Genomic DNA, 230,686 nt, shown 5'->3' on the forward strand with positions numbered 1-230,686 from the left:
CAATTACCAAACAGGATAAACGGGCTTATCAGTGGATTTCAGACTGTACAACTAATCTCGGAACCAATATTTTGTTTTATGAAATTTATTTTATAGATGAGTACGGAACTCGTGTTGACGTGAATAAGACGCTTCAGGTGAACATTACCTTGCCAAAGGGTTATGGTGTGCCTAAAGTAGCTAAGATTTCCACAAACGGAAGTCTATCACAGCTTGTTTCAAAAAGCGATAGCAATAAAATATCCTTTACCATTGATAAAGGAGGATACTATGCCGTTGTATCAGCGAGGGCTGGTAGTACCGTTACACATATTTTTCCTAAAACCGGCGAAAAAAGCATGATAAATATTTGGATTGCTTTGTTTTTTGTCTCCGGAATAGGCGTAGCGGGAACCGCAGTCTATGGAAGAAAGAAAAAATATTCTGCAAAATAATGTGGGTATAATACCAAGCCGCAGCGAAAATGAAATTCGCTGCGGCTTGTTTTTATACGTATATAATTTCAGTGGCTACAATTTCGGTCGTGTTATTTCGAAAAGAACATTCTCTCTTTTTTTAATGCGGCGAATGCCGCATCAGCGAAATGAAGCGAAGCGTAATTGAGCTGTGCACTGCTCATAGTGAAACAAAAATTAACAATACAGTTTTATAAAAACGTTTTCTATGCTACAATCACTCACAGGAAGACTATGTTCTGAATTTAGAGTAAATGAAAAACAAGAAATGTATTGAAAATCTAATATTATTAATTCTAATTTAAATCCATTTAAGAGTAAAAGAATATTAATTCACGGAGGATAAATTATATGAGAAGTAAAATTTTTTTAATTGCAATAGTCATTTTCCTGGTATGCCTTTTGTTGGAACAGTTGAAAAGAACAAAAAAGGAAGGTTTAGATAAACTGTCAATTGGAGGATTATCAGTAGCAATTATAGGAGTAGTGATTGTTTTAATTTCTTCTATTTTTGTATAGAAAAAGAAAGTAGTTGAAATATAAATAAAATACATTAAAGAGGAATAAAGAATGATTAAAATTTTAATAGCAGTTATCCTAGTAATTATAATGTTTTTGGTTAATAAAATGTGTATGAAAAAGAATAAGTACTTTTTTCCAATAATACCTTTTATCATATCATGTGTCATTATCGGTATAAGTATTTTTCAGATTGTTCAAAAAGAAAATGAATATGCAGCAGATGAAATACAGCCTGTTGCAATAGAAGAAAGTGGATTTGAAAGCGATTCTTCTATAAGTGATGAGAATGATTTTAGCAATGATAAAAAAGTATCTACACATAAAAGCTTGTTTGCAATAGATTTGTTAGGAGATTTTATAGTGATAAATATACCAACTATTTTATGTACATTGGATATTGCAAAGAAAAAGAGAAATTAATTGGGGTCGAAACGTTCTCGCAAATATAGATGTAAAGTAATAAGTTAATAGATATTGAGTAAACAACATTAGTTATCAATAAGTATTAACTTATTATTTTTATATTGATATACTTGCTCAATGGAAATTGGATGAAGAGTTAAGCAAGTTGGAATTGGAGGCTGCATATGAATCCTTACATTTTTAAAAGAAAAGATGAACCTATTGCAATAATAAATTTGACTGAGGATGGTTCAATAGTAAATTACAAACTTAATTCAAAATATGAAAGATATATTTGTGGAATAAAACAAAAAAGGATTGTCGCATTGGTGATAAATTTACAAAAGCGACAATCCTTTTATTATTTTCGTTTACTAATTAACTTTATAATAAAGTGTTATGGCATTTTTCTGGCACACGGCATCAAGTGTGTATGCCTTTGATTTCCACCATGATTCTTTTGAACCGTCAGACCAGCTTCTTGAGAATGAAGCCTGTCCGTATGTGTTTGTAAGCGTGTTGATCATGTTGTTGTACTGGTCCATCCCCACTTCGCCATACTGAACTCTTATTTCTGTTAATTCTTTATTCTTAAATACGTATACAAGCATACACGTGTTAGAATCAGTGTTAACAGGAATTCCAAGGACTGCTGGGGATTTTTCACCGTTAAACTTGTAAGTCAGGTAAGTGTATGTATCACCCTTGTCACTTGAATCTGCTGAAGCTTCGCTTGGATTGTCCAGTGTTATGCTACGTTTTGATTCAAACTTTTTAACCTGGTTAATGTTTTTGTCAAAGATTGAATCTTTGGCAGTAGCTTTCTTAGAAGAATCTCCAAAGAAGTTTACATAATTATCAATTGTTTCGTCTTCGCCAATTTCTCCGTCTAATGAGCCATTTGTTTCAACTACGCTTAAAACGGTTGTGCTTGCATTGTTATTTGCAACAGCACCGGCGTTGTTAGTGTCATTTTTTGAACTATTGTTTTTGCTGAAAATGAAAACAGCAATGCCTATAACTACCACCACGGTAAAAATAAGAATGTATAAAGCATTGTTATCTTTAGCAGTGCCGGGAGTCTTGTTTTTTCTCTCGCTCATAAAAAACCTCCATATTTGTGTTGAAACAATTTTATCACAAATAACAGCTAATATAAAGACAATAAAGTTACAAAAAGTAAAAAATGTGGTATCATCATATTGAATTATACAAAAGAAAAAACAGGAAGGGATGTAAAAATGAAGAAACTTTTAGCTATTGGAGAAGCATTAATAGATTTTATTCCCCGGAATACAGGAGTTCCAATTAAACAGGTGGAATCTTTTAAGCCGGCTGTAGGTGGAGCACCTGCCAATGTTTGTGGAGCATTTACTAAACTTGGAGGAGAGTCTAAGTTAATAACTCAGTTAGGTAATGATCCTTTTGGTGACAAAATTGTTGATGAATTTGAATATTATGGCATTGGATGTGAATATGTTTCAAGAATTAATGATGCCAATACTTCATTAGCTTTTGTTGCGTTAAAAGATGATGGTAACAGAGAGTTTTCTTTCTACAGAAAACCGGGTGCAGATATGCTTCTTAAGCCTGAAACAATAAAAGAAGATTGGTTTAAGGATGCTTTCGCATTACATTTTTGTTCAGTGTCAATTGGAGATTTTCCAATGAAGGATGCTCATGAGAAAGCGATTGAATATGCTGCAAACAGTGGAGCAATTATTAGTTTTGATCCTAATGTAAGATTGGCACTTTGGGATGACATTGATTTACTTAGAAAGAGAATTAATGAATTTATTCCGAAGGCAGATATTGTTAAGATTTCTGATGAGGAACTTGAATTTATTACAGGAAAAGATAGCATTGAAGATGCTTTGCCACAGTTATTTACAGGCAGAGTTAAATTAGTTATTTATACTAAAGGTTCTGAAGGGGCAGAGGCATATACTAAGAGTGTAAGTGCAAGTGCACCGGCAGAAAAGGTTAATGCAATAGACACAACAGGTGCTGGAGATGCCTTTATTGGTTCATTATTATATCAGTTGGCAGAAGACGGTGTTACAACAGACAGCATTGCTGATTTGACAGAAGATAAATTAGAAGAATACTTAAAGAAATCTAATGGTTATTGCGCAAAAAGTGTACTGGAAAACGGAGCAATTGCATCTTATCCAACATCACTTTAATGTGTGCAATTTACACAAAAAACATTTAGTGTTGGATAATAAAAAATGAATATTGAATAACTGAATATTATTTGTTATAATATAGACGTAGTACCTAATACTTAAATCTTTTAATTTAAATTAAAAGATGAGTCTCTCCTAAGACTCACAAGTATACTAACATATTTTTCAGTCCGGAACGGTTAATGGCAAGGGGGCCTTAACCGTTCTTTACGTTATATGGAGGAATTATGAAGACAGGTTGGTTAATAGTAAACGGATATTTGGAAAGTGAAAAGTTTGATGAAATATATAACTGGTTAATTGAAGCAGCAGAAAAGAGAGATTGCAAGTTAAGAAAGCTTCCAAACGACCAGGTTGATTCAGTATTGAAAATTAGTTCCGGCAGCACGAACTGGAAGCAGAAGCCTGATTTTGTGTTATTTTGGGATAAGGATGTTAAGCTTGCAAAAACTTTAGAGGCAGAAGGTTTCAAAGTGTTTAACAGTGCAGAGGCAATAGAAACATGTGATGATAAAGCACTTACTTTTATTAAATTAAAGAACACGGATATTAAGATGCCTGCAACTTATATGGCACCAATGACTTTCGATAAGGAATACAAAGATTATACATTTGTGCTTCAAATCGAAGGCAGCCTTGGATATCCAATGGTAATTAAGGAGAACAAAGGCTCTTTCGGTGAACAGGTTTACCTTGTTAATAATTATTATGAAGCTGTTGAAAAAATAAAAGCTATAGGTCATTGTGATTTTATAATGCAGGAGTATATTGAAAGTTCAAAAGGCAGGGATGTGCGAATCCATATTGTGGGAGACAAGATAGTTACTGCAATGGAACGTGTTAACGAAGATGACTTCCGCGCTAACATTACAAATGGCGGAAAGATGAAGAAATACACGCCTACAGAGGAACAGTGTGAAATGGCACTTAAGGTCTGCAGAGAGTTAAAGCTTGATTTTGCCGGAGTGGACATTATGTTTGGAAAGCAGGGTGAACCTGTATTGTGCGAAGTTAATTCTAACGCACATTTTAAGAACATATATGACTGTACGGGAGTAAATGTGGCAGATGAAATTATGGAGTATATACTTAATAAAGTTTAGATAACACAGAAAATATCTGTCAGGCATATAATCTGATGACAAATTACGAAAAGCTTTATGAAAAACGAAAGAAATTCTAAAGATAGGGTAAAGAAAAAGTTAATTGTTGAAAATTGTATTGAAAATAAAAATATATGATGATATGATGTGTAGGAAAGAAAAAACGACAATATTGTATCACAATCAGACATTCAATACAGTTAACGACAAGATAAAGGGGTAAGAGTATGAATATATTAGAAAATATTAAATATTATGCAGCAACCAGTGAATCTAGGATTGCTATTAAAAGTGGAGATAGTGTTCTAACTTATAAACAGTTGGAGGAATATTCTAACAGGCTTGCTGCGTGGATTAATAGGAACCTTAGTAGCAACAAGGTTCCTATTGTTGTATATGGGCATAAGAATCCATATATGGTTGTGTGCTTTTTAGCGTGCGTTAAGTCAGGAAGGGCTTATTGTCCACAGGACATATCCATACCGGATACAAGAGTTATGGATACGGCAGAGTGTGTTAATCCTGAAGTGATTTTTAAAGTAGAAGGCGATATGGATTTTGATGGCTATAATGTGAAAAATCTTGACAGCATTAAAAAGATAATAGAAGAGGAACAGGAAGAATATTGTCCGGAATGGGCTACTAAACCGGAAGATATATACTATATTCTGTTTACGTCAGGAAGCACAGGAAAGCCGAAAGGAGTAAAGATTACTTTTGACTGTTTAAACAATTATTTGGATTGGTCAGTTAATTTGGGAAGTTCAAAGCAGGACAAGGAAGGAAAGAATTTTGTCAATCAGGCACCATTTTCTTTTGATTTGTCGGTGATGGATTTGTATACAAGTCTTGCATGTGGTGGAACACTTCACACAATGACAAAGAAGATGCAGGAAGATTACAATGCTATGTTTGAACACTTTAAACAGTCAGATATTAATGTGTGGGTATCAACACCGTCTTTTGCAGATATGTGTTTGTCAGACAGAAAGTTTTCAGGAGAGTTAATTCCTAATTTGGAAGTATTTCTTTTTTGCGGTGAGGTACTTACAACGGCAACAGTTTCAAAGCTTCACCAGAGATTCCCGAAAGCTAAGGTTATTAATACATATGGACCAACAGAGTCTACAGTTGCAGTAACAGATGTTGAGATTACACCTGAACTACTTGAAAATATAATGAGTCAGGGCAAGTCATTGCCTGTTGGACACGAGAAAAAAGGAACAATTATTGAAATTCACGGTGAGCAGGGTGAAATATTAGAAGAAGGACAACAGGGTGAAATTATTATAATCGGTGACACGGTAAGTACCGGATATTATAAAAGAGATGATTTAACAAAGAAGGCATTCTTTCAGTGTGAACGTAATGGAATAAAATACAGAGCATACCATACAGGAGATGCAGGATATCTAAAAGAGGGGCAACTTTTCTATAACGGACGAATTGACTTACAGGTTAAACTTCACGGCTACCGTATTGAAGTGGAGGATATTGAAAATAATATGCTAAGGCTTCCGCAAATAAGTCACGCGGTTGTTTTACCAAATATAAAAGACGGAAAGGTGAAAAGTCTTACAGCTTTTGTGACAGGTGATAAAGGTGAAAAGTCTGATTTGGAATTTAGCAGACAAATAAAGACGGAACTTAAGGAAATACTTCCGGCGTATATGGTGCCTAAAAAGATAAAATATGTTGATAACATTCCTATGAATAGCAATGGAAAGGCAGACCGAAAATATTTAGGAGGATTGTTGTAATGAGCTTTTTTTCAGGAGAGTATTTTTTTACGGTACTTATATTGGTTTTGGCAGGTGCTCTTATACTTGGTTTTTTGGAAAAGCCTCTTAAATGGTACAATATAACAGTTTCCATATTAGTTATAGTTCTTGTTTTAGGTGGTGAACCTATTAAATTTGTATATTTCCTTGCATATTTTGCAATAGAGCTTGCAATTGTAAAAATATATGAATGGCTTAGAAGGACTAAGGGAAGGCAATTATGGATATACAGGCTTTTTGTTTTATTTTCAATAACACCATTAATATTCTGTAAGCTGTGCGAACTTGAAACATTTAAAAATATGGGATGGTTCCAGTTTATAGGAATATCATATTTAACCTTTAGAGTGGTACAGATTATTATTGAAATGTACGACGGGGTTATTGAGAGCATAAGCCCTTCTGATTTTGCAGAGTTTCTAATATTCTTCCCGACTTTCAGTTGTGGACCGATAGACAGAAGCCGAAGATTTATGGCTGATTCAGGGAAGGCTTATAAGAGAAGTGAATACTTAGAGCTTTTCGGAACGGGGATTGAAAAGATGGCATGGGGGTTGTTGTATAAATTTGTTCTTGCAAACCTTGCTTATAAAGTTATGAGTCTTGTAATGGCAAAAACAATATTGCAGGTTTTGGCATATTCTTATGCATATGGAATATATATGTTCTTTGACTTTGCAGGATACAGTCTTATGGCGATTGGAACCGGATATATGCTTGGCATAAAAGTTCCGGAAAACTTTAACAAACCTTTTATCAGCACTGATATGAAAGACTTCTGGGCAAGATGGCACATATCATTATCAGAATGGTTTAGGGATTTTATCTTTACCAGATTTATAATGTCCTCAATGAAGAAGAAAAGGTTTAAGACACGACTTACAACAGCATCAGTTGGTTTCATTATCAATATGTTTGTAATGGGAATCTGGCACGGACTTGCAATACAGTATCTGGTGTATGGTCTGTATCACGGTGTGTTGCTAGCGTTAACTGAAATATACCAGAAGAAGTCCAAATTCTATAAGAAAAATAAGAAAAAAAGATGGTATAAAATTGTATCATGGGCAATAACAATGAATTTTGTAATGTTTGGTTTTCTGATATTCTCAGGACATATAATATAAGATTGTAGTGCAAAAGGCATTACCTCGTTAGTGCTTGCATAATGGTGAGATAATGTAACCAAAATAAATAATTAAATGCGTAAATGAAAAGGAGATACTAAAAATGGAAGAGAAGATTTTAGATTTATTAGAAGAAATTTGTGAGGATGATATTATTAGAGAAGAAAGAGACATGGACCTTTTTGAAGAAGATATTTTGGATTCATTAGGGTTTGCAGAACTTTTGACAAGAATTGAAGAGGAAACAGGAGTTATTATTTCACCTTCAGAAGTTGTTAGAGATGACATTAATACGGTTAACAAGATTTTGGAATTAGTTAAAAGCAAAAAACAGGGGTAATAAATCAGATGAAAAACATAAAAGCAATACTTATAGCATTTCTTATGTTTGCGGTTACGGTTACAGCAGTTAAATTTGTAGCTACTAAAGAAATGCCAAAGTATAGTGTAAAGTATGGAACATGGATTGATCCGTCTAAATTTTCAAGTAATAAGGGCTTGAAAAATTTGCTAAAGGATAAAAATTCAATTGCAGTATTTGGCTCTTCTGAACTGAAGCATTGCCAGAACTCAGGATTTCACGGCAATACTATTTTTCAGAATACTGATATGAAGCCTGTTTTTATAGGAAAAGGTGGCTATCAGAGTTTGTATCATGCCATTGCAGTTGGAAGTATAGGAGAAACATTAAAGGGAAGAAAGATTGTCATAAGTGTGTCGCCACAGTGGTTTAAAAATACTGGTGTTAAAGAGGACGCATTTGGAGCAACTTATTCGGAAAGCAATTTTATTGAGTTTCTAAAAAATAAAGACATTAGCGATAGCACTAAGGATTATGTTATAAGCAGAGCCATTGACCTTACAAAAAACAATCCTACAATGTGTAATAGAATAAAGGATGATGTAAGATGGTATAGGGATAACAGTAAGAATCCGTGGGATATTTTTAGAAAAAGTATTCACACAAGGCTGGTGGAAGACAAAGCGGACATTAAGCTTTTCTTTAATGCATGGAAGTCAGGTATGTTGGGTAAAAGTAGTGACGAAAAAGCAGACGGTACTACAAACAAAAAGATTAAATGGAAAAAATACTATAAGAAAGCCGAGAAAAAGGGCATAAAGAAAACATCAAAAAACCAAATGGGTATGCTTGATAATGTTTATAATAAAAAATACAAAAAACTTGTAGATCATAACATAAGATGGAAACCTACTTACACAGAAAAATCCGTTGAAGGAAAGGATTTGGCTTGCCTGCTTCAAATCTGCAAAGAGGAAAATCTACAGGTTATGGTGGTTCTTCAGCCTTTTAACGGTTTGTATAATGACTATATCAGATGGCCTAAGAAAAAGCGAAATGCAATTTATAATAAAATCAGAAAAATAGCAAAAGAGTATGATGTACAGCTTGCAGACATGACTGACGGAGAATATGAAAAATATTACTTTGAAGACGAAAGTCATCTGGCATTGAAAGGACTGGTAACGTTTAATGAAAAAATTTATAATTTTTATAAACAACCTTCGAAATAGCGAAAAAGCAATGTTTATAGGGAAAATTTTTCTCTTTTATGGTATATTTATGGTGTTGTGGCTATATTTTGTTATGTCAAAGGATTCGGCAGCACCAACATTTATATATGAAGAGTTTTAAAATATAGCCCGATGCATGATTGTTAGCAGATGACAATTATGCAGACTATCAAAAAGATGGAGATTAGGTATGATAGGGTGGCTAATATATTCGGCTGTAGATGTTGAAAAAAATAAATATTATATTCAAATGTATAAGGACAAGTTTAAAGAACATTTTATAGAGATTAAGCTTGTAATTGTGGAAGAACTTGAAAACATGGAGCAATACGTGAAATGTAATAAGGTTGATTTTGCAATTAACAGAAGTAGAAATCACATTATGGGAGAACTCTTGGAACAAAAAGGAGTGAGAGTCTTTAACAGCAGTTCAGTTACAAGAATAGCTAATAATAAAGGAATCACGTATGAGTTTTTGAAAGATGTGGTTCCTTTTTTGGCAGTTAAATATGGAAATGAAATAATAGAGAGCAAAATAGAAAATAAAGGATTTGAATATCCTTATGTAATAAAAAGTTGCAGTGGTCATGGCGGAAGTCAGGTATTTCTTGTAAATAACAGCAAGGAAGAAGAACAGGCAGTTAAGGCAATGAACGGTCAGGAATATGTTGTGCAGCAGTGCTGCTCTGATCTTGGTCGTGATGTCAGGGTATACATAATAGGAAATAAAATTATTAAGGCAGTTCTTAGAACCTCGACGGAAAGCTTTAAAAGTAACTATAGTTTAGGTGGAAAGGTTCAGGAATACACTCTTAATAATGAAGAAAAAGCAATGGTGGAGAGAATAGTAGATAAGTTGCCACAGGACTATGCAGGAATTGATTTTACTTTCAATAACGGGAAGGCGGTTTTTAATGAAATCGAAGATGCAGTTGGGGCAAGAATGCTGTATCAGGTGTCGGATATTGATATTGTGGAAATGTATATTAAGTATATTTTAGAACAATTGAGCAAAGAATGATAAAAACACTAAAACTTTGTAAAAGAAAGAAAATATGTTATACTTAATGAAGTTTATATAAAGAAATTTTATACAGTATGTAAGGAGAACAAGATTATGATATTTGGAGCAGTTTTAGCAGGTGGAATTGGTAGCAGAATGGGAAATGTAGAAAAGCCAAAGCAGTATCTTAACATTGCAGGAAAGCCTATTATCATTCATACATTAGAAAAATTTTATGTAAATGATAAATTCGAAAAGATTATTGTTTTGTGTCCTAACCAGTGGGTTAATCACACAGAAAACTTAATTAAGAAATATATTGGCGAGAATGACAAGATAGTTGTAATCAGTGGTGGTTCTACAAGAAATGAAACTATTATGAATGCAATTGCATACATTGAAGATCACTATACAATAGACGATGATTCTGTTATTGTTACACACGATTCAGTAAGACCATTTGTAACACATAGAATTATTGAAGAAAATATTAAATATGCTCAGGAATATGGTGCATGCGATACTGTAGTTCCTGCAACAGATACAATTGTAAAAAGTATGGATAACGAAATTATATCAGAAATTCCTGACAGAAGTAAAATGTATCAGGGACAGACACCACAGTCATTTAAGATTAAAAAATTAAAATCATTATATGAAGGTTTAAGCGAAGAAGAAAAAACAATTCTTACGGACGCAGCAAAGATTTTTGTTATAAAGGGTGAAAAAGTTCATTTGGTAGAAGGGGAAGTTTCTAACACAAAAATTACTTATCCATATGATTTACGTGTGGCTGAAACATTAATAAGCGAGAAATAATACTCGTGGAAGTTTATCGGAGGTTAAATAATTATGATAAATACAGTATACCAGTTAGTAGCACCCAGAAGATTTGAAATTAAGTATAGTGACATAGACTTAAATAATAACAAGGTCATTGTACGACCAACATATTTATCAATATGTAATGCAGACCAGCGTTATTATCAGGGATTAAGAGATGCGGAAATTTTAAGAAAGAAATTACCTATGGCTCTTATACATGAAGCAATCGGAGAAGTAGTAAGAGATCCTTCAGGCAATTTTAAAACAGGCGAATTGGTTGTTATGGTGCCAAACACACCTGTTGAAAAAGATGACATAATAGCAGAGAATTATTTAAGAACAAGTAAGTTTAGAGCAAGCGGATTTGACGGCTTTATGCAGGAATATGTTGAAATCACTCCAGACAGACTTGTTAGATTGCCACAGGATATCGACAGAACAGTTGCAGCATTTACTGAGATAGTTAGTGTTAGTGTTCATGCAATTGGAAGATTTGACAAGATTGCTCATAAGAGAAGAAATGTTATCGGAATCTGGGGTGACGGAAACCTTGGATATATAACAGCAGTGTTCTTTAAGACTATGTTCCCTGAAACTAAGTTGTATATTTTTGGAGTTAACCCTGATAAGTTACAGGATTTTACTTTTGCAGATGCAACATTTACAGTAGAGCACATTCCTGAAGATGTTAAGATTGACCATGCGTTTGAGTGTGTTGGTGGAGCAGGTTCAGGTAAGGCTATTAATCAGATTATTGATTATATTAATCCTGAAGGAACAATATCAATTCTTGGAGTATCAGAGTATCCTGTACCTATTAATACAAGAATGGTACTTGAAAAGGGACTTAGAATTTTTGGAAGCAGCAGAAGTGGTGTGGCAGACTTTGAAAAGACAGTTGCACTTTACAAGTCTAATCCTGAAATAATAAATTACTTATCTAATATTGTAGGAGCAGTAGTTCCTGTAAGAACAATAGAAGATATGAAGAAGGCATTTGAAATGGACATTCAGAAAGCTTTCGGAAAAACAATTATGATGTGGGATAAATAAAAAATGATAGGGGGAGAGGCTTATGTTTAAAATAATAATGCCTGTTTATAACGCAGAAGAATATCTTGAAAAAGCAGTAGACAGTATAATAAACCAAACATTATCATTTAAGGACAATGTGGTGATACATTTAATAGATGATTCAAGCAGTGACGGTTCTTTAGAATTATGCAATAAATACAAAGAACAATATCCGGATAATTTTATTGTTACACATTTTGAAGAAAATCAGGGCGTTTCGGCAGTGAGAAACTACGGAATAAAGATGTGTAAACACGAGAAAAATGTAATAGTAGGGTTTGTTGACTCTGATGATTATTTGGATAACAAATCTTTGGAAACAGTATGGAATTTCTTTGAAAATCATAAGGACATACAGCTTGTAACCTCAGAAATATATCATTTTGGAGCAAGAAATGATGAACATAAATCCAATTGGAGATTTGAAGAAAGAGAAGTTGTAAACATAAAAGAAGATTTTAATTATCCTCAATACTATATTGGTGGCGTGTTCTTAAAAGACAAGGCGTTACGTTCACTTAAGTTTGACGTTAATATGGACTTTTGGGAAGATGCAATGGCAATAAACAAGGTTATTTTAAAGCTGGGCAAATATGGTCTGGCTAGGGGTGCCATTTATTATTACAGAAAGATGGAAAACGAATCATCGCTTGTTGATAAGGCGTGGAGAAAAAAAGAAAGATATACTACTTTTTTGGAAGACGGATATAAGCGTCTTATGAAATGCAGCCTGTTAAGAAAGTTTAAAGTTGTTCCATATATTCAGTATGTAGTTGCTTACCATTTAAGATTATTCTTATTGGAAGGTAACAGAGAAGTTGTAATGGAAATGGTTCCAGAGGAAGAAATGCAGACGTTTAAAGACAGGTTAAGTAATGTATTGAAAAAGGTAAGTGATGAAGTTATTTGTTCAATGAACACAGCACTTCCTGTAATAGAAATGGAATTGTCATTAAAGTACAAAAAGAAAGTCAGAGCTAAGAAGACAATTACGGATAATGATATGGTTTTCCAATATGGAGAAAAACAATTAGCAAGATTATCAGAACGTAATGTAAGAGTTATTGGAATTATGGACAAGCCCGGATATGAAGGAATGCTACGTGGAAGATTCAGCACTCCTTTATATGCTATGAAGAAGGATGATTATATTTTTGTACAAAACGGAGACGAAAAAATAAAAACAGACCGTTACAAGTGTAAAAAACAACTGTATATTTTAGATGAATTAATGAGAAATTATAAGAATGCAGGTTTTGTAGTTAGAATTCCGGAAGAATGGAAAGAAATTCAGTTTGGAATACACACAAACGATGCAGATATTCTGCTTAATAAAGTTGAAGTTAATTCAGAAGATAAACAGGAGAATGAGGATGAATAAACTTGGAGAAATATTTAACATGGCATTTGTTGTGGTGTTTTACATGATAAGTGTACTTGTAGTAGGGAATATGATTACAGGCTCATATATTGCATCATTATTATCTGTTCCTGTTTTTGTGCTTATTGCCTTTGCAATGAGTAAACAATACCTATGGCTTGATAGAATTAATCTTAAAGTTACATGGGCAGTAATTCAGGTACTTTCAGCAATTTTAATGGTGTATATGGCATTTGCACTGGAAGTTAACCTATCCTGGGACTGGGGTGGATTAATTAAGAATGCAACTAATGTAGTATTTCATAATCAATTGCTATATGAGCAGGATGTGGCAAGATATCCTAATAATGAGTTCTGGTTAGCTTTTTTAGTTATATTATTTAAGATTGTAAGAATGATTTATGCATCAGCAACCATTGAAACATTTAAAACAGTATCAATTGTTGTAAGTTGCGTATTTGTTCAGTTAACAATATTTTTTATTCACAAAACAGCAAAGCTTGTATGGAATGAAAAGAAGGCTTTTGTTGTTGGAATCATAACTGTATGTTGCCTTCCATTGTATTTGTATGCAATGTTTGCATATACTGATACATCAGGAATGCTATTAGCAATTCTTATGTTGTATTTCTATATTAAATATAATAAAACAGACGGAAGGGCAAATATAGCTTATATCATTTTAATTGGAATTGTTGCTGGAATTTCTTACAAAATTAAAGTGACAATATTCATACTTTTTATGGCTATGATTTGCGAATTGTTCTTAAATCTTAAAGATGCTAAGCAAATAAAGAAGTTTGTAATGTTTGTTGTAATAGCAATGGTTGGAGTTGTGGCAGTTGTAAGTGCATCAAATAAAGTGATTTCAAGTCAGTTTGAAATTAGTGAAGAAGTGGAAGATGCAAATGAATTTCCACTTACACATTGGGTTATGATGGCATTAGGGGAAACCGGCGGATATTGTGAAGAGGACGTTTCATATACAAAAAGTTTTCCTACATACGAAGAAAAAAATAAAGCAGACATAAAAGAGATTAAAAAGCGTGTAAGGGAAAAAGGCAAAGCAGGTTTGATAGAGCATATATGTTATACAAAGCTTAAAAGAACCTGGGGAGACAGTTGTTTGGCAGGTGATGATTATGCCGGCAGATTTCCTGTAGACGAGAATGGAATATGGCAAAGAGTATTTACTTTTCATGGCAGTGACCATTGGATAGGTTTAATTTATTCATGGCTATATTATATTGTACTTATTGTCGGAATATTGTTATCGGGAATCTTTGCAATAAGAAGAACTAATGAACAGCAGAAAATGCTTGTTTTAAGGATAGCGTTGTTTGGAATTATTTTATTCCTGTCAATTTGGGAATGCAATTCCAGATATCTTGTGGCATTTATACCGGTTCTGATTATGACATCGGTAGATGGTATATTTATGACAAGAGAGAAAATTAAAAATAAAAAATTGAGAATACAATAAATAAAACTCCCAATAAAAGGTTTGAACGGTAGATGTTCTATACAACCTGTTTGTTGGGAGTTTTTGTTATGTTTATTTATCTTTTTTGATTTCTAAGCCATTAGTTGTTTCAGATACAATGTATCTTGGACGTAACTGGATTTCTTCATATATTTTAGAAATATAATATCCGATAATTCCAAGGCTGAACATTAATATTCCACCAATGATAAGCATTAGAAGTATTACGGTTGTAAATCCTTCCAAAGAATATCCAAGGAAATATTTTACTATTGAATATACACCAAATATTACTGCAAAGATGAAGAATATTATTCCACATCCTGTTACTAGCTGCATTGGAGCAGCTGAAAAAGAAGTAATATTGTTAATTGCATACTTAACAAGTGATTTGAAAGACCATTTGGACTCGCCAAGTTCTCTTTCCTGAACATCAAATTCAACGTAAGCTGTTTTATATCCTACCCATGATGAAAGTGCACGGAAGAATACGTGTCTTTCAGGAAGTGCAAGGAATGAATCAACTACCTTACGGTCCAGTAATTTAAAGTCTGATGCACGGGACATATCAATTCCTGTGGAACCACTTATAATATTGTAAAAAGTCTTTACAAACATCTTATGTATAAAGCTTTCTTTTCCACGTGAAGCCTTAACACCTTCCACAACTTCGAAACCTTCTGTCCAAAGCTTATACATTTCCAAAATTGTTTTTGGTGGATGTTGCAGATCACAATCCATAACTACACAACAATCACCGCTTGCATGTTCAAGACCTGCAAATACTGCGCCTTCCTTTCCAAAGTTACGGGAAAAACATACACCCTTAATATTCTTATTATTAGCTGAAGCATTAACTATTTCTTCCCATGTTGTATCTTTTGAACCGTCATTTACAAAAATAATTTCATACTCAATATTGTTTTCCGACAAAAGAGATGAAACTACTTCTGCAGTCTTGTGAATCATCGCCCCCTCATTGTATGCAGGGATAACCACTGAAAGTAAACTCATATCTCTACTCCTTTTGTAATGTAATAATATCGAAATAAACTGAAAAGTTTGATATTATCTGTTTTATTATGATAATCCTAAAGTAATATTTTATACTTTATAGAGAATAAATGCAAGTTATGTTGTAAGATTTGCATATAAGTTATATACAAGATTTATGGTAATGGGCATTAATTGAAGTTTGTATATTTTTATGGTAAACTTAAAAGTAATGTGTAAATGTAACACAGGAAGAAAATAGAAAAATACAGAAAGGAAACATACATATTTAAATGTATGATTTTGGGAGGATGAACAAAGTTAAAAAATGGCAATGGGGACTACTTTTTTTTGTACTATGTGCATTATGCTTTTTGTATCCATACACAGGTGATGACTGGGCATGGGGAAGCAGCATAGGAATAGAAAGATTAAACACATGGTTCGATAATTATAGCGGACGTTATTTCGGCAATTTAATTGTACTTGCACTTACAAGATCAAATATTTTAAAGACAATTGTAATGTCAGCATGTATTACATTAATTGTCTGGATGATTACAAAAACAAATGAAGGTAAGTGGCAGATGGCTACTTTGGTTACAATACTTATTTTTACTGCACCTAAGGCAGTTATAAGACAGAGTATTGTTTGGACAGCCGGATTTTCAAATTATACTACATCCATTGTTCTTATTCTTTTGTACGGATTGTTTGTAAGAAATTTATTCATAGAAGATGGAAAGAAGCATTCTAATGTATGGGCAATTCCAATGCTTATATTAGGATTTTTGACAACACTTATTGTAGAACACGTAACAATACTTGCAGTTATAATGGCAGTATATATTATTGCATTTAATTTTATAAAAAACAGAAAAATAGAATTGTCTCACGTGGCATATTTCGTGGGAACAATTGCAGGGACAGCAACAATGTTTTCTAATTCTGTTTACTCGTCTATTGGAAGCGGAAGCGATGGTTACAGAACTGTCGGAGCAAGTGAAGGCGGAACATTGGAGAGAATTATAACTAATTACTTTGATGTAATTGGAAAAGAAATGATGTTTGATAATATTGTTTTGTGTGTTGTAATGGCAATTGTTGTATTAATAGCTTTTATTCAATACCATGACAAGCTAGAAAGTAACATGGCAAAGATTGTTTCATGTATTTCGTTAACATTGGTTATGGGAACATTGGTATATGGAATTGTAACAAGAGTTGATACAGAATGGATTTACAATTGGAAATATGGAAAGTATCTTGACGGCGTATTTAATGTTATTTTCTGGATTTCATTACTTGTACTTGTTTTAAGCCTTTTTAAGGATAAATATGTAAAGTACAGATTGTCTTTTATATTGGGATGCATAGCGTGTGTGTCAGGACCATTACTTATGGTTACACCAATTGGACCAAGATGTTTCTTTGCAACATTTGTTTTAACAATATGGTTTATTGCAGAAGTATGTAATCTGGTTAATATAAATGAGGATATATATGGTATCCTGACAAAAATGGAAATTGCAGCCCTTGTAATTGTTATGGGAATGCAGTTTGCAGTATATGCACCGATTTATAAAGCTGATAGAGCAAGACTTGATAAAGTAAGAAAAGCGGAAAGTGAAGGAAAATCAGAAGTTACTATTCAGAGACTTCCTTATGAGGGATATATTCACGCACCATCACCTAGTGAGGAAATATGGGAATACAGATATAAGTTATTTTACAATATTTCACAGGACCTAAAGATTAAAGTGGTGGAACATAAATATTAAAAATAGCAAAATAATGAAGGGGAAAATAAATGAAAATTTCAGTAATTATTGCAGCTTATAATGCAGAAAAATATTTGGTAGAAACGTTGCAGAGTGTAGTTAATCAGACATTGGATGACTATGAAATCATTACAATAAATGATGGCTCTAAAGATGGAACACTGGATATATTAAAGGAATATGAGAAAGAATATCCTAATTTTACAGTAATAAGTAAAGAAAACGGCGGGGTGTCAGCTGCAAGAAATGATGGATTAAACGTGGCACAGGGTAAGTATGTTTATTTCTATGATGCTGATGATATATTAGAATTGGAAGCCTTAGAGAAGATGTATGAGGCTGCTGAAAATAATAAGGCAGAGTTGGTAATTGCCGGATATGATATGTTTGACCAGTATAAGACTACAGAAGTAAAAGAGTTGAACAGCTTACTTGAATTAGAGAAAATAGATAAATATGATACAGACATTTTAAAAACATTCTCTTTAACAAACAAATTGTTTAGAAGAGATATAATAGAAAAATATAATTTAAGATTGCCACCAATATCTTATTCTGAAGATGGCGTTTTTTCAATGAATTATGTTTATCATATCACTAAAATCACCGGATTGGAAATGGTAGTTACCCATTACAGAAGAATGATTGGTGACACTAATGCGGCAACACAGAATATATCAGATTCTAAGGTGGAAGATTATATTGAAGCTCACAGACTTATTCTTCAGGCTGCAAGAGATAGTATATTAAGGGATTTTCCTAAATACAAATCCATTAATCAGGTAAGAGCAGAAGATAAGGAATTAACAGAGTATTTAAATAGAATTATTTATAAAGAGTTAAATATTCTCATTAAGCAGTTTTATTCAAAATTCTGGTCTTTGAAAAAAAGCACAATTGAAAAAATTAAAGACGAAATCTTAGAAAAAATAGAAATCTTAGATTTACAGAATGCATCTTTGGTAGCCGACGAAAACCCAGATATTTCTTTATATAATATTATTACAGATGAGGAAGAAATGAAGGAAAATGCATATTTTACAGCAGTATTATATGGCAAAGAAAATGATGAAGAACAGTTTATTAAGTGCTTAGACAGTCTGGCTAACCAGAATCTTGTTGGGGTAAATATTATTTTACCTGAAAGTATGAAGAAAATAGTTGAGGACAATGACTGCTTCCAGAAAAATATGATTTTCATAGAGGCGCAGTCTGAAGAAGAGTTGTTTAGAAAAGCACTTGAGACAACTAAGACCAGATATATAACTTTTTGTGATAGTAAGATTTTATATTCAAATAACACATTCAAATATGTGTTTAAGAGATTTATAAAGACTCATAAGGACTTTTTAATAGAACTTATTTATCATACTAATTTCAATGAGCCACAGCCTGTTTATTTAAACAGAATAGCTCAGGAATCAGTTATGAATGAAGTTGGATATAATGATAATCTTTGCATGGATTATACATTGGCAAACAAGTTCTTTGATGTGTATTTTGTCCGTGAAATAATAACGGATGAAAAAGGAATAAAGGAACATATTGAAGATTTCTATAAAAAGGGTTGCTATACATTCTTTAATGATGGCATAGTTCATTTTGATGGAAAAGAAAGAGAATTTATTTCTTTCATTGAACATGACGGAAGTACAGAATATATAAAAAAATATTTTGAAGATGCACAGGTTGACTTAAATAGTGAGGATTTGGCAATGAATCCGGGAGAAGCATTAGTTAAGTTACAGGACATTTCTAATTTTAAAGAGAAAACTTTTGTTAACAATGTAATTAAGTTTGCAATAGAAAGATACAAGACAAAGGAAGTGATAAACAGAACATTGTTTATCAGTGTTAGAAAGAACGGAGAGCTTGAAGGAAATGCCAAGGCTTTATATCCTTATGTAAAGGGTGATAAAGTGATTTTCGCTAAGCAGTTACCACATAATCCGTTACAGATATTAAAAGCTGTCAAATTGATTTGTACAAGTAAAGTTATTGTAACAGATGATTATGTAAAATATTTAAGATATTTTGATTTAAAGCCTGAACAGAGAGTTATACAGTTGTGGCATGCCTGTGGAGCATTTAAGAAGTTTGGACAGAGAGGAACAAATTTGGAAATTAAGACAGACTTAGCAACTCATGCCCAGTACAATCTTGTGTCAGTAAGTGGTGCAGAAGTGCGACCTATTTATGCAGATGCTTTTGACGTTGACTTAAAGAAGGTTAAGGCTTTAGGCGTACCTAGAACAGATGAATTTTTTGATAAGGAACTTATAGAACATAAGAGAGAGGCAATATATAAGGCATATCCTGAATTAAAGGGAAAATTTGTTATTATATACGCACCTACATTTAGAGATGAAGGCGAGGGAAGAAGTCAGTTTAATCCGAAGATTGATTTTGACAGATTATCAGAAAAACTGTTGCCTAACCAGCAGTTTATTATTTGTCCTCATCCGGTAATGAAGAATGATATTGTGCCTAAGAAATACGACAATATTAAGGTTGTAAGAGATTTCTCAACAAACGATTTTATGTTTGTTTCAGATATGTTAATAACAGATTATTCTTCAGTTATTTTTGAGTATGCGTTATTAAAGAAGCCTATTGGATTCTTCTGTTATGATTTGGCCATATATGATAGAGGATTTTATTTGAATTATCCGGATGACCTTCCGGGTGAAGTATATGAAAACCAGGAACAATTGGAAGAGTTTTTGCAAGATTCCGAAAATACAAAGTTAACAGAAAAGTACGATACATTTATTAAAAAATATATGTCAGGTTGTGACGGACACAGTTGTGAACGTTTGGCAGGTTTAATAAATTCATATGTGGGGAGAAAATAAATGGGAAAAAAGATATCTTTTGTAAGTTCAAAAAATAGAGGGATAACCCTTGATATGTTAGTAGTAAAGGACTTTTTCAGAGTAAATGATGAGAAAGTTGAATTTAAGGATGTGATTGCAAATGAAAATGCAAAAAATTCCCTTGTAAAAAAAGGAAACATAAGCATAAGAAAGGAGTATTGCAAAAACAATACTGACATAATATGCGTTGACGGTTCAATTGCAGGAAAATTACCTAAGAATGCACCGGAAGGAAAGAGAGTTCTTATAGCAACACCTTATGATTACCAGTTTAAGGCAATTAATGAACATGACAAGGGAGCATTTAAGAAAAAGAATACGTATAAGAATTTTACACATATTATTGTAGGTTCACCTTTTGAAAAAGAGCTTTTGAAAAAATGCTATAATACACCGAAGTCAGAAATAATTGATCAGGTGTGTATGCCATACTCGTGGAGATTGAATCAGGAAGAATTTAAGAAAAAACATTATGATAAGTATTGTAAACATTATCCAATGTTAAAAGGCAAAAAGATTTTGGCAATATTATTAACTGGAGAGTTGGATGAAGATGAGGAAAATCCATATGCAGAAGTTAACTGGAATAAGATTTTTGATAACTTAGATGATGACTGGATTATTTTTACTAACAGTGGGAAGCTGTTGGAGAATATGACTCATATAGGTTACGAACACAGAAACCAGTTTGTATATTCCAATAGAACATTTGATACAAGAGAAGTATTATCATTTGCTGATTGTTTAGTAACAAATAGTGGATTGTATGCAACATATTTTGCAGTTAGACAGAAACCTATTTATTGCCTAAAATATACTAACTGTCAGTTTGAAAAATATATGAAGAGAAAGTTTTCAAATTTATACATTAAAAACGTTGAAGACATTGATATGACAAAATTTTCAGAATTTACTTCAGAGAACGAAAAGTTTTGCAAATATTTCTCATATGATTGCGGTGAAAATCCATCAGCCAAGATATCTGAAATTTTTGAATAGAATATAGTAACAGGAAAGAGTAAGCATTATGAATTTTTTTCAAAAATTAACAGGACATTTTTTAACAATAACACGCCATAGACATAAGGTTATTGCCCATTGCGCAAAGGCGGGAATATTGTGGCAGGGACTTAGACACGACCTGTCAAAATATACTCCAACTGAGTTTATCCCTGGAGTAAAATACTATATGGGAGATAGAAGTCCAAATGAAGGGGAAAGAATGGACAAGGGCTATTCTAAGGCATGGTTACATCATAAGGGACGTAACAGACATCATTTTGAATATTGGGTTGATTACAATATGAAAAGTCATAAGAACGAACCTGTTGAAATGCCTTATAATTATGTAGCGGAAATGTACTGTGACAGACTGGCAGCAGGCAAAATATATAACGGTGATAAATACAAACAGACTGATCCGTTAGAATATTTTGTCAGAAGAAAATCAAGTAGAATTATTCATCCAAAAACCAGTGATGAAATTGAAAAGCTACTTGTTATAACTGCCAATGAGGGAGAAGATGCAGCATTTAAATGCATAAGACAGAAATTAAAAAGCCAGAAGAAAGTATAGTTGGTAATACCGACTATACTTTTTGTAAATATTTTTACGAGAGGGAGAAAGATGAAAGATAAAACTACAACAATTTACAAAAACGCCATATTAAACAAGGCAACAGATGTTTTGCAAATATTTATTAAATATATAATCGTAATTATTTCTATGTTATTCTTAGGATTTATTTTCTTACAGAGCTTTTTTGGATCAACGTTTTTAGATTTTTGTGAATCATCTTTTTTTATTGAAAAACCATTTTGGAGTACAGTCCTTATAGTGCTGATTCCAATTTTAATTGCCATAATCGTAAAGATTATTCTGCAGAAGTATTCTATTTCAATAGTTACTCCAAATTATATTTTCCTTGGAATAGTAACGGTAGTTTATACGATTTTAATGATTATGTTTGTGTACAAAACAGGCATTCCGGCAATGGACGACCAGGAACTTATTTTGAACGCAGCCAATGACTTGCTTAACAATGTACCTGATATGTGGGATAAAGGAGCATATTGCTATAGATTTCCTAATCAGAACGGTTTTGTTTTGTTTGTGGCACTTGGATTGAAAATGTTTGGCGCAGATAATCAGATGGTTTTCCAATATTTAAACATACCGATGCTTATATTAAGTTCATTCTTTTTAAGCAAAACCATTTACCTTTTATTTAATGATAAGAAACTGGCACGTTATTCATATATTTTACTTTTGGGATTCTTCCAGTTGAATTGTTATGTAACATTTGTTTATGGAACATTATACGGACTTGCAGCTTCAGTTGCAGGAATATTCCTTTTGATTAAATATTTCAAAAAGAGAAATATTGTTAACGGACTTGTAGGTATTTCACTTCTTTCAATAGGATATGGATTTAAGTCAAACTATCTGATTATGATTGTTGCAGCTTGTCTGTTATTATTATTTGATGCAATAGTAAAAAAGAGTTTGAAATCAGTAATCTCTTTAGTGTGGGGAATTGTTTTTTATGTTGTTGTAGTTACTTCAATTTCGTCAACTATTTATCATCTTACAGGAAAGAAAGTAGATGAGGGAACTCCAAATACAGCTTGGGTAGCTATGGGATTGCAGGAAAGTTACAAGGCTCCGGGATGGTGGAATGGGTATAATGCTAAGGTTTTTGCAGACAATGAATATGATATTTCAAAAACAAAAGAGGCAATTTCACAAAATATATCTGAAAGAATGGAAGAATTAAAAAAAGATAAAGACTATACAATGTCATTTTTTAGCAAAAAAACAGCATCTCAATGGAGTGAAGGAACATTTGAATGTTTTTATATAACAAACTTGGATAGAGGACGACTTTCTAATCCAACATGGACAGATTCGGTGAAGAATCTAATGGTGGACGGACATTCAGCCAATCGTGCAGTTACTACAATATGTAATTATTTTATTGTATTTTTGTGGCTTGGAATAATATTATTCTTAATATTCGATTTCCGAAAACTGGATGCTTATAAGTTGATTTTTGCAATTACATTTATAGGAGGATTCCTATTCCATCTTGTTTGGGAAGCAAAAGGTCAGTATACAATAATTTATGCTTATCTTATGATTCCATATATGCTTAGAGGCTATCAGTTATTGCTTAGAAGAGTATGCAACATAAGCCTTGGCGAAAAAGAGGCTAAAGAAAAGAGAGGAACAATTATTCCTGTGGTTGTCATTGCTTTAGTTGTAATAGTAATAGGCATTTCAAATAATAAAGTTGTAAATGAAACAATAAAGCTAAATGGCGATAAGGAAAGATATGAGTCATATATGAGCCATCAGATTGATGACTTGGATGATGGAAATTATACTATAATACCTGCAAATGATTCATCAGTAACACTGGCAGGATTAATAGGCAATGATAAAAAATATTCAGATAAGTTTGTAGTTGACTGTTCACTTATAAGTCTTTGTGGTAAGAACAGCAACGGAATATCTGACCAGTCACTTGGAATACTGGAAGGCAAAATAGATCCTGGAACTTCAGTAGGACTAAGTGCAACAGACCGTTCAATATTCCAGCGTTGGATTGTTAAAAAGGTAAAAGACAATACTTATGAAATATATGATGAATACAATCTGGCATTAACATATGACAAGAAGGAAAAGAAACTTTCAATTGAACAGTATACCGGAGATAAAAACCAACAGTGGGTTATATATTTGGCAAAATAGAAAGTGGTTGCGTATAATATATTTTAGAATTTGAACGCAGATAAGCATTCCCCCGCTTCAAGTGCGCGGAGCACTAAGCGGCGGGTGAGGGGGGGATGCTTATGTCAGTGGGAGTTGAAAGCTCCCACTGACAGATCGCGAAGCGACTGCGTTCATGAGCAAGTAGCGAAGCGGATTGCGAATGTCCGCTTTACTTGGTTCCGTGGGGCCAACATATTTAGCACAAAAACAGAGCTGCATTGACGTTTGCCAATGCAGCTCTGTTAATTAAAAACTTTTTATAGTCCGGTTATTATTATTTTCCTGCAACATAATCTGTTGCCTTAACCCAGTTTTCATAAGGAATCATCTGAGCCCAATATGTATTGATAGGTTTTGTTTCATTCTTGTATAAGTCAACTAAAGACTGCTTGAATGTTAATTCTTCATCTGTAATTCTCTTAAGACCGGCAGGTATTGTCCAGTAGCATTTGCCAAAGTACCATAATTTATCATAATTACCAGTGATTCTACATGCGTTTGTTACAGCCTGGTCTGTGTTTTTGTGATGGATATGACCTGTTTCTCCGGCAGGACTATGTGTTGCAATCAAATCCCAATTCTTACTCTTAATAAGTTTAGTTACATCAGCAGCAACACCGTCTTTTACAGAATCCCAATCATATTTAACCCATTTCTTATTAGCATCTCTAACAAGGTCAGGATAATCTAAAATAATTCCCTTAATGCCTGCTTTTTCCATTACAGACTTAAATTCATTCTTTCTAACATCTGTGAAATGATTTGTAAGACATACAACAAACCAGTTACCTGATTTTAAATGAGCACCGCCCCATAATGTTTCGTCATCAGGATGGGCAACAATCATAAGCTTGTTACATCCGCTAGTATCAATGTTGTCATATAATAATGAATTTTCAAAGAAGCCTGTTTTATTTTCTACAACTAAGAGCATTCTTAATGTTTCTTTCTTTTTTGAAGGAGTTGCAGTAATGTAAACTTCACCCGGTCTCTTTGTTGTTATAAGACCATTGTCATCAACTGTTGCTATAGATTGATCTTCAGATTTATACTGTATTTTTTCAATGTCATGATTTGTGTACTGAAGAACAATCTGATAATTGTTTCCGTATTTAACTGTTGCTTTATTGCCATTCTTAAAACTAATCTGTGGAAATTCCTCAGTTTTAATTTTATAAGTCTTTTTAACCTTTGTTTCTTTGGAGTAAACAGTGATTTTGACTTTACCTTTTTTCTTTATTGTAAGTAAACCATCTTCAGATATTGTGGCAACATTATCGTTAGAACTGTCCCAAGTTATTTCTTCCAATGTTTTCTTAGGTGTAGTCTTGTAATTTAACTGATACTGCTGACCTATGTAATAATGTTTCTTCCTGCCAACAACTTTGATTGATTTTACATTTTTAAAAACTTTAACCTTGCATTTAGCCTTTTTTGAAGTACCTTTAATCTGGGCATATACTGTAATGTTACCTTTTTTAAGAGCCTTGACAACCCCTTTCTTATTTACAGTGGCTACCTTTTTGTTTGATGAAGAATAAACTACATCGCTCTTTTTGTAATTGCCTGATAACTTGACTTTAAGCTGCTTGCGCTGTGTAGCAAACATTGTTATCTTTTTGCTATTGTTGTTAAAAGATACAGCTTTTGGAGCTGCATGTACGCTTAATGTACCAATGCCACATAGACATGTCAGCAAAGCAAGAGTTGTAATTAATTTTTTTGTTACTGAATTTTTGCTCATTTTTTTCACCTCATTTTAATATTTTCATTCTCAAAGAACAATTCTATTGTATTATTCGAAAAAAAGCAACATAAACTTTGTTGCTGATAGTTCCAAACAGTAAAAAATTAAGTAAATTTTGTAAACAAATTGTATATCGAAAAACAAAAAAATGCAAAAAAAAAATCCACCGGAAAACGATTATGCAACGCACCGACGGATTTAGTATTAATATTAAGCTTCTGTTTTATCTTTTTTAAAAATAACAAGTTTGCTGAATACATAGTTAAGTAATACAACAAGAAATGACATTGTAATCTTGCACACGCTACCTTCCAATCCGAAGATTGCCTGATTAAATCCGTGGCTTACAAGGAAAGGAACACCGAAGATTTCGATTAAACCTGTTGCGATTCTCGCAGACAAGAATAAGCTTAATTCCTTAAGAACAAACTTAGGATTCCATGAATAACTTTCAAATACGAAAAGCTTGTTTGTTATGTAAGCAAAAGTTACAGCTAAAACCCATGAAACCACATTGGCAACAAAAACATCAATAGTGCTTGCTGAAATATGAAGGGGTCCTGTTAAATGGTTGCCCGGATGGCAAAACATAACCATAAGACTGTAAACTACCCAGTTAACAACAGTGGTTCCACCACCCATAATAAGGTACATAATAATTTCTTTATATTTAATAAAAAGTTGTTTAATAGTTTCCATTAAAAATCTCCTCCACTTAATTTAACTTCGACAAGTATAACACAAAAAATAAAAGTTGTAACTATTTCCTTAAAAATCGGGAAAAATCAATAATTTACTGTAGATAATTGCAAGAAACAAATAAAATGTTATAATGAACAGGTATGAAAAGGAGGGACAATATGAAGCCAATATTATACATAGTTATACCTTGTTATAATGAAGAAGAGGTTTTACCTATTACAAAAGACTTATTTTTAAACAAACTTAAGGAATTAATTTCAAAAGAAAAGATCAGTGATTCAAGTAGAGTAATGTTTGTTAATGACGGCAGTAAGGATTCAACATGGGAGATTATTAAGAAGCTGGCATTAGAAGATGAACATTTCATCGGAATTACACAGAGTAGAAACAGAGGACATCAGAATGCAGTTCTTGCAGGTTTGATGGAAGCAAAAGACAAGTGTGACATTACTATATCTATTGACTGTGACGGTCAGGATGATATTAATGCCATGAATGAAATGGTTGATGAATATTTAGAAGGAAGCGAAATCGTGTATGGTGTGCGTTCTAAGAGAGATACAGATACTTTCTTTAAAAGAGCCACTGCTGAAGGCTTCTATAAAGTTTTAAATATAATGGGAGCAGAGGTTGTGTTTAACCATGCAGATTACAGACTTGTTAGTAGTAGAGTTCTTAATGAGTTTGCTAATTTTAAGGAAGTTAATCTTTTCCTTAGAGGAATGTTTCCACTTGTAGGTTTTAAGAGCACAAGCGTATATTATGAAAGAAATGAAAGAATTGCAGGGGAAAGTCATTATCCGTTAAAGAAGATGCTGGCACTTGCATTTGATGGAATTACAAGTTTAAGCATTAAACCAATACGAATGATTACAAGCTTTGGCTTTATTGTGGCATTGGTAAGTTTCATTTTTATTATAGTTTCTATTATACAGAAATTCGTTGGCACAACAGTAACAGGATGGACAAGTACAATAGCTGTTATATGTTTTGTTAGCGGTGTTCAGTTAATATGTATGGGTGTTCTTGGAGAATATATTGGAAAGATATATATGGAAGTAAAACACAGACCACGTTACATAATTAGTGAACGAACAGAAGATTTAAAAGAGAAGGATAAGTAAGATGGAGCAAAAAAAAGGAGCGGGTAGAATAGCAAAATGGGATAACGCAAGATGGATTCTGATTACACTTGTAGTTATATGCCATTTTTTTGAAAATTATTTAGGAAACCCAGTAGCTAATTCACTGTTTTTTTATGTATACACATTTCATATGCCGGCATTCTTCCTTATAGCAGGTTTGTTTTCAAAGAAAACAGTAGAAGACAGAAGAATCGACAAAGTTGCACCTTACATATTAATTTACATATTTATTAAAATAGTAAATTGGATTGTACAAATGATAATTTACGGGAAATATACTTCTATAAATTGGTTTGTTGAATCGGGAGTTGCATGGTTTGCATTGGCAATGTTTTTTATGTATATAATAACATTTTACACAAAACGCTTTAAACCGGTTTATGTGTTTGTCTTATCTGTAGTTATTGCAATGATTTTAGGCTATACAGGTGAGAATACAGATATTTTCTGTTGGTTGAGAATTGTTAATTTTTATCCATTTTTCTATTTAGGATATGTTATTTCAATAGAAGACATAACGAAATGGTTGGAAAATAAAAAAATAAAAGTAATGGCAATTATTTCGTTGATTACTTATTTTGTAATATGTTATGTAGGAATTGACAAAATCTTTTGGCTAAGATTTTTGTTAACAGGAAGAAGTGGATATTACCGTTTGGAATATGGAATGGCATATGGTCCGCTGATTAGATTAGGAGTGTATGTTATTTCATTCTTTATAGTATTTATGTTCCTAAGCATTATGCCGAAAAGAAGATTTATTTTATCAAAGATAGGTCAGAGAAGCTTAAGTGTATATGTATTCCACTATGTTTTTATCTATATTTATATGGCAAGCAGTTTGTACAAATATTTGCCTTACAAGTATCCTAACAAATGGTGGTTATTTATTGTTGCAATTGGAATAGTAGTCACATTAATATGTGGAACAAAATGGCCTGATGCATTATGCAAATGGATTATGAATAGTAATATTAAATATAGAAAGAATGCCAAACAGTAATTATTTTAATCAATAGGAAAATCCTATAATGAAAGGAAGTATATGAACAGTTACGATAATAACGGACAGATAAATAACTACAATAATTCATATATGAATGAACCGGAGCAGAGGAAAATCCCATATGTAACAGCAGTGCTTGTTGCAATAAATGTGGTAGTCTTTCTAGTGATGGAATTTTTTGGCTCAACAGAAAGTGGTGAATATATGTATGCTCACGGAGCATCATATGCACCGGATATTTTCGAAAACGGACAATGGTATAGAATACTAACAAGTATGTTTATGCATTTTGGAGCAGAACACCTGATAAACAACATGGTAATGCTTTATATCCTTGGATATCAGATAGAAGAAAACTTCGGAAGAGTAAAATATCTTATAACATACTTTATATGTGGCATAGCCGGAGGCATAATCTCATCAGGAATCGAAATGATAACAGGAGAGTACTCCATAAGTGCCGGAGCTTCAGGAGCAATTTTTGGCATCTTCGGTGTCCTACTGGTAATGATATTCAAAAGCAGAAAACAACTGGGACAGGTATCTGCACCACGACTAATCTTGTTATTTATACTAATGGTCTTCGGCAACATGCAGGAAGGCGTAGATTGGATGGCACATCTGGGCGGAGCAGTTACAGGAGTTGTTATTGCATTAGCAATATATAGACCTGGAAACAAACCGCTACATTTATAAGGACAATAGCAAATTACAATTTTTATGGATAGTTGTAAAGCTAACATATCAATATTTTATCCATCGGGGAGCAGAAATTTATGCAAGCAAACAATAGGCAGATTTTTGAAATTTTGCGAGCATAGTGTAAGCCAAAAATCAACTGTCTGAGCCGTAGGCGAGTTTTGATTTTTGGACTTACAATAAACGGCGGAGCAAAATAATAAAATCAACGTGTTTGCGGTATAAATTTCTGTTCAACGATGGTAAATACAAAATATTGATTTGCAACTATCTAAATATGAATTTGCTATTATCCAATAAAAAGAATTGGATTTAGGAGGTAAGTTTTATGAGCGATTGTATTTTTTGTAAAATTGCTGGAGGTGAAATTCCTTCAATTACTTTGTTTGAAGATGATAAGGTTAAGGTTATTTTTGATGCAGGCCCTGCAACAGTAGGTCATGCATTGGTTATTCCTAAGAGCCATGCAGCTAATGTTTTTGAGATTGACGATGAACTTTTGGCTCACGCTCACATCGTAGCTAAGAAGGTTGCAACTGCACTTAAGGAAGCAACAGGTTGTGAAGGTGTTAATATTTTGCAGAACAATGGAGAAATAGCAGGTCAGTCTGTTTTCCATCTTCATATTCATGTTATTCCAAGATATAGCAAGGATGATGCTAATATTAAGTGGACACCGGGAACTCAGGATGTTGATAAGCTTAATGCTATCGCAGAAAAGGTTCAGAAGATTTTATAGGAATGGTTTGAACGCAGATAAGCATTCCCCCGCTTCAAGTGCGCGGAGCACTAAGCGGCGGGTGAGGGGGGATGCTTATGTCAGTGGGAGTTGAAAGCTCCCACTGACAGATCGCGAAGCGACTGCGTTCATGAGCAAGTAGCGAAGCGGATTGCGAATGTCCGCTTTACAATTTAGAAAACTATTCGGTATTAAAAAGAAATATGTAGTAAAAAAACGGAACTATGTCAAAATATTTGATATAGTTCCGTTTCTTTGTTGAAATATTGATAACCAGTCTCCTTTTATACAATATGAAATTTTTGTATATCTAATTATTTCACAAGACTATTAATCAAATCAACAATCATATCAACTCCGCCTGTTCCGGCAGATTTTTTCATTGCGTCAATGTATTTACTGCGATTCTCATAAACTGAGTTTACTGTGTTAACCAAGTCCTCAGCAGTAGCTGTGTCTTCATCTATAACTTCACTAAAGCCCTGTTTCTTGTAGGACTTAGCATTAAGTATCTGGTCGCCACGGCTTGCTCTTGCAGACAATGGAATAAGAATGTTAGGTTTATTTAATGCAGCAATTTCACAGATTGAGTTTGCACCGGCTCTTGAAATAATCAAATCAGCCATAGCAAAGAAATCTTTCATTTCGTCGCTGATATATTCAAACTGAGCATAACCTTCCATATCTTTAAGGCTTTCGTCAACCTTGCCCTTGCCGCATAGATGAGCAACCTGGAAGTTCTTTAACAATTCAGGTAAAGCCTTTCTTACAAGTTTATTAACATTTTCAGCACCAAGACTTCCGCCTGTTACCATAATTACAGGTTTGTTAGCAGAGAAACCACACATATCAAGTGCTGTAATTTTATTACCTTCAAATAATTCCTTACGGATAGGTGAACCTGTATGTACTGCCTTAGAACCAAGATATGCAGCAGTTTCAGGGAAGTTATGACATACCTTTGTAGACTTCTTAATTGCAAGCTTATTAGCAAGTCCCGGAGTCATATCTGATTCGTGGATAATAACAGGAATCTTATACTTACTTGCTGCATAAACAACAGGTACAGTTACGAAACCACCCTTTGAAAAAACAATATCAGGCTTATATTTCTTCATAAACTTCTTAGCTTCAAAATATCCTTTTAAAACACGGAAAGGATCAGAAAAATTCTTCCAGCTAAAATAACGGCGAAGCTTACCTGAAGAAATACCGATATAGTCAAGACCGGCATCTTCAACAAGCTGTTTCTCCATTCCGTTGTATGTACCAATATATTTAATTTCAAAACCGGATTCTTTAAGTTTAGGAACTAAAGCAATGTTTGGTGTTACGTGGCCGGCAGTTCCACCACCGGTTAATACTATTTTTTTCATTTTAATACCTCTCTTTTACATATGTTATATCACTAAGTAAGACACAAGATAATTTATTCGGATTGATTGCAAACAATTTTTGAAAATCTCGCAAAAAGTTATGCAAGCAAACAATAGGCAGATTTTTGAAATTTTGCGAGCATAGAGTATGTCGTAAAAGTGACTGTTTGAGCCGTAGGCGAGTTTCACTTTTCGACATACAATAAGCGGCGGAGCAAAATGATAAAATCAACGTGTTTGCGGTATAACTTTTTGCGAGATTTTAGTAGTGTTTGCAACAATCCATAAATAAATTATTTATTATCTGAAGCCTGATATTCTTTAGCCTTGCTTTCAAGGGTTGTGTAATCTGTGCCATCTAAAGCAAGTTTCATCAATTCAGTTGCGTTGCTTTCAGATTGTTCATCCTGGAGCATTACTGATTTGAACAGACCGTTCCATGTTAATTTCTGTGATGCACTCTGTCCTGTTACACTGTAGGATACGATTTGCCATCCTGTTTTTGAAAACTCACTTTTGCCCATAAGCTGTGTCTGGAGTTTTACAAGTGAGCCAATGTTCATGTCTGTTTTAAAGCTTTCTCCAACAGCACTAAGGATTGAGTCTGTGTTTGTAATCATTGATGTTGAAAGTACTTTTGATGATAATGCTTTTAATACTTTAACCTGATTACGGTTACGCTGTAAGTCACCATCGCCGAATGAATGTCTTTCACGAACAAATGTAAGTGCTTCGTTACCATTCATTTCCTGTTTACCCTTTTTGTACTTGTATGTTTTACGTTCACCGTTGTCTTCATCATATGAAGCGTATGTTTTTGTGCTAAATGACTTGTCAACATCTACTGTAATGCCACCAAGAGCATCTACAAGTTTGGCAAAACCTGTAAAGTTAAGCTGTACATAATGATAGTTCTTGCTTGAAACAGGTATATTGTAAAGTGTTTTTAATGTATCCATAATTGCAGTGTTACCAACGCCCCATGTTACTTCCTGAGCCCAGTTCCAACCACTTGAAGTAAGTTCAGAACCATTCTGATCGTAGGCAATACCTGTTCCGTATTTTCCGGCGTGAGTAAGTTTGTCGTATGAATCAGGTGCAACGCTCTTTGCAATAATTGGTACGTAGTAATCTCTTGGTGTTGAAATCATAAGTACTGTAGAAGTTTTAGGATTTACAACAGCAAGAATATTTGTATCTGAACGGTAGTTTTCCTTCGGATTGTATGTACCAAATTCATCACTGGCTGATACGAAAACAACGAAAGGTTCCTCAGAAACTTTTTTGCCGTCGCTGTAGTTATTAAGGAATCCTAAAAATTGTCCCATGTAAAATAAAAGTATGCCAAGTATTATTGAAATTATAACGGACAATATTTTACCTGAAGTACGGGCTGCACGGCCACCCTTCTGTGTTAAAAGGGCAATTGCAAAAAGAACAACCAATACAATAACTAAAACAGCAAGATAAGTTGTGCTTAAAATATTGGCAGAAACTACCTGATAAACAAGAAGCCCTGACAAAACAAGCTGTATTAATGCTAAGATGACGCCTAAAACAGAGCCACCTTTATTTCCCTTTTTCTTTTTATCCTTTCCGGAAACATTTCCCGATTCAGAAGAGTATCCGTAATAACCGGTTTTGTTATCTAAATCGGACATCATTTTTCTACTCATAAGTACCTCCTTGTAATTTTGATTTTAAATTTGTGTAAAATTATTTTATGTACATATACTAAATATGCATACTTACGGTAAGTATACTACATAATTATGAAAAAACAAAGTATACAAGGTATTATAATAGTATTAAAGGTGTGATTAAATTGTGAAATTTGGACAATTTGAATAGGCTAAATAAGGCTAAAAAGTAGCATTAATTGACAAATATTAGTGGCTTTGGTAAAATTGTGTTAAATTCTAGGCTAAGGACGGTTTGCCTAAATCAAAATAATTATGAGATTAAGCCTATAAGTAAGTAGGAGACGATATGAGAGAATCTAGAGCGTTTAGAAGAATAATCGTGCTATTATTATTAGCAATAGTAATTGTAGCACAGACTTATATATTCTGGTATTTTTGGAATACCCATTATAGTCAGGGAATGACAAGAGAGTTCTTCTTTAAGGGCCATATAGTAATGCTTTTTGTATATGGATTAATGTTTACAATATTTTGTAATGTATACGGAGCATTTAAGTTGGGAAGTTTGCAGTATTCGAATTTAGTTTTTTCACAGATACTTGCATTATTATTTACAAACTTTATTATTTATTTACAGATTTCGTTGTTATCACTTAAGATGGTTAGTCCGGCAGCAATTATCGGAATGAGTTTCGATAATGTTTTGTGCTGTCTTATTTGGTGTGGTTTGGCAATAAAGGTATACAGATGGCTTTATCCACCAAGGGATATGTTACTTATCTACAGTGACAGAGATCCTGATAACCTTGTTAAGAAGATTAAGACACGTCAGGACAAGTATATGATAACAGAAGCAGTTCATTGTGATGAACCTGTTGATAAAGTTAGAAAGTTAATTAGAAAGCATCAGGCAGTTTTGGTTTGTGACATACCAAGTGGAAAGAGAAATAACATTGTGAAATACTGCTATATGTATGATAAGAGAGCATATGTTACACCTAAACTTTCAGATATTATTCTGATTGGAGCAGGACAGAACACTATGTTTGACTCACCTCTTCTTGTAACAAGAGTTAGAGGTTTAAAATGGGAAGAAGCGTTTATTAAGAGAGTTATTGATATTATTATTTCTCTTATTCTATGTATTCCAACAGTGATTGTTACATTAATAGTAGCAATTGCAGATATGATTTGGGACAGAGGACCTATTTTTTATACACAGAAAAGACTTACACAGAATGGAAAGACGTTTAGGATTCTAAAGTTTAGAAGTATGAAAGTGGACAGTGAAACAGATGGTGCACGACTTGCAGCTAAGGATGATGACAGAATTACTAAGATTGGTAAGGTTTTAAGAGCTACTCATTTAGATGAGTTGCCACAGGTATTTAACATTCTTATGGGACAGATGTCAGTTGTAGGTCCAAGACCTGAAAGACCTGAGATTGCAGCACAGTATGAAGAAGAAATTCCTGAATTCAGATTCCGATTAAAGGTTAAGGCAGGATTGACAGGGTACGCTCAGGTATATGGAAAATATAATACAACTCCTTACGATAAGTTGAAGTTAGATTTGTACTATATACAGCATTATAAAGTGTGGACAGATATACAGTTGATTTTGATGACATTTAAGATTATGTTCCTTAAAGAGAACACTGAAGGTGTTGAGAAGGAGCAGAAAACCGCAAGTATTAAGAAAAAGGTGAAGTAGAATGACAGAAAATTATTCAGTGTTGATGTCGGTTTATCATAAGGAAAAACCTGAATATTTCAGGGCAGCCATAGAAAGTATACTTAATCAGACAGTAAAGACTAATGATTTTGTTATTGTCTGTGACGGTCCTTTAAATGAAGGCCTGGATAATGTTATTACAGAGGTTGTAACAGCTAATCCGGGCTTATTCAATATTTATAGAATGACAGAAAACAAAGGGCTTGCCATAGCTCTTAACAATGGAATATTACAGTGCAAAAACCAGATAATTGCCAGAATGGACAGCGATGACATAAGTAGAAATGACCGAATGGAAAAGCAGTTAAAGGCAATGAAGGAACATGACGCAGACATTGTAAGCTCTAATTTAATAGAGTTTGACGGCGATGTGTCTAACACAACCCTTACAAGACAGGTGCCTGAAAGTCATAAGGATATAGTGGCTTTTGCAAAAAAGAGAACACCGTTTAACCATCCGGCTGTTATGTACAGAAAGTCAGCAGTTGAGGATTCAGGATTTTATGATGATTATAGATTTTTTGAAGATTATAATCTTTGGGTTGCAATGCTAATGAAAGGACATAAGGGATATAATGTTCAGGAGAATCTTTTGTACATGAGGGCAGGTCAGGATATGTACAAGAGACGTGGCGGATTAGGCTATATTAAGTGCATATTCAGATTTAATAACCATTTAAGAAAGATTGGCTTTATATCTTTTGGTGCGTTTTTGAAAGGGATATTTGTGCGTATAGTTGTAAGTATAATTCCTAACGGACTAAGAAAAACAATATATTCCAAGGCACTTAGAAAATAAAAATCTAAAAGGATTGTACAATGAAAAAGGCAATTTTGAGAGTGTTTTTTAAACCTCTTACCATAATAAATAGAATAAAGAAGAAGGATGAGAAGCTTATCTTCTTCTATTCAAATCTGGGATTTAGAGATAATGTAAAAGCTTTTTATGATTATCTTATAGAAAACAATTATAATGAACAATTTAAAATAGTAGTTAGCATAAATGACTGGGAACAGTATGTGAAAAGAGCTCCAAAGAATGTTACTTTCATTAATAATAAGCAGGGCATTAAATGGTTTATGAAAGCTAAATATGCTTTTTATTGTTTTGGAAAGTATCCAATAAAGCCGTCCAAAAAGCAGACGGTTATAAATCTTTGGCATGGCACACCTCTTAAACGAATCGGTCATCTTGAGAAGGGTTGTGAGAACATTGACTATGACTTTTTTTCAAAGGTTCTTACAAGTGCGCCTATGTATAAGCCGATAATGGCTGATATTTTCGGATGTACAGAGAACCGGGTTGAAGTTATGGGAAATCCCCGTAATGATGAAATGTTCAAAAAAGACAGAATTAAGGATGACTATATAAAAGGAGGCGCAGGTAAGCTTATACTTTGGCTTCCAACATACAGAGAATACGATGAAGGCTTTATTATTTCCATACTAAATAAAGATGAACTTAACAGTTTAAATACTTATCTTATGGATAATAACATTAAGATGATTGTAAAGCTTCACCCACTTCAGACAGCAGATACACAGGGAATAGAATTATCCCACATTAAGTTTATTACTCAGGATGAGCTTAACAGGTCAGACATGACTGTGTATACTTTATTAAGAAATGCAGATGGGTTAATAACAGATTATTCATCAGTATATTTTGATTATATGCTTCTTAACAGACCGATAGGTTTTGCAGTGGAAGATATGGAAAAATATAAGAACAAAAGAGGATTTATTTTTGACAACCCTAAGGAATATATGCCGGGGCCTGAAATTAGGAACCTTTCAGATATAGAAGAATTTATTGAAAATATCGTTTCAGGCAATGACTTGTATAAGGAAGCAAGAGAGTCAGTAAATGATAAGATTAATTATTATAAAGACGGCAATTGCTGTAAGAGAGTAGCAGAAACATTTATTAAATAATGGAGAGTTGTATGAATGCTTCAACATTAAAACAGAAATTAAAAAGGAATAAAATAGCAAGAATTGGTGCGAAGGTTCTTTTGCCTAATCCTTATCCAAAATATTATGAAAAATTAGATGTGGACAGAAACATAATTTTATATGAATCATTTTATGGAAAAGGAATGACTTGTGGACCTAAGGCAATATTTGATCAGTTAACTAAGAGTATAGTCGTTACATCAACTAAGCATGTCTGGGTTTATGACGATGAGAAACAGTGGGCAGCAAATTTTAAAAAGTATGAGAAATGCGATTATGTTAAGTTTGTAAAATTCAAAAGTGACGAGTATTACAAAATGCTTGCCAGCGCAGGAGTTCTTATAAATAATAGCACTTTTCCACCATGTTTTATTAGAAAGCCTGAACAGGATTATATTAATACATGGCACGGAATACCGCTTAAGCTTATGGGATATGATATGCCTAACGGAAATATTGAATCTGCCAATACGGAAAGAAATTTCTTGCAGGCTAATTATTTGCTTTCACCTAATGAACATCATACAAAGATGTATACGGAAGCTTATAAGCTTAAAGGAATATATGAAGGTAAGATTATTGAAACCGGACAGGCAAGAACAGATACTATTTTTAACGCAGATAGAAATGAAGTGATAAAGAGCCTTAGATATTCAGGTGTTAATGTAGATGAAAATAAGAAGATTATAATGTATGCCCCAACATGGAAGGGCAACAGCTTTTCCAATCCACAGGCAGATGGAGAAGAATATGAAAAGCTTTATAACAAGGTTTGTGAAGTAATAGATACTAGTGAATGGCAGGTTTTAATAAAACCACATCAGGCTGTTTTCGATAAGATTAAGGATGATGAGAAATTAAAAGGTTGTCTTGTAAGTCCAAGACTTGATACTAATGAAGTTTTAAGTGTTACAGATGTGCTTGTGTCAGATTATTCAAGTATATTTTTTGATTTCCTTGTAACAGACAGACCTATAATGTTTTATATTCCTGATTTAGAGGAATATAAAGATACAAGAGGATTGTACATGGAGCCTGAAAAACTTCCGGGACCTGCAACTGACAGTTTAGACAAGCTAAGTGAAATGCTTGCAAATCCTTACGAAGCAGTAAAAGATTGGGCAGACAATTACAGAAATGCCAAAGAGCAGTTTTGTCCGGATGATGACGGCCATGTATCAGAGAGAATTGTAAATGCAATTTTTAAGAATGAATATGATCATATTAAAGTGGTAAGACCGCTTCAGAATAAGAAGAAAATATTTATTTCGCTGGGAAGGGCACTTCAGAATGGAATAACCCATTCATTTTTAAGCCTTTTAAATAATTTGAACTATGACAGATTTGACGTTACGGCTTATCTTTATGAGCCTATAGCAGATGATCAGATTTTAAGAATAAACCAGATTAATAAGAATGTAAGAGTACTTGTAAGAACAGGAGGCAATGTGGCAACAAAAGAAGAGTTGTCCAAGATGTATTTTAGTATGGCCTTTAACTGTAAAGGTTCGTACGAAAAAATGTTGCCTGAAAAGTATTTTGAAAGAGAAGCGAGAAGACTGGTAGGGGATTGCAACTTTGATTCAGTTGTAGAGTTTTGTGGTTACTCACCAATTCTTGCATTAATATTGCCAAAGATAAAAAATAAAAAAACGGCAATATGGCAGCATAATGATTTGATTGCAGATGCCAACAGAAAGTTAGGTCATAAGAAACCGTTAAGGAGAAAGATGAGCATAATCTTTAACTTGTATCCAAGATGGGACAGATTAGTTTCCTGCAGTCATTCAGTTATGGAAGTTAACGAGAAGAATCTTTCAAGACCGGAGATTGAAGGTAAGTTCTCATATGCAAAGAATACTATTAACTATATGAGAGTTTTGGACAGCTTAGATAACGATTGTACTTATAAAAACTTTTCATTACCGGCAAGTAATGAAACAAGCTTTGTAACAATGGGAAGATTGTCTACAGAGAAGAATCATGGAAATCTTGTCAGGGCATTTGGAGAATATGTTAAGGAATATCCTAACAGCAAGCTTTATATTATAGGTGAAGGTCCTTTAAGGGAACAGGTTGAGGGCGAGATTGCAAGACTTAATCTTAAGGACAAGGTTATTCTTACGGGAAATCTTATAAATCCATTTACTTTAATGAAAAACTGTAAATGTTTTATACTTCCATCTATATATGAAGGACAACCTATGGTATTATTAGAAGCGCGTATTGTAGGGCTTCCTATAATAGTTTCAGATTTTTCATCAGTTAAGGATAGTCTGATGGAAAACGGACAATATTTGATTAATTCTTCAGAAGAAAGTATACTAGGGGGGTTAAGGGCTTTTTCAGAAGGAAAAGTTCCGAAATGTAATTTTGATCCAAAACAGTATAACAGAGAAGCTGTGGAAGAATTTGAAAACGCGATTATGTAAAAAATAATTATATAAAATAAGGAAAGGATAAAGGTCACTTAAAAGTGACACCTTAGAATTCTAAGGATGGTATAAATTATGAAGAGAGTTATTACTTATGGTACATTTGATATGCTTCACTATGGACATATTAATTTGCTAAGAAGAGCAAAGGAACTTGGAGATTATCTTGTAGTTGTTCTTTCAACAGATGAGTTTAACTGGAATTCAAAACAGAAGAAATGTTATTTCACATATGAACAAAGAAAGCAGGTTCTTGAAGCAATCAGATATGTAGACCTTGTTATTCCTGAAGAAAACTGGGAACAGAAGATTAGTGATGTTCAGGATTATAAGATTGACACATTTGTAATGGGAAATGACTGGGAAGGAAAGTTCGACTTCTTAAAGGATTACTGTGAAGTTGTATATCTTCCAAGAACAGAAGGAATTTCAACAACACAGATTAAGACAGATTTAAACCACGAAGATATGGCTGCTAAGGGAGATAAGTAATGGTTAGCATTATAGTAACTCATAAGAAAGATACATTATATTTAAAAGATTGTTTGGAAAGTATTGCCGAACAGCAATTTAAGGATTACGAAACTATTCTTGTAGTTGACCACACAGAGGATAATATCGAACCTTTAATAGAAGAGTTCAAGGATAAGATTAACTTAAAGGTGTTTTATCTTGAAGATAAACATGGTGTCAGCAGTGCAAGAAACCTTGGTCTTGATAAGGCAACAGGAGAGTATGTCTATTTCCTTGATAATGACGATTACCTGTATGGTGATTCTATTAAGTTATTATTGGACGTAATGGATGAAGATACAGATATGGCTTATGGAAGAATGAAACATACATGGTTCCAGAAGCAGGCATTTAATGACAGCCAGGGTGATGATGACGACAATAATGATAATGACGCAGATGATAAAAAAGTAATTTATGACTTTAATGAACCTTACGCGAATATGCTTGAAAAATATCGTAAATTAGACAAGATTACTGTTTTATCAGCTATTTATAAGAAGTCATTATTTACAGACAATAATATTAGATTTAATGAAAAACAGACATATTTTTCAGATACAAAAGTTTTAGTTCAGCTTTTAAATAACGCTAAGAATATTAAAAGCAACGAAGAATCAGTATATGTTAAGCGCCATCATAATGATAAGGCTAAGAATCCTGCAATTTCGCAGTTTCCTAGAGAGGAAACAATGTTGGATTATTTTGTTGCATACAAGAATGCAATTAAGGCAGCAGGAACAAATGAGAGAATTATAAACCATTTATATTATATTCTTGCAAAGTTTGTTGTTAAAGAATACATTATGAAAATGCGTTGGTCAGAAGATGACAGATGGAGAAATGAATTCTTTACGGAATTAGCAACTCTTGCAAAAGATATTAATAACAAAGTATTAAAAGATGATTTTACACATGCTGAAAAGGCAATGGTTAAATCAATGAAACATAACGATTTCGCTAAGATGAAAAAGAAAGCTATGCGTGTTCTTTTCAACAGAAAAATCGTAAAAATGATAAAGAACCCAAGAGTAAGAAATAAGACTATTACTCTTTATGTATTTAACAAGATGAAATTAAAAGAAAACTGGGTGGTTTTTGAAAGCTTTATGGGAAGAAACTGTTCAGGACAGCCTAAATATGTATATAAATATTTGCAGGAAGCTTATGGCGACAAGTATAAATGCATATGGGTTGTTGACAGAAAAGGTGTTGAAATACCGGGAAAACATAAAACATGTAAGCGTTTCAGCTTGAAATACTATTACTATATGAATAGAAGCAAATATTGGGTTAACAATATGAGACAGCCTCTTAGCATTCCGAGACGTGAAGAAACAGTTATGTTAGCTACATGGCATGGAACACCACTTAAGAGACTTGTATTTGATATGGATGATGTACATTCAGCGAACCCAAGATACAAGGATATTGTATTTAAACAGACAAGAGCATGGGATTATTTGTTATCTGACAATCCTTTCTCAACAGAAAGATTCCAGAGCTGTTTCAGATTTGAAAAAGAAAAGATTTTGGAATACGGATATCCTGCTAATGACCCAATGTATGCACCTGACAGAGAAGAGCAGGCAGCAAAGATTAAAGAGAAACTTGGAATTCCAAAGGATAAGAAAGTTATCCTTTATGCTCCAACATGGAGAGATGACCAGTTCTACGAAGCAGGACAGTATGGTTTTGAACTTGATCTTGATGTTAACAGACTTCAGGAAGAGTTTGGGGATGAATATGTATTGTTATTAAGACTTCACTATTTCATAGTAGACCAGCTTGATTTAAGTAAATATGGTGATTTTACAGTTGACGGCAGCAGTTATGATGATATTACTGATTTGTATCTTATTTCAGATATGCTTATTACAGACTACTCATCAGTATTCTTTGATTATGCTAACCTGAAACGTCCTGTACTTTATTACACATACGATTTGGACAAGTATAGAGATGTACTTAGAGGATTTTATCTTGATATGGAAAAGGACTTACCGGGGCCATTGCTTTTAACTAACGATGAAGTAGTTGATGCAATTAAGAATATCGACAAAATCAAAGAACAATACAAAGACAGATATGAAGAATTCTACAACAGATTCTGTTGTGTTGATGACGGACACGCAGCCCAGAGAGTAGTAGAAAAAGTATTTAAATAAAAGATTTAACTAATTTTAAAAATTTAAAAACTAACGGTTTTTAAAGTTTGAAAACAGGTAGCCCTAACTATAATATTGAAATCAAAGCATGTTTTCACAGTATTGTAGTTAGGGTTTTTAAGGTATAGAGATTAATAAATTAAAAGTTGATTTTTTTATTTGTTTATAAGGAGAAGGTATGTTAAGCATTATTATTGCTTTTGGAAAAGGAAAAGAATATTTAAAAGATTGTTTTGACAGCATTAAGGAGCAGGATTATAAAGACATAGAAACAGTGCTTGTTTTAGACAAAGCTAACATAAATCCGGAAGAAAATATTGAAGAACTGATAAGTGAGTTTTCACAGTCAATTAATTTAAAAGTTTATGAAACCGGTGATAATTCAGGAGTAAGTGCCGCCAGAAATTTGGGACTTTTAAAGGCTAATGGAGAGTATGTGTATTTCCTTGATAGTGATGATTATCTTATGGAAGATACATTAACCGGATTAATGCAAACAATGGATGGGAATAAAGACCTTACATATGGTCGTATTTTTCATACATGGTTTAAGAAGGCCGCTTTTAACGTGGATCAGGGAGATGTTATCGACGATGGAAGCGAACAGGAAGTAGATTCTAAGGTTAATAATGATGATAACTTTAATTTCTCAGAAATAAATGATTATAAGTTAAAAAATTTCGCCAATTTATCAGAAATAACAGTTCTAGGGACAGTGTTTAAAAAGAAATTCTTAACAGATAATAATATTAAGTTTAATGAAGAGCAGAAATATTATTCTGATCCGGAATTTTGGACTAAAGTTCTTATGAATGTGAAAAATTATGGCTGCAATAAGGATAGTATTTACGTAAAGAGATATCACAATGACAAGATTAATCTGCCATCTATTTCTCAAATGGAAGATGATAGGAAGGATGCTCATTTTGTTCAATCATTTCTTGATTGTATGAAATTATCAGAGAGCAAAAATGATATTAGAAATCACTTTGAAAAAATGGCCTGCGATTATTACGTAAAAGTATTTAGCAGAAAGTTTCATGGTAATTCAGCAGATAAAGAATCAATTGATTTTGCCTTAATGTCTTCTATGGTTAAGGAATGTGGAAAGAAGACCATTTCAAAATATGGTTTTGTGGAAAAGAAAATTCTTAGAAATGCCACAGACTATAATATGGAAAAAGTAAAAAAATGGTCAAATATAAGACTTATTAAGAGAAAACTTGTAATGATGTTTACAAGCAAAAAGCATATGTATAGAACCATTAATCTATACGTTTTTGGCAAGATGAAACAGAAAGACAACTGGATTGTTTTTGAAAGTTTTGTTGGAAGAAACTATTCAGGACAGCCAAAATATATTTACCGGTACCTTCAGAAGAATTACGGTTCCAAATTTAAATATATTTGGGTTGTTAATGACAAAAATCTTGTAATTGACGGAAATTGTAAGAAGATTAAGCGCTTTGGATTAAAATATTATTATTACATGACAAGAAGTAAATATTGGGTTAACAATATGAGACAACCTCACGCATATCCGAAGAGAGACAGTCAGATAATGCTTGAAACATGGCATGGAACGCCACTTAAAAAACTGGTTTTTGATATGGATGATGTACACTCAGCTAACCCTAAATATAAGCAGATTGTTTACAAGCAGTCAAGAAAATGGGACTACCTATTATCAGATAACCCGTTTTCAACAGAAAAGTTTCAGAGCTGTTTTATGTATGAAAAAGACAAAATTCTAGAATTGGGATACCCGGCAAATGATCCTTTGTATGATAAGGATTTAGATAAAAAAGCAGATGAATTAAAAATAAAACTTGGCATACCAAAGAATAAAAAAGTTCTTCTTTATGCACCAACATGGAGAGATGATAATTCTTACGGTGCCGGTGAGTACAAGTTTGAATTGGCACTGGACCTTAAACGTTTAAAAGAAGAAATAGGTGATGAATATGTAATTCTTCTTAGAATGCATTACTGGATAGTAGACAAGCTTGATTTAACAGGAATGTCTGATTTTGTTATTAATGTAAGTAATTACAGTGACATAACAGACATATATATTGTGTCAGATATTTGTATGACAGACTATTCATCAGTATTTTTTGACTATGCTAATCTTAAACGCCCTATTTTGTACTATATGTATGACCTTGAAAAATACAGAGACGTTCTTAGAGGTTTTTATCTTGATATTGAAAAAGAACTTCCGGGACCAATACTTCAGACTAACGATGAAGTAATAGATGCAATTAAAAATATTGATAAGGTTAATGAAGAATACAAAGATAAATATCAGGAATTTTATAATAGATTCTGTTGCATAGACGACGGTAATGCGGCAAAGCGTGTATGCGAAAAAGTATTCGGTGTAAAGTAGAAAAAATAAATGATTTGTAAAAAAAGTCGGTGCCTTTAATCTTTTATAGATAAAGTAACCTGATTAATAAGCAGAAACATAAAAATGTTACAAAACATAATGCATTTGACATATTTTTGTAAATATATATAATTAAACCATGTATCGCCTAAATTAAGGACATACAGGACTGGACTTAGAATAAGTACAAATTAAAGAGAGAGAAGGTCCTAAGCTTAATAGGGCAAACATATTGGATTGGAGATTTTTATGAAGAATTATATCGACAGTTTTATGAGATATAGATTCCTTTTAGTTGAATTAGTTAAGAAAGGAATTAAATTAAAATACAGAAGATCATATTTAGGATTAATATGGACTCTGTTGGAACCATTGCTTACAATGATAGTTCTTACATTTGTATTCGGATCTATGCTTGGAAGTAAAGGTGGAGTTTACGGACCGGAATTATATCCGGTATATATTCTTTGTGGACGACTTTTATATAGTTGTTTCTCAAGTGCCTCAAAGATAGGAATGAGATCAATAAGATCAAACCAGGCAATGATAAAGAAAGTATACGTACCAAAATATCTATATCCTTTATCAAGTGTAATTTATAACTACGTTATATTCTTACTATCACTTATAGTACTTGCGATAGTAGGTGTTGTAAGAGGAATTCCACTTACATGGCATATTATAGAAATAGTAATTCCTGTTTTTGTATTATTAATTATGTGTATAGCAGCAGCAATGTTCCTTTCAACAGTCTGCGTATTCTTTAGAGACATTGAATACCTTTGGGACGTATTACTTATGCTGTTAATGTATTGCTCAGCAATATTCTATTATGTTGATAATATTGGAAGCTCAGTGGTTAGAACAGTAATCAGAATGAACCCGCTGTATTGTATTATTGAAAACTTCAGACACATTGTATTGTTAGGAGAATCAATATTTACAAGCTCAATGGAAATCAATATGTTGATTTATTCATCAGTGTTTAGTGTTGTTGCACTTATCATAAGTGTAATTGTATTTAAAAAGAATCAGGACAGATTTATCCTATACATCTAAAGGAGGCTGATTATGGGCAATAAAAAAATTGCACTTAAAGTTGAAAATATAAGTATCCGCTTTAACTTAAGTAAAGAAAAAGTAGATAACTTAAAAGAATTAATAATAAAGAAATTAAAAGGGCAGAAGATTCACTTTAATGAATTTTGGGCTTTGAAAAACATAAATTTTGAACTGCAAAAAGGTGACCGTTTAGGAATCCTTGGATTAAACGGTGCCGGAAAAAGTACACTTCTTAAAGTAATCGCAGGTGTGTACAAACCAACGACAGGTACAGTAAAAAGATACGGACACATTGCTCCAATGATAGAATTGGGCGCAGGCTTTGATCCTAACTACACAGGAAGAGAGAACGTATTCCTGTACGGTTCAGTACTTGGATTTTCAAGAGAATTTCTTGAAGAAAAATATGACGAAATCTTAGAGTTCTCAGAACTTGGAGAATTCATAGATGTACCAATAAAGAACTATTCATCAGGTATGAGAGCAAGACTTGGATTCTCAATCGCTACAGTAGTAGAACCTGAAATCCTAATATTGGATGAAGTATTATCAGTAGGTGATGCTAAGTTCAGAAAGAAATGTGAGCGAAAAATGCAGAAAATGTTCGACCACGGCGTAACAGTATTATTCGTATCACACAGCCTTGCACAGGTAAAAAGACTCTGTAACAAAGCCATTCTCCTTGAACATGGTCAGCTAATAGCCCAGGGAGACATAGACGACGTTTCAGAAATATACGAAAGAAAACTGGAGGAATAAAAATGCATTACGTAACAAAAGGAACATGCTCAAGAGCAATCGACTTTGACGTAGTAGACGGCAAAGTAACAAATACAAAATTCACAATGGGATGCATGGGAAACACACAGGGTGTTGCATCACTTGTAGAAGGAATGGAAGTAGAAGAAGTAATCAAAAGATTAAAAGGCATCGACTGCGGAGGCAGAGGAACATCATGCCCAGATCAGTTGGCAAAAGCACTTGAACAATACTTAGAAGAAAACAAGTAAGAAATAAAGTAAACAGATCGTTGTAAAAATTGGAAAATAATGTGGAATGATTGGTTTACATAAAATCAAACAAAATAACAAAAAACAAGCGGGTTCGTTATGACTAGTCATAATAAACCCGTTTCGACTATAATTGAAAAAGCTAACAGAACTTCTTGTCACAGGAAAAATTTTATATGCAAACACGTTGAAATTCTTATTTTGCTCCGCCGCCTATTGCAAAGCGAAAACCTAAACTCGCCTACGGCTCAGACAGTAGGTTTTGCGCTTTACGCTATGCTCGCAAAATTGCGAATTTCTGCCTATTGTTTGCGTATATAAAATTTTTCCTGTGACAAGAGAATCAATAGCTTTTGCAATTGAAATAGAAAAGGAGAAATTATGCTAGGAATAATAGGCGCTATGGACGTAGAGGTCAATAGCATTAAATCAGAATTAGAAAACGTAGAAATCAAGAATATTGCCGCAATGGACTTTTACAAAGGCACCCTTGCCGGCAAGGAAGTAGTAGCTGTAAAATGTGGTATCGGCAAGGTTAACGCAGCCATTTGTGCACAGATACTTGTAAGTGTATTTGGGGTAAGTGCCTTAGTTAACACAGGTGTTGCCGGCTCACTTAACAATGATATTAACATTTGCGACATTGTAGTTTCAACAAGTGCGTTAGAACACGACATGGACGTTACACCTTTAGGATATGCCAAAGGGGTAATTCCAGATATGGACCAGTCAGAGTTTAAGGCAGATGAGAACCTTATTAAACTTGCAAAGGACAGCGCAGAGGAAGCAGGGCTTGACGTTAAAATTTTTGAAGGCAAGGTAGTTTCAGGTGACCAGTTTATTGGAACACATGAAGCAAAGGTTTATTTAAGAGATACCTTTAATGGTGACTGTGCAGAAATGGAAGGAGCTTCAATCGCCCACACTGCATATTTAAATAAAACACCTTATGTTGTAATTAGAGCAATCTCTGACAAAGCAGACGGTGGAGCACAGATGGATTATCCTACTTTTGAAGCAAAAGCAGCAGAAAATTCAATTAAACTTATAAATTGTATGATTAAAAATTATTAGGAGCAGATATGGATAACATTAAAATCATATTTTTTGACATAGACGGAACACTAATCGATATGGAAAAGAAATGTGTTACGGAAAAGATGCTTGAAACACTAAGAAGATTACAGGAAAAAGGCATTGGCGTAAATAAAGTTCTTGAATACTATGGCATAGACAAGTCTCAGGCAATGGCTTTCGGTGACGGCAATAATGACATTGAAATGTTTGAACAAGTTGGACATCCTATAGCAATGGGAAATGCATCTGATGATTTAAAAGCCATATCAGAGCAGATTTGCGGTCATGTTGCGGAAGATGGAATTTACTATTTTTGTAAGGAAAACAATTTAATCTAAAAATTAAATGTCGAATTACGACGAACGGTTTTTGGTGTGCAATAAAAGAAAATGTGCTAAAATGCTAATAAGTTTTCAGATGGATTACTATACATTTAAGTGAGGGGGATTTTTTAGTATGGCAGATTATACTTTTATTGAAATGAAGGAATGGTTTTATAACAATGCACCGAAGATAATTAACGAGAAATACTTTCTATACGTAATGGGAAGTATTTTTTTGTTGGGAATTTTTACAAAATGGCTGGCGGCATTTGGATATGGCAGAATGATTAGAAAAGCAGAGCATATGTCAAATCCAAAGAATGCAACTTTAAGACAGATTAAAATGAAATATGACAGCATAAAAGAAATAAACGGGCACGTGGCGAATCCAATGATTTTTGCTGCAAGAAGTCTGAATAAATGCAAATTAGGTATATTTTCATTAAATAAGCTTAATAATATTATAAACGTGTGTATTATTTTAAGTGTTACATTGGCAGTTGGAACAGGTTTTGGAATTTATCTTACGGGAAAAAGTAAGATAGAGGCGATAGTATACGTTTTGATTGGATATTTCTTTGGAATGGTTCTTGACATGATTAACCGAAGCACAAAAATATCCGAAAAACAGACAGAACTTACCTATATTTTGATTGATTATTTGGAAGATTCAGTTGTGGTTAGAGAAAATAGCCATATGGAAAAACCGGGAAATGAAAATATTGTACAAGAAAAGCAGTCTGAAACTAGTACTAATAACAAGGAATTTGAATCAGATGAACAAATCCTTAATCAGGTGATTGGCGAATTTCTACAATAATCAACAATGTAAGGCAAAAGTCTTGAAAAAATCGTTTCAACATTTTATAATGTAATTTAGTTTTGTAATAAACGGAGGAATTGAGACATGGCTAAAGTTACATTTGATTATTCAAAGGCTGAATCATTTATCTCAAATGATGAAGTTAACAGCATGAAAGAAATTGCCGAAAACGCAAAAAAAGTTTTAGTTGAAAGAACAGGGGCAGGTAATGATTTCCTTGGATGGATTGATTTGCCGGTTGATTACGATAAAGAAGAATTTGACAGAATCAAGAAAGCAGCAGCAAAGATTCAGAGCGATTCAGAAGTACTTATCGTTATAGGTATTGGTGGTTCTTATCTTGGAGCAAGAGCTGCAATTGAATTTTTAAGACATGGTTTTTACAACAATGTGCCTAAGAAAGTAAGAAAGACACCTGAAATCTACTATGCAGGTAATAGCATTAGCCCTTCATACTTACAGGGATTACTTGATGTAGTTGGAGATAGAGATTTCTCAGTTAACATTATTTCTAAGTCTGGTACAACAACAGAACCAGCTATCGCTTTCAGAGTTTTCAAAGAAAAACTCGAAAAGAAATATGGAAAAGAAGAAGCTGCAAAGAGAATTTATGCAACAACTGATGCTAAGAAGGGTGCATTAAAAGGACTTGCAACAGCAGAAGGATACGAAAGCTTCGTAGTTCCTGATGATGTTGGAGGACGTTTCTCAGTTCTTACAGCAGTAGGTTTATTACCAATTGCAGTAAGTGGTGCTGACATTGACAAGTTAATGGAAGGTGCAGCAAGCGGAAGAGAGAAAGCATTAAACAACGCATTCGAAGAAAATGATGCAATGAAATATGCAGCAATTAGAAATATATTATTAAGAAAAGGTAAGCTTATCGAAGTTACAGCTAACTACGAACCAAGTCTTCATTACTTTGGTGAATGGTGGAAACAGTTGTACGGCGAAAGCGAAGGAAAAGACCAGAAGGGTATTTTCCCGGCAGCAGTTGACCTTACAACAGACCTTCACTCAATGGGACAGTTCATTCAGGACGGTTCAAGAACAATGTTTGAAACAGTAATCAACATTGAAAAGTCAAGAGCTTCAGTAGTTATCGACGAAGATCCTGAAGATTTAGACGGACTTAACTACTTAGCAGGTAAGGATATGGATTTTGTAAACAAGAGTGCCATGAACGGTACAATTCTTGCTCACACAGATGGAAATGTTCCTAACCTTATGGTAAGGGTTCCTGAACAGAACGAATTTTACCTTGGTGAATTATTCTATATGTATGAATTTGCATGTGGCGTAAGTGGTTACATTCTTGGAGTTAATCCATTTAACCAGCCTGGTGTAGAAAGCTACAAGAAGAATATGTTCGCATTACTTGGCAAGCCGGGATACGAAGATATGACAGAAGCATTATTAAAGAGATTATAATCTTAAGGATATTTAGTTTAACAATAAATTATAGTTTGAAAGCTATTTAGTTTAATGGATATTGTAATTTAAACAGTTTCTAATAAAGAATTTAGTATTAGAGATATATAAGAATTTTTAGGAGATGGGATTTTTTCCTGTCTCCTTTTCTTTCTTGCGAAATAAGCTAATGTGCTTTACAATTAGAATTAAGAGTTTGCCAAAAAAGGAGTAGTTATGAGTAAAAAAAGTGTTTCCATAAAAGATATTGCAAAATTAGCAGGGGTGTCAATTGCTACTGTTTCAAGGGTAATTAACCGGAATGGAAAGGTTGCACCTGAAACTGAAAAGAAAATATTGCAGGTTATGGAAGAAAACCACTATGTACCTAATCTTTTGGCAAAAGGTTTTAGAACTCAGAAATTCACAACAATCGGAATAATTGTTCCTGATATTTCCATTGAATTTTTTAGCAAAATAGCAAAAAAAGTTCAAACTATTTTTTTTGAAAGAGGATATGCAACCATAATATGTAACACCAATGAGGATTACAAAATGGAACGCCAGTGCATTAATATGCTTCAGGCTCAGCACGTAGGGGGGATTATTCATATAGTCTCCGTTACAACCGAGAAGGAGAAAAAGACTTCAATACCTACGGTTTATATAGACAGAGAACCGGCGTATGGAAACACCAAAAAGGATATGGTTCTTATTGAAAGCGACAACGTGTCAGGTGGATATCAGGCAACAAACGAAATGATTAAAAAAGGTTGCAAAAATATAATTTGTTTTTGCCCTAAGGATAAAGGCTCAACACATATAAAAAGATGGGAAGGCTATTGTAAGGCAATGGAAGAAACAGGAGGTAAGCCACGATTAGTAAGTCTTGACAATGTATCGGAGGTGGATGCTTACGAGAAAGCCATAGAACTATTCGGGAAAGACAAAGAGATTGATGGAGTTTTTGCCACAACTGACCTTATTGCCATAGGTGTATTAAAGGCATTAAAAGAATTAAAAATAAAGGTGCCTTCTCAGGTAAAAGTATTCGGCTATGATAATAGCCTGTTATCAGAGATTGCTACAACACCTATAGCTACGGTGGAACAGCCGATAGAGTTAATGTCTGAAAAAGCAGCTGAAATGTTGGAAAAACTAATGGACGGAGAAAGACCGAAAGAAAGCCATATTGTGGTTCCGGTGAAATTAGTGAAAAGAAAAACAGGAAAATAAGTTATTTGATAAATTATAGAAGAATATATTGACAATAATAATGTAAACGTTTACACTAAAAACAAGTAAGAAACATAAGAGACAACCAAATGGGAAACGTATATGTGTTTCTCATAGTTTTTAGAAAAGATGTAAATTTTTATATCATCGAATTATGAAAGAAGAAAGGAAGAATATTATGGAAAAATTATTATGTCCATCAATGATGTGTGCAAATTACAGAAACTTGGAGAAGGAAGTTAATGATTTAATTGAAGCAGGGGTAGATATCTTCCATATTGATATTATGGACGGACAGTTTGTTCCAAACTTTGGAATGGGATTACAGGATGTGGAGTATATTTGCAAAGCATCAACAATACCTGTTGATGCACATTTGATGATTGAAAATCCTGGCAACTATGTTGAGAAGTTTGCAAAATTGGGAATTGACATTATTTATATTCATCCCGAATCAGATGTACATCCAACAAGAACATTACAGTCAATTATAGACTTGGGCGTAAAGCCGGGCATTGCAATTAATCCGGGAACAGCGGTAGAAACAATTAAGCCATTGTTACCATTTGTGGATTATGTAATGGTAATGAGTGTTAATCCGGGATTCTCAGGACAGAAGTACATCTCTTCAGTAGATGAAAAGATTGCACAGCTAGTAGAATTAAAAGAAAAATATGGCTACGAGGTAATGCTTGATGGTGCATGCTCACCTGAAAGAGTGGAAACTTTAAGCAAGGTTGGTGTTAAAGGATTTATCCTTGGAACATCAGCATTATTTGGCAAGGAAAAATCTTATAAAGAGATTGTTAAAGAGTTAAGAAGCTTGTAGAAGTGTCAAAGTAGAAATTTAACAGAATTGTTGTGCATAAAATAAGGCAGAGGTGACTTATGAATAATGAATGTGTAATTGGTATTGATATTGGCGGAACTAATATAAGAATCGGGCGTACTGATGAAAATGATCAGCTTGTGGATTTTGAAAGGGTTTCAAGCAAGGAAACATTTAAGGACGGAAACATATCAGAAAGTTTGATTGAAGTTTTAAAGAATTATCTTGATAAGTATTGCAAGAATGTGCAGGTTAAGCAGATTGCAATTGGAATCCCTGCAACTTTAAGTTCAGACAGAAAGCAGATTCTTCAGGTTCCTAACATAAAAGGAATGGATGGTCTTTTTCTTGGAAAAGAATTAGAAGAAAATCTTGGCATTCCTGTTGTATTGGAAAAAGACGTAAATATGTTATATTACTGGGATAAGTATGATAAAAAGCTTAGTGATGAAGGTGTAGGCATTGGTGTTTACATTGGCACAGGAGTGGGTAATGCAATATTTATCAATGGAAAACCACTGGCAGGCAAAGATGGTGTGGCAGGAGAACTTGGTCACATTCCAATGATCGGTGGAACAAGTCAATGTGGCTGTGGAAACCTTGGCTGCTCAGAGTGTTATGCGTCAGGTTGGAAGTTGGTTGAGTTGAAAGAGGAATACTATCCTGATGTAGATATGAATGATTTGTTTGTAAAGAAAAGCAATGATACGGTGCTAAAGAATTTTGTGGACAATATTGCCTGCGTGGCATGCACTGAAATCAATATACTAAATCCTGACTCCATTATTTTCGGTGGCGGAGTAATTAATATGAAAGGCTTCCCTAAGGATTATTTGGAAGAAAGATTGTATGTGCATGCAAGAAAACCGTATCCGGCAGAAAGCCTTGAAATCCAGTACTCAGAAGATAAAGTAGACAACGGAGTAAAAGGCGCAATAATATTTGCAAAAACATTGTTAGAAAAATAGAGAATATATAATAATTGATATTTATTAATGAGAAAATAAGAGTCGCTTAGTGCGGCTCTTATTTTCGGTTGGGGTGGATGAATGGCCGGATGGGAATAAGGACAACTTTTAACATAAAATACAAAAATACACAAAACATACAAGAAAAAACAAGCAAATAACAACAAAATCACATAAAAAATAAAAACGTTATTAGTAAAAATATCCATAAAAAAAGTAAAAAATAGAAAAAAATTGCTATTTAATCTAAAAATATTCTATTTTTTTTGTACAAGATAAAATCTATAATGAACGTAGTCAATGAGACGGGAAAACAAAAAGTTAAAAAACAGGAGGAACAGTTAAATGAGAAAATCAAAATTATTAACAGTGTTGGTAGCAGCAGCAATTGGAGTTTCAATGGTAGGATGTGGTTCATCAGGAGGAAGTTCAAGTAGTGGAAGTGGCGGAAGCAGTTCAGGCGGAGACGTAGCCAATAAGGACAAGCCTTTATGTTGGTACAATCGTCAGCCATCAAACAGTTCAACAGGTGAACTTGATAAGACAGCACTTACATTTAATGACAAAACATATTATGTAGGATTTGATGCTAATCAGGGTGCGGAACTTCAGGGACAGATGGTTGTTGATTACATTAAAAAACACATTGATAAAATTGATAGAAACGGAGACGGAGTAATCGGATATGTACTTGCAATTGGTGATATCGGACATAATGATTCAATAGCACGTACATGTGGTGTTCGTTCACAGCTTGGAACAGCAGTAGACAAAGATGGAAGCGTTGATTCATCACCTGCAGGAACAAACGTTGATGGAACATCAAAAGTAGTTAAAGATGCAAAATTAGAAGTTAACGGAAAAACATATACAATCAGAGAACTTGCTTCTCAGGAAATGAAAAACTCAGCCGGAGCAACATGGGATGCAGCAACAGCAGGTAACGCAATTGGAACATGGACAGCTTCATTTGGTAAACAGATTGATGTAGTTGTTTCTAATAACGATGGTATGGGAATGTCAATGTTCAATGCATGGGCAAAGGACAACAAAGTTCCAACATTTGGATATGATGCTAACAGCGATGCAGTAGCAGCAATTGCAGAAGGCTACGGCGGAACAATTTCACAGCACGCAGACGTACAGGCATACCTTACACTTAGAGTTCTTCGTAATGCACTTGATGGTGTAGATGTAGATACAGGTATCGGTACAGCAGATGATGCAGGAAACTGCCTTACAAAGGATGAAGATTACAGATACAGCGAAGAAGAAAGATCATATTACGCATTAAACGTAGCTGTAACAGAAGACAATTATAAAGACTTTACAGATTCAACAAAGATTTATGACAAGGTTTCAAAACAGCTTGATGCAAGTAAGAGTCCTGAAAAGAAAGTATGGCTTAACATTTACAATGCATCAGATAACTTCCTTAGCTCAACATATCAGCCATTACTTGAAAAGTATGATGATCTTCTTAACCTTAAAGTAGATTACATCGGTGGTGATGGTCAGACAGAATCAAATATTACAAACCGTTTAGGTAACCCTAGCGAATATGATGCATTTGCAATTAACATGGTTAAAACAGATAATGCAGCTTCATATACATCAATTCTTTCAAAATAGAATTCTAATTAAAGATTAAACTGGTTGTAGAAGGGGGCTTTAAAGCCCCCTTATTAAAAGAAGAGGAAGTATAAATATGGCAGGAGATAAGAATGAATACATCTTGTCGATTAATGGAATGAGCAAATCATTTGGCCGAAATAAGGTTTTAAAACATATTAGTTTAAATGTTAAACCGGGGTCTATCATGGGACTTATGGGTGAAAACGGAGCCGGAAAATCGACAATGATGAAATGTCTCTTCGGAACTTATCAAAAGGACGAAGGAACGATAATATTAGATGGAAAAGAAGTAAACTTTTCAGGTCCTAAAGAAGCACTGGAAAATGGTGTGGCAATGGTACATCAGGAACTTAACCAGTGCCTTGAGAGAAGTGTTGTAGATAATTTGTTTTTAGGAAGATATCCTAAGAACTCAATGGGCGTAGTTGATGAAGGAAGAATGAAAAAAGAAGCTTCAGACTTATTCAGAAAACTTGGAATTACAGTTAATATGACTCAGCCAATGAAGAAAATGTCTGTATCACAAAGACAGATGTGTGAAATAGCAAAAGCTATATCATACAATTCAAAAGTAATTGTACTTGATGAACCTACATCATCACTAACAGCACCGGAAGTTGAAAAGTTATTTAAGATGATGAGACAGTTGAAAGAACAGGGAATCTCATTAATATACATATCACACAAAATGGATGAAATATTCGAAATTTGTGATCAGATTTCAGTTTTACGAGATGGAAGTCTTGTTATGACAAAAGACAGCAAAGACACAGATATGAATGAACTTATTTCAGCAATGGTTGGACGTTCACTTGATAACAGATTTCCACCTGTAGATAATAAGCCGGGAGAAGTTATTTTCTCAGTGGAAAATTTGTCTACTAAATACGCACCTAAACTTCAGAATATATCATTTGACATAAGAAAAGGAGAAATCTTCGGATTATATGGACTTGTAGGTGCAGGAAGAACGGAATTACTTGAAACAATATTTGGAATGCGTACAAGAGCAGCAGGAAATGTAATTTATGATGGAAAAATAATGAATTTTACATCAACAAAGGATGCAATGGATCATGGCTTTGCACTTATAACAGAAGAAAGAAAGGCCAATGGCTTATTCTTAAAGGGAGACATTACATTTAATACTACTATTGCAAATATGAATCACTACAAAAAAGGTATAGCATTATCCAAAGATGAAATGGTTCGTGCAACGGCAAATGAAATAAAAGTTATGCATACTAAATGTATGGGACCGGATGATATGATTTCAAGCCTTTCAGGTGGTAATCAGCAGAAAGCAATATTTGGAAGATGGCTTGAACGTTCACCTAATATCTTTATGATGGATGATCCAACAAGAGGTATTGATGTTGGAGCCAAATACGAAATATATGAATTGATTATAAACATGGCAAAACAGGGAAAAACAATTATAGTTGTTTCATCTGAAATGCCGGAAATTTTAGGTATAACTAATAGAATAGGCGTTATGTCTAATGGACATTTGGCAGGAATAGTTAACACTAAAGAAACAGATCAGGAAGAATTATTAAGACTTAGTGCTAAGTATTTGTAAAAAAGAGAGGAGCATAAGATATGGCAGAGAAAGGATTTATTCTTTCGGCTGAAGAGGAGTTAAAACTTCGAGAGCCCATAGATGAATATATAGGAAAAATACAGGAACAGATAGATGCTTTAAGATTAGATGGTACAGACAAAGTTAGAAGCTTAAAGAACCATATTGCAGTTGTAAAAGAAAGCAAAAATCTATCAAAAGAAGAAAAGACAAAAATTATCGAAAACGATAAAAAAGTATTAGAAGAGGCAAACGCAGTTGAAAGTCGTAATAAAGACAAAGTAAACAAATTAATTGCAGAAGCTGAAGATTATCTTTCAAAAAATTATAACAGCCAGTACTACAATAAGGTGGTTAACAGTTGTGAAGCTGAAAAAGAGGCTGAAAAGAAAGAGTATGAGAGAATTTGTGCAGTATTAAAAGAAGAACATACAGCACAGTTAAGTAAATTATCCGATCCGGATGAGATTAAAGATGAAAAATATGTTTACAAGAATAAAATATATGATGTGAAGATGGCACATGAATCAAAATGTCAGGAAATCAAAGACAGAAAACATGATGCGTTTTTACATAAGTATCATTTAATCGACTTGTTGCGAATGTCAAAATATACATTTGTACAAAAGAGAGCACAGAGTATAGAAAACTATAAGTATTCATTTAATTTAGCACAGTTTCTTTACAAGAATGGCTTGTATATTGTTATTGTTCTAATATTTATTGGATTATGTGCAGTAACTCCAATAGTAAAAAATACACAGTTGCTTACATACACAAACATACTTAACATTTTGCAACAGGCTTCCCCTAGAATGTTCCTCGCCCTTGGGGTTGCAGGATTAATCCTTTTAACAGGAACGGACCTTTCCGTAGGACGTATGGTTGGTATGGGTATGGTAGCGTCGACCATAATAATGCATAACGGTATTAATACAGGTGGAGTATTTGGCCACATATTTGACTTTTCAAGTATGGGTCCTGTAAACAGAGCAATTTTGGCATTAGTTGTCTGCATTGTACTTACAACATTCTTTGCTATGATAGCAGGATTCTTTATGGCAAGATTTAAGATGCATCCATTTATTTCAACAATGGCTAACATGCTTATTATCTTTGGTTTAGTTACATATGCAACAAAAGGTGTTTCATTCGGTGCAATTGACCAGGCAATACCTAATATTTTCATTCCTCAAATAGGTGGTTTCCCAACAATTATACTTTGGGCATTAGTTGCCATTGCAATTGTATGGTTTATCTGGAATAAAACAACTTTTGGAAAAAATCTGTTTGCTGTAGGTGGAAATCCTGAAGCAGCAGCAGTATCAGGAATCTCAGTATTCAAAGTAACTATGGGAGCATTCATTCTTGCAGGTATTCTTTATGGATTTGGTTCATGGCTTGAATGTAACAGAATGATTGGTTCAGGTAGTGCAGCATATGGACAAGGATGGGATATGGATGCAATCGCAGCCTGCGTAGTTGGTGGTGTATCATTTACAGGTGGTATTGGTAAGATTTCAGGTGTAGTAACAGGTGTTCTTATTTTCACTTCCCTTACTTATTCACTTACAATCCTTGGAATCGATACAAACCTCCAGTTTATTTTTGAAGGTATTATCATCCTTGCAGCAGTAACTCTTGACTGCCTTAAATATGTACAGAAAAAATAAATATTAGAAAATATTTCTTAATGATAAAGCTAAAAGTCGTTCTAATTATCTATATGATTAATGGAACGGCTTTTAGTCTAAATTGGTTTAAAAGCAATTCATAGTTTGTTATAATAAAAAAAACAGGTGGGAGAAATATGGAAATAAAAAATAATACTGATATAGAGAAAACTAATATGGAAAATTACAAAGTTATTTTGGTGGATGACGAAGAAGAAGTAATTGATGCAATAAAAAGCCGAATATTATGGGAACAATTAGGTTTGCAGATTGTAGGCAGTGCAACAAATGGTGTAAAAGCATTAGAATTAGTAGAAAAGTTACAACCTGACATTGTTATAACTGACATAAAAATGCCTTATATGAATGGTCTGGAACTGTCGAGAAGATTAAACGATGAATACAGAAATGTTCATATAATTATTTTTACGGGATTTGATGAATTTGATTATGCAAAAGAAGCAGTGCATCTTGAAATAGATGAATATATGCTTAAACCAATTAACGCTGTGGAATTGTCAGAGTGCCTTAAGCGTGTTAAGAATTCATTGGATAAAGAAAGAGAAGAAAAATTAAATGTTCAAAAGCTTGAAAATTATTTCGATGATGTTTTGCCAATTATTCAGACTAACTTTTTTGTTTCGTTAATAGAGGGAAGAGTTAACGAAAGTGAATATGAGAAATTTTTGCAGGCATACAAGATAGATTTAAATGGACCGTATTTTTGTTGTGCAGTTTTTCACACTTCAGAAAATAATGTTCCGGAAGAAATGTCGCCATTATTATTATCTATGTCAGTTGAGAGAGAGATAAAAGCAAGAATAGTGGGAAAATTCAAGTGTAGGGAATTTATATATTTAGGAAATACAGTTCTTATTATAGAATTGAAATCAAAAGAAGAGACAGTAGAACTTACTGATGTTTGTGATAAATTCTGTAAGTGGGTTAACAGAGTAATTGGAGCAGTAGTAACTGCAGGAATAGGTATGGTATGTGATAACATATCAAATATTAATAATTCGTATGATGGGGCAAGGGAAGCCGTATCATACAGAGTATTATATGGAACAAAGAGAGCCATAAATATTGATGAAATCACACCAAACAAACAAAATATGGGATTACAGTCAGAAGAAACAAAGATGCATGAATTGTTTAAGGCCATTTATCTGGGAAACGAACAGGAAATAGAGGCGGCAACAAACAGGGAAGTTGACAGAATACATAGCAATTCCAATACGGTTAGCCAATATAAGTTATATACAATGGAAATGGTAGGAGCATTCTACAGATTTTGCGAAAATAATTTTATTGACTTTAACGATTTTCTGGGTGAAATGAGCAACCCTTATGAAAAGGTGCCAAAAATGGATGAAAGCACACTAAAAAAATGGATTGTGCAAGTTTCCACAGAAATGGGAAAACAATTAAAGAGTGTCCGAAACAGTAAATCACGAAGACTGATAAATGACGCAAAAAATATCGTTGCAAACAGATATATGGAAGAAGATTTATCCTTGGATAAGGTTTGCTCAATAATGGGAGTGTCTAATTCATACTTTTCTTCTATATTTAAGAAGGAAACAGGAATTTCTTTTGTATCTTATTTAACAGATTATAGAATGGATATAGCAGCAAAGTTAATTTTAGATACAAATGAGAAAAGCTACAAGATTGGTGAAATGGTTGGATATATGGACGCAAACTATTTTAGTTATGTATTCAAAAAGAAATTTGGAATTTCACCATCTAAATATCGAAATGCAAAATTAAAATCATAAATATATGCAGGGATGGAATATTGAAAAATAAAAGTAAAACAGGCGGGAAAAATCTTAATAGAGGAAGAAGAAAATGGTTTCACAAAGGGGAATTTATAGGTCTTGATATACAGTCAGTAATAATGACTGTTTTAACTATGCTTACAATTGCAGTTACTGTAGTTATGGGCTTGTTAATTTATAACAGATTTAAGATGTCAGTTAAAGAAACAAATATATCAAGCACTGAGGGCATAGTAGACAGCGTAGTAGAAAAAATGAATTCTGATTTGTACAATATAAGACAGATTTCAAATGCAGCGAACTATAACATTATTCAACAATACGACGTTTCGAGTCAGGAATTTAATAACCAGTTTAGCCTTCTTTACGAAACAAATTCTGACAAAATACAAAGCCTGGTTTTGTACAACAATGAAGGAAAACTTATGGCATCAGAACCAATTTCTTCAGAGAAAAAGAACGTAGAAATTAAAAAACAGGATTGGTTTTATAATGCAAAGAAAGAAATAGAGAACATTCATTTTTCAAAACCTCATTTGCAAAATATATTTATGGATGGAACATACAAGTATAATTGGGTTATTTCTCTTAGCCGTTCAGTTGACATAAATGATGGAGATGAGCCAATAAGTGGAATATTATTAGTAGATATGAAATATTCAATTATTGAAGAAACCTTTGAAAGAATTAATGGTAATTCCAACGGTATATATTATTATTTGTGTGATGGTAATGGAGATATAATTTATCATCCAAGAAAGGTTGAAATTGACAGAAACAAGTTAACCGAAAGCAACAGGGAACTTGCTTCATATGAAGACGGAATATATGAACTTAAATTAAATGGAAGAAAAGCAAATTATGTTATAAGTAATATGGCATATACAGGTTGGAAAGTTGTGGGTGTTGTGCCGGAAAGCACGCAAATTATGAGCATGAACCAGTTTAGATATTATATTGTAATAACCATTATAATATTGCTGATGATGCTTCTTGTTGTAAATAGATTTATTTCAAAGAGAATTTCAAAGCCTATTAGAGAGTTAGATGAATCCGTTAAGGCTTATGAAGCAGGTGGCAAAAAAGAAATTTATGTTGGAGGTTCTTCAGAGATAAGACATCTGGGATATTCAGTTCAGAAATCATATGAACAGATTGAAGAATTGATGGACGAGATTATTAAGCAACAGACTCAAAGAAGAAAAAGTGAATTAGCAGCATTGCAAAGTCAGATAAATCCACACTTCTTATATAATACATTAGAATCCATTACCTGGATGGTGGAAGCAAACAGAAACGCAGATGCGGTATTGATGATTTCGGAGCTTGCTAAGTTACTTAGAATAAGCTTATCAAAAGGAAAAACAATAATAAGAATTGCAGATGAAATACAACACAGTAAAAGTTATATGAGCATTCAAATGGTAAGATACAAAGAACGATTTGGAATAAAATTCCACATTGATGAAGAAATTAATGATTACTGTATTGTAAAACTGGTAATACAGCCCATATTAGAGAATGCAATTTATTATGGTGTAGGCGATATGGATGCTGATGAAGGCGGAATGATAACTGTTACAGGAAGAAAGATTGAAGAGGATATATACATATCTATAGAAGATAATGGAATGGGTATGAGAGAAGAAGTAGTGGAAAATATTCTTACAGATAACAGTAAAGTTCCAAAACATGGTTCAGGTGTAGGTGTAATAAATGTTCATAATAGAATACAGCTTATGTTTGGTGAAGAATATGGATTAAAAGTCGAAAGTGAAGCAGACGAGGGAACAAAAGTTACAATACATATACCGGCAATACCATTTAATAGTGAAAATCAAAGTAAAATGGAAGAGAAAAGTGTAGAAAGGAAGGGCAAAAATGAAAAAAAATAAAGTAATCTTTCTTGCTACAGAAATTATATTATGTGTTTTAGCACTTTTTTTCACTTTTAAAATGTTTGATCAAAATGAGACAGAAAAGAAAGTTGCAGTAATTGTACAAAATTCAGGTGATAAAAATTGGGATTCTTTCATAAAGGGATTAAAAGAATCAGCCAAAGCCAATAATATTCATTTGATTATATGTAATGCCGATGAAATCAACAACATAGATGATCAAAAAGAATTAATTAATGAGCAAATAGAAAATGGAGTTGATGCTTTTATAATAAGTCCGGCTCCGGGAAGCAAAACAAAGACAGAAATGAAGACTATTTGTGGAGACAAGCCATTTATATTAGTAACTGAAGATGTTTATATGGGAGAAAATAAAAAATCTGAATACCCTGTAATAAAGCCTGATAATTACAAAATCGGCTATAGTCTTGGAAAAGAAATGGTTGGAAAATCTATAAAGAAAATAGGCATTGTACTAGGACAGGAAGAAAGAGAAGAAACAGCTGACAGATATAAAGGGTTTGAAGATGCAATAAAAGATAGTGGCATGAAAGTTGCGTGGAAATATAATGGCATAGAAAATAAAGACATTGTTAAAATTGTAAATCGCAGGAGTAAAGTTGATGCAATAGTAGTGTTAGATAACTATTCACTAGATGATTTGGGTGAAAACGTCAGAGAGGATTCGTATAATGGTGCGAAAATATATGGTGTTGGAACTAATGTTGAGTCCCTTGTCCTTGTGGATTATGGAAAAGTGGAATGTGTGATAATTCCTGACGGATATGAAATGGGATATAAAAGTGTTAAGGAGATAACTGAAAGACTAAACCATACTTTTTATGTGATGAAAAGTACTAATGTGGAACACAAAATAGTTTATAAAAAAGATTTATTTACTACTGATATTGAAAGGTTTTTGTATTCATATGAATAAAAGAAAGAAAATTGTTGTATGTTTGATTTTAGGAATAATTCTAGTCTGCAATATTTGCGGTTGTCAAAGCAATAAAGAAGAGAAGAACAGCATACTTAGAGTAGGTATAGTGACTTATACACAGGATGATCCTTTTATAAATGCGTTAAAAGAACAGCTAAAAGGGAACTTAAAAACTATGGAAACGAAGGATATGAAGATAATGATCTCCGAAAGAAATGGAGACAATGACCAAAGGGATCAAAATGAAGCTGTTGAAGAGATGATTGATGCAGGATGCGATATAATGTGTATAAATTTAGTAGATAGAACAGAGCCTTCTAAGATTATAAAAATGGCAAGACAGAATAACATACCCGTTATTTTCTTTAACAGGGAACCGGTTAAAGAGGATTTGAAGCAATGGGATAAACTTTATTATGTAGGCTGTAATGCAGAACAGTCAGGTAAAATGCAGGGACAGATAGCAGCAAAATATATAAAAAAGAATAAAAAAGTTGATAAAAATTATGATGGAAAAATTCAATACGTATTATTGGAAGGTGAAGCGGGGCATCAGGATGCCATAAGTAGAACGGACTGTTCCGTAAAAACCATAATAGGCAAAGGTATAAAACTGGAAAAATTAAGTTATCAGTTTGCAGATTGGAATAGAGGACAGGCAGAAAACAAAACAAACCAATTAATTGAACAATATGGCGATAAGATAGAAATGATAATTTCCAACAATGATGAAATGGCATTAGGAGCATTGGAGGCATATAAAAAATCAAAATATGACAAGAAGCAGTGGCCGATTATTTTTGGAATTGACGGTTTGGATGATGCTTTAACAGCAATAAAGAATGGCGAAATGCAAGGAACGGTATACAATGACAAAGAAGATCAGGCATTAGAAATTTCACGATTAGTTGTAGATATTTATCAGGGCAATAGTATGAAAAATCATAATTTACAACTGGGAAAATATTATGTGTCTCAATACAAAAAAGTTGAAAAAAGCAGCATAGACAAATTCATAAAATAAAGGCGGGTCAATATATGTGGAATGAAAGGTTTAACAAAGAGTTTAAAGAAGAATCTAAGAAAGAGACAAATGAAAAGTCTAAAAACGAATTAAAAAAAGAACTTTTTGGAGAAGAGTTTTATGAAGAAATGGAACCGGAGAAAAGATTAGAAATTTTTCAAAAAAATATAGAGTCAGACAATAATAAAGAACTACGAGAATGCTTATGGACAGCAAGATATGGAAAAAGAAAGCCTAAAAAAGACTTATTCATAGGCTATCTTATGGAAATGAAATACATATCAGAAAGTGGTTCCACTGATGTAGGCGGAGCGAAAAGAAAACAGTTGTGCAAGATTATTAATAATTTGTGCATCGGCAACTATGAAATTCTGTCAGAGGAGCAGCGTGGCATTCTTAAAAATGAGCTAAAGAATACATTTAAAAAATTTATTCAGGTAAGTCGAGGAGGAAGAGGCTTCACTTCGGCAGTTTTTGGACTGGGACAGTTATCTGATGAGGGTATTGCAAAAAAGATAGCTGAACAAATAAGCAACATTGCATTCCTAACACCTCATATGTTCAGAATGGATAAAGAATTTAAAATCCTTCAGGCAGCAGCGCTGGAAGCATATAGGGAAGAATACCCCCATAGAGAACATTTTTTGAAAAAATAGGACAACCTTAGATTATACCAAAATACCCCACGGTTTGAGAAAATGAAAACCGCGGGGTATTTTTCTTTTGGCTTGAATAGTTACAGACTTAGAGTTTGCCTCATATATAGTACAAATCCCGAATAGTCTTGAAGTAATTCACCCCAAATCTCTCATATCAAGCGAAAATAAATGACAGAAAATGAAAAATAAAGAATTATTGATAATTCTATCTCAAATACCCAACAATCAGCATACATATTACACAAAAAATACAATTTGCATACTAAAAAAATAACATTATTGTTAGAAAAATCAAAAAACCGGAAAAAGGCAAAAATAACACAAAGCAAAAAGTGACAACAAATGAAACGTTTTTAACAACGAAAACTGTACAATATGCACAAAAGAAATATGTCTAAATTGTGAAAACCGTGAAAAATGTTGAAAATAGTTGACAGAAAATGAAAAGAGTACTACAATTATGCTATCAGATGAAAACAAATGACAAAACTTGAAAAAAAACAAAAGATAAAAGAAATAACAAAGAAAGGAAGGAAATATGAATTACGCAGGAAGATTTAATTCTTTTATATTAAAAGGTCAGAACGTATTTGATGCAATTAAGGCATATCACGAGATGGATGGCATTACACATTTAGAGTTTAACTACCCGGAACATTTTGCAGGATATGATTTAGAAGAAATCAAAAAGGCCATGGGTGATTTAAAAGTTAACGGATTGGCAGTTCGTTGGAGAAATGATTTCACAAACGGAGACTTAACAAATCCTGATCCGGAACTTAGAGAAAGAGCCATCAGATATTGTAAGGAAGCTACAGATATTTGTAGAGAACTTGGTGGAACATACATAACATTATGGTTAGAAAATGACGGTTTTGATTATGCGTTCCAAGTTGACTATGAAGAAGCATGGAACCAAATGATAGATGCTTTCAGAGAATTAGCAGATTATGCACCAGACATGAAATACAGCATCGAGTACAAACCATTTGAACCAAGAAACTTCTCAATGGTTGACAGCACAGGAATGACATTACTTCTTATTAAAGAGATAGACAGACAAAATGTAGGATGTACATTAGACTTCTGTCACATGTTAATGAAGAGAGATTCCCCGGCATACGGACTAGCACTTGCAGCAAGTATGGGAAAACTTTATGGATTACATATGAACGACGGATATTCACAGATGGACAGCGGAATGATATTTGGTTCAGTAAATATAGCTCACGCAGCTGAGTTTATCTACTATTTAAAGAAGTACAATTATCAGGGAGTTGTATTCTTCGATACATTCCCAATCAGAGAAAACGCAAAGCTTGAAACACAGGCAAACATCAATTCATTCGAAAAGATTTCAAAAATAATTGATGAAATCGGAATGGACAGAATAGCTGAAGTAGTATCTAAACGTGACGGAGTTGAGGCACAGCGCCTTGTTCTGGACATGTTAAAATAAAGAGAAAATAAAAAAAGAAAAAGGAGAACACACAAATGAGAAAGAAATTTTTAGCAGTTGCCCTTGCAGCAACAATGGTAATCGGTTTAGTTGGATGTGGAAATTCATCATCTAGCTCAAACAACGCAACAACAGCAGCCTCAAATGACAAACAGGCTACAGAGGAATTCAACCCTGATACAGTTAAAGATAGCAAGACTATCGAAGATATCCGTAAAGATAACGGAGACGAAGTAAAAGTTAAGGGTGGTTTAAAGATGGGTGCCATCGCAAAGTCATTCTCAAACGAATTCTGGCGTAACTTTAAAAATGGTTATGAACAGTCAGAAAAGGTACTTAAAGATGCAGGCGTAGACGTATCAATTAAGATTGACGGAACAACAGATGAAAGTGATGAAATCGGACAGCAGACAATGACAGACAACTTAGTAAACCAGGGTTACAACGCTTTAATGTTAAGCCCAATCTCAGATTCAAACTTAACAGCATCAGTTGATAACGCTAAAGGCAAAAAGATTCCTACAATTAACGTAAACGATGGATTAATCGCATCAGCAGATTACTTCGTAGGACCAGATGCTTACCAGAATGGTGAATTAGCAGCTGAATGGGTTTCAAAACAGCTTGGTGACAAAGGTGATGTAGCTATCGTAATCGGTATGGCAAAAGCTTTCGCAGCTCGTGAAAGAACAGCAGGATTCAAGGGATGGATCAAAGACAACAATTCAGGACTTAACGTAGTAGCAGAACAGAATGCTGACTGGGATAGACAGAAAGCTAAAGAATTAGCAAGCACATGGATTCAGCAGAACCCAGACTTAAAGGCTATCTTCTGTAACAATGATGATATGGCTTTAGGTGTAGTAGAAGCAGTTGAAGAAGCTAAGAAAGATATCTTAGTAGTAGGTGTTGATGGTATCGGTGAAGCTTATGACTCAATCAGAGCTGGTAAGTTAGATGCAACAGTTGATTCATTTGGTTACTATATGTCACAGGTTGCTACAGAAGTAACATTAAGAGTATTAGCTGGACAGGATATTCCTAGAGTAACACATACTCCACAGGCTCTTATCGATAAGACTAACGTAGATAAAGACGCAAAAGACATCATTGGTTGGACAGATCCAAAATATGTATCAGAATAGTTTAGACACAATAATTTAGAAGATTTGATTTGTAAAGTGGGAGAAAGGTAAAACTTTCTCCCACATATATAAAGGAGGAACGATTATGGCGAAGGCTGTTGAATTTGTTAAGATTAACAAACGCTTTCCGGGAGTACACGTCCTTAAAGATATCTCTTTTTCAGTAGAAGAAGGTGAAGTTCATGCATTGCTTGGTGAAAATGGTGCAGGAAAATCAACACTATTGAATATTTTGCATGGAGTTTATCCTGAATATGAAGGAGAGGTAAGACTTCATGGTGAAAAGGTAAGCTTTAAAGACACAAATGATGCTATTGTAAATGGCAAAATATCTAAGGTTCATCAGGAAACATTGGTAGTAAAAGATCTTACCGTTGGACAGAACGTAACAATGGGATATGAACCTAAAAAAGGAATCTTTATTGATTTCAAAAAAATGAATAAAGATGTAGACGTAATATTAGAAGACTTAAACTGTAACTTTAAATCATCAGATTTGGTTGCAACATTAACAGCAGGTGAAATGCAGATGTTAGCAATTGCAAGAGCATTATATCATCATTCAACGATTATATCTCTTGACGAGCCAACAGCTTCACTTACAACAAAAGAAACAGAAGCTTTGTTTGAAGTAGTAAGAAAACTTAAAAAACAGGGCGTAACAATATTATATGTAAGTCATAGATTGGAAGAAATTTTCCAGATTTGTGACAGAGCAACAATTCTTCGAGATGGAGAATATATCCAGACAATGGACATTGCAAGTACTACAAGAGATGAACTGATTCACGCAATGGTTGGTCGAAATGTTGCAGCAGTGGCATCAAGACTTAAACCTAGTCCAATGACAGATGAAGTAGTATTAAAAGTAGAACATTTATGTAATGAAAATTATAATGATGTAAGTTTTGAACTTCACAAAGGCGAAATCTTAGGATTCTTCGGATTAGTTGGAGCAGGAAGAACTGAAGTCATGAGAACACTGATTGGTGCAGATCAGAGAACATCAGGAAAGATTATTCTTAAAGGTAAAGAAGTAAAGAATGGCTGGAATACAACAAAAGCCTTAAAAGCCGGCATCGGTTTATTACCTGAAGACAGAAAAACACAGGGATTTATGAATCTTTCTAATAACTATGAAAATATAGCAATATCAAGCTTAGAGAAATATATGACAGGTCCATTTACAGACACAAAGAAGAAGATTAAAAACGCAGAAGTTTACTTCGAAGAAATGGACGTACATCCAAGACGTGTTGATTATATGACAAGCAACATGTCAGGTGGTAACCAGCAGAAAGTTATTTTGGCAAGATGGATGTCTACAGATGTAGATATAATTATCTTCGATGAACCTACAAAAGGTGTTGACGTAGGTGCTAAGGCAGAAATTTACAGACTTATGGAACAGTTAGTAGAAGATGGAAAGAGTATTATCGTAGTTTCATCAGAATTACCTGAAGCCATGGGTATAAGCGACAGAATGATAATTATGAGTGAAGGAAAAATAACAGCTGAGTTAACAAATAAGGTTGACTTTGTAGAAGATTCAATTCTTGATTTAGCAATTGGAGGTAATTAAAATGAAGAATATATGGAATAAATATAAACGTGAGTTTGTAGTATTGCTGGCAACCTTGGTTATGGCAGTTGTCTTTACAGTACTAAACAGTAACTTTTTAAATTATAACAACTTTGTAACTATTTTACAGCAGATGGTATTAAACGGTGTACTTGCAGTAGGTATGATGTTTACAATCATCACAGGTGGTATCGACCTTTCAGTAGGTTGTACATACGCAATTACAGGTATTATAGTTGCTTCATGTACAGTAAACTATGGAATGAATCCATTCCTTGGAATTTTAGTAGGACTTGTAGTTGGTGCAGTTCTTGGTGCATTTAACGGATTCTTAATTAATAAGATGAAGTTACAGCCATTTATCGCAACATTAGGTACAATGAGTTTATACAGAGGTCTTGCTTACGTAGTAACAGGTGGTGTACCTGTAACAAACGTTCCGGACTCATACAGAAACATCTTCAACGGAGAATTAGTTGGAGGAATCAGATACTACATTATAGTTATGGTAGTTGTATTCGTAGTAGCACACATTCTTTTATCAAAGATGAGAAGTGGTGATTACTTATATGCAGTAGGTGGAAACGAAGAAGCAGCTAAGTTATCAGGTGTTAACGTAGTTAAGACAAAATACATTGCATACATCTTCTGTGGTGTTTGCTCAGCAATTGCAGGTATGATTATGTTAGCAAGCTTAGGTTCAGCAGAAGCAACAGCAGGTAGCGGATATGAAACAAACGCAATCGCAGCAGCAGCTATCGGTGGAACAAGAATGGCAGGTGGTAAAGGTACAGCACTTGGAACATTCATCGGTGCATTAATGTTAGCAGTATTAAAAGTAGGTATGGTAGTTATCAACGTTGACTCATTCTGGCAGTTCGTTGTAACTGGTATTATTATCATCGTAGCTTCATACTTCGAATTCATTCAGCAGGACGTTGCAGGATTTATTTCAAGACATAAGAAAGCTGCAAACTAAAAAATAAACCGCAAAAAATTAATAAACATTGCGGCACTAATATATTTTCAATATGAATTGAATTATAATAAAGGCGCAGGGAAAAATAAACTTTGCGCCTTTATTCTTTTTAATAATAGGAAACAAAATAAGTTTAGAGTAGGAGGAAAATAAGGATGAATAAGAAAATCACAGTTATCGGAAGTTTAAACTATGATGTTATCTTAAAAATTCCAAGATTACCTTTTAAAGGTGAAACATTAACAGCCAACGGAGCAGCATTTAGTGCCGGCGGAAAAGGTGCTAATCAGGCAGTTCAGGCAGCAAAATTAAAAACTCCAACTTATATGGTAGGATGTGTTGGAACAGATGCATCAGCAGACTTTTTGGTTAACACAGCAAAAGAGTATGGTGTAAATGTTGATTATATTAGAAAAGTACCCGGAAGTAGTGGAATGGGAGTTATAAACGCAGTTGAAGACGGAAGCGTTTATGCATGTATCGTAAGAGGTGCAAACTTTGAGGTTACAAAGGAAGATGTAGACAATGCAATGCCTATTCTTAAAGAATCAGGTGTATGTATTCTACAGAACGAGATTCCGGTAGAAATTATTGTTTATGCAATTGATAAGGCAAAAGAAGCAGGATGTACAGTTGTATTAAATGCAGCACCTGCAATAGAATTACCTGAAGAATGTTTAAGTAAGGTAGACATTCTTGTAGTAAATGAAGTTGAGGCAGAATTTTACTGTCACGAAAAAATCGACTCAGTTGAAAAGGCAAAAACAGAAATTAAGAAAATGGCAGAAAAATACAATAATAATGTTATTTTCACACTTGGAAAAGATGGAGCAGTGGCTTACGAAAATGGAACAATTGAATTTATTCCGGCAATGAAAGTAGATGCGATTGAAACAACAGGAGCAGGAGATTCATATATCGGAGCAGTAAGTCATTCAATAATTGAAGGAAAGAGCCTGATTGAGGCTTGTAAGTTTGCAACTAAGTGTAGTGCAATTACAGTTTGCCGAATGGGAGCACAGCCTTCAATGCCAACTTTGGAGGACGTGGAATAAACCCCGATTATTATTGACATTTTTAACCATTGAAGGATATTATATAGGTATAACTGTAACGTTTTTATCGTTACGGTGACACACAGGAGGAAAAGATATGATACCTTATGAAAGAAGATTACAAATAGCAGAATTGCTTGAGCAGAATGAGGTTGTATCTTTGGATGAGTTTTGTAGATCTTTAGGGGGTGTCTCGGAATCGACAGTTAGAAGAGATTTAAAAACCATGGAGAAAGAGGGAGAGATAACATTACTAAGAGGTGGCGGAGCTTGTTTAAAAAGAGGCAGCTATGAAGTTCCTGTTCTTTCAAAGAAAAGTAAGAATGTCAAACAGAAGGATGGAATTGCTAAGGTTGCAGCAAGTCTTGTAAATGACGGTGATTCGATTTATATCGATTCAGGAAGTACAGCCTTAGATATGGTTAAATATTTAAAAGACAAAAACATAACAGTTGTAACAACAAATGCATTAATATGTTCAGAGTTGCAATCTCCTAATATTAAGTGTATTATAGCAGGTGGTGAAATCAATATTACTACTGCTTCAATTAGAGGAATTACAACAAACAACTTTTTAAAGAGTTACTATTTTGACAAAGCTTTTGTAGGAATATCCGGTTTCTCAAAAGAAGCAGGGTTTAACACACCGGATTTGTTAGAAGCTGAAAAGAAACGTATTGTCTGCAAGAATTCAGGCAAGGCGTATATAGTAGCCGACAGTAGCAAGTCTGGCAAAAGCACATTATGTAAGGTACTTGACTTAGAACAGGCAACTTTAATTTGTGACAAAGTGACAGATGTAGTTGAAGCTGCAGCAGAATATATTATTGCTGAATAGAATTGTAGTGCAAAAGACAGAGGTGAACAATATGAAAATTGGAATTGGAAATGATCATGTAGCAGTTGAAATGAAGAATGAAATCAAGGCATATCTTGAAGAAAAAGGACATGAAGTTGTAGATTTCGGTACAAATTCTTCTGAGAGATGTAATTACCCTGTATATGGCGAGGCAGTAGCCAATGCCATTGTTAACGGTGAAGTAGATTGTGGTGTTTTAATTTGTGGAACAGGTGTAGGAATTTCACTTTCAGCTAACAAGGTTAACGGAATTAGAGCCTGCGTATGTAGCGAGCCATATAGCGCAAGATTATCTAAGCAGCATAACAACACTAACATTATTGCATTTGGCGCAAGAGTTATTGGCATAGAACTTGCAAAAATGATAGTAGATGAATGGCTTAATGCAGAATATGAAGGTGGCCGTCATCAGGTTAGAATCGATATGATTAAAGACATCGAGGAAAAACAGAAACAGAAGTAATTTGCTATTTATAAATGGTAGATTATTAATGTAATAGTAATGTAACAGAAGAGTAATGGAATAAAAAGACAAGGAGAGATACTATGAAGATTAAAAACATTGAAAACCCTGAAGAATTTTTAAAGGTAATTGACAGTTGTAAAGGAAGAGTTGAATTAATAACAGATGATGGAGACAGATTAAACTTAAAATCAAAGTTATGTCAGTTAGTTTCATTGTCAACAATTTTCTCTTCAGCAGCTAAGATTCCTGAAATGGAAATTGTAGCTCATGAATTAGAAGATTCAAAGAAAATAATGGACTACTTAATGGGTTGCTAATTGATAAGATTACAGTGTAGAAATTTTAAATAGTATAGAAATAATTTTCTAAAAAGCGCGTTCAAAGAGACTTAAAAAGTCAAAAGACCTGTTGCACTTTAAACTTGGTGCGACAGGTCTTTTTTATTAATAGGAAAAATCTATTAATTTAAAATCCAACTGAGGATATAAACCTATACTTAATAAGCTTAGTGAAAAGATTAATCCTCTTCAATAACATAGAAGTCAAGATAGTCGAAATCTATTGATTCCACAAAACTGTCTGCATAAAATCTTGTTCGCGCAATACGTTTAAACTCGTTAATATTTGAATCAAGCCATATTGGATTGCTTAAATCAAATTCCTCGCAAATCTGTTCAAGAGCCATAAAAACCTTATGAGTTCTTGTCTCGTCAGGAATATCCAATTCAATAGTAGTGCTTTGTAACATTTTATTACTTTTAAAAGTACGTCCCCAAACTCTAAACATAATAATCTCCGTTCCATTAATATAGTATAAATAACATAATATAAATCCAAAGTAAGTGTAAGGGAAAACGGAGTAAAAGTAAAGAAAAAAGAAGTTAGACAAAACTAACGCATAAGTATAAGTTTAACTTTAAATATTGTTAGAATAATGATATACTTAGGGGTAATGAGCACTATAAATAAGTGAGAAATGTATGGTAGTCATAAACAAAAAAAGAGGGAAGAGATGAAATAGGCATAGCTGTTTATACCGTTTTAAGAAAAGCGGAATGGAGTATTATATGGGAAATAAAAGAAAGAAAAAATTACAGACTCAGGTAGGAAAATATTTAAAGGGACCGTTGTATTTTATTGCATTTTGGATAATGATTAATGTGATTACATATGCCATTGATGTAAGAGCAGGCGTAGTAATGAGTCTTGCCACATTTGTTTACATTATTTTAATGCTAAGCATAGCTATTAAGTATAATTCCAACGTAACTAAGAGACTTATAGACTTCGGAAGTGCTTACAGTCTGGTTCAACGACAGATGCTTAAGGAAATGGATGTGCCATATGGCCTTATTGACGAAAACGGAAAGATACTATGGACTAACAACCAGTTTGATACTTTATTTGAAAAGAGTGTTTTAAATAAGAACATTATGAATATTTTTGAAGGCATTAAGCCGGAATATTTGGTTTTTGATGACGAGAAACCTAATCACGTTAAGCTTAGTTATAAAGACAAATTATTTGCGGTAACATTAACCAAGTTTGAGCTGAAAAATGATTATGAGGACAGCGCCCTTAATCTTTTGGAAGAAAATAGCGGTCAGTTAATTTCCATTTATTTAAGAGATGAAACATTAATCAGCAAGCTGGAAAAAGAGACTAAGGAAGAACGACTTGTAACGGCAAATATTTATATTGATAACTATGACGAAGTGGTACAAAGTGTTGAAAACACACGAAGAACCCTTTTGGTAGCTTTAATAGACAGAAAGATTAATGTTTATTTTTCTCAATATGACGGAATTGTCAGAAAGCTTGAAAATGACAAGTATTTTGTAGTTTTCAAAACAAAATATATAAGCAAGATGCAGACTAACAAGTTTGCAATTCTTGACGAAGTAAAAACAGTTAATATAGGAAACAGCCTTCCTGTAACAATCAGTATCGGTATTGGTATGGGAGGAAACAGTCTGGTACAGAATTATGATTTGTCCACAACAGCCATTGACATGGCGCTTGGACGTGGCGGTGACCAGGCAGTGTTAAAAGACGGTAGTAAGGTTTATTATTACGGTGGAAAGACCAAATCAGTAGAAAAGAACACAAAAGTTAAATCAAGAGTAAAAGCCACAGCGTTTAGAGATTTGATTGAAACAAAAGAGAATCTTTATATTATGGGACATCATATAGGGGATAATGATTCCTTTGGCGCCGCAATAGGCTTATACAGAGTTGGAAAGACTATCGGAAAGAAGACGCACATTGTACTTGGAGATGTAAGTGGCAGTGTAGTTCCTTTAGTTGATGAATTTAAGAACTCAGACTCATATGATGAAGATATGTTTATTACAGGACCGGAAGCAGTTGCTGAAATGACTAAGAATGACGCCCTTATTATAGTTGACTGTAACAGAGCCTCATATACAGAATATCCTGAGCTTGTAAGAAGAGCCCAGTGTATAATTGTATTTGACCACCATAGACAGACAACGGATTGCATTGACAATGCCCAGCTTTCATATGTTGAGTTATCATCATCATCAACTTGTGAAATGGTTGTTGAAATAATGCAGTACATTAATGAAACAGTTAAGCTTACAAAGCTTGATGCAGAGGCTTTATATGGCGGTATTATGGTTGATACAAACAACTTTATAAACCGTACAGGTGTAAGAACTTTTGAAGCGGCAGCATATTTGAAGAAGAATGGTGCAGATGTTGCAAGAGTAAGAAGAATGTTCAGGGATGATTTGTCAGATTACAAGGCTAAGGCATTGGCAATTCAGAATACTGAAATCTTTATGGATGGATACGCATTGTCAGTATGTAGTCCACAGGGTGCATCTTCACCTACAATTGTAGGCGCCCAGGCAGCCAATGAATTATTAAATGTAAAAAATGTAAAAGCATCATTTGTATGTACACCATACAATGATCAGGTATATATAAGTGCCCGCTCAATTGACAAAATCAACGTTCAGGTTATTATGGAACAGTTTGGTGGTGGCGGACACATGAATCTTGCCGGAGCTCAGGTTAGAAATAAGACAACCGGCGAGGTTATCGTTATGTTAAAGAAAGTTATTGAAACGATGATAGAGGAAGGAGAAATTTAATGAAGGTTATATTATTAGAAGATGTTAAATCTCTTGGGAAAAAAGGAGAGATTGTAAATGTAAATGACGGATACGCAAGAAATTTCATTTTGCCTAAAAAGTTAGGTCTTGAGGCAACATCAAAGAACCTTAATGATTTAAAACTTCAGAAGCAGAATGACGAAAAAGTTGCACAGGAAAAACTTGATGCAGCAAAGGCATTGGCAGAAGAAATCAAAGAAAAATCAATTACTGTTAAGATTCAGGCAGGGGTAGAAGGAAAGGTATTCGGTTCTATTTCAAGCAAGGAAATTGCCACAGAAGCAAAGAAGCAGTTAAACATGGATATTGATAAGAAGAAGATTGTAATTCCTGACGCAATTAAGTCACTTGGAACTTACAACGTTAACATTAAGTTACACAAAGACGTAACAGCTACATTAGCAGTAAAAGTTGAAGCAAAATAAGAATCCTAAGGAGAATACCAAATGGAAGAGGCAGTAGTAAAAAGAGTAATGCCTCATAGTAATGAGGCAGAACAGGCAGTAATCGGCTCAATGCTTATGGATGCAGATGCCATTACAACTGCTATGGAAAAAATTTCAGAAGATGATTTTTATAACAAACAATATGGTTCTCTTTTTAAGGCAATGATAGAACTTTATAATGAAGGAAAAACCTGTGACCTTGTTACAGTAAAGTCTAAGTTAGAGGAAACAGGGGTGCCTTCAGAAGTTGTAAGTCTTGATTTTATCAGAAATATATTGGAAATGGTTCCTACATCAGCTAACATTAAGCAGTATGCAGAAATTGTTTACGAAAAATCAGTTCTTAGAAATCTAATTCGTGCCAATGAAGATATTGCCGGCAAATGCTACGCAGGAAATGAAACACTAGAGGCAATTCTTGAAGAAACGGAAAAGAAGATATTTGACCTGATTCAGTCAGGAAGCAGTGGAGATTACACTCCGGTAAGACAGGTAGTTCTTAATGTATTTGAAAAGATTGAGAAAGCTTCCCAGACGAAAGGTTCCATTACAGGTTTGGAAACAGGCTTTACTAAGCTTGACCACCAGCTTTCAGGACTTCAGCCATCAGATATGATACTTATTGCGGCGAGACCTTCCGTAGGTAAAACAGCTTTTGTTTTGAATATTACGGAAACAGTTGCAGTAAAACACAACATACCTGTTGCCATATTTAGTTTGGAAATGTCAAGCGAACAGCTTATTAACCGTATTATTTCACAGAACTCAATGGTAAGTTCCCAGAAAATGAGAAATGGTGACTTAAGTGACAGCGAGTGGGCAAACATAGTTGAATCAGCCAATATTATTGGTAATTCCAACATTATCATAGATGATACACCGGGTATAAGCATCGGCGAAATGCGTTCTAAGTGTAGAAAGTTTAAGTTGGAGAAAGATATACAGCTTGTTATAGTGGATTACCTTCAGTTGATGACAACCAACGGCAGATCGTCAAGCCGTGAACAGGAAATTGCGGAAATTTCAAGAACCTTAAAGGGAATTGCAAGAGAGTTAAACGTTCCGGTTATTGCCTTATCACAGCTTAACCGAGCGGCTGAAACAAGAGAAGACAAGAAACCTATTATGGCAGATCTTCGTGAATCCGGTTCTATCGAACAGGATGCGGACGTTGTAATGCTTATGTCAAGATTTTACGATAAGGAAACAAAGACAGAAGACAGAAACAGAATCATCGTAAACGTAGCTAAACAGCGTAACGGCCCTGTAGGTGAAGTAGAATTAGTATGGTTACCACAGTATACTAAGTTCGAAAATGCGGAAACAGAACAGGTGTAGGTGACTGTAGTAGACATCTGGCGACAAAGCTACAGAAAGTCGTTTTTTTCGCAGTGTTAAAAATATTGAACAAGGCATATAATGAATTTATAATGGAGATGTTCCAAAAGGGAGCATCTCCTTTTCGATGCTCCAATTCGATTTTTAAGGAGGAGTATATGGGGGAAAAAAGATATATTATTTCGGACGCATCAAAGATGCTCAATGTTGAATCACATGTTTTAAGATATTGGGAAGAAGAACTTGAAATCAAAATTCCAAGAAATGAAATGGGACACAGATACTACACTGAAGATAATATCGAAAGCCTTAGAAAAGTCAGGGACTTAAAGAAGCAGGGCTACAGCCTAAAGGCAATAAAAAATATGGTAAACCCTAAGAAAGCAACCAGGGAAAATAAAGAATCAAATGAAAGACTGACAGTAAGACAGCCGATTTCACTGATGGAAGTAAGGGAGAAAAAAGTCGGGGTGGAGAATTGCTATCAGGAAGTGCCGGAGGCAATGTCTGGCAGTGTACAGAGTGTGGTACAGAATATGACACAGAGTAATGGGCAGAATGCAGAAAGTGCAGGCTTGAAGTTAGAACAGTTCCAGAACCTTATGAATAAGGTTGTTTCAAAGGCATTAAAAGAATCCACAACGAACCTTGGAAAAGAGCTAAGTGACAACGTAAGCGAAAACGTTCTAAAAGGAATGAATTATATGATGAGAGTTCAGGATGAAAAGGAAGAAGAACGTTATCGAAAACTTGATGAGCTTATGAGAAACAAGCAGAAGCTAAGCCGTCGAGAAAAAAGAAAAAAAGCAAAAGCAGAAAAACTTCTTTTGAAAAACAAGAAAAAAGGAATGGCTCATTTCGGGAAAAAACCGCAGACTACATAAACAAAAATACATTATAGAAGAATGCTGCATCGCATATAAAATGCAAAAGATATTAAAAAAATGCAACACATAAAGAGACAGATAATAAGGACAAATAGCAAAAATAATTTAAAGATACAATAAAAATATTAAAAAATATTAAAAGAAAGACGATAAGAAATATTATAAAAAATATTATAAAAAATATTATGAAAAGTTACATAGATAATATTACATAAAAAATGCCATCCTTTACATAAAGTAAAGATGGCATTTTTTATACCTATACGGTACATAATACGCTCCAAAGAGAGCGTATAAATTATAATAATTAGTCTAATGTGATTGAATCTGTTGGGCATGCACCTGCACAAGCGCCACATTCGATACATGTATCTGCATCGATTACGCAAACGCTACCATCGTTGCTAATAGCTCCTACTGGGCAAGTACCTTCACATGCACCACAACCGATACATCCGTCAGTAATTTTGTAAGCCATTATGTAAGCCTCCTTTGATTTTTTATACGTTTATAATAATACAATTATCCCAATATTGCAATAAATAAAAAAGTTAAAAATTTAACAATAACAAGAAACATCAAGCGTCACGAACCACTGTAAGCACCCTTCCAAAGTAGTGAACATCATCGATATTATCGATGAAAAGCGAGTTTTTGTCGCCATTAATGGGAGCAAGCTCCAGCCTGATTCCTGGAATATATTTACGAATATACACTTTATTTCCAATAAGAAAAATCCCTGTCTCACCGGATTCAGGAAAACGGTCCTTGCCAATCAGAAGAATATCGTTGTCAAAATAAGTAGGTGAAAGATTTCGTCCAACAATCTTAATCCCACACAAAACAATGTCACCAAAATCTTTTTTGTAAGCAGAAATATTAACAATATTCGTAGAAATACTGTCAAAAACCATTCCATCCTGAACATAGCCCGTTGGCGTAAGAACAGAAATGCAGTCGGTTTTGTGAGATTTGTTGTAGTCGGCAATGCGGGACTCAAAATAGGCAATTTCCACAAGTAGATTAAAAACCCTTGGTGGAAGTGATTTTTTATCAATGGTATTAATGACTGAGCGCCCTAAAATATAGTCAATGCTACAATTCAGCGCATCGCAAACCTTTGAAATAGTATAAATAGTGGGATTGTTAACCTTACCCCCAACTAATTTCTTGACGGATTCATATGGAAGCTCAGCCTCATCGGCAAGCTGTCGGATAGACCAATTCTTCTGATATAAAAGACGATTAATATTTTCAACCATAATGTTTTTGTTGGTGATTTTGTTAGAATTTTGATTCATAAATTAAGACGCCCCCCTTATTAAGATGTATTCCTTGGCACATAAAAAACAACAATATAACAAAATTTGTGCCTTTCTATGCCTTTTTTTTACAAAATTATGCATTTATTATATAGCATATAGAAAAAAATTAAAATATCTATGGAAAAAATGGAGGGAAAAATGAACAAAATGGAGAAAAACAGTAGCGAAAAACTATTAAAACAACTTATTGCAACATTAAAGATGGAAGGAAACCAGATGCCGGGCGGTGTTCTGGAAAGCGATGATTATAACATAATAATCATTAAACCAAATCAATTACAACAGGAGAATGCCGGAGAAAAGCAGAGTAGAAAATACAATGAATCGTACAGTGAAAATCAAAGAGAGAATTTTGATGATTTGTATGGAGAACGAAAAGGCAAGAAAGAGTTAGAGAATATCATTTCAAGGAAGCTTATAGGACTTGGCATACCGACTAGATTAAAAGGTTATAAATATATACTGGCAGCAATTGAGCAGGTTTTAGAAGATGAAACATCACTGGAAGGTGTAACTAAGATACTTTACCCGGATGTTGCAAAGAAATATAATTCGACACCTCAAAGAGTAGAAAAAGCCATTAGGCATGCAATAGAAGTTGCATGGACAGATAATGTAGTAGAACTTAGACGTGAATTTGAGGATGGCAGAGAAAACAGACGCCCCACAAATTCAGAGTTTATATCAAGAATAAGTACATATATAAAAATGACAGCATAGATGGGGAAGATATTCATTGAAGCGAAAAGTAGCCGTATGCCAAAGGAGAGGCGAAAAGGCAGGCAGTAAGGATGAATATTGATATATAGAAATGTGAATATAGAAAGTTAATGAATTAGTTGAAGGATACCGTGTGGAGGCTAGTGCCACACGGTATCCTTTTGTGCATAGTGGGGGAGGGAAATAAGTTAAGCAATTGAGTAGCGTACCCAGAGAAATGTAAAAAATAAAATGTCGGGGTACGTTTTCGGTGAATAGGAGTGTGCTGAAGCCACAATAAGTGATGTACGAGAAGGTGCGTACCCAGAGAAATATAAAAAATGAAATATCGGGGTACGCGACCACCAAAAAGCAAGGAAAATATGAAACATAATGTATGAGAAAGACGGAAATGTACCCCGAAAAAGGCGAAAAATGAAATAGCGGGGTACAAAGCCACTAAAAAGCAAGGAAAATATGAAACATAATGTATGAGTAAAGCGAAAATGTACCCCGAAAAAAGTCAAAAATGAAATGTCGGGGTACGCAAACACCAAAAAGCAAGGAAAATATGAAACATAATGTATGAGGAAGACGAAAACGTACCCCGAAAAAAGTTAAAAATGAAATAGCGGGGTACGCGACCACCAAAAAGGCAAGAAAACAACCACAACAAATAGGGAAATAAGCAAATGTTGTGGTATGAAACAGAAAAAATAGAGCAAGAAGAAACAATTTTACCCTACCCACCATGCCCACGCTGTTTTTTACAATTCCAACAATTGTTTTACATAGATTTAATCTTTCCCGCACTTTGGTTTTAACAATGAATCTCTAGAATAGCAGATGATAAGACTTATCAATAAGGATTCTATATGAAATACATTCAGGAGTACCGAGGAATAATAAAGGACATTAAGGAACAGTAAGGATATCAAGTAACACTGATGAATAGCAAAGAATACTAAGAAATATTCAGGAATAACAAAGAACATCAGGTAATACTAAGCTATACCCTAGAATGTATTAGGAGAGTTGCCGAGAAGGCAGAAGGAGAAAAGATTAGAATGAGAAAGAAGAAAATTACACAAATTTCAGCAATCGCTATGGCTATGGCAATGGCAGTAACTCCAACAGCAAATGTTTTTGCTTATGGAGAAACATCAGGAAACAGCACATTGTTCTCTGACACACAGAAGGTTTCAGATTATAGTACTTGGAAAGATTCAGTTTGGAATAAAAAAGATACAGAAGGAACTCTTACAAGAAAAGGTGAAGCTTACGATTCATCAAAAATAATTCTTACACCCGGTAAGACAGCAAAGGATTTAGGCTTTGCTTGGTATAGCGAAAACAAGGGCACACCGGCAGTTAAAGTAGGAAAGAAAGCTGATTTAAGCGATGCAAAAGTTTACACAGGAACAGCAACAGACATTAATCGTTCAAATCAGAAAACTACATATAAAGCATCAAACAAAGTAACTATAGAGGGTGCTTTTGAAGAAAATACAACATATTACTATAGCTACACAGATGACACAAAAAATCCTAATTGGAGCGAAGCACAGGCTTACACAACAAAGAAAACATCCAGTTTCCAGACAATACTTGTAGGTGACCCACAGATTGGTGCATCAGGATCACAGGGACAGGGAACAGATGATGATATTAATATTGCAGTTGATACATTTAACTGGAACAAAACATTAACACAGGCAAAAGCAACAGCACCTAATGCAAGTTTTATTTTATCAGCAGGTGACCAGATTGACTTCTCAGGAGTTGACAGTTCAGACGGAAAAAACGTAAGAGAAAGCGAATATGCAGGATTTACATATCCGGAACTTTTGAGAAATCTTCCTTTGGCAACAACAATCGGTAACCACGAAAGCAAGGGTACAGACTATAAGTATCACTACAACAACCCTAACGATGGCGACAAACTTGGAAGCACAAACTCAGGTTCAGATTACTACTTTAGCTACGGTGATGTTTTGTTTATCAGCTTAAACAGTAACAACAGAAACACAGTTGAACACAAAGAATTATTAAAGAAAGCAGTGGCAAGCCACAAAGATGCTAAGTGGAAAGTTGTAATGTTCCATCATGACATTTACGGTTCAGGACAGCCACATTCAGACACAGACGGAGCAAACTTAAGAGTGCTTTTCGCACCATTAATGGACGAATTTGGAATTGATATATGTTTGACAGGACATGACCATTCATATGCAAGATCATATTTAATGGCGGACGGCACAGCAATTGACTACGGAAATTCAGTTGCAGTAAACCCTGAAGGAACACTTTATATTGCAGCAGGTTCAGCATCAGGTAGTAAGTTCTACAAACTTGCAACAACAAAACAGTACTACATTGCAGAGCGTTCAAATACACAGATTCCAACATTCTCTACAATTGATTTTTCAGAAAATTCACTTGTACTCAGAACATATGACTACAACGGAAACAAGTACGCAGACGATTATACACTTTACAAAACAAGTGATAATTTATCAATGAAAGATTTGATTGCTCAGGCAAAAAATATCAAAAACGATGGTTACACAGATGAAACTTGGAACAAGCTCCAGAGCGAAATCAAGAGTGCAGAAAAGTTAATGCAGTACACCGGCGAAGACAAGGGGGCAGCACAGCTTTCAAGTGCATATGACAAGACTAACGACGGCGACAATGCTAAGGACATGGTTAACTACTACGGTTACGCACAGGGCGATTACAAAAAAGATGGAACAACAACACTAAAGACAGGTTTTTCAACATTGCTTGACAAGACAATGGACAAAAAACTTATCATAGGAAGATTACTTTTTGAAAACCAGTACAACAATATCCTTAAGGCAGAAGCAGGCTTAAAGAAAAAAGATGCTGGAAAGACAACAACTCCTACAAATACAACAAAACCGGCAGCTAAGCTTACATTAAAAGCCGGCAAAAAAGCAGTTAAGGCAGGCCAGACAGTTACTTTGAAGAAGGGCAAAACATTACAGCTTAACCTTACAATCAACGGAGTAACAGGCAAGAATGTTAAGTACAAAACTTCAAACAAGAAGATTGTAAAAGTTACCGCAACAGGAAAACTCAAAGCTTTAAAGAAGAGCAGCAAGAAAGTGAAGGTAACGGCAAAATTCGGAAACCAGAAGATTAGCTTTAAGGTGAAGACAAAATAAACATAAAAATTCTAATAGGTGAAGACAAAATAAACATAAAATTTCTCATAAGTGTGTTGAAAATGTCGAAAGACAAAATTGAGTCAGAGACAGGCTCAAAAAAGAAAAAGTAGAAGGATTTAAGATGAAGAAATATTCAAAGATTATATTTGTTATTTTTCTCATAATCTTCTCAGCAGGACTTTGGTTGTTGAACTCCAACATAACCAGAGTCCCTTTGCTATCCGATGACAATTTTTATTTTGTTAAGGGGCAGGTGCAGGAAGTTATTGAGGACAATACCACAAATAAAGAGGTAAACGGCGGTAGCCAAACTGTAAAAGTTAAGATAACATCAGGAAAATATAAAGGAAAAACCTGCGAAGCCAACAATATGAATGGCTATCTTTACGGAACTTACTGCAAAAAAGGGACAAAAGTAATTGTTCAGTTAAGCAGTTTTGGCGAAGAACTGTCGGGCAGCATTTACGGCTTTGACAGGGGAGCTTTTATTTGGATTATTATAGCAATACTTGGAGTGGCACTATTCCTGGTTGGCGGAAAAAGAGGCATTAAATCAATGCTGGCGTTGGTGTTCACATTTATATGCATTATATATTTGTACATACCGCTAATGTATATAGGTTTTTCGCCATTCTGGGCGGCTATTCTTGTTGTAGTTGCGGTTACAATAGTGTCGGTTTATCTTATTTGCGGAGGCAACCGAAAAGGGTTGTGCGCAATGCTTGGAACAATTCTGGGAGTCCTAATTGCAGGAATTTTTGCAACTATTTTTGGAAAAATAACGCGAGTGACAGGCTACAATATTGAAGACATTGAGACTATGGTCTACGTGGCGCAGAACAGCAAACTTCAGATAGGTGGCGTGCTTTTTTCGGGCATCCTTATTGCGTCCCTTGGGGCTGTAATGGACGTGGCGGTTTCCATATCCTCAACCATTGAAGAAATCCACAACAAAAAGCCGGAGCTTACATCAAAAGAATTGTTTAAGTCAGGCATAAATGTTGGCAAAGACATGATGGGAACAATGTCAAACACACTTATACTTGCTTTTACCGGTGGCGCAGTAAACACTATGATATTAATATACGCCTACATAATGCCATACCTGCAGGTAGTGAATATGTACTCAATAGGCATTGAGGTGATTAAAGGCATCTCAGGCACACTAGGCATAGTGCTGACCGTGCCACTGGTGTCGCTGATATCGGCGAAGGTGTATGGCAAGTAGTGGGGGAGATGTGCTTCCGGTTGGCGAAGGTGCATGGCAAGTAGTGAGGGAGATGTGCGTCCGGTTGGCGAAACACTATTGGAAACGCAAGAGAAGCTAAAGAAAGCATACTCTGGGGCGAAACGCCTCCAGAGTATGCTTTTGTGCGTGGTGGGGGGAAGAGTGTGGATGGTGTGGTGGAGGGTTGTACCCCGAGAAATGGCAAAAATAAAATGTTGAGGTACGTTTTTGGTGAATAGGAGTGTGCTGAAGCCACAATAAGTGAAGTGTGAGGAGGCGCGTACCCCGAGAAATGTTAAAAATAAAATGTTGGGGTACGTTTTTGGTGAATAGGAGTGTGCTGAAGCCATAATAAGTGATGTACGAGAAGGCGCGTACCCCGAGAAATATAAAAAATGAAATGTCGGGGTACGCAACCGCTAAAAAGCAAGGAAAATATGAAACATAAAATATGAGTAAAACGAAAATGTACCTCGAAAAAAGTTAAAAATGAAATATCGGGGTACGCGACCACTAAAAAGCAAGGAAAATATGAAACATAATGTATGAGGAAGACGGAAATGTACCCCGAGAAAAGCAAAAAATGAAATAGCGGGGTACGCTACCACCAAAAAGCAAGGAAAATATGAAACATAATGTATGAGAAGGACGGAAATGTACCCCGAAAAAAGCAAAGAATGAAATGTCGGGGTACGCAACCGCTAAAAAGCAAGAAAAATATGAAACATAATGTATGAGCAAGACGAGAATGTACCCCGAAAAAAGCGAAAAATGAAATGTCGGGGTACAAAGCCACCAAAATAAAGAATTGACAATAGTATCCCCATAATAATTGATATAAAAGATAAAATATAGGTATCAAAAAATATGTATACATAGTATAATATTATATGTATCAAGAAATACAAATATAGAAGAAAGGAGGATAAGGCAGGATGGATTATTTAGAAAAGTATGCACAGGAAAGATTAGAAAAGCTGAAAGGTATGCGAAGACAATGTGTGGCTAATTTGAAAGGTTTGCCGGAAGGAAAAGTGTATGTAAAAAAGAAGCGAAAGACAAATCAATTCTATAAGATAACGCCAGACGGGGACAGAAATGGGAAGTATATTAAAGCCGGCGAAAGAGATGTGGCAGAAAGTCTTGTGAAAAGGGAATACAATGAGAAGTGCTTAAAGGAGATAGAAAAAGAAATTAGGGCACTAGAAAAAATGCTAAAAACCTGCAATTCAGAAAACCTAGAAAATGTAATCAGCAAGCTTGCCCCGGTCAAGCAGACAATGGTTATGCCGCTGGTATTGCCACGAGAAGATTTCATCAAACAGTGGGAAGAAGAAAAGCAGCAACTTAAAGAAAAAATGTGGTCAATGGTTATGAAATCTTATGATGAATCCATGGACGACGAAGAAGGCGTGTTCACGGAAAAAGACGAAAAGGTTCGCTCCAAGTCAGAAAAAATAATTGCAGACAAACTCAATCTAATGGGGATACCGTACATATATGAGTTACCGCTACATTTGGATGGACTAGGTTACATAAAACCAGATTTCACAGCATTAAATCCGGACACCCGCGAAGAATGCATATGGGAGCATTTTGGAATGATGGAAAATCCGGAATATGCGTCAAAGGCAATGAACAAACTAAATGTTTACGCAAGAAACGGCTATACTGTGGGGGACAATCTTATAATTACAATGGAAGGTCAAAGCCAGCCTTTGAACACAAGAAATCTTGATAAAGTAATTAGAAAAAATTTGATGACATAATAAAAAGAAGTTATGGTATTGATTGCGTCACCAACGGTGATGTAATTAGGAAAAAAAGTTAAATATTGGAATGAAATAAGGGGAGAGATAGGCAACTGTGAAAGGTTGCCTATTTTTGAGCAAAAAAAAGAAATTTAGATTCAAATAGGACAAAATTTTTTGAAAAACGATTTCAGTGCTATAATATTATCTGGAAAGAAGGCAAAGAATGAATAATAAGAGTCCTAACAAGAAAATAATAAGGGGGATTATATACATTACCGGTTTGCTGACGTTGGCACTGGGAATTATTTTGAATACCAAGGCGGGCTTGGGAGTTTCGCCCATTATATCGGTGTCATACAGCATTTCGCAGATTATGAAAATCAACTTCGGAAATATGACATTCATACTGTATGGGATTTTTGTGGTTATTGAATTTATACTCCACATGATAATTAACCATCGCAAAAAATCCAAAGGACAAAATTATAATTTGAAAAAAATGTTATTGATGGACGCTTTGCAGTTCCCGTTGAGCTTCTTTTTTACAAGATTTATGAATTTGTTTTCAGCGTATATACCAAATTTTGAGGAAGATATGCTGGGGACCGTGTGGGGAACGATGCCAGTGAGAGTGCTGGTGTTACTGGTTGCCATTGTGCTGACGGGAGTTGGCGCGGCAATGTCCCTTGATATGAGAATTATTCCAAATCCCGGGGACGGAATTGTGCAGGCGATTTCCGACTTTGTGGGCAAAGATGTTGGCCTTGTAAAGAATTGTTTTGACGTGTTTAACATATGTCTTACAACTGTGATGTGCCTTGTTTTTATAGGTCACATAGTGGGCATTGGAATTGGAACAGTAATCGCGGTAATCGGCGTTGGTCGAGTAATTGCAGCGTTCAACTTTGTGTTTATGAAGAAATTTGTGAAACTTGAAATTGAATAAGGAAGCATTCTTGGAAAAATAACCGTTTAGACCGAAAGGCTGGACGGTTATTTTTGTGGAAGCTGGTGATAAATAAAGGTTTAGACAGGTTTTGTGTGAATTGAACTATATATTTGTTATGTGAAATGAATGGTGGTTTGGGCATGCGTACCTCAAAAAATGGAAAGAAGAAATGTCGGGGTACATTTTTAACAAATACAAACTATATGTTGTGCAAAAACAGCGGTAGTTTGAGAATGTGTACCCCAAAAAACAAGAAAAAAGAAATGTCTGGGTACGTTTTTGACGAATACAAACTATATGTTGTGCAAAAACAGCGGTAGTTTGAGAATGTGTACCCCAAAAAACAAGAAAAAAGAAATGTCGGGGTACGTTTTTGACGAATACAAACTATATGTTGTATAAAACAAGCTGAAATTAGGGCGAGCGTACCCCGACATTTTAAAATTGTGAAAATTTGGGGTACAAAGCCATAAAAAACTATAAAAATTAAGACGCATATTATATGTAGAAACAAGAAACGTACCCCGAAAATTAGACAAAATGAAATATCGGGGTACGGAAGAAATAAAATAGTTGCAAATGCAACATATAATGAAAACAAAAATGAAAAACGTACCCCAATATTGCGAAAACCTCAAATATTGAGGTACGCGATCGGCAACGGTCACATAAGAAAGCTTCTCCACTCCCCCACACTACAGCCTCTAACGCCTTATATCTCATCCGCCCCACGACACAACAAGCTTCTCCGCTCCCCCACACTACAGCCTCTAATGCCTTACATCTCATCCGCCCCACGACACAACAAGCTTCTCCGCTCCCCCACACTACAGCCTCTAACGCCTTACATCTTATCCACTCCACGACATAATCTACAACACTATGCCGTTCATCCACTTTAAGCCATAACGTCCAACACTAAACATCTAACATCACTCCCTCCCCACTACGCAAAACACCCCTGCCGAACCAACCACGGTGTCCTGTGGCAGACAGGACACCGTAGAAGCTTCCCAGCAGGGGTAAATAAAACACAATAATATTAAAATCGAATAATACTAGCAACAATACTAGCAACAATACTAGCAATAATACTAGCAACAGCACATGTTAAGCAAACATAATGTTGTGCAAGGATCAGCGCAACACATTGCACCGGAATCGCCACCATATGAATACTGGCGGGTGTTGTACCACTGACCACCACTTTCAAGTGTCTGGACAAGTCGCTGGTATGTCTGATTGTTAGGCTCCATTTCAAGAGCAGTTTTTGCAAAATCAAGAGCCATGACATTGTTACCTAGACCGTTGTTTGCCAAAGAACTTAAGAAATACCACTGAGCGGTACGGTCCTGAATATTGCTCAGGACATTTAAAGCTTCCTGAAAACGCCTATTGTTAATGTAGTTAGAAGCAGCAGTGTAATAGGAAGCATCCTGACCGTAATACTGGCTGGACTGTCCCTGCCCACTGTTAAAACCGCCGAAGCCTCCAAAACCACCAAACAAATCATCAAAAGGATTGCCGGAATAACCACCACCGTAGTTGCCGTTACCTGAACCACCGTAGGCAGAACCACCATTACCATAGCCACCGGAACCATAACTGCCGGAACCGTAGCCACCATAAGAACCACCATAGCCACCTGAATAACCATTCTTACGCTCATCCATAATCTGATTGTAAGCCTGACCAACTAACTTAAACATCTCCTCCGCCTTATCCTTATTAGGATTGTTAATATTAGCATCGGGATGATACTTGCGACTTAATTTTCTATATGCCTGTTTTACTTCATCATCTGTGGCATCTCGTGAAATGCCAAGAACCTTATATGGATCACTCATATCAAACTCCTAAAAACCAAAGTTATGTAAACCAACACCTACCAGCTTCACGACCACCTTCGGCTCGCTGAATCGAACTCCACAAGTTGTTCGAACCTTCGGCTCGCTGAATCGAACTCCACAAGTTGTTCGAACCTTCGGCTCGCTGAATCGAACCCCATAAGTTGTTCGCACCTTCGGCTCGCTGAATCGAACCCCACAAGTTGTTCGCACCCAGGCTCGCCAGTGTAGTAACATCAAGGTGAACATATATCCGGCTCACATTCCTTTAGTCATTTTCTTTCTTCTGTTCCCTTCTCGCCTTCAACGTCTTATAGTAGACCGTCCAAACCCCGGCGTAAAGGATATTTCTAAGAACCTCAGCATTCTCCAAAATAGGAAGATACTCGAACTCCTTAGAGCATTCAGCCATCATCATCTGTAGCATGCCCTTTATTCTATCATCAAACCCCTGTTCATTGCAAATAGATTTGAAAGGATTGTAATGATTCTTCTTAATATCCTCCTCCAAATCATCATAGGCATCAAGAATATAAATAAATTTGCCAAGGAAAAAACCAATGCGGCTAAGAGAAGCAGCCCACTGGTCGTCTTTTGGAACAAAAAGGACAGACATAATGCGAACGAAAAGCCCTGCCATAACGTCAATGTTCGTCTCATTCTCTTTTTCGCGGGTACCTAATTCGGTGAGAAGAGACGAAATAGAATCCGCCTTTGCGGCGTAATCAAAAGAATCGTCAGGGTGCTTAGTATTCAAAAGCTTGGCAAAAGCAAGCTTCAAAACACTGCGGTCATCATTCCAGTCGTCCATAGCCTTATAATAAGATAATAAAATATTCATATCAGCCACGTAATCTGAGTAAATACTGGAAGACATAGGCTGTGCCTTAAGGGGATGACGAATACATTTGTGCTCAGAATGAGCAACCTTCGGTTCGTACAAAGAAGTAAGAAGCATTACAAGAAAAGTCATATCATAAGAAAGTGTAAACTGCCCGACAAAACCATAGCGGGACCTTAAAGAATAACACAAACCACAATAAAAACTCTTGTAAACATCAAACTCCTTAAATTTTAATTCCGGTTTATTAATAACAACATATCCAAACATAAAAAACTAACTTCTTCTTATAAAAGTGGCGTTGCACTTAGGGCAACGAATCTGAATCTTACCGTGTCCTTTAGGAATACGAATCCTCTGGCCACATCCTGGACACTTGTAGAAATGATAATACTTGCGCTGACCGGCAAGGTTCTTCTCATTGGCAACCTTGTTGCGCCAGCTACCGAGAATACGCATATACTTCTCGTTTTCAGCAGCACGCTTATAAATATTACGTGAAAACATTCTAAAATAAGTATAAAAAATAAGAAGCAAAATCAAAGTACTAAAAAGGGAACCAAGTCTTCTTGGAACAAAAAGCGAAATAATACACAACGCAATTGTAAGCCCAAGCAAAAACTTAGAAAACTGATCTGCACCATATCTTCCATACATAAATTTTGAAAATCTATCTCTCCAATTCATAAACATGTCACCTCACCAATCATCTTGAATATTGTAGACTGATCATTCAATATAAAAAACAGTCATCTTAATACTGAAGACCAATCATCTGAAATATTGTAGTCGATATTAAGAGTGTAAGTCCAATGCCCGATAAAAGCAATGGCAAAGGGTTTGAATTTACATTTAAGTCATAAAAGTTTACAAATATGTAAAAAATGATAAGCGTGAAAACGTTTTTATTAAAAAAGAAAACAAACTGACTAAAAATGCTGAATTATTACTAAAATGACAATATCTCGCATTGAAATAAGTCGAAAAATAGAGTATTATGGAAAGGAAAAAGAGCGAAACAACGTTAGCTATAAGCTATGGGTGGATATAAGTGATTTTTATAAACGATGTATAAATATGCACAAAGCATATGATAAAAGTAATAAATACAAGAATATGCATCAGGTTCTTTATAAATATGTAAAGCTTATAAATAGACAACAAAGGGAAGGCAATAGTATACAAAAGACGTTGTGTAAAAAATAGGAGGGGAGATTCACTGCATGTACGTGAAGAAGAACAGCTGGGTTAAGCATTTAGACTTTATACTGGCTGATTTGTTGTGCATTAATTTAACGTTATTGATTGCATATTTTCTACGTAATGGAGTACGTAATGTATATGCGCTAAAGGAGTACAGAACACTTCTTTTTGCAATAATGGCACTGCATTTCTGCGTAAGTTTTTTTTCGAATACATATTCAGACATCCTAAGAAGAGGATATTTTCAGGAATTTAAAAGAGTACTTGTTCATAATACAGAATTAATGCTATGTGTAATGGTATTTATGTTCTTTACTCATACAGGAGCAACATACTCAAGATTAATGATTTTTGCATTCTGGGTAATGGACATTTTTGCAATGTATTTTGTACATATTTGCTTAAAAACATTTTTAAGAAAAAGAGATTACCGAGAGAAGAAGCAAACTAAACTTTTGATAATTACTACACCGGAAAATATGGAGAAAGTAATCAGTGAAGTAAACGATGGACCGGACAAGAGTTTTGAAATAGTAGGAATAGCATTAAACACAAATGAGGAAGGAATTAAAGAGTGCCAGGGAATACCGGTAGTTTCAGAAGTAACAGATATGTATGACTATGTTTGCAAAAATGTTGTAGATGAAGTTTTACTTAATTTAAACTATCCATCAGATAAGTTTGATCAGATAGTGGAAACTTTAGTTAATATAGGAATTACCGTAGATATTAAATTAAATATTAAGTTTAATGGTGGAACTCAGGAGTTCGGACACATTAACGGTACTAAGATTATAAGAACAAGTGCCAATACTGTAACAATAACAGAGATGGCATTAAAGAGAGCCATGGATATATGTGCAGGTGTTGTTGGATGTTTAGTTACAGGCATACTTTTTATATTTGTAGCACCAGCCATTAAGATAGCAGATCCTAAGGGACCTGTATTCTTCGGACAGAAGAGAGTTGGTCGTAACGGAAGAACTTTTACAATATATAAGTTCCGTTCTATGTATGTAGATGCAGAAGAACGCAAGAAGGAACTTATGGAAAAGAACAAGATGGAAGGTCTTATGTTTAAGATGGACGCTGATCCTAGAATTATAGGAAGTGGTCCGGACGGAACAAGGAAGGGACTTGGATATTATCTTAGACATCTGTCTATAGATGAATTCCCTAACTTCTGGAGCATCTTAAAAGGTGATATGAGTCTTGTGGGAACAAGACCACCAACAATGGATGAATACAATCAGTACGAATTACATCACAAGAGCCGTCTGGCAGCAAAACCGGGACTTACAGGAATGTGGCAGGTAAGTGGCAGAAGTGATTTTACTGATTTTGAAGAAATAGTAAAAATGGACAGCGATTATATTAAGAACTGGAATATAGGACTTGATATAAAAATAATTCTGAAAACAGTGCTGGTAGTGCTGGGACAGAAGGGATCGGTGTAATATTTGGCAAAATATGCAAGGGGATAAAAAGTGCATAAGAAAAATAAAGATAAATTAAGAATCGCAATGTTAGGTCATAAGAGAATACCTTCAAGAGAAGGTGGCGTGGAAATTGTGGTGGAAGAACTTTGTACAAGAATGGTTAACAAAGGTCACAAAGTAACATGCTACAACCGTGGCGGACATCATGTTAGCGGTAAGGAATTTGACAGTGCGAAGATTAAAAACTACAAAGGAATAAACCTGAAAACAGTGCCTACAATAAACTGTAAAGGGTTGGCAGCAATGTCAGCCTCAGTTTTTGCAGGCATAAAAGCGTCTATGGGAAGATACGATATTGTTCATTTTCACGCAGAAGGACCTTGTGCAATGTTATGGCTTCCTAAGTTATTCGGCAAGAGATGCATAGCAACTATTCACGGACTTGACCACCAGAGAGCAAAATGGGGCAAGCTTGCAAGCACTTATATAATGATGGGGGAGAAGTGCGCAGTAAAGCACGCAGACGAAATAATAGTATTGAGCCGTGGCGTGCAGGATTATTTCAGAGAAACATATAGCAGAGAGACTAAATTTATTCCAAATGGAGTAAACAGACCGATAATAAGAGAACCACAGATTATAAAAGCAAAATTCGGATTGGAAAAAGATGATTACATCCTATTCCTGGGACGACTAGTTCCTGAAAAAGGGCTTAAGTATCTGGTAGAAGCTTTTAAAAAAGTAAAAACAGATAAGAAATTGGTAATAGCCGGTGGAAGTTCAGATACAGATGAGTTCGCTAACGAACTAAGACAGATGGCAAAAGATGACGACAGAATAATCTTTACAGGATTCGTTCAGGGAGAAGAATTGGATGAGTTATATAGCAATGCGTATGTATACACACTTCCAAGTGACCTGGAGGGAATGCCACTGAGCCTGCTTGAAGCAATGAGCTATGGAAATTGTTGTCTTGTATCAGACATAGATGAATGTGCATCTGTTGTAGAAGACAAGGCGTTGGTGTTCAAAAAGTCGGATGTAGATGATTTGAGAGAAAAATTACAGCAGGCTTGTGATAAGCCTAAGATGGTTAAGAAGTATAAAGAAGAAGCTGCAGATTTCATTTGTGAGAAATACAATTGGGATGATGTGGTTGAGAAAACAATGGAGTTGTATAGAGGATAGAATATGAAGATTTTAATGGTTAATAAGTTTCTGTATCCAAATGGAGGAAGTGAAACATACATATTTAAGTTAGGTGAATACTTAGAAAGTCATGGACACGAAGTTCAGTATTTCGGAATGGAACATGAAGGAAGATGCGTTGGAAATCATACAGAAGCCTATACATCTGATATGGACTTTCATGGAGGTTCAAAACTTTCTAAACTGACTTATCCAATTAAAACAATATATTCAAGTGAGGCAAGAAAGAAAATCAGACTTGTTCTTGAAGACTTTCAGCCTGATGTGGTTCATTTAAACAATTTTACATATCAGATAACTCCAAGTGTTATATTAGAAATAAAGAAATGGTCAAAACAAACAGGACATAAATGCAAGATTGTATTTACCGCACACGATTATAATCTGGTTTGCCCAAATCATATGTGTAACAATCCTAATACACACGAAAACTGTGAAAAGTGTTTAGGTGGACATTTTATGAATTGCTTTAAAGAAAAATGTATTCATGGAAGCACAGCTAAATCAGCAGTTGGAACAATGGAAGCAATGTTTTGGAAAATAAAGGGAACATACAAGTATATTGATTCTATGATATGCTGTAGTGAATTTATGAAAACAAAATTGGACACCAATCCATTGTTTGCAAAGAAAACAATTGCTTTACACAATTTCATAGATAAGGTTGAATGGAAAGAAACAGAGAAGAAGGATTATGTTCTTTATTTTGGAAGATTTTCAGAGGAAAAGGGAATAGGAACTCTTATAGATGTTTGTAAGAAACTTCCGAACATTCAGTTTATATTTGCGGGAACAGGTCCTTTGGAAGAAGAGATTAATGGAATTAGCAATATTGAAAATTTAGGCTTTCAAAAGGGAGAAGCTCTTGAAAAACTTATAAGAGAAGCAAGATTTTCTATATATCCATCAGAATGGTATGAGAATTGTCCATTTTCAGTAATGGAAAGCCAGATGTATGGAACGCCGGTTCTTGGTGCTAATATTGGAGGAATTCCTGAACTTATATCTGTAGGCAGTACAGGAGAGTTATTTGAAAGTGGTAATGGAGAAGATTTAAAGAATAAAATCGAAGAATTGTGGAATCACAAAGAAAAGTTAGATAAATACAGTGAAAACTGTAAAGATATTAACTTTGATACGATTGAAGAATATTGTAATAAATTGATTAAGATATATGAATAAAAGGGAAAAGGGAGAGAACGTAATGGCAGAGAAAAAATTAAATGGTACAGTTATCGTAACATACAGATGTAACGCACGTTGTTCAATGTGTAACAGATACAAAGCACCATCAAAACCGGAAGAAGAAATTTCAATAGAAACAATCAAGAAGTTACCTAAGATGTACTTTACAAATATAACAGGCGGGGAACCTTTTATACGTACAGACTTGAAGGACATTGTTAGAGAATTATATAAGAAGAGTGATAGAATCGTTATTTCAACTAATGGGTTCTTCACAGATAGAATTGTTGACTTATGCAAGGAATTTCCTAATATCGGAATTCGTATTTCAATTGAAGGTCTTGAACAGACAAACAATGAAATCCGTGGATTGGATGACGGATATAACAAAGGCTATACAACACTTAAAAAATTACGCGAAATGGGAATGAAGGATGTTGGTTTCGGCATGACAGTTCAGGACAAGAATGCACCTGACTTAGTACCACTTTATGAAATCTCTAATGAAATGGGAATGGAGTTTGCAACTGCTTCGTTACATAACAGTTTCTATTTCGTAGAAGCAAAGAATATAATCAAAGACCGTCCGATGGTAGCAAAGAATTTCGAAGATTTAATTAACGAATTGCTTAGATCAAAGAGTCCTAAGAAATGGATGAGAGCTTACTTTAATCACGGACTTATTAATTATATTTATGGACAGAAAAGATTACTGCCTTGTGATATGAGTTTTGACACATTCTTTATTGATCCATACGGAGATGTAATGCCATGTAACGGAACAAAAGATAAAGAAGTGATGGGTAACTTAAACAACCAGAGCTGGGATGAATTATGGAATAGCCCTGAAGCAGAACAGGTTAGAGCAAAGGTTCGTTGCTGTGATAGAGATTGTTGGATGATAGGTTCAGTGTCTCCTGCAATGCATAAGTACATTTGGAAACCTGGGTTCTGGGTACTTAAACATAAGTTTAAAGCTTTGTTTAGCAAACATCCATATAGCATGTATGAGAATAAAATTGTACGTGACTACAGAGATGGCAAGGTAACTAAAGAAGAATTAGATAAATGCAGTACTTGTGATATGTGCGCAACAATTAATGACGGATTAAGTGATGCTTCAAGAGAGCAGCTTAAAGATAAGAGCGGTGAAGAAATAGTTGATGCAGATATTGCAAAACAGATGGAAGAATAGGTGCTATTAAGCGAACATAGGGAGAAATAAATACATATGAAAGTTATTGCTTTAAAAAATATAATTTTAGAAAAAAATACTATCACATATAAGTTTGATATTCCAAAAGAATTAAGAAAACATATTAATAGGGAATATATTGATGAACATAATCAAGGAACTTTATTTGTGAGACCACAAAAAGAAACAAAATTGGAAGAAATTCCAAAATCTATATTGTCGATTCCGTTTATTGGGACGATGATGGGAATTGCAATGTTGTATCAAATTCCTATTAAAGTTGATGAAGTGGATGCTGACTATTTGAAATCAACACAAGAACTAGGATTGATTTTTAACAAGATGTATCCACAAGGAAATCTGAAATTGAAAGTGATTTCAGATAGAGTTATTGAAAATAAAAAGAACAGTGTTGGAACAAACAAAACATCGGTGTTCTTTACAGGTGGAGTTGATGCTACAAGTGCATTGGTTGAAACAATTAATTTAAAACCGTTATTGATAAATATAGTTGGTGGAGACATAGCACTTTCAAATCAAAAAGCACATAGCAGATTAGAGGAGTATTTTAACAAAGTTAAAAATAATATTCCAGGAGTAGACTATTGTTTTGTTGAATCTAATTGTAGAGAATTGTTTAAAGAGTATTCCTTTGACGAGAAATTCAAAAAGTTTATTGATAGAGAACTGTGGTGGGGATATTGGGCAAGCGTTGCACATATAGTTGTGATGACTGCTGTTATAGCCCCAGTGATTTATTCGAAAAATATCAATTGCCATTATATAGGATCTTCGCATTCATCACTAGATAGCACATTTGATGCCAATAATGAAGAAATAATTAATGCAATTAATTATTGTGGTTGTAAATTTATATCAGCTGATGCGGACTTGGATAGAAATGAGAAGGTTAAAAAGATAGTAGATTATTCTTCTAAAACAAACAAGTATTTCGAATTACAGGTTTGCTGGAATAAACAGGAGGGAATGAATTGCTGCAAATGTGAAAAATGCTATAGAACAATGATGAATATTTTGTCGGCACATGGGGATCCTAATAAATTTGGGTTTAGATATGATACTAAAAAAATGAAAGAAATAAGAACATTCTTAGAAACAACACCGATAAAATTAAGTTATTGGGAAACGACACAACATATGTTTGTGAAAGAGAAGGGTTATTGGAAAGATACTGAATTATCATGGTTTATTGATTTTAAATTTAATAGACCTAAAGCATATGCCTATAAGATAATTAAAAGAGTAATAAGTAAGTTCAAATAATAGATTTAACTAAAAAAGCGAGGACGCAAATGAGTGATATTACAATTCTAACACCTACTTATAATAGAGAGAAGCTTCTGCACAAACTGTACAAGTCCTTATGTAATCAGAAAGATAAAGAGTTTGAGTGGATTGTTGTTGACGATGGAAGCAGTGACAATACAGACGAGTATATTGAGACAATACAGAAGAAAGCAGATTTTCCCATTAGGTATTATAAAAAAAATAATGGGGGGAAGCACACGGCTCTTAATTATGGATGCCAATATGTTAAAACTAAATTGGTGTTTATTGTTGATAGTGATGACACACTAACAGATGATGCAATTTTAACTATTCAAGAAACATATGAAAAATATAAAGATGAAGGTGATCTTTGTGGCTTTAGTTTTTTGAGAGGAAAATCAAATGGTGGTTATTTGAGCACATCAGGAGTGCCAGAAGATGGAATGAGGGAGTCATATGTTGAGTGTAGAATTAATAGGAAAATCGGTGGAGATATGGCTGAAGTTTGGTATACTCATTGCTTGAAAGAATATCCATTTCCGGAATTTAAAGATGAGAAATTTTTAGGAGAAGATATTGTTTGGATACAGATGTCTAAGACGTATAAGATGAGATTCTTTAATAAAGTTATTTATATTTCGGATTATCTTGAAGAAGGATTAACTAATAATCGAAGAAGACACAACATAAACTCTCCGAATGGATGTGTAGCAAGAGCAAAAGTGTTTTTGGAATCAGACTCTAATATTAAAGCAAAGGTTAAATCTGCATTACAATATCAAATTTATGGAAGATTTGCAAAGAAAAAAATACATTATTTGTTTAAAAATACAAAGAATAAGGTTTTATTTATTGTTTCTTTCTTACCAGCAAAGATTATATATGTAAAATGGAAAAAAACATTTGAAATTAGTGGTGTTACACAAACTTAATTTTGATAAATAAATATTCAAAAAAATAATATGGAGAAATTTTGATGAAGAAAATTGGAATATTAACTTTTCATGGCGCAGATAATTTAGGTGCAGTTTTGCAAGCATATGCACTATGTGAGTTTATAAATAAAGAAATTAATTTTAGAACGGAAATAATTGATTATGAATGTGAAGAAGTAGAGAAAACTAGATATGTACAAGGTGGAAATTTTGTGAAAAAAATCCCACTAGCATTATATTATAGGATAAAACGTCATAGCTTTGACCGTTTTAGGAAAAAAAATTTAATGTTATCTAGTAATAAATATAAAAAAGAAAATATAAAAAAGTGTAATACAATGTATTCAACATTCGTAGCGGGAAGTGATCAGATTTGGAATATTGGATGTTCTGGCAATGATACCACTTATTTTTTGGATTTTGTTGAACAAGAAAAAAGAAAAATATCATATGCGGCTAGTATGGGGACTACAGAAATGGAAAAAGAAAAAGTAGATGAATTAAAGAATTATTTAAATAGTTTTGATGCAATTTCTGTAAGAGAAGCATCATCTATAAAAAAATTAGATTTGCCTAAAGATACTTCGATACTGCCAGATCCGGTTTTTTTATTGACATTGGAACAGTGGAGAAGGGTTGCTACTAAAAGAAAATTAAAAAAAAGATATGTCTTTGTTTATTTGATTCAAGAGGATGTAAATGTGCTTAAGTCTGCAAAAAAGTATGCAAAAGAAAACGAATGTGACATTATAATAAATAAAAAAAGTGTAGAATTTATTTTAAATAATGCGCCAGATCATTTTTTGTGGTGGATTGAAAACGCAGAAGCTGTTTTTACAAATTCATTTCATGGAACAGCTTTTTCTATTATATTTGAAAAGCTACTTGGCGCTGATATAATATTAAAAAATGGAAAACATAATAACCGAATTGAAGAATTGTTTGATTCGGCAGGATTAAAGGAGTGCATTATTTCAGAAGAGAATTATGTACCAAAGAAAGCGAATGCAAAAAAATGGTTAAATATGCAGAGAAAAAAGGCGTATGAATTTTTAAAGGAAAATATATAAAATTAAAAGGTGGAAAAAATGCAAACTTTTTACAAATTTAAACACTGTGATATAAATGTGGAGAAAAATAGTTCATCAGGAGGAGCTTTTACGATGATTTCAGATAGAATATTAGAATCAGGAGGAGTTGTATATGGCTGTGTTTTAAATGAAAAGTTTAATGCAATACACATTAGAGCAGAAAGAACAGAGCAAAGAGATAAAATGCGAGGCTCTAAGTATATTCAAAGCAATATTAGTGAAGCATTCCAGCAAATTGCTGTGGATTTGGCAAATAATAGAAAAGTCTTATTTTCTGGAACACCATGTCAAGTAAATGCTATTATTAACTATTTAAAAATTAAAAAAATTTGTATGGACAATTTTTTTCTGTGGAAGTAATATGTCATGGGGTTGGAAGTGAAAAATTTTTCCATGATTATATAAAGGACAAAGAAAAAAGTATCATTCAAAAGCAGTTAACGTGAAATTTAGAGCAAAATATAGAGTTGGGCAAAAACAAGATATGGCGATAATATTTGAAAATGATAAAGAGTATCACGCAGCCTCAACGAATTTAGATTGGTTTTTTTCAGTATATTTAAAAAATTTGATTTTACGACCTTCATGTTATGAATGTAAATATGCACAAGAACACAGGGTTTCAGATATTAGTGTTGCAGATTTGTGGAAAGAAAACGAAATAGGAGACTGGTCTCTTGTTATATGTAATACAAAAAAAGGAAAAACTTTGTTAAATGGCAATGATTGTGGTGAACTAATGGTTATAAATAAGTCAGAAGTTTATCAACCACATATGAAGTCACCGTGTAATGTGCCATCAAATAGAAAAGTATTTTGGCAAATATATTTGAAAAAAGGATACAAAGAGGTGCAACGATACATAGGAAACAATACGCTTAAAAGCAAAACAAAATATGTTTTTGCTCATATGTTAAGAATTTCTCATGTGGACAAGTGGGTTAAAAAAATAAGAAGATAAAGTAAAAAAGGAAAAATTATATTTAGGAGAAGTGAAAGAAGATGGAAGGAATACCAAAAATAATTCATTATTGTTGGTTTGGTGAGGGGAAAATTCCAAATCAATATCAAAAATATATAAAAACATGGGAAAAAACATTTCCAGAGTATCGTATTTGCAAATGGGACGAGAAAAATTTTCCAATGGAAAAATACAAATATGCGATGGAGGCTCTAAAATCGGGGAAAATGGCTTTTGTGAGTGATGTTGCAAGAATGTATGCATTGTATGAATATGGTGGAATATATTTTGACACTGATGTTGAAGTTATAAGAGATTTTTCAGAATTGTTAAAAGATCATGGTGTTGTGCTAGGAACAGAAAGTGAAAATAAAACTATAGGGACTGGATTTATGGCTTTTGTTCCTCACCATGAAATTTGTAAAAGTATGTTAGAGTATTATAAGACAAATAGTTATTATAAGCAGAGTGCAACAATGTCTAATACACAAATTTTAGCACATTTGTTAGAAGAGAAATATGGAATAAAAGCTCTAGAAAAAATACAAAAAAAAGGGGATATGATTATATATCCATCGGAATACTTTACGGCTCATAAAGGAGTAACATCTAAAACACGATGTATTCATCATTTTGGGGCGTCATGGTTACCTTTAGACAGGAGAGTAAAGGATAAAATAATAAAATATAAAAATAGAATTATTAGAAGGATAAAAAGGAAATGTAAAAATGGGAAAAAAGGCAAATAAAGTTGGAATTTTAACATTCCATAGAGCTAATAATTACGGAGCAGTTTTGCAAGCTTATGCATTGCAAACATATTTAGAAACTATAGGAGTGAATGCAGAAATAGTGGACTATAGGAGTGCATATTTAGAAAAGGCTTACAGAGGACATTCTTTGGCAAATAAGGATATTAAAAAGTTACTACGTGACCTATCTGATTGGCCAATAAGATATTTAAAAAATAAAGCATTTGAAAAATACAGAAAGCAATATTTGAATTTGAGCAAAACTTACTTAGAAAATAATGTTATTGAATCAAATAATATGTATGATTATTTTTTGTTTGGAAGCGATCAAATTTGGAATTATAATTTGTCAGGAAAAGATAGCAATTATCTAGGGGCGTTTGTTTCAGATAAGAAAAAATTAAATTCATATGCAGCGAGTTTTGGAACATATAGAACAAGAGAAAAAGAATATTTGGAAATGTTAAAACGTTTTAATAAAGTTTCGGTGAGGGAAGAAAGTGGCCGAAAGTTTTTTAATGAGATTACAAATAGAACAGATACAAAATTAGTTATGGATCCTGTTTTTTTAATAAACGAGAATAAATGGAAAAGCTTAGTTAATGAAAAAAAAGTAAAGAGATATATTTTTCTATATACATTACAAGGAGAAAAAACAAAGATGAAGGAGGTTGCTCAGTATCTTGCTGATAGGACAGGATTAAAAATAGTGGAAATGCAAGCTTGGTTAAGACCAAAACCAAAAAATTTTATACCAAGATACTGTGACACTCCTATAGATTTTTTAAGCTGGATAAGTGGAGCTGATTATGTTATTACAGATTCTTTCCATTGTACAGCTTTTTCAATTATATTTAAAAAAAAGTTTTGGGTAAAGATAGCCGAGTGCTCAGAAATAAGTGATAGCAGAGTAGGCAATTTGCTTCATTTATTACATTTAGAAGAAAGAGTTATAGGTAAAAATTTGGAAAAATGGGATATAGATGCTATGCCGAAATATGAAGAAGCACTAGATAAACTAAAGGAAGAAATAAATTTTTCTAAAGAGTTTGTTAATACAATAATAAAAGGGGAGAAAATTAAGTGAAATCACGATTAACTTTAAATAATTTAATAGCAGGATTACAAACTTTTTTTATTTGTATGACTTTATATGCAGGAGAAAAAGGCATTATGGGATATGCAGGAGAAAAATTAATCCTTGCTATTGTATTTTCACTTATAGGTGTATTTTTGAATAAAAAAAGAGTCAAAATAAATAGAAGATTTAAAGCATTAATAGTTATGACGTGTCTGATGGCTGTAGTAATTACCTATAGCTATTTTCATAGTTATTGTCCAGAAGTAACGTTTCCATATTGGTTGAGATTTATATTTGTTGTACTTTTTTCTTGTATATGTTTTGATGTTGACTATGTTTTGAAATTGTGTGAATATTTACAGAAAATTGGAGTATTTATTGCAGTGATATATATTGTGACATGGCCAGTTATGGGACGTGATGCGGGAATATATATGGATTACCAGTATACAGCTCAGGTTGTATCATTTTCTACAGCTTTTACAGTCACGAAATTATTTAGTAAAGATTGTAATGTTTTTAGAGAATTGATTAATTTAATGATTTTAATTTTGACAATATTAATTACAGGGAAAAGAATGCTATTTGTAATACCTCTTATTTTAGTGATTATTATTGCAATCATGTCAAAGGATAACCAAAAATATAAAAAATTTTTTATATTATTGGTTATAGCAATTATAGGAATTGGAACAATAAGTTTGACAATGCCGTCTGCTTTAAATGCAATTAACCGTTTGCTGGACTCAAGTGGAGATACAAGTTTAAATTCTCGTGTGTATTTTTGGGAATATGCAATGATGTTATGGTCAAGAAATAAAATATTTGGAATAGGATTTGCTTGCTTTCCAAGACATATAGCAACAGCAGGTGTAAATTTAGCAAAATATCATTATATAAATGCATGGGCAGCACATAACATATATTACCAAATGTTGGCAGAGATAGGTATAGTTGGAACTGTCGTCTTTTGTAGTGTATTTGTTTTGGGAATAGTTTATACAATTTATATTTATAAAAAAATTAAGTCTTTGAACAATACACAATACAGTAGAGTGGTTTTAGTTTCGTTATATTGTCAATTATGGTTTATTATATACGGCTTTACAGGGAATCCTCTTTACTTGGCAGGACAATTTTTTATAGAAATATTTGGATTGATCCTTATAAGTAGTATTCGAAATAAACTGGTCAAGACGAATGTTGGATATATAATAAGAGATATAAATAAGAATGAAAATTAATAATAGTTAGTTGATAGATGGAGGTTATATATGAAAAAATCTAAAGCAAAAAAAAATGTTGTAGTCGGCTTTACGGGACAATTAATTATATTGCTTTTGGGTATGGTTTTTCCAAGAGTTATCTTAAAAAATTATGGCTCAGATGCAAATGGTCTTATAAGTACGATAACACAAATTTTTTCATATATGGCACTTCTTGAAGCGGGAATAAGACAAGCAGCAAAAAATGAATTATTCAAATGCATTGCAAAAAAAGATGAAGAACAAATATCTGTGGTTGCGACAACTGCAAAGCGATATTTTCAGAGAGTGACAGTGTTATATGGAATAGGGGTAATAATTCTTTCTGTAATGGCACCTGTTTTTGTAGTTAGTAATTTAGATAAAGAGGTGATTTTTTTTGCAGCGTTCTTTGAGGGAGTGGCAGGTGTATTGTCATTCTACTTTGTTCAAACTCCATCATCGATTTTATCTGCATTTGGAGAGGATTATGTAAATACAACGGTTGAAGTATTTAATAAAGGTATAAGTTATTTGGTTAGAATAGGCCTTGCAACAGTAGGAGCGAGTTTGTTTCTATTACAATTTTCTTATTGCATTATAACTATTGCAAAAGTAATATTTTATGTTACATATTTTAGACGAAAATATAAATGGATAAATTTTAAAGCGGGAAGTGGAAAGGAAAAATTAAGAGATCGTAATGCATATGTTATTAATGAATTAGCATGGACAATATTTTCTTCAACTGATAACATAATACTTTCTACATTTGTAAGTACTAAAATGGCAAGTGTGTATGTTATATATAATATGATATTTAGTGCTTTGAACACATTACTAAATGCAGTATATACAAGTATAAATTATTTGCTGGGACAGGCATTTCATGAGAATATAAAGAAATATGAAATACTTCATGACAATTTTACTTCAATATTTTTGGGAGGAATGACAATTTTAATGTCTATAGCATATATATTAATTTTGCCATTTATAAGCATATATACAAAAGGGGTGTCAGATATTAATTATATATATGCGTCATTGCCGGTATTTTTTTGCCTGATTAGAATTTTTTCATGGAGCAGATATGTAACAGGAAATCTAACTGGTTTGGCGGGGTATGCGAAACAAACAAGTTATATTTCTATTTTAGAAGCGTTTATGAATATTTTTATATCGATTGTACTTGTACAAAAAATGGGAATTATGGGAGTCTTAATTGGCTCAACAATAGCATTACCTGTTAAAGTTATATATTGTGCATACATATCTGATAAAAAAGTTATGAATAGATCTTGTAAAAAAACGATAGTTATTTATGGATTAAATTATCTGTTTTTTTTCTCAATTGTATTTGCTTCTAGATTCATAAAATTAAGAATAAATACATTTTATGATTTGATTTTTTGGGGAGTAATTATTACAGTTGTGATTGGCATAGCGGGGGGGACAATAAATATGATAGCAAATCCAAATCTTTTAAAGTGGTTAACAAATTCATACCTAAGGAAAAAAAGTGAGAATAAAAGTTCATACAAATTGTAGGATGTGTTCTTTTTTGCTTTTATTGAGATAAAAAATAACATTAAAAATAGAATTAAAAAAATATTTGTAGTTTAATAGGTGCAGGAGATAAATACAATATGCCAAATACGGTTAACACAAGAGTATATGCGGGAAGAATCAAAGAAAAGAAGATAGTGATGAAAAGCTCATCAGGAGGAGCTTTTACAGCAATATCGGATTACTTTATAGAAAGAGGAGATGCAGTTATAGCTGCGGTATATGAGTATGATAATTACAATTTAAATTATAAAATAATTCAAAGCAAAAGTGATAGAGACAAAGCTATAGGATCGAAATATATGCAGAGTCGAATGGGAAATATATATAATGAGGCTTACTATTGGTTGAAACAAAATGTAGACAAAAAGATTTTATTTGTTGGAATGGGATGTCAAGCAGATGGATTTAGAAAGTTTTGTGAAATGAAAAAAATTCGTGACAGAGTATATATCGTAGATATTGTTTGTCATGGAATGCCTAGTGCAAAACTTTGGAAAGAGTATGCAGAATATATTGAAAATAAATATAACGGGAAGATTAAATATCTTACATTTAAAGATAAAAGAAATGGGTGGAAAAATCCGAGTGCATTAGTTGAAATAGAAGGAAAAGAGATTATGATAAAAGACTATGTGAATGTTTTTTATAGCGGATGTGCATTGCGTCCATATTGTTATAAATGCAAATATGCAACTATTGTAAGAAAAACTGATTTGACAATAGGTGACTTTTGGCATATTGAGGAGACAATTCCAGAATTTTTTGAACCAGAGGGAACTTCATTGTTTTTGATTCATACAGAATATGGAGTTGAATTATTTAATCATATAAAGCAACGTTTATTTTACAAAAAAAGTGATATTAAGCAGTGCTGGCAATATAATCTAGAAAGACCAACTGAAAAACCAAAGGATAGAGAAAAATTTTGGAACGATTATAGGAGAGGTGGGATTTTTCTTATCGTTAAAAAATATGGATTAAATTCACTTTTTGCAAAAATAAAGTATAGGATAAATAAAATTTCAAGAAAATAGAAAGGTAGCAAAAAACAGATATGAAAAAAAAACCAATATTATATAATAGGAAGGAAGAATGTTGTGGATGTATGGCTTGTTATGCGGTGTGCCCAAAGAAAGCAATTGATATAGTGATTGATGAAGAAGGGTTTGAATATCCTTTAATTAATTGTGAAAAATGCGTTGGGTGTGGTATCTGCTTAAAGGTCTGCCCAATTAAATCATAAAAATTAAGGTATCTTATAAGTACTAGTGAGACAGTAAAAATGAAGAATTGATGGGGCAATGTATATGAGACATAGTATTACATTATGTTTAAATTATATTAATGTACAAATACACTGAAATCTTGTTATATATATGGAAGACGGAAAGAGGATGAGTTATGGCATTGACGCAACAAAGACTCACAGATAGTGGGGGAGTTAAATTAAGATTAGCAATGGAATTAAGAGATGTTTTGATACCAAAGAACAACTATAAATTAGGGTAGCATTAAAATGAGTATGGAAATATATGAGAATAGGTTGTAATATGATATTAGTTATACGAAAGGTTTACTATGGATAAGGCAAATGAAATAATCACTAAAATCATAAAAGAAGTGCTTACAGCACTTTATCAGCCTTTTGGTGCGGCAGTGCTAATGGCTTTTGTTTCTATGTTTGTTTTTCTTTATGCAAAGGAACACGGCTGGAAGAAGGGAAGCCTGATTAAAAACATTTTTGGAATATGGTTTAAAAATTTTAAGGAAAGCTCTACATTTAGAAGGGCTTTTCTTTTAGTGTTTTATTCTACAATGATTCTTTTTAGAACTATTCTGAATAGAGATATTTGGTTTAATCCGTTAGATTATATTATGGGGGGATGGGGGCTTCATAATTCTGATGGGACCTTGTCTACGGAGCCTATTGAGAATTGCATGCTTTTTATACCTTTTGCTGTGCTTTTGCTTTGGGCATTTAAGGACGATATTCTTGGAAGCGATGTAAGGCTTGGAAAGGTTCTATGGAAGTCCACCGTTGTAGTTGGAATTTTTTCTTTTGGAATCGAATTTTCGCAGTTGTTGTTCCATCTTGGTACGTTCCAAATATCGGATTTGGTGTACAACACGCTGGGCGGAACCGTTGGTGGCGCGGTGTACTATGTGATATATAGGATTAGGCACAAAGGGGAATGATGGATACTACAGTTGATATTTTTGGCTTTTACGTGTATAACATAAGTACCAAGAGGAAAACTCTTCCTATAAAACAGGATATGAAGCATAAGGAGTTTGCTTCCGTTGTACTGGCAACGTTAAAACTTTACATCAACTCTTTAGCACAGTGGATAATAAAGCTGAGTGGGTGAGAGGCTTATGATTGATGGAAAGCATCACAATTAAACCAGCTATTTTGTATTTTTGGAGAAACCTTAGATAAAAGAGGTTTCTCTTTTTTTAACCCCAAAAAGAACTTGTGTTCGAATAAAGGGAGTGGTATAATTAACTGTAGAAATTTAATAATGGATACATATAATATAGTTAAAGTAGATTAAACGAAGTGTATGATACTTATTGCTATAGTTATGTCTTTGTTAACGTCAATATTTTACGTATATTTTTGGGGAATAAGAACCTTGATGGCTCATAATTGTAATATTCAATACGAATCAGTTTGGTTCATAAGAAAGGAAATTACTTTCGAAAAATATAGAAAAAAGTAAAAAAAATGGATTCAAATGATATTACAGATACAATGATAGCAGAACTATATAAATTGAATTATATAAATAAAATGAAAATGAGATTTATTAGTAAAACAATAAAAGCATTTGGAGCATCAATAATAATATTGGTTATTATATTAGCGTATGTAGGTATAGTTAATATGATGAATGTAGTTAATAAATAGAGGCAGGAAAAATGGCAAGGTCGATTATTGATGTGTGCAGTATTGCAATAAAATAAGATTGGAATTTCTCGACTAAAGAATTAAAAAATTAATCAAGGATAGTCAAGAATTTAGTCGAGGATTTAGTTAAGGATAAGGAATTATTGAACTAATTTTGCCTTTGGAACAAATATTAGTTTTTTAGGAGCAAACAATTATGAACATTATCGTAACCGGTGGAGCCGGATTTATCGGAAGTAACTTTGTATTTCATATGTTGAATACATATCCTGATTATAGAATTATTTGTGTGGACAAGCTCACTTACGCAGGTAACTTATCCACTCTTGAACCAGTTATGGACAATCCTAATTTCCGTTTTTGCAAAATCGACATTTGCGACAGAGATGCAATTTACGGACTTTTCGAGGAAGAACATCCTGACATGGTTGTTAACTTTGCGGCAGAAAGTCATGTAGACCGTTCAATAGAGAACCCGGAAGTGTTCCTTAACACTAATATTCTTGGTACTGCAGTTCTTATGGATGCCTGCAGAAAGTATGGTATTAAGCGTTATCATCAGGTATCTACTGACGAAGTTTATGGCGACCTTCCTCTTGACAGACCTGACTTGTTCTTTACAGAGGAAACACCAATTCATACAAGCAGTCCTTACAGTTCGTCAAAGGCAGGGGCTGACCTTTTGGTTCTTGCATATCACAGAACTTACGGACTTCCTGTTACAATCAGTAGATGTTCTAATAACTATGGACCATATCACTTCCCAGAGAAGTTGATTCCCCTTATGATTGCCAATGCATTAAATGACAAGCCACTTCCTGTATATGGCAAGGGCGAAAATGTTCGTGACTGGTTATATGTTGAAGATCATTGTCGCGCAATTGACTTGATTATTCACAAGGGAAGAGTTGGCGAAGTTTACAATGTTGGTGGTCACAACGAAATGAAGAACATTGACATTGTTAAGATTATCTGTAAGGAATTAGGCAAGCCTGAAAGCCTTATTACATACGTAGCTGACAGAAAGGGACACGATATGCGTTACGCAATCGATCCTACTAAGATTCACAACGAACTTGGCTGGTTGCCGGAAACTAAGTTTGTTGACGGTATTAAGAAGACTATCAAATGGTATCTTGACAATAAAGAATGGTGGGAAACTATTATTTCGGGAGAATACCAGAATTATTATGAAAAGATGTATGGTAACAGATAGCAATATGTTGCGGTAGAATAGTTATCCATACGAAAGGTTTACTATGGACAAAGCAAATGATATTATTACTAACATTATAAAAGAGGTGCTTACTGCACTTTATCAACCTTTTGGCGCAGCAGTGCTAATGGCTTTTGTTTCTATGTTTGTTTTTCTTTACGCAAGGGAACACGGCTGGAAGAAGGGAAGCCTGATTAAAAATATTTTTGGAACATGGTTTAGAAATTTTAAGGAAAGCTCTACATTTAGAAGGGCTTTCCTTTTGGTGTTTTATTCTACTATGATTCTTTTTAGAACGATTTTGAATAGAGATATTTGGTTTGATCCGTTAGGCGATGTTATGGGAAAATGGGGGCTTCATAATGCTGATGGCACTTTGTGTACGGAGCCTATTGAGAATTTTATGCTTTTTATGCCTTTTGCGGTGCTTTTGCTTTGGGCGTTTAAGGATGAGATTCTTGGAAGTGATGTAAGACTTGGAAAAGTTCTATGGAAGTCTACCGTGGCAGTTGGAATTTTTTCTTTTGGAATTGAGTTTTCACAGCTACTGTTCCACCTTGGCACGTTCCAAATATCGGATTTGGTGTACAACACGCTGGGCGGAACCGTTGGCGGCACGGTGTACTATGTGATATATAGGGTTAGACATAAAGGGGAATAAAACCAAAAAAGGAGCCGAAAAAAATAGCTGAAAGAAAACAGAAAATATTAAGTCAATCAGGGCTGGCATTGCACCAGCCCTGATTCTCTAAAAACTATTATATAAATATTATCTGTGAAATAAGCCAAAAAGTTAAGAGATTTTGTATCTCTTACTTCAACTTCACCTTAATTGTCTTGCTCCAATTACCTTTTCCGTGCTTATTATATCCTCGAACACGTATGTAGTATGTTTTCTTTTTCTTCAACTTTGTAATTGTAGCTGAGTTTTGCCAAGTTGTTTTTATCTTTAGTGTTTTCGTATTTTTCTTAAATCGTTTGTTAGTGGAGTACTGGACATAGTAGCCACTTTTTCCGCGGGCAGTCTGAGCTTTCCATTTTACATAAATAGAAGTTTTTGAATATTTCTTTGCTGACTTGATTTTTACAGTTGCAGGAGCAGGGTTCTTTTTTGTTTTTATTTTAACTGTTTTGCTCCATTTTCCGTAGCCAACATTTGTTTTATATGCCCTGATTTTAAAATAGTACTTTGTGTTATATTTAAGATTTTTGAAAGTAGTATTTGTAGTTTCAGGTTTTGTAATGTATTTATATTTAAATGCCGTGTTAAATGTTTTGTCAGTGGAATACATTATTGTGTAACCTGTTGCGGAACCTTGCTTGCCCCAACTTAAATGTGCACTGTTATAAGAAGAAACGGAACCTTTCAGTGTTTCTTTCTTAGGCAAAATCAAAAATGTAGTTGAACATACGCTAACGTATTTAACTTCTGTTGCAGTAAGTTTAACCTTGGCAACACCGGTGTTAATGTTAGATGAATAAGTAATCTTGTAATGATATGCAGGAACTAACTGACCGTCAACGTACAAATTGACAGTAGGTTTGATTTGTTTACCTGTTGCGTAGAAAACGTTATTACTCAATGTTATCGTACCTTTTTTTATTGAAACAAAAGGATTGTTTTCTTTATTGGAAGTAGAAATTACACCGTTGTTAAAATTGATAACTACATTAGCATCTGCAGTTCTATATAATTTGATAAAACGTCTTGCAAGTCTTTGAAGTACTGATTCCTTAGGAAATTCGCATATATCAGGAGTTCCGCAGGAAACAACTGCGTATTGTGGAGCAACTGCGTCAAGGAAGTTGGCACATGATGAAGCGGCAGCACCGTGATGACCTATTTTAAGAACATCAGCCTTAAAATTATAACCTTGTTTAAGAAGTTCATTTTCCATGGTAGATGGAAGGTCGCCGGTTAAGAGAATAGACTTGTTATCGCATGTGACACGCATAACAATGCTGGCTTCATTATAGGTTGAACCTTGTGAACCGTCATAAATCACTTCCACAGTCGCATCGCCCAATTTGAATTTTTCACCTTCCACCGGAATCCTGAAAGGACAATCTTTCTCCTTAACGGTTTTTATAAAACTAAGGTAGTCTTTGCTTGGTTTTGTACATGGTGAGTAAATTACCTGACCGATTTCATATTCTTTGAAAACAGCAGGAAAACCGCCAACATGGTCCCCGTCAGGGTGGGTTGATATAACGTAGTCAATTTTTTTATTCGGAATGTTTAAAGATTTAAGATATGCAAGTACCTTTTCAGATATTTGTGAAATACCTGAATCCACAAGCATAAAATGTCCGTTACTTTCGATAACAATGGCATCACCCCTGTCAACATAAATGGCATGCATTTTCATTTGCCCTGCTTTGGCAGAAACATTAATTGCCAAAATGCTAAACATAAAAAGAGCAAGAAATGCAATAAACTTTGTTCCTAAATTAATTTTGTTTTTCATAATTAAGCCATGTCCTTTCTAAATAATAATATGTACGTTTCAGAATAATCCAAAAAACAATTACCATAAATACAAGTACGCCTTCAAAGAATCTGCCCACAGCCAGGAGCATATTGAAATCTGAACCTATCCAGAAAACAAATGTGACTAAAATCTGTAGAACAAAAGTAACGAACCAAATCATTTTGCACCATTTTCTTTCATCTCTACAGCAAATGTCCGTGCACATCTTAAGAAGTCCGCTACTGAACATAAAAGTAGTTATAACATTGCTTCCAAGATAAGCCAGTCCCAAAACAAGAGCTGTATTGCATAGAACTATTCCGTTAGTGAAGAATGGAAGTGCCAAAATAACAATGTGCAAAATTAAGGCGAACAATGTCGTAACTGAACCGTATTTGAAACGGTTATTAACTTTAGCTAAGTTTAAGCATGCAATAAATATAAGAAGAAAACCTAAAGCATCACTGAAAATATCTACTGAAATATTTCCAAAATAAACGTGGTCAATAACTTTTGCCGTGCTCTGACCGGTGTTTGTTGATGAATTGGTTGAGCTATTATCATTTGTTGTATTATAATGTGAATTTTCATCAGCTTTTTCTGAACTTGTGTTAATAACTTTGTAATCGCACCAGGCATTATAGTTAGATGCAATGTTATAATACTGAAATTCTCCGATTACCGAACCTGAATTGTTATATTTATGTGGATATTTAAATGGAGTTGTAACATTAACGTCCAATGTTATGAGAACGAAACCAATTGCCAGCATAAAAATAAAAAGTTTAAATTTGTTTTTGAACATAAAAGCCTCCATAATATTATGTGCATTTTCTTAGATTATAAAATATAAATTTTAAGTAAATACGATATTTTTGTGAAATAAAAACGTTTAAGTACATTATATATGAACCACTTATGAAAAACAACTAATTAGGTGTTTGTGATTGTATATTGCCAAATAAAATAGTATAATAAGGGCGAATTCTGTTAAAGGGAATAAGCCGTAAAAGGCTTCAAAATAAGCAAAGGAGTAATGATATGAAGAAAATCACATCAAAATTAGTAGCAGTATTAATGATTGTTGTTATGGCATTTGGTATTTCAGGCACAGCAACAGTTAAGACAGAAGCTAAAGAAAGCAAAGGTTATGTTATTAAAGTTAACTTAGGAACAAACTGTACAACAGTTTACAAAAACGGAAAAGCAATAAAGGCTATGATTTGTTCACCAAGTAATGAAACACCTACGGGAACATTTTATACACCTGTTAAATACAGATGGCATGAGATGATAGGAAATTGTTATGCACAGTATTGTACAAGAATTACAACCGGCATCTTATTCCATTCAGTTTGGTATTACAAGAATGGTGATAAATCAACAATGTCAGTTAAGGCATACAATGTAATGGGACAGAAGGCATCACACGGTTGTGTAAGACTTTTATGTAAAGATTCTAAGTGGATTTATGATCATTGTGCATTAGGAACAAAGGTTGTAATTTTTAGAGGAACAAAGAAGGATGATCCTATTAAGAGACCTTCATTTACACCTATTACAAACGGTAAGTTTACAGATTGGGATCCAACTGATCCTGATCCTAAGAATCCATACAAGAGCAATAAGCCTGTAATTACTGCAAAAGTAAAGACTATTGAGTATGGAACAAAAGTTAAATTGTCTGACTTAATTACAGTAAAAGACAGAGCAGGCAACGTTCTTACGAAAAAAAATGCAAAGATTACTACAGTTGGTAAGATTAAAACATCTAAATTAGGAAAGTATAAGATTAAATTTAAAGTAAAAGACAGCTTAGGAAACTCAAAGACTAAGACTTTAACATTTAAAGTAGTAGATACAAAGAAACCTGTTATTTCAGGCGCAGTAAAGAATCCTGATGTAGCTTTAAATAGTTCAGTTAATGTTTTAGCTAATGTTACTGCAAAGACAGCAGCAGGCAAGAATATTACTTCGAAAATAAAAGTTACTGTTAAGTATAATAAGAAGAAAGTTAAGATTAAGAATGGTGTGGTTAAGTTTGCAAACAAGGGCAAATATTACATTACATATAAAGTTAAGGGCACAAATAAGAAGACAGCAAAGAAGACTATTAAATACGTTGTAAAAGACCACAAGGTAAGTCTTACAATGAAGAATACAACTGTAAAGGTTAAACAGAACAGCACATTTAATCCTTTGAATTATGTAGCTTCAGTTAAGGATTACAAGGGTAATGCTTTAAATATTAAGAACAGCGTTACAGTTACAGGAAAGGTTGATACAAAGAAACCTGGAACATATATATTAACATATAAGGCACAGTACTCAAATCAGGCATACACTGCAAGAACAGCAACACTTAAAGTTGTAGTAGAAGCTGTTGCACAGCAGCCTACAACAAAGCCTGTTACAACACAGCCTACAACCAAGGTACCTGAAACAACAACTAAGGTACCTGAAACAACAACTAAGGCACCTGAGACAACAACTGTACCGGAAACAACAACATCTAAGTAAATAATAGAAGAAAGAGGGGCAATAAATGTTTTCATATGAGACAACAGTAAGTTACAGCAGAACAGATAGAAATGGAAAAGTTCCAATGCATGAGATATTAAATCTTTTGCAGGATTGCTCCACCTTTCATTCAGAAGATATTGGTCGTGGCGTAAGTTATATGAAAAGAGAGGCCAGGGCGTGGGTACTTGTTGCATACAAAGTTATAGTTAACAGACCTATTATGTTTGGACAGAAAATAACAATAGGCACATCTCCTTCAAAGTTTAGCAGCATGTTTGCTTCAAGACAGTATTTCATAAAAGATGAAAATGGAGATTATCTTGTTCAGGCAGACAGCCTCTGGGTTCTTATTGATATTCAGACACGAAAACCTTTAAGAATTACTGAAGAGGATTCAAGTGTTTATAAACCGGAACCGATATTTGATAATATAAAGGCGTCAAGAAAGATTAGGTTTAGTAGTGAAAGAACAAAATTAGAGTCGTTTAAGGTTTTAAAAACTTACATAGACAGCAATGGTCATATGAACAATGCTAATTATTTAAGGGCGGCTGAAGAATTTTTACCAACAAATTTTCCTTGCCATGAGGTAGATATTGTGTATAATAAAGAAGCTATGGAAGGTGAAATTATTACACCATATCTTTATAGCGAAGAAAATGGAATAGGTATTAGCTTCGAAAATCAAAGTGGAGAGACACTTACAAGAATAATGCTTATGTAATGATAAAAGAGGTTATGGCGTTAAAGTCTGACCTCTTTTTTATAAAAGTGCTAATATCAGGTAAACTATAAAAAATAGAACGGAGAGACAAAAAATGGAATTAGGAAGAACACAAAAATTAGAAATAGTAAGAATGGTAGATTTTGGTGCATATCTTGGCACAGAGGAAGAACAGGTGCTTCTTCCAAAGAAGCAGGTTCCTGAAGGAGCAAATGTTGGTGATGAAGTAAAGGTATTTATTTACAGAGATTCACAGGACAGACTTATAGCAACAGTAAACAAGCCTTTAGTTGAATTAGACGAAACAGCAGTTTTGACAGTTAAGGAAGTTTCAAAGAATGGTGCATTTCTTGACTGGGGCTTAGAAAAAGACTTATTTTTGCCATACAAGGAGCAGACAGTTTCAATTAAGTCAGGGGATAAGGTATTAGTAGGAGTATATTTGGACAAAAGTAACAGATTATGTGCAACAATGAAGGCGTATAAGTTCTTAAAATGTACCTCAACATATGAACCTGATGATGTTGTAACAGGAACAGTTTATAACTACAATCCTGAGTACGGTGTTTTTGTTGCTGTAGATAATAAGTATCACGGACTTGTGCAGAAGAAAGAGCTTACAACAAGATTAGAAATCGGTCAGCAGATTCAGGCAAGAGTAAAAAGTGTAAGACCTGATGGCAAATTAGACCTTTCACTTAGAAAGAAAGCATATTTACAAATGGACGAAGATGCCGAAAAAATATATAAATACATTGAGAATAACGGTGGTCAGTTAGGATATACAGATAAGGCTAAACCTGAGGTAATTAGAGAAGATTTTCAGATGAGCAAAAGTGAATTTAAAAGAGCTATCGGCAGATTGCTCAAAGAACACCGTATAATCATTGGCGAAAGTAACATATTTTTAAATAAATAATAGGGGCTGTATGCAATATTAACAAAGATTTTTTTGTTATTTTGTTTATTTACAATATAGCATTTTTAGTGTCAGTGATTTAGAATACAATCAGACGCGAGATAGAGAAACTATTTCAATACTAGGAGGAATTTTTAAAATGGCAAGTTTATCATTAAGAAATATCTGCAAGGTATATCCAAACGGATTCTGTGCAGTAAAAGATTTTAACCTTGAAATCAAGGATAAAGAATTTATCATCTTCGTAGGACCATCTGGTTGTGGTAAATCAACAACACTTAGAATGATCGCAGGTCTTGAAGAAATTTCATCAGGAGAATTATACATCGGAGATAAGTTAGTAAACGATGTTGAACCAAAGGATAGAGATATCGCAATGGTATTCCAGAACTACGCTTTATATCCACATATGACAGTATATGATAATATGGCATTTGGTCTTAAGTTAAGAAAAGTACCTAAGGCTGAACAGGAAAGATTAGTTAAGGATGCAGCTAAGATTCTTGACCTTGAACAGTTACTTGATCGTAAGCCTAAGGCTTTATCAGGTGGTCAGAGACAGAGAGTTGCTATGGGACGTGCTATCGTTCGTAACCCTAAGGTATTCCTTATGGATGAACCTCTTTCAAACTTGGATGCTAAATTAAGAGTACAGATGCGTGTGGAAATCGCTAAGATTCATAAGAGATTAGGCGCAACAATCATCTACGTAACACATGACCAGACAGAAGCTATGACACTTGGTACAAGAATCGTAGTTATGAAGGATGGTGTTGTACAGCAGGTAGATTCACCTAAGAACTTATATGATAAGCCAGTTAACTTATTCGTAGCAGGATTCATGGGTTCACCACAGATGAACTTCATCGATGCAGAAGTTGAACAGGAAGGTGCTGACGTTAAGCTCCACATTGGACAGGCTAGAACATACATTACAGTACCAGCTGAACAGGCTAGAAGGCTTATTGACGGTGGTTATGTTGGTAAGACAGTTGTTATGGGTATCAGACCAGAAGATGTTCATGATGAAGAAAGCTTCATCGAAATGTCACCTGATAGTGCATTTAAGACAACAATCAGAATTTACGAATTACTTGGTGCTGAAGTATACTTATACTTTGACGTTGAAGGATTCGATTGTACAGCAAGAGTTAATGCTCGTACAACAGCTAGACCTGGTGATGAAGTTGTTATGGCAATGGATCTTACAAAACTTCACATCTTTGATAAGGATACAGAAAAAGTTATCACAAACTAATATATATATTTATCAAAAGACTGCCCGATTTGGGCAGTCTTTTTTACTTAATAAGAAATTCCTTTGGACTTTTTATTAGGCTCTTTGTCAAGAGTGGGGGTAAAAAGATTTTTGGCAAAAATTACAAGATAAAAGTACTATTGATTAGCTCTTTTCTCTTGTTTTTTGTCATAAACTGGTTTAAAATATAGTTTGACAGAATGTACGAATTTTTTAGAACAAGGAGTGGCCTATGATATCAAATCAGATTTTACAGAATACAATAGAAGGAATAAAAAGTATTTCAAGGGTAGATTTACATGTGGCAGATACAGACGGAAAGATTATTGCCAGTACTTCCCAGTTAGGAGATGAGTTTGGACATGCTATAATTAGCTTTGTTAATTCTCCGGCAGACAGCCAGTCAGTACAGGAATACCAGTTCTTTAAGGTTTATGATGAAAGCCAGTTAGAACTGATTCTGATAGCTCAGGGAACAAGCGATGACGTATTTATGGTAGGAAAGATGGCTGCCTTCCAGATTCAGAATCTGCTTGTTGCATATAAAGAAAGATTTGATAAAGACAATTTTATCAAAAACTTATTATTAGACAATCTACTCCTTGTTGACATTTATAATAGATCAAAGAAGTTGTACATTGATGTGGATGCAAGAAGATGTGTCTGTATTATTGAAACAAAGAACGAAAAGGACAGTGTTGCTTTAGAAACAGTTAGAACATTGTTCTCAGGTAATAAGAAAGACTTTATTACAGCAGTAGATGAAAAAAGCATTATTCTTGTTAAGGAGTTAGAAGAAAAACAGGGATATGAAGATATTGAAAAGATAGCAAGGACAATTGTGGACATGCTTAACACAGAGGCAATGGTTAAGGCTACTGTAGCATACGGAACTATTGTTAAGGAGATTAAGGAAGTATCACGTTCATACAAGGAAGCAAGAATGGCCCTTGATGTAGGAAAGATTTTCTTTAGCACTAAGAACGTAATTGCTTACAATAATCTTGGAATCGGAAGATTAATTTATCAGTTACCAATTCCACTTTGCAAGATGTTCATTAGCGAGATTTTTGAAGGAAAGTCACCGGATGAATTTGACGAAGAAACATTAACAACAATTAATAAGTTCTTTGAAAACAGCTTGAATGTATCTGAAACATCAAGACAGTTATATATTCACAGAAATACTTTAGTATACAGACTGGACAAGTTGCAGAAGAGTACAGGACTAGATTTAAGAGTATTTGAGGATGCAATTACATTTAAGATTGCCCTTATGGTTGTTAAGTACATGAAATATATGGAGAACACAGATTTTTAGAAAATAAATAGTTAAAATGTAGCAATATGAAGGCCCACTATGGACCTTCATATTGTGCTAGTGGAGCAAATTCAATTCAGAAATATATTAAAATTTTATTACAAGGATTGTTACGTGCTTTGCCCACCCACAAAAAAAACACATTTGTGTTATATATTTCTATTTAGAGCAGAATATTAGGAGGCATATAATGATTAAAATAGAAGGTGTAAGTAAGTCTTATGGCAACGGTGCACCGGCGTTAAGCAATTTAAATCTTGAAATAGAGGAAGGAGAGTTTGTATTTGTTGTTGGAGCCAGTGGCTCAGGAAAGTCAACATTTATCAAACTGCTTCTTAAAGAGTTAAATCCCACAGAGGGAACAATAGTGGTAGATAATGTTAATTTATCAAAGCTTAAATCAAGAGGAACAGCTAAGTATAGAAGAAAGGTTGGAGTTGTTTTTCAGGATTTCAGATTGTTACAGGATAGAGATGTTTACTCAAATATTGCTTTTGCACAGAGAGTAATAGGGGCGTCACCAAGAGAGATTAAAAAGAATGTGGCAAGAGTATTATCTTTGGTGGGACTTTCAGAAAAATATCGTTCCAATCCGTCAGAATTGTCAGGTGGTGAGCAGCAGAGAGTTGCCCTTGCAAGAGCACTTGTCAATAAACCACAGTATATTTTGGCTGATGAACCTACAGGAAACCTTGACCCTGAAAATTCATGGGAGATTATGAAACTGCTTGAAAAAGTTAATGAGCAGGGAACAACAGTTATTGTTGTTACACATAACATGGAAATAGTTAAGGCTATGAACAAGCGTGTCATAACTATGAAGAAAGGTGTAAAAGTAGAGGACAGCAAAGGGGAGGAACAGACAGATGAATACTAGAACAGCAAACTACTGTTTAAAACAGGGTTTTGTAAACATAAAGAGAAACAAACTGTTTTCCCTTGCATCAATAGGAACTATTGCTGCATGTACATTTTTAATAGGTGTAATTTTTACAATTATTATAAATGTAAACTTTATGGAAAAAAAAGTTGAGCAACAGGTTGGGGTAACAATATTCTTTAACGAAGGGTTAAGCCAGCAGGGAATAGATGATATTGGAAAAACAATTAAGTCAGATTCCCGTGTAAAGAGCTATGAATATACATCGGCAGAACAGGCATGGGAAAGCTTTAAGAAGAATTATTTTAAAGATAATCCTGATTTGGCAGAAGGATTTTCAAAAGAGAATCCATTGGCTAATTCAGCATCTTACACAGTTTACTTAAAGAGTATTAACGACCAGAAAGCTTTTGCAACAGCAATGGAAAAGGTTCAGGGTGTAAGACAGGTTAAGTATTCAAACCCAACTAGAGAGTTTCTTACAAACTTTGGCAAAATGTTAGGATATGCGTCTATTGCATTGATTATTATTTTGCTTGGTGTTGGTATTTTCCTTATAAGCAACACGGTTATGATTGGTATTTCAGTAAGAAGACACGAGATTAAAATTATGAAGCTTATTGGAGCAACTAATAGTTTTGTAAGGGCACCATTTATTATAGAAGGTGTGACAATCGGTTTATTAGGTTCAATAATTCCGCTTGTTATAATAAGACTTGTTTATGACAAATTAATTGATCTTATTATGACTAAATTTGGTGTACTTGGCAACAGTATTCCTTTTGCGTCAGTTCATCAGATTTTTTTGGTTCTTGTTCCATTAGGACTTGGAATTGGAGCAGGTATTGGTTTAATAGGATCAATTGTGTCAATGAGAAAGCACTTAAAGGTATAAAGTTAATTGAGTTAACAGGGAAAGAGATAAGGAGAAAGTAATGAGAAAATCTAAAGTATTAAGTTTTGTTCTCGTGGCAGCATTGGCAGTTACTGCTATTCCAATTAATGCATTTGGAACAGTTAGCGATGAGAAGAATAAGCTTTCAGATTTGCAGAATCAGAAGCAACAGGCTCAGGATGAAAATAATAAACTACAGAAATCTAAGTCTGATGCACAGGAGTATATTCAGTCAGTTGATAAGAAGTTAACTAATTTGGCTACAGAGATGTACAAGACTAATCAGAAATTATCAAAAACAGAAGGCAAGATATCTAAGACTCAGAAGGAATTGGACAATGCTCAGGTTAGCATAAATGAGCAGTATGAAGATATGAAGCTTAGAATCAAATATATGTATGAGAATGGTGATACTCAGATGATAGATTTGATTTTTAATTCAAAGAGCATAACTGATTTCTTAAATAAGGCAGAGTACATAACAGAGTTATCACAGTATGACAGAGATATGCTTAATAAGATGAAGAAGACTAAAGAGAAAATAGCTTCTGCAAAGAGTACTCTTGTAACTGAGAAAAAGAATCTTCAGACAATACAGGCACAGCAGAAGAGTGACCAGACTAAACTTACTAATCTTTCAGCATCAAAGCAGCAGGAACTTAAGAATTATGAAGATTTGATAGCACATAATGAGGCTACTTCTGATGAATTGGAAGCAGAAATCAGTGCACAGGAAAAGAGAGTTGCATCTGTTGAAGAACAGAGCAAAAACCAGGCAGCTGCTGAGCAGGCAAGACGTGAAGCGGCAGCAAAGAAACAGCAGGCAGCTAGTTCAAATAGTAGTACAGGCAATACATCATCAAATACAGGAAGCAACACAACAGATACTTCAAACAGTGGAAATTCAGGAAGTAGTGGAACAGTTTCAGGCGGTGGATTTACATGGCCACTTCCGGGACATACAACTATATCTTCAGGATATGGATATAGAGGTTCTGAATTTCATAAGGGTATTGATATTCCGGCATCAGCAGGAACCACTATTGTTGCAGCAGGTTCAGGTACAGTAGAGTGGGCTAATTATAGTACAACAGCAGGCAACTGGATTGGTATTAATCACGGCAATGGTGTATATAGTGTATATATGCATATGTCTGCACTTTTAGTTTCGGCAGGAACAAAGGTAAGCGCAGGACAGAGCATTGGACTTGTAGGAAATACAGGAGCATCACAGGGTAACCATTTACATTTTGCAGTACGTAAGAACGGGGCATATGTTAATCCTTGGGATTATTTAAAATAAACTTGAATTAAGGAGTCATGATGAAAAAGAATAAGAACCGTTTTTTACTTGGATTCTTTTTTGGAATGCTTGCCATGGCAGTTGTGGTAGGTGGTGTTGGAACAGGTTTGTATTTTGCAAACCAGAACACATCCGGAAAAACAATCAGTGAAAAAACATCACAAAAGCTTGATTATATAAATAAACTTATAGATGCTAAGTTCTTAAATAAGGTTAATGAATCTGACTTGGAAGATGGAATTTATAAAGGATTGTTGGAAGGCTTAAATGATCCGTATTCTGTTTATTACACGGCAGAAGAATACCGGAAAATGATGGAACAGACGTCAGGAACTTACAGCGGAATAGGTGCTTTGGTATCTCAGAATGCTGAAACAGGAATAATTACGGTAGTTAAGGCTTTTGCCGATGCACCGGCTGCAAAGGCAGGAGTAAAGAACGGAGATATTATTTATAAAGTAAAGGGCAAAGAAGTAACTGGTGTTGACATTAACAATGTTGTTACTGAAATGAAGGGCGAAAAAGGAACAACAGTTGACATAACTGTTTACAGAGAGTCCGAAAAGAAATACATTGACTTTACAATAACAAGAGATCAGGTTAATGAGCCTACTGTTGAATATAAGATGCTTGATAAGAAGAAAAAGATTGGTTATATACAGATAAGTCAGTTTGAAGAAGTTACTTATGACCAGTTTACGAAAGCATTGGATGACTTGAAGAAGCAGGGAATGAAGGCTGTTATCTTTGATGTTAGAAGCAATCCGGGTGGATTATATGAGACAGTCTGCAAGATGCTTGATGAAATACTTCCTGAAGGAAATTTGGTTTCAACTAAGGATAAATATGGAAATGAGGAAAAGCAGACTTCAGACAGCAAGTGTCTTGACATGCCGATGGTTGTTTTGCAGAATAAGGACAGCGCCAGTGCATCAGAAATTTTTGCAGGTGCAATTCAGGACTTTAATGCAGGAAAAATCGTAGGCACACAGTCATTTGGTAAAGGAATTGTACAGACAATTCTTCCATTAAGCGACGGCTCAGCGGTAAAACTTACAGTTCAGGATTATTATACTCCAAGTGGCAAAAACATTCACGGAAAGGGAATAACTCCTGATGTGGAAGCAGAATTGGAAGAAAATGCAACAAGCGATACACAACTTGAAAAGGCAAAAGAAACAATTATGGAATTAATGAAATAATGAACAGAAAGACCGTACATATATCTTGCAAACGAAGATATATGTATGGTCTTTTTCTATGCTTTGAATAACTGTATAAAATAAGTAAAAGGGTAAATGAAAAAGGTTCCTTTTTATTTTGACAAATGCTTATGAAAAAATTAAATTTGTAAAGTGTCAAAACAGACAAAGTTTTTACGAAAGTTTTGGTTATTTATTTGTCTAAAAATCATATTAATAGGCTGGGTTTTACATTGTTATCGTGACGTTAAAATGCTATAATATGCAATTATAGAGGCGGATGTATTAAAAAAGGGACAAAATTATGAAGAAAAAAACGAAAATTTTAATATCCATTGCAGTAATGATTTTTATGATATGCGCGGTTAATGTATCTTTTGTTAAAGCAGAAAGCAAGGTAATTAAAGTAGGTTATATTGATTATCCGGGATTTATACAAAAGATGGATGACGGCTCTTATGAAGGCTATGGCGTAGAGTATCTGAATGAGATAGCTAAGTACAATAACTGAACATATGAGTTTGTGGAGAATACATGGGAGCAGACTTTAAAAGATTTAAAGAACGGAAAAATCGACATAATATGTCAGGCTCAGAAAACAGCAGAAAGAGAGAAAGACTATATTTTTTCTAATTATTCTGTTGGAAGCGAGTTTACAATTGTATATGCCAATCTTAAATCTAATATTTATTATAAAGATTTAGAAGGTATGAATAACAAAAAAGTAGGCATGTTAAAAGACAGCTATCAGATGTTAACATGGACCAACTATGCTAACAAGAATAAAATAAAATATACACCGGTATATTATAATTCTGAAACAGAAATTGTTCAGGCCTTAAAGGATAACAAAATTGACCTTGCAGCAGTGGGAAGTATATCACTTCACAAAGGAATGAGAGTTGTTGACAGATTTAATCAGGAGCCTTTCTACATTGTGACAGGAAAGATGAATGGAAAATTTATGGCTGAAGTAGATAGGGCATTAGATGAAATTAGAAATGATTCTCCTTATTTTCAGCAACACCTTCAGGATAAATATTATAGTGAAAGTGCATATTCCAATCAGCCCCTTTTGACGAAAGAGGAAAATGAATATATTGAAAGATACAAGGAGATTGTGGTTGGATTAAAAGCTGACAGTATTCCATATAGCTATAAAGAGGCTCATAAGATTACAGGATTATTTAAAGGGGTTCTTGACCTGATGGGCGGAAAGTCCAAATTATCAATTCGAATAGAATATGTAAGTGATCCGAAAAAGTTTCTGGAAGAGGGGACTAATAGATTTTACATAGGAAATTCATTGGGATCAGGTGTGTCAACAGTAAAGGGTAAGTATTGGCATTCTAACAATATTTTTAGCGTTGACCAGGTAATTGTAAAACGTAAGAATACTTCAATAAGCCAGGATAAAGTGTCAAGCGTAGCTGTGGTAAAAGATGCATTATATAATAGTCAGACTAAACTGTTATATGTAAACAGTGATGAACAGATTAAGAAATATGACAGCGTAAAAGAATGTATGGAGGCTGTCCGTACCGGAAAAGTTGATTTTGCAATTAATGATATTTATTCAGTTAATTATTATATGCAAAGTAAACGTTATGCAGACAGTTTGGCAGCAGTCAGTGAGTATAATGAGTCTTCTGCATATTGTCTGTTAGCTTCAGCTCAGGTTAATGATATATTGAAATCTGTAGTAAACAAGCTGATTAGTTCTATTTCAGATGAAGAAATAGATAATGTTTGTGTTAAATATTCCAGCGGAATAAAATATAATGCTTCGCTTACAGAACGAATAGAAGACAATCTTGCTTTGATAATTCTGGGAATTGCAATTGCAATATTATTGATAGTTCTTGGATATGTTGTTATTTCAAAAAAGACTAATGCATTAATTCAAAGCAAAGAAAATGAAATTCTTCGAAGAAAAGTAGAAATTGATAAGCTTACGGGCTTGTATAATATTGATATTTTCTATGAAAAAGTTGCTGAAAGACTTAGAATAAGCGATGAAGAATTTTATATTATGAACATAAACATTAACAGATTAAAGGTTGTTAATGATATTTATGGCATAGAAGAAGGTGATGAGCTTATTAAGCATGTGGCTGACAGATTAAAGATGTTCAGAGATTCACAGACAGATGGAGACAATATTCTTCTTGCAAGAATGTCAGATGATAACTTTTTTGCACTTTTGACTAAGGAACAGTACGATTTAATTAAGACTTTTGACTTGGTTGATGACTATCATTTGAAAATAAATATAACTGTGCGAACAGGGTTATATTTGGTTGATGATAGAACACTTCCAATTAACGTTATGTGTGACAGGGCACAGATAGCAACGGATACTGTAAAAGAAGGAATGAAGAAAGTTGGTATATATAGCAGACAACAGGGAGATCAGTTAATCTTTGAACAGAACATACTGAATGACATAAATGGAGCAATGAAACAGGGGCAGATTGTTATATATGTTCAGCCGAAATATGATGTTGTTCATAAAAAGATTGTAGGCGGAGAATCGTTGGTAAGATGGTTACATCCGAAATTTGGAATGATACCATCATTTAAATTTATAACAGTACTTGAAAAGAATAATTACATAACAAGGCTTGATTATTATGTTTGGGAGAAAACGTGTCAGTTATTGCGTTATTTAAAGGATAAAAACGGAAGTGTACTTCCTATTTCTGTTAATGTTTCAAGAGTAAATTTCTATACAACTAATCTGGTATCAAATCTTTTGGAGCTGGTTGAAAAATATAATTTGGAACCAAAGGATTTGCAACTTGAAATTACGGAAACAGTATATACTGAGGAAAAGCAGGTAATATATTCAATAATAAGTGAATTGCAGGAAGCAGGATTTAAGATTTTGATGGATGATTTCGGAAGCGGATATTCATCACTTAATATGTTAAAGGATGCGCCTATAGACGTACTTAAATTGGATATGGCGTTTATGCGAAATTTGGATAATGAAAATGAAAGAAACAACATAATTGTTGAGTCTATTGTAGAATTGTCCAAAAAATTAAATATTTCGGTAGTAGTAGAAGGTGTTGAGTCAGAAAAACAGGTTAACTTCTTAAAATCAATTGGAGCAGAAGTGATTCAGGGATATTATTTCTCAAAGCCAATACCTACGGACGAATATGAAAAGTTAATAGAGGAATAATAAAAGAATAACAAAAGTACAGAACAAACATTCGATTTTGCTCTGTACTTTTGTTCTTTTGAATGATATACTTGACAAGTAACAATACTAAGAAAAGTAGTTGATAAATGATTTGGGTTTGAAAATACTCAAATATTGATTAGAGCTAATTGGGAGAAATCATATGGATCATTTTGAATTAGTTTCAGAGTATAAGCCTACCGGGGACCAGCCACAGGCTATTGAAGAGTTAGTTGAAGGCTTTAAGAAAGGAAAACAATTCCAGACTTTGCTTGGTGTAACAGGTTCAGGTAAGACTTTTACAATGGCGAATGTTATTGAACAATTAAATAAACCTACACTTATTATTGCTCATAATAAGACTTTGGCAGCTCAGCTTTATGGTGAGTTTAAGGAGTTTTTTCCTAATAATGCTGTGGAATATTTTGTTTCCTACTACGATTATTATCAGCCGGAGGCTTATGTTCCAAGCACAGACACATATATTGAGAAGGATTCATCAATTAATGATGAAATAGATAAGTTACGTCATTCGGCAACAATGGCTTTAATGGAGCGTAAAGATGTAATTATTATTTCTTCAGTTTCATGTATATATGGTTTGGGAGACCCAATAGATTACAAGAACATGGTTGTGTCTTTAAGACCGAATACCATTAGAGATAGAGATGAGATTATTCATAAGCTTATTGAAATACAGTATGACAGAAATGATATGGACTTTAAACGTGGAACTTTCAGGGTTCGTGGAGAGAATCTGGAAATATTTCCTGCTTCGTATACGGATAGTGCAATTAGAGTTGAATTTTTTGATGATGAAATCGAGAGAATTTCAGAGATTGATGCTTTAACGGGTCAGATTAAGAACGAGCTTGAACATGTAGCAATATTCCCTAATTCTCATTATGTTGTGCCACCTGAAAAGATGGAGCGTGCCATTAAGGATATAGAGAAAGAGTTAGAGGAACAGGTAGCATATTTTAAATCAGAAGACAAATTAATAGAGGCACAGCGTATTGCAGAACGAACTAATTTTGATATGGAAATGCTAAGAGAAACAGGTTTTTGTTCAGGAATAGAGAACTATTCAAGACATATGGCAGGTTTGGAGCCGGGAGCCACACCTCATACATTAATGGAATATTTCGGAGATGATTTCTTAATAATAGTAGATGAGTCTCATATTACGATTCCACAGATTAGAGGAATGTATGCCGGTGACCAGTCAAGAAAGTCTACTTTAGTTGATTATGGGTTCAGACTGCCTTCGGCGAAGGATAACAGACCGCTTAATTTTGAAGAATTTGAAAGCATGATTGACCAGATGATGTTTGTGTCAGCTACACCTAATGTTTATGAACAGGAACATGAATTAGGCCGTGCAGAGCAGATTATAAGACCTACAGGATTGCTTGATCCGGAAGTTGAAGTAAGACCGGTTGAAGGACAGATTGATGACCTTATAACTGAGATTAACAAGGAAGTTGCCAAGAAGAATAAAGTTTTGGTAACAACTTTGACGAAGCGTATGGCTGAGGATTTGACAGATTATATGCGCGATGTGGGAATTAGGGTTAAATACCTTCATTCAGATATAGATACGTTAGAGAGAACTCAGATTATCAGAGATATGCGATTGGATGTTTTTGATGTTTTGGTTGGTATTAACCTTTTAAGAGAAGGTTTGGACATACCGGAAATTGCTTTAGTTGCAATATTGGATGCTGACAAGGAAGGGTTTTTACGTTCAGAAACATCACTTATTCAGACTATTGGACGAGCTGCAAGAAATGCAGAAGGCCACGTAATAATGTATGCTGACAATATTACTGATTCAATGGATAAAGCCTTAACGGAAACTAACAGACGTAGAGAGATTCAGCAGAAATACAATAATGAGCACGGCATTACTCCAACAACTATTAAGAAGGCTGTTCGAGACCTTATTAGCATCTCCAAAGAAGTGGACAGAAAGATTAGCGACGTTGAGAAAGATCCTGAATCAATGGATTATAAGGAACTTAAAAAGCTTATCGAAAAGGTTAAGAAGAAAATGGAAAGAGCTGCAGCAGAACTTGATTTTGAAACGGCTATTGAAATGCGAGATAAGTTGGCAGAATTAAGAAAGTTGCAGGAAGATAACTAAAAATCTATAACGGAATTTATTTGGAAAAGATATAAAATAACCAAATAACAAAGATAGAAAAAGATAGGAAAATAAAATGAAAGACAATAAAAAATATATTCATATAAAAGGTGCAAATGAGCACAATTTGAAAAATATTGATATTGATATACCAAGAGATGAATTTACGGTAGTAACAGGTTTAAGCGGTTCAGGTAAGTCATCCCTTGCTTTTGACACTATTTATGCAGAAGGACAGAGAAGATATATGGAATCATTGTCTTCTTATGCAAGACAGTTCTTAGGGCAGATGGAAAAACCACAGGTTGAAAGTATTGAAGGATTGCCACCTGCTATTTCAATTGATCAGAAATCAACAAACAAGAATCCACGTTCAACAGTTGGAACAGTAACAGAAATATACGATTATATGAGATTGCTTTATGCAAGAGCAGGTATTCCACATTGTCCAAAATGCGGACGTGAAATAAAGAAACAGACAGTTGATGAAATGGTAGATCGTATTCTTATGCTGGAAGAACGTACTAAGTTTCAGATATTGGCACCTGTTGTAAGAGGAAAGAAAGGACGTCACGAAAAAGTATTTGAAAGTGCTAAGAAAAGTGGCTATTTGCGAGTAAGAGTTGATGGCAATATGTATGAACTAACTGAAGAGATTAAGTTAGAAAAAAACATAAAGCACAGTATCGAAATTATTATAGACCGACTTAGCATTCGTGAAGGAATTGAAAAGCGTCTTACTGATTCTGTTGAAAATGCTTTAAAGCTTGGCAACGGACTAATGATAGTAGATGTTATTGGTGGGGAAGAGATGACTTTTAGTCAGAATTTTGCCTGCCCTGACTGTGGAATAAGTATTGACGAAGTACAGCCTAGAAGTTTTTCTTTTAATAATCCTTTTGGGGCTTGTCCTGACTGTTATGGTTTGGGATACAAGATGGAATTTGACGAAGACCTTATTATTCCTGATAAGAGTTTAAGCATTAATCAGGGAGCAATTGTAGTATTGGGGTGGCAGAGTGCAAATGACGGAAAGAGTTTTAGTAATGCGATACTTCAGGCATTGGCTTTAAAATACAATTTTTCTCTTGATACACCTTTTGAGGATTATCCAAAAGAGATACATGATATTTTGATTTATGGAACAAATGGTGAAAAAGTAGCCGTAAGATACAAGGGGCAAAGAGGTATTGGAGTTTATGATATTGCTTTTGAAGGATTAATTAAAAATGTAGAAAGACGATATCGTGAAACAAGCGCAGAGTCAACAAAGGCAGAATATGAAACATTTATGAGATTTACGCCATGTGCAACATGCCACGGACAGAGACTTAAAAAGGGATCGTTGGCTGTAACTATTGGAGATAAGAATATTTATGAAATGACAGAAATGTCTGTAAGAGATTTGCGCCAGTATTTGGATGAATTGCAATTGACTGAAACTCAGCTAAAGATAGGAAAAGAGATTTTGAAAGAAATTAAAGGACGTCTTCAATTCTTAGTTGACGTTGGACTTGATTATCTTAGTCTTTCAAGAGCTACGGGAACTTTGTCAGGTGGAGAGGCTCAGCGTATACGTTTGGCAACTCAGATAGGTTCAGGCTTGGTTGGTGTTGCTTATATAATGGATGAGCCAAGTATTGGATTGCATCAGAATGATAATGATAAGCTTCTTGCAACGTTGAAGCATTTAAGAGATTTGGGAAATACTTTGATTGTAGTTGAACATGATGAGGATACAATGCGTGCAGCAGATTATGTGGTTGACATAGGTCCGGGAGCAGGAGAACACGGTGGACAGGTTATTGCTACAGGAACTGCAGAGGATATAATGAAAAATCCTAATTCAATTACAGGAAAATATTTAAGTGGAGAGATTAAAATACCTGTTCCGAAAACACGTAGAAAACCAAAAGGTTTCTTAAAAGTAGTTGGAGCCAAGGAAAATAACCTAAAGAACATTGATGTAAAGGTGCCAATTGGGGTATTTACATGTGTAACAGGTGTTTCAGGCTCAGGTAAAAGCTCACTTGTTAATGAAATATTATATAAGAGTCTTGCAAGAAAATTAAACAGGGCAAGAACAATTCCCGGAAAATGCAAGAAGATAGAGGGAATGGAGCAGCTTGATAAGGTAATAAATATTGATCAGTCACCAATAGGCAGAACTCCACGTTCAAATCCGGCAACATATACGGGAATGTTCGATATGATAAGGGACCTTTTTGCGGCAACAACCGATGCAAAAGAAAGAGGTTACAAGAAGGGAAGATTTAGTTTTAATGTAAAAGGCGGTCGTTGTGAAGCGTGTTCAGGTGACGGAATTTTAAAAGTTGAAATGCACTTTCTTCCTGATGTATATGTTCCATGTGAGGTCTGTGGCGGAAAGCGTTACAATAGGGAAACACTGGAAGTACACTACAAAGGTAAGACTATTTATGATGTTCTTGAAATGACAGTGGAAGAAGCATTGGATTTCTTTAAGAATGTGCCTAGAATTCTTAACAAGGTACAGACATTGTATGATGTAGGTCTTGGTTATTTAAAATTAGGACAGCCTTCAACAACATTGTCGGGTGGTGAAGCACAGAGAATTAAGCTTGCAACAGAATTAAGTAAGAGAAGTACAGGAAAAACAATATATGTATTGGATGAACCGACAACAGGTCTTCATTTTGCTGATGTGCACAAATTAGTAGAGATTCTTCACAGATTAACAGATGAAGGTAATACAGTAGTGGTTATTGAGCATAATCTGGACGTAATAAAAGTGGCAGATTATATAATTGATATGGGACCTGACGGTGGTGACCGTGGTGGAACAGTTGTAGTTGCAGGAACACCTGAGCAGGTTGCAGAACATCCAACAAGTTATACCGGCAAGTATGTTAAGCAGATGTTAGAGAGACAATAGTCATTTTTTATAAAAAAACGATTCATAAAAATGTTTAAATAAAAGGGCATTTATGCAATGTTTATAAAGATGAAAAAAGTGCTTGAACCCCCTTTAAAATAAGGAAAAATTGTGCTATATTGAACATACAAACAAAAACGTATTAAATACCTAAAAAAGACTTCTACAAAGAAGTTAACAACCCATTTGTTATTAGATGTCAACCTAATAACAACAGTATCTAAGTTTAGTGGTGAAAGGAGTTTTACCCAGTGATATCTGCTAACATGGCAATCAACGGAAGATTGTTTAAGTAGTAATTATTGGATGAGATGTTACAAAGAATTGGATAGGATAGGAATTATTCAAAACGAAAATTCAATGAAGAATAACATCTTATGGTTAAGGTAGGTAGTGAAGTCGAAGCAGGACAAATAGTAAGGAATAGACTAGGTATACAGATATTCGGAATGCGATCGAAACGAATAGTGTACAGAAGAAATTCCCGAGAAGATTCATTTAATAAAAAGTACCTGCGGTTGTTAACAAAATTGTAAAGTTAGGGTATTGAAATAGGGAGCATCTGTCATACGAGGAAGTAGGGCAGGTGCTCTTACTTCGTTATAAGTACTTGAAATGATATTAAAATTTAGGCACGTGTGAAAGTATATTATGAGTCTGAAAGATGTATAAGTTTAAAAATATTTTGTATATAGAGAGCAGTCAGGTTATAAGTTATGGGAATTATAAAAGTTAGTACAGTGTACTTGTTTTAAATAGAAAAATAGGGTAGAATTAAAAATTAGCAGGTAATTAGATTTTATATAGCAATTACCTTTTACAGTAGTATGGTGCAGGCACCATTTTAGGAGGAAATACATTGAAGAAAGAATTAGTAATCGTTCTTGACTTTGGTGGTCAGTATAACCAGTTGGTTGCAAGACGTGTTCGTGAATGTAATGTATATTGTGAAATATATTCTTACAAAACAGACATTGAAAAAATCAAAGCAATGAACCCAAAGGGTATCATCTTAACAGGTGGACCAAATAGTTGTTATGAAGCCGATTCTCCAACATATTCAAAAGAATTATTTGAATTAGGCGTTCCAGTGTTAGGACTTTGCTACGGAGCACAGCTTATGATGCATGTGTTAGGCGGAAAAGTAGAACGTGCAGATGTACGTGAATATGGTAAGACAGAAGTATTAATAGACAAGACTCAGTCAAAGATTTTTGCAGATGTTTCACCAAAAACAGTTTGCTGGATGAGTCATTTTGATTATATATCACAGGTGGCACCGGGATTTGAAATCTCATCACACACAAAGGATTGCCCTTGTGCATCAGCAGAAAACGAAGAAAAGAAACTTTATGCAATACAGTTCCATCCAGAAGTACTTCACACACAGGAAGGAACAAAGATGTTATACAACTTCGTTCGTGGAGTTTGCCAGTGTTCAGGAGACTGGAGAATGGATTCATTTGTAGAAGAATCAATTAAGGCAATCCGTGAAAAAGTTGGCGATGGTAAGGTTTTATGTGCATTGTCAGGTGGTGTAGATTCATCAGTTGCAGCAGTAATGCTTTCAAAAGCCATTGGAAAACAGCTTACATGTGTATTCGTAGACCATGGCTTACTTCGTAAAAACGAAGGTGACGAAGTAGAAGCAGTATTCGGTCCTGACGGTCCATATGACTTAAACTTTATCCGTGTAAACGCACAGGAACGTTACTACAGCAAGTTAGCAGGAGTAAAAGAACCTGAACAGAAGCGTAAAATAATTGGTGAAGAATTTATCAGAGTTTTTGAAGAAGAAGCAAAGAAAATCGGAGCAGTTGATTTCCTTGTACAGGGAACAATTTATCCTGACGTTGTTGAAAGTGGTTTAGGTGGCGAATCAGCAGTAATTAAGTCACATCACAACGTAGGTGGATTACCTGACTGTGTAGATTTTAAGGAAATAATCGAACCACTTCGTGATTTATTTAAGGACGAAGTAAGAAAAGCCGGCTTAGAAATGGGTATACCTGAATATTTAGTATACCGTCAGCCTTTCCCAGGTCCGGGACTTGGAATCCGTATCATCGGTGAAGTAACAGCCGAAAAAGTTAAAATGGTACAGGATGCAGATGCAATTTATCGTGAAGAAATTGCAAATGCCGGATTGGATAAAACAATAGGACAGTATTTTGCAGCACTTACAAATATGCGTAGCGTAGGTGTAATGGGAGACGAAAGAACATACGATTACGCCATTGCACTTCGTGCAGTAAATACTGTAGATTTCATGACAGCAGAAGCTGCAGAAATACCTTACGAAGTATTGACAAAGGTAATGAGCAGAATCATAAACGAGGTGCGCGGGGTCAATAGAGTAATGTACGATTTGACAAGTAAGCCACCTGGAACTATAGAGTTTGAATAATCCACGCAATCATAGAAACCAAGTATTCATGCGGGCTACAAACAAATTTGTTTAGTGGCTGGCAACAAAATGGCAACATTTTGTGATTATTCAAGAGATAAAAATTTTATTTCATAACGTATATAAAGAAACCTTACTGATTTTCAGAAGTAAAAAACTGAATATCGGTAAGGTTTTTCTTTTCTCTTATTTTTCTTTTTTAGTCAATTCTTTTACGAGGTAATCACTCAATTCCTGAGAGGGTACCTTGGCACGTTTCTGGTAAGTATCCAGTTCCGGGTACTTATATCTCCATTCATCATATTCTTCCTTGCTGATTTCACCGTTTTCCAGTTTGTCAGCTTGTTCCATCCATGCACGAAACATTTCATCGACAGATGAGCTGGGAGCAGATATGGAAGAGTCAAGCCAGAGATGAGGTTGTCCATCTACATTTTTTACCTTTAGACCATACATATCTTCCAGTGCAAATAGTGTATGCATCAGACCTATGTGAGTATCAATATCTGGAACTGTTAAGGCATGAGTATTGATATCAAAGATCTGAGACATCTGTTTTACAAGATCAATCTTAGGAACTCTGGCTTCAGATTCATACTGAGCCATGCGGACATCTGAGGTTTTTCCTTTGAATCCCAGTTGTTCTCCGAGTTGTTTTTGTGTCATGCCTATGCGGTTGCGAAAATATTTGATACGTTGTCCGATTGCCATTTTTGTTTGCCTCCTTATAGTGGTCATTCGTGTTGCCATAATTAATTGTGATAGAAAACAAAACAATTCTGTTTAGGTTCAGTATAGCATGAGCAATTTCGGATAGCAAGAAGAACTTAAACAAAAGAATTTAATATTCGCATAGAATCACTTGACTTAAATTAAAATGTTTAGTATCATGCAAATGTAACAACTTAAACAAATTGAGTTAAGATAGAAAGGAGAGATGCGATGTGATGAACAGAACTTTTATGACCGTAGAAGAAGTTGCAGCGGAACTGGGAGTTTCCAAGTCTTATGCTTATAAGATTGTCAAACAGTTAAATGATGAATTACAGAACCTGGGTTATCTTACGGTAGCTGGCAGAGTAAACACCAATTATTTCCGCAAAAAAGTATGTTACAGCGAAGTGTAAGAGAGAGGAGAATTTGTATGAGTATTTACAAAGATAATGTCACTGGGAAGTGGCGAGTGGTCTATCGGTATACCGATTGGACAGGGAAAACGAAACAGACTTCAAAACGAGGATTTCCTACGAAGCGAGAAGCGCAGATGTGGGAACACGAACAAATGTTAAAGCATGATGCAAAACTGGATATGACTTTCGCAAGTTTTTATGAAATTTATGTAGAAGATAAAAAGGAACGAATCCGGGATAACACATGGGGAACTAAGAATAATATTGCCAGAACAAAAATTCTTCCATACTTTGGGGAGAGAAAGATTGCAGAAATTGAACCAAAAGATGTGATTGCATGGCAGAATCATTTGCTTGCATTTAAGAGAGCGAATGGAAAAGGGTATTCTGCTTCATATCTGCGGAAAATCCACAGCCAGTTAAGTGCCATTTTCAATCATGCAGTTGATTTTTATCATTTGCCTTCTAATCCGGCACAGAAAGCTGGAAATATAGCAATAGAGGAATATAAGGAAATGTTGTTCTGGACGAAAGAAGAGTATTTGAAATTTGCAGATGTGATGATGGATAAACCAGTTTCTTACTACGCTTTTGAAATGCTTTACTGGTGTGGTATCCGTGAAGGAGAGTTGCTTGCCCTGACACCAGCGGATTTTGACTTTACAACGCATACACTGCGAATTAACAAATCATATCAAAGATTAAACCGGGAAGATGTGATTACCCCACCAAAGACATTTAAAAGTAACAGATTTATCAAGATGCCACAATTTATATGTGATGAGATGCAGGATTATATGGGAATGCTTTACGGTCTGAAGAAAGACGAAAGAATTTTCACAATTTCCAAATCTTATCTGCATCATGAAATGAACAGAGGATCAAAAGTATCTGGAGTGAAGCGAATCCGTGTGCATGATTTGAGACACCCGTATGTCAAGCCCACGACAAAAAAATTTATAACTTTTTTTGAAGTTTTTCGGGCAGCTTCATAGCTGCCCATAGCTGTTTCAAATGGGTGTTCACGGTTATACCTCCTTTTCAGATTGCTTTGTTTCTAAGAAATCCTGTGTTGCATATTCAATCTCAATCCGATCTCCTGGAAAGACGTAAACTTTGTTGATAAGCCGGTCAATCAGAGCTTTTGTCAGCATGTTGGCGTTTCCGACTTCCTGAACAATTTCCTGTTGTTTCAGCTTAATCTCATAATCACTTTTTATCTGCTTTGTCTGTGCAGTAATGACAGCATGAACATTTTTGGCTTGTACCAGCTCCGTGTCATAAACCGCTTTTCGTGTTCGATAGGTTTCCAAATCAATCTCTCCGAGTGCATACTGCTCATAAAGATGCCGCTTGCTGTCTTGAATAGAACGGAGTTTTTCTTCATGTTCGGCCTGCTGAACTGTCTGCAAATCCAATTTATCCTTATTGCTATCAATTCCCAATGCCGGACACATTTGAGCCCGAATTGTTTCAAATACAACCTGCTCCAGATCTGCCATCTTTATACGCACACCATGACAAGGAAGCGTTTCAGCCACCTCGGAATGACGGCAATAAAACCACGCACCATTTCGTAGAGACATTGCATGATCGCAGCATCCACAGAACACCTTACCACGGAGCAGATAATCACGCGGCTTTTTATTTGACAGAGAGAAACGCTTAATTGAAGCATTGGCTTTCTCAAATAGATCCACACTTACAATAGCCGGATGATGGTTCGGTATTTTGAACCACTCACTTTCATCCTTTAACTGTGTATGTCGGCTGCCAATTTCTTTTACCTTTCTCTTGCCAATTACATAGGTACCGATATATCTTTGATCTTCTAAAATACGCAGGACCGTTGATGTACTCCAAACGCCGTTTGTTCGGGAAACATTGTAATAGTCCTTGCCTTTAAGTTTGCGATATTCCCCAGGGGTGGGGATATTCATGGCATACAGTTTTCTTGTGATCTCGGCTGCGGTGTTGCCTTCAGACGCCCATTGAAATATCATCTGCACATTCGGGGCAACATCCTCGTCCGGTTCCATACGTCCGTCTGCACTCTTGCGATAGCCGTAAGGACAGATGACACTCTGATATTCCCCACGACGCATCTTTGCGTATTTTGCACTTTTGGTTTTCATGGACATATCCCGGCTATAACACTCGCTAATAAGATACTTGAAAGCAATATCAATCCCTCCGGTATCACCTTTGAAATTAGCTGTGTCAAAATCATCACTGACGGAAATAAAACGGGTGTGGTAAAGAGGAAATACCCGCTCAATAAAATAGCCGGTTTCAATGCTGTTACGTCCAAATCGGGAAAGGTCTTTTACAATAATACAGTTGATCTTTCCGGCCTGAACCATTGTTAAAAGTTCCTGCACCGCCGGACGCTCAAAGTTTGTCCCTGTATGACCGTTGTCAATAAATTCCAAAATCTCACTGTTATCCCATTCCGGCAGAGACATAGCTTTTTCACGAAGAATCAGTTTTTGATTTGGTATGCTCAAACTTTCGGTTTTGAAATCTTCCACAGAAAGACGGATATAAAGGGCAATCACATAGTTGCGCACAGTTCCACCGCCTTTCCCTGAAATTCATTTTTGAAACGGAAGGTTACATGAATATTCCGCTCGTGGTCAATCTCAATTCGTTCAATGAGCCGTTCGATCAGTTCTGCAGTCAGCACATGATCCTGTGCCAGTGTTTTTGCATCCTTTTCCATTGCACGGTATCGGGCAAGCTGGTTGTCCAGGGAGTCCATAGATTTTTCAAATACTTCAATCTCACCAGACAGAGCATTGATAGCATATTCATAATCCGCCTTCAATTCAAAGTATTCATCATTTGTCAAAATACCTTGCACAAAATTTTCATATAGACCACGGATCAGCCGGCGTGTTTTTTCAATTTCCTGCCGTTTGGCCGACATCTGAATTTTCAGCTTATCTTTTTCCTGTTTTTGTCTTGCCTCCAACTGAAAGAGTGGCAGCGACATTCCCAGCGCAACTGTCAGCTCTTTTTCAAGAATAGCCGTAACAGTAGAAATCAGTTCCTTTTCCTGCATCGTTGCGCCTTTGCAGCTATCTTTTTCTATCCGGCTGTTTGTAAGGCAGTGGAACCAATAAGTATCGGGGCCTTTCCGGCGCTCGGCACGTTGCCGGTGAAGGCTTCTGCCACAATCAGCACAGAACACTTTGCCTTTGAAAATGTTTGGCGTGTAGGGGCGTTTTGGAGTTGCTTTGCTTTCTTCACAGATCTGTTTTCTGTATTCCTGAACTGCATTAAACAATTCATAGCTAATGATCGGTTCATGGGTGCATTTGGCAATAATCAGATTATCTTCTCCAGCCTTGACCTGCTGATGATCTACAATCTTTGTTTTTCCTTGCACCAGATCGCCTGTATAGACTTCGCTTTCTAAAATTTTCATCACTGTACGGGTCTGCCATTTTCCGCTTCCAATCAGGCCCGGACTGGTAATCTCGCCAGTGTCCTTTTTATAATGGCTCGGTGCCGGAATCCCCATCTCATTTAGATTGCGGACAATCCGGTTCAGAGACACATGCTCATGTGCCCATTCAAAAATCTGTTTTACCACAGGGGCAGTATTTTCATCAATCAGAAGTTTATGGCAATTATCAGGGTCTTTCCTGTAACCGTAAGGTGCCCGTGCACCAATATAGTCGCCATCTTTCATAGCCTGCCGCGCTTGTGCTTTGATTTTTCGTCCAATGTCCAGAGCATAGGCTTCATTGATCATATTTTTCAAAGGCAGCATGATACCGCCATGAAGATTTCCGGAATCCTCTGTATCAAACTGATCCGTAACAGCAATGAAGCGAACATTATGAGCATGGAAATACTGTTCGATATAATAACCTGTGTCAATAGAATTTCGCCCTAATCGGGAAAGATCCTTAACAATCACACAGTTAATGTGGCCTGCTTCAATATCAGATAGCATTTGCTGAAATCCAGGGCGGTGAAAATTTGTCCCTGTCGCCCCGTTGTCGATATAGGTATCATACACAACGAAGTCCGGTTTATCTGAAAGAAAGTCATTCAGTACCAGCTTTTGATTTTCTACTGAGCAGCCCCGCTTTTTGTTATCCTCCACAGAAAGACGGATATACAGAGCCACATGTACATATAAAGATGGTGCCGGCATAGGCGCTGCCGTCTGTTTTCTGCTTTTTCTTGCCATTTAGCCCACCATCCTTTCTTCATTTTTTGTAGCAATCTGTTCTGCCAAAGAGATTGCTTTCTGATATTCATCCTGGTAATTAAATTCAATATGCAGTTCATCTTTACCCATTACACGTATGCTTCGGATAAGCTGCATGACTGCCCGGCGGTCAATATCCTCCATAGTAGAAAATTTCATAAAATGGTTGATCCAACGGTTTCGTTCGCTTCGGTTTTCCAATACATCTGTAAGTTTATCGTTCCATTCAACGATTGCCTTTTGGAACAGTTCAATATCTGCATTGTATTTTCGCTTATAAGAGAGAAATTCTTCCTTTGTCAGAATTCCACTCACCAGATTTTCATAGAGTTTTGCCTTAAAGCCCTCGGTCTGTGCCACACGCTTTTCATTTACTCTGATCTGTGCGGCATATTCCTGCGCCAATTCCCGGTTGATCCGTTCCTGACTGATACTGGACAGCAGGGCATCCAGAGAAGCAACATTTTCAATATGTCCTTTCAAACTGTCCTGCACACATTCAATCAGATCCGACTCTTTCAGCATGACCGACGATGTGCATCCATTCTTTTTGCCGGTCGGGCAGTAATAATAGTGATACTCTTTATCTTTATAGCGGTTCGTCTTGCGGGTCATACGGCAGCCACAGCAGCCGCAGATCAAAATACCGGAAAACAGGTAAACCTTATCCGATTTGGGAGAAGTCCTTGTGTCAATCCTGCGGAGCCGTTGCACCAGATCAAAATCGTGCTTTTGTATGATCGCTTCATGGGTTCCCTCCACACGAATCCATTCCGAAGAAGGTTTGTCCTCACGCTCTTTTAATTTGAAATGGGGCGTTGTCTGTTTGCCCTGGACCAGTGTTCCGGTGTAAGTTTCATCCTGCAAAATGCGGATGATTGTAGTTGCAGACCATTTGCAATCCTTTCGGTCTGTATAGCCACCTTTTGCATGAGGCATTCCGTGATTGCGCTTATACGCTAAAGGCGAAAGAATTCCTAATCGGTTCAGTTCATCCGCTATATGGGAAGCGCTGAATCCCTCCAGCCGTTTTCTGAAAATATCCCTCACAACATTAGCAGCATATTCGTCCACTTCCAGGCTCTTGTGTTTATCGCCGACTTTCACATAACCATAGATGGTAAAAGCACCTACAAAATCCCCGCTGCGCCGTTTTACTTCCAGGGCGCTCCGTGTCTTAACGGAAATATCCCGACAGTAAGCCTCATTCATAATGTTTTTGACAGAAACCGTGAGATCATCGGCAGCGTCATTTTCCGTGTCCACATTATCGTTAATTGCGATAAAACGCACTCCATAGGCTGGAAATACCCTGCGCATATAACGGCCTGTTTCTATGTACTCACGACCTAAGCGGGAGAGGTCTTTGACAATCACGCAGTTAGCTTCGCCTTGTTCGATCATCCGCATCATTTCCTGAAATGCCGGGCGATCAAACAAAACACCACTATAACCATCGTCAATTTTTTCTGCCACAACCTCAATTTCCGGGTGTCGGGCTATGTAGTCATCGATCAGGCGCCGCTGGTTAGCAACGCTGTCACTTTCTACTGTTTTATCATCCGTATAAGAAAGACGGATGTACTTAATCGCTTTGTAAACCTGCATAAAAAAACACTCCTTTCGTTGCACAGAAAAATCCCCGCAATTCAAGAAGTGTGGTTATTCCATATTCAATTCCTTTTCCGATTCTTATTCTACCATGCTTTTACGGAAAAGTCAGCCCCTTTCTTAAAATTGCAGCTATCGCAAAATACCCTTGATACATTCTTCCAGGGTAGCACCTTCAGCAGAAAAACTGGCTTGTACAGTAAAACGTCCACACTTAAAATGGTATGGATTTTTGATTTGCTGAACAAATTCTGCAATCCGTTCATCACGAGAAAGTTCTTTGTTGACAGAGACATCCCGAATGTCTACCAGCGTACCCACTTCACTGACAATGGTGTTCAATTCCATAGTATCAACTCCCTTCTGAAAACTGTGTTATCAAAACCACATGAATAGGTCGGATCTATGGTTATTACACACATAAATCCGGCCCATTATATCTGATTTCGATTTTGCTGCCGTATTTGCCACGCACCCCGGCAAGTCCTTCTGTTATAAGGACGGGGCTGTTACAGGCTGCGGGTAGCGTCACCGCATCATAGTCCCACATACGCCGCCGCTTTGCCAGAGCAAGCAAACGCCGCAGGAACTCTCCCCAAGTCTTTAGGAAGCTGTGAAGAAGTACCATTATGATCTGTGTCGTTATCGCGTCCGGCCTGCCACAGCCGGTTTCGTAGGTTGCGTTTATCGCTCGGACAGCCTGGATTCATCACCTCCTTAGGCCGCCTGTCACCGCGCCGCCCCATCTGCCGCTCGGAACACAGAATGAAGTACCCGTAACAGCGTATATTCGGTTGTCAAGGAACAAGCAAGGGGCATGGCAGACAAATTGATATTACAGTTAGGGTGGAGGATGTATATGCTTCCTTACCACACCCGTCCAGCTTGTCCCGCCGAATATGTCCCTCTATTATACATTTCATTTTTGATGGTAAATTTCGGGGTCTGTATTCATTTTTTCTAAAATTTTTTTCAAACGCCGAAGTCCACGTTGGATTCCTTCATGTACAGAGCTGACGCCGGTTCCTTCGCTTTTTGCAATATCCGATAAACTCATTCCCAACAGAAAATGTGAAGTGATACGGTTACGCTGTTTTTCCGGCAACGAGGCAAGCGCTTCATATAGTCTAGCGTTTTCTTCCTTCTGTTCAAAAATATCTGCTGGTGTCAAAACAAGCACCATAGCCTCATGTTCCACATTGATGTCATAATCCAAAGAAAAATAGGCTTTATGCCGGTATGTACGCAAAAAATAAGCTGCTTCAGCAAGTTTATATTCCCGGAGAATGTCCGCAACTTCATCCGGCACCTCAACGATCATGTCCTGTGTATAATACGGGTAATAATCCCGAAGATTGATTTTCTTCATAGTAATTTCCTCCAATTTCGATGTTTGAGTTGATGGCAAAAATCGAAATCAGAGGGTGGGCTGCGGCAGCGATAAGGTCTAAGTCTCTTTCTGATTAAAAAAAGGGTACAAAAAAGCGCGCCCGTACAAAGAACAGGCGCGCCAAAGCAGCAGTATGAAATTTCTCCGGGAGGCTGACAGCGAAAATGCTCAAATATTGTCGAAACCAAAAACGCCGCAATCCATACGAGCTGGATTACGACGTATAGGTGACTGAATGTAAAGCAGTTTATCTGCGGATCTGTGTTGCATAGACGCATAGGCATTTCCTCCCATCAAGGAGGAGCCTGAATCGGCTGCTTGATACCTCCTTGGGAGAAAATTATATCGGTTATGTTTCCTGTATCAGTCCGCAGGCATTCGCTTTTTACTCTTTATATTCGCAATTTTCTACATATTCTGCTCTTAGAATATATGCCGCAAAAAGCAAGCCCACAAGGGGAAAACGACACCTTGTGGGCTCATGTTATAGATGTTCAAATTTATAGCCGATTCCGGCGACACTCTCAATGTAGTTTGGAAGATCCGGTTCAAAGCGCAATTTCTTACGCAGCTTACTTATATGATTATGAATGGCTTTTCTCGAATAGAAATCACAATCCTCTTTCCAAACCAAATCGGTAATCAGTTCGTAAGTAAAAACACGTTTGGGATTGGCAATGAGTAATGCCAGTATATCAAACTCCTTACTTGTCAGGTTGATAATCCGTTCCCTAACCCTGACAGTGCGGTGTTCCAGGCATAGATAAAGCTCGCCTTCCTGTATTTCTGTTAGAGGATTTTTCTTTGATGCGGAGGAAGTGTGACAGGAATTGAATACCGTTCCATGACAGACTCCCTGTTCCAAAATATATTGCATCAGAGCATTCTTTTGTTCTTCGTTAAGAAGCAGAAATAACTTTTCTCCGATCTGCTTGCCGGATTCTTCTATATCCAAAACAGCTAATGTCCCATCACATCATCACCTCCATATTATGTCTTAATACCTAAGTGAAAGTTATCTTTGATTTATAATCATCATAAACTACAAATGTTACACAAATGTCCGAGGTGCCTTTGATTTCGACAGAAAAACAGGCTGAATTGTTACAACGCTCGGACATTTCAAAAAATAGTGTTCTACTCAACCGTTTCAATCGAATCCACAATATTCATTTTTGAAATTTTCCGTAGCGGAATTGCTGTTGCCAGCAAGCAAGCTCCTACTGCCAAGAGGGTTGCTTCAAGAATGGGCATGACAGGGATTGCAACAAGCTGGATGGTGTCGCTCGTGGCCGCCTCAATGAAGATCGTACAAACATATCCCAGCACGCTTCCAATCACAGAGGCAATGATTCCGTAATATGCACCTTCCCAAAGGAAAGTTTTATAAAGGCTATCGGCACTCATTCCAATGGCCCGCTGCATACCGATTTCTGTTACTCTGGTGTGAATATTTGTGTAAACGGTATTGATGATATTAAGAATACCAATCAGGCCAACGAAAAGAATCAGCCCCCATGCCAGCATTTGAATTTGTGCAAAGCTCTCTTTTAGTTGCTGGTCGGTTTCTTCATATGACAAGAATGTTGTCCCCGGTATTCTGTTACAAAACGCCTCGATAAATGTATCAAAGTTTTCCCTGTCAGCACCCTCGTTCAGTGTAGGCAAAAACTCTGAATAGGTATCTTTTCCCGTCAGGCGTTCATAGATAGCATCATCAACAATCACTTGAACACCATTTGTGAAACCGCCATTTCCAATACCAAGATAACCGTCATAGCCATCCAAGGTTTTCAAAACATTCAGCTCCATTCCCGCAACACAGATGTTTTCTCCGGCCTCTATATTTGTAAATTCAAGAACATCTTCGCCGTAGCTCATGGGAATAGGATTCCTTACTATACAGGCGTTCCCTGATTTCAGTTGTCCAAGCTGTTCTTCTGGTAATTGATCCCCCATAAAATAATCCCAATATTCATCGTTCAATCCGACAACCTGAAAAGTTTCGCCGGGTTTTAGTTGAAATTCAAGACTGATTCCATCGAGCTGCCCATTTTCATTTTGTTCGTAAAGCGAAAACTGTATAGCAGCTACGCTCTGTACTGCTTTATTTTTCTTTAAGGTATTCAGATCGTCTGCGGTAAATCCAACACTTTCATTTGTGATCTGATAATCTCCTAAATGGTTATCTTGCAGGGCACTTGCAGCGTTCAGTAAAGAGGAAAAACCTTGCAGTGCAATAAAAACCGTGATACTCATAACAAGGGACAAAATTGTAATTGCAGTACGGCCTTTATTTCTCTTTAAGTTCAGACGGGCATAGTATGCTTCAAAATTATGGATTTTCTTTGTTTTACGCTTTCTGCGTCGAATTTTCAGATTTGTTCCAGACATCGCCATAATAGGGGATACCCTTGCGGCTGATCTGGCTGCTGGTAATGCTGCAAACAACGCAAACGCCAAAGTGATTGCTCCGCTTAATATCAGTAAGGTTCCATTCAAAGAACTGTTTTCTGCTATTAGGGTTTTCAATTCGGAAGAATCCTGAACCAAGAACAATTCAGGAGAAACCAGGCCGGTAGCTGTCTCTAAAATCCCTCTGGCACTCAAAAAGCCAAGAAGCATACCAATAGGAATCCCAATCAGACACAATAGGGTTACTTCAATTACAATGATCTGATAAAGTTGTCCTTTTTCGCTTCCAATAGCCCGAAGTGTTCCATATCCCTTTATTCGTTTTGAGACAGATATTTTCAGAATGTTGTAAATCACAAGGCCAGCAGCCAGCAAAATTAAACTGCCCACTAATATCCCTGCGACTGTCATAAAAGAGAATCCCTTATCATTGGCATCCTCGGAATTTGCAGTATAGGAAATTCCCAAAGCGTTCAAATATACAATATTGTAGCTGGTATCAAGCTCATGGATGTTCAATTCCTTATTGAAGTCATCGACAACTGCTTGAAAACTCTTTTTATCGGCAGTCTGAATATCGACATTGTAATAAATATAAGATTCCGGTAGAAGTTGTTCAGCAGTTCCTTCCCCTACAACTCCCGTAACAGTGCCGCTTGTATATCCCCAGTAGTTATTTTTCAATATCCCTGTAAGAACAAATTCTGCTGTATAGGAATAGCTGTCCGCAATGTTGTGGCGAAGATTTTTTTGCAGTGAAAGTGTAATCTTATCTCCAATACCGCCCTCAAAGCCAAGATATTTCAGAATATCTTCCGAAAGAGCTATTTCCATCGGGGCTTCCGGCAGACGACCTTCTTCTACACTGGTACTGGATGGATAGATAGCGGCAGTATCATCCAAATATTCCATCAAACCAAGGGTGAGAGATGGGGAGAGTTCTAAACTTCCCATATAAATAGATTTCCCTACATAGGAAAGACGCTCATCCTGTTCCAGTGCGTGAAGCTGATCTGCATTCATCTGCAAAAAAGTGGCATATCGGTTTCCTCCGATAGCGATGGCCTGCTGTTCCCGCATTGCACTAAGTACGCCAATGGATTGTCCTACAATGGTTGTCATCATAGTAGACAGCACAACGGCAATCAAAATAAGAATAGAAGTGACTTTTTGGGACAGCAGTTCTTTCAATGCTAATGTACGATAAGATTTCATTTCGCTGTCACCTCCGTAAGCACACCATCTACAATCTGAAACTGCCGGTCTGCCATTCGTGCAATACGGCTGTCATGGGTAATGACAACGAGAGCTTTCCCCATCTTTTTCCATACATTTTGAAGCAGTTCCATGACTTCGCCGCCGCTTTTGCTGTCCAGATTTCCCGTAGGCTCATCCGCAAAAATTACATCCGGCTTTGCAATCAAAGCGCGGGCAATGGCTACACGCTGCTGCTGGCCGCCGGATAACTCATGGGGCAGATGTTCCAAGCGGCCCTGAATGCCAAGCAGTTCTGTAAGCTGTTTCAGGTATGCTTCATTCGGTTTTTGCTTATCCAGCAAAAGAGGCATGATAATATTTTCTTTCGCCGTCAGAACCGGAAGCAGATTAAATTGCTGAAAAATAAATCCAATCCGTTTCCGGCGGAATGCCGACAACTCCTTATCGCTGTAACTGTAAATATCTTTACCATCGTAGGTCAGCGAGCCGGAAGATGGCTTATCCAAGCCGGAAAGCAAATGCAGCAGGGTACTTTTTCCGCTTCCCGATGGCCCCATGATAGAAATAAAATCGCTGGATACAATTTCGAGATTTGCACGATCCAAAGCCACCACTCGGTTTTCACCGTCACCATAAATCTTTGATAAATTCTTTGCCTCAATATTCATAAAAAACACTCTCCTTATTTGTGGTATAAGGAGAGTGTAAATGATAAATCTCAAAAATCGCTCAAGGATTACACGAAATAAAAAATAGCCGTTGCGGATGCACCGCCCCCGGCCCGATTTTCCAAAATCAATCGGCCACCATGTTTTTCACATAAAATTCTGCTGCTGTAAAGCCCCATTCCAAAATGTGAGGAATTACTACTTGTCGTTTCAAAGGGGGTTGGCCCATTCTGCACGAGAGACAGCGGATAACCAGCACCATCATCTTCTACATTCAAGGTCATAGAATCATTTTGCAGCGTTATTTGAATAGAGATTGCTTTTTCTGCAAATCGCGCCGCATTTCCAATCAGATTTTCCGCTACGGTAAGAAATAGCCCGTGATCTATACAAACTGTTCCGCCTGATGGTACTAAAACAGAAACTTTTTTGGATAGCGCTAACAGTCGTGCTGTTTCCTGCAATTCACTCTGCAAAACTGATAGTCTGATTTCTTTTGGCTTAACAGAGAGTTGTTCCAACTTTTGAACACTGCTCATAGCTTCTACATACTGCTCGATCCGTAAAGTGTAACTTTCCAGCCGGTCTATGGTCTGTTCGTCCTGAATACCTTGCCGCAAAAGTTTTACACTTCCTTTTAATACCGTAATCGGGTTACGCAGATCATGGGAAAATGCGGCATTGAGCCGTTTGCGTTCCTCGGCCTGTTGCCACAACAGCCGATTCGATTTCAGAAGTTCACTCCGCATTTCTTCAAAGGCAGCACATAGTTGTCCCATTTCATCGTTAGACAAAATCGGCAGCGAAAAATCCAGATCATTATTCTGAATCCGCATAATGCCATTTTGCAGGCAGGAAATAGGCTGTTTCAATTTGAGATAATAAAAAAGAAAGACTGAAACAATCAATCCGCCTACTGGAAAAAGAATACAGGAAACCGTCTGCACAATGTTTAGGATAGCCAAAATACGCTGTTGTGACACCGTAGGAGACGGCAGAGGTACAACAGAGCCATCCGACAAGATTTCTACACCGCCTAAAGGATAATGGTTTTCAATGCCTCGGCATAGGAAGATAACTGCCCCAAGCAGGAGAAATGCCACTGCCAAACAGGAGAGGGATAATAGCAGGAAAGATTTCTTTAGTCCCATATTTTTTAGGCGTTCCACCGATAACCACACCCCCAAACCGTTTCAATGTAATTATGCAATGTATGTGCTGCAAATTTAGCGCGTATTTTCCGAATATGCTCCATAATTGTATCGCTGTTTCCGTCCCCATCCAAGCCCCACACAAGCTCATAAATTCGCTCACGGTCAAAAACCTGTCCTGCATTGAGGGATAAAAGTTCTACAATCTCAAACTCCCTCTTAGATAGCGGGATGTTCTGATTATTGATTGTAACTGTTCGGGCAGAATAATCCAGTATCAATTCACCAAAGAAGCGCACTGCCGAATTATTTTGGCGTCGCTGCTCCCGGCGCAGATGTGCGGCAATACGCGCCCCCAATTCATCCAAATCAAAGGGCTTGACGATATAATCATCCGCCCCGGCCTGAAATCCAATGATCTTATCGCTGGATTCAATACGAGCAGTCAAAAAAAGAATGGGACAGGCAATGTGTTCCCGTATCTGCTGGCATACAGTCAGACCATCCATTCCCGGCATATTGATGTCCAATAAAATTAAATCTGGTTTGCAAGCTACTTTTTTGAGCGCTTCTTGTCCGCTATAAGCAGTCAGAATATCATATTGTGTTTGAAAATAACTCTGTATCATATCAACAATACCGCGTTCATCATCAACGATCAGTAATTTAGGATTCAAAATCATGCACCTCCGTTCTTTGTATGATATATGGTAAATCTCAAAAATTTCTCAACACTCTATGAAACCACAGCAGCTAACATTATAAGCACTCAATTCAAAACCAATTCGCTTTTTCTGCTTTGAATTGAGGGGTATCGCCTTCCTGGTATGGATTATAGGTATTGCGATTACACCCAAATTCTTTTAATGCCTTTATTTTATTATCCTCTGTCCACTCAACCAGCGAGATTCCATCAAATTCCTCTATACTTCCATTGTTCATTTCATTTTTGAAATACCACTCCACAATCGTTTGATCTCCCTTATGAAAAAATTGCTTGATTTCCCAAATCACCACCTTGCCACGGGTATTCCATTCCTGAAACCAATGCTTTACTGTTTTTCGGTTGTTATACTGGGGACTCCAGCTTTCTGTATAGATTACATCTTCTGTAAAAATATCATCAATGCCCATATCCTGCTGATTGAGCCACATATCAAACCATAGTCGAATCGTTTTTTCTCGTTCATTCATAATATAAACACCTCACCACTCTATGAAACCACAGCCGTTCCCCTACATTATACGATATTCAGAACAAACATTGAAGATAAATGAATTAAAAATGGCGGCCTTGCTTAACAAAGCCGCCGAATAAAAAAGCTTCATTCCACAAAGAACAGAACCCGCCGGATCAGCTCCGGGATATTGACCGGGGCGGTGATATAGTCGTTCACGCCCTCATGCCGGTATTCATATTCCGTGGCAGGGTCGTTGTTCTCGGTGAGGATAAAGAACGGCAGAAGCCGGACAGGGGGATTCTTCATTTGGAACATCCCCGCCACCCGCCGTAGCGTATGAAACAGCTCCATTGCTGTGCCGTCCGGCAGTTCCAGATCGCACAAGATCAGTTCTATTTCCTTATCCTCAAAAATCCGGCGCTTGGCTTCCCAAATCGAGGAAACCAGAATCAGGTCAAAGCCCTTTTGTAGCATAGCAGCCCGCAGCACTTCGGCGCTGGTATCTTCTGCATAGACAAAGAGCAGCTTGTGAAAAGTCGGGGCCTTTTCGCCGGATAACTGCCGGTAGGCGTATTCCACCAGCTTATCTTGTAGTAGCAGTCCTTTCATTTTGTCCATGCACAGCGTCGCGCCCCGGCGCATAGCTTCCTGTTCGTAGTCGTCCTTGTCATGACAGGACGCCAGAATAAAAGGCAGCTCCTTGTCTGCGGCCCGCACCTCGTCCAGAAAGTCCATGCCGGAACCGTCCGGCAGGTCGAGATCACAGCAGACCACCAGCGGCATTTCCTCTTGGATGGCAGTCCGCGCTTCTTTCAGCGTACAAGCCGTTTTTACCGGGTAGCCCCGGTGCTGTAAGTATTTTTGCAGGCACCATGTATAGGTGTCGCTGTCGTCGATCAGCAGTATCTTTTTCATGTGTCCTCACCCCCAATATTGATTTACCACAAGCATAAACTACAAATGTTACACAAATGTCCGAGGTGCCTTTGATTTCGACAGAAAAACAGGCTGAATTGTTACAACGCTCGGACATTTCAAAAATTTCTTTGAGAAATGGCGAAAAAAGCGGGGCAGCACACGCCGCCCCGCCGATCCCATACGGCTATTCCATCGTCCTGATTTGCTCAACAAGAGATTGCTTTTTCAGATTTCCAGTTGTGTAAGAAATCAAGGTGAATTGCACAATCAGCAGGATTGCTAAATATATCAATACGATCAGCCACGGAAATGAATAGTAAAAGTATGGATTCATCGTTTTCACAACGACCTGTACGGATAGGAAGCCCAGTCCAGTCCCCAAAACCAATGTTACCAGCGTAGCAAAAACTGAATACATTAACCCCTCATAGCACAGCATTTTGATAAGCTGCTTTTTACTCAAACCAATCGCCTGTAACATTCCAATTTCCTGCCTACGGGATAAGAAGTTTGTGATTGTCGTATTGACAAGGTTGATTAAAGAAAAGCACACAACAATAACAGCCACGATCAACAATACCCCGAAAGAAAGTTGTTGAAGTCCGCTATAATAAGTGATACTTTCTTTTATGGTTTCCATAACCAAATCGCTATTTCCGTCTATCAGTTGATTTAATGCAGCTTCTACCGTATCATATTTTTTCATATCGGTAATTACGGAAATCGTACCTGTGCAATCTATCCCGGTCGCTTCATTCATAAACTGCTCCGGAAGCGCAAAGCATTTTGAGAAGCCGGAGTAAGAATATTCGTTTACAATGCCCATGACGGTATAGGCCTTTGTGCGAATTTGGCCGGATTCGGTTTTATAGTCCACTTCGACGGTATCACCCAACGCAGCCTCAATATCATAGAGATCGGCACGCTCTTGAAGCAAGACAATTCCATTGCCTGCCACCAGTTCATCATAATCAGTCGTTCCCGCAATTCGCTCTTTCTCCAAATTCTGCTGTTCATCTCGGCAAAAGCCCTGAATCCATTTTCCAGAATTACCATTTACACGATATTCTGCGTCCGTGTAATACCAGTGCTTGATTCCTGTAACGCCATCAATAGATTCTACTGCATTTATAAAATCGGCATTTAGAAAATTCTTTTGCTGCAATCCAGACAAAGAAATACCAGCAGTGTCCCACGATTGATTTGCGTTGAGCTGAATGTTAAATTCACCGACAGGGAAAGCCCTGCCTCTTGCCTCTGCAACGCCATCATAGGAAACTAACATTGTCGAAATCAATACAACCAATACTCCGCCGAGTGAAAGAGAAAGTATTGTTAAAGTGGACTTTGCCTTTTGTCTGGACAGATTCATTTTAGCAAGTGAAGCAGGCGTTATTTTACGGTGCAACACGGAACTTTCTTTCATTTTCCCCTGATAATCGGAATATCGCAATGCTTCCAGCGGAGATACTGCCGCAGCTCTTTTTACAGGAGTATGAATGGCAATCATCACAATAATAAATGCAAAAAGGCCAACCCCGACCGTCACACATAAAGTAGTCAGCCAGTACCAACCGGCAGGAATCAGGAAGTACCCAATCACATTTCCAATAACCAAACCAATCGGGATAGCAATGGCAGCAAGTAATTTCCCCTCGCGGTAAACCATCTTTTTGATCTGTCGTTTTGTAGTTCCGATTGTGCGAAGCTGTCCATAGTTACGGATACTGCTTGCTACTGAAATATAAAAAATCGAATAGATCACAATGCCGGAACCAATGAAAGTTACAAAACCGATCAAGAAATAGAACAGCATATCGCTTCCGTGATTTTTGTCCTTTAAGTTAAAATATGTGGAACGGACAATCACATTATCATCGGAAATTTTTAATTGCTGCGCCAGAGTGTTTGCATAGTTGGTGGCTTCTTCCTCGCTCATGTTTTGAGCGCCTTTCAGCCCAATGTAATAATCAATCATGCCTCCGTCGCCATACTGCTGTCTTACTAATTCTTTCGATATAATGGCTGTATAGCGCCCAATATCGCCGGTTTTCACATCTAAGATTCCCGTCAATTTGAAATCATGGGTAGTGCCGTCAGAAAAGGGGATTTGAATTGTCTGTCCCAATTCATTTGAATAGCCCAAACTATCCAAAAAGGATTCCTGCACTACAATTTCATTCTCCGAAGCTGGTAAATCTCCCGAATAGGGCATACTTTGGGATGTTAGCATATCTGCATTTGCATAAGTAAAGTTCACGGTTGAATGGTTTACCTGTTCAGAAAATGCGTTGAAAAATTCTCCAACCCACGCAATTTCTTCTTGCTTGTATAGTTCCTGTCCCTGTTGTTCAGAAATCGCATGATACATAATCTGCGCTGTTTTTTGGTTGCGGTTTTGCGTTTCCTGCATAACCCCAAAGCCATAGAGTACAATAGCAGATAGCAATGCGCTGGCAAGTACAATCGTCAAAACAATAAAGATATTTCTTTTTCGATTTGCCGATATACTGCGGTTTGATATGCGCTTTACAATGCCGCTGGTATCATTTTCAAAAGGCCATGTCATAGCCTGCCACCTCCTTACTCCACGATCTTACCGTCCTCAATGCGGACGATCCGATCGGCAAGGCGGGCAATGTCGTTGTTGTGGGTGATCATCACAACGGTTTGTCGGAACTCCGCACTGGTACGCTTGATCAGCCCCAGCACCTCGGCGCTGGTCTTGCTGTCAAGGTTGCCGGTGGGCTCGTCGGCCAGCACAATAGCCGGTTTGGTGATCAGGGCCCGGGCGATAGCCACACGCTGCTGCTGTCCGCCAGAAAGATTGTTCGGCATATTTTTCAGTTTATCTTCCAGTCCCAGCAGGTGAACGATCTCGTCCAAAAACTTCTGATCCACCGTGTCCCCGTCCAGCTCCACCGGCAGGACGATGTTCTCATACACATTCAGGATCGGAACAAGGTTATAGTTCTGGAAGATAAAGCCGATGTTGCGGCGGCGAAAGATGGTAAGCTGTTCGTCGTTCATCTTCGACAGTTCTTTGTCCCGGACAATCACATTGCCAGAAGTAGGGGTGTCCAGCCCGCCCATCATGTGAAGCAGGGTAGACTTGCCGCTGCCGGAGGTTCCCACAACGGCCACAAATTCGCCGTCCTCCACGGAGAAGTTCACACCGTCAAGGGCGCGGGTGATGTTCGGCTCTGTGCCGTAATACTTTTTCAGGTCGATAGTCTGTAAAATGCTCATAAAATTCAATCCTTTTTTTGTTTGTTGTAAATGCGGAACGCTGCTGCGCCGGTGGCCGCCAACTGCACCAGAATCAGCACAGCGAACAGGCCGAAGCTCTCATAGTAGAACAGTTCATCCCAAAATAGGAGAACATCACAGAGAGCAGTCAAGGCAACCGTCCAGCGGATGTGCCGGGCCAGCCATTGCCGGAACACCAGCACAAGGGCAACGGGCGGGACGATCAGCAGCGCCAGATTCAAAATCAATGTCGGGGTCAGTTCCATTGCGTCGCCTCCTCACTTTTGTTGATAAGGGTATTGTAAAACCCAAATGTCCGCGAAATGTTACAGCGGCCAAAAAATTTCATTGAAAATCGGGGTGAAATGTTACAACGCTCGGACATTTCAAAAAAATTCACGGCGGACAGCTGGAAATGGTCGTCCGCCGAATCATACTACACAATCTTTTAGATAGATTGATTGTGAAATAATTTCAATCCAATCACCACATCTATCATAAGTTCCACAATGAGAATTATACTAATGGCAACATTAAAATTACATAGGTTATATAATCCGATATAGATTTCACAAGTAAGAAATACAACTTGCAGACACAAATTTAAGTATGTCACTAAATGCTCGTTAGTTCTATTCCACAATCTAAACAGGAACATTGTAAAAATAGGTTTTCCCGTAAAAGCAAAAAGCACTGACAATACCGGCACCAAAAATACATAGTAAGAATCTACTGCATTGCTGGGGGATGTACCTACCCATTGAATTGCTATTTTATCAGGAACAACGAAAAATAAAACAATAGATAAAATAACATTGATTATTAAGATGATTGTTGTTGCTTTGCAAAAATTGATTTTTTTCATGGTGTTTTCTCCTGTTATAAGTGTGCTTTATTTAGTCGGCAACATAATGGAAAATTCCGAACCCTTGCCCGGCTCCGAAACCACTTTGATATAGCCGCCCTGCCGTGTTACGATCTCGCGGGCCAGATACAGGCCAATGCCCACGCCCTGCTGTTCGTGTACTTCTTCCTCACGATAGAAGCGCCGGAAGATGGCGGCCTGATTGCTTTCGGAAATGCCCTTGCCGGTGTCGGCTACTTTGATTTCCACATACATTTCCCACAGCACCACCGACACAGCGATTTTCCCGCCTGCCGGGGTGTACTTCACCGCATTGTCCAGCAGGTTAAAAAGGGCTTCGGATGTCCACTTGCTGTCATGGAAAACGGTCAAATCCTCCGGGCAGTCCACGGACACGACGATTTCCTTTTTCTCTGCTGCATACACAATTCCACTCATGGCCTGTGCCACGGTATCAAAGAGGCGGCCCGGTTTCTTATCCAACTGGATCACGCCCGTTTCCAGCCGGGAAGTTTTCACAAGGGCCTGAAAGAGAAAGTCCAGCTTATCCGTCTGGCTGCGGATTCCCCGGATAAAGTCGGTGCGCTCCGCCTTGGTCATAGGCTTTTCCAGCAGCGTGTCCGTCGCCATTTTCAGATTGCTTACCGGCGTTTTCACCTGATGGGAAATATCCGATACAAGGGTCTGTAACTCCTGCCGTTCCTCGTCCACCCGGCGGCGGTTCTCCTGCATGATCTGATAGAGCCTTGCCAGCCGGTGTCCAATTCTGGCAAGCTGGGTTTCGCTGTCCTCTGGCCGCTGGGGCGCTTCATTTCCGGCGATCATGTGGTCTAAAGTCTGGCACAGGTCAGCGGTAAACTGCGACAGCCGCTTTCCAAACGCCTGCGTCAGTACAAAAATCCCCACAAGGGCGCACAGCAGCAGCGCCCCGCCCGTCAGCAGCACCGCCGTCTGTTTTGTCACAAGAAACAGGGCTATGGTGATCCCGGACATGGAAAGGACAAGCCCCATTGCTACCCGGCCAAACAGCCGCTTTACCGAGAGGTTTTGCAACTTCATTTTGCCTCGCCTCCCGTCCATTGATAGCCCATGCCGTAAACAGTTTTGATGTAGGGCGCGCCGCCGTCGGATTCGATCTTACTCCGAATCCGGCTGATGGAGGTTGTCAGGGTGTGTTCGTCCACAAACTTCTCGTCTATATCCCACAGCTTTTCCAAAAGCTGCCCACGGGTCAGCACTTGCCGGGGATTTTTACGGAACAGGTTCAGCATTTTGTACTCCATCGGGGATAGGGTCAGGGGCTTGCCGTTTAAGGAAGCCGTCTGCTCCGAGAAGTCCAGAAACAGCCGCCCGTCGTCGTAAATGTCCTTGGCCGGTTTGTGGTGTTCCAGCATGGCGAACATGGCTTTGATTTTTCGCTGCAAGGCCCCGATCACAAAGGGCTTTGTGATGTAGTCCACCGCGCCCACCTCATAGCCCCGTATCTGGTCGCTCTCCTGATCGTTAGCGGTCAGGAAAATCACAATGGTGTCCGGGTGCTGGGGCTTTATCAGTTTGCACAGCTCAAAACCGTTGCCGTCCGGCAGGTTGATGTCCAGCAGCACTAAGTCAAATTCCCGCTGGCGTATGGCTTCGGCTGCGGTTCTGGCGTTTAGGGCAGAAGTCACGCCGTAGCCGTCTGCGGTCAGGTTATAGGCCACCATCTTATTCAAAAAACTGTCGTCCTCGACAATTAAAATCTGCTTCATATCCTCACTTCCTTTGCTTTTTGCAGATAGTATAACAGGCAAATGTCCGCGAAATGTTACAACAGACAAAAAATTTTATTTTTTTGCATTTCTCTGTTATAGCAGTTCAAAATAATAACTCTATTATAGGCAGTTATCAAAGGTTTATCAATGCGGCAACTGTAAACAGATCCTCTGCCAAAGACTCTTAAAACTACTGGCAAGCAATGCAATCTTACGTAAGATTGCGTATTTAGCAGAAATCCCGTTTCCGGAATTCCTGCTAATGCTTGTTGGTGACATATCCCCAAACCCCTGAGATCATTGCCGGTGGCAATGGCTGCGCGTTCCGTTGGAACGCTGAAAACCAAAAGCAGACAAATCTTATTGACGGGATTTTTCTGTGCTGCGCTGCGGTTGTGCTGATTGTAGTTTACGCAAATTGTGATATGTATTCCCCAGTATATATGGGGAGTTAGAAATGTATTGAGATTAGATAGCCTTTTTCTCCAAGTCCTCACAGTAAACGCTTGAAAATAAATGTTCCAGCTCATTTCCAAAGTTGTATGAGATTTTAAGTTTGCGGTTTTCATAAACTGTTATCTGGTCTATCATTTCCACAATAATATCTCTGTCTAATTCTTCAATGTCTTTCAGTTCCAACAACCGCCTTAACCACGGTGTTTCAAAAACATCTTCTGTTACACTTTCCTTTTTCTTTTCTTCCAGCGTTTCAATCTGTTTGGAGTAAAGCGTTTCTTTTTGTTGATAGTCCTCTCGATAAGAAAGAAATTCTTCTTTAGAAATCAGTTCGTCTTTGTAATCTTCATAAATTGACTTTTTCAACTTCTTCACTCTTTCAAGCTCTGCTTTTAACTTTGTCAGTTCTATGTCTGTTGATTTTCTGATTTTTGTTGCTGTGAAAGATTGTGATTTTACAAGTTCCTGCAAGTTCTCTACATTGCGGATAATCTGCTTTAAATCTCCCAGCACAATATCATTCAATACTTGAAACGGGAGCGTGTGCGGAGTGCAATAATCTTTTCCACTTCTTTTGTAAGTTCCACAATAGAATGAATAGGACTTACTTCCGTCAGCACGTCGCCAGAAATTTTTCATCATTGCCCGACCACAATCGCCACACTTGATAAAACCTGCAAAGATATTTTTATTTGTTTCTAAATCAATATCCCTATGTTTTTTCGTCAGCAGTTTTTGTACCTTATCCCACAGTTGACGGTCTATAATCGGTTCATGTGTATTTTCAACCCTTATCCAGTTTTCTTTCTCAACTGGACGCTGTTTGCTTGCCGTATTCATCATAGAGTGGACGCAGACAGCACTTTGATATGTACGGGTCATAAAATGCCAGTATCTTTTCAATCGCTTTTTCGTCCCCGTCCATTGCTTGTGAAAGCAAATAGTAGGACGGCTTCTTAAATATTTGTTTCATTTTTACTGTTTCTCCTTTAGTAATTTTTTCATAAGTGCCAATGAGTTGTGCCGATTTTGGAATACACCGCTTCTGGAAATATTCTGTTTTTTTGCAATTTCTTCGTTGTTCATTTCCAAGAAATAATACATCAGCAAAGTTTCACGGTTACGCTCGGATAACTGTTTCAAGGCTTCTGCCAATTCATCATCATAAACACGAATATCGTAACCGCATACATTGAAAATCGTATAGTCCGTTTCATAATCGTCCCAGACAGCCAGATTTTCTACAACGATTTCTGGGAGTTCGCAAAAGAGCGTTTCTTTCTCTTGTCGTCGTTTTAATTTCTGCTGGTAGTCCTTAACAACATGACGGACAACTTTCTTCAAACAACTTTCAAAACGGCATTGAACTGTTTTCTGGAAGTCAGACGGTTTCATCAATCTCACCCCCTTTCCGCTATGACGTGAAAAGTGGTTCTCCCTCTTTCCGCACCATATAGGGAACGGCAGGTGTGATTTGTTAAGTTGAGAACTCAAAAAATCCAAAATTTTTCCAGAATGAAAAAAGCCCGCACAAAACAGACTGTTTGCACGAGCGAATGAATTTATATATCTAATTAACGATTTTATTGATTGCTTTTTCCATTTATAGCCGATAGATTTCTTTAAAACATTCCATGAAACATACTCCTTGATTTACACATCAAAATTATTTTCCAAAATCATAAAGTATATTTCTAAATAATTTCTAAATGTACCATAGACTTCTTTGTTTGATGTGGATAGCATAAAAACCTTATGATACAATATCTAATTAAAGGAGATGAAATCACATGAATAAAATTGCTATTATTGAAGATGATATAGACATTTGCAATATGATTGCAAAATTCTTAGAAAATAATAAATATATCGTTCATTATGCCTTGAATGGTGCAGAGGGCATAGAATTATGTAAATCGCTTGTTCCAGATTTAATAATACTTGATATTATGTTACCGAAGTTAAATGGAAATGATGTATTACAGAGATTGCGTAAATTTACAAACGCTCCTGTCATTGTTGTTTCCGCCAAAACAATGGTACAGACAAAAATAGATTTATTAAAATTAGGTGCTGATGATTATATGACTAAGCCGTTTGACCTGCATGAGCTTCTTGCTCGTATTGAAGCAAATTTGAAAAGGACTTCAAATACGTCCTGTCAAAATGATACTTTGACATATAGAGATATTGAAATCAATAACTCTCTAGTTTATATCAAAGAGGTATTAGTATCTTTTACATCAACCGAGTTAAAGATTTTAAGACTATTATTGCAATATCCGCAAAAAATTTTTTCAAAGCAAAATTTATATGAATCCATTTGGAATGAAACTTATGCTTATGATGATGATACGATAAATACCCATATCAGTCATATTCGTAAAAAAATTAAGGCGATTACAAATGAAGATTATATACAAACCATTTGGGGAATCGGTTATAAAATTAAATAACTTTAGATTTTCTTTAGACTTATTAGATATAGTGGCATAGAAAGGAGTGTTTAGAATGACAAAATTTATATGCGAAACAAAAAATCTAAGCAAAAAATATAAAGATTTCTATGCTTTAAAGAATGTGAACTTAACTATTCCAAAAGGAGAAATCTACGGTCTTGTAGGCGAAAATGGGGCAGGAAAAACGACTTTAATCAGGTTATTAACAGGTCTTAATTTTAAGAGCGAGGGAGAAATTATCCTATTTGGACATCAGGATAATCTGCAACATGAAAGGTCAAAAATCGGTTGCACGATTGAAATGCCTGCGTTATATAAGGATATGACAGCTTCTCAAAATTTGGAAGTACAAAGAATACAACGAGGTATTCCAAATAAAAAATGTATTACCGATACTCTAGAGTTGATAGGCTTATCCAATGCTGGTAAAAAAAGAGTAGCAAACTTTTCTTTAGGAATGAAACAAAGGCTTGCTTTAGGCGTTGCATTATTAGGCGAGCCAGAATTTTTGATTTTGGACGAACCCGTCAACGGACTTGACCCAACAGGAATTATTGAATTAAGAGAACTTCTTAAAAAATTAGTAAAAGAACGAGAGGTAACGATTTTAATATCCAGCCATATATTAAGTGAATTACATCAGCTTGCTACCTGTTACGGATTTCTTCATAAAGGAGAACTTTTGAAACAAATTTCTACCGAAGAATTAAACGAAGAATGTAAACGCCATATTTGTTTAAGGACAGATAATATCCAAAAAACCACTCTTTTATTAGAGCAAAAGGGAAATATTAACAATTACTCCGTTTACCCCGATAATTCTATTCGGATATACGAGTGCTTAGATAATGTAAGAATGATTTCTAAATTACTATCCAGTAATGGAGTTATTATTGATGAAATTTCTGTGCAAGGAGAAAATTTGGAAACATACTTTGAAAATCTAATAGGGGGACGAAAAAATGTTTAATCAAATAAGAGCAGAATTTTATAAGTTATTTCATACAAAGGCATTGTACTTAACCTTTGCTTTGATTTTAGCAGTCTTTGGAATTTTCTCCATAGGCGGTCAGCAACAATTTGTGGCATCAAGTTCAAGTTTAGACGAAACATGGAAAATAGGAGAAACTGTTGGATTTCTTGCTCGTGCTTATAGCGATACAGCACACCCATTGATTGAAGAAATAATAAGGACAGCCACATCTTATACTGTATTTTTCTGGCTGATTGTTCTTATATTTTCTGTCATTTTCTTTTCAAGAGAATATACGGATTCAACAATTAAAATTGCAATCGCAAGCGGACAAAGCCGAATTAAGTTTTTTGTTGCGAAATATATTGTGATTTCGATTACCAGTATATTTCTATACTTTTCATTTATTATGATTGCATTTATAATAGAATGTGCGAAATTTAATATTCCAATACAACTGTTTCCAATGCTGAAAATTGCAGGACTAAATTGTATGATTATGGGAGCATTTATCGGAATTACACTTATGTTATGTGTAATATTCAAACATACGGCAATCGTTGTAGGTGCTATGTCATTGTTTACATTTAGCGGACCGCTTATCTATATGATGACATGGGATAATATGTCAACTCAATCATGGAGAGTTCTAACCTATTTAAAAATAAATCCTATGTATTACTGGATGAATACCTGTTCTTATAATATGATAAATAATTTAGAAATCAATATTTTGATTTATTTCGTGGGAACTGTAATTATTACATTTCTTGTTTCAGCATTGATACTAAGAAAGCAAGAAATACGCTAATCATAACAGAAAGGGGAAATGCGAATATGTTATATTTCTTATTGATTTGCTTTATTTTCATATTAGCATTTTCCTTATTCTCTATTATCAGAACAATTCGCAACATAAATAAGCAAATAAAGCAACAACGGAAAATACGAGTATCTTTATCAAATAGGGACATTGAAGAATTAGCTTATGCAATCAATCAAAAAGATAATCTACATAAAAAATTACAGGTTCAAATTAAGCAGGAAGAAGAACAGTTAAAACAGTCTATATCTAATATAAGCCACGATTTAAGAACACCTTTGACATCTATACAAGGCTATTTAACACTTCTGCAAGAATGTGAAGATAAACAGGAACAAGGACAATGCATTAAAATCATTAAGGCAAAAACAGATTATCTCACGGATTTAGTACAAGAGTTTTATGATTTATCTGTGATAGAAAATGAGCAAGTTGATGTTGAATGTGAGCGTGTTGACATAAATAGAATTGTTACAGATTGCTTAATTGAAAAGTATTATGAATTTGGAGAAATCCAACCAACCATTCAAACAGAAAATACTCCTGTATGGATATACGGAAATAACCTTATCTGTAAACGAATTATTGAAAATTTAATTGTAAATGCACTTCGTTATTCAGATAATTACATTGAAGTTTCTATCAATCAAAAAGGAGTGTTCACAATTAAAAATTCAACAAAATCCCTTGATGATATTGATGTAAACTTATTATTTAACAAGTTTTATACTGTTGATAAATCACGCACCAAAGGAAGTTCTGGTCTGGGCTTGTATATTGTAAAGGAATTGCTGAAAAAGATTGACGGTAAAATTGAAAATGTAAGTTACGAAAAAAATATTTTGTCTATTAGCATTTGTTTTCCCTTGTATAATGATAAAAAGTTACTGTGATCAGAACATCTGAATACAGTAACTTTTTTAGTAGCTTTAACTCTCTTTTATAAGTTTTTCAAAATATTCTCTTTTCTTCTCTGGAAGTTGATTTAAAAATTCTTCCAGCCATTTTTCTTCTTCTTCTAAAATTCCCTCGTCCTCATAATACTCTGGATATTCCAAATATATTTCATGTTCTCTTTCTTCTCGTTCTTCGTCAGCTTGTGCTAAGTCCATATATTTTCCAATAAGGAATTGAAGATATTGACTATACCCAAGAGAACTAACTAAATAAGTAATTCGTTCATAGTCTTTCAATGTCATTTCTTTTTTTCCAGTTAAAAGGTCATGGTCGTAAGAAGAACAAACTTCTAAAAATTCCTGTTCCTGCGTTTCTGCTTTTTTCATTGTTCATACGGAATTTTCCATAAGGTAAGAGGTCAGCAGAAGTAGAAGCGATACCCTCAATATCGGTACGAATTATCTTTACCACTTCATTTTTCTTGTATAACTTGCCCTCAACCAATACCGCATTATCATTTAAGGAAATGATGTCAAAGGCAGTATCTTTCAAAGTAGCACTTCCTTGTGGCTTTGTATCGCCCGTTTCTAAATCTCGTTTCTGAATTTTGACACCGCCACGGATAACCTTGTCTGATACGGAAAACTGGTTACTTCCAGTAAGTACGGCAAGGTCGCCGTCCTCTGTAATTTGTGTAAGGTATAAGCCCTTAATCTGTTCGGACTTATCGCCAGCCTGCATATATGCACCGTCCAGCAAGTAACCGTTTGGAGCTTTTGTTTCTTCTACGGTTAGTGTTCCAAGTGGAAGAACTGCCTTGCCGTCCTGCATATAGAAACTGTCGCCAGATACTTTGTATGTGTCCGCTAATTTTGTAACATAATGGATTGTACCGTCGCTGTCTGTTTCGGCGATTGTCTTTGTAACCCATGTTCTTGTAGCTTCGGCAGGGAGATTGTCTTTATTGTAGAAGCCAGTATAATACTTCCATGTAAATTCCGCACCTGCTAAAGAAGCGTTCCCCTGCGGATTGTCTTTCTGTGTTTCCATATCAATCTTGAAGAGTTCAATCAAAGTGTCTGTTACCTTTGGTGTATCTGATACGTTCAAGGTCGCTGTCTTTCCAGCTTCAACCTTTAAGGAATATATATTTGTATCAACCTTATATCCTGCTGGTGCGGATAATTCCTTGATATAGACTGTGTCAGCCTTTACCTCTACGACATCTGTATTTCCGTTTTCATCAGTCGTAAGGGTGGCAAGCTGTTTCGTGCAGTCCTTATCAGCAAAGACACCGTATGTCGCACCAGCGATAGAGTAATTCCCGTTACCGTCTGTAATGCTGGTATTACTGGAAGTCTTTTGAAGTTTCGCATTTCCAACATTGAGTTTCGCCCAGAATTGTCCCAATTCCTGCCCCTCGCCAGAGTAGATATAACCGCCACATTCATAGCGTCCTTTATTCTCTTTGACAAAGGCTCTTGCACCAGAGAAAACTTCGTCCTGCGTAGCTTTTGGAATTTCATCATAAGAAGCTCGCACGTTGTCGCACTGCCAGCCAAGATGTACGCTCAATCTCTGCCAGACCACACATTGTTCCAACAGATAGACTTGCTTGTAGTTCAATTCCTTGTGAGTTTCGCCATACTGTTTGACATACTCTAAGGATAACGCCACATCTGAAATCTGGTTGGCACTCATACGTGAGCTTGCGTCAGCTCTGGTCTTGTAACCATTCTTAAAATCTGTATTGATGTCGATACAATAGGCAGTTTCGCCCTCGACTTTCATATAGCCCTCATTGAATGTCGAACCGATAGAACCGTCATTCATTACTTTTTCAATGATACCGACACGCTCTGCACTTTCCGTCCAGTATTGCTTACTTTCTGCATGGACGGGTGTAGTCGGTAAAGCAGTAACGACAGTTGCAAGAGCTAAGAAGCCCGTACACAATCGTTTTAACATCTTTTTCATAAAATCTAATGCTCCTTTCATTTTGGGTATAAAAATAGACGCTCATTTCTGAACGTCTACATTATTGAAAGGCTTGTCCTCTCACACATATTCTATTTTAATAGGTACAACAGTTGCCTTTCTCCTTGTATTTTCGTTGTTTTCATCACTTGCGTTATCTACAACCTCCATGTGGTGGGGAAGAAATCTCTAATAGATATTCCACATTGGCCCGAACATTATGAAGTTCTTTCATATCATTTTTGGCCTGCTTATAGGCAGAATAGGCTTTCCGTTTTTGTTCCAGAAGATCGGTGTATTCCTCTCGGAGAGATTTGACAGAGGGGAGCTTTTTGATTCCCAGTTCGTCAAAATGATTCTTCGCTGTCTGGTGCAGTAAGATTTCCGCCTCATGTGCAACACGGAATTAAAAGGCTGAGCGCCAGCGGAAAAGATACCTCCTGTCTACGCATTTAGGGCGTTAAAAGTCCACGGAAATCAAGGGTTTTTCCGCATGGCCGGCAGGCAGGTGGATAAAGTTATCCTGTTCCCCGCAAAACGGGGTTCTAAATGCGGGAAAAAGGACAAAAAAGAAGCGCCAGATGCAGAGGCTTTGATACCTCTGCGCCCGGCGCTTTTTCAGCCTATTAGCTGATCTACATAGGTAATTAGAGGGTGCAGATGTTTCAGGCGAAACATCTCAAATAACTTATCTGGATTTACCCATTGAACATCCACAACTTCTGTTTCCTGTAAACGCATTTCTTCAATCTTTATATCCTTATGAAATAGCCAAACATCGTAAAAATCCTGCACATTTTCCCGTCTGCTCTGATAAATCAATTTTTCACTTCCGGGAGTAAGCAGTATTCCTAATTCTTCTTTTACCTCTCGGATTGCTCCTTGTAAACTGGTTTCCCCGGAAAGTACAGAACCACCCGTACATTCCCAATAAAGAGGGTATTGCTTTTTCGGATGCCGCTGTGATAAAAGATACTGCCCCTGCTGGTTGACGATCCATACACTCACAGATAAATGATACAGCCCTTTGGGTATGATTTCTCCACGGCACACTGTTATTCCAGACTTTTCCCGTTTTGCATTATATAAATCCCATTTTTCCATTTTCATACCTCTTTGTGTGGGATCGGTGCTTGCCGAAAATCAAGTAAGTAAATATCCGCAATCCTTTCTATTTCTGTACGCTGATCTGCGGAATACTTATCATAAATCCCGCCTGCTAACATACGGGCTGCCTTTGCGCTTTTAATTGCTGGAAGCACATCATCAAACACAATACAGTGTTCAGGTGCAACCCCTAATTTTCTTGCGGCCAATTCAAAGACATCCGAATATTCTTTTCCCCGCTGAACCTCATCTGTTGAACATAGAGCGTCAAATAATTCTAAAATAGAATTGTTCTTTAAGCATGGAATATAGAGCTTTTCCGGCAACCCCGTAGCAACTGCAAGTTTTATTCCATGTTCTTTTAAGCGCAGAAGATAATCAAGGGCATGGGGCAGCAGACCGACATGGTTACTGTATTCCTCGACCGCCATATTATTCCATTCCTCAATAATTCCCTCTACCGTTTCCTGCAATCCAAAAAGATCAATGGTATATTGTGCGGCTTCCTCAAAACTCCTTGCACATATTTCAGTTACATAATTTTCCGGGACGGGAAGATTTCTCTTTTTCAAAAACTGAATATCTATATGCTCCCATACATCCATTGAATCCAGAATTGTTCCATCTAAATCAAAGATTGCCGCATTAAAATCCATTTTTCTTTTCCTTTCCGCAAAATAAATCTTTCAGTTCCGCAGCAGCAGCTTTTATATCAGACTGCGCTATGATGGCAGATACAACAGCCAGCCCGTCAATTCCCATGGGCTTGAAACGCCCTGCATTTCCCTTATTGATACCGCCAATAACAACTATCGGCAAAGAAACGGCTGCGCGGATTTTCTGTAATTCTTCCATTGATACAGAATCAGCGTCGGTTTTAGTTCCAGTAGGGAACATTGCGCCAACTCCCAAATAATCTGCACCATCCTGTTGTGCCTGTATTGCTTCTGCAATGGAAGATGCGGATACTCCCAACAGCATATTTTCCCCAATTACTTTGCGGACGGCAGCCGCAGGTAAATCATGCTGTCCAATATGTACCCCCGTAGCCTGCACAGCCATTGCAATATCTATCCGGTCGTTTATGATAAGGGGAATATGGTATTTATCCGTAACCTGTTTCACGGCAACAGCCTGATTGTAAAATTCTAATGAGGACAATTCTTTTTCTCGGAGTTGTATCATTGTGCAGCCTCCTAAAATTGCCTGTTCCACCGCTTCTGTCAGGCTATCGCAGCTCATTAGTTGACGATCAGTAACAAGATAAAGTGTATAATCAAAGTTCATTTTGCACCTGCCTATTCTTTAGATAAACCATGCTGATACAATTCGTAGAAATGGTGCGTCGGGCCACAGCCTTTCCCAATCGCAAGAGAGTGTTCGATTGCCATTGTGACATATGCCTTTGCAGATTCGACTGCAAGCGGAACACTTTTTCCCTTTGCAAGCTGGGAAGCGATTGCAGAAGAAAAGGTACAGCCTGTCCCATGAGTATTTTTCGTATCAATGCGGGATGTTTCAAAATGGTAGAAATTTTCTCCATCAAATAGGACATCAACAGCATTTCCTATATGATGTCCACCCTTGACAACAATCGCCTTACAACCCATGGCATATATTTTTCTTGCGGCAGCCTCCATATCTGAAACTGTGGAAATCTGCATATCCGCTATTTTCTCTGCCTCTGGAATATTCGGAGTAAGTACATCGGCAAGTGGAATTACTGTGTCTATCAAGGTGGAAACCGCCGTAGGATTCATCAATGGGCAGCCATTTTTGGCATACATAACCGGGTCGATTACAACATTTTGGGGCTTATATTGTAATAGTTTCTTTGCCACCGCTTTCATACATTCTGGTGTAGAAAGCATACCGATTTTTACTGCGTCCACTTCAATATCTTCAAATACGGCGTCAATCTGTTTTTCAATCATATCCGGGGTAATATCTTGGATGTCGATAACGCGGCTGGTGTTCTCTGCAACAACAGAAACAATAACACTCATTCCAAATACGCCGTGAGCAGAAAAAGTTTTCAAATCAGCCTGAATACCTGCACCTCCGCTGCAATCTGATCCGGCAATGGACAATACTTTTTTCATTTTGCATTTTCCTCCATTCTCTCGTTCCGATAGGCCATCTTCCAAAAAGCAAGTTCTAACAAACTTGCTTTCTCAAAAATATCAGCCAGATACTTTTTATTTGCTTCTGATAACCCAGCACATTTATGCTCTGCAAAAGCAGACCATTCTTTGCAGCTTTCTGCATATTGTTCATCGGCATAATCTTTGATAAAGTCCCAATATCTTGATTCTCTGCTTGTGGGGACAGACGCCAGTTTGCGGAATATATAGCTGTAACTTAACATACAGGGAAGAACCGCCATTAAAATTTCTTCATTCTTTCCATGTGACGCAATCTCAAACATGAAATCAATGTAATTTTGATTTTCAGGCAAAGGGGCGATCAGTTCAATATCATCATCTGTTATGCAAAATTGCTTTAGATAATCCAGCCGCACTTCCGATTCCGTATCATTTACAAAGTTCAGCATGGAGTAGTAAAGCTGAATTTCTCTTAATGTAGCAGCATGAAAAATTGCCTTTCCGTATATGCGGGCATAGTTTTTCAGATAGATACTATCCTGAATCATATATCTCTTGAATTTTTCAAGAGGTAGCTTTCCAGTTTGCACTTCCTGCACAAATGGGGTAGCTGCACATTCTTCCCAAATGGGGATGTTGTGGGTTAAGATGTCTTTCATAAATGCCATGTTTGATCCTCCTAAGATAAAAAAATAGAGCCTCTAAAACAATTAGAAGCTCTTTCAGACGCAATACGAGCGTAAGAAATTGCTTCCCTACGCCGGTATTAGCCGACAGGTCCAGAGGTCAGGTCTTACCTTTTTCAACTTGTTCAGTTCCCTCGCAAACACATATCATATCTTATTCAATTAAAAAAGGACATTCCCAAAACAGAGAATGTCCAAAAAATACGAATCTGTATTCTTCAGCTCCCTGCGTTGGTATTAGCCAACAGGTTCAAAGGGTCAGGTTTTAACCTTCTCAACTACAAGGTAGTCCCCCTGCTTGAGTATTATTATAGTTAAGAAGTCCCGGAAAGTCAAGGTCTATAGAATTCAAGTTAGCAAACCTTATTGACGGGATTTTTCTGTGCTGCGCTGCGGTTGTGGTGGGGAAGAAATCTCTAATAGGTATTCCACATTGGCCCGAACATTATGAAGTTCTTTCATATCATTTTTGGCCTGCTTATAGGCAGAATAGGCTTTCCGTTTTTGTTCCAGAAGATCGGTGTATTCCTCCCGGAGAGATTTGACAGAGGGGAGCTTTTTGATTCCCAGCTCGTCAAAATGATTCTTTGCCGCCTGGTGCAGCAGAATTTCAGCTTCATGTTCTGTTCGGAATTTTTTGCTGTACCCGGCTTTGCGATATTCTACATAGACAGCCCGCGTTTTCGCATAGTTTACGATCTGTTTTTGCAGCTCGGCATTGGCGTTCATTTTTGACTCCAGATCTTTGATCTGAACGGATAAGGTATTGAAATTAGTGGTAGTGGCGTTGGCTTTTTCCAGAAGATCCTCATAACCCATATCGCCATGTTCTTTTAAGTAGAGCACTGCCTGAGAAAGCTGCTTTAGATTGAACACTTTTGCCCAGCGCTCATAACCAGGGCCCTTGCCGGAACGGATTGCAGCTTCAATATCAACCAGCAATCCAACTTTGGAAACCGTTTTTTTAGAAAAGGCATGGCGGGGTTTTACTGTCCGTGTACCGGCAATCCGTTCTTTGATGGCCTGTTCTGTATAATCGCCTTTGAGCGTATCGCATCGGGTATAATTTTCTTGTCCCGGAACTCGGAACCGAAGATGTTTTCTTTCACGGTTGACTTCCAGCCCAGCAGTTTCCAGCTTCTGTAGAAGTTCCTCAAAATCTTTTGGCTTTTCCTCTAATGCAGCATCAATAGCAATGCGTATCTGCTCCTGAAAGGAAGGCTGCTTTTTATTTCCCAGCCATGTGCCATAATGCTCCCGGCTGGGTTTCGGATTTTCTACAATCGAAAGTCCATGCTCCAAACACAGCTTGTCATTCATTCGCCGGATTGCCCAGGTAGAGCCCCAGAAGTTGCGAAATTTTTTCTGACAGTCCAGTGTAGTAGAGTTGATAATGATGTGATTATGGACATGGTGCTTATCCACATGGGTGCAGACAACAAAGGCATGGTTTCCTTTTGTGAGCTTCAGTGCCAGCTCCCTGCCGATCTGATTAGCTTCTTCTGGCGTAACTTCGCCGGGCTTAAATGCCTGACGGAGATGGTAGGCGATCACATCATCTGCACCCTGATTTCTGCCGGTCAGATTTGCATACTGTCGTTTGGACAGAAGAAACTCTGCATCAGCAAGCCGGGTATCACACTCATAGCCATAAATGAATTTTCCAAAATCGGTTTTCTGCGGATTTTCTACATAATCAATAATATCTGAGATCGCAGTAGAGATATTCCGACCTTTTCCTACATGCAGAGGCATCAGTCTTGTGGTCGCTATTTTCGTCACCTCCTTAACTTAATTCCAATCAGAGAAGTTATAATTGCAGAAAAAGAGCGGGGCTGCCTATGCGCCCCGCCAAATCTGCTTAACCAAATATAAAATCCTTTAAGGCACTGTTTGCCCCGCCAATGATCCCTACCAGCCATGCAGCCGCCAGAGGCAGACCGTATGGACTGATAAGAAAGGCGATCATAAGCCATGCAAGACCCGGCAAAAATCCTGCGACAAAGAACAGCACCAATGCCGCCAGAAAGATGATCCCAGAAAGAATCCCAAGTACCGCACCGGAAAGAACCACTAAAAATTTACATACCAGATAAAGAATCCCCGTAACCAGCATAAAGGGAAGTGCCAGTAATTTACCTATCAAACGCATACGCTTTGCCTCCTTTCAGAAGGGCATCTGCCCTTATAAAAATTTTACCGTGACGGCAAAAAGAAAGCAACGGCTTTCCGGCTGTTTATGAAATGTTTGCAAATCCCCGGATCAGTTTGTCCATGCCATCCCAAAGGCTGTCCAGACGGGTGCGGATGTCATCTATATCTGCGGCATAAATATTGCCGGTCTCATTGGCCCGTCTGGTATATTGGTTTAAGTTATTGGAACAAATGCGGAGAAGCCGGATCATTTCCTGAATATCTCCCATATCAAGGTGAATGATGTAACCGTCTACGGCCATCTTTCGCAGATATGCCGACAGGTTGGTAATGCCAAGTTCCGCCATGCGTTCTTTTACCAGTTCGGCCTCCGGTTCGGACATGACAAATTCGACGCGGACGGATTTTTTGTTATGCCCGCCCTTCATCGTTCCAACCCTCTTTTATGAGATGAGACCTCCTGTGTTGAAACCACCGTCTTTGCTCTTTTGAGTTTTTCCCGCAGGGTGGTCTTTTCCAGCTTATCAAGATATTCCTCCAGATTTCCGGCTGTCGCATGATAGCTGCGTTTGAAGCGTTCCCGTTTTAGAATCATCATCAGCTCCGGCTCATTTTCCGGCAGATAAGTCATTGTTTTAGGGGCTCCATGCTCTGGCATAAACCGGTTCATAAGCTGTCTCCGTTCCTGATAGGGAATCGTGATAACATTTCCATCCGCAAATGCAACGGCTACATTTCCGATTGGACAGGTCAGCTTTTTCATCCGTTCCACATGTTCTCTATAATTTAGCGGATAGAGATTGCCAAATATTTTTCCGTCCCTGACTTCTTTCAAAGAGATGGCATAAGCCAAAACGGGATCATTTGTCTGTTCCTGGTAAAACCGCCACACTTTATTTTCATGGCTTCCATCCAGATAAACTTCCCGTTCGCGCAGGGTATAGGTTCCGCAAGGGCGTGACATCCAAAGAAGCTGTTTATCCTCTGAACGGTCTGACACAGCCAGTTTTGAAATCAGTTCCTTATCCAGGTCAAAGTCCTCTTTATAATGTTGGGTATGAAGATCTACGATACGGGAAAGAGCACCCAAAAGATCTACATCCTCAAATCTTACCCTGGCCATCAGCGTTCCCTTTCCGGCACAGGAGGGATCATCTGCCTTGCTTCATGCTCCGGTTTGTCTGCTTTCAAACGGTCCATCAAAGACGGCTTTGCTTCCGGCACCAGCTCCCGGATTTCTTCATCCGTCTGTCCGTCTGTCAGATCCGGGCGCACAGGAGGTTCGTTGTTCAGCCTGCCATCCAGCATATTGTAGTTCCCGGTTTGTCCTTCCTCATAAAGTTCCGCATTGCGAAGATAACTTTCCGGCGCCTGAAACGGCTGTCCGGCAAACAGAATTTCTCTTTGGGTGGTAAACTGTGCAAGGACCCCATTTTGCAGTCTCGCAAATTCTTCATACTGGCGCAGGGTAAGCCCTCGTTCCAGCATTTCCGCCTGGGTATGCGCCCAGCCTTCTCCATAGAGAAAATAGTACATGTCGGGCTGATCACAGACAAAACACAGGGAACCGTCCTGATTGTCATAGTAAGATGGCTGCATATTCTGGTAATGGCAGCGTTCCTCACGCCCCAAATACACACGGTTGTCCGCACCCAGCATAGCGACCATACCCGCGTAATTACTATGGACCGCAGAGCGGATTTCTACCAGCGGATCTGTTTGAGAAGGAATCTGTCTGCCCGGAATCTCATTTTGTTTTTCCGCTGCATCATTTCTTGGTATCACTTCTTCATGGCTGCGTGCATCCAGCTCCGGTTGAGATGTTCCTTTCCGAACAGCACCGGGCTCCGGTTCTTTTTCTTTCACATAGTATCGGACATTTGCTGTCGTATGTTCGTTGGCTTCCTTTGCATAGTTTTCAGCAGCAGCTTTGGTATCAAACTCCAACGGTTTTCCATTTTCCTTGCACCAGCTTTGTGCCGGTCCGAAAATAGAAGTGCTGCTTCGTACTGCCCATACACCATAGGTCCGTTTCTTTTCCATTCCGCATCCCTCCTTATCGTTCCTGCTGTTTGGAAGTTTGTTGCTTTTTTACCGGGTCTGCCGGTTTTGTTGCTTTTAGCTGCTGACGGAGAGAATTCTTATGCTCCAGTTCGGAATCTGTGATGTTGACATATTCGCCAATGATACAGAGCGCTTCTCCATAACTGCCGGAAACAAATACCCGATCAGACATTTCTTTTGCCTGTTCTTTCAAACCATGCTCCCGCAAAGTACGGGAAGCAATACCCAGCAGATTAAAAATGTTCCCATCTGCTCCGATCAGCGGACAATCCGGTTTATCTGCCAACGCTTCCGGTGTTTCTATAAATCCGCCTAAATAATTCGGCACAAAGTCCGACAGCCATGTGCCGCCATAGACTTCATGGGTCTGTAAACGCCACAGGGCAAGTTTTCCTATATCCAGTTTCACATCATCAAACGGGTAAAGCAGACAGGTCAGTTCGCCGTGCTGAAAAGCAGCCACATTCTCAAACTGACAGCCATCTTTCAATATGCCTGCTTTTGTCAGCATTTCATTGATCCCGTCCACCCACTCTGTCAGATCCCCGCCACAGCCCTGTAAAATCAGTCCTTCCTTATCCGGCATGCGGCGAAGGTCCTCCGCGGTAATCGTGTTGATATTCAAAAAATCGCCTCCTATCGTTTTTGTTAAAATATATGTTTTGTCCGCAACTTAACCTCATTTCAAAGCACCGGAGTATTCTTATACAGCTCCCTTGAAAACAGGTGCAAAAAGCCCTTGAAAATCAAGGACTTTTAAGGCTAAGTTGCGGACATATCATGGTTGGTTTTGCCGCTTCCGGCGTTTGCGTTCCCGCTCGGATTTCCGTCTTGCATAGACCCGGCAGGCAGCGGAACAATATGCCTGGCTGGTTGTAGGAAGATATGCCTTTCCACACACAGGGCATATTTTCTGTCTCATGGAGGTGTCCTCGCCGGTAATGGCTGATTCCAGTGCTGCATCCACCGGCAGCACCGCTTTTTCAAAGTACCTGCAATAAGCACCGGTCCACCATTTATTCAGCATGTAACAAGGGCTGTCCAGAGGAAGGCAGATCTTATCCTGGGAGTCATAGTTGGCGCAAAGCTCCGTAACCAGCTTTCGGATCGTAGCCCGCTCCGAGCGGTTCAATTCTCTCTCCGCCATAACGCCTACCTTTCCGGGGCTCTGCTTTGCCGACCGCTGGAAATTTCGGTTGTATCAGTAACATTCCTGGGCTGTGAAAGGGCATCGGCGATAGAGTTCCGCTTTTTCTGTTTTGGTTCATGGTAAATAAAAAGTTCATTTTTTCCTGGTACATACAACAATCCATTTTCTTCGCAGCGGAAAATATCACATTCTTTGTCTGTTGAAACGGTATAAAAGTCTTTGTAATCATAAGGTGCTTTTTGCCGATCCTGATAGGTACACAGCCCTAAGTTGGGGTCACTTGCCAGCCGTTTCGATATGGCGAAAAAGTCGCCTTCTTTTTTGTGAAATTTTCGTATGGGCGTGAAGTGATAACCGCCATATTCAAAGGTTTTTCGATCGCTCATTTACGCCTGCCTTTCTTTACTGGAAATTCCAGCTTGAAATTCACATATTTACCGCCGGTATCATCCAGAATCACTTCCGCATCATAGGTCTTTCCTGTTTTTTCACTGTAAAGCCCGGACATAGAAATACGGCCCTCTTTCAAAAGAGCCGCTGCCACAGACTTTGTGATGGATTTTTTCTTGCTGGAAAAGAAACGGTTATCTTTCCAAAGAGCAAAAGAACATTCCCTGTTGTCGCAGAAAAAACCTTTCTTTCCTTCATATACCGGGGCTCCGCAGCGAGGACATACCCCTACGGCTTCATGTGCAGTTCCTCTGGAAGAAGGAAACAGATCCGCAAAACGTTCTTCCGGGGTAGTATGTTCTTTTACCAGCGTCCGGCTCATATCTGCAATCTGATCCATAAAAGATGTTGCCGACAGTTCGCCATGTTCCACTTGTTTCAGCATGGATTCCCATTCTGCAGTTAAGATGGGAGATTTGATATTGTCCGGCAGGACTGCGATCAGGTTCTTTCCTTTTTCCGTAGGAATGAGCTGCTTTTTCTTTCGCTGTACAAATCCGGCAGAAACCAGCTTTTCCAGTGTTGCCGCACGGGTAGCCGGAGTACCCAATCCTTTACGCTCGGCATCTTCCGGCATATCTTCCGCACCGGCAGTCTCCATAGCGGACAGCAGTGTGTCCTCCGTATAGTGTTTCGGCGGTGAAGTTTTCCCTTCACGGAGACTTGCTGATACAGCTTCAAAAGTCTGTCCTTCCTGCAGCACAGGGAGAGCGACAGCTTCATTTTCTTTGTGTTCCGTTTCACTCTGCCTGATACTCATACGGTGAATCCGTTCCACCTCTTTCCAGCCGGACTGTAAAATAGTCTTTCCTTTTGCCGTAAAAGTATATCCCTGGCAGTCCAATATAGCGGTGACCGCTTCAAATCGGTGTACCTGCGTTGTGGCACAAAGCAGTCTGACGACAAGCAGGGTAAGCACATCCCGCTCCCCGGAAGGAAGCTCTGACAGGTCTGTCCGTGCGATTTCCACAGTTGGGATAATGGCATGGTGGTCAGTCACTTTGCTGTCATCTGTTACCCGGTCAATGTCCGGCTCTCCGGCGTAGCCTTTTCCAAAGGTCATATTGTCACGCAGCCACAGGATCAGGGAAGCGGCGGTTGCCTGCATGTCCTTCGTCAAATACTGGCTGTCCGTTCTCGGATAGGTTGCCAGCTTCTTTTCATAGAGAGATTGCACATAATCAAGGGTCTGTTGAGCCGTATAGCCATAAATACGGTTACATTCCCTTTGCAGAGTTGTAAGGTCATAAAGGCGGGGAGGCTGTATAGTTTTTACCTGCTTTTCCACAGAACGCACAAAAGCGGAGTTGTGGTCACAGTCCATACGGATTTTTTCAGCCTCGGATCGTTCCGTCATTTTTTCGCCGGAAGCAGTAAAACCTCCGCAGGTGATTTCCGGCACATAAAAAGGCTTACTGATGAAGGATTCAATATCCGACTCACGCTGTACCAAAAGTGCCAGTGTCGGTGACATAACACGGCCGACATTTAGGGTGACACCATACAGGACAGAAAAAAGCCGGGTGGCATTGATCCCGATCAGCCAGTCGGCTCCTGCCCGGCAGACCGCCGCATCATAGAGCTTATCGTAATCACTGCCGGGGTGGAGATGGTCAAAGCCCTCACGGATCGCCGCATCCTCCATACTGGAAATCCAAAGGCGCTCCATAGGCTTTTTACATCCGGCATATTCATAGACCAGACGGAAGATCAGTTCTCCTTCTCGTCCGGCATCCGTAGCGCATACCACGGAATCCACCCGTTTGTCCTTCATCAATCGGCACAAAAGGGCAAGCTGCGTTTTCTTATCCTTTGGCACTTCATATTTCCAGTTTTCCGGTAGGATCGGAAGATCCTCATACCGCCATTTGGCGTACTGTTCTTTGTAAGCCTCCGGCTGTGCCAGTTCCAAAAGATGTCCCACGCACCAGCTCACCAGATAGCCGGAACCTTCGAGATAACCGTCTTTTCTTTCCGTTGCGCCTAATACTGCTGCCAGTGACATAGCAACAGAGGGCTTTTCTGCAATCACAAGTTTCAATTTTTATTCCTCCTTCATAGTTTCAAATTCTTTATCCGCAAGTTTTCCGGTTTGTATAAGACACATCAGCATAACGCCGGAAGCCATTCCTCCGGCAAAGGTAAGGAAATGTGAAATCAGGTTCCACATAAGCATTCCTCCTAAAAATGGGTAAAGAAAAACGCCCACTTCAAAGTGAGCGCATCAACAGGTATCTATTTTGTTTTTGGTTTCAAGTGATCCGGCAGGACGATCTCTCCAACCGGGATTTCCCGCAGTTCCTTTTTCATCCGGTGGGTGAAGCGGATCGTCTTTGCCGTACCGCCGGTTTCCCGTCCGTCATATACAGCGATCACTCGGTCGGAGTGCTCCACCATATAGCGGTTTCTGTGGGAGTAGACGCTTGGGAGATATTTTTCCTGTATGACAACAACATCCGCACAAGCCTCCAGCAGTTCACGGGTTCTTGTTTTCTTATTCAGGCTGTCCAGACGTTTGCGGTAAGGGATCACTGCGATCAGCTCCAGCGCCGGATTGGTCTGCTTTCTTTCCAACACCAGCTCTGCAAAATACTGATCCACGCCATCTGCAAAGCTACTCATAAAACAGGTAAATCCATCTGTAACGGCAGCATCGATCTCATGTTCCAAAGCGGCTTTTATTTTGTTGATCTCATTCTGCGGTAAATCCCTGTGTCCGGTAACACAGCAGGTCTTTCCTTTCATCGGTCATCCCTCCATCTGATAGGTAAAATTCTTCACTTTTCACATAGTAATAGATTTTATTTAGCAAGTCAACGATAATACCCTTTTTCTCTTTGCGGATAATAAAGGGGTGTAAGGTACAATCTATTACAGAATGGGAGGTGAAGGCGATGTATGAAGATTTTGTCCCGGAACGATTAGCGAAGCTGCGGACACAGAAAGGAGTTTCCGCACGCGATATGTCTTTATCGTTAGGTCAGGCAAACAACTACATCAATAATATTGAGAATAAAAAGTCACTTCCCGCTATGCAGTCTTTTTTCTACATCTGCGAATATCTGGGTGTGACACCGCAGGAATTCTTTGATGAAGGAAATACCTACCCGGAAACCTTAAAGGAATTCATTGCAGAGGCAAGACAGCTTGATCCTCAATCCATGCAATATATCCTCGGTATTATGAAAGAACTCAATAGCAGAAAGTAAGCGGTCACGGTAAAGGCCGCTTTTTTCGTGACTTTCTTTATTATATTTTATAATGTTCTCGAAATGTCCGCTCCCTATACCGATAAGTATTCAAAAACTGTTCCCCAAACAGCCTTTTTCTATTCGCCGGTACTGCCAAAGCTGCCGGTTCCTCGTTCTGTTCCCAGATCGGTTACAAAATCCGCAATGACGATCGGCGTGATCACAAGCTGCCCGATACGGGCTCCCTTAAAAAGAGACTGCGCCTGATTGCTTACATTGCTGATGATCGCATGGATCTCTCCACGATAGCCGGAATCCACAGGCGGCAGTTCACAGACCAGACCTTTTACCGCCATGCTGGTACGGGGAAAGATATATCCCGCATATCCATCCGGTATTTCCAGTCCAAAGCCAAGAGGAATTTTGGCGATTTCTCCGGGCTGTAAGGTACAGTCATAGGGCAGATAAACATCCGCTCCGGCATCATTGCCATGCGGACGGTAAGGACGCTGGTGCTCCGGTACGCCAAAGTCGATCAGTTTTATTTTCATCGGCAGCCTCCTTCCCAAAGAGCAGGATAATCTTTTTCTAAAATATCCTCTGGCGTCATATCTGCCTGCAGTTTTCGTCCGCAGGTCATTTTACCTTCCAGACATCGATCCATCTGACAAAAAGGCCCGGTCAGTGATGGGGCAAACAAAGCAGGGCTTAGTTCATAAAGTTCTTTCCAGACCTTTAGCAGCACGATCCTTGTTTCATCTGTATTTCTCCGGCATACCCGCTGGCTGATGATATGTTTCCACTGATAAGGGGTGGCGCTGATGAGCAGTACATTCCGTAATCCCTGGGGCGTGGCATAGCCGGCCGCATCGTGCCCGCTTCCGGCAGTGCACAGGGTTTCATAACATTCCATGCTTTCATTACAGCTTTTTAAGTACAATTCCCGTACCACTGCCGGAGCCGTCATAATAGAATACGGGACAGCGAAATCCGCCTGTCCCGTATAGTTGCTGTACTGCAGCGATGCACTCATAAATTTTACTTCGTTCTGGTGGCGGGTGATCTGCGCCAGAAAACGCCTGCTGGCGCAGACAATGGCTACCGTGATCACCGCAAATTTCTGGATGGTAGGATGGGGAAGCGCCCCCATAGCTGCTACTGTCTGAACGCTGAATGATTTTTCGTAGAGCTCCATCAGGTCGTCCATTGAGGCAATCTTATGTCCCTGCTGGGTAAGCCTTGCCGCAAAGACCATGTTTTTTTCTGCTTCCGCTACCGCCTGGCAGTTCAAAATTTTTACTTCAATCTGTTTAATTGGTATGTCCCTCCTTTACAATCGCTTTCAGTAAGAACAGATAGTTAAGACTGTCTGTGATCTTTTCGTCCCATGTGTCCATCGGATAAACTGTTTCCTCGGCAAAGCACATATCGTATAGAGAAACAATATGCTTTGCCAGCATACCGGCAAGGGCACGCTGGGGCGTTGTATGCTGTAAAGCTGCCGCTGCCTTAAATGCACCCAGCCGGTCCGGGTCATCCCCGGTGTATTCTTTGGTTTTTCGTTTCAAGGTATCAGCACAGAGCCGTACCTGTTCGTCAAAAACGGCATTGACTTCATTTTGCGTAATATAGCATCCCTCCTTTGAAAACAAGAAACCGGCTATTCTAAAGCATCTTAGAATAGCCGGCAAATAAACGGATATGTAATTGTTATAGTGTATTGATCTCTTTTTCCAGTTCCCGGACCGCTGCTATGACTGTCTCAAATGTCGGAACATCTCCATACAACATATCCTGCATAGAGTTATAGTCCGCTTCCAATGCTGCGAACCGGTATTCCGGCGGGAGTAATTTTAATGTGCCCGGCACAGCCTCCGGGTACTTCGCCCATGATCTGGGATAGAATTTCATTTTGAAATCTACAACTTTCTTCAGGAGATCCAGCCTGGAAAAAGCAGCTTCTTTGACCGGTGTTGCAGCCATGCGGTAGAGATCATAATAATGTCTGGAATACCGCTGCGGCATTTCCAAATGTTCCGGTCTGTTCGCTTCATGGTGCAGGATTGTGGCTTTTTCCCAGAAGGTCCGTTCCGGGGCAACGGTAAGGATTGCAGTTTCTTTTTGCTCAAAAATCTTCGGATAATATTTTGCCGCGTATGGTTCGATCTGCGCTGTTTTTGCAGGAGTCCACGCTGCCAGCGCACCAATCTCTAAACGGATCACCTGTAAGGTCGCCGTATTTGTAAAAAGGTGCGGATAGGCGAAAATGACCGTCTGTTTATCCTTTTCATCTATGTAGACATTTGCTTCACAACCGATTTCCTGGGATAAGCCGGCTTTGACTGCCGGGCAGAATGTTTCGGACAGAAATACCTCCGCACGCGCATTGGCTTCTTTGTTAAAAGCATCCTGTTTTGTATTGGAACGTTTCTCCCATGGTTCATCTTTGCCATATCCCAATACACGCCAGTCCAGAATCAAATCAATATCTTCTGAAAACCGGCTGATCAGGTGAAAGGCTTTTGAAAGGCTGGTACCGCCCTTAAAGGTGATGGACTCTTTCCATGGTGAGCGGTGAAATAAATAATCCAGCGTAAAACATACCCAAAAGTCTTTTTCTACAATGGCATCATTCAGCCCCATTTTATCTGCTGTATTTCTGAACAGCTCCCTGCGGTCGTTATCTGAAAGTCTTGCTATATTTCTCATTGTACCTTTTCACCTCCACAAATCTGCCGTATCGTATCGTAAACCCAATCCGTAGACTCTGTTGCTTCCTTCAAGCAAGCCTGTTTATCCTTGGCTGTCAGTTTTTCGGAAAGCATCTGTATGACTTCTGGCGTAACATTCGATCTGCCAAGCGTTTTTAATGCCTGTATAACCAAACTTGTCATATAGGACAATCCGGTAATCTCTTTATTGGTCCGGTGCTTAAATTCCAGCTTTGTAGAGTTCCACTCGTAGGTCTTATATGGACCATCGCTGATATAGGACCATACTGCTGTTACCTGTGTTGAAAGACCTAACAGGTTCAATGCTGTATTCCCACATGGGGCAATCGTCCAGTGATAACTTCGTGCCAATGCGTTCGCCACCGCTTCCGGGTCTGCCGCCACATATTCATCCAGAAGTTTGCTATATTTTGGTTTTTCATAAACTCCTTTCAAAATACGGCGCAATGTTCCTGATTGCACTAAACGACTTAAACTTTGACGAATAGTGGATGTATCTGCAATATCCGCAAAATCAGACATCACAAAAACAGTTCCATCTTCAAGAGAAAGAACACGCTCTCGTATTCGTTTTGTATATCCGTTGTCCACAATACCGCCTCCCTTCATGTCACGAATATTATATATTATTCGTGACATGATTGCAATAGGTCCTATTCCTCTTATTTTGAGTGTTCCCATTAAAAATCTGATTTATACATCAAAAATCAAAAATTTTGCAAGGCAGTACAGTTTTCATATATGTCACATATTTTATATATTATTCGTGACATCAGGCAGTTGGCAGGTAGATCCAGTCGTGCATCAGGCACACGCTGGGTTCATCCTCCCTGGGAACCAGACGGTAGGTACATTCCCCATAGACCGTGCGTTTGTCCTCGATCTCCATGCCATAGGCTTTATAAAAGCGGTATTCCAGATTGGAGATAATACAGCGCAGGGTTTGCAGAGCCTCCCTCTGAGCTGATACGATCAGGTCACGGTCAATGCTGCGCTTCAAAAACAGCAGCGATTTGTAAAGCTGTACCTCTGTGCGGTAAGGGCGGCAGTCTTTCGTTTCCAGCCATCCGCAAAAAGCGACCGGTCCGCTCTGGATCACACTGCGGTCCGGGTGATAATACTCATAGCAGTCCAGGTTTGCCGTATTCAGAAGATAGAGCATTTCCCGGACTTCATTTTCCGGCATGTCATAAAACCGCAAAAGCGAGCGGTAAAGATGGACATAGCCGGGAATGGAAATCATGGTATTTACCATAAAATAAAATCCTCCTTGTAAACAGCAGGTGCGGGAGCTTTTGCCCCCGCACCGTCTAGAATCTATATTTCGTTATCTACTTTCACGAGTTTTCCCATGACAAGGAAGCGTCCTGTGCCGCCCGGCGTACAGGTAGAAAGGGTCAGTACCTTATCGCTGCAGGTCACAGTCACATCACTTTCCACCGCGGAACGTTCCTTCATAGCTGTAAGCCAGGTAGTATAAGCACCGTCATCCTTCCAGGAAAGCTGCCAGGGAGAAGTTTCACTGCCGGATTCTTCCGGCTTTGCTGCAAACGCCGCAAAGATCTCCATGACATAACCACCCTTCGGAGTAACGAGATACATCTGCCTGTGGGTATCAAAGTAACTTTGTTCATCGTACCGGTTCAGCAGAGCAAACATGGAACCATCCCGCATATTATGGCCGTAGACGATCGTATTGCGGTCTGAAAAACCTGCCTGATTTTCATAGTCGGCAAACAGGCAGCCAACCTTGTTGTAGGTCCCGTCATAAAGATGGTTCAGGTAATACTCGTTGTTGTCAGTCTGCGTCACCGGATAATTGAGCACCGTATCAGGAAGGGAAAGCCATCCGATGATGTCCGGTCCATTTTCACGGAGCGCTTCAAAGTCTACCGAAGGCAGGACAATATCGGCATCGTCCTGTTTTGTTTCCGTTGGATCGGTTGCCTGTTCCGGGGAGGCTGTCTGCTCCGGTACTTCCACATATCCGGCAAGATCCTGATAGGCATCTTTACTCTCGGCATACTGGTTTAAGTCACGGAACACCAAAAAACCGCTGCCAAAAGCCACCAGAACGCAGAGTGAAAGGACAGAAATCCCGACAGCCGTTCTTTTCGGGGAAGTCCTGCTGTATTTTCCCTTTTTGAAATAATACACAGCAAATACGCTGCCGCCAATCAGTGCGGCTGCCAACAGTCCGCCATATAGGAAAATATACGGATCATCCCCGGTCTGCGGTACCGGCTTTTGAGGGGTGGAAGGATTGGACGGAACAGAAGGTTTTTCCGGCTTCCCCGGCTTTTCCGGTTTTTCATTAAAGAACTGGACCGTAGATGTCTGGTCAGCTTTGATCTCCACCGTAGCGGCATCAGGGATGATGTAATCCTTGCTTGCCCGGTTTGCAACTTCTGTTACGGTATAAATACCGACACGAAGGCCCTTTACTTCAATTACACCGGATTTTGGAGTGGTGAATGTCTCGCAGTAGGAGCCGTCCGCGCTCTTGACCTCGATGGCAAAACCATCTTTGCGCCCGTCGCTGGAATCCTTTGTGATCTTTAAGTTGCCACGGTAAGCCTCATTGGTAAATCCGTGCCCGGCTTCTCCATTTTCCACAACTGCGACCTGTCCATCTTCTGTGATGGAAAAATAGTAAGCGTTTGGATCAGGCTGATAGCCCTCCGGCGCTTTGCTTTCTTTTATAAAGTAGCCGCCAGCCAGAAGGTTTTCCGCCGTATGATAGCCTGCATCGGTTTCTTTCAGCGTACCGATCTTTTGATCGTCAGGATCATATTCCTGGTTGGCGTTGGAATCCGCATACAGGTCGAACACCGCACCGGGCAGGAAACGCAGGAAAGAATTCTTGTCTTTCTTATCCTCCTTTTCCACAGGGGAAGGTCCTTCCACAGCTTCGGTTTTAGTTACCTGCACACTGCCGCGGATCAGGGTGTTTTCCACACGGATCTCAATATGCTGTCCGTCTGCACCGATATATACATGGTGCTGCTGCGGGCTTACTGTATAAAGGTCAGGGGCAGAGATCTCCTTGACGATCCAGTGTCCGTAAGGAATATTCTCAAAGGAAAAACTGCCGTCTTTTCCGGTAACAGCAGTAAGCAGTGCATTTTCTTCGGTAAATTCTTCTGTATCAGGTCTAAACAGTCCCATGAGCGCACCGGCCAGCGTGACATCTTCGCCGCCTTCCGGGTTTTCCCCAACTTTTACACCGTCTACACGCCCGCGGAGAAGTTCATTGGAAACAGCCTTGCCTTCATTGACAAGGATCTGTACCAGGGCGGTTTCCTGTCCGGCATATTCAAAGACGACCGGATATTTCTGATCCGAAAGGATATAGGCGCCGTTGGTCGTGCGTTCCTTGACATAATAGCTGCCAAAAGGCAGGTCGGAGGCGAAGGAAGCACTGTAACCGCCGGATTCATCAGACGAAACAGAGACCACTTCCAGAAGTCCATCTGCCGGGATCACGCTGCCATCTGCCGCCGTCAGGTCTGCGGAAGCATAAAGTCCAAAGGAAATATCCTTATATTCCTCGTTCATGCCAAGACCGAACAGGTCATTGGTCTCCATTGCCTTGAAAAGTGTGACATCCACTTTCTGTCGTTCGTCATAAAGACCTGTTGCTGCCTGTGTGACCTCCACGGTCTCACCCGCATAGGTCAGTTCCACATATTCCGGTTGAGGATTCAGCACACAACCGGAAGGAGCCTGACGTTCCTCCAGACGGTAACGGCCAAGATAGAGAAGCCCGCTTTTCGCTGTGCCGTCCTCGCCGGTCGTAAGGGTTTCCACAACCGTATCTTTTTCTGCCCGCAAGGTACCGTCACCGGTATAAATATCTTCATCTGCGATCACGTCATAGATCGCTCCGGGAAGTCCGGAAACCTCATACACAGGTTGGTACAGTCCGTCGTTTTCCTGGACAGAAGCAAATACTTCTCCGGTCTTTGTGATGGTAAGCTGGCCTTTCTGCGGCATATTGTACTGAGTGACCGTCACAACCGCCTCGCTGCCGTCAATGGTAAACGGTACCGGCCGATCGGAAAGCACATAGCCATAAGGGGCAGCCACCTCATAAAGTTCATAATCCCCAGCGGCCAAAGGCTCCGGCAGCATCAGCCAGCCCTCGTCAGAAACATAGAAGGTATCCAGTGTTTCCGGGTTCGGATAGTAGACGGTCTGGGTGATAAATTCCCCGGTGGAAAGATCCTTGATCTGAAAACCGGTTCCGGTCACAGGGATAATCTTTCCGGTCTCTGCGTCACATTTTTCAACTTTCAGACGGGCTGTGATGGTGCGGTTGTTCAGAATATAGCTATAAGTCTTTCCGTCAGAGGAAATGAATACCGTAAAGTCCGGGACAAAGGCTTTGCCTTCCTCGCCTGCGATCTGATGGACCGTATAATGCCCATAAGGAAGCGGTTTACTGGAAGCAAAACCATCCGCATCCGTGGTAAGAAGGTCACGTTCACTTTCCTTTGCCGCGTCATAGCTTCCGGCTGCCTTTAAGTAAACTTCAAAGACTGCGCCTGCTTCCGGGCGTTCGATGATACCGGCATTGGAATCGTCGGTATTTTCGTCCTCAGGCACATCCGGGTCCAGGTCATCGGTGTGCTTGACAAGCTGGATATTTCCGTAAATAACCGTTTCCGTCACCTGATTTTCTGTGGTATTGAGTTCCACTTCATACTGGGAAGGGGATGCACCCACTTCATAAATAGTTTCATTCAGAAGATACCCGGTGCTCGGTTCGATTTCCCGGATCGTCCAGCCATCCCCGCATACATAATAGCGGGTCATAAAGCTGCCATCTGACCCGGTAGTATAAGTGTCGATCAGTTCGCCATCACGGAAGATCCCATAGGTCGCCCCTGCAAGAGTGGCATCCCCCTGAGCATTTCCGGTGTCAGCATCACTCTTTACCACATGGACGCGGAATTTCTTCAAGATATTGCTGAAATGTACCGAAGAAGTCTGCCCGCTTTCAATGGTCACGTACTGTGCGGAAGGGGTCACATAGCGGTCCACCGGAAGTTCTTTTACCAGATAGGTTCCCGGCAGGAGCTTCTTTTCAATCTGGCCGTTTTCTCCGGTCGTAACTTCCTCATTGACTTCATTTCCCAAAATGTCCGTACCGGAGATATGGAAGGTGATACCGGAAACAATGGCGTCCTCACTGGTCTTGACAAGTTTTGCAGTACCGTAAGTTTCCGTTTTGATCTTTACAAAGAAGGAAACCGGATCGCTGGCGCCGGTCATCATGGTCTGGTAGCCGGGTCTGCCCCAAATCAGCATGTCGTTTGCCACCGGGATATTCTTTCGGAATTCAAACAGCACCGGGTCCATCATCATCTGCCTGCTGGTAAAGGTGTATTCATTTCCGTTTCTTGTCACAGAAACGCCGCTGCCTTTCAAAGCCTCCAGGTCGATCTTCAAGTTGTTGGTATCTGTGACCGTCAGGGTATAGACCTTTTTTTCAACATCCCATTTCAGTTCCAGTTCCGGTGCTTCGCTTTTCTTAGAAGAAGTAAAGGAAGGGACTGTGGAATGGGAAGCAACCTGTGCCAGAATCCAGTCATAGGCTTTTTCTGCCGGTCGTCCGGCGATCACGCTAAAATACTGGTCGGCGTCTGCGTGGCCGTTTCCGTGGCGGCTGTACGGATCGCTTCTAAGCTGCTGCTGGTATTCCCAGAGGATGATCTGGGTCGCCATCTTATAGTCGTCCTCGTTGATCCCGGAAACAGGGAGCGCCGCACCGGGTTTCCAGCCATAGATCGCAGTCAGGGTGATCCCCCTCCTTGCCTCGGCAGGAAGCAGGTTCAGATATTGGCTGTTGGTCCCGCTTTCTGAAACATAGGTGTTTTCCGAAGTATGGTAAGGAATCCCGCTCTCCACACAGTAAACCTGGTGGCTGATCCCGTCAGAATCCGTCAGCATATAATGCCGGTAAGCATTGCCCCCGGAACTGGTGTGTACGTCGATGGTTCCGTCTGTATGGTAGGCAAGATAGGTGTAAGGCGCCGGGGCGCGGTAGTGGTTCCCATCAGAGCCTACATACTGGTCGCCCAGCCAGGAGCTTGCCGTCTGTCCGACAGACATGGCAAAAGCCTGAGCCGGAAGAAGCCCCAAAATGCTTGCCATACAAAGCAAAAACGCCAACAGCTTGCGAAAGCCGCGGCGTCTGGTTATGATATGTTCCATGAAAAAATCCTCACTTTCATAAAATCTAAAAGGACAGCCTTATTTGCTGTCCTTGTCGTCAAAATCGTCCTCTGAAAGATATTCCGGTTCCCCGTATGCCTCATCCGGGTCAAAGCCTTCGCCATAACCGTCATCCTCAAATTCCGCATCGTCCTCGGCCTGCTGTTTCGGACGCACGATTTTTACATAGTAACCGATTCCGCCGACCGCAAGTAAGGCAACAAGGATAAACAGGATCGTGCCGACGCTGCCGGTTTCTTTCTTCGGCTTTTCCGGTTCTGCCGGTTTTTCAGTTTCCGTCGGCTTTTCTTTTCCTTTGCAGCCATTTAAGTCATTTTTGCAGACCGGGCAGCCGGTATTGACTTTTCCCGCCTCACATTTTTCTGTGCAGCTGCAGCTTTCTTCCTGGGGAATCATGCTCATGCTGCCATTGTTCTTTTCTGCAAGCGCCATCAGGTCGGACTCTGTGACGCCGTTTAAGAAGTAGACATTGTTATCTTCCCGTTTCCCGTCGATCACCAGATAAAAGACATTGCCCGCGTCCGTAGTGATGGTGTAAAACTGTTTTTCCCCATCCGTACCACTGATGTTGTCCTGTACCGTTCCGGTGCCTTCCGGGGTAAATGCACCTTCCGGGACCGCAGAAGTATTTTCCTGCTGTCCGGTACTGTTATCTGAACCGGAAGAATTTCCGCCGCCGGAAGGAGTTGCAACGTTTGAGCCGGAAGGTTTTTCTTCCTTAGGCGGTTTTGTCTGTGTACCGGACGGACTCTGGGGTGCTGCCACAGCAGGTTTCTTTTCAGGAGCCGGTTCTTTGTAATACGGATTATCCAGCTTTACCGCATCAGAACGGTTTCCTGCATAATCCTTTGCGTATATGCTTACCTGTTTTTCTGTTCCTGCATAATCTTTTAGTGCAACCGACGCTTTCCCATCGGTAAGGGAGTTGATACGGTTTTCATCAACAAAGACCGCCTCCACGCCGGATAGATCGTCACTGCTTTCTATTTTCAGGGCATCGCCCTCCAGGGAAGCAGTCAGCGTTGGCGGTGTGGTGTCTTTGGAACCGCCGGCATGAGCCGTTACAGGTAATGCGCTGACACTTACAAGAAGCGTAAGCGCCAGCAGCAGGGAAAGTTTTTTAAGCCTCATGCACATCCTCCTTCTCCTGCGGTAAAATAGTTTCCGAAGGGGCCGCCTGCTGTGATTTCAAAAAATCCGCAAGCTGCTGGGGCGTCAGTTTGAAACTGCGCGCCACCGCCACATAATCGGTATTTTCCAGCTCCGTTTTCTGTTCCTCCAGCTTATGGAGCTTTGCCTGCATTTCCGCAATCTTTGTTTTGGTCTTTTCAATTTCCTTTTCCAGTTTTTCAATTTTAGGATTCAATTTATTACCTCCAATCTGTTAAGGCAGACGCCCAAATGTATAAAAATGCTGCTGCCAGTAGCTTGTATTGATGTTGGCATAAGAGATCGGGTCTCCGCAGTGGATCATCATTCCATTTCCTACATAGATCCCTACATGGCTTGCGCCGCTGGTATTGTAGGTCCCCTGGAAGAAGATCAGGTCGCCCGGTTTTGCATCTGCGCTTGATACCGGCGTACATACACCTAAAAGACCGTCCGCAGTCAGCCTTCCGAAATTCCAGCCGACGCCGCAGTTGTTGATCACCCAGGACACATAGCCGGAACAGTCAAAGGAAGTGGAAGGGCTTGCGCCTCCCCATACATACGGATAGCCAAGATATTTTTCCGCCTCGGCCATCATTGCAGCAAACTGTTCATCCGCAAGGGCTTCCGGTGGAATGTCATAATCGAAGTAGTTTCCTGTGCCGCCTGAACCAACTTCCGGCAGGTGCCGTTCGCTGGTATCGCCGGTATCAGCAAAATACAGGGGATTCAAATACTGACCGTCAACCAGGACTTCTAAATGCAGGTGGGGACCGGTGGAATTTCCGGTATTCCCGACCTTTGCGATCACATCCCCGGCTTTGACCTCCTGCCCGGCAGAAACAAGGATCTGGGAACAGTGCCCGTATTTGGTCGTCAGGGTATGTCCTTCGTATGCCTCGCCTTCAATGGCAACACATAAGCCATAACCGCTGGCATTTCCCGCAAGGGTGACTGTTCCGTCATGCCCGGCAAGGATCTCTGTGCCCTCCGGCATCCCGATGTCCACACCGGTGTGATAGTTCTTTTCCCCGCTGATGGGATGTACCCGGTAGCCGTAGTAGCTGGTCACATAAGGGAGCCAGTTGGTGCCAAAGATATTTTTGACATACTGGCGGTTTCCTTTTGTCTGCAGCAGGATCTCGCAGATCTCTTTCTGGTCTGCGTTCATCCGGGAAACGACCAGGTTTTCCAGAGGTGTGACTGTGAGCTTGACATTTAAGATGCGCCATTCATAAGGCACTTCCTCCTGGGTTTCTTCCCCGGTTTCCGGGTCAACGGAAGTTTCGGTGCGGTAACGGATCTCGGTTTCTTCTGAAAAGGACAGGGTATATTGTTCCTGGAAAAGCTGCCGCAGCACGCTTTCCACTTCATCGTAAGTAAATCCCTGATAAGCAGAAGTCAGATACCCCATCAGCACATACGGGTCATGCTCGATCGCACCCAGGTTATACCGGTATTCGTCATAACCGGGGCGGTCTGATTCCACCCTGTCTATTTCCATTTGCAGATCTGTTTCCCACTCGGTATAGGTAAGCTCCGCCTGATTGATGTCCTGATCGTCTGCAAGATAGGTAGAAGCAGCCAGACTTCCCAGACCGCCGGTCCCAATATTGGAGAACGTGGAAAACAGGGACATGATCAAGAAAATTACCAAAAGGAGAAGCAGGAGGACAAGGCAGATCATAGGGTGCCGTTTGACCGCATGGACAATACCGACGCTGACCCTCTCTGTTGCGACTGCGGCATTTTTTGCCTGTTTCCCGGCTTCACGGGCAGCCTTGGCATACTGCCTTTTCAGTTTTTGTTTCTGCCATATCCGGGCAATCGCATGTTTCTTCAGCTCCGGGTGGTCGCTAAGAGCCTGCCGGTAGGCAAGTCTTGCGTTGGCCTTTGCTGATTTTTGCTGTAATTTCGCTGCCTTTCGGTAGGGGGCAGTTTTATGCCGGTGATATGCCGTGCGAAGCCCCGCCTCGCCCACAAGTTCAGAGCGGTGGGCTGCCTTGATCCCCACATTTTCATCCTCTGCCTCATAAATCTTTTTATGAGCGTAACCAATGGCAGTATTGGCGCCCGCCTTGACCGGACGCAGGGGTACAGGTCCTTTTACATGGGCCTTTTGGGATTTAACCTCCTTTTCAAATTTTAAGTGTTTTTTGGCTTTTCCGGTCTCCGGGTCGGAAACCGTCTCCATGCGCAGTTTCTTCCGGGCCGGCAGACGATTTTGCGCCTGCTCTGCTTTTTGTGCAGTCCGTTCCGCCTTCCGTCTTGCATGGGTGAGCTTTTTATCCTTTGTCTCCGGTGGCAGTTCATCCGCAGTAAATTCCAGCTTGGATGTTTTCGGCGGTTCGCTATCCACACCCTTTTCCTTTTGTGCTGCCTGTTCCTCCGCCTGTGCCGCTTCCTGAAAACGCTGCTGATATTTGTTCCCATGCTGATGTGTCCGATAACGATGTCCCTGACCGGATCTGTCTGTGCCGCTCGGTGGGGCTGATCCTTCGGAAGAAGGTGCATATTGTCCGGTATCATGGTCTGTCACATCCTCTGTTACAAAAGAACGCCTGGAAACCTCCTGCCGGAAATTGCTTCGTCCGTTGTCCTGTGTCGGGGACTCTGTTCCGGTAGCATCCGGTATCTCAAAGCGATCCGAAAAAACATCCAAAGCGGCCGCATAAGCATCGCCCTGTTCCAGCAAGGACACCGGTGTTTCCGGTGATAGCTGGGAAAATTCCGTCTGTACAGGGATGTCCTGCCTGTGTGTCTTGCCGTTGACAGAAGAAGGGGTGTCCCGTGCCCTGCGCAGGTCAAAATCCTGTTCGGTCTGCCTGGCTGCCGGTTGATCTTCCCCGTGGGAATCACGCACCGGCATCCGGGTATCTTTGCGCTTTCTTTGAAACTCCCTGTCGTGTGCCATTGTTCTCACCTCCGATCCATTTTAATTTTTGTCTCACGCTTTGGTCCCCGCTATTTCATCCGGTCTTGTGGTAAGCACACTGTACAACAGTGTGTCCTTCGGGAAGTGGTCCACAAAGGGGATGATCACATTTCCAAAGAACAAAAGCCCCTCGCCGGGACCGGAATGGGTCACATAGGAAAGCTGGTGCGGGGAGATTCCCAGCTGCTTTGCCAAAATCTGACGGTCTCCCTGGGCCTGGTTGAGCATATAGATAAAGTCCGAGTTCTCAAAAATGTTCTCGATCTCACGGGAAGCCAGAAGGTCCTTGACGTTCTGCGTTAAACCTGATGGGATTCCGCCCCATTTACGAAAGCGTTTCCAGATCTCCACGCTGAAACTTCCTGTCTGCCCTTTCAAAAGAAGGTGGAATTCGTCGATATAGAACCAGGTTGTTTTATGTTTGGAACGGTTGGCCGTAACACGGTTCCACACCGCATCCTGCATGATCAAAAGCCCGATTTCCTTTAAGGCTTTTCCCAGTGATTTAAGCTGGAAACACAGTACCCGGTGTTGATCCATTTGGATATTGGAACGGTGGTTGAACACGTTAAGGGAACCATTGACATAGATTTCCAGCGCAGTTGCGATATTCTGTGCCTCCGGTTCAGACTGTTTCAAAAGCAGCTCGTAAAGATCGCCTAAGATCGGCATATTTTCCGGGCATGGGTCCTGCAGGTATTCCCGGTACACCAGTCTGGTACAACGGTCGATGATCGTCCTTTCAATAGGGGAAAGCCCTTCTTTGCCGCCGATGATAAGGTCACACAGCGACAGAATAAAATCACTTTTCAAAGTGATCGGGTTTTCATCATCGGAATAGTCCAGATTGATGTCCATAGGGTTAATGTAGTTTGTGGAAGTAGGGGAAATATCAATGACCTGCCCCTGGGAACCGAACTGCTGCACCAGCGGCCCATACTCATTTTCCGGGTCAGCGATAATGATGTCGTCCTCCGTCAGAAGGAACACATTGACGATCTCACGCTTGGCAGAGAAAGATTTACCGCTTCCTGGGGTACCGAGAAACAGCCCATTGGGATTTTTCAGCGTTTTTCTGTTCGCCATGATCAGGTTATTGGAAAGGGCGTTCAGACCGTAATACAACGCCTCGCCCTCCTGGAACAATTCACAGGTGGTAAACGGTACAAAGATCGCTGTGCTGCTGGTCGTAAGCCCGCGCTCAATTTCAATCTGGTTCGTGCCAAGAGCAAGCGAGGACATAAGCCCCTGTTCCTGTTGGTAATCCAGCCGTTTTAAGGCACAGTTGTATTTCTGTGCCACACCCGAAGCGGCAAAAATATCATTAAACAGCTTCTGACGTTTGGCAGCGATATTTTCCACCAGTACCGTCACAAGGAACATGCGCTCATTGCGGCTCTGTAAATCCTGCAAAAGATTTTTGGTTTCCTCTCCATAGGTGGCAAGGTCGGTGGGAATGATGTCCATGTCATACCCGGATCGGACCGCTTTCTTTTGTTCCTCAATGGTCATTTTCTGCAGGTCCGACATTTTACGCTTGATGTTTCGGATCGCCTGCGCCTGGTCGATAGACTGGATATGCAGGTTGACGGTCACGGCGTCGTTTAAGTCAAGAAGATCCGCTAAAAGCCGGTCGGTAAGCTCCGGCGCCAAAATCTGCAAAAAGGAGACAGCACCGGAATGGTCGCCTACCCGGAATGTCTTTCCATCCTTTGAAAAAGACAGCCCGGATGGGGAAATGAAGTCTTTGGTAGAAAGACCAGTCTTAGGCAGATCCGACCACTGGAAATGAAACTTTTCCTGACCGTCCGGGTGAAGCTGGCTGTGAAGAAGTTCCAGACGTTCCAGTCCGTTTAAGGATCTCGCCTGAACTCCCAGGGTCTTGAAATTTGCCAGCACATCCGTTTCAATGCGTTCCAGACGCATTTTCGCAGTACGCAGGTCATCTGCCTCGATTCCAAAGGTAATGTATTTGCGTTTGGTGAGACCGTTATTTCCTTTCTGCAACTGGTTCTTTAACATATCCCCGTATTCCCTGCGGATTCCGTCATACTCGTCGCCGCGGGGAGGGATGTCAATGCTTCTGGTAAAATCCTGCATATTGGCCCGCTGGTTGATAAAGGTAAGCTGCACATGGATCGAGGCATCGAAGTAATTTAAGAAATCGCAGTAACCCTCGAAGATCTGTGCTTTATCATCTGCCTGTGCAAGCTGATAGTTAATATCAAAAAACTGCACCGTTTTGGTGTAAAGGGTATCAGTCAGCCGGCAGATCCCATCCCGGTACATTTCACGGTAGGGGATGCTCTGCTGGACCGTCTGCGGGGCATCTGCTTTCAGCCCGGCAAAAAAGCCGCCTTTTTTAGACGGCTTGGAACGGGCAGACTTAGTTTTGCCCTGCTTTGCATCGGCTCTGGTCTTTTTGGCCTGCCTGATATTTTTTTGCAGACGCTTTTCCTGAGCTTCCTGCTGCTTGTTTTTTGGCAATCTTTGTAACCTCCTTCTTTGACATAGATTTATACAGGTTATCCGTCCTGTATGGACGGTCCTTCGGCCAGAGCTTATAACGGAGCCGGTTCTTCAAGATCTTTTCTGCCGGCTGCCCGTCACGCTCATACATGGCGAAGAAGAAAAAGGGCATCATCAGCCCGATCATCAAAAGTACAGCCGCCGAATTGCCGATCGCCCCGCGGGTAAAGAAATACACCGGAAGGCCGACAAGTCCGGCAAGGCTGAAACAAATAAGCTGGCGCTTCGTCAGATTGAAGGCCAGCTTAGTCTTAACTTTGGTTAAATCCTTTGGTACAGGTACATAAGGCATCTATACACCTCCCATCGTAATATAATTTCCGGCCCATTACCGTGCACCGAAATCGCGTACCGGTTTCTCCGCAGCCGGACATTCCCGCACTTCCTGAGCCGCATTTTGCAGCCGTGCCAGGACAGAAACAGCCGGCTCTCTCTGACACAGGTATTCCTGGCTGTCTCGGATTCCGGCAATATTTTCCCGAATATCCATATCCACGTCGAACACATCTGAAACCGGCATAAGCCAACGGTCTGCAAAGTATTTCAAAGGATTCTCAAGCGCCAGCACATCATCCAGCATTTCATCCCTGAACTCAAACTTTGTTGTCAGATAGGAATACGCCTCCTGCATGGCTGTAATTTCAGCAGCTTTTTCAATTAAGGATTCCTTATCTCTTGACATAAGGCTTTCCCTGTAAGCAAAGTAATTCTGTCCCAGCCGTTTCATCAGGAGCGTATATTTGTCCTGTGCGGAAGGTTCGCTTGTGAAATGTTCAAATTTTTGCTCTGCATCAATTTCTTTGAGAAGATCGCAGATCGGGAAACTGTGTTCATGGTTATTTTCTTCCCAGCACCATCGGGCTACATCCAACGGGTCCTGAAAAGAAAGAAGTGCCTCTACTTCCGCCGGAGTAAATACATGCTCAACCTTCAGATAATAGTGGAGTTCCGAAAATCCCTGCAACTCGTAAATGCTGCCGATGTTCTGTGCATCCAGCATATCCGCATGAACCTTCAAACACTCGTCCAGCCGTTCCATAAGCAGCCGCTTTGCATCTTGTTCTATCAAAATCACCCCTTTCGCTCCGGCATAGTCAGCGTACAGTTCACTTCATTGCCCCATACATCCCAGCCGGGAGTCTTTTGTCTTGCAAACAGTTCCACTCTGGGCTGATCGCCCATGAGTTTTACGATCTTATCCCGCACCTCGTCCGGTTTCTTGCTGTGCTGCTCAATATGGGAGATCACAAACTGATGGATTCCCGCACACTGGCGTTTCGGACGGCCTCTGGTTGCCAGCAGGCAGACCTCCGCGTTTGAGCGGGTCCAAAAGCCCATGCCATAAAACCAGCTATCCGCTTTCCGGTTCTGTTTGAGCCATAGAAAAGCTAGCGTTTTATATTTGAACCCCCAGGCGTCGATCACCCGGAAGGCTTCATTAAGCTGCGGAAAGGTTGCCCACAGAAAGAGGGCGCTGTCTTTTGCGGCAAGTTCCGATACCGGCAGGGCACAGATTTCTTCAATGCTCATTGTGGGGTAATGGTTTTCCGCAACGCCGCTTCCATGTTTCCTGTCATAATGCCAGGGCGGATCGGCATAGATAATGCCGTACTGTTTCGTTTCCGGCATTAGCGAGCCTGCTCATTCTTAGATGGGGCAGGTTTAGTCGGCTGTTCTTTGACCTTACCGGCATTTTCCTTCAATGTACCGGTCAGGGAAGGTTTTTCCGCAGCTCCCTTTGTCGCTTCAAGAGTCGCCTGCAAATTTTCAATAGCCTGGCCGTACCCATCAATGAGAGCATCGTTGAGCTGCTTGCGGAACTCTGCCGTAACCGGCCAGCAGACATCTTTCCAGTTGCCGCCCTTATCCTGGGTTGCGGGCATATTGACATACAGCCCCTTTTCACTGGAACAGATACGGAAACCGTCAATCTTAAAGCATCCGCCAATCGTAACATTGGCAAACGCCAGCAGGTTTCCCATTGGAGCAATCGGACGCACGCGGACATCCAGCTTCATGCCGTTTGCCATTTCCGGCGTCTGTGTTTCCGGCGCCATTTTTTCTGTATTGGTTTTACTCATATATAAAATCCTCCTTTTTAGAATTGGTTTTGTTCATGCTATCTTGCATTAAATATGGATTTGGATAACGAACCTGTCTTAAACAGGGCAAAAGCCAGCAGTACCGTATAACCCGCCGTTCCCCAGATCGCGCCGTGCACGTCGCCGGACGATGGGATAGACTGGACCAGCACTGCATAAATGGCAACACAGATCAGGATCAAAAAACCCTGAAAACCCAGGGCAAAAAGGGAACGCAGATACCCGGTTCCCATTTGTCCCCATTCCCGGTTTGCCATTGTGGAAAACGGGATCGGTGCAAGGCTCACGGTTAAATAAATCTCGATCATACGGCCATATACAATGACAAAGATCACGATGGACAGTACCCACATACACAGATTGATGATGTTGGTTTCCAGCCACAATCCAATCAGTTCCCACATTCCCATTGCTTCAAGCTGGGTTTCCAGGTCAGACAATGCCGCCTGCACATCCAGGTTCCCGTTTATGACACCGGCACTTTGCGACACCACATTTTGGGCCACATCAAAGACCGCCATCACAATCGTAAAACAGTTGGTGAGCAGGTAAGTGGCAACAAAAGTCTTGAAAATCCACTTGAAGATGTTGAATGTATCGAATTCGTGCATGTTGTTCTTTTCGAGAATCATCTGGATCAGTTCATACACCAGAACAAAGGTAAGGATCATGCCCGCAATGGGAATGACGACGGTTTCCGAAAGATTCTGGATCATGGAAAACACGCCGCCATTCCAGCCCTGCGGGGTCTGTCCTACCTGATTTGCCACATCCGCAACCTGGTTGTTGACGGAGTTGAAAATACTGGTGTACTGTCCGGTGATCGCATCGATCAGGCCCTCTTTAATCCAGTCTGTTATCCATTCAAACAGACTGCCCATAAGTCAGCCCTTAACCGAACAGGCCGGAAAGCAGCGGGATCAGCGTTGCACCAACCAGAGCGATACCTCCGCCTGCCATAAGCTGCTTGATCCCCTGGGATTTTGCACCTGGGTTATCATTTCCGTAACCTTCGAGAAGGTTTACAACACCCCATGCGCCCAGACCTGCGCCCAGGGCGATCACAAGGATCTTCAAAGTATCAATCGCGCTTGCAAAAAATGCCATAATGTTCCTCCTTTAATTTCAGAAATTTTAATTTGTGATATGGCCGTATCAGGCCGGAAACAAAAAAAGCCGCCGCACTGTTTTTAGAAAAAATCTGTTTCAAACAGCACGGCGGCATGGGGCAGGAAAAATCCTGCGGTTATTTACTTTTCAGGGAGAATCACGAATCCTCAAAAAATCCTCCTTTCATCGTGACAAAAACAAAGCCTGCCAGGGCGTCATGCTTTGACAGGCAGGAACAACTTTATAAAGTCTGGGAAGCCAGATCTTCGGCTGTGACTTCATAATTGCGGTATCGTTCACCGGGACGCATCGGCATCCGGGTAGAAAGAAACTTTTCGATATTAAAAGCGTTCTTCTCATTAAAATCGGAAAGCAGTTTGTAATTTGGGTGTTTGGTTATATCGTATTTCCGGGAGAGGAACGGCCGCACACCCCTGATCTGCAACAGACATTTACCCCCGTCCATGACTGCCAGTTCATCCACCGACATCAGATCCTTTCCCAGCTTTTGAAAATTTTGTCCGTGGGATTCCTGATTGCCCTTTGTGACACTGGTGTTATACAGGTCGATGGTCTCTTTCCCCAATAGGGAGTTCCAGCTTTTTAAGGTGGTTTCTTCTTTGCCTCCTAAGAAAAGGGAGGCGTCACAGTTACCGATGATGGTGTCCATGTTGTCTTTATACAGGGCTTTGAGCTGGCTTTGCGCCTGCAGCACCAGGCAGGCAGAGATCTCACGGCTTCGGATGGTCGCCATAAGACGCTCCAGGTTCGGGATCTGCCCGATATTTGCCGCCTCGTCGATCAGGCAGCGCACATGGATGGGAAGCCTTCCACCATATACATCATCCGCCCGCTCACACAAGCGGTTAAACAAAATGGAATAGATCAGACTGATCAAAAATGCAAAGGTCCCGTCCGTATCACTCATAATAAGGAAAAGAGCAGTCCGTTCATCTCCCAGCATATCCAGATCCAGTTCGTCATACATGGTAATTTCCCTGACTTCTTTAATGTCAAAAGGAGCCAGTCTGGAAGCACAGGAAATAAGGATCGACTTGGCTGTTTTTCCGGCAGCGAGCTTATATTTCTTATATTGACGCAGGGCAAAATGATCCGGGTCTTTCTGTTCCAGCGCGTCAAAGAGAAGGTCAACGGCATTTTTGAACGACTCATCATCCTCACGGACTTCCATTGCGTTCAGCATTTCTACCAGTGTGGCAAAATTCTGTTCGTTTGCCGGAGCCTCATAATAGATATATCCGATCAGTGCCGTATAGAGCAGGGTTTCTGCCTTGACCCAGAAATCGTCTCCGGCTTTTCCTTCGCCTTTGGTATTGGCGATTAGGGTAGTGACGATCTTCAGAATATCTTTCTCGGAATGAATGTAGGCGAACGGGTTAAAGTGCATACTTTTCTGGAAATTGATCGTATTGAATACCCGTATTTTATAGGACTCATAGATGATCTTTCCTTTTTCATTACGCACAGGCTTTCCGTCCTTGTCCAGCTTTGGTGTGCCTCGCTGCAACATCTTTCCGCATTCCACAAGGACTGTACCTTTCGGATCGGTGACGACGTAGGAACTGTGCATTTGCATCAGATTGGGCTTGATGAAAAAGCGCGTTTTTCCCGAACCTGATCCTCCGACTACCAGTACATTTTTATTTCTTGCATTGGCCGGATTTTTGGGCCTTCCGTTTAACATCAGTCCTTCACTTTGGGTAAGAATGATATTGTTTTCCGGATTTGGGTCCATAAACGGGGCAATATCGGCTTTATTTCCCCATCTTGCAGAACCATATTCCACATTTTTGCGGTATTTCTTAGCGTCTTTCCCTCTAAGATAGACTGCCAGCCGCATAATGGCTGCACCGCAGAAACCGATCAGCCAGTCCATTGCCGCCCCCGGCCACATACTCTGAAACGCAAGGGCAAAGCCTTCGGACAGTCCTAACAGCTTTTGGGAAGCGTCTGCTCCGGGAGCCAGCCGCACCGCTTCGCCCAGCTTGGCAAATACCAGAAGGAACAGAACATAAGGCAGATGGAGAATGACCTGTTTTTTCAATGTTTCTGCATCAATCTTCATCGTTCCGGTCCTCCGTGTTCTTTGTTCTTTACACGGTCACGGCCAAGCGACTGTGCCAGTTCTTTGAACTTATGAAGCTGTATAAGCAGCGACGGTCTGGTGCTGCGTGTAAGGTCTTTCTTTGTATATTCCTTAAAAGCTGCCGTCAGTGCATCCGCCTGGTTTGCCTTGAAATATACCGTCCATTTTGGGGGATCGGTCCCAAGTTCCTTTTCTATATGGTAGCGTACCTGATGTTTTCTGGCATACCGTTCAAAAGAGCGGATTCGCCCTGAAACTTCAATGGTATTGGCTCCGGGGTCTTTATAAGTCAGCCGCTTCATGCTGTTGCGCCCGACTTTTGGCATTGTGCGTTCCTGTTCCATCTTTTGGAGTACCGCAGCAATAGCCGCACGCAGTACCCGCCCTGACAGTTTTGCTGCCTGTATAGAAACAGAAACCGTTCGTTGTTCGAGTTCTTCCTGCAAGAGCATCCTCCTTTCTGATAAAATCGGTATTTATAATATGGAAATAACTTTTTACCGGCTTTCCCCAAGAACCTGCTGTCGGGAAGCGTGTTCAAAGGCTTTTGCTGCCTGATCGACCTGAATTTTAGCATGTTTCAAAAGCGTCTTGATGATCGTAGCCGGGCGTTCCTGTTCCTCCAGATGATCGACCATCCCTTTGCACTCATCCGGGAGGTATGCCGCCATATCTTTCAACACATCGGAAAAGTTACCCATAAAGCCCCAGCAGCTATCCGACAGCTCCCCGTTTTTATAAAGCTCAAACCCATAACATTCGCCACGCAGATAGGAATCATAAGCGGCGACTTCGCTGCGCATCAGTGCGTCCGCTTTCTGCCGGATGGCGCCGGTCATCTTGTCAGCGTCAAATTCCTTTAGGGCATCTTCTTTGGAAACATAGATCCAGCCGACCTGTCCGCTGTCCCATTCTGCATGAGGAGCCCTGCCTGAGAAACTTTCTGTACTCATGGCAAGACCTGAGTGGTCGTAGAGATAGAGGGGGAGCATCAGATACTTTTCCGAAATTACTTTCTGCATTGCTTCATCGATCGCCCGTTCCTCTGTCTTTGGTCCATGCCGGAAACGGCTGCTTACAATGTTTACCATCCGTTCATAGCGTTTCATGCCGGCTTCATCATGTCCTACGGTATCTAAATACATTTCCCGCAGGAAGTCATCTTTGTCCATATGGTTGTGATGGTCGCCCAGCGCATAGCGGGGATGAAAGCATACCATCGTCCCAAAATGTTCATCTACCTCACGGGGAGAGATCAGAATATCGTCCGGCTGCACCATAAGGGCATAAGGTTCATTTACTGCCATTAACATAATTGGCTCCTTTCTTTCTACAAATCCGGGCCGGAATGGTGCATCATCGGTTTTTCCCGGTGCTCATTGGTTGCAGGCTGCTTGACTGCAATGATCTCGCCGGCAAGCCTTGCAAATTTTTCAGGGTACTTAAACTGCTCCCCATATTTCTCCATCAGATCCGGGGAAAGGTCTGTAAAATTTTCCTCGCCAAGACCAACGATCAGAAAATTCCCGGACACAATATCATAGATGTGGCCGTCATCGTCAAAGAGAGCTCGGTTCAAAGGCAGCCCCATCAGCTTGCCTTCTTCATTGCAGATCAGAGCCACCGGGTCCTCATACGGATAGACCGCCTGAATATCTCCGCCCACTGCCGCCTGCAAGGATTTCAGACCACTTTCGATCTCCGCAGCATAAGGGGACTTGCCCGGCTCTACCATTAACACTTTCATAATTGTATATCCTCCTTCTTTTTCATTGCCGTACCGGGAGTGGTTGGCGTTTTTTCCTGAGTTTTTGCCACAGAGAGCTTCCCCAGGACGGAAGGCTTCTCCTGGTTTTCGGGTGTAAAAATACCGCCCTCCGAAACCTCGGCGGCGGCATGTTCCGTTTTGGCCTGTTCCAGTCCTTCAACCGTATAGCCAGGTAAAAGAGTACCGTGAACCATAAAATGGTGCTCATATTCTTTCGGGATCGGCGGGGAAATTTCCGTGAATAAATGGGAATAGGCTTTCTTTCGCCCGTCCAGGTATTTTATGGCTGCGTTCTTATCTGTATATCGTTTCTGGTTTTGTCCGGCAATCTTTGCTCCATATCCCTGCTTCGGGGAATGAATACGGACTTCCCATGTCACATACCAGGCAATCGGAACACTCTGTTTGGTTTCTCTGTCATATTTCGTATCTTCCCAAATACTGCAGGTCATCTGATAGACCCGGTTGCTGATTTTCTGATCCGCCCTCCAGTTATCGGTGTCTTTCCACTGGTTGCCGGTATGTTCAATCTCCGGTGTACGAAGATATTCCAAAGCCCGGTTGATCGTCTGTGTTGCCGCTGCCTGCTGTTCCCATTGTTTTGCAGCAGCCACCACGATTTCATAGGCTTTCTGCTCCCCGTCGATACTTCCCTGGCGCATGGCTTCCAGGCTATCTATTCCCATTGTGATCAGAGTAGAAATATCCACATTTTCACAAACTACGCTGTGTTCAATTTTAAGCTCTGATCCCGGCGTCAAGTGGTCGCCATACCGGTAGGCATGATAATCTTTATTTTCTTCCAAAATGCTGTTCACCTCCTGCTATATTTCCGGCTCGTGGTTTTTTCTGGAAAACGTCTGTGCCGGTGATTTTTTATCTGCCGGCCTGTTTGCCGCAAGCTGATCCATCACGGAAGGACGGCCGACGCCGAACATGGATAGCTGCCCGTCCGCCGCCTCACGAAGTTCAGAAACAGAGAGGGGAAGCGTTACATCGGCATGGGTCAATAGCTGTTCCCGTTTCAAATCCTGAATGATCTCGTCAAAAACAGCGTTGATTGCACGGCGTTCTTCCCCCACAGGGAAGGCTTTCAATACCTCCATTTCTCCGTCTTTACCGGAAACCAGGGTAAGGGCACAGTCGGCATGGCCTGCCAGATAATCCGATGTGTAGGGCAGTTTGTCCTTGATATAACAGGCAAAGGCTCTGGCTGTCATTTCCACATTGCTGTCCCAATAACCGCCGTCTTTTTCACATTCTTTTCCCATGCGTACCGAATTACGGTAAAAATCAGTTTCCGTCCGTCCAATCTGCGGAGCTTCCTGCGCCTGCATCCCGGAAAGCATACGCTCAAAAATTTCCAGCCGTTCCCGTTCACTTTTGGGAATTACCCGGCCGGTAACATTCTTCTTAAATGCGCTGATCTGTTCCACAGAGCCGGGTTCGCCGGACAAAAATGCTTCCCGCAAGACTGCGTAGGTTTCCATCTGTTCCTCATTGCCATACCGTTTCAGGGAGGCAAGAACCGAGGAATCCAGCCAGCTTGCCGCATTTTTCCGGGTGCGTTCTGTTTGTGCTTCCGTGCGCTTTGCTGCCTGTTCCGGTGTTTCCGGTTTATACTTCATGGTGTCAATGAGTTTTTGGAACGGCGCATAGAGGTGGGGCTGTTCTGACAGCATCCCTTTTGCTCTCATCTTTGTACCAAGATAATCGTCAAGTCCATGCCACCATTCATGTGCCAGGGAACCGGCCCCGTGCATTTTTGTAAGATTGATGACTGTACGCAAAGGTTCATAATGAGCTGCAGCATTGCCGCTGCCTCTTGCACCAAAAGCGATAGCAAGTGTTCCCTGATAAGCAATATCTTTATCGCTGATCTTAAGGGCTGACGCCAGATCCTTTAGTGCTTCAAATCCCATGTTAAGGGAGGTCTGCCGGTCGTTCTGGTTCATCCAGTTTCCAAACTCACCGCCGCGGAACCCAAAGGTATCAAGATAATGCTGTCCGGTGATCTCCACGCCATTCCGATAATCCGGTCCGGTACGTTTGACATGGGCAAGCTGTGGAGGGACAAAACGGATCTTTCCGTTTTTGTTCCTGCCTTTGGCAAGTTCCTGCACCCATTTCAGGGCAGCTTCTTTGGTCCCAAAATTGGTCCGCAGGATCGAATAGCCTTTTGTCACATAGTAGGTACCGGGTTTCCAGTCCCCATTTTTAGAATAGGTCTGTTTCCCGTCGTTGAAGTGGATCGCATAACCTTTCGGTATTTTCTGCTCTTTGGAAACACAAAACTGTTCCTTTTTTGCTTCCTGAGTAAAGTTGCGCTCAAAATATTCAGCTGAGCGGATCAGCATGGTATTGGACAATTTGTTTGTGATCACGGGATTGTCCTGTCCCTTTTTCGTTGCCCGGTAATGGATTCCGCTTCCCCAGCCCTGTACCTTTTCTAAATATCCATTGTCAACGAAAAAGCGGTCATAGGCTCTCACAGCATCCTCCACAGTACGGACATCTGAAAGCACTGTCTGCAATTCCCGGACTGTTTTTATATATTCCTTTTGTCTCGCGGTCCGTTTTTCCGGGGTGTCATCCGTGCGGTAATACTGAGGGGAAGCGTTTAAGCCGTCTCTTGCTTTTTTAATAAAATAGACCACGCCAAGAGGAATCCCTTCCTCCAGCATGGCTGCATAGTCCGGCTTTTTCCAAACATTATCCTTTTTCACAAATTTTTCGGCTTCGCGCTCATTCATGGCTTCCAGATCATCTGCATACAGCCCGCGGTCTTTCCACAGGTCTTTTTTCGCACCGCCGATCTTTTCGCCGAAATCTTCATGCACTCCTGCCAATCTTCATCACCTCCAGTCAGTGTAAAATTCTTATCGCTCCGGGGCAGGGCGGCGTTCTTCGTTTTTGTGAAGTTGTGGGAGGTTTCCTGTGAGCCGGTCAGTTTCCCTGCGGATCAGTTTGTCCAGAGCGCCTAAATCCTCCGGTGCAATGGCAAACTCCCGGTAATTTTCATACCACAGGCCCGTAGAGATTGCCGCGATGGGCGCAATTTTCTCCGAACCGGATGGAAGAAGGCGATACACAGGGGCTTCGTCATAAAGAAGCATCTGCTTTGCCGTTCCCTGTGGTATGCGGTACTTATCCATATCCGGGTTCTGGGCTGCCTCCATATATTGCATATTCAGGCGTTCTTCTAAATCCTGGGGCATATAACGAAATGCCTGATCCATCCACTGTCTGAACATCGTGGAATAGTGGTACTGCCATTCCGTAACTTGATTCGGGGCATAAGAAAATCCCCAACTTTTCAGAGCATCTTTTTCGTAAAGCTCCATTTCAGTCCATTCTTTCAGGCTGACCGTAGCCGCTGAACCATCTTTGCGTTCAATATTGACGCCGCAGGGATAGAGGATATTTCTTTTTATATCCTGCCGCAGCGTGTCTAAATCCATCATCAGGACATCTCCGTACAAGTGACCGCCCTCGCTCCGATCCGTATGAAACAGGAAAGCCCTCGCTCCGATGAACTCCGTTGTTAAGATCATTTGATGAAGATCCGCCGTAGAACAATAAGCAAATAAGGCGTCGGAAAGCCACATGTGATTTTTCCCCATGATGGCAATGGAATCAGCCCCGGTATTTGTTGCCAGAGAACGCATATTGAATTCGCATTCTCTAAGAAAATCTCCGGCAAAAATATGGAGTTCATACGCAAAGACGGATAAGTCTGTATCGCGGATCAAATGAATCTGCGGTAGTGGTTCCTGATTCAATCAAATTCCTCCTTTCATGTGAAGCAGCTCTTTGACCTGCTCATTTTCCGCAAACGGCTGGCTATCTGTCCCCGCCATTTAATCAATCCCTCCCATCTGCCGGTAGCTGCCCGCCGGCAATCTTGCCGACAATCTCCGGACCGGTTTCATAAATCTGCATGAGGCGTTTTGCTGTGCCGCAAGGCTGTGCAGCTCCGCTGGTCCAAAGACGCACTGTGGATGGGGCAACATTCATCAAAAGCGCAAAGCCCTTTTCGTTCATGTCCAGCTTTTTCATCAGCGATTTAACCATATCGGGGCCGTAGTCTGGACACCGGGAAGCCTCGGCAATCATCTGCAAAGCGGTATTTTCAATTTTTTTCATTTTCAAATCCTCCTGTTATTTGTTTTCCAGCCTTATGCCGGGGCAAAGCTGATCTGGTTGTGTTTCATCCTTTTGGCAAAGTCCGGCATCGAATAATTTACCCCGTCAATTTCTGCATGGGTGTCATCCAGACGATGACAAACAGCAAAGTGCCTGTCCCCGTTTCCATAGAACAGGCAGAGTAAACCATTGTCGGGAATGGAAAACAGCGCTTTTCCGGCGCTGTCTGTAAAGCAGATATGTTGAGATCCATTCATGTTGAAATCCTCCCTAAATTGAAACAGCCGCCTCTTTTGGGCGGCGTTGGTGCTGGCTGGTTTGCAGTTGTTCCCGAACCAGCAGCAATTTCTCATTGTAATCTTTTCCCATCCGGGGAGGGTTGACACTTACCCGGATATGACGGAAACGTTTATCCTCGTGAAGCATGGTCTTGATTTTCCGGGCATTGACAAATCCGGCAAGGTCGTGGTCCATATAAAGGGTAACACGCCGTATCTCCGGGTGGCGTTCCAGGAAAGAAGTCAGCGCCACATGGGAAGTACCGCCCAAAGACAAGCGATAACCATTCCATTTCCATCCCTCCAGCTCTTGAAGTGTCGCATGGGAAAGCGCATCAATAGGAGCTTCAAAGACTGCCACATGCCGGCTGCCCGGACTTTGCGGGGGATAACAAAAGTTATATCCTTTGTCGCTGCCATAGACATCCTTTTTGAGATTGCCGCTGATACTGCGCATACAGGCAAACTTCGCTTTCCCGGAATCATCTTTCCCAACAAACACACAAACCGGTTCTCCATGATACCGGGCTTCGTAAAAAATCCCGGCTTGTAAACACTGGCGAATGACTTCTGAGCTGATCCCCCGTTTCTGCAAATAGAAGACCGCAGCGGTCGCGCAACGTCTGCCCCAGGGGAGAGCGAATGTTTTCTTTTCCGGCTCTTTTGATACCTGTATTTCTGCCGTACTTCGGTAAGCCGGTTCCTGTGGGATTTCGCCACCTACCAGAGCATGAACCGCATCCACAAGACCATATCCCCGAATCTGGATCAGGTAGTCCAGCGCATTGATACTCCGTCCGCGGCTGTTCCAGTACCAGTACCTTTTCCCGGTCACATATACCAGACTGTCATGCTCCTTATGCCGGAAATTAGGTCCATCCTGTTTCAGCACGCCGGGTTCATGGAATTGCAGGTAAGTAAACAAGTCAGCTTCCCGCGCTGCCTGAATCTGTTCTTTGGTTACGCCGGGCATAGTACCGGCACAGTGTTTCTTTTCATTGTGCTTTGCCTCCTTCCTGTGATGAAATGAAAAAAGACACCCAAAGGTGCCTAACAGCCGTACAGGTCGTGATTGACCTCGGCACGGTAATAGCTGTCCATTGTAGCCGGGGCATTATACAGCGCCGCCAGCAGATACGCTTTGATGTTTCCGACCTTCGTTGTGTTCTTGTCGATACAGTCAAAGACATACTCTAAGTGGCCGGAATTGATCTTCAGGAACCGGCTCTTGACGATTTCCCTCGGAAAATCATCTCCGGCAATGCGAATGTAAGGGCGTTTCGACAAAATCACTTCAAGCATAAGTTCAAGGGCTTCATCCAAACGTTCCCTGCCATACCGTAAGACCAGTAAGTCATATTCAATATTTTCTTTGATGATTTCACGATAGGCTTCTATCAGCTCTATCCGATCCATCCCATCCGTGCGGTTTGCCGCTTCCGGCTCTGCCGGATAGATTGATGGATAAGTTATTGATTTATCTTTTTTTGATTTTTTTGTTTTTAATGGATTAGTATTTAATTGTGCCGGATTTTCCTGTTCAGGTTCCGCCTGTTTAGGTTTTGCCTGTTCTGGTTTTACCTGTCTTGGATTTTCCCGTTTAGGTGAAAGCCCTGTGTTTTCGGTACTTACAGGCTGCTCATGGATCGTATATTCAATGTCTCCCAACTGCCCGTTATCATAGCGGAGGCGCTGTCTGGTGAGATAACCATGCCGCTCCAGTTCCTTCAGGGCAGTAGTGATAGAATCCACACCATCCTTGCAGATATGGGCGAGTCCCTTTGTGGTATAATCCCAATCTTCCGGCAGCGACAACATAAGTGATAAAAGCCCCTTTGCCTTTAAGGACAACTCCGTATTGCGCAGATGGTGATTGCTCATTATCGTAAAGTCCTTTGTTTTCTCTACACGGAATACTGCCATTGTACCGCCTCCTTTCTTCGACTATTCCGTTACAAGGCATGATCCCTGCGGTCATAATGGAGATGACCGTCAGAGACCTTCGCATGGTTTTTCAGTTTCACTTCGCCCCGTTCCTGGCTCTCTAAAAATTTCTGATAGCCGGCATCTGTAAGGAACAAGCGCATCTTATCGCCTTTGTCGCCAACAGGGGAATCGTAAGACAATACATCAAAGACGATCATGTGCTTTACTTCTGGATCAAAGCGTTCAAGTGCCATGATGTCATGCCCCTTCAATTTTTCTGCCCCTGATTGTTGTCTGGCCTCGGCGATCTTTTCTCCAATCGTCCGGGCTGGATAGGGCAGACGGTAATTCTTCTGAATATCTTTTACCAAGTCCATGCACTCTGCATTTGACAGAACACGAAGTTTTGCCATAAGACCTTCTGCCGCCTCCCGCTGTTCGGAATTATTTGAATACCGCACGGTCATATAAAGTTCATTCAGGATCTTTGTCTGATAATCGCCCTCCACTTGAAAGAGCAGCTTTTTTTCCATTTCGTTTAATTCCATGTGGATCTCCTTTCTCTCGAAAATGAGTATGAAAAAAGGGCGTCCACCTATAAAAGTGAAACGCCCACGGCAACCAGCGGTCAGACATAAAGCCGGACCGCTGGCACTATTAAATTTTGTCGTTAATAAAACAGCCTCCTTTTTTCTTTATAGTTTTCGTCAATTTTCAACTTGGAAAAGGAATTGAATAAAAGACGACAAACGCTCAAACCCCTTGAAAATAAAGGCTTTTTCTGTTTGTCGTTATTATACCGTAACGGCATTCCCATGTATCGTTATTGATCAATATGGGATTTACGGTATTGGCAATTGCAGACCGAATGGGACATGAGAGCATTGATATCACTTACCGATATGCACATTTGTTTCCAAGTGAGCAGACACAAATGGCAGAACAGCTGGATATTGAAAGGATGGAAAAATTAAATGGAGAAAAATCTGGACAGTAAAGGAAGATGGAGAAACAAAATCGTAGCATTCCGGGTATCACCGGAAGAAGCAGAACAGATTGATGCATGTGTCCGATTGTCAGGACTTAGCAAGCAGGACTATATCACAAAACGATTAACTGATCGGGAAATTGTGGTACAGGGGAATCCAAGAGTGTATAAAGCATTGCGAAATCAGATGGCAGAGATTTATGAAGAACTGAAACGTCTGGAAAAATGTAGCGAGGAAAACGAAGAGTTGCTGAGTACCCTGAGATTGGTTGCAGAGACATTGTATGGATTGAAAGGGGAAAATGAATGACAGAAAAAGAAAAAATGACTGCTCCGATTGCATCTGTTGGCGCAGATGTGGAACAGCCATCAAGTAATAAATTAACCAACCAAAGTATAGCAGATTTGCCCGGTAAGGGCAATCTGCAAGCCACAAATAATGCGGAAAATACAGCAAAATCAGCAAATAAAAAGAATCCATATGATCTGGAAACCGTTTCTATGATGGAATTATATGATACCGCATATCCACCAAAACTGCCAATTGTAGATGGACTTCTGTATAACGGAACTTACTTATTTGTCGGTTCACCGAAGATTGGAAAATCATTCTTTATGGCACAGATCGGGTATCACATCAGTAAAGGAATTCCATTGTGGGGCTTTTCGGTCAGACAAGGAACGGTTCTTTATCTGGCACTGGAAGATGATTATGCAAGATTGCAAAAGCGGTTATCACAGATGTTTGGAATGGAAGGCAGTGAGAATTTCTATTTCGCTACAAAATCTAAATCGCTCAATGACGGACTGGAAAAACAGCTTGTAACGTTTGTGACAGAGCATAAAGACGCAAGATTGATTATCATTGATACTCTTCAGAAGGTTCGAGAGGTCGGTGGAGATAAATTCAGTTATGCCAGCGATTATGAGATTGTAACAAAGCTGAAAGCATTCAGTGATAAATATGGCATCTGTTTTCTGGTTGTGCATCATACAAGGAAAATGGAATCTTCAGATAGTTTCGATATGATTTCCGGTACGAATGGTCTACTAGGAGCTGCGGATGGAGCATTTGTTATGCAGAAAGAAAAGCGTACAGATAATAAAGCAGTTCTGGAAGTGGCAGGGCGTGACCAGCAGGATCAGAAACTATGGTTAAACTTTAACCGGGAGAGATGTGTCTGGGAACTTACCAAGACAGAAACGGAACTTTGGAAAGAACCAGAAGATCCAGTGTTGGAAAAAATCAAAGAGCTTGTAACAGAAACTACGCCAGAGTGGGCAGGTACAGCAACAGAGTTGGTGCAAATCCTGCAGGTGGAAATGCAGCCAAACGCATTATCAAGAAAATTAAATGTCAGTTTGGAACGTCTGATTCTGGAATATGGAATCCAGTATAAAACAGAACGAGGACACGATGGAAGAAAAATTAGATTAACCTTTGTCGGAAAACAAGCGTGACGATATGTGACGGTTGTGACGGTATTTTATATAGCGTGACGGTAGTGAAAATATCGTCACTATCGTCACGACCGTCACGGAAAGGAGAAACATGGAAAGAAAATCACAGGTACAGATACCAAAAGATTTATTACTGGCATTGTTCCAATACCATCTTGCCGGAAATGAAGATTATTTACCGAAAATTGAAAAAGCATTGATGGAAAAGCTGGACAGCATGGTAAAACGAGAACTTTATACAACCTTTAAAACAGCACCAACAGAGGAAGAACGGGAAAAAGCAAGGCAGGAATATTTGGATAAATGCGGAGTACCGGAGAGCTTTCGCTGGTAACAATTCAGCTTGATTACTTTATAACAGGAGCGTGACACGCACCTGTAGATAGCAGACAAGGAGAAAGCAGGTAATGTGCAGTCGGGAGTTGGCTGGCGAAGTAAGGAGATTTTCAAAAGGGGATTCTGATTCAGGGCGTCCCTGCGGAAATGATAAATGAAGGGAGAATGACACCATGAGAGAAGGAAGATTAGGTTACAGCAGTTATAACAAAAGATATGGATTATTATCATCAGACTTATGGATTGATTCAGGATTTCACTGCGGAGAATGTCTGGAAGTTCTAGTTGATGATCAGTGGGTAAAGACACGAATGGAAATGAATCTGGCGAGAGAATGGTATTTGGTTGGAACACCGTATTGCGGAGATTTGGAGTATGTACGGGCAAGGATACCGGAATAAAGCAGACAGAAAGAGAAAAGGCTGATTGGTTGTTAGTGATAAAGAATAAGCCCGGACACGGGCAGAAAAAGAGGGCGGATACGCCCAAAGTAAAAAGCTAAAACCAAACTATAGCAGAGGTATGAAGTATCTCACAAAGCCCTCGGCGTTTGAGAGCGAAATACACTCATCGCACAAACTTCGTTTATGCTCTGTGTATTTCGCCCTGCCGTGAGCTGCTTGTGCTGGAAACAGCAGTTAGTTCGTAAACGGATGCCTGAGCATCCACTCACAAAAATATAGCAGAATTTACTTTGCTGAAGAAAAAGGAGGGAGTGCCTATTGCAAGAAATTCATTTATCCAATTAACGAAACTAAGCAATGTAAAAGGTCGGATCACTTATATATCCAGCCATGCAAAACAGGAAAATCTTTATGCGGTTTATGAAACTACAGAACGGAAATTTTGGAGAGAACTTGCAAAGTGTAATCAGGAAGAATTTGCAAAAAGCGGAACGGAAGGGAAATGTATTGAAGCACGAGAACTGATTATTGCTTTACCGGAGAGTTTTGTGGAATATTCACCAGATAGGTTGCTGAGGTTATTTACAGAGCATTTCAAACAGAACTATGGAACGGAATGTATTGCAGCATTGCATCACAATAAAAGGAAAACGAATTATCATATTCATTTGATCTTTGCAGAACGAAAACAGTTGGATGAACCGATCATTAAGACTGCCAGCCGGAATATGTTTTATGATGAAAACGGGAAACATGTCCGTACCAAGAAAGAAATATTAGGAGAAGACGGAGAAATCCGGGAAGGCTGCCACATCGTAAAGAAGGGCGAGATTTATGAGAAGAAGTTGTTTACAGTTAAAGATGAACGGTTTAAAAGCAATTCTTTTCTGGATGAAGTGAAGCGTTCCTATACTGATCTGATCAACCTTTATGTGAAAGATGAAAATCAGAAGCTACAAGTATTTCAACGTGGCAGTGTTTATCTTGCAACAAAGAAAATCGGGAAACGTAATCCCAAGGCACCGGAAATTGAAGCGGATAATCGAAAACGCCAGGAATGGAATCGGGCGGTTGATATGGCATTGATCAGCGGTATTCCGGAACCGCAGATTATGGAAGTGAAACAAAAAAGAATTTCAGAACCAATCAAGAGTGCAATTTCCCGAAAGGGAAGAAAAGCAAACTTATTTGCAAAAGTTGTTACGATGGCGATTGAGGCACTGGAACTGATGATAGAAACGGTACTCGTTAAAAAGTATAAGGAATCTTTGGAACAGAAAGAACAATTACAGAAAACAGATGCTTCTGATATGGAGACTGTAATTCCAGAAACAGAGCGAACAGAAGCAGAAATTAAAGAGCCAGTGGAAAGATTGCCAGAACCGAAACAGCCGGAAATGACAAGAATGGCATCAAAATATCCGAGATTCTATAAGATTTACAATGAACTGGAACAGCAGAACAATGCAATTTATAAGAAAGAGAAACAACGTTCTGCCAAGAAAAAAGAACTGTCTGAAATTAAAGGCTGGTTTAAAGGAAGAAAGAAAAAAGAATTGCAGGAAGAAATCGACGATCTGACAAGCCAGATCCGGAATATGAAAGATTATCTTCCAAAGATTGTACAGAAAGTCGGCTACAGAAGTGTACAGGAATTTCTGAAAGACTTTAAAACTGCAAAGTTTGAGTATAGTCAGTATCAGAAGGCAATCGCACAATGGAAACAAGAAACCGGAAAAGAGCCAGAGCTGCAACCACATGGTGTCAGGGCAAAGTTGGTAGCAAACAGAAAGAAAATAGAGCAGGAACAGAAAAACACGCAACGCACCCGAAGCCAGAGTAAGGATCGAGGGGCGAGATAGGAGAATAAAATCATGGAGAAACACATTATGGGAGAAAATGGAATCAGCTATACTTTGGGAGAGGACGGTCTGTATTATCCAGACCTGTATCTCCCGAAGGAGACAGAATATCCGATTGGAAAGTATGGAATGTTGCGAAAGACGTATTTAAAAGAGCATCGGAAAGGGCTGTATCTGGAGCTGGTACTTGCCGGGAAATTGAATGAGCATTTGCACCAGATCGACGAGGAGTGTCATCAGATGATGGACAGGCTGGTGGAGCAGATGAAAGAACAGCAGGGAGTGACAGAAGAATTGAAGATGCAGGATCAGATGGCATGGGTTGGGAGAATGAATAATATCTGGGCTTGTGCGGAAGAAGTGGTGATGAAAGAAATTGTTTATAGATAGTAGGATTTAGGGCAGTTTTCGGGCTGCCCTTTTATAAAATATGCGAAACAGAAAAGAACATACGTTTGTAAAAGAACATTGAAAACAGGGCCGAGTTATAGTATAATAGCAAGAAATAAAAGGCTTGTAGGTAGGTGGAATATGCTAGAAAAAATTATAGAGCTTACAAACGAATATATAGAAAGTATGCCAAAAAAAGAGCGTAAAAAATATGGACAGTTTTTTACAAGTATGGAGACTGCCCGTTTTATGGCTGGTTTATATAATATTGATGAAAAGAAGAGTAAGGTAAGCGTACTCGATGCAGGAGCAGGTTCGGGCATATTATCATGTGCCTTCATTGAAAGATTGGAAACGATAGATTCCATTCAGAAAATTGAGATTACCTGTTATGAGAATGATAATAACGTATTACCATTATTAAAGCGAAATTTGGAATACTGCAAGGAAAAATCTGGAAAAAAGATAGTCATTAATATAATCGAAGACAATTATATCCTTAGTCAGTATCTTGATTTTAATCATATGATAGGTGGAAATGATAACCCTAGGAAATATGATTTTGTAATTGGCAATCCGCCATATATGAAAATCCCTAAAGATGCTCCAGAAGCAACAGCGATGCCAGAGGTATGCTACGGGGCACCGAATTTGTATTTTATTTTTGCTTCTATGGGACTGTTTAATTTATGTGAGGATGGGGAAATGGTATATATTATTCCTCGATCATGGACATCCGGAGCATATTTTAAACGCTTCAGAGAGTATTTCCTGACAGTAGGTAAACTGGAACATATTCATCTTTTTGTCAGCCGTAGTAAGGTATTTGACAAAGAGAGTGTATTGCAGGAAACGATTATTATTAAGGTGAGAAAAACGGTTAGAACGCCAGAAACCGTTACCATTACATCTTCGCAATCGAATAGTGACTTTGGCGAAATTACTTCATTGACAGTTCCGTATGATTTGGTTGTAGCTGGTGAGGATTATTATGTTTATCTTGTGACAGATGAAGACGAAGTAGAGGTTTTGAGAAAACTTCATAAATTTGATAAAACGCTGCCTGCAATTGGAGTAAAAATGAAAACAGGGCTAACGGTGGATTTTCGTAATCGTGAAATTTTGCGGGACGAGGAAGAAGAAGGAGCGATTCCTTTATTTTATTCGCAGCATATAAAACAGGGAAAGGTAGAGTTCCCAATACAGAAAGAACATGAATATGTGGTGACAGAACAAAAGGGATTGATGCAGGATAACAAGAATTATCTGTTTGTGAAACGATTTACAGCAAAGGAAGAACCTCGAAGATTACAGTGTGGAGTATATCTGGCAAAAAGATTTCCGCAATATAAAAAGATAAGTACGCAGAACAAAATTAATTTTGTGGATGGTGTATTAACAGAGATGTCGGAATGTTTGGTGTATGGGCTGTATGTATTGTTTAATTCAACGCTTTACGATGAATATTATCGTATTTTGAACGGATCTACGCAGGTTAATTCAACAGAGATCAATGCAATGCCTGTGCCGGATTTAGAAGATATTCAGGAAATGGGAAGAAAAGTGCTTAAAAGTAGGGACTATTCAGAGGCAAATTGCAATTTGATATTGGAGGGGTACTGTGGATAAGAAGATAGAAGAAACAAGGGAATTTCTGCAAACAATAGGTATGCCTAAGGCACAGCAAGCGGATATATGCTGCTACGTGATACTGGCAATGGCGGGAGTAAAACCAGATATGTCATGGAGTGAAGCAACAAATGAATGGATTCGTATTCATGATATTATTCAGTTTGTCAATACATTTTATGACATGAGTTATGCGGAAAACAGCAGAGAAACGTTTAGAAAGCAAGCTCTGCATAGATTCCGGACCGCTGCTTTGATAGAGGATAATGGGAAAGCAACCAACAGCCCAAATTATCGGTACAGATTGACGGAAGAAACAGTACAAATACTAAGAACTATGGGAACTCCAAAGTGGAAGGAATCTATAAAGCGATTCCTTTGCTACCATGAGAAGTTAATTGATCTGTATGCTTCTAAAAAGAAGATGACAATGATGCCGGTAAATATAAATGGTGAAAGTTTTAAATTCTCTACAGGTAAGCATAATGAACTGCAAAAAGCCATTATTGAGGAATTTGCACCGAGATTCGCTCCAAATTCTGAATGCCTATATGTTGGAGATACAATAGCAAAAGATCTGGTAAAGAATGTAGAAAAACTGAAAGAGTTAGGCTTTGAAATTACACTACATGATAAGATGCCGGATGTTGTGCTGTACCGGGAAGATAAGGACTGGATTTATTTTGTGGAATCGGTAACATCGGTCGGTCCGATGGATCCGAAACGCATATTGGAAATTGAAGAAATGACCAAAGATGTTACGGCTGGAAAGATATTTGTAACAGCGTTTCTGGACTTTAAGACATATAAAAAGTTTGCAGAGGAACTTGCCTGGGAGACGGAGGTTTGGATTGCTGAAATGCCGGAGCATATGATACATTTGAATGGGGACAGGTTTATGGGCCCGAGATAATGAAAGAATGGGAGGTATTATAAATGAGTATAGTTAAGTCTTTTTCTGTTGGTGATGGTGATATGTTCTATATTGATCATAACTCTGATAATTTTACAACTATTGATTGTTGTTATTCAGATGATGAGAATAAAGAAACAAATTTTGAAGAAATGAAAGAGATAGCAGATAAAAAAGGAATTACTCGTTTCATATCTACACATCCAGACGAAGATCATATTAAAGGAATTGAGGATTTTGTGGAAGAAGTCGGAATAGTAAATTTTTATTGTGTGGAAAATGAAGCAATAAAGGAAGATGAAACGGATAGTTTTAAAAAATATTGTGAATTAAGGGATTCAGATAAGGCATATTATGTTTCAAAAGGATGTAGAAGAAAATGGATGAATGTATCGAGCGAGGAGCGTGGCTGTGCAGGAATAAATTATTTATGGCCAATTACTTCTGATGAGGATTATCAAGAAGCATTAGAGAAAGTAAAAGAGGGAAAAGAATATAATAATATTTCACCGATTTTTACATATTCAGTTGAAAATAATGTTAAAATGATGTGGATGGGGGATATGGAACATGACTTTTTAGAAAAAATTAAAGAAAAAATAGAATGGCCAGAAATTGATATTTTATTTGCCCCGCATCATGGGAGAGATTCCGGAAAAGTTTCGGAAGATGTTTTGAAGAAACTAAATCCACATATTATAATAATTGGCGAAGCTCCATCTCAATATTTGAATTATTATTCTGGATACAATACGATTACGCAAAATTCAGCAGGGGATATAGTATTTGATTGTTCGGGAGATTATGTGGATATATATATTGAAAAAGAATCATATAGATATGACACAGATTTTTTAGAAGATAAATCAAAATCTGATAGTAGCTATGGACATTATTTGGGTTCATTTAAACCTAAAAATGCATGAGGCTAAATGGAAATGACTGATATAAAGGATTATAGAAATAGTGAATTAAAAAACTATGTTATAGGGAATATATTATTGGTTTTGTATTTTTCAGGTATGTTTAGTAAGATTTTTTCAGAGGATGTTAATAGCAATTTAGACATCTGGTCTATTGTCATAGAATCTGCCTTAATATCATCAATAATATATATTTATGTTTTTTTGTTGGATTCGATGATTCCAGGTAATATCAAACAAAAGATTGCATACTTTCATATCGGAAAATTGCCAGGATACACAATTTTTACGAAAATGAAACAAAGTGTAAGAGATGATCGTTTTACACAAGCTGATGTTATGCAAAAATATAATCAAATATATGCTAATATGCCGACTGATAGAAAAGAAAGAGAAAAATATGAAAATGCCCAGTGGTATAGATTGTATAGGGATTGCAAAAATGAAAATAAAATACTAATTACAAATAGAGATTTCTTGCTTTGTAGGGATATAACAATTATTACGTTAATGTTATTGATTATATATATGATGCTATCATGTCTGAAGATTATGATGTTCTCAAAAATTATTGTTGAAATTATGGGGGTTGAGCTAATCGTTTCAAATATTTCAATGAGGGGTAAAGCAAAACGCTTAGCATACAATGTTATTTCGGAAGATATATATAAATAATGCAACAATCCTGAACAATATGTTCTTGAATCAAGAGATTAATAGGTTGTATAGTTACTTTCTGTAAATTGATGCAACATGTGGAAAACGAGGCGAAGAATCATGAAGATACCGAATGATTATATGGAATTGTCCTATCGCATGGAAATTGTAGAAGACAAGGATGAAGGCGGATTTGTGGTTTCTTATCCAGATCTGCCTGGTTGTATCACTTGCGGAGAGACAAGGGAGAGTGCAGTAGTAAATGCATTAGATGCGAAAAAGGCATGGCTTGAAGCATATTTTCAAAATAATGATTGCGAAGGAATCTCAACGCAGTTATAATGAAGTGGCAACAAACTGGCAACAAAAAATCAGCAAGCCAAAATAATATATGTAACAGAGATAAAATACTGGCAGAAAAGAGATAAAAACTAAACATATATGTTTAGAGATGCCTTCGAATTTGCCGAGTTTGAATAAGGGAAACACACGTTCAAACACCCCATAAATAAAGGGAAAACACAGAATATAAGTCTCTTATGAGAACATTTTGAGAACAAAATTAAGAATAAGAAGAGTTATTTTGACTAATAAGTTGAAATAGCTCTTCTTTTTTGCTTGAAAAGCCGATAAACAAAGGGATCTGGAACTTTAAGCCTGATAAAAAAACAAATTATTTTAACATTGGTTACAAGAGAAAAAAGAAGTTTATTAAAGGAAAAGGTATAGTGCCTCTAACTCTAAATTTATGGTGAAAGGCAGTATATTAGAAGAGGCTCAAATGAGCCGGAAAAATCTCCTTTAAGCAATGCATAAGATTAGTTTCTACTTATTATAAATATAAGTATGAAGTTGTTGACTATGCCGTGACCCGTATACAAATACGATAGCAAGCTACAGCACATATACCGGTGACGACTGGAGAAAAGAAACAAGGCAGTAAATAATTTTTGGCGTGTTATATTACTGCAAAAGTATCAGACGTGATGCAATGCATTGGGAGAGAAAATCAGGAGGAATATATGGAATACAAAGGTTTAGCAGTTGGAAATACAATTAAATCATTAAGAATAAAAAAGAATGTATCTGTATTTGAATTGGCTTACAGAGCGAAAATAAGTCAATCGCATGTGTATCAGTTGGAAGAAGGAAGTAATAAAATGAGTATAGATCTTTTATATAGGTTGATGGATGCTCTGGATACAGATGCGAATACAATATTGGGAATAAAAGAAAATAATGAAAATTCAGTGGATGAAAGACTGAAAGAGTTAAGTCCTAAGATGAAGGAAAACTTGACGGAATTGTTTTTGAAGACAATAGATGGGGTGAAGAAATAGAAGTTGAACAAAATAAAGATTATATGAAATAAGAGTCGAATCTAAAACACTTACAAGTATATTTGTAAAAATGTTTTATTCGACTTTTTTCAGTAAAAAAATAATTTGTAGACATAATATTTAAATGACATCAAGAAACGAATTATGTGACTTTTAAATTTTGGAATTATTGACTAAAAAAGTAAATAAATGTATAATGCGAATAAATATATGAATTAAGGGGGATAAAATGTCAACTATAGTTCTTTATAAGGATAGATTAAATGGTATAAATACTTACATAAACGATGTGACTAATTCATGTGATAGTCTAAGTACTCAATTAAATTCTTTGAAGTCAATCTTACAGGGGGTAAGTTCTAATTCTTGTAATCTACAAGACACAGTCAATAATATTAGTGCTTCAACAAAAACTGAAAAAGATAAGGGATTTAAAGAAACTCAACAAAAAAATTGGTGAGTTTATTTCTGTTACAGTAAAGAAGGATAATTCTGTAAAAGAACAAATCGAGAAAACTAAGAAAGAGTTTTACACAAAATATTCATATTTGAAGCCGGAATGTGAAAAAAATGGCTTGGAAAAAGTGTGTGACGGATTAAAAAGTGCTGTAAGCTGGCTTGTGGATAACATTAAAGAGATACTTGTAGTTGGCTTGGCTGTATTAGCAGTAGTTGCCGTAGTAGCACTTGCGATTGCTACATTTGGACTTGGTGCAGTGGCTATTGCTACGGTGGTTGGAGCAGCAGCGGGATTGGCAAGCCAGTTAATAACTGATATAGTTAGTGGATTTGTCACGGGAAATTTTAAGGTTAGTAGTCCGTTGAATTATATTTCATCGGCAGTAGGGGGAGCAATTGGAGGAATTATAATGTTACCAACAGGTGGTGTTGCTGGTGTTTCAGTATTTGCTAGTAAAGTGTTTGGAAATTTTGCATTAGCAGCAACAGCAGATGTATTTGTTTCTACTTCTCTGAGTGAAGGTACTCCTATGATATTTAGCAAAGAAAAATTATCTTTAGGTCAGTGGGGAAGCAATGTCGCAGTAGGAACGGCATTGTCATTAGTCTTAGCAAAAGGGTTTGATGGCTTCACTACGAAATTCAACAAGGGATTAAAAAATACTGGATTTAAGATTACGGAAAGATTTGCAGGGAGTCATAGTTATAGAGCTGACTACAATAGATCTATAAAGAGATTGATACATAAAAATTCTAGTTTAAAAAATATAACATATAGGACATATAGAAACGGATTTATGGCAGAATTTACAGAAAATATTTTTAGTAACCCTACAAATGGAGTGCTTGGCGTGGGATGGGACGAAATAAAGGAATTAGTATTTAATTAGTGTGAAAGGAAGGAAAATATGAAAAAAATTGAATGTTATCAGCCAAGAGAAATTGTAAAAATGTTAATTTATCTTTTTCTTTTTTGGACAGTGATTTGTTGTGTGAGTGTAATATCTAATAATGATTATTTTATTGAAGGAATAGTTTGCTCTATTTTTTTTGATATGACTATTTTTCTTACAATATTTGGAATATTAGTATATAAAATAACAGCAACAGATGAATGTATTATTATAAGAAAATGGTATGGCAGATGTGTAAAAGTTAACTTTGATGATATCACCCAAGTTGTATTTGCCACTTTAAGCGGAAAGCCTGTGGATGCTACTCGAATTCACATATATAAAGGTAAAAAGAAGGTGTTATCTTTAGATCCGGTAATGGAAAATTATGATAAAATGAAAAATTATCTATTAGACCATATTGATGAAACAAAAATAGATACAATTTCGTAGAGACAATATAGACGTAAAAATTGACTATTCAAAGTTTACGCTTTTTCAATGTTCATGATATTGGCAATAAAATATAAAAATAATTAATAACAGGAGAAAATAAATATGATTTTTTGGGGAAAGGCTGAATATAAGAAAGAAGAGTTACCGTTTTGTTATATAAAAAACAATGAGGATATAGAATTAGGTGGAATCACTATTGAGGCTTACGGTAAAATTGATGGTGAAATGAAATATTTATCCGCTACATTTATTTTATCTGACCCGAAAATGTATGACCGTAATGATTATAAGGATATGATGAGGGTTATGGAAGAGACAAAAGATAAAAAGGTAGTTTTAGATTTGAAATATAAAAAGGAACGGTTAGTAGATTTTAAGCTAGATAGTGAGTCGTTGGCAAAAAATCTCAATGATGAAAGGTTTAATAAGATAGAGATTTTGATTACGGGAATTGATGATAAAAGTGCAGCCAATAAAGGGGTTTAAAATTATGAGAAGAAATAAATATGATATCAAAGTTTATACTCGTTATTATATGCGTCTTGTTATACTTTTTTCAATTCTCTTTATTGGAGTACTTTGGGGACCAATTAGTTTGTACTGCATTGAAAAAAAGCCGATTAATGTCTCAATAATAGTATCAATTTTTTTCATAATTTTCTTTGGTGGAATAGCGCTGTTTCAATATATAGCATTTGCACCAAAATTATATGTTTATGGCAATAAGATTGTTATAAAAAAGTGGTATGGATTAAGAAGAAAATATTATGTTAAAGACATTGACAAAGTTATTTTTGAAAAAAGTGAAGGGAAGATTGTTACAATACAAATCATATCAAGTATTAGTAAGGATAAATACATTGATACAGTGGAAAATTTTGACAAACTGTTAAATTATTTACTGAAAAATGTTGAAAAAGAAAAAATGGAATGTTACATATTAGGTACAAAAGAAGAGGCTGAAATATGATATCGTTGAATGATGTGGAAGTATACATTGGAGAGAATTTATTATTCCCAACGACATATACTGTGGCAAAAAGTGTTAAAAAATCACTTGAACAAAATGAAGAAGAAATGCTTAGTGTGGATAAATCTATAGGTATATATGCACCTGATGGAGAGATGGAAAGCATTTTATTTGGAGAAAAAGGATATTACGAATTTCTATAATGAAATCTGAAGGATTGGTGTCAGAAGAATGTTTCGTATTTGCCGATGATTCAGCAGGAAATCCAATTTGTATGAAAATAGGTGGAGAGGATAAGGAAAGCATATTCTTCTGCAATCATGAGTTGGAGAATACTAACAATGGCTATTTTCTAATGAGTAAAGTTGCAGATTCGTTTGATGAGTTTATAAAGAAGTTATACATAATAGAGTAAAGAAAAATAAAGATGCAAGGAGGGTTTGAAGTGAAAGTATTAGAGTGTTATCAGCCAAGAGGAATAGCAAAATTAGCTTTTTTTGTTTTGTGCTTGGGAATGATTCCTTTCTGTGGGCATTTAGTAATGAAAGATGAAGAAACAAGTGGGTATATAGTGTATGCGCTTTTTTTTATAATACCTATTTTGTTGGGGATACTTGCAATATTTGTATATAGGATATCAGTGATAGATAATTATATTATTATAAGAAAATGGTATGGCAGACGTGTAAAAGTTAAAATTGATGATATCACCAAAGTTGTATTTGCCACTTTAAGTGGAAAGCCTGTGGATGCTACTCGAATTCACATATATAAAGGTAAAAAGAAGGTATTATCTTTAGACCCTGTAATGGAAAATTATGATAAAATGAAAAATTATCTATTAGACCATATCGGTGAAGAAAAAATAGAGATAATTACTTAAACATAATGGAAAGGGGAAACCTATGGAGGTTTGTACAAAATTATTAGATGTAAAAAATCTAAATAAAGTTCAGCTAAAAATATTAAAAACTATAGGAATATGGTTTGTTACATTTATCATTTCGTTGGCATTACTGGTTAACCTTAACAAAAATGAGCATATTGAAATTTTAGTTGATTTATTATTTTTAGTTGATTTATTATTTTTCATACCAGTTATGATTCATGTGATATTTATATCGCGTAAAGCCAAGAAAAATGAATGGGTTAGCAAAAAACTTGAAATAGAAGCTTATGAAAACAAACTTTATTTAAATAAAAGAAGTATATTTGTTAATTTGGATAAAACAAATAATAAAATTTACATAGATAATATTTATGATGATTATATGAATTCATATGATACAACCTTTTGCGGATATATATATGAAAAAGATTCGGAAAAATTTTTAAATTTTTTAAAAGAAAATAATATCGCAATTGGCGTTATTAATGCTGAATTATTAATATATAGATACAAAAATTTGTCAGTACCGGTGAAATATAATAATTTGTCAAGAATACTTAAAAATAGACCTGAACAGCTTGTCAGCCAAGGGGATTGTTTCTTATGGGATTGTTTGGAAGATTCCTTTAAGGTTATGCCTTGGAACTCTGGAGAATTAAAGATAAAGGAATTAATATATTACAAATATAAGAAACTGACATCTGAGGATTTGAGTTTAGATTCAAAGGTGCATATAGAAAAGGCGATGCATTATGGCTTATATTTCGGAAATGTTAATGGAGAATTTTGGATAAAGTATGGAATTCCACAAATAATAAAAAACTATAGAATTTGTAATAGAAAATTAGAGTTTGCTATGCTGTCTCCGTTTATTTTGATATTAATTATATTTGGTGTACTAGTTGGTCTTGGAGTTATTACATAGAGGGCACACATATGAAGATTTAACAGATTTATATCTAAGACTATGATTAGATTATATAAAGCAGAAAAGTAGAAAGAGGAGAAAGGAAATATGCAACAAAAAAATATATTTTTCAAATTCTTCATAAAGAAATAAAACTTGCATCTAAAGTGTTAGCTTTTGCAGATAGTACAAATGAAAACATATAAGTATTTCAGAATTGTTAGACTATATTAATAAATTAGAAAATGAAGGTAAAATTTAATGAAAAATACAAGTTGTTTTGTTAGAAAGTGTTGGAAATATAAAGTTTGGAATGACAAAGCAAGAAGTAAGAGAAAAATATGCGGTTAAGGGAGAGTTTATTAAAAATGATTGTTCTAATAACTTGACTGACGATTTAGGATTTTGTCATGTATATTATAATGATGAAGGAAAATGCGAAGCCGTAGAGATATTTAATGATGTGGAAGTATATATTGGAGAGAAATTATTATTCCCAACAACATATGCTGTGGCAAAAAATGTTGAAAAATCACTTAAACAGGACGACGAAGGAATGATTAGTGTTGATATGTCAATAGGTATTTACGCACCAGATGGGGAGATGGAAAGCATTTTATTTGGAGAAAAAGGATATTACGAATAGAGAAAAATATTGTAATTCGAGGAACTTGATATGAAATTATTTGATGAAGGGATAAAAATTACAAAAGAAGATATTTTGGAATTTGAAGAAAAATTGAATACGAAATTCCCAGAGGCATATGTTGATTTTTTGTTAGAGAGCAATGGAGGAACTCCGGAAGAAGATTTGGCTTTTGACTTTATAGATATTGCGTCTAATAAAAAAAATAGTACAGATATTAGAGAATTTTATATATTTTATCCAGAAGGAGAATCATCGTATGATGATATTATAAAGGTAAATTATATAATGAAATCTGAAGGATTGGTACCAGAAGAATGCCTTGTATTTGCCGATGATTCAGCGGGGAATCCAATTTGTATGAAAACAGGTGGAGAGAATCAGGAAAGTATATTCTTCTGTGATCATGAGTTAGAGAATACTAATGATGGTTATTTACTAATGAGTAAAGTTGCAGATTCGTTTGATGAGTTTATAGAGAAGCTATACATAATAGAGTAAAGAAAAATAAAGATACGAGGAGGGCTTGAAGTGAAAGCATTAGAGTGTTATCAGCCAAGAGGAATAGCAAAATTATTATTTTATTTGTTTCTTCTTTGGACAGTGATTTGTTGTATAAGTGTAATATCTAATAATGACTATTTCATTGAAGGGATAGTGTGCTCTATATTTTTTGATATGACTATTTTTCTTATAATATTTGGAATATTAGTATATAAAATAACAGCAACAGATGAATGTATTATTGTAAGAAAATGGTATGGTAGACACATTAAAATTAAATTAGATGATATTACAAAAGTTATTATGCCTTCACATACAGGAAAAGCTATTAATGCTTGTAGGGTTCATATTTATAAAAATAAAAAGAAAATAGTGTCACTGGATCCATTGATGGAGAATTATTATGAAATGGTAAAATATATAATAAAACATATAGATGAGACAAAATAGAGATTATTACATAAATATAGTGGAAAGAAACTTCTCGATTCAAATGGTGATATGCATTGAAGAAAACATTTTAAAAATTAAGGAGAAATAATATGTTAAAAGGATTTGAAGATGCTTTTGTAGATGTGCAAGCAAGTGTGATTTCACTTTGCTTAGAATTATTAAGTAATTCAGGAAGGACAGCAGAAAAGATATATGTATATTTATATCAAAATAATGATATTGATTATATTGATGCTTTTTTTGAGCAGGAAGGGAAATTATATACTACAAATGATTGGTTTCCAGCAGAAAAAATAAGTGATTTTTTTGACTGTGGTGTTGAGGATATAGAAAAACTTATAGATATTTGTAATGCTTATGATTCAAAGTGTCCACACGAATTAAAACTAATATATAATGTTGTTACAAAATCATTTGATTCAGAGTACAACTATGAAAATATTATCGATATAGGTGAAAAGAGTGTTGTTGAATTGGCTAAAGATTGGTTTGATGATTGCGACAAAAACATTACTAAATGATAGGAGATTTTTGGTATGCAACTAAGTGAGTTTAATGGGATTAGAATAGAAATTAGAAGAAAGATAAAAGAAATATTTGGAAATAGAATAGGAAGTTTAGAAACGTTTGATATTGTTGAACAAGCAAATCATTGGGCATTTAAAATAAGATTTATAGCTTATGATTAATAGGTGGAACACTTTTAGCTGGAGCCTGTTGGGGAGCAATAACAGGAGCAGTTATCGGTGGTGTTGCCGGTGGATTGGAAAGTATGAGCCAAGGCGGTTCTTTCCTTGACGGATTTGAAGATGGTGCTTTTTCAGGTGCAGTAGGCGGTGCTATTGGAGGCGCAGCTTTTTCAGGACTTGGAGTCGCCGGATCCACATTAGGCAAGGGAATCAGTTGTGCATCAAAACTCGGAAAAGTAATAAAGGGAACGGCAGCGGTATCAAAAGTGTTGAGCCTTGGAATGGCTGGAGTTGATATGATTTCTTTAGCTGATATGGCTATTGATAATAAAAATAATCCTATTGCAGATCTGAATAAAAAACTACATTCAAGCAAGGCGTATAATATATTTCAAACAGGAATATCTGCGCTGGCAGTATTTACTGGAGGAATGACTTCGACAATGTCATGCTTTATTGAGGGAACGTTAGTTTCAACAATAAGCGGAAGATGTGCAATAGACAAGATTAATGTTGGAGATAAAGTTCTTTCAGCAAATCCAGAAACGTTAGATAAAAAATATAAGTGTGTTGAAAAAGTATTTCGTAGAAAAGTAAAAAAATTAATACATCTCGTAGTTGATGATGAGGAACTGGTTACTACAGAGAATCATCCGTTTTATGTAATGGAAAGAGGATTTTTGGAAGCATCAATAGTATGCATTGGAGATGAACTTGTTGATTCAAACGGAAATATCCATATTGTTAATGGAATATATAGAGAACTATGTGATAAAGAGACGTATGTTTACAATATTAAAGTTGAAGATTTTCATACATATTTTGTTGGAACAAATGAGATATGGGTACATAATGCAAATTGTACACCGGCTGAAAAATACTTGGATAGAACAGAAGATAATGGTGATAGGGTTTATAAGCGTAAATTATCAGATGGAAAAGAATATGAGGTAACTTATACAAAAGGAGAAGATGGAAATTATTACGCTCGTTTTGAAGACTATGCAACACATCCGGATTTTCCAAAACCTGTTTATCCAAGTGATAAAGGACTAGTTTTGAATGGAAATGAAAAACATGATTTGTCAATGATGAAATCTAATTATGGAAAACCAAATGGATATACATGGCATCATTTAGAAGATGGAAAGGGGATGCTTTTGGTTGATTCAAAAATACATGGAGGATTTCATCATTCTGGTGGAGCGTCTGCTCTTAGAGGTAATTAAAAGGAGAAAAAATGAAAGAGATATATTTAGATGAATCTGAAGAAAAGTTAACGGTTGATGAAATTCAATCATTTGAAAAAAAAATAGGAAAGATTTTCCCAAATGACTTCAAAAAATTTTTACTCAAATCAAATGGAGGATATCCAAGAGAGGAATTATTTACACATCCATTTATTGAGATAAATCCAAATACAAATATTGAATTTGTGCAGGAGACAGATGTAGAAAAATTTTTTTCTTTAAATGAAATGGAATTTGAATATGGAGATATTGTTGATGAGGATTATATATCAGAAGAATATGTACCATTTGCTAGAACTTCATTTGGCAATTTATTGTTGATAAGACTAGATGAAAGTGAGTTTAATGGAAATATATATTTTTCAAACCATGACTTATTTAACTCGAAAAAGAATAAATTTACAATATCGAAAGTATGTAACTCATTTAATGAATTTATTGATTCGTTATATAGCATTGGCGATTAAGATATAGTTACAACGACAAATCATCCGTTCTGGGTAAAAAGGCAAAGGATTTGTTCCGGCAATGAACTTAGTAATTGGAAGTGAATTAATAAATGATAATGGTCATGCTATTTGTGTTGAAAATATTCTTCGAGAGTCGAGCAATGATGGTGTAGAAGTCTTTAACTTCAAGGTTGAAGATTATCATACATATTATGTTGGTGAGAGTTGTATTTTAGTTCACAATGCGGATTATGATACCGAATTAATCTCTAAGAATATAAAGTCTAAGGTTGCTAATGATGAAATTGATCCACCAACAGAAAGAGGAAGAGCACCTAAAAGTAAAAAAGATGGATACTCAATAGAAATACATCATGACGAACAAAATCCGAATGGACCTTTTAAAGAAATGACTAGAACAGATCATAGGTTAGGGGTAAATTATAAAAAAAATCATCCAAATCATACGCAAAAATCTAAAATTGATCGAACGCAATGGAAATATCAGCAAAGAAAATATTGGGAAAATGAATGGAATAGTGGAAGATGGAATATCAAGTAAAATAATTATTAAAGGTAAGGTGAATAGAGATGAGAACATATAAATATTTTGACAATGTCAAAAAAAATGCTGTTTTTACTGAACAAGCATGTCAGTTTTGTGGCAGTAAGAATGATTGTTTAGAAGGTGTATATTTTGAGAAAAATAATATTGAATCAGTGTGTGTTGAGTGTTTGGCGCAATCAAAAACAAGTGTTTATATTCCAGATGAAATACAATCAAAAATTGTAAGAGATAGAATAAAAAAAGTAGGTGAGCTTAGTATTACTCCACCAGTGGCATGGGTTCAAAGTAACGAATGGCCAGTTTGCTGTGATGATTATATGAAATATATTGGTGAGTGGGAAAAAACGGATTTTATTAATCAATCGAGTCATGAGGAATATATAAACTACTTTAAGAAATTATTAGATAAGAAGATGCTTGAACGAATAGATGATATAGAAACATTAATCGAAGATCTTGGATATGATTCGGTTGCATATGCTTTTAGATGCATATATTGTAACAAAATAACAATAGTTTGCCAAGATTATTAATAAAATTCAAACTAATAATTCTGATGGCTCAACAACTTATACAAAGGTAATAGATGGTAAAAGGGTAAGTGTAACTTATAATTCAGAAGGATATCCCGACTTTTCGCCTTATGTTCATCCGGATTATCCGAAACCAGTCAAGATAAATATGACTGGTAATAATACAACAGATTTTAGAAATGCAAATATGGCAATTGGGAGAAAAGGCAGCAAACCACCAAAAGGATATACTTGGCATCATATGGAAGATGGCAAAAGTATGATTTTAGTTAGAAGGGATATTCATGATTGTACTACAGGAGGATTTGCACATACAGGCGGTGCATCAGTTGTAAGAAACAAATAAAGGAGTTTGATATGGAATTGTTTGATGAAGGGATAAAACTTACAAAGGAAGATATTTCGAAATATGAAAAAAAATGAATACAAAATTCCCAGAGGCATATGTTAATTTTTTGTTAGAGAGCAATGGAGGAACTCCGGAAGAAGATTTAGCTTTCGACTTTATAGATATTGCGTCTAATAAAAAAAATAGTACAGATATTAGAGAATTTTATATATTTTATCCAGAAGGAGAATCATCGTATGATGATATTATAAAGGTAAACTATATAATGAAATCTGAAGGATTGGTACCAGAAGAATGCCTTGTATTTGCCGATGATTCAGCGGGTAATCCAATTTGTATGAAAACAGGTGGAGAGAATCAGGAAAGTATATTCTTATGTGATCATGAGTTGGAGAATGCTAACAATGGTTATTTACTAATGAGTAAAGTTGCAGATTCATTTAATGAGTTTATAGAAAAGTTATACATAATAGAGTAAAGAAAAATAAAGATACGAAGGAAAGATATGCAATATAAAAAATATATTTTTAAAATACTTCATAATGAAATAAAACTTACCCCTAAAGTTTTTTCTTTTGCAGATGATACAAATCAAAATAGTATTGATATTTATATTGGAGAAAATAGACCAGATATAGGAATTAACACTTACTCCACTATCGGATTATCAAAGTATCCAATTGATTTAATTTGTGAGGATGGGAGAGAAATAAGAGTTGAGTATATTGGAATGTGCAATAGTGATTTTCATGAATTTTCAAATATTGTGGCGTCGTGTGCATTCAATATTATAAAAGATAATTACATATGCAAACCGGGAATGGTTGCGGTTGACGCGATTGCAGACTATTGTGATGAGTTAGAAATGAAACATATATATTATACTGTTCCTATATTTTGGGAAAATCTACAGGGAATAGAATATGATAATAAAATTATAAATTGGCTATATATGGTGCCAATTTCAGATAAAGAACTAGAATACATTAACGAGTATGGAGATGAAAAGTTTGAGGAATTATTAGAAGAAAAAAATATTAACGTGTTTGACATATATAGAAAATCAATATTATAAAAAATGAGAACAATAAGGGAGAAAGAAGGAACAAACTATCTTATAAATGGAAAATATGGGAATGATAGGAATAAAAGTAGCTAATCAAACATTTAATGCGTCCATTGCAAAAATAATGAGAAAGTATATATCGGACTCCATTTCTGATATTAAGCTAAAAGTGATAAATGGTGAATATATATGTATGTGACTACACAGATTCAGAAGGAATTAACACAATAATTGCGATACAGCAAGAAAGTCATGAGGAATATATAGACTACTTTAAGGAATTGTTAGATAAGAAGATGATTGAACGAATAGATGATATAGAAACATTAATCGAAGACCTTGGATATGATTCAGTTGCATATGCTTTTAGATGCATATGTTGTAACAAAGTAACGATAGTTTGCCAAAATTATTAATAAAATTCAAACTTTATTTTGAAAATAACAATAATCCTATTGCTGATTTGAATAAAAAGCTGCATTCAATATATTTCTAATAGGAGTGTCGGCATTGGCCGTGTTTGCATGCTAAGCTGACAACCTTTTGGAAAAGATTGCAGTTACAAATAGAAAAAGATACTTAGATTATTAATATTATGTAGTAGAAGGGAAACAACAAAATGAATGAAAGTATACTTGAGATTCTAAAAAAAATGGATAAGGAAACACCAGCCACAAAGATAATGATAGAAAAAGTTGAAAAGGAGTGGAATATTAGTTTACCATGTGAGTATAAGCAGTTGATTTTATTTTCAAACGGTATAGAAGGGCCAATTGGAAAGGCAAATTATTTATCAATTTGGCCAATAAATGAACTAATTGAATTAAATCAAGAATATGCTGTCGATGAGTTCTTACCAGGAATTAAATATTTTGGTTCTGATGGGGGAGATATGGCATATGGATTTGAATTTGATCATGATAGGACTACAATAATTGAAATACCTTTTGATTCGATAAATAAGGAAGAAGTGAAAAAATATGGTGAATCTTTTTTTGAATTTCTAATCGAGAATAACAAGTAATTCTACATAAAAATTGTTGATTAAAATAGGAGAGTTAAAAATGTCATTGTGGAATGAATTAGAGGAGATGTTTGAGACATCAGGAAATTCGATTAAAGTATATAATGCAAAAGTGAAAACGTCCGGAGTTATTGAAAAAATAGGTGTTACAACTAATTCAGTACTTGGATGTATCATTTACAACTTGGAATTTCTATTAGTAGATAATTGGGTAAGAGTAATTGGAAGGGGAAATAAAGAGAAGTATGGAATAATTGACTTTAATTCGTATTTTATGAAATATGAAAAAAATATGTTTGTTGTTGCAACAGATGTAATTGGTGGCATATTTGCTATAAATCAAGGTAAATACTGCGAAGACATTGGAAAGGTTTGGTATTTAGCACCAGATACTTTGGAATGGGAGAGTTTATCTTTTGAATATTCAGAGTTTATTGCATGGCTTGCACAAGGAAATATAAATGAGTTTTATCAGAGCATGAGATGGAAAAATTGGAGAGATTTAGCAATAAATGTTGAAATAGATCAAGGAATTTTGATATATCCTTTTTTATGGTCTGATGAAATAATAATACAAAATGCAACAAAAAAAATAGTCCCATTTTACGAGTTGGTTAGTATTAATATGGAGTATATATCAAAACTTGGAATAAATGATTAAAATTTATGGTAAGTTTTCAAAAAAACATTTTAAAAATGAAAGATAGAGAATTCTATGTTTTCTATCAAGAAGGAGAATCGTCATATGATGATATTATTAAAGTTAATACTATAATGAAAACTGAGGGATTGATACCAGAGGAATACCTTGTGTTGAGGCGGCATTATTATGTATTGGCAATGAACTTCTCGATTCAAATGGTGATATATATTTGGTTAATGAAATATATAGAGAAAAATGCATTGAAGATAAGTATGTATATAACATAAAAGTCGAAGATTATCATACATACTTTGTCGGCAATTGTGGAATTTGGGCGCACAATAAAAATTGCCCACCACATATGAATGAAGATGGAACATTAAAACCGAATCAGGAATACACTACAGGAGAAAACGGATATACATATAAAACAGATTCTAATGGTAATATTGTGAGTGCTCATGCTGATGAATTAAAATTTAAAACGCATGATGGTAGATTAAAACATAATCCTAACACAGCAGATAAATTACCAGGTGATGATGCGGGACACATATTTGCAGACCAATTTGGTGGTTCTCCGGAACTTGATAATCTTGTATCGCAAAGAAGCACATTAAACAGAGCTGTTAAAGGAGACAATAGGACATATAGAGCGATGGAAAAGAGTTGGGCTGATGCAATGAATAATGGCAAAAAGGTTACTGACATAGATATTAATTTAGCATACAGTGAAGGCTCGTCACGGCCGAGCCGATTTGATGTTTCTTATAAAATAGACGGTAAGTTTGAAATGATAAGTTTTAAAAATTAAGGAGGTATAAAATGTTAAAAGGATTTGAAGACGCTTTTGTTGATGCTCAAGCAAGTGTAATATCGTTAGGCTTGGAATTGTTAAGCAATTCAGGAAAGGAAGCTGAAAAAATATATATATATTTGTATCGAAATGACGAAATGGACTATATAAATTTCTTCTTTGAGAAAGAAGGCAAATTGTATACAAGAGATGATTGGTTTTCATCAGGAGAAATAAGAGATTTTTTTTATTGTGCAAAGGATGATTTAGATAATATCACAAATGTTTGTGAGGCTTATGATGCAAAACGCCCATATGAATTTAGATTGATATACAATGTAATTACTAAAGCATTGGATTCAAAATATAATTATGAGGACATTGTTATAACAGGAGACAAAAACATTTTTGATTTATTTGAAGATTGGTTTGATGAGTGTGGCAAAAACATTACTAAATGATAGGAGATAAATGAAAATGAATGAACAAATTCAAACATTAATAGCCAATTCAAGATTGGCATTTGTACAAGGAAAATATCAGGAAGCACTTGATATAGCAAAAGATGCTATCAAAGTGGATCCTAATAATGCAGACGCATATTTATGTGCTGGAAATGCAAATATGTCATTTGAAAAATATGACATAGCAATTAAATATTATCAGAAGGCCGTAGAGTGTGAACCGGAAAATGGCGACAGATATTTTCATTTAGGATATGCTTTGGCAACTAATTCACAATCAGCGGAAGCAATTGCGATATTTGCAAAAGCAGATGAAATTGGATGTTCTCCGGAGGTTACGGGGCAATTATATAAGATTCTTGGAATGCTTTGTTTTGATTTAAAAAAATATGATGATGCGGTTGTTAATTTATGTAAAGCCGAAACAATTATCGGAATCGATATTGAAATATTACAAAGAAAAGCGTTAAGTTATGGAATGTTAGGCGAATATACGAAGGGGTTAGAAGTTGCAAATCAGATTAAATTATTTGCACCTTCTGAATATTTGGGATATAGAATCGCTAAAGAAATATTGCTGTTACAAAATAGAAATGAAGAAGCAGAGGAAGAAATTGACAGGGCAGAAAGATTTTCCAGACCATGCATGGATTTCTTCATAGATAAGATTTCCTTGGAATTAGCGAAATATACACAAGATAAGGAAAAGGAACATTATAGAAGAGCACTAGCGTACATAAATGATTCATTATACGCAATTAAACCAGAAGTACAGAATGTGGTAGATGCATATATTAATGCTGCAGAGGTTTATGTCCAGTTAGAGGATGGAGATATGGCAGCTAATTGTCTTGGCGCAGCAGAGAATCCGATAGACTCATTTAATGAAGGATTCTCAATTAACAAAATGGAAAGTAAGGAAAATGCTGGCCCTATTATGAGACCTAGCGATAGAGAGATTAACAGAGCTGTTGAAGAAGCAAGAAGAAAATATGGTGATAGACGAATTGAACAAACAGGTTACAGAGTTTATTACGACTACTGTTAAGAGAGATAATTCTGCACGCGATGAAATCAATAAGTCGAAAAAAGAGTTTTACTCGAAGTACAGCTATTTAAAGCCGGATTGCGAAAAAAATGCCATCGAAAAGATTGTGGATAAAGTTGAAAAGGCAGCTGAGTGGTGTGCAAAACATTGGAAGTTAATAGCCACTGCTGTGATTGTTGTGGTGGCAGTTGCATTAATAGCAACCGGAGTCGGAGCAGGAATAGGTGGAACACTTTTGGTTGGAGCCTGTTGGGGAGCAATAACAGGAGCAGTTATCGGTGGTGTTGCCGGTGGACTGGAAAGTATGAGCCAAGGCGGT

Annotated in this window: 224 protein-coding genes, 4 pseudogenes and 1 riboswitch (2 of these 229 cut by a window edge); of the genes and pseudogenes, 145 read left to right on the plus strand and 83 right to left on the minus strand. The window is 37.5% G+C overall.

Features of this window, described 5'->3' with window-relative positions:
• The 3 genes from NQ558_RS02480 to NQ558_RS02490 all read left to right on the plus strand — a co-directional run.
• A protein-coding gene (locus tag NQ558_RS02480) for a hypothetical protein (protein ID WP_005361443.1) crosses the window boundary here: on the plus strand, window positions 1-434 show its 3' portion. 256 nt of this gene lie to the left of the window's left edge; only the last 434 of its 690 coding nucleotides appear in the window; its start codon lies off the left edge, out of view; it ends in the stop codon at window positions 432-434.
• Window positions 435-806: 372 nt separating this feature from the next.
• Window positions 807-974 (plus strand): hypothetical protein, encoded by a 168-nt coding sequence (locus tag NQ558_RS02485; RefSeq protein ID WP_005361440.1) that lies wholly within the window; start codon window positions 807-809, stop codon window positions 972-974.
• Window positions 975-1,025: 51 nt separating this feature from the next.
• Entirely contained in the window at window positions 1,026-1,397 is a 372-nt protein-coding gene (locus NQ558_RS02490; protein ID WP_259907638.1) for a hypothetical protein, read from the plus strand.
• 356 nt (window positions 1,398-1,753) lie between these two features.
• Here the strand turns inward: NQ558_RS02490 and NQ558_RS02495 are convergent, their stop codons facing one another.
• Window positions 1,754-2,482, minus strand: coding sequence for a hypothetical protein (locus tag NQ558_RS02495; protein WP_005361438.1), 729 nt, complete (start codon window positions 2,480-2,482; stop codon window positions 1,754-1,756).
• Window positions 2,483-2,620: 138 nt separating this feature from the next.
• Between NQ558_RS02495 and NQ558_RS02500 the strand changes: the two genes are divergently transcribed.
• The 11 genes from NQ558_RS02500 to NQ558_RS02550 all read left to right on the plus strand — a co-directional run bounded on the left by NQ558_RS02500 (window position 2,621) and on the right by NQ558_RS02550 (window position 14,878).
• Window positions 2,621-3,565 (plus strand): carbohydrate kinase family protein, encoded by a 945-nt coding sequence (locus NQ558_RS02500; protein ID WP_005361435.1) that lies wholly within the window; start codon window positions 2,621-2,623, stop codon window positions 3,563-3,565.
• A gap of 230 nt (window positions 3,566-3,795) precedes the next feature.
• Entirely contained in the window at window positions 3,796-4,671 is an 876-nt protein-coding gene (locus tag NQ558_RS02505) for an ATP-grasp domain-containing protein (protein ID WP_005361430.1), read from the plus strand.
• 227 nt (window positions 4,672-4,898) lie between these two features.
• Window positions 4,899-6,431, plus strand: a complete 1,533-nt coding sequence (dltA, locus tag NQ558_RS02510; RefSeq protein WP_005361428.1) for a D-alanine--poly(phosphoribitol) ligase subunit DltA — start codon at window positions 4,899-4,901, stop codon at window positions 6,429-6,431.
• Window positions 6,431-7,579 carry a D-alanyl-lipoteichoic acid biosynthesis protein DltB gene (gene dltB, locus NQ558_RS02515; protein ID WP_005361426.1) on the plus strand — a complete coding sequence of 383 codons (1,149 nt, stop codon included), beginning with the start codon at window positions 6,431-6,433 and terminating at the stop codon, window positions 7,577-7,579. Before dltA ends, dltB begins: the two co-directional genes overlap by 1 nt.
• Window positions 7,580-7,682: 103 nt before the next feature.
• Window positions 7,683-7,919 (plus strand): D-alanine--poly(phosphoribitol) ligase subunit DltC, encoded by a 237-nt coding sequence (gene dltC, locus NQ558_RS02520; RefSeq protein WP_005361424.1) that lies wholly within the window; start codon window positions 7,683-7,685, stop codon window positions 7,917-7,919.
• A gap of 8 nt (window positions 7,920-7,927) precedes the next feature.
• Window positions 7,928-9,112 carry a D-alanyl-lipoteichoic acid biosynthesis protein DltD gene (dltD, locus tag NQ558_RS02525; protein ID WP_005361422.1) on the plus strand — a complete coding sequence of 395 codons (1,185 nt, stop codon included), beginning with the start codon at window positions 7,928-7,930 and terminating at the stop codon, window positions 9,110-9,112.
• 190 nt (window positions 9,113-9,302) lie between these two features.
• Window positions 9,303-10,133: an ATP-grasp domain-containing protein gene (locus NQ558_RS02530; RefSeq protein ID WP_005361420.1), complete on the plus strand. Its 831-nt coding sequence runs from the start codon at window positions 9,303-9,305 to the stop codon at window positions 10,131-10,133.
• 96 nt (window positions 10,134-10,229) lie between these two features.
• A complete protein-coding gene (locus NQ558_RS02535; protein WP_005361417.1) occupies window positions 10,230-10,934 on the plus strand; it encodes an IspD/TarI family cytidylyltransferase in 705 nt (234 codons plus the stop codon).
• A gap of 33 nt (window positions 10,935-10,967) precedes the next feature.
• Window positions 10,968-11,993 (plus strand): ribitol-5-phosphate dehydrogenase, encoded by a 1,026-nt coding sequence (locus NQ558_RS02540; protein ID WP_005361416.1) that lies wholly within the window; start codon window positions 10,968-10,970, stop codon window positions 11,991-11,993.
• Window positions 11,994-12,015: 22 nt separating this feature from the next.
• A complete protein-coding gene (locus tag NQ558_RS02545; RefSeq protein ID WP_005361414.1) occupies window positions 12,016-13,395 on the plus strand; it encodes a glycosyltransferase family 2 protein in 1,380 nt (459 codons plus the stop codon).
• The gene (locus tag NQ558_RS02550; protein ID WP_005361413.1) at window positions 13,388-14,878 is read left to right on the plus strand and encodes a glycosyltransferase family 39 protein; all 1,491 of its coding nucleotides are present in this window, start codon (window positions 13,388-13,390) and stop codon (window positions 14,876-14,878) included. Before NQ558_RS02545 ends, NQ558_RS02550 begins: the two co-directional genes overlap by 8 nt.
• Window positions 14,879-14,950: 72 nt before the next feature.
• On the opposite strand, the gene NQ558_RS02555 is transcribed toward NQ558_RS02550, so the two are convergent.
• Window positions 14,951-15,892 (minus strand): glycosyltransferase family 2 protein, encoded by a 942-nt coding sequence (locus NQ558_RS02555; protein WP_005361411.1) that lies wholly within the window; start codon window positions 15,890-15,892, stop codon window positions 14,951-14,953.
• A gap of 290 nt (window positions 15,893-16,182) precedes the next feature.
• Between NQ558_RS02555 and NQ558_RS02560 the strand changes: the two genes are divergently transcribed.
• Genes NQ558_RS02560 through NQ558_RS02580 form a run of 5 tightly spaced genes read left to right on the plus strand, consistent with a single transcriptional unit; the run spans window position 16,183 to window position 24,282 of the window.
• Window positions 16,183-17,652 (plus strand): DUF6056 family protein, encoded by a 1,470-nt coding sequence (locus NQ558_RS02560; protein WP_040446650.1) that lies wholly within the window; start codon window positions 16,183-16,185, stop codon window positions 17,650-17,652.
• 29 nt (window positions 17,653-17,681) lie between these two features.
• A complete protein-coding gene (locus tag NQ558_RS02565) occupies window positions 17,682-20,507 on the plus strand; it encodes a bifunctional glycosyltransferase/CDP-glycerol:glycerophosphate glycerophosphotransferase (protein WP_005361408.1) in 2,826 nt (941 codons plus the stop codon).
• Window positions 20,508-21,527: a CDP-glycerol glycerophosphotransferase family protein gene (locus tag NQ558_RS02570; protein ID WP_005361406.1), complete on the plus strand. Its 1,020-nt coding sequence runs from the start codon at window positions 20,508-20,510 to the stop codon at window positions 21,525-21,527. It abuts the gene before it with no gap.
• A 28-nt stretch (window positions 21,528-21,555) separates the two neighbouring features.
• Complete coding sequence (locus NQ558_RS02575) at window positions 21,556-22,104, plus strand: DUF5662 family protein (protein ID WP_005361405.1); 549 nt, start codon at window positions 21,556-21,558, stop codon at window positions 22,102-22,104.
• 51 nt (window positions 22,105-22,155) lie between these two features.
• Entirely contained in the window at window positions 22,156-24,282 is a 2,127-nt protein-coding gene (locus NQ558_RS02580) for a hypothetical protein (RefSeq protein WP_005361403.1), read from the plus strand.
• A gap of 295 nt (window positions 24,283-24,577) precedes the next feature.
• Here NQ558_RS02580 and NQ558_RS02585 read toward each other — a convergent pair whose 3' ends face one another.
• Both NQ558_RS02585 and NQ558_RS02590 read right to left on the minus strand, forming a co-directional pair.
• Window positions 24,578-26,047 carry an Ig-like domain-containing protein gene (locus tag NQ558_RS02585; RefSeq protein ID WP_005361399.1) on the minus strand — a complete coding sequence of 490 codons (1,470 nt, stop codon included), beginning with the start codon at window positions 26,045-26,047 and terminating at the stop codon, window positions 24,578-24,580.
• A 213-nt stretch (window positions 26,048-26,260) separates the two neighbouring features.
• Entirely contained in the window at window positions 26,261-26,749 is a 489-nt protein-coding gene (locus NQ558_RS02590) for a GtrA family protein (protein WP_005361397.1), read from the minus strand.
• Between the two features lie 161 nt (window positions 26,750-26,910).
• On the opposite strand from NQ558_RS02590, the gene NQ558_RS02595 reads away from it, so the two are divergent.
• From NQ558_RS02595 to NQ558_RS02610, 4 genes are all read left to right on the plus strand, one after another.
• Window positions 26,911-27,876, plus strand: a complete 966-nt coding sequence (locus tag NQ558_RS02595; protein WP_040446648.1) for a glycosyltransferase family 2 protein — start codon at window positions 26,911-26,913, stop codon at window positions 27,874-27,876.
• Between the two features lies 1 nt (window position 27,877).
• A complete protein-coding gene (locus NQ558_RS02600) occupies window positions 27,878-28,900 on the plus strand; it encodes an acyltransferase family protein (protein WP_005361393.1) in 1,023 nt (340 codons plus the stop codon).
• Between the two features lie 42 nt (window positions 28,901-28,942).
• Window positions 28,943-29,599, plus strand: a complete 657-nt coding sequence (locus NQ558_RS02605; protein ID WP_117900535.1) for a rhomboid family intramembrane serine protease — start codon at window positions 28,943-28,945, stop codon at window positions 29,597-29,599.
• A 331-nt stretch (window positions 29,600-29,930) separates the two neighbouring features.
• On the plus strand, window positions 29,931-30,341 hold the full coding sequence (locus NQ558_RS02610; protein ID WP_005361389.1) for an HIT family protein: 411 nt from the start codon (window positions 29,931-29,933) through the stop codon (window positions 30,339-30,341).
• Between the two features lie 314 nt (window positions 30,342-30,655).
• Here the strand turns inward: NQ558_RS02610 and NQ558_RS02615 are convergent, their stop codons facing one another.
• Together NQ558_RS02615 and NQ558_RS02620 are read right to left on the minus strand one after the other, a co-directional pair.
• Window positions 30,656-31,717 carry an undecaprenyldiphospho-muramoylpentapeptide beta-N-acetylglucosaminyltransferase gene (locus NQ558_RS02615; RefSeq protein WP_005361387.1) on the minus strand — a complete coding sequence of 354 codons (1,062 nt, stop codon included), beginning with the start codon at window positions 31,715-31,717 and terminating at the stop codon, window positions 30,656-30,658.
• A gap of 293 nt (window positions 31,718-32,010) precedes the next feature.
• Entirely contained in the window at window positions 32,011-33,393 is a 1,383-nt protein-coding gene (locus tag NQ558_RS02620; protein ID WP_040446646.1) for an LCP family protein, read from the minus strand.
• A gap of 313 nt (window positions 33,394-33,706) precedes the next feature.
• Between NQ558_RS02620 and NQ558_RS02625 the strand changes: the two genes are divergently transcribed.
• From NQ558_RS02625 to NQ558_RS02785, 33 genes are all read left to right on the plus strand, one after another.
• Complete coding sequence (locus tag NQ558_RS02625) at window positions 33,707-35,074, plus strand: exopolysaccharide biosynthesis polyprenyl glycosylphosphotransferase (RefSeq protein WP_005361385.1); 1,368 nt, start codon at window positions 33,707-33,709, stop codon at window positions 35,072-35,074.
• Between the two features lies 1 nt (window position 35,075).
• A complete protein-coding gene (locus NQ558_RS02630; protein ID WP_005361384.1) occupies window positions 35,076-35,894 on the plus strand; it encodes a glycosyltransferase in 819 nt (272 codons plus the stop codon).
• Window positions 35,895-35,914: 20 nt separating this feature from the next.
• A complete protein-coding gene (locus NQ558_RS02635) occupies window positions 35,915-37,030 on the plus strand; it encodes a CDP-glycerol glycerophosphotransferase family protein (protein WP_005361383.1) in 1,116 nt (371 codons plus the stop codon).
• An 11-nt stretch (window positions 37,031-37,041) separates the two neighbouring features.
• Entirely contained in the window at window positions 37,042-39,483 is a 2,442-nt protein-coding gene (locus NQ558_RS02640; RefSeq protein ID WP_040446644.1) for a glycosyltransferase, read from the plus strand.
• 78 nt (window positions 39,484-39,561) lie between these two features.
• Window positions 39,562-39,978 carry a glycerol-3-phosphate cytidylyltransferase gene (tagD, locus tag NQ558_RS02645; protein WP_005361381.1) on the plus strand — a complete coding sequence of 139 codons (417 nt, stop codon included), beginning with the start codon at window positions 39,562-39,564 and terminating at the stop codon, window positions 39,976-39,978.
• Window positions 39,978-42,167, plus strand: coding sequence for a bifunctional glycosyltransferase/CDP-glycerol:glycerophosphate glycerophosphotransferase (locus NQ558_RS02650; RefSeq protein WP_005361380.1), 2,190 nt, complete (start codon window positions 39,978-39,980; stop codon window positions 42,165-42,167). The genes tagD and NQ558_RS02650 overlap by 1 nt, the downstream gene beginning before the upstream one ends.
• A gap of 178 nt (window positions 42,168-42,345) precedes the next feature.
• Window positions 42,346-44,559, plus strand: a complete 2,214-nt coding sequence (locus tag NQ558_RS02655) for a bifunctional glycosyltransferase family 2 protein/CDP-glycerol:glycerophosphate glycerophosphotransferase (RefSeq protein WP_005361379.1) — start codon at window positions 42,346-42,348, stop codon at window positions 44,557-44,559.
• A gap of 249 nt (window positions 44,560-44,808) precedes the next feature.
• Entirely contained in the window at window positions 44,809-45,618 is an 810-nt protein-coding gene (locus NQ558_RS02660) for an ABC transporter permease (RefSeq protein ID WP_005361377.1), read from the plus strand.
• 12 nt (window positions 45,619-45,630) lie between these two features.
• A complete protein-coding gene (locus tag NQ558_RS02665; protein WP_005361375.1) occupies window positions 45,631-46,380 on the plus strand; it encodes an ABC transporter ATP-binding protein in 750 nt (249 codons plus the stop codon).
• Between the two features lie 2 nt (window positions 46,381-46,382).
• Window positions 46,383-46,631 carry a TIGR03905 family TSCPD domain-containing protein gene (locus NQ558_RS02670; protein WP_005361373.1) on the plus strand — a complete coding sequence of 83 codons (249 nt, stop codon included), beginning with the start codon at window positions 46,383-46,385 and terminating at the stop codon, window positions 46,629-46,631.
• Window positions 46,632-47,012: 381 nt separating this feature from the next.
• Window positions 47,013-47,705, plus strand: coding sequence for a 5'-methylthioadenosine/adenosylhomocysteine nucleosidase (locus NQ558_RS02675; protein WP_005361371.1), 693 nt, complete (start codon window positions 47,013-47,015; stop codon window positions 47,703-47,705).
• 8 nt (window positions 47,706-47,713) lie between these two features.
• Window positions 47,714-48,046, plus strand: coding sequence for an HAD family hydrolase (locus tag NQ558_RS02680; protein ID WP_005361369.1), 333 nt, complete (start codon window positions 47,714-47,716; stop codon window positions 48,044-48,046).
• 118 nt (window positions 48,047-48,164) lie between these two features.
• A complete protein-coding gene (locus tag NQ558_RS02685; protein ID WP_005361363.1) occupies window positions 48,165-48,851 on the plus strand; it encodes a hypothetical protein in 687 nt (228 codons plus the stop codon).
• A gap of 87 nt (window positions 48,852-48,938) precedes the next feature.
• Complete coding sequence (locus NQ558_RS02690; RefSeq protein WP_005361361.1) at window positions 48,939-50,285, plus strand: glucose-6-phosphate isomerase; 1,347 nt, start codon at window positions 48,939-48,941, stop codon at window positions 50,283-50,285.
• A gap of 216 nt (window positions 50,286-50,501) precedes the next feature.
• Window positions 50,502-51,500 (plus strand): LacI family DNA-binding transcriptional regulator, encoded by a 999-nt coding sequence (locus NQ558_RS02695; protein ID WP_005361360.1) that lies wholly within the window; start codon window positions 50,502-50,504, stop codon window positions 51,498-51,500.
• 178 nt (window positions 51,501-51,678) lie between these two features.
• Window positions 51,679-52,329 carry a ribulose-phosphate 3-epimerase gene (rpe, locus tag NQ558_RS02700; protein WP_040446641.1) on the plus strand — a complete coding sequence of 217 codons (651 nt, stop codon included), beginning with the start codon at window positions 51,679-51,681 and terminating at the stop codon, window positions 52,327-52,329.
• A 59-nt stretch (window positions 52,330-52,388) separates the two neighbouring features.
• Window positions 52,389-53,297, plus strand: coding sequence for an allose kinase (gene alsK, locus NQ558_RS02705; RefSeq protein ID WP_005361357.1), 909 nt, complete (start codon window positions 52,389-52,391; stop codon window positions 53,295-53,297).
• 345 nt (window positions 53,298-53,642) lie between these two features.
• A complete protein-coding gene (locus tag NQ558_RS02710) occupies window positions 53,643-54,929 on the plus strand; it encodes a substrate-binding domain-containing protein (protein ID WP_005361355.1) in 1,287 nt (428 codons plus the stop codon).
• Window positions 54,930-55,005: 76 nt separating this feature from the next.
• Window positions 55,006-56,514 carry a sugar ABC transporter ATP-binding protein gene (locus tag NQ558_RS02715; protein ID WP_005361354.1) on the plus strand — a complete coding sequence of 503 codons (1,509 nt, stop codon included), beginning with the start codon at window positions 55,006-55,008 and terminating at the stop codon, window positions 56,512-56,514.
• A 20-nt stretch (window positions 56,515-56,534) separates the two neighbouring features.
• Window positions 56,535-58,187 carry a galactose/methyl galactoside ABC transporter permease MglC gene (locus tag NQ558_RS02720; RefSeq protein ID WP_005361352.1) on the plus strand — a complete coding sequence of 551 codons (1,653 nt, stop codon included), beginning with the start codon at window positions 56,535-56,537 and terminating at the stop codon, window positions 58,185-58,187.
• Window positions 58,188-58,324: 137 nt separating this feature from the next.
• Window positions 58,325-59,968: a response regulator gene (locus NQ558_RS02725; RefSeq protein ID WP_005361350.1), complete on the plus strand. Its 1,644-nt coding sequence runs from the start codon at window positions 58,325-58,327 to the stop codon at window positions 59,966-59,968.
• Window positions 59,969-59,988: 20 nt separating this feature from the next.
• Complete coding sequence (locus tag NQ558_RS02730) at window positions 59,989-61,866, plus strand: cache domain-containing sensor histidine kinase (protein WP_341271130.1); 1,878 nt, start codon at window positions 59,989-59,991, stop codon at window positions 61,864-61,866.
• Window positions 61,853-62,806 (plus strand): substrate-binding domain-containing protein, encoded by a 954-nt coding sequence (locus NQ558_RS02735; RefSeq protein WP_005361345.1) that lies wholly within the window; start codon window positions 61,853-61,855, stop codon window positions 62,804-62,806. Before NQ558_RS02730 ends, NQ558_RS02735 begins: the two co-directional genes overlap by 14 nt.
• Window positions 62,799-63,833 carry a galactose ABC transporter substrate-binding protein gene (locus tag NQ558_RS02740; protein ID WP_005361340.1) on the plus strand — a complete coding sequence of 345 codons (1,035 nt, stop codon included), beginning with the start codon at window positions 62,799-62,801 and terminating at the stop codon, window positions 63,831-63,833. Before NQ558_RS02735 ends, NQ558_RS02740 begins: the two co-directional genes overlap by 8 nt.
• 14 nt (window positions 63,834-63,847) lie before the next feature.
• Entirely contained in the window at window positions 63,848-64,489 is a 642-nt protein-coding gene (locus NQ558_RS02745) for a DUF6553 family protein (protein WP_005361336.1), read from the plus strand.
• A 541-nt stretch (window positions 64,490-65,030) separates the two neighbouring features.
• On the plus strand, window positions 65,031-65,951 hold the full coding sequence (locus tag NQ558_RS02750) for a sugar phosphate isomerase/epimerase family protein (protein ID WP_005361333.1): 921 nt from the start codon (window positions 65,031-65,033) through the stop codon (window positions 65,949-65,951).
• A gap of 35 nt (window positions 65,952-65,986) precedes the next feature.
• Window positions 65,987-67,096 carry a sugar ABC transporter substrate-binding protein gene (locus NQ558_RS02755; protein ID WP_005361330.1) on the plus strand — a complete coding sequence of 370 codons (1,110 nt, stop codon included), beginning with the start codon at window positions 65,987-65,989 and terminating at the stop codon, window positions 67,094-67,096.
• A gap of 85 nt (window positions 67,097-67,181) precedes the next feature.
• A complete protein-coding gene (locus NQ558_RS02760; protein WP_005361321.1) occupies window positions 67,182-68,678 on the plus strand; it encodes a sugar ABC transporter ATP-binding protein in 1,497 nt (498 codons plus the stop codon).
• 1 nt (window position 68,679) lies between these two features.
• Window positions 68,680-69,657: an ABC transporter permease gene (locus tag NQ558_RS02765; protein ID WP_005361319.1), complete on the plus strand. Its 978-nt coding sequence runs from the start codon at window positions 68,680-68,682 to the stop codon at window positions 69,655-69,657.
• Between the two features lie 155 nt (window positions 69,658-69,812).
• Window positions 69,813-70,712, plus strand: a complete 900-nt coding sequence (locus NQ558_RS02770) for a ribokinase (protein ID WP_005361316.1) — start codon at window positions 69,813-69,815, stop codon at window positions 70,710-70,712.
• 97 nt (window positions 70,713-70,809) lie between these two features.
• Window positions 70,810-71,550 carry a DeoR/GlpR family DNA-binding transcription regulator gene (locus tag NQ558_RS02775; RefSeq protein ID WP_005361313.1) on the plus strand — a complete coding sequence of 247 codons (741 nt, stop codon included), beginning with the start codon at window positions 70,810-70,812 and terminating at the stop codon, window positions 71,548-71,550.
• 31 nt (window positions 71,551-71,581) lie between these two features.
• A complete protein-coding gene (gene rpiB, locus NQ558_RS02780; protein ID WP_005361311.1) occupies window positions 71,582-72,034 on the plus strand; it encodes a ribose 5-phosphate isomerase B in 453 nt (150 codons plus the stop codon).
• An 83-nt stretch (window positions 72,035-72,117) separates the two neighbouring features.
• Window positions 72,118-72,354, plus strand: coding sequence for a hypothetical protein (locus NQ558_RS02785; protein ID WP_005361309.1), 237 nt, complete (start codon window positions 72,118-72,120; stop codon window positions 72,352-72,354).
• Window positions 72,355-72,554: 200 nt separating this feature from the next.
• Here NQ558_RS02785 and NQ558_RS02790 read toward each other — a convergent pair whose 3' ends face one another.
• Window positions 72,555-72,824: a hypothetical protein gene (locus NQ558_RS02790; RefSeq protein ID WP_005361307.1), complete on the minus strand. Its 270-nt coding sequence runs from the start codon at window positions 72,822-72,824 to the stop codon at window positions 72,555-72,557.
• Window positions 72,825-73,104: 280 nt separating this feature from the next.
• Here NQ558_RS02790 and NQ558_RS02795 point away from each other — a divergent pair, with 280 nt between their 5' ends.
• From NQ558_RS02795 to NQ558_RS02810, 4 genes are all read left to right on the plus strand, one after another.
• Window positions 73,105-75,156: a DHH family phosphoesterase gene (locus tag NQ558_RS02795; RefSeq protein WP_040446638.1), complete on the plus strand. Its 2,052-nt coding sequence runs from the start codon at window positions 73,105-73,107 to the stop codon at window positions 75,154-75,156.
• Window positions 75,156-75,602: a 50S ribosomal protein L9 gene (rplI, locus tag NQ558_RS02800; protein ID WP_005361303.1), complete on the plus strand. Its 447-nt coding sequence runs from the start codon at window positions 75,156-75,158 to the stop codon at window positions 75,600-75,602. The genes NQ558_RS02795 and rplI overlap by 1 nt, the downstream gene beginning before the upstream one ends.
• A 21-nt stretch (window positions 75,603-75,623) precedes the next feature.
• Window positions 75,624-76,961 carry a replicative DNA helicase gene (gene dnaB, locus NQ558_RS02805; protein ID WP_005361301.1) on the plus strand — a complete coding sequence of 446 codons (1,338 nt, stop codon included), beginning with the start codon at window positions 75,624-75,626 and terminating at the stop codon, window positions 76,959-76,961.
• A 158-nt stretch (window positions 76,962-77,119) separates the two neighbouring features.
• Window positions 77,120-77,845 carry a helix-turn-helix domain-containing protein gene (locus tag NQ558_RS02810; protein WP_259907639.1) on the plus strand — a complete coding sequence of 242 codons (726 nt, stop codon included), beginning with the start codon at window positions 77,120-77,122 and terminating at the stop codon, window positions 77,843-77,845.
• A gap of 310 nt (window positions 77,846-78,155) precedes the next feature.
• On the opposite strand, the gene NQ558_RS02815 is transcribed toward NQ558_RS02810, so the two are convergent.
• Window positions 78,156-78,326 carry a DUF362 domain-containing protein gene (locus NQ558_RS02815; RefSeq protein WP_005361296.1) on the minus strand — a complete coding sequence of 57 codons (171 nt, stop codon included), beginning with the start codon at window positions 78,324-78,326 and terminating at the stop codon, window positions 78,156-78,158.
• Between the two features lie 100 nt (window positions 78,327-78,426).
• The gene (locus tag NQ558_RS02820) at window positions 78,427-79,149 is read right to left on the minus strand and encodes a helix-turn-helix domain-containing protein (RefSeq protein ID WP_005361295.1); all 723 of its coding nucleotides are present in this window, start codon (window positions 79,147-79,149) and stop codon (window positions 78,427-78,429) included.
• A 162-nt stretch (window positions 79,150-79,311) separates the two neighbouring features.
• Between NQ558_RS02820 and NQ558_RS02825 the strand changes: the two genes are divergently transcribed.
• From NQ558_RS02825 to NQ558_RS02845, 5 genes are all read left to right on the plus strand, one after another.
• Window positions 79,312-79,893: a sporulation initiation factor Spo0A C-terminal domain-containing protein gene (locus tag NQ558_RS02825; RefSeq protein ID WP_050750962.1), complete on the plus strand. Its 582-nt coding sequence runs from the start codon at window positions 79,312-79,314 to the stop codon at window positions 79,891-79,893.
• A 1,046-nt stretch (window positions 79,894-80,939) separates the two neighbouring features.
• Window positions 80,940-83,063 carry a purple acid phosphatase family protein gene (locus NQ558_RS02830; protein WP_156774969.1) on the plus strand — a complete coding sequence of 708 codons (2,124 nt, stop codon included), beginning with the start codon at window positions 80,940-80,942 and terminating at the stop codon, window positions 83,061-83,063.
• Between the two features lie 124 nt (window positions 83,064-83,187).
• Window positions 83,188-84,294, plus strand: coding sequence for a YibE/F family protein (locus NQ558_RS02835; RefSeq protein WP_040446633.1), 1,107 nt, complete (start codon window positions 83,188-83,190; stop codon window positions 84,292-84,294).
• A 935-nt stretch (window positions 84,295-85,229) separates the two neighbouring features.
• Window positions 85,230-86,063: a hypothetical protein gene (locus tag NQ558_RS02840; protein WP_005361290.1), complete on the plus strand. Its 834-nt coding sequence runs from the start codon at window positions 85,230-85,232 to the stop codon at window positions 86,061-86,063.
• A 208-nt stretch (window positions 86,064-86,271) separates the two neighbouring features.
• Window positions 86,272-86,994 (plus strand): DUF6198 family protein, encoded by a 723-nt coding sequence (locus NQ558_RS02845; RefSeq protein WP_005361282.1) that lies wholly within the window; start codon window positions 86,272-86,274, stop codon window positions 86,992-86,994.
• A 1,097-nt stretch (window positions 86,995-88,091) separates the two neighbouring features.
• Here NQ558_RS02845 and NQ558_RS02850 read toward each other — a convergent pair.
• The 3 genes from NQ558_RS02850 to NQ558_RS02860 form a co-directional block, all read right to left on the minus strand.
• Window positions 88,092-88,844 carry a J domain-containing protein gene (locus NQ558_RS02850; RefSeq protein WP_040446626.1) on the minus strand — a complete coding sequence of 251 codons (753 nt, stop codon included), beginning with the start codon at window positions 88,842-88,844 and terminating at the stop codon, window positions 88,092-88,094.
• 268 nt (window positions 88,845-89,112) lie between these two features.
• A complete protein-coding gene (locus NQ558_RS02855) occupies window positions 89,113-89,955 on the minus strand; it encodes a DUF5685 family protein (RefSeq protein WP_259907640.1) in 843 nt (280 codons plus the stop codon).
• Window positions 89,956-89,961: 6 nt separating this feature from the next.
• Window positions 89,962-90,372 (minus strand): hypothetical protein, encoded by a 411-nt coding sequence (locus tag NQ558_RS02860; protein ID WP_005361274.1) that lies wholly within the window; start codon window positions 90,370-90,372, stop codon window positions 89,962-89,964.
• Window positions 90,373-90,908: 536 nt separating this feature from the next.
• Between NQ558_RS02860 and NQ558_RS02865 the strand changes: the two genes are divergently transcribed.
• The 19 genes and pseudogenes from NQ558_RS02865 to NQ558_RS02955 all read left to right on the plus strand — a co-directional run bounded on the left by NQ558_RS02865 (window position 90,909) and on the right by NQ558_RS02955 (window position 109,630).
• The gene (locus NQ558_RS02865; protein WP_005361254.1) at window positions 90,909-92,345 is read left to right on the plus strand and encodes a sugar transferase; all 1,437 of its coding nucleotides are present in this window, start codon (window positions 90,909-90,911) and stop codon (window positions 92,343-92,345) included.
• 66 nt (window positions 92,346-92,411) lie between these two features.
• On the plus strand, window positions 92,412-93,515 hold the full coding sequence (locus NQ558_RS02870) for a glycosyltransferase family 4 protein (RefSeq protein ID WP_005361253.1): 1,104 nt from the start codon (window positions 92,412-92,414) through the stop codon (window positions 93,513-93,515).
• A gap of 3 nt (window positions 93,516-93,518) precedes the next feature.
• Entirely contained in the window at window positions 93,519-94,718 is a 1,200-nt protein-coding gene (locus NQ558_RS02875; protein WP_005361252.1) for a glycosyltransferase, read from the plus strand.
• Between the two features lie 22 nt (window positions 94,719-94,740).
• Window positions 94,741-95,916 carry a radical SAM protein gene (locus NQ558_RS02880; RefSeq protein ID WP_005361250.1) on the plus strand — a complete coding sequence of 392 codons (1,176 nt, stop codon included), beginning with the start codon at window positions 94,741-94,743 and terminating at the stop codon, window positions 95,914-95,916.
• 36 nt (window positions 95,917-95,952) lie between these two features.
• Window positions 95,953-97,200: a hypothetical protein gene (locus NQ558_RS02885; protein WP_005361248.1), complete on the plus strand. Its 1,248-nt coding sequence runs from the start codon at window positions 95,953-95,955 to the stop codon at window positions 97,198-97,200.
• Between the two features lie 29 nt (window positions 97,201-97,229).
• Window positions 97,230-98,138 (plus strand): glycosyltransferase family A protein, encoded by a 909-nt coding sequence (locus NQ558_RS02890; RefSeq protein ID WP_005361246.1) that lies wholly within the window; start codon window positions 97,230-97,232, stop codon window positions 98,136-98,138.
• Between the two features lie 44 nt (window positions 98,139-98,182).
• On the plus strand, window positions 98,183-99,211 hold the full coding sequence (locus NQ558_RS02895) for a polysaccharide pyruvyl transferase family protein (RefSeq protein ID WP_005361244.1): 1,029 nt from the start codon (window positions 98,183-98,185) through the stop codon (window positions 99,209-99,211).
• Window positions 99,212-99,229: 18 nt separating this feature from the next.
• Window positions 99,230-99,592 (plus strand): coenzyme F420 hydrogenase/dehydrogenase beta subunit N-terminal domain-containing protein, encoded by a 363-nt coding sequence (locus NQ558_RS02900; RefSeq protein ID WP_005361242.1) that lies wholly within the window; start codon window positions 99,230-99,232, stop codon window positions 99,590-99,592.
• A gap of 79 nt (window positions 99,593-99,671) precedes the next feature.
• Window positions 99,672-100,193 (plus strand): annotated as a pseudogene (locus NQ558_RS02905) (Coenzyme F420 hydrogenase/dehydrogenase, beta subunit C-terminal domain); the annotation flags it as partial.
• 41 nt (window positions 100,194-100,234) lie between these two features.
• Entirely contained in the window at window positions 100,235-100,942 is a 708-nt protein-coding gene (locus tag NQ558_RS02910; RefSeq protein WP_005361234.1) for a glycosyltransferase family 32 protein, read from the plus strand.
• A complete protein-coding gene (locus tag NQ558_RS02915; protein WP_005361232.1) occupies window positions 100,923-102,032 on the plus strand; it encodes a polysaccharide pyruvyl transferase family protein in 1,110 nt (369 codons plus the stop codon). Before NQ558_RS02910 ends, NQ558_RS02915 begins: the two co-directional genes overlap by 20 nt.
• On the plus strand, window positions 102,029-103,270 hold the full coding sequence (locus NQ558_RS02920; protein ID WP_040446618.1) for an O-antigen ligase family protein: 1,242 nt from the start codon (window positions 102,029-102,031) through the stop codon (window positions 103,268-103,270). The genes NQ558_RS02915 and NQ558_RS02920 overlap by 4 nt, the downstream gene beginning before the upstream one ends.
• Window positions 103,271-103,300: 30 nt before the next feature.
• Window positions 103,301-104,821 (plus strand): lipopolysaccharide biosynthesis protein, encoded by a 1,521-nt coding sequence (locus tag NQ558_RS02925; protein ID WP_005361230.1) that lies wholly within the window; start codon window positions 103,301-103,303, stop codon window positions 104,819-104,821.
• A 98-nt stretch (window positions 104,822-104,919) separates the two neighbouring features.
• The gene (locus NQ558_RS02930; RefSeq protein ID WP_005361229.1) at window positions 104,920-105,876 is read left to right on the plus strand and encodes a Coenzyme F420 hydrogenase/dehydrogenase, beta subunit C-terminal domain; all 957 of its coding nucleotides are present in this window, start codon (window positions 104,920-104,922) and stop codon (window positions 105,874-105,876) included.
• A 20-nt stretch (window positions 105,877-105,896) separates the two neighbouring features.
• Entirely contained in the window at window positions 105,897-106,085 is a 189-nt protein-coding gene (locus tag NQ558_RS02935) for a 4Fe-4S dicluster domain-containing protein (protein ID WP_040446615.1), read from the plus strand.
• A gap of 335 nt (window positions 106,086-106,420) precedes the next feature.
• On the plus strand, window positions 106,421-107,038 hold the full coding sequence (locus NQ558_RS02940; RefSeq protein WP_005361227.1) for a VanZ family protein: 618 nt from the start codon (window positions 106,421-106,423) through the stop codon (window positions 107,036-107,038).
• Window positions 107,039-107,570: 532 nt separating this feature from the next.
• Entirely contained in the window at window positions 107,571-107,753 is a 183-nt protein-coding gene (locus tag NQ558_RS02945) for a hypothetical protein (RefSeq protein ID WP_005361225.1), read from the plus strand.
• Between the two features lie 196 nt (window positions 107,754-107,949).
• Window positions 107,950-108,969 carry a dTDP-glucose 4,6-dehydratase gene (gene rfbB, locus NQ558_RS02950; RefSeq protein WP_005361220.1) on the plus strand — a complete coding sequence of 340 codons (1,020 nt, stop codon included), beginning with the start codon at window positions 107,950-107,952 and terminating at the stop codon, window positions 108,967-108,969.
• Between the two features lie 43 nt (window positions 108,970-109,012).
• Window positions 109,013-109,630 carry a VanZ family protein gene (locus NQ558_RS02955; RefSeq protein ID WP_005361218.1) on the plus strand — a complete coding sequence of 206 codons (618 nt, stop codon included), beginning with the start codon at window positions 109,013-109,015 and terminating at the stop codon, window positions 109,628-109,630.
• 151 nt (window positions 109,631-109,781) lie between these two features.
• Here NQ558_RS02955 and NQ558_RS02960 read toward each other — a convergent pair whose 3' ends face one another.
• Both NQ558_RS02960 and NQ558_RS02965 read right to left on the minus strand, forming a co-directional pair.
• Complete coding sequence (locus NQ558_RS02960) at window positions 109,782-111,437, minus strand: MBL fold metallo-hydrolase (RefSeq protein ID WP_005361217.1); 1,656 nt, start codon at window positions 111,435-111,437, stop codon at window positions 109,782-109,784.
• Window positions 111,421-112,245 (minus strand): hypothetical protein, encoded by an 825-nt coding sequence (locus NQ558_RS02965; protein ID WP_040446613.1) that lies wholly within the window; start codon window positions 112,243-112,245, stop codon window positions 111,421-111,423. The genes NQ558_RS02960 and NQ558_RS02965 overlap by 17 nt, the downstream gene beginning before the upstream one ends.
• A gap of 236 nt (window positions 112,246-112,481) precedes the next feature.
• On the opposite strand from NQ558_RS02965, the gene NQ558_RS02970 reads away from it, so the two are divergent.
• The 14 genes from NQ558_RS02970 (at window position 112,482) to guaA (ending at window position 133,122) form a co-directional block, all read left to right on the plus strand.
• The gene (locus NQ558_RS02970; protein ID WP_005361215.1) at window positions 112,482-113,960 is read left to right on the plus strand and encodes a L,D-transpeptidase family protein; all 1,479 of its coding nucleotides are present in this window, start codon (window positions 112,482-112,484) and stop codon (window positions 113,958-113,960) included.
• Between the two features lie 25 nt (window positions 113,961-113,985).
• Window positions 113,986-114,687 carry an acyl-[acyl-carrier-protein] thioesterase gene (locus tag NQ558_RS02975; RefSeq protein WP_005361214.1) on the plus strand — a complete coding sequence of 234 codons (702 nt, stop codon included), beginning with the start codon at window positions 113,986-113,988 and terminating at the stop codon, window positions 114,685-114,687.
• 94 nt (window positions 114,688-114,781) lie between these two features.
• Entirely contained in the window at window positions 114,782-115,606 is an 825-nt protein-coding gene (locus tag NQ558_RS02980) for a CvfB family protein (protein ID WP_005361212.1), read from the plus strand.
• Window positions 115,607-115,745: 139 nt separating this feature from the next.
• Entirely contained in the window at window positions 115,746-116,864 is a 1,119-nt protein-coding gene (locus NQ558_RS02985) for an ABC transporter ATP-binding protein (RefSeq protein ID WP_005361210.1), read from the plus strand.
• A gap of 232 nt (window positions 116,865-117,096) precedes the next feature.
• The gene (locus tag NQ558_RS02990; RefSeq protein WP_005361209.1) at window positions 117,097-118,185 is read left to right on the plus strand and encodes a PucR family transcriptional regulator; all 1,089 of its coding nucleotides are present in this window, start codon (window positions 117,097-117,099) and stop codon (window positions 118,183-118,185) included.
• Window positions 118,186-118,375: 190 nt separating this feature from the next.
• Complete coding sequence (gene ftsE / locus NQ558_RS02995) at window positions 118,376-119,062, plus strand: cell division ATP-binding protein FtsE (protein WP_005361208.1); 687 nt, start codon at window positions 118,376-118,378, stop codon at window positions 119,060-119,062.
• The gene (gene ftsX / locus NQ558_RS03000) at window positions 119,052-119,960 is read left to right on the plus strand and encodes a permease-like cell division protein FtsX (RefSeq protein WP_005361207.1); all 909 of its coding nucleotides are present in this window, start codon (window positions 119,052-119,054) and stop codon (window positions 119,958-119,960) included. Before ftsE ends, ftsX begins: the two co-directional genes overlap by 11 nt.
• 40 nt (window positions 119,961-120,000) lie before the next feature.
• Entirely contained in the window at window positions 120,001-121,263 is a 1,263-nt protein-coding gene (locus tag NQ558_RS03005; RefSeq protein WP_005361206.1) for a murein hydrolase activator EnvC family protein, read from the plus strand.
• 20 nt (window positions 121,264-121,283) lie between these two features.
• The gene (locus NQ558_RS03010) at window positions 121,284-122,465 is read left to right on the plus strand and encodes a S41 family peptidase (RefSeq protein ID WP_156774966.1); all 1,182 of its coding nucleotides are present in this window, start codon (window positions 121,284-121,286) and stop codon (window positions 122,463-122,465) included.
• 304 nt (window positions 122,466-122,769) lie between these two features.
• Window positions 122,770-122,976: a hypothetical protein gene (locus NQ558_RS03015; RefSeq protein WP_005361204.1), complete on the plus strand. Its 207-nt coding sequence runs from the start codon at window positions 122,770-122,772 to the stop codon at window positions 122,974-122,976.
• 12 nt (window positions 122,977-122,988) lie between these two features.
• On the plus strand, window positions 122,989-125,655 hold the full coding sequence (locus NQ558_RS03020) for an EAL domain-containing protein (protein WP_050750961.1): 2,667 nt from the start codon (window positions 122,989-122,991) through the stop codon (window positions 125,653-125,655).
• Window positions 125,656-125,818: 163 nt separating this feature from the next.
• Window positions 125,819-127,801, plus strand: coding sequence for an excinuclease ABC subunit UvrB (gene uvrB, locus NQ558_RS03025; RefSeq protein ID WP_005361202.1), 1,983 nt, complete (start codon window positions 125,819-125,821; stop codon window positions 127,799-127,801).
• 76 nt (window positions 127,802-127,877) lie between these two features.
• Complete coding sequence (gene uvrA, locus NQ558_RS03030; RefSeq protein WP_005361200.1) at window positions 127,878-130,715, plus strand: excinuclease ABC subunit UvrA; 2,838 nt, start codon at window positions 127,878-127,880, stop codon at window positions 130,713-130,715.
• Between the two features lie 859 nt (window positions 130,716-131,574).
• Window positions 131,575-133,122: a glutamine-hydrolyzing GMP synthase gene (gene guaA / locus NQ558_RS03035; RefSeq protein ID WP_040446610.1), complete on the plus strand. Its 1,548-nt coding sequence runs from the start codon at window positions 131,575-131,577 to the stop codon at window positions 133,120-133,122.
• Window positions 133,123-133,308: 186 nt separating this feature from the next.
• Here the strand turns inward: guaA and NQ558_RS03040 are convergent, their stop codons facing one another.
• Entirely contained in the window at window positions 133,309-133,833 is a 525-nt protein-coding gene (locus tag NQ558_RS03040; RefSeq protein WP_040446608.1) for a helix-turn-helix domain-containing protein, read from the minus strand.
• Window positions 133,834-134,069: 236 nt separating this feature from the next.
• Here NQ558_RS03040 and NQ558_RS03045 point away from each other — a divergent pair, with 236 nt between their 5' ends.
• Both NQ558_RS03045 and NQ558_RS03050 read left to right on the plus strand, forming a co-directional pair.
• Window positions 134,070-134,249 (plus strand): helix-turn-helix domain-containing protein, encoded by a 180-nt coding sequence (locus NQ558_RS03045; RefSeq protein ID WP_005361197.1) that lies wholly within the window; start codon window positions 134,070-134,072, stop codon window positions 134,247-134,249.
• Window positions 134,250-134,266: 17 nt separating this feature from the next.
• Complete coding sequence (locus tag NQ558_RS03050; RefSeq protein WP_005361196.1) at window positions 134,267-135,247, plus strand: tyrosine-type recombinase/integrase; 981 nt, start codon at window positions 134,267-134,269, stop codon at window positions 135,245-135,247.
• A gap of 33 nt (window positions 135,248-135,280) precedes the next feature.
• Here NQ558_RS03050 and NQ558_RS03055 read toward each other — a convergent pair whose 3' ends face one another.
• From NQ558_RS03055 to NQ558_RS03155, 21 genes are all read right to left on the minus strand, one after another.
• Window positions 135,281-136,822 (minus strand): recombinase family protein, encoded by a 1,542-nt coding sequence (locus NQ558_RS03055; protein ID WP_040446605.1) that lies wholly within the window; start codon window positions 136,820-136,822, stop codon window positions 135,281-135,283.
• Window positions 136,807-138,456, minus strand: coding sequence for a recombinase family protein (locus tag NQ558_RS03060; protein WP_005361193.1), 1,650 nt, complete (start codon window positions 138,454-138,456; stop codon window positions 136,807-136,809). The genes NQ558_RS03055 and NQ558_RS03060 overlap by 16 nt, the downstream gene beginning before the upstream one ends.
• Window positions 138,457-140,085 (minus strand): recombinase family protein, encoded by a 1,629-nt coding sequence (locus NQ558_RS03065; protein WP_005361191.1) that lies wholly within the window; start codon window positions 140,083-140,085, stop codon window positions 138,457-138,459.
• A 135-nt stretch (window positions 140,086-140,220) separates the two neighbouring features.
• On the minus strand, window positions 140,221-140,436 hold the full coding sequence (locus NQ558_RS03070; RefSeq protein WP_005361189.1) for a DUF6870 family protein: 216 nt from the start codon (window positions 140,434-140,436) through the stop codon (window positions 140,221-140,223).
• 571 nt (window positions 140,437-141,007) lie between these two features.
• Window positions 141,008-141,457 carry a sigma-70 family RNA polymerase sigma factor gene (locus NQ558_RS03075; protein ID WP_005361181.1) on the minus strand — a complete coding sequence of 150 codons (450 nt, stop codon included), beginning with the start codon at window positions 141,455-141,457 and terminating at the stop codon, window positions 141,008-141,010.
• A 505-nt stretch (window positions 141,458-141,962) separates the two neighbouring features.
• The gene (locus NQ558_RS03080) at window positions 141,963-142,355 is read right to left on the minus strand and encodes a winged helix-turn-helix domain-containing protein (protein ID WP_005361180.1); all 393 of its coding nucleotides are present in this window, start codon (window positions 142,353-142,355) and stop codon (window positions 141,963-141,965) included.
• Between the two features lie 260 nt (window positions 142,356-142,615).
• Complete coding sequence (locus tag NQ558_RS03085) at window positions 142,616-145,108, minus strand: ABC transporter permease (RefSeq protein ID WP_005361179.1); 2,493 nt, start codon at window positions 145,106-145,108, stop codon at window positions 142,616-142,618.
• A complete protein-coding gene (locus NQ558_RS03090; protein ID WP_005361177.1) occupies window positions 145,105-145,779 on the minus strand; it encodes an ABC transporter ATP-binding protein in 675 nt (224 codons plus the stop codon). The genes NQ558_RS03085 and NQ558_RS03090 overlap by 4 nt, the downstream gene beginning before the upstream one ends.
• A gap of 68 nt (window positions 145,780-145,847) precedes the next feature.
• Complete coding sequence (locus NQ558_RS03095) at window positions 145,848-146,882, minus strand: HAMP domain-containing sensor histidine kinase (protein WP_259907645.1); 1,035 nt, start codon at window positions 146,880-146,882, stop codon at window positions 145,848-145,850.
• Window positions 146,883-146,935: 53 nt separating this feature from the next.
• Complete coding sequence (locus NQ558_RS03100; protein WP_431978740.1) at window positions 146,936-147,607, minus strand: response regulator transcription factor; 672 nt, start codon at window positions 147,605-147,607, stop codon at window positions 146,936-146,938.
• Between the two features lie 97 nt (window positions 147,608-147,704).
• Window positions 147,705-148,124, minus strand: a complete 420-nt coding sequence (locus NQ558_RS03105; protein WP_004841005.1) for a nuclear transport factor 2 family protein — start codon at window positions 148,122-148,124, stop codon at window positions 147,705-147,707.
• A gap of 131 nt (window positions 148,125-148,255) precedes the next feature.
• The gene (locus tag NQ558_RS03110; RefSeq protein WP_005361171.1) at window positions 148,256-149,026 is read right to left on the minus strand and encodes a response regulator; all 771 of its coding nucleotides are present in this window, start codon (window positions 149,024-149,026) and stop codon (window positions 148,256-148,258) included.
• Between the two features lie 187 nt (window positions 149,027-149,213).
• Window positions 149,214-151,598 (minus strand): ABC transporter permease, encoded by a 2,385-nt coding sequence (locus NQ558_RS03115; protein ID WP_005361170.1) that lies wholly within the window; start codon window positions 151,596-151,598, stop codon window positions 149,214-149,216.
• 14 nt (window positions 151,599-151,612) lie between these two features.
• Window positions 151,613-152,278: an ABC transporter ATP-binding protein gene (locus tag NQ558_RS03120; RefSeq protein WP_002586598.1), complete on the minus strand. Its 666-nt coding sequence runs from the start codon at window positions 152,276-152,278 to the stop codon at window positions 151,613-151,615.
• A 5-nt stretch (window positions 152,279-152,283) separates the two neighbouring features.
• On the minus strand, window positions 152,284-152,544 hold the full coding sequence (locus tag NQ558_RS03125) for a hypothetical protein (protein ID WP_004611617.1): 261 nt from the start codon (window positions 152,542-152,544) through the stop codon (window positions 152,284-152,286).
• A 182-nt stretch (window positions 152,545-152,726) separates the two neighbouring features.
• Complete coding sequence (locus NQ558_RS03130; RefSeq protein ID WP_004611616.1) at window positions 152,727-153,143, minus strand: hypothetical protein; 417 nt, start codon at window positions 153,141-153,143, stop codon at window positions 152,727-152,729.
• 27 nt (window positions 153,144-153,170) lie between these two features.
• The gene (locus tag NQ558_RS03135; RefSeq protein ID WP_005361155.1) at window positions 153,171-154,202 is read right to left on the minus strand and encodes a sensor histidine kinase; all 1,032 of its coding nucleotides are present in this window, start codon (window positions 154,200-154,202) and stop codon (window positions 153,171-153,173) included.
• Window positions 154,199-154,891, minus strand: coding sequence for a response regulator transcription factor (locus tag NQ558_RS03140; protein WP_005361153.1), 693 nt, complete (start codon window positions 154,889-154,891; stop codon window positions 154,199-154,201). Before NQ558_RS03140 ends, NQ558_RS03135 begins: the two co-directional genes overlap by 4 nt.
• A 471-nt stretch (window positions 154,892-155,362) precedes the next feature.
• Window positions 155,363-156,193 (minus strand): recombinase zinc beta ribbon domain-containing protein, encoded by an 831-nt coding sequence (locus tag NQ558_RS03145; protein ID WP_005361152.1) that lies wholly within the window; start codon window positions 156,191-156,193, stop codon window positions 155,363-155,365.
• On the minus strand, window positions 156,159-156,323 hold the full coding sequence (locus NQ558_RS03150) for a helix-turn-helix domain-containing protein (RefSeq protein WP_458006119.1): 165 nt from the start codon (window positions 156,321-156,323) through the stop codon (window positions 156,159-156,161). The genes NQ558_RS03145 and NQ558_RS03150 overlap by 35 nt, the downstream gene beginning before the upstream one ends.
• 2 nt (window positions 156,324-156,325) lie before the next feature.
• Window positions 156,326-156,745, minus strand: coding sequence for an RNA polymerase sigma factor (locus NQ558_RS03155; RefSeq protein WP_005361151.1), 420 nt, complete (start codon window positions 156,743-156,745; stop codon window positions 156,326-156,328).
• A 395-nt stretch (window positions 156,746-157,140) separates the two neighbouring features.
• Between NQ558_RS03155 and NQ558_RS03160 the strand changes: the two genes are divergently transcribed.
• The 4 genes from NQ558_RS03160 to NQ558_RS03175 are packed head-to-tail and all read left to right on the plus strand — an operon-like array spanning window position 157,141 to window position 160,498.
• The gene (locus NQ558_RS03160; RefSeq protein WP_004611595.1) at window positions 157,141-157,806 is read left to right on the plus strand and encodes a response regulator transcription factor; all 666 of its coding nucleotides are present in this window, start codon (window positions 157,141-157,143) and stop codon (window positions 157,804-157,806) included.
• 55 nt (window positions 157,807-157,861) lie between these two features.
• Entirely contained in the window at window positions 157,862-158,779 is a 918-nt protein-coding gene (locus NQ558_RS03165; protein ID WP_005361150.1) for an ABC transporter ATP-binding protein, read from the plus strand.
• Complete coding sequence (locus tag NQ558_RS03170) at window positions 158,772-159,593, plus strand: ABC transporter permease (RefSeq protein WP_004611593.1); 822 nt, start codon at window positions 158,772-158,774, stop codon at window positions 159,591-159,593. Before NQ558_RS03165 ends, NQ558_RS03170 begins: the two co-directional genes overlap by 8 nt.
• A gap of 26 nt (window positions 159,594-159,619) precedes the next feature.
• A complete protein-coding gene (locus NQ558_RS03175; protein ID WP_004611592.1) occupies window positions 159,620-160,498 on the plus strand; it encodes a sensor histidine kinase in 879 nt (292 codons plus the stop codon).
• A 36-nt stretch (window positions 160,499-160,534) separates the two neighbouring features.
• Here NQ558_RS03175 and NQ558_RS03180 read toward each other — a convergent pair whose 3' ends face one another.
• From NQ558_RS03180 to NQ558_RS03265, 18 genes and pseudogenes are all read right to left on the minus strand, one after another.
• A complete protein-coding gene (locus NQ558_RS03180) occupies window positions 160,535-160,888 on the minus strand; it encodes a hypothetical protein (RefSeq protein WP_005361149.1) in 354 nt (117 codons plus the stop codon).
• Window positions 160,889-160,892: 4 nt separating this feature from the next.
• Window positions 160,893-162,479, minus strand: a pseudogene (locus tag NQ558_RS03185) (SrtB-anchored collagen-binding adhesin); the annotation flags it as partial.
• Between the two features lie 618 nt (window positions 162,480-163,097).
• Complete coding sequence (locus NQ558_RS03190; RefSeq protein WP_223385983.1) at window positions 163,098-163,583, minus strand: NUDIX hydrolase; 486 nt, start codon at window positions 163,581-163,583, stop codon at window positions 163,098-163,100.
• Between the two features lie 2 nt (window positions 163,584-163,585).
• Complete coding sequence (locus tag NQ558_RS03195; protein ID WP_005361145.1) at window positions 163,586-164,242, minus strand: HAD family hydrolase; 657 nt, start codon at window positions 164,240-164,242, stop codon at window positions 163,586-163,588.
• A complete protein-coding gene (gene thiE, locus NQ558_RS03200) occupies window positions 164,232-164,873 on the minus strand; it encodes a thiamine phosphate synthase (RefSeq protein ID WP_004611584.1) in 642 nt (213 codons plus the stop codon). The genes NQ558_RS03195 and thiE overlap by 11 nt, the downstream gene beginning before the upstream one ends.
• Before the next feature lie 11 nt (window positions 164,874-164,884).
• Window positions 164,885-165,688: a bifunctional hydroxymethylpyrimidine kinase/phosphomethylpyrimidine kinase gene (gene thiD, locus NQ558_RS03205; RefSeq protein WP_004611583.1), complete on the minus strand. Its 804-nt coding sequence runs from the start codon at window positions 165,686-165,688 to the stop codon at window positions 164,885-164,887.
• Complete coding sequence (locus tag NQ558_RS03210) at window positions 165,685-166,359, minus strand: TenA family protein (RefSeq protein WP_004611582.1); 675 nt, start codon at window positions 166,357-166,359, stop codon at window positions 165,685-165,687. The genes thiD and NQ558_RS03210 overlap by 4 nt, the downstream gene beginning before the upstream one ends.
• A gap of 224 nt (window positions 166,360-166,583) precedes the next feature.
• Window positions 166,584-166,683, minus strand: a riboswitch (TPP riboswitch).
• A 57-nt stretch (window positions 166,684-166,740) separates the two neighbouring features.
• The gene (locus tag NQ558_RS03215) at window positions 166,741-168,150 is read right to left on the minus strand and encodes a relaxase/mobilization nuclease domain-containing protein (RefSeq protein ID WP_040446696.1); all 1,410 of its coding nucleotides are present in this window, start codon (window positions 168,148-168,150) and stop codon (window positions 166,741-166,743) included.
• Between the two features lie 88 nt (window positions 168,151-168,238).
• Window positions 168,239-168,529 (minus strand): CD1845 family protein, encoded by a 291-nt coding sequence (locus tag NQ558_RS03220; RefSeq protein WP_005361132.1) that lies wholly within the window; start codon window positions 168,527-168,529, stop codon window positions 168,239-168,241.
• A gap of 85 nt (window positions 168,530-168,614) precedes the next feature.
• Window positions 168,615-168,959, minus strand: coding sequence for a plasmid mobilization protein (locus NQ558_RS03225; RefSeq protein WP_005361131.1), 345 nt, complete (start codon window positions 168,957-168,959; stop codon window positions 168,615-168,617).
• Complete coding sequence (locus NQ558_RS03230; protein WP_005361130.1) at window positions 168,956-169,654, minus strand: hypothetical protein; 699 nt, start codon at window positions 169,652-169,654, stop codon at window positions 168,956-168,958. The genes NQ558_RS03225 and NQ558_RS03230 overlap by 4 nt, the downstream gene beginning before the upstream one ends.
• Window positions 169,654-170,574, minus strand: a complete 921-nt coding sequence (locus NQ558_RS03235) for a DUF4316 domain-containing protein (RefSeq protein WP_005361129.1) — start codon at window positions 170,572-170,574, stop codon at window positions 169,654-169,656. Before NQ558_RS03235 ends, NQ558_RS03230 begins: the two co-directional genes overlap by 1 nt.
• A 13-nt stretch (window positions 170,575-170,587) precedes the next feature.
• Window positions 170,588-171,220 carry a hypothetical protein gene (locus NQ558_RS03240; protein ID WP_040446595.1) on the minus strand — a complete coding sequence of 211 codons (633 nt, stop codon included), beginning with the start codon at window positions 171,218-171,220 and terminating at the stop codon, window positions 170,588-170,590.
• Window positions 171,221-171,373: 153 nt separating this feature from the next.
• Entirely contained in the window at window positions 171,374-171,742 is a 369-nt protein-coding gene (locus NQ558_RS03245) for a cysteine-rich VLP protein (RefSeq protein WP_055156923.1), read from the minus strand.
• A gap of 5 nt (window positions 171,743-171,747) precedes the next feature.
• A complete protein-coding gene (locus tag NQ558_RS03250) occupies window positions 171,748-172,131 on the minus strand; it encodes a hypothetical protein (protein ID WP_025580944.1) in 384 nt (127 codons plus the stop codon).
• Window positions 172,128-174,236 (minus strand): DNA topoisomerase 3, encoded by a 2,109-nt coding sequence (locus NQ558_RS03255; protein ID WP_040446585.1) that lies wholly within the window; start codon window positions 174,234-174,236, stop codon window positions 172,128-172,130. The genes NQ558_RS03250 and NQ558_RS03255 overlap by 4 nt, the downstream gene beginning before the upstream one ends.
• 3 nt (window positions 174,237-174,239) lie before the next feature.
• Window positions 174,240-174,365, minus strand: coding sequence for a DUF3789 domain-containing protein (locus NQ558_RS03260; RefSeq protein ID WP_074038089.1), 126 nt, complete (start codon window positions 174,363-174,365; stop codon window positions 174,240-174,242).
• Window positions 174,366-174,430: 65 nt separating this feature from the next.
• On the minus strand, window positions 174,431-174,940 hold the full coding sequence (locus tag NQ558_RS03265) for an SLOG family protein (RefSeq protein WP_005361115.1): 510 nt from the start codon (window positions 174,938-174,940) through the stop codon (window positions 174,431-174,433).
• A gap of 149 nt (window positions 174,941-175,089) precedes the next feature.
• Here NQ558_RS03265 and NQ558_RS03270 point away from each other — a divergent pair, with 149 nt between their 5' ends.
• Window positions 175,090-175,404 (plus strand): helix-turn-helix domain-containing protein, encoded by a 315-nt coding sequence (locus NQ558_RS03270; protein WP_005361112.1) that lies wholly within the window; start codon window positions 175,090-175,092, stop codon window positions 175,402-175,404.
• A gap of 119 nt (window positions 175,405-175,523) precedes the next feature.
• Here NQ558_RS03270 and NQ558_RS03275 read toward each other — a convergent pair whose 3' ends face one another.
• The 29 genes from NQ558_RS03275 to NQ558_RS03415 form a co-directional block, all read right to left on the minus strand.
• Entirely contained in the window at window positions 175,524-175,937 is a 414-nt protein-coding gene (locus tag NQ558_RS03275) for a dUTP diphosphatase (RefSeq protein ID WP_005361111.1), read from the minus strand.
• A complete protein-coding gene (locus tag NQ558_RS03280; protein WP_279310223.1) occupies window positions 175,934-176,677 on the minus strand; it encodes an FAD-dependent thymidylate synthase in 744 nt (247 codons plus the stop codon). The genes NQ558_RS03275 and NQ558_RS03280 overlap by 4 nt, the downstream gene beginning before the upstream one ends.
• Before the next feature lie 19 nt (window positions 176,678-176,696).
• A complete protein-coding gene (locus tag NQ558_RS03285; protein WP_227274983.1) occupies window positions 176,697-177,038 on the minus strand; it encodes a hypothetical protein in 342 nt (113 codons plus the stop codon).
• A gap of 58 nt (window positions 177,039-177,096) precedes the next feature.
• Window positions 177,097-178,095, minus strand: a complete 999-nt coding sequence (locus tag NQ558_RS03290; RefSeq protein WP_005361105.1) for a nucleotidyl transferase AbiEii/AbiGii toxin family protein — start codon at window positions 178,093-178,095, stop codon at window positions 177,097-177,099.
• Complete coding sequence (locus tag NQ558_RS03295; protein ID WP_242652123.1) at window positions 178,092-178,799, minus strand: DUF6088 family protein; 708 nt, start codon at window positions 178,797-178,799, stop codon at window positions 178,092-178,094. Before NQ558_RS03295 ends, NQ558_RS03290 begins: the two co-directional genes overlap by 4 nt.
• Before the next feature lie 91 nt (window positions 178,800-178,890).
• Window positions 178,891-179,373 (minus strand): hypothetical protein, encoded by a 483-nt coding sequence (locus tag NQ558_RS03300; RefSeq protein ID WP_015542949.1) that lies wholly within the window; start codon window positions 179,371-179,373, stop codon window positions 178,891-178,893.
• A 62-nt stretch (window positions 179,374-179,435) separates the two neighbouring features.
• Complete coding sequence (gene srtB, locus NQ558_RS03305) at window positions 179,436-184,337, minus strand: class B sortase (RefSeq protein WP_040446578.1); 4,902 nt, start codon at window positions 184,335-184,337, stop codon at window positions 179,436-179,438.
• A 39-nt stretch (window positions 184,338-184,376) separates the two neighbouring features.
• Window positions 184,377-185,489 (minus strand): DUF4366 domain-containing protein, encoded by a 1,113-nt coding sequence (locus NQ558_RS03310; protein ID WP_005361100.1) that lies wholly within the window; start codon window positions 185,487-185,489, stop codon window positions 184,377-184,379.
• The gene (locus NQ558_RS03315; protein ID WP_040446576.1) at window positions 185,479-185,724 is read right to left on the minus strand and encodes a DUF4315 family protein; all 246 of its coding nucleotides are present in this window, start codon (window positions 185,722-185,724) and stop codon (window positions 185,479-185,481) included. The genes NQ558_RS03310 and NQ558_RS03315 overlap by 11 nt, the downstream gene beginning before the upstream one ends.
• A gap of 18 nt (window positions 185,725-185,742) precedes the next feature.
• A complete protein-coding gene (locus NQ558_RS03320; RefSeq protein ID WP_005361096.1) occupies window positions 185,743-188,421 on the minus strand; it encodes a CD1108 family mobile element protein in 2,679 nt (892 codons plus the stop codon).
• Between the two features lie 33 nt (window positions 188,422-188,454).
• Complete coding sequence (locus NQ558_RS03325; RefSeq protein ID WP_198006738.1) at window positions 188,455-190,929, minus strand: VirB4-like conjugal transfer ATPase, CD1110 family; 2,475 nt, start codon at window positions 190,927-190,929, stop codon at window positions 188,455-188,457.
• Window positions 190,829-191,263, minus strand: a complete 435-nt coding sequence (locus tag NQ558_RS03330) for a PrgI family protein (protein WP_005361092.1) — start codon at window positions 191,261-191,263, stop codon at window positions 190,829-190,831. Before NQ558_RS03330 ends, NQ558_RS03325 begins: the two co-directional genes overlap by 101 nt.
• A 36-nt stretch (window positions 191,264-191,299) precedes the next feature.
• The gene (locus NQ558_RS03335) at window positions 191,300-192,046 is read right to left on the minus strand and encodes a hypothetical protein (RefSeq protein ID WP_226875830.1); all 747 of its coding nucleotides are present in this window, start codon (window positions 192,044-192,046) and stop codon (window positions 191,300-191,302) included.
• Window positions 192,043-192,600: an MT-A70 family methyltransferase gene (locus NQ558_RS03340; protein WP_005361089.1), complete on the minus strand. Its 558-nt coding sequence runs from the start codon at window positions 192,598-192,600 to the stop codon at window positions 192,043-192,045. The genes NQ558_RS03335 and NQ558_RS03340 overlap by 4 nt, the downstream gene beginning before the upstream one ends.
• Window positions 192,600-193,052 (minus strand): SpoVG family protein, encoded by a 453-nt coding sequence (locus NQ558_RS03345; RefSeq protein ID WP_005361086.1) that lies wholly within the window; start codon window positions 193,050-193,052, stop codon window positions 192,600-192,602. Before NQ558_RS03345 ends, NQ558_RS03340 begins: the two co-directional genes overlap by 1 nt.
• A 38-nt stretch (window positions 193,053-193,090) precedes the next feature.
• Window positions 193,091-193,954 carry a VirB6/TrbL-like conjugal transfer protein, CD1112 family gene (locus tag NQ558_RS03350; RefSeq protein WP_005361084.1) on the minus strand — a complete coding sequence of 288 codons (864 nt, stop codon included), beginning with the start codon at window positions 193,952-193,954 and terminating at the stop codon, window positions 193,091-193,093.
• 10 nt (window positions 193,955-193,964) lie between these two features.
• On the minus strand, window positions 193,965-194,180 hold the full coding sequence (locus NQ558_RS03355; RefSeq protein WP_005361081.1) for a Maff2 family mobile element protein: 216 nt from the start codon (window positions 194,178-194,180) through the stop codon (window positions 193,965-193,967).
• 244 nt (window positions 194,181-194,424) lie between these two features.
• The gene (locus tag NQ558_RS03360; RefSeq protein ID WP_005361076.1) at window positions 194,425-196,269 is read right to left on the minus strand and encodes a VirD4-like conjugal transfer protein, CD1115 family; all 1,845 of its coding nucleotides are present in this window, start codon (window positions 196,267-196,269) and stop codon (window positions 194,425-194,427) included.
• Window positions 196,266-196,736 (minus strand): PcfB family protein, encoded by a 471-nt coding sequence (locus tag NQ558_RS03365; RefSeq protein WP_040446572.1) that lies wholly within the window; start codon window positions 196,734-196,736, stop codon window positions 196,266-196,268. The genes NQ558_RS03360 and NQ558_RS03365 overlap by 4 nt, the downstream gene beginning before the upstream one ends.
• A 51-nt stretch (window positions 196,737-196,787) precedes the next feature.
• Window positions 196,788-197,603 carry a hypothetical protein gene (locus NQ558_RS03370; RefSeq protein ID WP_005361071.1) on the minus strand — a complete coding sequence of 272 codons (816 nt, stop codon included), beginning with the start codon at window positions 197,601-197,603 and terminating at the stop codon, window positions 196,788-196,790.
• A 17-nt stretch (window positions 197,604-197,620) separates the two neighbouring features.
• Window positions 197,621-198,037: a DUF3846 domain-containing protein gene (locus tag NQ558_RS03375; protein WP_005361068.1), complete on the minus strand. Its 417-nt coding sequence runs from the start codon at window positions 198,035-198,037 to the stop codon at window positions 197,621-197,623.
• Window positions 198,034-198,864, minus strand: a complete 831-nt coding sequence (locus NQ558_RS03380) for a hypothetical protein (protein ID WP_040446570.1) — start codon at window positions 198,862-198,864, stop codon at window positions 198,034-198,036. The genes NQ558_RS03375 and NQ558_RS03380 overlap by 4 nt, the downstream gene beginning before the upstream one ends.
• 18 nt (window positions 198,865-198,882) lie before the next feature.
• The gene (locus NQ558_RS03385; protein ID WP_330588435.1) at window positions 198,883-200,898 is read right to left on the minus strand and encodes an LPD1 domain-containing protein; all 2,016 of its coding nucleotides are present in this window, start codon (window positions 200,896-200,898) and stop codon (window positions 198,883-198,885) included.
• A 39-nt stretch (window positions 200,899-200,937) separates the two neighbouring features.
• On the minus strand, window positions 200,938-201,840 hold the full coding sequence (locus tag NQ558_RS03390; RefSeq protein WP_040446567.1) for a hypothetical protein: 903 nt from the start codon (window positions 201,838-201,840) through the stop codon (window positions 200,938-200,940).
• 82 nt (window positions 201,841-201,922) lie between these two features.
• Entirely contained in the window at window positions 201,923-202,204 is a 282-nt protein-coding gene (locus NQ558_RS03395) for a helix-turn-helix domain-containing protein (protein WP_005361060.1), read from the minus strand.
• 32 nt (window positions 202,205-202,236) lie between these two features.
• Entirely contained in the window at window positions 202,237-202,461 is a 225-nt protein-coding gene (locus NQ558_RS03400; protein ID WP_005361058.1) for a hypothetical protein, read from the minus strand.
• Window positions 202,462-202,474: 13 nt separating this feature from the next.
• On the minus strand, window positions 202,475-203,455 hold the full coding sequence (locus tag NQ558_RS03405) for a toprim domain-containing protein (protein WP_005361056.1): 981 nt from the start codon (window positions 203,453-203,455) through the stop codon (window positions 202,475-202,477).
• A gap of 77 nt (window positions 203,456-203,532) precedes the next feature.
• Window positions 203,533-204,405, minus strand: a complete 873-nt coding sequence (locus tag NQ558_RS03410; RefSeq protein ID WP_005361053.1) for a DUF6017 domain-containing protein — start codon at window positions 204,403-204,405, stop codon at window positions 203,533-203,535.
• A gap of 29 nt (window positions 204,406-204,434) precedes the next feature.
• Window positions 204,435-204,956, minus strand: coding sequence for a DUF5720 family protein (locus NQ558_RS03415; RefSeq protein WP_005361050.1), 522 nt, complete (start codon window positions 204,954-204,956; stop codon window positions 204,435-204,437).
• A gap of 257 nt (window positions 204,957-205,213) precedes the next feature.
• On the opposite strand from NQ558_RS03415, the pseudogene NQ558_RS03420 reads away from it, so the two are divergent.
• The 40 genes and pseudogenes from NQ558_RS03420 to NQ558_RS03615 form a co-directional block, all read left to right on the plus strand.
• Window positions 205,214-205,405, plus strand: a pseudogene (locus NQ558_RS03420) (hypothetical protein); the annotation flags it as partial.
• Window positions 205,383-205,706 (plus strand): plasmid mobilization protein, encoded by a 324-nt coding sequence (locus tag NQ558_RS03425; RefSeq protein ID WP_005340449.1) that lies wholly within the window; start codon window positions 205,383-205,385, stop codon window positions 205,704-205,706. The pseudogene NQ558_RS03420 and the gene NQ558_RS03425, both read left to right, overlap by 23 nt.
• Complete coding sequence (locus NQ558_RS03430) at window positions 205,703-206,857, plus strand: AAA family ATPase (RefSeq protein ID WP_005361045.1); 1,155 nt, start codon at window positions 205,703-205,705, stop codon at window positions 206,855-206,857. The genes NQ558_RS03425 and NQ558_RS03430 overlap by 4 nt, the downstream gene beginning before the upstream one ends.
• A gap of 91 nt (window positions 206,858-206,948) precedes the next feature.
• On the plus strand, window positions 206,949-207,191 hold the full coding sequence (locus NQ558_RS03435) for a hypothetical protein (protein ID WP_005361044.1): 243 nt from the start codon (window positions 206,949-206,951) through the stop codon (window positions 207,189-207,191).
• Window positions 207,192-207,366: 175 nt separating this feature from the next.
• Entirely contained in the window at window positions 207,367-207,594 is a 228-nt protein-coding gene (locus tag NQ558_RS03440; protein ID WP_040446556.1) for a DUF5348 domain-containing protein, read from the plus strand.
• A gap of 293 nt (window positions 207,595-207,887) precedes the next feature.
• Entirely contained in the window at window positions 207,888-209,459 is a 1,572-nt protein-coding gene (locus tag NQ558_RS03445; RefSeq protein WP_242652122.1) for a MobA/MobL family protein, read from the plus strand.
• Between the two features lie 12 nt (window positions 209,460-209,471).
• Window positions 209,472-209,849: a TnpV protein gene (locus NQ558_RS03450; RefSeq protein ID WP_005361038.1), complete on the plus strand. Its 378-nt coding sequence runs from the start codon at window positions 209,472-209,474 to the stop codon at window positions 209,847-209,849.
• A gap of 141 nt (window positions 209,850-209,990) precedes the next feature.
• Complete coding sequence (locus NQ558_RS03455; protein ID WP_005361036.1) at window positions 209,991-211,478, plus strand: Eco57I restriction-modification methylase domain-containing protein; 1,488 nt, start codon at window positions 209,991-209,993, stop codon at window positions 211,476-211,478.
• The gene (locus NQ558_RS03460) at window positions 211,471-212,391 is read left to right on the plus strand and encodes a BsuBI/PstI family type II restriction endonuclease (RefSeq protein WP_040446554.1); all 921 of its coding nucleotides are present in this window, start codon (window positions 211,471-211,473) and stop codon (window positions 212,389-212,391) included. The genes NQ558_RS03455 and NQ558_RS03460 overlap by 8 nt, the downstream gene beginning before the upstream one ends.
• Before the next feature lie 23 nt (window positions 212,392-212,414).
• Complete coding sequence (locus NQ558_RS03465; RefSeq protein ID WP_005361033.1) at window positions 212,415-213,317, plus strand: ComEC/Rec2 family competence protein; 903 nt, start codon at window positions 212,415-212,417, stop codon at window positions 213,315-213,317.
• Between the two features lie 6 nt (window positions 213,318-213,323).
• On the plus strand, window positions 213,324-213,989 hold the full coding sequence (locus tag NQ558_RS03470) for a hypothetical protein (RefSeq protein ID WP_005361031.1): 666 nt from the start codon (window positions 213,324-213,326) through the stop codon (window positions 213,987-213,989).
• A gap of 102 nt (window positions 213,990-214,091) precedes the next feature.
• Complete coding sequence (locus NQ558_RS03475) at window positions 214,092-214,313, plus strand: type II toxin-antitoxin system HicB family antitoxin (RefSeq protein WP_084812548.1); 222 nt, start codon at window positions 214,092-214,094, stop codon at window positions 214,311-214,313.
• A 680-nt stretch (window positions 214,314-214,993) separates the two neighbouring features.
• Window positions 214,994-215,311 (plus strand): helix-turn-helix domain-containing protein, encoded by a 318-nt coding sequence (locus NQ558_RS03480; RefSeq protein ID WP_040446552.1) that lies wholly within the window; start codon window positions 214,994-214,996, stop codon window positions 215,309-215,311.
• A 398-nt stretch (window positions 215,312-215,709) separates the two neighbouring features.
• Entirely contained in the window at window positions 215,710-216,660 is a 951-nt protein-coding gene (locus NQ558_RS03485) for a hypothetical protein (RefSeq protein WP_156774965.1), read from the plus strand.
• An 18-nt stretch (window positions 216,661-216,678) separates the two neighbouring features.
• A complete protein-coding gene (locus tag NQ558_RS03490; RefSeq protein WP_005361022.1) occupies window positions 216,679-217,116 on the plus strand; it encodes a hypothetical protein in 438 nt (145 codons plus the stop codon).
• Between the two features lie 105 nt (window positions 217,117-217,221).
• A complete protein-coding gene (locus NQ558_RS03495) occupies window positions 217,222-217,605 on the plus strand; it encodes a hypothetical protein (RefSeq protein WP_005361020.1) in 384 nt (127 codons plus the stop codon).
• Window positions 217,606-217,609: 4 nt separating this feature from the next.
• Window positions 217,610-218,089, plus strand: coding sequence for a hypothetical protein (locus NQ558_RS03500; RefSeq protein WP_040446549.1), 480 nt, complete (start codon window positions 217,610-217,612; stop codon window positions 218,087-218,089).
• On the plus strand, window positions 218,086-218,292 hold the full coding sequence (locus NQ558_RS03505; protein WP_005361016.1) for a hypothetical protein: 207 nt from the start codon (window positions 218,086-218,088) through the stop codon (window positions 218,290-218,292). The genes NQ558_RS03500 and NQ558_RS03505 overlap by 4 nt, the downstream gene beginning before the upstream one ends.
• On the plus strand, window positions 218,292-218,504 hold the full coding sequence (locus tag NQ558_RS03510) for an SMI1/KNR4 family protein (RefSeq protein ID WP_005361014.1): 213 nt from the start codon (window positions 218,292-218,294) through the stop codon (window positions 218,502-218,504). Before NQ558_RS03505 ends, NQ558_RS03510 begins: the two co-directional genes overlap by 1 nt.
• Before the next feature lie 30 nt (window positions 218,505-218,534).
• Window positions 218,535-218,972 carry a DUF6560 family protein gene (locus NQ558_RS03515; RefSeq protein ID WP_040446547.1) on the plus strand — a complete coding sequence of 146 codons (438 nt, stop codon included), beginning with the start codon at window positions 218,535-218,537 and terminating at the stop codon, window positions 218,970-218,972.
• 22 nt (window positions 218,973-218,994) lie between these two features.
• Window positions 218,995-219,903: a hypothetical protein gene (locus NQ558_RS03520; protein WP_040446543.1), complete on the plus strand. Its 909-nt coding sequence runs from the start codon at window positions 218,995-218,997 to the stop codon at window positions 219,901-219,903.
• 295 nt (window positions 219,904-220,198) lie between these two features.
• Entirely contained in the window at window positions 220,199-220,531 is a 333-nt protein-coding gene (locus tag NQ558_RS03525; RefSeq protein ID WP_005361007.1) for a hypothetical protein, read from the plus strand.
• Between the two features lie 30 nt (window positions 220,532-220,561).
• A complete protein-coding gene (locus tag NQ558_RS03530) occupies window positions 220,562-221,032 on the plus strand; it encodes an SMI1/KNR4 family protein (RefSeq protein ID WP_005361006.1) in 471 nt (156 codons plus the stop codon).
• Window positions 221,033-221,062: 30 nt separating this feature from the next.
• Window positions 221,063-221,485, plus strand: a complete 423-nt coding sequence (locus tag NQ558_RS03535) for a hypothetical protein (RefSeq protein ID WP_040446540.1) — start codon at window positions 221,063-221,065, stop codon at window positions 221,483-221,485.
• A 92-nt stretch (window positions 221,486-221,577) separates the two neighbouring features.
• On the plus strand, window positions 221,578-222,009 hold the full coding sequence (locus NQ558_RS03540; protein ID WP_005361002.1) for a hypothetical protein: 432 nt from the start codon (window positions 221,578-221,580) through the stop codon (window positions 222,007-222,009).
• Window positions 222,010-222,024: 15 nt separating this feature from the next.
• Window positions 222,025-222,177 carry a hypothetical protein gene (locus NQ558_RS03545; RefSeq protein ID WP_005360999.1) on the plus strand — a complete coding sequence of 51 codons (153 nt, stop codon included), beginning with the start codon at window positions 222,025-222,027 and terminating at the stop codon, window positions 222,175-222,177.
• An 83-nt stretch (window positions 222,178-222,260) separates the two neighbouring features.
• Complete coding sequence (locus tag NQ558_RS03550; protein WP_005360997.1) at window positions 222,261-223,406, plus strand: polymorphic toxin-type HINT domain-containing protein; 1,146 nt, start codon at window positions 222,261-222,263, stop codon at window positions 223,404-223,406.
• Window positions 223,407-223,417: 11 nt separating this feature from the next.
• Window positions 223,418-223,894, plus strand: coding sequence for an SMI1/KNR4 family protein (locus NQ558_RS03555; protein ID WP_005360995.1), 477 nt, complete (start codon window positions 223,418-223,420; stop codon window positions 223,892-223,894).
• Between the two features lie 58 nt (window positions 223,895-223,952).
• Window positions 223,953-224,438, plus strand: a pseudogene (locus NQ558_RS03560) (HNH/ENDO VII family nuclease); the annotation flags it as partial.
• A gap of 29 nt (window positions 224,439-224,467) precedes the next feature.
• Window positions 224,468-224,977: a CbrC family protein gene (locus tag NQ558_RS03565; protein ID WP_005360991.1), complete on the plus strand. Its 510-nt coding sequence runs from the start codon at window positions 224,468-224,470 to the stop codon at window positions 224,975-224,977.
• 49 nt (window positions 224,978-225,026) lie between these two features.
• Complete coding sequence (locus NQ558_RS03570) at window positions 225,027-225,323, plus strand: HNH endonuclease (protein WP_242652126.1); 297 nt, start codon at window positions 225,027-225,029, stop codon at window positions 225,321-225,323.
• A gap of 73 nt (window positions 225,324-225,396) precedes the next feature.
• Complete coding sequence (locus NQ558_RS03575; protein WP_005360987.1) at window positions 225,397-225,804, plus strand: SMI1/KNR4 family protein; 408 nt, start codon at window positions 225,397-225,399, stop codon at window positions 225,802-225,804.
• Window positions 225,805-225,831: 27 nt separating this feature from the next.
• A complete protein-coding gene (locus tag NQ558_RS03580; RefSeq protein ID WP_005360985.1) occupies window positions 225,832-226,401 on the plus strand; it encodes a suppressor of fused domain protein in 570 nt (189 codons plus the stop codon).
• A 167-nt stretch (window positions 226,402-226,568) separates the two neighbouring features.
• A complete protein-coding gene (locus tag NQ558_RS03585) occupies window positions 226,569-226,808 on the plus strand; it encodes a hypothetical protein (protein WP_005360969.1) in 240 nt (79 codons plus the stop codon).
• Window positions 226,809-227,011: 203 nt separating this feature from the next.
• Window positions 227,012-227,416 (plus strand): SMI1/KNR4 family protein, encoded by a 405-nt coding sequence (locus tag NQ558_RS03590; RefSeq protein WP_005360966.1) that lies wholly within the window; start codon window positions 227,012-227,014, stop codon window positions 227,414-227,416.
• Window positions 227,417-227,456: 40 nt separating this feature from the next.
• Entirely contained in the window at window positions 227,457-228,077 is a 621-nt protein-coding gene (locus NQ558_RS03595; RefSeq protein WP_005360964.1) for a DUF2625 family protein, read from the plus strand.
• Between the two features lie 211 nt (window positions 228,078-228,288).
• Entirely contained in the window at window positions 228,289-228,873 is a 585-nt protein-coding gene (locus tag NQ558_RS03600) for a DNA/RNA non-specific endonuclease (protein WP_050750960.1), read from the plus strand.
• An 11-nt stretch (window positions 228,874-228,884) separates the two neighbouring features.
• Entirely contained in the window at window positions 228,885-229,316 is a 432-nt protein-coding gene (locus NQ558_RS03605; RefSeq protein ID WP_005360958.1) for a hypothetical protein, read from the plus strand.
• A 16-nt stretch (window positions 229,317-229,332) separates the two neighbouring features.
• Window positions 229,333-230,367: a tetratricopeptide repeat protein gene (locus NQ558_RS03610; protein ID WP_050750959.1), complete on the plus strand. Its 1,035-nt coding sequence runs from the start codon at window positions 229,333-229,335 to the stop codon at window positions 230,365-230,367.
• Window positions 230,291-230,686 carry the start of a polymorphic toxin type 15 domain-containing protein gene (locus NQ558_RS03615; RefSeq protein WP_259907641.1) on the plus strand. It continues 1,263 nt past the right edge of the window, so the window shows 396 of its 1,659 coding nt (coding positions 1-396); the start codon lies at window positions 230,291-230,293; its stop codon lies off the right edge, out of view. The genes NQ558_RS03610 and NQ558_RS03615 overlap by 77 nt, the downstream gene beginning before the upstream one ends.

The organism is Eubacterium ventriosum (assembly GCF_025150745.1).
Lineage (GTDB): Bacteria > Bacillota > Clostridia > Lachnospirales > Lachnospiraceae > Eubacterium_G > Eubacterium_G ventriosum.

Coding starts and splice junctions, on each gene's coding strand:
- NQ558_RS02485 (WP_005361440.1), top strand. CDS start 807: ATGAGAAGTAAAATTTTTTTAATTGCAATAGTCATTTTCCTGGTATGC.
- NQ558_RS02490 (WP_259907638.1), top strand. CDS start 1,026: ATGATTAAAATTTTAATAGCAGTTATCCTAGTAATTATAATGTTTTTG.
- NQ558_RS02495 (WP_005361438.1), bottom strand. CDS start 2,482: ATGAGCGAGAGAAAAAACAAGACTCCCGGCACTGCTAAAGATAACAAT.
- NQ558_RS02500 (WP_005361435.1), top strand. CDS start 2,621: ATGAAGAAACTTTTAGCTATTGGAGAAGCATTAATAGATTTTATTCCC.
- NQ558_RS02505 (WP_005361430.1), top strand. CDS start 3,796: ATGAAGACAGGTTGGTTAATAGTAAACGGATATTTGGAAAGTGAAAAG.
- dltA (WP_005361428.1), top strand. CDS start 4,899: ATGAATATATTAGAAAATATTAAATATTATGCAGCAACCAGTGAATCT.
- dltB (WP_005361426.1), top strand. CDS start 6,431: ATGAGCTTTTTTTCAGGAGAGTATTTTTTTACGGTACTTATATTGGTT.
- dltC (WP_005361424.1), top strand. CDS start 7,683: ATGGAAGAGAAGATTTTAGATTTATTAGAAGAAATTTGTGAGGATGAT.
- dltD (WP_005361422.1), top strand. CDS start 7,928: ATGAAAAACATAAAAGCAATACTTATAGCATTTCTTATGTTTGCGGTT.
- NQ558_RS02530 (WP_005361420.1), top strand. CDS start 9,303: ATGATAGGGTGGCTAATATATTCGGCTGTAGATGTTGAAAAAAATAAA.
- NQ558_RS02535 (WP_005361417.1), top strand. CDS start 10,230: ATGATATTTGGAGCAGTTTTAGCAGGTGGAATTGGTAGCAGAATGGGA.
- NQ558_RS02540 (WP_005361416.1), top strand. CDS start 10,968: ATGATAAATACAGTATACCAGTTAGTAGCACCCAGAAGATTTGAAATT.
- NQ558_RS02545 (WP_005361414.1), top strand. CDS start 12,016: ATGTTTAAAATAATAATGCCTGTTTATAACGCAGAAGAATATCTTGAA.
- NQ558_RS02550 (WP_005361413.1), top strand. CDS start 13,388: ATGAATAAACTTGGAGAAATATTTAACATGGCATTTGTTGTGGTGTTT.
- NQ558_RS02555 (WP_005361411.1), bottom strand. CDS start 15,892: ATGAGTTTACTTTCAGTGGTTATCCCTGCATACAATGAGGGGGCGATG.
- NQ558_RS02560 (WP_040446650.1), top strand. CDS start 16,183: ATGAACAAAGTTAAAAAATGGCAATGGGGACTACTTTTTTTTGTACTA.
- NQ558_RS02565 (WP_005361408.1), top strand. CDS start 17,682: ATGAAAATTTCAGTAATTATTGCAGCTTATAATGCAGAAAAATATTTG.
- NQ558_RS02570 (WP_005361406.1), top strand. CDS start 20,508: ATGGGAAAAAAGATATCTTTTGTAAGTTCAAAAAATAGAGGGATAACC.
- NQ558_RS02575 (WP_005361405.1), top strand. CDS start 21,556: ATGAATTTTTTTCAAAAATTAACAGGACATTTTTTAACAATAACACGC.
- NQ558_RS02580 (WP_005361403.1), top strand. CDS start 22,156: ATGAAAGATAAAACTACAACAATTTACAAAAACGCCATATTAAACAAG.
- NQ558_RS02585 (WP_005361399.1), bottom strand. CDS start 26,047: ATGAGCAAAAATTCAGTAACAAAAAAATTAATTACAACTCTTGCTTTG.
- NQ558_RS02590 (WP_005361397.1), bottom strand. CDS start 26,749: ATGGAAACTATTAAACAACTTTTTATTAAATATAAAGAAATTATTATG.
- NQ558_RS02595 (WP_040446648.1), top strand. CDS start 26,911: ATGAAGCCAATATTATACATAGTTATACCTTGTTATAATGAAGAAGAG.
- NQ558_RS02600 (WP_005361393.1), top strand. CDS start 27,878: ATGGAGCAAAAAAAAGGAGCGGGTAGAATAGCAAAATGGGATAACGCA.
- NQ558_RS02605 (WP_117900535.1), top strand. CDS start 28,943: ATGAACAGTTACGATAATAACGGACAGATAAATAACTACAATAATTCA.
- NQ558_RS02610 (WP_005361389.1), top strand. CDS start 29,931: ATGAGCGATTGTATTTTTTGTAAAATTGCTGGAGGTGAAATTCCTTCA.
- NQ558_RS02615 (WP_005361387.1), bottom strand. CDS start 31,717: ATGAAAAAAATAGTATTAACCGGTGGTGGAACTGCCGGCCACGTAACA.
- NQ558_RS02620 (WP_040446646.1), bottom strand. CDS start 33,393: ATGAGTAGAAAAATGATGTCCGATTTAGATAACAAAACCGGTTATTAC.
- NQ558_RS02625 (WP_005361385.1), top strand. CDS start 33,707: ATGAGAGAATCTAGAGCGTTTAGAAGAATAATCGTGCTATTATTATTA.
- NQ558_RS02630 (WP_005361384.1), top strand. CDS start 35,076: ATGACAGAAAATTATTCAGTGTTGATGTCGGTTTATCATAAGGAAAAA.
- NQ558_RS02635 (WP_005361383.1), top strand. CDS start 35,915: ATGAAAAAGGCAATTTTGAGAGTGTTTTTTAAACCTCTTACCATAATA.
- NQ558_RS02640 (WP_040446644.1), top strand. CDS start 37,042: ATGAATGCTTCAACATTAAAACAGAAATTAAAAAGGAATAAAATAGCA.
- tagD (WP_005361381.1), top strand. CDS start 39,562: ATGAAGAGAGTTATTACTTATGGTACATTTGATATGCTTCACTATGGA.
- NQ558_RS02650 (WP_005361380.1), top strand. CDS start 39,978: ATGGTTAGCATTATAGTAACTCATAAGAAAGATACATTATATTTAAAA.
- NQ558_RS02655 (WP_005361379.1), top strand. CDS start 42,346: ATGTTAAGCATTATTATTGCTTTTGGAAAAGGAAAAGAATATTTAAAA.
- NQ558_RS02660 (WP_005361377.1), top strand. CDS start 44,809: ATGAAGAATTATATCGACAGTTTTATGAGATATAGATTCCTTTTAGTT.
- NQ558_RS02665 (WP_005361375.1), top strand. CDS start 45,631: ATGGGCAATAAAAAAATTGCACTTAAAGTTGAAAATATAAGTATCCGC.
- NQ558_RS02670 (WP_005361373.1), top strand. CDS start 46,383: ATGCATTACGTAACAAAAGGAACATGCTCAAGAGCAATCGACTTTGAC.
- NQ558_RS02675 (WP_005361371.1), top strand. CDS start 47,013: ATGCTAGGAATAATAGGCGCTATGGACGTAGAGGTCAATAGCATTAAA.
- NQ558_RS02680 (WP_005361369.1), top strand. CDS start 47,714: ATGGATAACATTAAAATCATATTTTTTGACATAGACGGAACACTAATC.
- NQ558_RS02685 (WP_005361363.1), top strand. CDS start 48,165: ATGGCAGATTATACTTTTATTGAAATGAAGGAATGGTTTTATAACAAT.
- NQ558_RS02690 (WP_005361361.1), top strand. CDS start 48,939: ATGGCTAAAGTTACATTTGATTATTCAAAGGCTGAATCATTTATCTCA.
- NQ558_RS02695 (WP_005361360.1), top strand. CDS start 50,502: ATGAGTAAAAAAAGTGTTTCCATAAAAGATATTGCAAAATTAGCAGGG.
- rpe (WP_040446641.1), top strand. CDS start 51,679: ATGGAAAAATTATTATGTCCATCAATGATGTGTGCAAATTACAGAAAC.
- alsK (WP_005361357.1), top strand. CDS start 52,389: ATGAATAATGAATGTGTAATTGGTATTGATATTGGCGGAACTAATATA.
- NQ558_RS02710 (WP_005361355.1), top strand. CDS start 53,643: ATGAGAAAATCAAAATTATTAACAGTGTTGGTAGCAGCAGCAATTGGA.
- NQ558_RS02715 (WP_005361354.1), top strand. CDS start 55,006: ATGGCAGGAGATAAGAATGAATACATCTTGTCGATTAATGGAATGAGC.
- NQ558_RS02720 (WP_005361352.1), top strand. CDS start 56,535: ATGGCAGAGAAAGGATTTATTCTTTCGGCTGAAGAGGAGTTAAAACTT.
- NQ558_RS02725 (WP_005361350.1), top strand. CDS start 58,325: ATGGAAATAAAAAATAATACTGATATAGAGAAAACTAATATGGAAAAT.
- NQ558_RS02735 (WP_005361345.1), top strand. CDS start 61,853: ATGAAAAAAAATAAAGTAATCTTTCTTGCTACAGAAATTATATTATGT.
- NQ558_RS02740 (WP_005361340.1), top strand. CDS start 62,799: ATGAATAAAAGAAAGAAAATTGTTGTATGTTTGATTTTAGGAATAATT.
- NQ558_RS02745 (WP_005361336.1), top strand. CDS start 63,848: ATGTGGAATGAAAGGTTTAACAAAGAGTTTAAAGAAGAATCTAAGAAA.
- NQ558_RS02750 (WP_005361333.1), top strand. CDS start 65,031: ATGAATTACGCAGGAAGATTTAATTCTTTTATATTAAAAGGTCAGAAC.
- NQ558_RS02755 (WP_005361330.1), top strand. CDS start 65,987: ATGAGAAAGAAATTTTTAGCAGTTGCCCTTGCAGCAACAATGGTAATC.
- NQ558_RS02760 (WP_005361321.1), top strand. CDS start 67,182: ATGGCGAAGGCTGTTGAATTTGTTAAGATTAACAAACGCTTTCCGGGA.
- NQ558_RS02765 (WP_005361319.1), top strand. CDS start 68,680: ATGAAGAATATATGGAATAAATATAAACGTGAGTTTGTAGTATTGCTG.
- NQ558_RS02770 (WP_005361316.1), top strand. CDS start 69,813: ATGAATAAGAAAATCACAGTTATCGGAAGTTTAAACTATGATGTTATC.
- NQ558_RS02775 (WP_005361313.1), top strand. CDS start 70,810: ATGATACCTTATGAAAGAAGATTACAAATAGCAGAATTGCTTGAGCAG.
- rpiB (WP_005361311.1), top strand. CDS start 71,582: ATGAAAATTGGAATTGGAAATGATCATGTAGCAGTTGAAATGAAGAAT.
- NQ558_RS02785 (WP_005361309.1), top strand. CDS start 72,118: ATGAAGATTAAAAACATTGAAAACCCTGAAGAATTTTTAAAGGTAATT.
- NQ558_RS02790 (WP_005361307.1), bottom strand. CDS start 72,824: ATGTTTAGAGTTTGGGGACGTACTTTTAAAAGTAATAAAATGTTACAA.
- NQ558_RS02795 (WP_040446638.1), top strand. CDS start 73,105: ATGGGAAATAAAAGAAAGAAAAAATTACAGACTCAGGTAGGAAAATAT.
- rplI (WP_005361303.1), top strand. CDS start 75,156: ATGAAGGTTATATTATTAGAAGATGTTAAATCTCTTGGGAAAAAAGGA.
- dnaB (WP_005361301.1), top strand. CDS start 75,624: ATGGAAGAGGCAGTAGTAAAAAGAGTAATGCCTCATAGTAATGAGGCA.
- NQ558_RS02810 (WP_259907639.1), top strand. CDS start 77,120: ATGGGGGAAAAAAGATATATTATTTCGGACGCATCAAAGATGCTCAAT.
- NQ558_RS02815 (WP_005361296.1), bottom strand. CDS start 78,326: ATGGCTTACAAAATTACTGACGGATGTATCGGTTGTGGTGCATGTGAA.
- NQ558_RS02820 (WP_005361295.1), bottom strand. CDS start 79,149: ATGAATCAAAATTCTAACAAAATCACCAACAAAAACATTATGGTTGAA.
- NQ558_RS02825 (WP_050750962.1), top strand. CDS start 79,312: ATGAACAAAATGGAGAAAAACAGTAGCGAAAAACTATTAAAACAACTT.
- NQ558_RS02830 (WP_156774969.1), top strand. CDS start 80,940: ATGAGAAAGAAGAAAATTACACAAATTTCAGCAATCGCTATGGCTATG.
- NQ558_RS02835 (WP_040446633.1), top strand. CDS start 83,188: ATGAAGAAATATTCAAAGATTATATTTGTTATTTTTCTCATAATCTTC.
- NQ558_RS02840 (WP_005361290.1), top strand. CDS start 85,230: ATGGATTATTTAGAAAAGTATGCACAGGAAAGATTAGAAAAGCTGAAA.
- NQ558_RS02845 (WP_005361282.1), top strand. CDS start 86,272: ATGAATAATAAGAGTCCTAACAAGAAAATAATAAGGGGGATTATATAC.
- NQ558_RS02850 (WP_040446626.1), bottom strand. CDS start 88,844: ATGAGTGATCCATATAAGGTTCTTGGCATTTCACGAGATGCCACAGAT.
- NQ558_RS02855 (WP_259907640.1), bottom strand. CDS start 89,955: ATGTTTGGATATGTTGTTATTAATAAACCGGAATTAAAATTTAAGGAG.
- NQ558_RS02860 (WP_005361274.1), bottom strand. CDS start 90,372: ATGAATTGGAGAGATAGATTTTCAAAATTTATGTATGGAAGATATGGT.
- NQ558_RS02865 (WP_005361254.1), top strand. CDS start 90,909: ATGTACGTGAAGAAGAACAGCTGGGTTAAGCATTTAGACTTTATACTG.
- NQ558_RS02870 (WP_005361253.1), top strand. CDS start 92,412: ATGTTAGGTCATAAGAGAATACCTTCAAGAGAAGGTGGCGTGGAAATT.
- NQ558_RS02875 (WP_005361252.1), top strand. CDS start 93,519: ATGAAGATTTTAATGGTTAATAAGTTTCTGTATCCAAATGGAGGAAGT.
- NQ558_RS02880 (WP_005361250.1), top strand. CDS start 94,741: ATGGCAGAGAAAAAATTAAATGGTACAGTTATCGTAACATACAGATGT.
- NQ558_RS02885 (WP_005361248.1), top strand. CDS start 95,953: ATGAAAGTTATTGCTTTAAAAAATATAATTTTAGAAAAAAATACTATC.
- NQ558_RS02890 (WP_005361246.1), top strand. CDS start 97,230: ATGAGTGATATTACAATTCTAACACCTACTTATAATAGAGAGAAGCTT.
- NQ558_RS02895 (WP_005361244.1), top strand. CDS start 98,183: ATGAAGAAAATTGGAATATTAACTTTTCATGGCGCAGATAATTTAGGT.
- NQ558_RS02900 (WP_005361242.1), top strand. CDS start 99,230: ATGCAAACTTTTTACAAATTTAAACACTGTGATATAAATGTGGAGAAA.
- NQ558_RS02910 (WP_005361234.1), top strand. CDS start 100,235: ATGGAAGGAATACCAAAAATAATTCATTATTGTTGGTTTGGTGAGGGG.
- NQ558_RS02915 (WP_005361232.1), top strand. CDS start 100,923: ATGGGAAAAAAGGCAAATAAAGTTGGAATTTTAACATTCCATAGAGCT.
- NQ558_RS02925 (WP_005361230.1), top strand. CDS start 103,301: ATGAAAAAATCTAAAGCAAAAAAAAATGTTGTAGTCGGCTTTACGGGA.
- NQ558_RS02930 (WP_005361229.1), top strand. CDS start 104,920: ATGCCAAATACGGTTAACACAAGAGTATATGCGGGAAGAATCAAAGAA.
- NQ558_RS02935 (WP_040446615.1), top strand. CDS start 105,897: ATGAAAAAAAAACCAATATTATATAATAGGAAGGAAGAATGTTGTGGA.
- NQ558_RS02940 (WP_005361227.1), top strand. CDS start 106,421: ATGGATAAGGCAAATGAAATAATCACTAAAATCATAAAAGAAGTGCTT.
- NQ558_RS02945 (WP_005361225.1), top strand. CDS start 107,571: ATGGATTCAAATGATATTACAGATACAATGATAGCAGAACTATATAAA.
- rfbB (WP_005361220.1), top strand. CDS start 107,950: ATGAACATTATCGTAACCGGTGGAGCCGGATTTATCGGAAGTAACTTT.
- NQ558_RS02955 (WP_005361218.1), top strand. CDS start 109,013: ATGGACAAAGCAAATGATATTATTACTAACATTATAAAAGAGGTGCTT.
- NQ558_RS02960 (WP_005361217.1), bottom strand. CDS start 111,437: ATGAAAAACAAAATTAATTTAGGAACAAAGTTTATTGCATTTCTTGCT.
- NQ558_RS02965 (WP_040446613.1), bottom strand. CDS start 112,245: ATGTTCAAAAACAAATTTAAACTTTTTATTTTTATGCTGGCAATTGGT.
- NQ558_RS02970 (WP_005361215.1), top strand. CDS start 112,482: ATGAAGAAAATCACATCAAAATTAGTAGCAGTATTAATGATTGTTGTT.
- NQ558_RS02975 (WP_005361214.1), top strand. CDS start 113,986: ATGTTTTCATATGAGACAACAGTAAGTTACAGCAGAACAGATAGAAAT.
- NQ558_RS02980 (WP_005361212.1), top strand. CDS start 114,782: ATGGAATTAGGAAGAACACAAAAATTAGAAATAGTAAGAATGGTAGAT.
- NQ558_RS02985 (WP_005361210.1), top strand. CDS start 115,746: ATGGCAAGTTTATCATTAAGAAATATCTGCAAGGTATATCCAAACGGA.
- NQ558_RS02990 (WP_005361209.1), top strand. CDS start 117,097: ATGATATCAAATCAGATTTTACAGAATACAATAGAAGGAATAAAAAGT.
- ftsE (WP_005361208.1), top strand. CDS start 118,376: ATGATTAAAATAGAAGGTGTAAGTAAGTCTTATGGCAACGGTGCACCG.
- ftsX (WP_005361207.1), top strand. CDS start 119,052: ATGAATACTAGAACAGCAAACTACTGTTTAAAACAGGGTTTTGTAAAC.
- NQ558_RS03005 (WP_005361206.1), top strand. CDS start 120,001: ATGAGAAAATCTAAAGTATTAAGTTTTGTTCTCGTGGCAGCATTGGCA.
- NQ558_RS03010 (WP_156774966.1), top strand. CDS start 121,284: ATGAAAAAGAATAAGAACCGTTTTTTACTTGGATTCTTTTTTGGAATG.
- NQ558_RS03015 (WP_005361204.1), top strand. CDS start 122,770: ATGAAGAAAAAAACGAAAATTTTAATATCCATTGCAGTAATGATTTTT.
- uvrB (WP_005361202.1), top strand. CDS start 125,819: ATGGATCATTTTGAATTAGTTTCAGAGTATAAGCCTACCGGGGACCAG.
- uvrA (WP_005361200.1), top strand. CDS start 127,878: ATGAAAGACAATAAAAAATATATTCATATAAAAGGTGCAAATGAGCAC.
- NQ558_RS03040 (WP_040446608.1), bottom strand. CDS start 133,833: ATGGCAATCGGACAACGTATCAAATATTTTCGCAACCGCATAGGCATG.
- NQ558_RS03045 (WP_005361197.1), top strand. CDS start 134,070: ATGAACAGAACTTTTATGACCGTAGAAGAAGTTGCAGCGGAACTGGGA.
- NQ558_RS03050 (WP_005361196.1), top strand. CDS start 134,267: ATGAGTATTTACAAAGATAATGTCACTGGGAAGTGGCGAGTGGTCTAT.
- NQ558_RS03060 (WP_005361193.1), bottom strand. CDS start 138,456: ATGGCAAGAAAAAGCAGAAAACAGACGGCAGCGCCTATGCCGGCACCA.
- NQ558_RS03065 (WP_005361191.1), bottom strand. CDS start 140,085: ATGCAGGTTTACAAAGCGATTAAGTACATCCGTCTTTCTTATACGGAT.
- NQ558_RS03070 (WP_005361189.1), bottom strand. CDS start 140,436: ATGGAATTGAACACCATTGTCAGTGAAGTGGGTACGCTGGTAGACATT.
- NQ558_RS03075 (WP_005361181.1), bottom strand. CDS start 141,457: ATGAAGAAAATCAATCTTCGGGATTATTACCCGTATTATACACAGGAC.
- NQ558_RS03080 (WP_005361180.1), bottom strand. CDS start 142,355: ATGCAATATATTTTGGAACAGGGAGTCTGTCATGGAACGGTATTCAAT.
- NQ558_RS03085 (WP_005361179.1), bottom strand. CDS start 145,108: ATGAAATCTTATCGTACATTAGCATTGAAAGAACTGCTGTCCCAAAAA.
- NQ558_RS03090 (WP_005361177.1), bottom strand. CDS start 145,779: ATGAATATTGAGGCAAAGAATTTATCAAAGATTTATGGTGACGGTGAA.
- NQ558_RS03105 (WP_004841005.1), bottom strand. CDS start 148,124: ATGAATGAACGAGAAAAAACGATTCGACTATGGTTTGATATGTGGCTC.
- NQ558_RS03110 (WP_005361171.1), bottom strand. CDS start 149,026: ATGAAAAAGATACTGCTGATCGACGACAGCGACACCTATACATGGTGC.
- NQ558_RS03115 (WP_005361170.1), bottom strand. CDS start 151,598: ATGACATGGCCTTTTGAAAATGATACCAGCGGCATTGTAAAGCGCATA.
- NQ558_RS03120 (WP_002586598.1), bottom strand. CDS start 152,278: ATGAGCATTTTACAGACTATCGACCTGAAAAAGTATTACGGCACAGAG.
- NQ558_RS03125 (WP_004611617.1), bottom strand. CDS start 152,544: ATGGAACTGACCCCGACATTGATTTTGAATCTGGCGCTGCTGATCGTC.
- NQ558_RS03130 (WP_004611616.1), bottom strand. CDS start 153,143: ATGAAAAAAATCAATTTTTGCAAAGCAACAACAATCATCTTAATAATC.
- NQ558_RS03135 (WP_005361155.1), bottom strand. CDS start 154,202: ATGAAGTTGCAAAACCTCTCGGTAAAGCGGCTGTTTGGCCGGGTAGCA.
- NQ558_RS03140 (WP_005361153.1), bottom strand. CDS start 154,891: ATGAAGCAGATTTTAATTGTCGAGGACGACAGTTTTTTGAATAAGATG.
- NQ558_RS03145 (WP_005361152.1), bottom strand. CDS start 156,193: ATGATGAATACGGCAAGCAAACAGCGTCCAGTTGAGAAAGAAAACTGG.
- NQ558_RS03150 (WP_458006119.1), bottom strand. CDS start 156,323: ATGAAACAAATATTTAAGAAGCCGTCCTACTATTTGCTTTCACAAGCA.
- NQ558_RS03155 (WP_005361151.1), bottom strand. CDS start 156,745: ATGAAACCGTCTGACTTCCAGAAAACAGTTCAATGCCGTTTTGAAAGT.
- NQ558_RS03160 (WP_004611595.1), top strand. CDS start 157,141: ATGAATAAAATTGCTATTATTGAAGATGATATAGACATTTGCAATATG.
- NQ558_RS03165 (WP_005361150.1), top strand. CDS start 157,862: ATGACAAAATTTATATGCGAAACAAAAAATCTAAGCAAAAAATATAAA.
- NQ558_RS03170 (WP_004611593.1), top strand. CDS start 158,772: ATGTTTAATCAAATAAGAGCAGAATTTTATAAGTTATTTCATACAAAG.
- NQ558_RS03175 (WP_004611592.1), top strand. CDS start 159,620: ATGTTATATTTCTTATTGATTTGCTTTATTTTCATATTAGCATTTTCC.
- NQ558_RS03180 (WP_005361149.1), bottom strand. CDS start 160,888: ATGAAAAAAGCAGAAACGCAGGAACAGGAATTTTTAGAAGTTTGTTCT.
- NQ558_RS03190 (WP_223385983.1), bottom strand. CDS start 163,583: ATGGAAAAATGGGATTTATATAATGCAAAACGGGAAAAGTCTGGAATA.
- NQ558_RS03195 (WP_005361145.1), bottom strand. CDS start 164,242: ATGGATTTTAATGCGGCAATCTTTGATTTAGATGGAACAATTCTGGAT.
- thiE (WP_004611584.1), bottom strand. CDS start 164,873: ATGAACTTTGATTATACACTTTATCTTGTTACTGATCGTCAACTAATG.
- thiD (WP_004611583.1), bottom strand. CDS start 165,688: ATGAAAAAAGTATTGTCCATTGCCGGATCAGATTGCAGCGGAGGTGCA.
- NQ558_RS03210 (WP_004611582.1), bottom strand. CDS start 166,359: ATGGCATTTATGAAAGACATCTTAACCCACAACATCCCCATTTGGGAA.
- NQ558_RS03220 (WP_005361132.1), bottom strand. CDS start 168,529: ATGCGTTTGATAGGTAAATTACTGGCACTTCCCTTTATGCTGGTTACG.
- NQ558_RS03225 (WP_005361131.1), bottom strand. CDS start 168,959: ATGAAGGGCGGGCATAACAAAAAATCCGTCCGCGTCGAATTTGTCATG.
- NQ558_RS03230 (WP_005361130.1), bottom strand. CDS start 169,654: ATGGCCAGGGTAAGATTTGAGGATGTAGATCTTTTGGGTGCTCTTTCC.
- NQ558_RS03235 (WP_005361129.1), bottom strand. CDS start 170,574: ATGGAAAAGAAACGGACCTATGGTGTATGGGCAGTACGAAGCAGCACT.
- NQ558_RS03245 (WP_055156923.1), bottom strand. CDS start 171,742: ATGGCGGAGAGAGAATTGAACCGCTCGGAGCGGGCTACGATCCGAAAG.
- NQ558_RS03250 (WP_025580944.1), bottom strand. CDS start 172,131: ATGAGCGATCGAAAAACCTTTGAATATGGCGGTTATCACTTCACGCCC.
- NQ558_RS03260 (WP_074038089.1), bottom strand. CDS start 174,365: ATGTGGAACCTGATTTCACATTTCCTTACCTTTGCCGGAGGAATGGCT.
- NQ558_RS03265 (WP_005361115.1), bottom strand. CDS start 174,940: ATGAAAGGAAAGACCTGCTGTGTTACCGGACACAGGGATTTACCGCAG.
- NQ558_RS03270 (WP_005361112.1), top strand. CDS start 175,090: ATGTATGAAGATTTTGTCCCGGAACGATTAGCGAAGCTGCGGACACAG.
- NQ558_RS03275 (WP_005361111.1), bottom strand. CDS start 175,937: ATGAAAATAAAACTGATCGACTTTGGCGTACCGGAGCACCAGCGTCCT.
- NQ558_RS03290 (WP_005361105.1), bottom strand. CDS start 178,095: ATGAGAAATATAGCAAGACTTTCAGATAACGACCGCAGGGAGCTGTTC.
- NQ558_RS03295 (WP_242652123.1), bottom strand. CDS start 178,799: ATGGGAACACTCAAAATAAGAGGAATAGGACCTATTGCAATCATGTCA.
- NQ558_RS03300 (WP_015542949.1), bottom strand. CDS start 179,373: ATGGTAAATACCATGATTTCCATTCCCGGCTATGTCCATCTTTACCGC.
- srtB (WP_040446578.1), bottom strand. CDS start 184,337: ATGGAACATATCATAACCAGACGCCGCGGCTTTCGCAAGCTGTTGGCG.
- NQ558_RS03310 (WP_005361100.1), bottom strand. CDS start 185,489: ATGAGGCTTAAAAAACTTTCCCTGCTGCTGGCGCTTACGCTTCTTGTA.
- NQ558_RS03320 (WP_005361096.1), bottom strand. CDS start 188,421: ATGGCACACGACAGGGAGTTTCAAAGAAAGCGCAAAGATACCCGGATG.
- NQ558_RS03330 (WP_005361092.1), bottom strand. CDS start 191,263: ATGCCTTATGTACCTGTACCAAAGGATTTAACCAAAGTTAAGACTAAG.
- NQ558_RS03340 (WP_005361089.1), bottom strand. CDS start 192,600: ATGCCGGAAACGAAACAGTACGGCATTATCTATGCCGATCCGCCCTGG.
- NQ558_RS03345 (WP_005361086.1), bottom strand. CDS start 193,052: ATGAGTAAAACCAATACAGAAAAAATGGCGCCGGAAACACAGACGCCG.
- NQ558_RS03350 (WP_005361084.1), bottom strand. CDS start 193,954: ATGGGCAGTCTGTTTGAATGGATAACAGACTGGATTAAAGAGGGCCTG.
- NQ558_RS03355 (WP_005361081.1), bottom strand. CDS start 194,180: ATGGCATTTTTTGCAAGCGCGATTGATACTTTGAAGATCCTTGTGATC.
- NQ558_RS03360 (WP_005361076.1), bottom strand. CDS start 196,269: ATGAAGATTGATGCAGAAACATTGAAAAAACAGGTCATTCTCCATCTG.
- NQ558_RS03370 (WP_005361071.1), bottom strand. CDS start 197,603: ATGTTAATGGCAGTAAATGAACCTTATGCCCTTATGGTGCAGCCGGAC.
- NQ558_RS03375 (WP_005361068.1), bottom strand. CDS start 198,037: ATGAAAGTGTTAATGGTAGAGCCGGGCAAGTCCCCTTATGCTGCGGAG.
- NQ558_RS03395 (WP_005361060.1), bottom strand. CDS start 202,204: ATGAAAAAAATTGAAAATACCGCTTTGCAGATGATTGCCGAGGCTTCC.
- NQ558_RS03400 (WP_005361058.1), bottom strand. CDS start 202,461: ATGAATGGATCTCAACATATCTGCTTTACAGACAGCGCCGGAAAAGCG.
- NQ558_RS03405 (WP_005361056.1), bottom strand. CDS start 203,455: ATGCCCGGCGTAACCAAAGAACAGATTCAGGCAGCGCGGGAAGCTGAC.
- NQ558_RS03410 (WP_005361053.1), bottom strand. CDS start 204,405: ATGGCAGTATTCCGTGTAGAGAAAACAAAGGACTTTACGATAATGAGC.
- NQ558_RS03415 (WP_005361050.1), bottom strand. CDS start 204,956: ATGGAATTAAACGAAATGGAAAAAAAGCTGCTCTTTCAAGTGGAGGGC.
- NQ558_RS03425 (WP_005340449.1), top strand. CDS start 205,383: ATGGAGAAAAATCTGGACAGTAAAGGAAGATGGAGAAACAAAATCGTA.
- NQ558_RS03430 (WP_005361045.1), top strand. CDS start 205,703: ATGACAGAAAAAGAAAAAATGACTGCTCCGATTGCATCTGTTGGCGCA.
- NQ558_RS03435 (WP_005361044.1), top strand. CDS start 206,949: ATGGAAAGAAAATCACAGGTACAGATACCAAAAGATTTATTACTGGCA.
- NQ558_RS03440 (WP_040446556.1), top strand. CDS start 207,367: ATGAGAGAAGGAAGATTAGGTTACAGCAGTTATAACAAAAGATATGGA.
- NQ558_RS03450 (WP_005361038.1), top strand. CDS start 209,472: ATGGAGAAACACATTATGGGAGAAAATGGAATCAGCTATACTTTGGGA.
- NQ558_RS03455 (WP_005361036.1), top strand. CDS start 209,991: ATGCTAGAAAAAATTATAGAGCTTACAAACGAATATATAGAAAGTATG.
- NQ558_RS03465 (WP_005361033.1), top strand. CDS start 212,415: ATGAGTATAGTTAAGTCTTTTTCTGTTGGTGATGGTGATATGTTCTAT.
- NQ558_RS03470 (WP_005361031.1), top strand. CDS start 213,324: ATGGAAATGACTGATATAAAGGATTATAGAAATAGTGAATTAAAAAAC.
- NQ558_RS03475 (WP_084812548.1), top strand. CDS start 214,092: ATGAAGATACCGAATGATTATATGGAATTGTCCTATCGCATGGAAATT.
- NQ558_RS03480 (WP_040446552.1), top strand. CDS start 214,994: ATGGAATACAAAGGTTTAGCAGTTGGAAATACAATTAAATCATTAAGA.
- NQ558_RS03490 (WP_005361022.1), top strand. CDS start 216,679: ATGAAAAAAATTGAATGTTATCAGCCAAGAGAAATTGTAAAAATGTTA.
- NQ558_RS03495 (WP_005361020.1), top strand. CDS start 217,222: ATGATTTTTTGGGGAAAGGCTGAATATAAGAAAGAAGAGTTACCGTTT.
- NQ558_RS03500 (WP_040446549.1), top strand. CDS start 217,610: ATGAGAAGAAATAAATATGATATCAAAGTTTATACTCGTTATTATATG.
- NQ558_RS03505 (WP_005361016.1), top strand. CDS start 218,086: ATGATATCGTTGAATGATGTGGAAGTATACATTGGAGAGAATTTATTA.
- NQ558_RS03510 (WP_005361014.1), top strand. CDS start 218,292: ATGAAATCTGAAGGATTGGTGTCAGAAGAATGTTTCGTATTTGCCGAT.
- NQ558_RS03520 (WP_040446543.1), top strand. CDS start 218,995: ATGGAGGTTTGTACAAAATTATTAGATGTAAAAAATCTAAATAAAGTT.
- NQ558_RS03525 (WP_005361007.1), top strand. CDS start 220,199: ATGACAAAGCAAGAAGTAAGAGAAAAATATGCGGTTAAGGGAGAGTTT.
- NQ558_RS03530 (WP_005361006.1), top strand. CDS start 220,562: ATGAAATTATTTGATGAAGGGATAAAAATTACAAAAGAAGATATTTTG.
- NQ558_RS03540 (WP_005361002.1), top strand. CDS start 221,578: ATGTTAAAAGGATTTGAAGATGCTTTTGTAGATGTGCAAGCAAGTGTG.
- NQ558_RS03545 (WP_005360999.1), top strand. CDS start 222,025: ATGCAACTAAGTGAGTTTAATGGGATTAGAATAGAAATTAGAAGAAAG.
- NQ558_RS03550 (WP_005360997.1), top strand. CDS start 222,261: ATGAGCCAAGGCGGTTCTTTCCTTGACGGATTTGAAGATGGTGCTTTT.
- NQ558_RS03555 (WP_005360995.1), top strand. CDS start 223,418: ATGAAAGAGATATATTTAGATGAATCTGAAGAAAAGTTAACGGTTGAT.
- NQ558_RS03565 (WP_005360991.1), top strand. CDS start 224,468: ATGAGAACATATAAATATTTTGACAATGTCAAAAAAAATGCTGTTTTT.
- NQ558_RS03575 (WP_005360987.1), top strand. CDS start 225,397: ATGAATACAAAATTCCCAGAGGCATATGTTAATTTTTTGTTAGAGAGC.
- NQ558_RS03580 (WP_005360985.1), top strand. CDS start 225,832: ATGCAATATAAAAAATATATTTTTAAAATACTTCATAATGAAATAAAA.
- NQ558_RS03585 (WP_005360969.1), top strand. CDS start 226,569: ATGGTGAATATATATGTATGTGACTACACAGATTCAGAAGGAATTAAC.
- NQ558_RS03590 (WP_005360966.1), top strand. CDS start 227,012: ATGAATGAAAGTATACTTGAGATTCTAAAAAAAATGGATAAGGAAACA.
- NQ558_RS03595 (WP_005360964.1), top strand. CDS start 227,457: ATGTCATTGTGGAATGAATTAGAGGAGATGTTTGAGACATCAGGAAAT.
- NQ558_RS03605 (WP_005360958.1), top strand. CDS start 228,885: ATGTTAAAAGGATTTGAAGACGCTTTTGTTGATGCTCAAGCAAGTGTA.
- NQ558_RS03610 (WP_050750959.1), top strand. CDS start 229,333: ATGAATGAACAAATTCAAACATTAATAGCCAATTCAAGATTGGCATTT.